Annotated in this window: 207 protein-coding genes and 4 tRNA genes (2 of these 211 cut by a window edge); 121 read left to right on the top strand and 90 right to left on the bottom strand. The window is 62.4% G+C overall.

What is annotated here, in order from left to right:
- Both ACSYDV_RS06955 and ACSYDV_RS06960 read left to right on the top strand, forming a co-directional pair.
- A protein-coding gene (locus tag ACSYDV_RS06955; protein WP_438323060.1) for an acyl-CoA dehydrogenase family protein crosses the window boundary here: on the top strand, positions 1-471 show its final stretch. The gene continues 711 nt to the left of window position 1, outside the view; the window shows 471 of its 1182 coding nt (coding positions 712-1182); the start codon falls outside the window, past its left edge; the stop codon is at positions 469-471.
- A 12-nt stretch (positions 472-483) separates the two neighbouring features.
- Complete coding sequence (locus tag ACSYDV_RS06960; RefSeq protein WP_438323061.1) at positions 484-1596, top strand: acyl-CoA dehydrogenase family protein; 1113 nt, start codon at positions 484-486, stop codon at positions 1594-1596.
- A gap of 76 nt (positions 1597-1672) precedes the next feature.
- Here ACSYDV_RS06960 and ACSYDV_RS06965 read toward each other — a convergent pair whose 3' ends face one another.
- A complete protein-coding gene (locus ACSYDV_RS06965) occupies positions 1673-3004 on the bottom strand; it encodes a spinster family MFS transporter (RefSeq protein WP_438323062.1) in 1332 nt (443 codons plus the stop codon).
- A 186-nt stretch (positions 3005-3190) separates the two neighbouring features.
- Here ACSYDV_RS06965 and ACSYDV_RS06970 point away from each other — a divergent pair, with 186 nt between their 5' ends.
- From ACSYDV_RS06970 to ACSYDV_RS06980, 3 genes are all read left to right on the top strand, one after another.
- On the top strand, positions 3191-4075 hold the full coding sequence (locus ACSYDV_RS06970) for an alpha/beta fold hydrolase (protein WP_438323063.1): 885 nt from the start codon (positions 3191-3193) through the stop codon (positions 4073-4075).
- Positions 4076-4236: 161 nt separating this feature from the next.
- Positions 4237-5052, top strand: coding sequence for an IclR family transcriptional regulator (locus ACSYDV_RS06975; protein ID WP_438323064.1), 816 nt, complete (start codon positions 4237-4239; stop codon positions 5050-5052).
- Positions 5053-5145: 93 nt separating this feature from the next.
- Positions 5146-6015, top strand: a complete 870-nt coding sequence (locus ACSYDV_RS06980) for an SMP-30/gluconolactonase/LRE family protein (RefSeq protein ID WP_438323065.1) — start codon at positions 5146-5148, stop codon at positions 6013-6015.
- Positions 6016-6019: 4 nt separating this feature from the next.
- On the opposite strand, the gene ACSYDV_RS06985 is transcribed toward ACSYDV_RS06980, so the two are convergent.
- Complete coding sequence (locus ACSYDV_RS06985; protein WP_438323066.1) at positions 6020-6781, bottom strand: SDR family NAD(P)-dependent oxidoreductase; 762 nt, start codon at positions 6779-6781, stop codon at positions 6020-6022.
- 53 nt (positions 6782-6834) lie between these two features.
- On the bottom strand, positions 6835-9012 hold the full coding sequence (locus ACSYDV_RS06990) for a TonB-dependent receptor (RefSeq protein WP_438323067.1): 2178 nt from the start codon (positions 9010-9012) through the stop codon (positions 6835-6837).
- A gap of 292 nt (positions 9013-9304) precedes the next feature.
- Here ACSYDV_RS06990 and ACSYDV_RS06995 point away from each other — a divergent pair, with 292 nt between their 5' ends.
- From ACSYDV_RS06995 to ACSYDV_RS07010, 4 genes are all read left to right on the top strand, one after another.
- The gene (locus ACSYDV_RS06995; protein ID WP_438323068.1) at positions 9305-10069 is read left to right on the top strand and encodes an enoyl-CoA hydratase/isomerase family protein; all 765 of its coding nucleotides are present in this window, start codon (positions 9305-9307) and stop codon (positions 10067-10069) included.
- Between the two features lie 12 nt (positions 10070-10081).
- Positions 10082-11677, top strand: coding sequence for an AMP-binding protein (locus tag ACSYDV_RS07000; RefSeq protein ID WP_438323069.1), 1596 nt, complete (start codon positions 10082-10084; stop codon positions 11675-11677).
- 93 nt (positions 11678-11770) lie between these two features.
- Entirely contained in the window at positions 11771-13393 is a 1623-nt protein-coding gene (locus ACSYDV_RS07005; RefSeq protein ID WP_438323070.1) for a flavin-containing monooxygenase, read from the top strand.
- A gap of 34 nt (positions 13394-13427) precedes the next feature.
- On the top strand, positions 13428-14513 hold the full coding sequence (locus ACSYDV_RS07010) for an NADH:flavin oxidoreductase (RefSeq protein WP_438323071.1): 1086 nt from the start codon (positions 13428-13430) through the stop codon (positions 14511-14513).
- Between the two features lie 37 nt (positions 14514-14550).
- Here the strand turns inward: ACSYDV_RS07010 and ACSYDV_RS07015 are convergent, their stop codons facing one another.
- On the bottom strand, positions 14551-15264 hold the full coding sequence (locus ACSYDV_RS07015) for an SDR family oxidoreductase (protein ID WP_438323072.1): 714 nt from the start codon (positions 15262-15264) through the stop codon (positions 14551-14553).
- On the bottom strand, positions 15261-15401 hold the full coding sequence (locus ACSYDV_RS07020) for a hypothetical protein (protein WP_438323073.1): 141 nt from the start codon (positions 15399-15401) through the stop codon (positions 15261-15263). Before ACSYDV_RS07020 ends, ACSYDV_RS07015 begins: the two co-directional genes overlap by 4 nt.
- A 547-nt stretch (positions 15402-15948) precedes the next feature.
- Here ACSYDV_RS07020 and ACSYDV_RS07025 point away from each other — a divergent pair.
- Positions 15949-16224, top strand: coding sequence for an HU family DNA-binding protein (locus ACSYDV_RS07025; RefSeq protein WP_438323074.1), 276 nt, complete (start codon positions 15949-15951; stop codon positions 16222-16224).
- A gap of 251 nt (positions 16225-16475) precedes the next feature.
- Positions 16476-17120, top strand: a complete 645-nt coding sequence (locus ACSYDV_RS07030; RefSeq protein ID WP_438323075.1) for a hypothetical protein — start codon at positions 16476-16478, stop codon at positions 17118-17120.
- A 54-nt stretch (positions 17121-17174) separates the two neighbouring features.
- On the opposite strand, the gene ACSYDV_RS07035 is transcribed toward ACSYDV_RS07030, so the two are convergent.
- Positions 17175-17612 carry an Rrf2 family transcriptional regulator gene (locus ACSYDV_RS07035; protein WP_438323076.1) on the bottom strand — a complete coding sequence of 146 codons (438 nt, stop codon included), beginning with the start codon at positions 17610-17612 and terminating at the stop codon, positions 17175-17177.
- Between the two features lie 177 nt (positions 17613-17789).
- On the opposite strand from ACSYDV_RS07035, the gene ACSYDV_RS07040 reads away from it, so the two are divergent.
- The 3 genes from ACSYDV_RS07040 to ACSYDV_RS07050 all read left to right on the top strand — a co-directional run bounded on the left by ACSYDV_RS07040 (position 17790) and on the right by ACSYDV_RS07050 (position 20494).
- Complete coding sequence (locus tag ACSYDV_RS07040; protein ID WP_438323077.1) at positions 17790-18068, top strand: TehB family protein; 279 nt, start codon at positions 17790-17792, stop codon at positions 18066-18068.
- Between the two features lie 43 nt (positions 18069-18111).
- Positions 18112-19323, top strand: coding sequence for an NO-inducible flavohemoprotein (gene hmpA / locus ACSYDV_RS07045; protein WP_438323078.1), 1212 nt, complete (start codon positions 18112-18114; stop codon positions 19321-19323).
- A gap of 316 nt (positions 19324-19639) precedes the next feature.
- Positions 19640-20494 carry a DMT family transporter gene (locus tag ACSYDV_RS07050; protein WP_438323079.1) on the top strand — a complete coding sequence of 285 codons (855 nt, stop codon included), beginning with the start codon at positions 19640-19642 and terminating at the stop codon, positions 20492-20494.
- Positions 20495-20563: 69 nt separating this feature from the next.
- Here ACSYDV_RS07050 and ACSYDV_RS07055 read toward each other — a convergent pair whose 3' ends face one another.
- Positions 20564-21424: a DMT family transporter gene (locus ACSYDV_RS07055; protein ID WP_438323080.1), complete on the bottom strand. Its 861-nt coding sequence runs from the start codon at positions 21422-21424 to the stop codon at positions 20564-20566.
- Between the two features lie 117 nt (positions 21425-21541).
- Between ACSYDV_RS07055 and ACSYDV_RS07060 the strand changes: the two genes are divergently transcribed.
- A complete protein-coding gene (locus ACSYDV_RS07060; RefSeq protein WP_438323081.1) occupies positions 21542-22930 on the top strand; it encodes an aminotransferase-like domain-containing protein in 1389 nt (462 codons plus the stop codon).
- 198 nt (positions 22931-23128) lie between these two features.
- Here ACSYDV_RS07060 and ACSYDV_RS07065 read toward each other — a convergent pair whose 3' ends face one another.
- From ACSYDV_RS07065 to ACSYDV_RS07090, 6 genes are all read right to left on the bottom strand, one after another.
- Positions 23129-24439, bottom strand: coding sequence for an MFS transporter (locus tag ACSYDV_RS07065; RefSeq protein WP_438323082.1), 1311 nt, complete (start codon positions 24437-24439; stop codon positions 23129-23131).
- A gap of 36 nt (positions 24440-24475) precedes the next feature.
- Positions 24476-25624 carry a thiolase family protein gene (locus ACSYDV_RS07070; protein ID WP_438323083.1) on the bottom strand — a complete coding sequence of 383 codons (1149 nt, stop codon included), beginning with the start codon at positions 25622-25624 and terminating at the stop codon, positions 24476-24478.
- On the bottom strand, positions 25621-26019 hold the full coding sequence (locus ACSYDV_RS07075; protein WP_438323084.1) for a Zn-ribbon domain-containing OB-fold protein: 399 nt from the start codon (positions 26017-26019) through the stop codon (positions 25621-25623). Before ACSYDV_RS07075 ends, ACSYDV_RS07070 begins: the two co-directional genes overlap by 4 nt.
- A gap of 110 nt (positions 26020-26129) precedes the next feature.
- Entirely contained in the window at positions 26130-28103 is a 1974-nt protein-coding gene (locus ACSYDV_RS07080; protein ID WP_438323085.1) for an oxidoreductase, read from the bottom strand.
- A 21-nt stretch (positions 28104-28124) separates the two neighbouring features.
- A complete protein-coding gene (locus ACSYDV_RS07085; protein ID WP_438323086.1) occupies positions 28125-29138 on the bottom strand; it encodes an NADP-dependent oxidoreductase in 1014 nt (337 codons plus the stop codon).
- Positions 29139-29205: 67 nt separating this feature from the next.
- Complete coding sequence (locus ACSYDV_RS07090) at positions 29206-30438, bottom strand: cytochrome P450 (protein ID WP_438323087.1); 1233 nt, start codon at positions 30436-30438, stop codon at positions 29206-29208.
- Positions 30439-30795: 357 nt separating this feature from the next.
- Here ACSYDV_RS07090 and ACSYDV_RS07095 point away from each other — a divergent pair, with 357 nt between their 5' ends.
- Both ACSYDV_RS07095 and ACSYDV_RS07100 read left to right on the top strand, forming a co-directional pair.
- Entirely contained in the window at positions 30796-31503 is a 708-nt protein-coding gene (locus ACSYDV_RS07095) for an SDR family NAD(P)-dependent oxidoreductase (RefSeq protein WP_438323088.1), read from the top strand.
- Positions 31504-31529: 26 nt separating this feature from the next.
- Positions 31530-32270: an SDR family NAD(P)-dependent oxidoreductase gene (locus ACSYDV_RS07100; protein ID WP_438323089.1), complete on the top strand. Its 741-nt coding sequence runs from the start codon at positions 31530-31532 to the stop codon at positions 32268-32270.
- 161 nt (positions 32271-32431) lie between these two features.
- Here ACSYDV_RS07100 and ACSYDV_RS07105 read toward each other — a convergent pair whose 3' ends face one another.
- From ACSYDV_RS07105 to ACSYDV_RS07125, 5 genes are all read right to left on the bottom strand, one after another.
- A complete protein-coding gene (locus tag ACSYDV_RS07105; RefSeq protein WP_438323090.1) occupies positions 32432-34921 on the bottom strand; it encodes a TonB-dependent receptor in 2490 nt (829 codons plus the stop codon).
- 249 nt (positions 34922-35170) lie between these two features.
- Positions 35171-35491: a 2Fe-2S iron-sulfur cluster-binding protein gene (locus tag ACSYDV_RS07110; RefSeq protein WP_438323091.1), complete on the bottom strand. Its 321-nt coding sequence runs from the start codon at positions 35489-35491 to the stop codon at positions 35171-35173.
- Between the two features lie 78 nt (positions 35492-35569).
- Complete coding sequence (locus ACSYDV_RS07115; RefSeq protein ID WP_438323092.1) at positions 35570-36304, bottom strand: SDR family NAD(P)-dependent oxidoreductase; 735 nt, start codon at positions 36302-36304, stop codon at positions 35570-35572.
- A 144-nt stretch (positions 36305-36448) separates the two neighbouring features.
- Positions 36449-37345 (bottom strand): alcohol dehydrogenase catalytic domain-containing protein, encoded by an 897-nt coding sequence (locus ACSYDV_RS07120; protein WP_438323093.1) that lies wholly within the window; start codon positions 37343-37345, stop codon positions 36449-36451.
- On the bottom strand, positions 37345-38697 hold the full coding sequence (locus ACSYDV_RS07125; RefSeq protein WP_438323094.1) for an aromatic ring-hydroxylating oxygenase subunit alpha: 1353 nt from the start codon (positions 38695-38697) through the stop codon (positions 37345-37347). The genes ACSYDV_RS07120 and ACSYDV_RS07125 overlap by 1 nt, the downstream gene beginning before the upstream one ends.
- A gap of 175 nt (positions 38698-38872) precedes the next feature.
- Here ACSYDV_RS07125 and ACSYDV_RS07130 point away from each other — a divergent pair, with 175 nt between their 5' ends.
- Genes ACSYDV_RS07130 through ACSYDV_RS07140 form a run of 3 tightly spaced genes read left to right on the top strand, consistent with a single transcriptional unit; the run spans position 38873 to position 41126 of the window.
- Positions 38873-39733 carry an aromatic ring-hydroxylating oxygenase subunit alpha gene (locus ACSYDV_RS07130; RefSeq protein WP_438323095.1) on the top strand — a complete coding sequence of 287 codons (861 nt, stop codon included), beginning with the start codon at positions 38873-38875 and terminating at the stop codon, positions 39731-39733.
- Between the two features lie 51 nt (positions 39734-39784).
- Complete coding sequence (locus ACSYDV_RS07135; protein WP_438323096.1) at positions 39785-40372, top strand: hypothetical protein; 588 nt, start codon at positions 39785-39787, stop codon at positions 40370-40372.
- On the top strand, positions 40362-41126 hold the full coding sequence (locus ACSYDV_RS07140; protein WP_438323097.1) for an SDR family NAD(P)-dependent oxidoreductase: 765 nt from the start codon (positions 40362-40364) through the stop codon (positions 41124-41126). Before ACSYDV_RS07135 ends, ACSYDV_RS07140 begins: the two co-directional genes overlap by 11 nt.
- Here the strand turns inward: ACSYDV_RS07140 and ACSYDV_RS07145 are convergent.
- Positions 41123-41893 carry a 2-oxo acid dehydrogenase subunit E2 gene (locus ACSYDV_RS07145; protein WP_438323098.1) on the bottom strand — a complete coding sequence of 257 codons (771 nt, stop codon included), beginning with the start codon at positions 41891-41893 and terminating at the stop codon, positions 41123-41125. The genes ACSYDV_RS07140 and ACSYDV_RS07145 overlap by 4 nt on opposite strands.
- A 191-nt stretch (positions 41894-42084) precedes the next feature.
- Between ACSYDV_RS07145 and ACSYDV_RS07150 the strand changes: the two genes are divergently transcribed.
- The 8 genes from ACSYDV_RS07150 to ACSYDV_RS07185 all read left to right on the top strand — a co-directional run bounded on the left by ACSYDV_RS07150 (position 42085) and on the right by ACSYDV_RS07185 (position 50378).
- Positions 42085-42990, top strand: coding sequence for a TetR/AcrR family transcriptional regulator (locus ACSYDV_RS07150; RefSeq protein WP_438323099.1), 906 nt, complete (start codon positions 42085-42087; stop codon positions 42988-42990).
- Positions 42991-43167: 177 nt separating this feature from the next.
- The gene (locus ACSYDV_RS07155; protein WP_438323100.1) at positions 43168-43944 is read left to right on the top strand and encodes an SDR family NAD(P)-dependent oxidoreductase; all 777 of its coding nucleotides are present in this window, start codon (positions 43168-43170) and stop codon (positions 43942-43944) included.
- Positions 43945-44095: 151 nt separating this feature from the next.
- Positions 44096-45640, top strand: a complete 1545-nt coding sequence (locus ACSYDV_RS07160; RefSeq protein ID WP_438323101.1) for an AMP-binding protein — start codon at positions 44096-44098, stop codon at positions 45638-45640.
- A 129-nt stretch (positions 45641-45769) separates the two neighbouring features.
- Positions 45770-46765, top strand: a complete 996-nt coding sequence (locus ACSYDV_RS07165; RefSeq protein ID WP_438323102.1) for a thiamine pyrophosphate-dependent dehydrogenase E1 component subunit alpha — start codon at positions 45770-45772, stop codon at positions 46763-46765.
- On the top strand, positions 46762-47751 hold the full coding sequence (locus tag ACSYDV_RS07170; protein ID WP_438323103.1) for an alpha-ketoacid dehydrogenase subunit beta: 990 nt from the start codon (positions 46762-46764) through the stop codon (positions 47749-47751). The genes ACSYDV_RS07165 and ACSYDV_RS07170 overlap by 4 nt, the downstream gene beginning before the upstream one ends.
- Positions 47752-47835: 84 nt before the next feature.
- Positions 47836-48759 carry a MaoC family dehydratase gene (locus ACSYDV_RS07175; protein ID WP_438323104.1) on the top strand — a complete coding sequence of 308 codons (924 nt, stop codon included), beginning with the start codon at positions 47836-47838 and terminating at the stop codon, positions 48757-48759.
- 20 nt (positions 48760-48779) lie between these two features.
- Positions 48780-49013, top strand: coding sequence for a biotin/lipoyl-containing protein (locus ACSYDV_RS07180; protein WP_438323105.1), 234 nt, complete (start codon positions 48780-48782; stop codon positions 49011-49013).
- A 54-nt stretch (positions 49014-49067) separates the two neighbouring features.
- The gene (locus ACSYDV_RS07185) at positions 49068-50378 is read left to right on the top strand and encodes a hypothetical protein (RefSeq protein ID WP_438323106.1); all 1311 of its coding nucleotides are present in this window, start codon (positions 49068-49070) and stop codon (positions 50376-50378) included.
- Between the two features lie 34 nt (positions 50379-50412).
- Here ACSYDV_RS07185 and ACSYDV_RS07190 read toward each other — a convergent pair whose 3' ends face one another.
- Together ACSYDV_RS07190 and ACSYDV_RS07195 are read right to left on the bottom strand one after the other, a co-directional pair.
- Positions 50413-51807: an aromatic ring-hydroxylating oxygenase subunit alpha gene (locus tag ACSYDV_RS07190; protein ID WP_438323107.1), complete on the bottom strand. Its 1395-nt coding sequence runs from the start codon at positions 51805-51807 to the stop codon at positions 50413-50415.
- Positions 51808-52193: 386 nt separating this feature from the next.
- Positions 52194-52284: transfer RNA gene (locus ACSYDV_RS07195), tRNA-Ser, on the bottom strand.
- 74 nt (positions 52285-52358) lie between these two features.
- Between ACSYDV_RS07195 and ACSYDV_RS07200 the strand changes: the two genes are divergently transcribed.
- The gene (locus ACSYDV_RS07200; RefSeq protein WP_438323108.1) at positions 52359-53411 is read left to right on the top strand and encodes a peptidylprolyl isomerase; all 1053 of its coding nucleotides are present in this window, start codon (positions 52359-52361) and stop codon (positions 53409-53411) included.
- 4 nt (positions 53412-53415) lie between these two features.
- Entirely contained in the window at positions 53416-53730 is a 315-nt protein-coding gene (locus ACSYDV_RS07205) for a DUF1905 domain-containing protein (RefSeq protein ID WP_438323109.1), read from the top strand.
- Here the strand turns inward: ACSYDV_RS07205 and ACSYDV_RS07210 are convergent.
- A complete protein-coding gene (locus tag ACSYDV_RS07210) occupies positions 53720-53848 on the bottom strand; it encodes a hypothetical protein (protein WP_438323110.1) in 129 nt (42 codons plus the stop codon). The two genes, ACSYDV_RS07205 and ACSYDV_RS07210, sit on opposite strands and share 11 nt — an antisense overlap.
- Positions 53849-53964: 116 nt before the next feature.
- On the opposite strand from ACSYDV_RS07210, the gene ACSYDV_RS07215 reads away from it, so the two are divergent.
- Together ACSYDV_RS07215 and ACSYDV_RS07220 are read left to right on the top strand one after the other, a co-directional pair.
- Positions 53965-54039, top strand: a tRNA-Thr gene (locus tag ACSYDV_RS07215).
- 93 nt (positions 54040-54132) lie between these two features.
- Positions 54133-55218, top strand: a complete 1086-nt coding sequence (locus ACSYDV_RS07220; RefSeq protein ID WP_438323111.1) for an AI-2E family transporter — start codon at positions 54133-54135, stop codon at positions 55216-55218.
- 9 nt (positions 55219-55227) lie between these two features.
- On the opposite strand, the gene ACSYDV_RS07225 is transcribed toward ACSYDV_RS07220, so the two are convergent.
- The gene (locus ACSYDV_RS07225) at positions 55228-56106 is read right to left on the bottom strand and encodes a LysR substrate-binding domain-containing protein (RefSeq protein WP_438323112.1); all 879 of its coding nucleotides are present in this window, start codon (positions 56104-56106) and stop codon (positions 55228-55230) included.
- A 145-nt stretch (positions 56107-56251) separates the two neighbouring features.
- On the opposite strand from ACSYDV_RS07225, the gene ACSYDV_RS07230 reads away from it, so the two are divergent.
- On the top strand, positions 56252-58576 hold the full coding sequence (locus tag ACSYDV_RS07230) for a CDC48 family AAA ATPase (RefSeq protein WP_438323113.1): 2325 nt from the start codon (positions 56252-56254) through the stop codon (positions 58574-58576).
- Here ACSYDV_RS07230 and ACSYDV_RS07235 read toward each other — a convergent pair.
- Positions 58573-59877, bottom strand: coding sequence for an MFS transporter (locus tag ACSYDV_RS07235; RefSeq protein WP_438323114.1), 1305 nt, complete (start codon positions 59875-59877; stop codon positions 58573-58575). The two genes, ACSYDV_RS07230 and ACSYDV_RS07235, sit on opposite strands and share 4 nt — an antisense overlap.
- A gap of 153 nt (positions 59878-60030) precedes the next feature.
- Here ACSYDV_RS07235 and ACSYDV_RS07240 point away from each other — a divergent pair, with 153 nt between their 5' ends.
- Positions 60031-60669, top strand: a complete 639-nt coding sequence (locus ACSYDV_RS07240; RefSeq protein ID WP_438323115.1) for a class I SAM-dependent methyltransferase — start codon at positions 60031-60033, stop codon at positions 60667-60669.
- Here ACSYDV_RS07240 and ACSYDV_RS07245 read toward each other — a convergent pair.
- A complete protein-coding gene (locus ACSYDV_RS07245) occupies positions 60666-61874 on the bottom strand; it encodes a phospholipase D-like domain-containing protein (protein WP_438323116.1) in 1209 nt (402 codons plus the stop codon). The two genes, ACSYDV_RS07240 and ACSYDV_RS07245, sit on opposite strands and share 4 nt — an antisense overlap.
- 157 nt (positions 61875-62031) lie before the next feature.
- On the opposite strand from ACSYDV_RS07245, the gene rpoZ reads away from it, so the two are divergent.
- Positions 62032-62376 carry a DNA-directed RNA polymerase subunit omega gene (rpoZ, locus tag ACSYDV_RS07250; protein WP_438323117.1) on the top strand — a complete coding sequence of 115 codons (345 nt, stop codon included), beginning with the start codon at positions 62032-62034 and terminating at the stop codon, positions 62374-62376.
- A 125-nt stretch (positions 62377-62501) separates the two neighbouring features.
- Positions 62502-63107: a class I SAM-dependent methyltransferase gene (locus tag ACSYDV_RS07255; protein ID WP_438323118.1), complete on the top strand. Its 606-nt coding sequence runs from the start codon at positions 62502-62504 to the stop codon at positions 63105-63107.
- A 75-nt stretch (positions 63108-63182) separates the two neighbouring features.
- Here the strand turns inward: ACSYDV_RS07255 and ACSYDV_RS07260 are convergent, their stop codons facing one another.
- The 10 genes from ACSYDV_RS07260 to wecB all read right to left on the bottom strand — a co-directional run bounded on the left by ACSYDV_RS07260 (position 63183) and on the right by wecB (position 73367).
- Complete coding sequence (locus ACSYDV_RS07260; RefSeq protein ID WP_438323119.1) at positions 63183-63788, bottom strand: DUF3800 domain-containing protein; 606 nt, start codon at positions 63786-63788, stop codon at positions 63183-63185.
- A 57-nt stretch (positions 63789-63845) separates the two neighbouring features.
- Positions 63846-64232, bottom strand: coding sequence for a hypothetical protein (locus tag ACSYDV_RS07265; RefSeq protein ID WP_438323120.1), 387 nt, complete (start codon positions 64230-64232; stop codon positions 63846-63848).
- Positions 64233-64254: 22 nt separating this feature from the next.
- Entirely contained in the window at positions 64255-66201 is a 1947-nt protein-coding gene (gene ftsH / locus ACSYDV_RS07270; protein WP_438323121.1) for an ATP-dependent zinc metalloprotease FtsH, read from the bottom strand.
- An 82-nt stretch (positions 66202-66283) separates the two neighbouring features.
- Positions 66284-67288, bottom strand: coding sequence for a tRNA lysidine(34) synthetase TilS (gene tilS / locus ACSYDV_RS07275; RefSeq protein ID WP_438323122.1), 1005 nt, complete (start codon positions 67286-67288; stop codon positions 66284-66286).
- Positions 67242-68189, bottom strand: coding sequence for a tetratricopeptide repeat protein (locus tag ACSYDV_RS07280; RefSeq protein ID WP_438323123.1), 948 nt, complete (start codon positions 68187-68189; stop codon positions 67242-67244). The genes tilS and ACSYDV_RS07280 overlap by 47 nt, the downstream gene beginning before the upstream one ends.
- 128 nt (positions 68190-68317) lie before the next feature.
- The gene (locus tag ACSYDV_RS07285; protein WP_438323124.1) at positions 68318-69178 is read right to left on the bottom strand and encodes a helix-turn-helix domain-containing protein; all 861 of its coding nucleotides are present in this window, start codon (positions 69176-69178) and stop codon (positions 68318-68320) included.
- A 156-nt stretch (positions 69179-69334) separates the two neighbouring features.
- Complete coding sequence (hslU, locus tag ACSYDV_RS07290) at positions 69335-70636, bottom strand: ATP-dependent protease ATPase subunit HslU (RefSeq protein ID WP_438323125.1); 1302 nt, start codon at positions 70634-70636, stop codon at positions 69335-69337.
- A gap of 4 nt (positions 70637-70640) precedes the next feature.
- A complete protein-coding gene (gene hslV / locus ACSYDV_RS07295; protein WP_438323126.1) occupies positions 70641-71207 on the bottom strand; it encodes an ATP-dependent protease subunit HslV in 567 nt (188 codons plus the stop codon).
- Positions 71208-71265: 58 nt separating this feature from the next.
- Positions 71266-72099: a class I mannose-6-phosphate isomerase gene (locus ACSYDV_RS07300; RefSeq protein WP_438323127.1), complete on the bottom strand. Its 834-nt coding sequence runs from the start codon at positions 72097-72099 to the stop codon at positions 71266-71268.
- Positions 72100-72251: 152 nt separating this feature from the next.
- Positions 72252-73367 carry a non-hydrolyzing UDP-N-acetylglucosamine 2-epimerase gene (wecB, locus tag ACSYDV_RS07305; RefSeq protein WP_438323128.1) on the bottom strand — a complete coding sequence of 372 codons (1116 nt, stop codon included), beginning with the start codon at positions 73365-73367 and terminating at the stop codon, positions 72252-72254.
- A 231-nt stretch (positions 73368-73598) separates the two neighbouring features.
- On the opposite strand from wecB, the gene ACSYDV_RS07310 reads away from it, so the two are divergent.
- The 26 genes from ACSYDV_RS07310 to ACSYDV_RS07435 all read left to right on the top strand — a co-directional run bounded on the left by ACSYDV_RS07310 (position 73599) and on the right by ACSYDV_RS07435 (position 104838).
- Positions 73599-74375 (top strand): metallophosphoesterase family protein, encoded by a 777-nt coding sequence (locus ACSYDV_RS07310; protein WP_438323129.1) that lies wholly within the window; start codon positions 73599-73601, stop codon positions 74373-74375.
- Positions 74376-74540: 165 nt separating this feature from the next.
- Positions 74541-76022: an O-antigen ligase family protein gene (locus ACSYDV_RS07315; protein WP_438323130.1), complete on the top strand. Its 1482-nt coding sequence runs from the start codon at positions 74541-74543 to the stop codon at positions 76020-76022.
- Positions 76023-76073: 51 nt separating this feature from the next.
- Positions 76074-76817 (top strand): polysaccharide biosynthesis/export family protein, encoded by a 744-nt coding sequence (locus tag ACSYDV_RS07320; RefSeq protein ID WP_438323131.1) that lies wholly within the window; start codon positions 76074-76076, stop codon positions 76815-76817.
- Between the two features lie 26 nt (positions 76818-76843).
- Positions 76844-79006, top strand: a complete 2163-nt coding sequence (locus ACSYDV_RS07325) for a GumC family protein (protein WP_438323132.1) — start codon at positions 76844-76846, stop codon at positions 79004-79006.
- A 34-nt stretch (positions 79007-79040) separates the two neighbouring features.
- Complete coding sequence (locus ACSYDV_RS07330; protein ID WP_438323133.1) at positions 79041-80273, top strand: hypothetical protein; 1233 nt, start codon at positions 79041-79043, stop codon at positions 80271-80273.
- A gap of 41 nt (positions 80274-80314) precedes the next feature.
- Positions 80315-81337, top strand: a complete 1023-nt coding sequence (locus ACSYDV_RS07335) for a GDP-mannose 4,6-dehydratase (RefSeq protein WP_438323134.1) — start codon at positions 80315-80317, stop codon at positions 81335-81337.
- 8 nt (positions 81338-81345) lie between these two features.
- Positions 81346-82617, top strand: coding sequence for a UDP-N-acetyl-D-mannosamine dehydrogenase (gene wecC / locus ACSYDV_RS07340; protein ID WP_438323135.1), 1272 nt, complete (start codon positions 81346-81348; stop codon positions 82615-82617).
- Entirely contained in the window at positions 82614-83894 is a 1281-nt protein-coding gene (gene tviB, locus ACSYDV_RS07345) for a Vi polysaccharide biosynthesis UDP-N-acetylglucosamine C-6 dehydrogenase TviB (RefSeq protein ID WP_438323136.1), read from the top strand. The genes wecC and tviB overlap by 4 nt, the downstream gene beginning before the upstream one ends.
- Before the next feature lie 62 nt (positions 83895-83956).
- Entirely contained in the window at positions 83957-85897 is a 1941-nt protein-coding gene (gene asnB / locus ACSYDV_RS07350) for an asparagine synthase (glutamine-hydrolyzing) (RefSeq protein ID WP_438323137.1), read from the top strand.
- A gap of 36 nt (positions 85898-85933) precedes the next feature.
- On the top strand, positions 85934-86551 hold the full coding sequence (locus ACSYDV_RS07355; protein WP_438323138.1) for a CatB-related O-acetyltransferase: 618 nt from the start codon (positions 85934-85936) through the stop codon (positions 86549-86551).
- The gene (locus ACSYDV_RS07360; protein WP_438323139.1) at positions 86542-87717 is read left to right on the top strand and encodes a glycosyltransferase family 4 protein; all 1176 of its coding nucleotides are present in this window, start codon (positions 86542-86544) and stop codon (positions 87715-87717) included. The genes ACSYDV_RS07355 and ACSYDV_RS07360 overlap by 10 nt, the downstream gene beginning before the upstream one ends.
- A 142-nt stretch (positions 87718-87859) precedes the next feature.
- A complete protein-coding gene (locus ACSYDV_RS07365; RefSeq protein WP_438323140.1) occupies positions 87860-88222 on the top strand; it encodes a MarR family EPS-associated transcriptional regulator in 363 nt (120 codons plus the stop codon).
- 87 nt (positions 88223-88309) lie between these two features.
- Positions 88310-89182, top strand: a complete 873-nt coding sequence (locus ACSYDV_RS07370) for a hypothetical protein (RefSeq protein ID WP_438323141.1) — start codon at positions 88310-88312, stop codon at positions 89180-89182.
- A gap of 76 nt (positions 89183-89258) precedes the next feature.
- Positions 89259-90365 (top strand): DegT/DnrJ/EryC1/StrS family aminotransferase, encoded by a 1107-nt coding sequence (locus tag ACSYDV_RS07375; RefSeq protein ID WP_438323142.1) that lies wholly within the window; start codon positions 89259-89261, stop codon positions 90363-90365.
- Positions 90366-90367: 2 nt separating this feature from the next.
- Positions 90368-91504, top strand: coding sequence for a DegT/DnrJ/EryC1/StrS family aminotransferase (locus ACSYDV_RS07380; protein WP_438323143.1), 1137 nt, complete (start codon positions 90368-90370; stop codon positions 91502-91504).
- Between the two features lie 87 nt (positions 91505-91591).
- Positions 91592-92605, top strand: coding sequence for a polysaccharide biosynthesis protein (locus ACSYDV_RS07385; RefSeq protein ID WP_438323144.1), 1014 nt, complete (start codon positions 91592-91594; stop codon positions 92603-92605).
- A gap of 2 nt (positions 92606-92607) precedes the next feature.
- Positions 92608-93783: a glycosyltransferase family 2 protein gene (locus tag ACSYDV_RS07390; RefSeq protein WP_438323145.1), complete on the top strand. Its 1176-nt coding sequence runs from the start codon at positions 92608-92610 to the stop codon at positions 93781-93783.
- Between the two features lie 12 nt (positions 93784-93795).
- Positions 93796-94308 carry an acyltransferase gene (locus tag ACSYDV_RS07395; RefSeq protein ID WP_438323146.1) on the top strand — a complete coding sequence of 171 codons (513 nt, stop codon included), beginning with the start codon at positions 93796-93798 and terminating at the stop codon, positions 94306-94308.
- Positions 94301-95797: an oligosaccharide flippase family protein gene (locus ACSYDV_RS07400; protein ID WP_438323147.1), complete on the top strand. Its 1497-nt coding sequence runs from the start codon at positions 94301-94303 to the stop codon at positions 95795-95797. The genes ACSYDV_RS07395 and ACSYDV_RS07400 overlap by 8 nt, the downstream gene beginning before the upstream one ends.
- 119 nt (positions 95798-95916) lie before the next feature.
- Positions 95917-97263 carry an O-antigen ligase family protein gene (locus tag ACSYDV_RS07405; protein ID WP_438323148.1) on the top strand — a complete coding sequence of 449 codons (1347 nt, stop codon included), beginning with the start codon at positions 95917-95919 and terminating at the stop codon, positions 97261-97263.
- A gap of 4 nt (positions 97264-97267) precedes the next feature.
- The gene (locus ACSYDV_RS07410) at positions 97268-98407 is read left to right on the top strand and encodes an N-acetyl sugar amidotransferase (protein WP_438323149.1); all 1140 of its coding nucleotides are present in this window, start codon (positions 97268-97270) and stop codon (positions 98405-98407) included.
- Between the two features lie 9 nt (positions 98408-98416).
- A complete protein-coding gene (gene hisH / locus ACSYDV_RS07415; RefSeq protein ID WP_438323150.1) occupies positions 98417-99034 on the top strand; it encodes an imidazole glycerol phosphate synthase subunit HisH in 618 nt (205 codons plus the stop codon).
- Complete coding sequence (locus ACSYDV_RS07420) at positions 99034-99774, top strand: AglZ/HisF2 family acetamidino modification protein (protein WP_438323151.1); 741 nt, start codon at positions 99034-99036, stop codon at positions 99772-99774. Before hisH ends, ACSYDV_RS07420 begins: the two co-directional genes overlap by 1 nt.
- Before the next feature lie 48 nt (positions 99775-99822).
- On the top strand, positions 99823-101958 hold the full coding sequence (locus ACSYDV_RS07425) for a bi-domain-containing oxidoreductase (protein ID WP_438323152.1): 2136 nt from the start codon (positions 99823-99825) through the stop codon (positions 101956-101958).
- Positions 101959-102007: 49 nt separating this feature from the next.
- Positions 102008-103666, top strand: coding sequence for a heparinase II/III family protein (locus tag ACSYDV_RS07430; protein WP_438323153.1), 1659 nt, complete (start codon positions 102008-102010; stop codon positions 103664-103666).
- On the top strand, positions 103663-104838 hold the full coding sequence (locus ACSYDV_RS07435) for a glycosyltransferase family 4 protein (RefSeq protein WP_438323154.1): 1176 nt from the start codon (positions 103663-103665) through the stop codon (positions 104836-104838). Before ACSYDV_RS07430 ends, ACSYDV_RS07435 begins: the two co-directional genes overlap by 4 nt.
- A gap of 15 nt (positions 104839-104853) precedes the next feature.
- On the opposite strand, the gene ACSYDV_RS07440 is transcribed toward ACSYDV_RS07435, so the two are convergent.
- Positions 104854-106032 (bottom strand): sugar transferase, encoded by a 1179-nt coding sequence (locus tag ACSYDV_RS07440; RefSeq protein WP_438323155.1) that lies wholly within the window; start codon positions 106030-106032, stop codon positions 104854-104856.
- 46 nt (positions 106033-106078) lie between these two features.
- On the bottom strand, positions 106079-108028 hold the full coding sequence (locus tag ACSYDV_RS07445; protein WP_438323156.1) for a polysaccharide biosynthesis protein: 1950 nt from the start codon (positions 108026-108028) through the stop codon (positions 106079-106081).
- Between the two features lie 238 nt (positions 108029-108266).
- Here ACSYDV_RS07445 and ACSYDV_RS07450 point away from each other — a divergent pair, with 238 nt between their 5' ends.
- The 7 genes from ACSYDV_RS07450 (at position 108267) to ACSYDV_RS07480 (ending at position 120869) form a co-directional block, all read left to right on the top strand.
- The gene (locus ACSYDV_RS07450) at positions 108267-109745 is read left to right on the top strand and encodes a hypothetical protein (protein ID WP_438323157.1); all 1479 of its coding nucleotides are present in this window, start codon (positions 108267-108269) and stop codon (positions 109743-109745) included.
- A 413-nt stretch (positions 109746-110158) separates the two neighbouring features.
- Positions 110159-111457 carry a hypothetical protein gene (locus ACSYDV_RS07455; protein ID WP_438323158.1) on the top strand — a complete coding sequence of 433 codons (1299 nt, stop codon included), beginning with the start codon at positions 110159-110161 and terminating at the stop codon, positions 111455-111457.
- Positions 111458-111727: 270 nt separating this feature from the next.
- Complete coding sequence (locus ACSYDV_RS07460; protein WP_438323159.1) at positions 111728-113191, top strand: protein adenylyltransferase SelO; 1464 nt, start codon at positions 111728-111730, stop codon at positions 113189-113191.
- A gap of 197 nt (positions 113192-113388) precedes the next feature.
- Positions 113389-115674, top strand: coding sequence for an autotransporter assembly complex protein TamA (locus tag ACSYDV_RS07465; protein ID WP_438323160.1), 2286 nt, complete (start codon positions 113389-113391; stop codon positions 115672-115674).
- Positions 115674-119900 (top strand): translocation/assembly module TamB domain-containing protein, encoded by a 4227-nt coding sequence (locus ACSYDV_RS07470; RefSeq protein ID WP_438323161.1) that lies wholly within the window; start codon positions 115674-115676, stop codon positions 119898-119900. The genes ACSYDV_RS07465 and ACSYDV_RS07470 overlap by 1 nt, the downstream gene beginning before the upstream one ends.
- A complete protein-coding gene (locus tag ACSYDV_RS07475; protein WP_438323162.1) occupies positions 119900-120121 on the top strand; it encodes a hypothetical protein in 222 nt (73 codons plus the stop codon). Before ACSYDV_RS07470 ends, ACSYDV_RS07475 begins: the two co-directional genes overlap by 1 nt.
- A 175-nt stretch (positions 120122-120296) precedes the next feature.
- Positions 120297-120869, top strand: coding sequence for a TMEM165/GDT1 family protein (locus ACSYDV_RS07480; protein WP_438323163.1), 573 nt, complete (start codon positions 120297-120299; stop codon positions 120867-120869).
- Positions 120870-120892: 23 nt separating this feature from the next.
- On the opposite strand, the gene galE is transcribed toward ACSYDV_RS07480, so the two are convergent.
- The gene (gene galE, locus ACSYDV_RS07485; RefSeq protein WP_438323164.1) at positions 120893-121912 is read right to left on the bottom strand and encodes a UDP-glucose 4-epimerase GalE; all 1020 of its coding nucleotides are present in this window, start codon (positions 121910-121912) and stop codon (positions 120893-120895) included.
- Positions 121913-122058: 146 nt separating this feature from the next.
- On the opposite strand from galE, the gene ACSYDV_RS07490 reads away from it, so the two are divergent.
- Positions 122059-122388 carry an SMR family transporter gene (locus tag ACSYDV_RS07490; RefSeq protein WP_438323165.1) on the top strand — a complete coding sequence of 110 codons (330 nt, stop codon included), beginning with the start codon at positions 122059-122061 and terminating at the stop codon, positions 122386-122388.
- A 36-nt stretch (positions 122389-122424) separates the two neighbouring features.
- Here ACSYDV_RS07490 and ACSYDV_RS07495 read toward each other — a convergent pair whose 3' ends face one another.
- The 4 genes from ACSYDV_RS07495 to ACSYDV_RS07510 all read right to left on the bottom strand — a co-directional run bounded on the left by ACSYDV_RS07495 (position 122425) and on the right by ACSYDV_RS07510 (position 124870).
- On the bottom strand, positions 122425-122631 hold the full coding sequence (locus ACSYDV_RS07495; RefSeq protein ID WP_438323166.1) for a hypothetical protein: 207 nt from the start codon (positions 122629-122631) through the stop codon (positions 122425-122427).
- A 52-nt stretch (positions 122632-122683) separates the two neighbouring features.
- Positions 122684-123142: a MaoC/PaaZ C-terminal domain-containing protein gene (locus ACSYDV_RS07500; RefSeq protein ID WP_438323167.1), complete on the bottom strand. Its 459-nt coding sequence runs from the start codon at positions 123140-123142 to the stop codon at positions 122684-122686.
- Positions 123143-123221: 79 nt separating this feature from the next.
- Positions 123222-124106: a Rossmann-like and DUF2520 domain-containing protein gene (locus ACSYDV_RS07505; protein WP_438323168.1), complete on the bottom strand. Its 885-nt coding sequence runs from the start codon at positions 124104-124106 to the stop codon at positions 123222-123224.
- Positions 124107-124198: 92 nt separating this feature from the next.
- Positions 124199-124870, bottom strand: a complete 672-nt coding sequence (locus tag ACSYDV_RS07510) for a TetR/AcrR family transcriptional regulator (protein ID WP_438323169.1) — start codon at positions 124868-124870, stop codon at positions 124199-124201.
- Between the two features lie 150 nt (positions 124871-125020).
- Between ACSYDV_RS07510 and ACSYDV_RS07515 the strand changes: the two genes are divergently transcribed.
- The 10 genes from ACSYDV_RS07515 to ACSYDV_RS07560 are packed head-to-tail and all read left to right on the top strand — an operon-like array spanning position 125021 to position 135686.
- Positions 125021-126187 (top strand): amine dehydrogenase large subunit, encoded by a 1167-nt coding sequence (locus ACSYDV_RS07515; RefSeq protein ID WP_438323170.1) that lies wholly within the window; start codon positions 125021-125023, stop codon positions 126185-126187.
- The gene (locus ACSYDV_RS07520) at positions 126187-126699 is read left to right on the top strand and encodes a MauE/DoxX family redox-associated membrane protein (protein ID WP_438323171.1); all 513 of its coding nucleotides are present in this window, start codon (positions 126187-126189) and stop codon (positions 126697-126699) included. Before ACSYDV_RS07515 ends, ACSYDV_RS07520 begins: the two co-directional genes overlap by 1 nt.
- Positions 126696-127286 carry a redoxin family protein gene (locus ACSYDV_RS07525; RefSeq protein ID WP_438323172.1) on the top strand — a complete coding sequence of 197 codons (591 nt, stop codon included), beginning with the start codon at positions 126696-126698 and terminating at the stop codon, positions 127284-127286. Before ACSYDV_RS07520 ends, ACSYDV_RS07525 begins: the two co-directional genes overlap by 4 nt.
- Before the next feature lie 30 nt (positions 127287-127316).
- Complete coding sequence (locus tag ACSYDV_RS07530) at positions 127317-127880, top strand: methylamine dehydrogenase light chain (protein ID WP_438323173.1); 564 nt, start codon at positions 127317-127319, stop codon at positions 127878-127880.
- The gene (locus ACSYDV_RS07535) at positions 127880-128317 is read left to right on the top strand and encodes a c-type cytochrome (RefSeq protein WP_438323174.1); all 438 of its coding nucleotides are present in this window, start codon (positions 127880-127882) and stop codon (positions 128315-128317) included. Before ACSYDV_RS07530 ends, ACSYDV_RS07535 begins: the two co-directional genes overlap by 1 nt.
- Positions 128314-128784 carry a cytochrome C gene (locus ACSYDV_RS07540; protein WP_438323175.1) on the top strand — a complete coding sequence of 157 codons (471 nt, stop codon included), beginning with the start codon at positions 128314-128316 and terminating at the stop codon, positions 128782-128784. Before ACSYDV_RS07535 ends, ACSYDV_RS07540 begins: the two co-directional genes overlap by 4 nt.
- 13 nt (positions 128785-128797) lie before the next feature.
- Complete coding sequence (locus ACSYDV_RS07545) at positions 128798-131014, top strand: TonB-dependent receptor (RefSeq protein WP_438323176.1); 2217 nt, start codon at positions 128798-128800, stop codon at positions 131012-131014.
- A 12-nt stretch (positions 131015-131026) separates the two neighbouring features.
- The gene (locus ACSYDV_RS07550; RefSeq protein WP_438323177.1) at positions 131027-132436 is read left to right on the top strand and encodes an aldehyde dehydrogenase family protein; all 1410 of its coding nucleotides are present in this window, start codon (positions 131027-131029) and stop codon (positions 132434-132436) included.
- Positions 132433-134025 carry an AMP-binding protein gene (locus ACSYDV_RS07555; protein ID WP_438323178.1) on the top strand — a complete coding sequence of 531 codons (1593 nt, stop codon included), beginning with the start codon at positions 132433-132435 and terminating at the stop codon, positions 134023-134025. Before ACSYDV_RS07550 ends, ACSYDV_RS07555 begins: the two co-directional genes overlap by 4 nt.
- Complete coding sequence (locus ACSYDV_RS07560; RefSeq protein ID WP_438323179.1) at positions 134022-135686, top strand: AMP-binding protein; 1665 nt, start codon at positions 134022-134024, stop codon at positions 135684-135686. The genes ACSYDV_RS07555 and ACSYDV_RS07560 overlap by 4 nt, the downstream gene beginning before the upstream one ends.
- Positions 135687-135740: 54 nt before the next feature.
- Here ACSYDV_RS07560 and ACSYDV_RS07565 read toward each other — a convergent pair whose 3' ends face one another.
- A complete protein-coding gene (locus ACSYDV_RS07565) occupies positions 135741-136925 on the bottom strand; it encodes an acyl-CoA dehydrogenase (protein ID WP_438323180.1) in 1185 nt (394 codons plus the stop codon).
- A 95-nt stretch (positions 136926-137020) separates the two neighbouring features.
- On the opposite strand from ACSYDV_RS07565, the gene ACSYDV_RS07570 reads away from it, so the two are divergent.
- The 6 genes from ACSYDV_RS07570 (at position 137021) to ACSYDV_RS07595 (ending at position 146731) form a co-directional block, all read left to right on the top strand.
- On the top strand, positions 137021-137905 hold the full coding sequence (locus ACSYDV_RS07570; protein ID WP_438323181.1) for a LysR family transcriptional regulator: 885 nt from the start codon (positions 137021-137023) through the stop codon (positions 137903-137905).
- A 625-nt stretch (positions 137906-138530) separates the two neighbouring features.
- Positions 138531-140966 carry a TonB-dependent receptor gene (locus ACSYDV_RS07575; protein ID WP_438323182.1) on the top strand — a complete coding sequence of 812 codons (2436 nt, stop codon included), beginning with the start codon at positions 138531-138533 and terminating at the stop codon, positions 140964-140966.
- The gene (locus ACSYDV_RS07580) at positions 140966-142318 is read left to right on the top strand and encodes an MFS transporter (protein ID WP_438323183.1); all 1353 of its coding nucleotides are present in this window, start codon (positions 140966-140968) and stop codon (positions 142316-142318) included. The genes ACSYDV_RS07575 and ACSYDV_RS07580 overlap by 1 nt, the downstream gene beginning before the upstream one ends.
- Positions 142319-142361: 43 nt before the next feature.
- Positions 142362-143315, top strand: a complete 954-nt coding sequence (locus ACSYDV_RS07585; RefSeq protein ID WP_438323184.1) for a TauD/TfdA dioxygenase family protein — start codon at positions 142362-142364, stop codon at positions 143313-143315.
- A 127-nt stretch (positions 143316-143442) separates the two neighbouring features.
- Positions 143443-145104 (top strand): arylsulfatase, encoded by a 1662-nt coding sequence (locus ACSYDV_RS07590; protein ID WP_438323185.1) that lies wholly within the window; start codon positions 143443-143445, stop codon positions 145102-145104.
- A gap of 238 nt (positions 145105-145342) precedes the next feature.
- Positions 145343-146731, top strand: coding sequence for an exopolysaccharide biosynthesis polyprenyl glycosylphosphotransferase (locus ACSYDV_RS07595; protein WP_438323186.1), 1389 nt, complete (start codon positions 145343-145345; stop codon positions 146729-146731).
- Positions 146732-146747: 16 nt separating this feature from the next.
- On the opposite strand, the gene ACSYDV_RS07600 is transcribed toward ACSYDV_RS07595, so the two are convergent.
- From ACSYDV_RS07600 to ACSYDV_RS07610, 3 genes are read right to left on the bottom strand one after another with little or no spacing between them, the layout of a single operon-like run.
- Positions 146748-147749: a polysaccharide pyruvyl transferase family protein gene (locus ACSYDV_RS07600; protein ID WP_438323187.1), complete on the bottom strand. Its 1002-nt coding sequence runs from the start codon at positions 147747-147749 to the stop codon at positions 146748-146750.
- Positions 147746-149227, bottom strand: coding sequence for a lipopolysaccharide biosynthesis protein (locus ACSYDV_RS07605; RefSeq protein WP_438323188.1), 1482 nt, complete (start codon positions 149225-149227; stop codon positions 147746-147748). The genes ACSYDV_RS07600 and ACSYDV_RS07605 overlap by 4 nt, the downstream gene beginning before the upstream one ends.
- Positions 149217-149978, bottom strand: coding sequence for a glycosyltransferase family 25 protein (locus tag ACSYDV_RS07610; RefSeq protein WP_438323189.1), 762 nt, complete (start codon positions 149976-149978; stop codon positions 149217-149219). The genes ACSYDV_RS07605 and ACSYDV_RS07610 overlap by 11 nt, the downstream gene beginning before the upstream one ends.
- 226 nt (positions 149979-150204) lie before the next feature.
- Here ACSYDV_RS07610 and ACSYDV_RS07615 point away from each other — a divergent pair, with 226 nt between their 5' ends.
- Genes ACSYDV_RS07615 through ACSYDV_RS07630 form a run of 4 tightly spaced genes read left to right on the top strand, consistent with a single transcriptional unit; the run spans position 150205 to position 154248 of the window.
- A complete protein-coding gene (locus tag ACSYDV_RS07615; protein ID WP_438323190.1) occupies positions 150205-151074 on the top strand; it encodes a glycosyltransferase family 2 protein in 870 nt (289 codons plus the stop codon).
- Positions 151074-152039: a glycosyltransferase family 2 protein gene (locus ACSYDV_RS07620; RefSeq protein ID WP_438323191.1), complete on the top strand. Its 966-nt coding sequence runs from the start codon at positions 151074-151076 to the stop codon at positions 152037-152039. The genes ACSYDV_RS07615 and ACSYDV_RS07620 overlap by 1 nt, the downstream gene beginning before the upstream one ends.
- A complete protein-coding gene (locus ACSYDV_RS07625; protein WP_438323192.1) occupies positions 152036-152953 on the top strand; it encodes an endonuclease/exonuclease/phosphatase family protein in 918 nt (305 codons plus the stop codon). Before ACSYDV_RS07620 ends, ACSYDV_RS07625 begins: the two co-directional genes overlap by 4 nt.
- Positions 152950-154248: an outer membrane beta-barrel protein gene (locus tag ACSYDV_RS07630; protein WP_438323193.1), complete on the top strand. Its 1299-nt coding sequence runs from the start codon at positions 152950-152952 to the stop codon at positions 154246-154248. Before ACSYDV_RS07625 ends, ACSYDV_RS07630 begins: the two co-directional genes overlap by 4 nt.
- On the opposite strand, the gene ACSYDV_RS07635 is transcribed toward ACSYDV_RS07630, so the two are convergent.
- Genes ACSYDV_RS07635 through ACSYDV_RS07645 form a run of 3 tightly spaced genes read right to left on the bottom strand, consistent with a single transcriptional unit; the run spans position 154237 to position 156727 of the window.
- Positions 154237-154986 (bottom strand): serine acetyltransferase, encoded by a 750-nt coding sequence (locus ACSYDV_RS07635; RefSeq protein WP_438323194.1) that lies wholly within the window; start codon positions 154984-154986, stop codon positions 154237-154239. The genes ACSYDV_RS07630 and ACSYDV_RS07635 overlap by 12 nt on opposite strands.
- Positions 154986-155549 (bottom strand): polysaccharide biosynthesis/export family protein, encoded by a 564-nt coding sequence (locus ACSYDV_RS07640; protein ID WP_438323195.1) that lies wholly within the window; start codon positions 155547-155549, stop codon positions 154986-154988. The genes ACSYDV_RS07635 and ACSYDV_RS07640 overlap by 1 nt, the downstream gene beginning before the upstream one ends.
- Positions 155546-156727: a glycosyltransferase gene (locus ACSYDV_RS07645; RefSeq protein ID WP_438323196.1), complete on the bottom strand. Its 1182-nt coding sequence runs from the start codon at positions 156725-156727 to the stop codon at positions 155546-155548. Before ACSYDV_RS07645 ends, ACSYDV_RS07640 begins: the two co-directional genes overlap by 4 nt.
- 184 nt (positions 156728-156911) lie before the next feature.
- Between ACSYDV_RS07645 and ACSYDV_RS07650 the strand changes: the two genes are divergently transcribed.
- Together ACSYDV_RS07650 and ACSYDV_RS07655 are read left to right on the top strand one after the other, a co-directional pair.
- A complete protein-coding gene (locus ACSYDV_RS07650; protein ID WP_438323197.1) occupies positions 156912-158054 on the top strand; it encodes an acyltransferase family protein in 1143 nt (380 codons plus the stop codon).
- Positions 158055-158070: 16 nt separating this feature from the next.
- Complete coding sequence (locus ACSYDV_RS07655) at positions 158071-158343, top strand: hypothetical protein (RefSeq protein ID WP_438323198.1); 273 nt, start codon at positions 158071-158073, stop codon at positions 158341-158343.
- Here the strand turns inward: ACSYDV_RS07655 and ACSYDV_RS07660 are convergent.
- From ACSYDV_RS07660 to ACSYDV_RS07670, 3 genes are read right to left on the bottom strand one after another with little or no spacing between them, the layout of a single operon-like run.
- Positions 158340-159530 (bottom strand): glycosyltransferase family 4 protein, encoded by a 1191-nt coding sequence (locus ACSYDV_RS07660; protein WP_438323199.1) that lies wholly within the window; start codon positions 159528-159530, stop codon positions 158340-158342. The two genes, ACSYDV_RS07655 and ACSYDV_RS07660, sit on opposite strands and share 4 nt — an antisense overlap.
- A 37-nt stretch (positions 159531-159567) precedes the next feature.
- Positions 159568-160578 carry an NAD-dependent epimerase/dehydratase family protein gene (locus tag ACSYDV_RS07665; protein WP_438323200.1) on the bottom strand — a complete coding sequence of 337 codons (1011 nt, stop codon included), beginning with the start codon at positions 160576-160578 and terminating at the stop codon, positions 159568-159570.
- On the bottom strand, positions 160575-161927 hold the full coding sequence (locus ACSYDV_RS07670; RefSeq protein WP_438323201.1) for a UDP-glucose dehydrogenase family protein: 1353 nt from the start codon (positions 161925-161927) through the stop codon (positions 160575-160577). Before ACSYDV_RS07670 ends, ACSYDV_RS07665 begins: the two co-directional genes overlap by 4 nt.
- 439 nt (positions 161928-162366) lie before the next feature.
- On the opposite strand from ACSYDV_RS07670, the gene ACSYDV_RS07675 reads away from it, so the two are divergent.
- The 6 genes from ACSYDV_RS07675 to ACSYDV_RS07700 all read left to right on the top strand — a co-directional run bounded on the left by ACSYDV_RS07675 (position 162367) and on the right by ACSYDV_RS07700 (position 169292).
- A complete protein-coding gene (locus ACSYDV_RS07675; protein ID WP_438323202.1) occupies positions 162367-163305 on the top strand; it encodes a hypothetical protein in 939 nt (312 codons plus the stop codon).
- Between the two features lie 159 nt (positions 163306-163464).
- Positions 163465-164322 (top strand): UTP--glucose-1-phosphate uridylyltransferase, encoded by an 858-nt coding sequence (locus tag ACSYDV_RS07680; protein ID WP_438323203.1) that lies wholly within the window; start codon positions 163465-163467, stop codon positions 164320-164322.
- Between the two features lies 1 nt (position 164323).
- Positions 164324-166501 carry a GumC family protein gene (locus tag ACSYDV_RS07685; protein WP_438323204.1) on the top strand — a complete coding sequence of 726 codons (2178 nt, stop codon included), beginning with the start codon at positions 164324-164326 and terminating at the stop codon, positions 166499-166501.
- A 12-nt stretch (positions 166502-166513) separates the two neighbouring features.
- Positions 166514-167890 (top strand): O-antigen ligase family protein, encoded by a 1377-nt coding sequence (locus ACSYDV_RS07690; RefSeq protein ID WP_438323205.1) that lies wholly within the window; start codon positions 166514-166516, stop codon positions 167888-167890.
- 56 nt (positions 167891-167946) lie between these two features.
- Positions 167947-168282: a hypothetical protein gene (locus ACSYDV_RS07695; protein WP_438323206.1), complete on the top strand. Its 336-nt coding sequence runs from the start codon at positions 167947-167949 to the stop codon at positions 168280-168282.
- 2 nt (positions 168283-168284) lie between these two features.
- On the top strand, positions 168285-169292 hold the full coding sequence (locus tag ACSYDV_RS07700; RefSeq protein ID WP_438323207.1) for a pyridoxamine 5'-phosphate oxidase family protein: 1008 nt from the start codon (positions 168285-168287) through the stop codon (positions 169290-169292).
- 14 nt (positions 169293-169306) lie between these two features.
- Here ACSYDV_RS07700 and ACSYDV_RS07705 read toward each other — a convergent pair whose 3' ends face one another.
- Positions 169307-171625 carry a TonB-dependent receptor gene (locus ACSYDV_RS07705; RefSeq protein WP_438323208.1) on the bottom strand — a complete coding sequence of 773 codons (2319 nt, stop codon included), beginning with the start codon at positions 171623-171625 and terminating at the stop codon, positions 169307-169309.
- Between the two features lie 90 nt (positions 171626-171715).
- Between ACSYDV_RS07705 and ACSYDV_RS07710 the strand changes: the two genes are divergently transcribed.
- The 4 genes from ACSYDV_RS07710 to ACSYDV_RS07725 all read left to right on the top strand — a co-directional run bounded on the left by ACSYDV_RS07710 (position 171716) and on the right by ACSYDV_RS07725 (position 174540).
- Positions 171716-172294 carry a hypothetical protein gene (locus tag ACSYDV_RS07710; RefSeq protein WP_438323209.1) on the top strand — a complete coding sequence of 193 codons (579 nt, stop codon included), beginning with the start codon at positions 171716-171718 and terminating at the stop codon, positions 172292-172294.
- A complete protein-coding gene (locus ACSYDV_RS07715; protein WP_438323210.1) occupies positions 172291-173805 on the top strand; it encodes a PepSY-associated TM helix domain-containing protein in 1515 nt (504 codons plus the stop codon). The genes ACSYDV_RS07710 and ACSYDV_RS07715 overlap by 4 nt, the downstream gene beginning before the upstream one ends.
- 190 nt (positions 173806-173995) lie before the next feature.
- Positions 173996-174283, top strand: coding sequence for a PRC-barrel domain-containing protein (locus ACSYDV_RS07720; RefSeq protein WP_438323211.1), 288 nt, complete (start codon positions 173996-173998; stop codon positions 174281-174283).
- Between the two features lie 80 nt (positions 174284-174363).
- Positions 174364-174540, top strand: a complete 177-nt coding sequence (locus ACSYDV_RS07725) for a hypothetical protein (RefSeq protein WP_438323212.1) — start codon at positions 174364-174366, stop codon at positions 174538-174540.
- Between the two features lie 81 nt (positions 174541-174621).
- Here the strand turns inward: ACSYDV_RS07725 and ACSYDV_RS07730 are convergent, their stop codons facing one another.
- Genes ACSYDV_RS07730 through ACSYDV_RS07740 form a run of 3 tightly spaced genes read right to left on the bottom strand, consistent with a single transcriptional unit; the run spans position 174622 to position 177865 of the window.
- Positions 174622-176172 carry a class I adenylate-forming enzyme family protein gene (locus ACSYDV_RS07730; protein ID WP_438323213.1) on the bottom strand — a complete coding sequence of 517 codons (1551 nt, stop codon included), beginning with the start codon at positions 176170-176172 and terminating at the stop codon, positions 174622-174624.
- Positions 176169-176972, bottom strand: coding sequence for a crotonase/enoyl-CoA hydratase family protein (locus ACSYDV_RS07735; RefSeq protein WP_438323214.1), 804 nt, complete (start codon positions 176970-176972; stop codon positions 176169-176171). The genes ACSYDV_RS07730 and ACSYDV_RS07735 overlap by 4 nt, the downstream gene beginning before the upstream one ends.
- Positions 176969-177865 carry a fatty acid desaturase family protein gene (locus tag ACSYDV_RS07740; RefSeq protein ID WP_438323215.1) on the bottom strand — a complete coding sequence of 299 codons (897 nt, stop codon included), beginning with the start codon at positions 177863-177865 and terminating at the stop codon, positions 176969-176971. The genes ACSYDV_RS07735 and ACSYDV_RS07740 overlap by 4 nt, the downstream gene beginning before the upstream one ends.
- 99 nt (positions 177866-177964) lie before the next feature.
- Between ACSYDV_RS07740 and ACSYDV_RS07745 the strand changes: the two genes are divergently transcribed.
- The 3 genes from ACSYDV_RS07745 (at position 177965) to ACSYDV_RS07755 (ending at position 180293) form a co-directional block, all read left to right on the top strand.
- A complete protein-coding gene (locus ACSYDV_RS07745) occupies positions 177965-178732 on the top strand; it encodes a hypothetical protein (RefSeq protein ID WP_438323216.1) in 768 nt (255 codons plus the stop codon).
- Between the two features lie 61 nt (positions 178733-178793).
- A complete protein-coding gene (locus ACSYDV_RS07750; RefSeq protein ID WP_438323217.1) occupies positions 178794-179144 on the top strand; it encodes a DUF2200 domain-containing protein in 351 nt (116 codons plus the stop codon).
- Positions 179145-179282: 138 nt separating this feature from the next.
- The gene (locus tag ACSYDV_RS07755; RefSeq protein WP_438323218.1) at positions 179283-180293 is read left to right on the top strand and encodes a DNA topoisomerase IB; all 1011 of its coding nucleotides are present in this window, start codon (positions 179283-179285) and stop codon (positions 180291-180293) included.
- Between the two features lie 100 nt (positions 180294-180393).
- On the opposite strand, the gene ACSYDV_RS07760 is transcribed toward ACSYDV_RS07755, so the two are convergent.
- The 3 genes from ACSYDV_RS07760 to ACSYDV_RS07770 all read right to left on the bottom strand — a co-directional run bounded on the left by ACSYDV_RS07760 (position 180394) and on the right by ACSYDV_RS07770 (position 184722).
- Positions 180394-180528 carry an entericidin A/B family lipoprotein gene (locus tag ACSYDV_RS07760; protein WP_438323219.1) on the bottom strand — a complete coding sequence of 45 codons (135 nt, stop codon included), beginning with the start codon at positions 180526-180528 and terminating at the stop codon, positions 180394-180396.
- Positions 180529-180726: 198 nt separating this feature from the next.
- Positions 180727-182424, bottom strand: a complete 1698-nt coding sequence (locus ACSYDV_RS07765) for a sulfatase family protein (RefSeq protein ID WP_438323220.1) — start codon at positions 182422-182424, stop codon at positions 180727-180729.
- A gap of 33 nt (positions 182425-182457) precedes the next feature.
- Positions 182458-184722, bottom strand: a complete 2265-nt coding sequence (locus ACSYDV_RS07770; protein WP_438323221.1) for a TonB-dependent receptor — start codon at positions 184720-184722, stop codon at positions 182458-182460.
- 255 nt (positions 184723-184977) lie between these two features.
- On the opposite strand from ACSYDV_RS07770, the gene ACSYDV_RS07775 reads away from it, so the two are divergent.
- Positions 184978-185667, top strand: a complete 690-nt coding sequence (locus ACSYDV_RS07775) for a CerR family C-terminal domain-containing protein (RefSeq protein ID WP_438323222.1) — start codon at positions 184978-184980, stop codon at positions 185665-185667.
- A gap of 114 nt (positions 185668-185781) precedes the next feature.
- On the opposite strand, the gene ACSYDV_RS07780 is transcribed toward ACSYDV_RS07775, so the two are convergent.
- Positions 185782-186114, bottom strand: coding sequence for a hypothetical protein (locus ACSYDV_RS07780; protein ID WP_438323223.1), 333 nt, complete (start codon positions 186112-186114; stop codon positions 185782-185784).
- A gap of 80 nt (positions 186115-186194) precedes the next feature.
- Positions 186195-186506 carry a hypothetical protein gene (locus ACSYDV_RS07785; protein WP_438323224.1) on the bottom strand — a complete coding sequence of 104 codons (312 nt, stop codon included), beginning with the start codon at positions 186504-186506 and terminating at the stop codon, positions 186195-186197.
- A 216-nt stretch (positions 186507-186722) separates the two neighbouring features.
- On the opposite strand from ACSYDV_RS07785, the gene ACSYDV_RS07790 reads away from it, so the two are divergent.
- Positions 186723-187703, top strand: a complete 981-nt coding sequence (locus ACSYDV_RS07790) for a hypothetical protein (RefSeq protein ID WP_438323225.1) — start codon at positions 186723-186725, stop codon at positions 187701-187703.
- A 15-nt stretch (positions 187704-187718) separates the two neighbouring features.
- On the opposite strand, the gene ACSYDV_RS07795 is transcribed toward ACSYDV_RS07790, so the two are convergent.
- From ACSYDV_RS07795 to ACSYDV_RS07820, 6 genes are all read right to left on the bottom strand, one after another.
- Positions 187719-187794 (bottom strand) — tRNA-Lys (locus ACSYDV_RS07795).
- Between the two features lie 111 nt (positions 187795-187905).
- Positions 187906-189012 carry a rod shape-determining protein RodA gene (rodA, locus tag ACSYDV_RS07800; RefSeq protein WP_438323226.1) on the bottom strand — a complete coding sequence of 369 codons (1107 nt, stop codon included), beginning with the start codon at positions 189010-189012 and terminating at the stop codon, positions 187906-187908.
- Positions 189009-190916, bottom strand: coding sequence for a penicillin-binding protein 2 (gene mrdA / locus ACSYDV_RS07805; protein WP_438323227.1), 1908 nt, complete (start codon positions 190914-190916; stop codon positions 189009-189011). Before mrdA ends, rodA begins: the two co-directional genes overlap by 4 nt.
- Before the next feature lie 6 nt (positions 190917-190922).
- Positions 190923-191444: a rod shape-determining protein MreD gene (locus ACSYDV_RS07810; RefSeq protein WP_438323228.1), complete on the bottom strand. Its 522-nt coding sequence runs from the start codon at positions 191442-191444 to the stop codon at positions 190923-190925.
- 8 nt (positions 191445-191452) lie between these two features.
- Positions 191453-192346 carry a rod shape-determining protein MreC gene (gene mreC / locus ACSYDV_RS07815; RefSeq protein WP_438323229.1) on the bottom strand — a complete coding sequence of 298 codons (894 nt, stop codon included), beginning with the start codon at positions 192344-192346 and terminating at the stop codon, positions 191453-191455.
- A gap of 11 nt (positions 192347-192357) precedes the next feature.
- Positions 192358-193404, bottom strand: a complete 1047-nt coding sequence (locus tag ACSYDV_RS07820) for a rod shape-determining protein (RefSeq protein ID WP_438323230.1) — start codon at positions 193402-193404, stop codon at positions 192358-192360.
- A gap of 193 nt (positions 193405-193597) precedes the next feature.
- Here ACSYDV_RS07820 and mutL point away from each other — a divergent pair, with 193 nt between their 5' ends.
- The gene (gene mutL / locus ACSYDV_RS07825; RefSeq protein ID WP_438323231.1) at positions 193598-195421 is read left to right on the top strand and encodes a DNA mismatch repair endonuclease MutL; all 1824 of its coding nucleotides are present in this window, start codon (positions 193598-193600) and stop codon (positions 195419-195421) included.
- On the opposite strand, the gene ACSYDV_RS07830 is transcribed toward mutL, so the two are convergent.
- From ACSYDV_RS07830 to ACSYDV_RS07840, 3 genes are all read right to left on the bottom strand, one after another.
- Positions 195422-195877, bottom strand: coding sequence for a MaoC family dehydratase (locus tag ACSYDV_RS07830; RefSeq protein ID WP_438323232.1), 456 nt, complete (start codon positions 195875-195877; stop codon positions 195422-195424).
- Positions 195878-195887: 10 nt separating this feature from the next.
- Positions 195888-197453: an alkaline phosphatase D family protein gene (locus ACSYDV_RS07835; protein WP_438323233.1), complete on the bottom strand. Its 1566-nt coding sequence runs from the start codon at positions 197451-197453 to the stop codon at positions 195888-195890.
- 88 nt (positions 197454-197541) lie between these two features.
- Positions 197542-198279, bottom strand: a complete 738-nt coding sequence (locus ACSYDV_RS07840; protein WP_438323234.1) for a MauE/DoxX family redox-associated membrane protein — start codon at positions 198277-198279, stop codon at positions 197542-197544.
- Positions 198280-198320: 41 nt separating this feature from the next.
- On the opposite strand from ACSYDV_RS07840, the gene ACSYDV_RS07845 reads away from it, so the two are divergent.
- Positions 198321-198722 carry a MerR family transcriptional regulator gene (locus tag ACSYDV_RS07845; RefSeq protein ID WP_438323235.1) on the top strand — a complete coding sequence of 134 codons (402 nt, stop codon included), beginning with the start codon at positions 198321-198323 and terminating at the stop codon, positions 198720-198722.
- Positions 198723-199108: 386 nt separating this feature from the next.
- Positions 199109-199378: a hypothetical protein gene (locus tag ACSYDV_RS07850; RefSeq protein ID WP_438323236.1), complete on the top strand. Its 270-nt coding sequence runs from the start codon at positions 199109-199111 to the stop codon at positions 199376-199378.
- 190 nt (positions 199379-199568) lie between these two features.
- On the opposite strand, the gene ychF is transcribed toward ACSYDV_RS07850, so the two are convergent.
- Complete coding sequence (gene ychF, locus ACSYDV_RS07855) at positions 199569-200666, bottom strand: redox-regulated ATPase YchF (protein ID WP_438323237.1); 1098 nt, start codon at positions 200664-200666, stop codon at positions 199569-199571.
- A gap of 163 nt (positions 200667-200829) precedes the next feature.
- Between ychF and ACSYDV_RS07860 the strand changes: the two genes are divergently transcribed.
- The gene (locus ACSYDV_RS07860) at positions 200830-201492 is read left to right on the top strand and encodes a CAP domain-containing protein (RefSeq protein WP_438323238.1); all 663 of its coding nucleotides are present in this window, start codon (positions 200830-200832) and stop codon (positions 201490-201492) included.
- Positions 201493-201570: 78 nt separating this feature from the next.
- Here ACSYDV_RS07860 and ACSYDV_RS07865 read toward each other — a convergent pair whose 3' ends face one another.
- The 9 genes from ACSYDV_RS07865 to ACSYDV_RS07905 all read right to left on the bottom strand — a co-directional run bounded on the left by ACSYDV_RS07865 (position 201571) and on the right by ACSYDV_RS07905 (position 208546).
- Positions 201571-203448: a PhoX family protein gene (locus ACSYDV_RS07865; RefSeq protein WP_438323239.1), complete on the bottom strand. Its 1878-nt coding sequence runs from the start codon at positions 203446-203448 to the stop codon at positions 201571-201573.
- Between the two features lie 156 nt (positions 203449-203604).
- The gene (locus tag ACSYDV_RS07870; RefSeq protein ID WP_438323240.1) at positions 203605-204015 is read right to left on the bottom strand and encodes a GNAT family acetyltransferase; all 411 of its coding nucleotides are present in this window, start codon (positions 204013-204015) and stop codon (positions 203605-203607) included.
- Positions 204012-204581 carry an aminoacyl-tRNA hydrolase gene (gene pth, locus ACSYDV_RS07875; protein WP_438323241.1) on the bottom strand — a complete coding sequence of 190 codons (570 nt, stop codon included), beginning with the start codon at positions 204579-204581 and terminating at the stop codon, positions 204012-204014. Before pth ends, ACSYDV_RS07870 begins: the two co-directional genes overlap by 4 nt.
- Before the next feature lie 72 nt (positions 204582-204653).
- The gene (locus ACSYDV_RS07880) at positions 204654-205286 is read right to left on the bottom strand and encodes a 50S ribosomal protein L25/general stress protein Ctc (RefSeq protein ID WP_438323242.1); all 633 of its coding nucleotides are present in this window, start codon (positions 205284-205286) and stop codon (positions 204654-204656) included.
- 267 nt (positions 205287-205553) lie between these two features.
- Positions 205554-205988, bottom strand: a complete 435-nt coding sequence (locus ACSYDV_RS07885; protein WP_438323243.1) for a hypothetical protein — start codon at positions 205986-205988, stop codon at positions 205554-205556.
- Positions 205989-206001: 13 nt separating this feature from the next.
- Positions 206002-206844 carry a TraB/GumN family protein gene (locus ACSYDV_RS07890; RefSeq protein WP_438323244.1) on the bottom strand — a complete coding sequence of 281 codons (843 nt, stop codon included), beginning with the start codon at positions 206842-206844 and terminating at the stop codon, positions 206002-206004.
- A gap of 53 nt (positions 206845-206897) precedes the next feature.
- On the bottom strand, positions 206898-207824 hold the full coding sequence (locus ACSYDV_RS07895; protein ID WP_438323245.1) for a TraB/GumN family protein: 927 nt from the start codon (positions 207822-207824) through the stop codon (positions 206898-206900).
- A 65-nt stretch (positions 207825-207889) separates the two neighbouring features.
- Entirely contained in the window at positions 207890-208174 is a 285-nt protein-coding gene (locus tag ACSYDV_RS07900; RefSeq protein WP_438323247.1) for a hypothetical protein, read from the bottom strand.
- A gap of 159 nt (positions 208175-208333) precedes the next feature.
- Positions 208334-208546 carry a helix-turn-helix transcriptional regulator gene (locus tag ACSYDV_RS07905; RefSeq protein WP_438323649.1) on the bottom strand — a complete coding sequence of 71 codons (213 nt, stop codon included), beginning with the start codon at positions 208544-208546 and terminating at the stop codon, positions 208334-208336.
- A 356-nt stretch (positions 208547-208902) separates the two neighbouring features.
- Here ACSYDV_RS07905 and ACSYDV_RS07910 point away from each other — a divergent pair, with 356 nt between their 5' ends.
- The 6 genes from ACSYDV_RS07910 to ACSYDV_RS07935 all read left to right on the top strand — a co-directional run bounded on the left by ACSYDV_RS07910 (position 208903) and on the right by ACSYDV_RS07935 (position 216164).
- Positions 208903-209784 (top strand): glycine--tRNA ligase subunit alpha, encoded by an 882-nt coding sequence (locus tag ACSYDV_RS07910; RefSeq protein WP_438323650.1) that lies wholly within the window; start codon positions 208903-208905, stop codon positions 209782-209784.
- Entirely contained in the window at positions 209781-212087 is a 2307-nt protein-coding gene (gene glyS / locus ACSYDV_RS07915; RefSeq protein ID WP_438323248.1) for a glycine--tRNA ligase subunit beta, read from the top strand. Before ACSYDV_RS07910 ends, glyS begins: the two co-directional genes overlap by 4 nt.
- A gap of 111 nt (positions 212088-212198) precedes the next feature.
- Positions 212199-214859 (top strand): pyruvate, phosphate dikinase, encoded by a 2661-nt coding sequence (gene ppdK, locus ACSYDV_RS07920; RefSeq protein WP_438323249.1) that lies wholly within the window; start codon positions 212199-212201, stop codon positions 214857-214859.
- A gap of 79 nt (positions 214860-214938) precedes the next feature.
- On the top strand, positions 214939-215514 hold the full coding sequence (locus ACSYDV_RS07925) for a DUF1214 domain-containing protein (protein WP_438323251.1): 576 nt from the start codon (positions 214939-214941) through the stop codon (positions 215512-215514).
- Between the two features lies 1 nt (position 215515).
- Positions 215516-216043: a DUF1254 domain-containing protein gene (locus ACSYDV_RS07930; RefSeq protein WP_438323252.1), complete on the top strand. Its 528-nt coding sequence runs from the start codon at positions 215516-215518 to the stop codon at positions 216041-216043.
- Positions 216044-216087: 44 nt separating this feature from the next.
- Positions 216088-216164, top strand: a tRNA-Arg gene (locus ACSYDV_RS07935).
- A 104-nt stretch (positions 216165-216268) separates the two neighbouring features.
- Here the strand turns inward: ACSYDV_RS07935 and ACSYDV_RS07940 are convergent.
- Positions 216269-216694 carry a GNAT family N-acetyltransferase gene (locus tag ACSYDV_RS07940; RefSeq protein WP_438323253.1) on the bottom strand — a complete coding sequence of 142 codons (426 nt, stop codon included), beginning with the start codon at positions 216692-216694 and terminating at the stop codon, positions 216269-216271.
- Positions 216695-216739: 45 nt separating this feature from the next.
- Entirely contained in the window at positions 216740-217600 is an 861-nt protein-coding gene (locus ACSYDV_RS07945) for a class I SAM-dependent methyltransferase (RefSeq protein WP_438323254.1), read from the bottom strand.
- 155 nt (positions 217601-217755) lie between these two features.
- On the opposite strand from ACSYDV_RS07945, the gene ACSYDV_RS07950 reads away from it, so the two are divergent.
- From ACSYDV_RS07950 to ACSYDV_RS07965, 4 genes are all read left to right on the top strand, one after another.
- Positions 217756-218727 carry a glucokinase gene (locus ACSYDV_RS07950; RefSeq protein ID WP_438323255.1) on the top strand — a complete coding sequence of 324 codons (972 nt, stop codon included), beginning with the start codon at positions 217756-217758 and terminating at the stop codon, positions 218725-218727.
- A gap of 43 nt (positions 218728-218770) precedes the next feature.
- The gene (locus ACSYDV_RS07955; protein ID WP_438323256.1) at positions 218771-219511 is read left to right on the top strand and encodes a gamma-glutamyl-gamma-aminobutyrate hydrolase family protein; all 741 of its coding nucleotides are present in this window, start codon (positions 218771-218773) and stop codon (positions 219509-219511) included.
- Between the two features lie 116 nt (positions 219512-219627).
- Positions 219628-221001: an aspartate aminotransferase family protein gene (locus ACSYDV_RS07960; protein ID WP_438323257.1), complete on the top strand. Its 1374-nt coding sequence runs from the start codon at positions 219628-219630 to the stop codon at positions 220999-221001.
- Between the two features lie 20 nt (positions 221002-221021).
- Positions 221022-221960, top strand: coding sequence for a DUF808 domain-containing protein (locus ACSYDV_RS07965; protein ID WP_438323258.1), 939 nt, complete (start codon positions 221022-221024; stop codon positions 221958-221960).
- 42 nt (positions 221961-222002) lie between these two features.
- Here the strand turns inward: ACSYDV_RS07965 and ACSYDV_RS07970 are convergent, their stop codons facing one another.
- The 8 genes from ACSYDV_RS07970 to ACSYDV_RS08005 all read right to left on the bottom strand — a co-directional run.
- Positions 222003-223484 (bottom strand): DMP19 family protein, encoded by a 1482-nt coding sequence (locus ACSYDV_RS07970; RefSeq protein WP_438323259.1) that lies wholly within the window; start codon positions 223482-223484, stop codon positions 222003-222005.
- 4 nt (positions 223485-223488) lie between these two features.
- Positions 223489-224619: an ABC transporter ATP-binding protein gene (locus tag ACSYDV_RS07975; RefSeq protein ID WP_438323261.1), complete on the bottom strand. Its 1131-nt coding sequence runs from the start codon at positions 224617-224619 to the stop codon at positions 223489-223491.
- 139 nt (positions 224620-224758) lie between these two features.
- Entirely contained in the window at positions 224759-225601 is an 843-nt protein-coding gene (locus ACSYDV_RS07980) for an ABC transporter permease (RefSeq protein ID WP_438323263.1), read from the bottom strand.
- A complete protein-coding gene (locus tag ACSYDV_RS07985; protein WP_438323264.1) occupies positions 225601-226506 on the bottom strand; it encodes an ABC transporter permease in 906 nt (301 codons plus the stop codon). The genes ACSYDV_RS07980 and ACSYDV_RS07985 overlap by 1 nt, the downstream gene beginning before the upstream one ends.
- A 27-nt stretch (positions 226507-226533) precedes the next feature.
- Entirely contained in the window at positions 226534-227640 is a 1107-nt protein-coding gene (locus ACSYDV_RS07990) for an ABC transporter substrate-binding protein (protein WP_438323265.1), read from the bottom strand.
- Between the two features lie 92 nt (positions 227641-227732).
- Entirely contained in the window at positions 227733-229124 is a 1392-nt protein-coding gene (locus ACSYDV_RS07995) for a glutamine synthetase family protein (RefSeq protein ID WP_438323266.1), read from the bottom strand.
- 24 nt (positions 229125-229148) lie between these two features.
- Positions 229149-230414, bottom strand: a complete 1266-nt coding sequence (locus tag ACSYDV_RS08000; protein ID WP_438323267.1) for an NAD(P)/FAD-dependent oxidoreductase — start codon at positions 230412-230414, stop codon at positions 229149-229151.
- Between the two features lie 14 nt (positions 230415-230428).
- Positions 230429-230686: the 3' portion of a glutamine synthetase family protein gene (locus ACSYDV_RS08005; protein ID WP_438323268.1), read on the bottom strand. Its footprint extends 1089 nt past the window's final position; only the last 258 of its 1347 coding nucleotides appear in the window; its start codon lies off the right edge, out of view; its stop codon occupies positions 230429-230431.

Genomic DNA, 230686 nt, shown 5'->3' on the forward strand with positions numbered 1-230686 from the left:
AAGGTGCTGCTCGACCGTGAGCGCATGGTCGCGGCCGCGACCGCGATGTTCCTGCCGCAGACGCTGCGCGCGGTACGCGCGGCGGCGACGCGCCGCCGGACCGCGCACGGACTGCTGATCGACAAGCCCGAGTTCAGGGCGAAGCTGGCGCAGGTCGAGATCGAGGCGATGGCGGTGCAGGCGATGGTGATGCGGTTGATGGCCGATGCCGCGGCGGGCGCCGATTCAGGCCCGCGCGGGTCGATGGTCAAGCTGCGCTGGTCCGAACTGACGCAGCAGGCGACGGCCCTTTGGGTCGAGGCGCTGGGGCCGAAGGCGCAGCATTTCGCGGCGCTGGACGACCAAAGCGTGCTGCCCGACGATATGCCCTTTGCGCTTAAGGGCGCGCTCTATGCGCGCGTCACCACCATCTATGGCGGGTCGAGCGAGATCCAGCGCAACATCATCGCGCGCCGCGCACTTGGGCTTTGAGGGAGAAGACGCATGCAGTTCGCCTTTAACGACGAGCAGCAGATGCTGCGGGACAGCGTCGAGCGCTTCGGCGAGGATGAGTGGAACGCCGCCGACCGGCTGAAGCGCCTTGCCGACGGGCCCGAGGGAACGGCGAGGCGCTGGGCGCAGATGGCCGAGCTTGGCTGGCTGATGCTGCCGATCGCCGAGGACGAAGGCGGCCTTGGCGGTGGTCCCGTCGAAATCATGGCGATCATGGAGGGCTTTGGCCGCCATCTGATGACCGAAGCCTATGTCAGCTATTGCGTTCTGGCGCCCGCGCTGATGGCGGGCGGCGGCGATCATTGCGCGGCACTGCTCGAGCAGGTCGGGGCGGGGCAGGTACGGATCGCCGCAGCGCTGATCGAGGAGGAAGGTTTCGACATTGCGTCGATCGAAACCGTCGCGTCGGCGGACGGCGACAGTTTCAGGCTGACGGGCGCGAAGGCGCATGCCGAGGATGGCGCCGACGCCGACTGGTATCTGGTCTCGGCCCGCACGTCGGGAGCGTCGGGCGAGCGTGCGGGCATCAGCCTGTTCCTCGTTCCGCGTGGCGCCGAAGGCTTGACCATCCAGCGCTTCCGCTCGGTCGACAGCCATCGCCATTGCAGCCTCGCGCTGGACGGCGTTGCAGGCATCCCGGTCGGCGCGGTCGGTGGGGCGGCGGACCGCATAGAGGCCGCGCTCGATCGCGCAATCGTCGCGCATCTGGCCGAGGCGGTCGGGTCGATGGAAGCGGCGGTGGCCGCGACGCTCGACTATGTCCGCACCCGCCAGCAGTTCGGCGCGCCGATCGGCAGCTTTCAGGTCGTCCAGCACAAGGTCGTCGACATGAGCGTCGCGTGCGAGGAAGCGCGCGCGCTGATGATGGTCGCGGCGTCGCAGCTTGCGGGCGGCGGCGAGGCTTCGTCGCTGGTCGCCGCCGCGAAGGTCCGCGTTGCGCAATGCGGAATAGCGGTCGCGCAACAGGCGGTGCAGCTTCACGGCGGGGTCGGCACCAGCGAGGAGTTGGTGGTGAGCCACCACCTCCGCCGTCAGATGATGCTCGATCTCGCGCATGGCGACCGCGACCATCACAAGGCCCGGTTCGCGGAACTGACGCGCTAAGATTTCCGATAGTCCGAAAGGCCCGTTCGCCAATCTTATGGCGAACGGGCTTTTTTGGGGTGGGAAAGGGGAGGGCTTAGCCCTCCTGCTTCGCCTCGTCGGCCTCGATCCGGCGTCCGGCCAGCCAGAACAGCAAAGACCCGATGGCGAGCGGCAGCGCGACGAGCGCCATCGCGGCGCGCAGCCCCTGCTCGCTGCCCAGCGAGGGGGCCAGCAGGTCGCTCGCGATCCCGACGAACAGCGGTCCGAGTGCAAGGCCGATCGCGTTGGTCACGAACAATTGCACCGCCGCCGCCATCGCGCGCACCCGCGCCGGGACGAGGGTCTGCACCGAGGCGAAGACCGATCCATAGTTGAGCGCATGGACGAAGATCGCGCAGGCGAGGAAAGCGAAAGACAGCGGCACGGTCGGCGCCAGCGCGGCGCCCGCGAACAGCGGTGCGGCAATGACCAGCGAGGTTGAGGGCACCAGCGTATAGCCCTTGATCCCGCGCCGCGCGGCGCGGTCGGCGAGCTGGCCGCCGACAAATGTGCCGACCATCCCGACAAGCCCGACGATCAGGCCCAGGCTGAGGCCAAGGAAGACCGTCGGCGGTACGCCCCAGTCCGCCGCCATCGCGTCGATCCCGGCGACATGCGTGCGCATATAGAGCGAGCCGAAGAACGACGCCTGCCCATAATAGCCGAAAGCGCCCATCGCGGTGCCGAAGGAGATCAGCCAGAAGCTCGGGAGGCGGCGGAGCGTTGCAAGAACCTGACCCAGCGGCATGTGCGGCGCTGCGCTTTGTATGCTGACCGCGCGCTTGCGCGGTTCGTCGAGGGTGAACCAGACGATGACGGCAAGCAAAATGCCGGGAACGCCCGCGATCAGGAAGGCGGCGCGCCAGCCGAGGGTCGCGAGCAATATGCCGCCGAGTACGAGCCCCGCGAGCGAGCCCACCGGGACGCCGAGCGAATAAAGCGCCAGCGCGCGGCCGCGCTGTTCGCGCGGAACATAATCGGTGATCAGGCTGTGCGCGGCGGGCGTGCAGCCCGCTTCGCCGACCCCGACGCCGATGCGCGCGAGCAGCAGTTCGGTGAAGTTGCGCGCCAGCCCGCAGAGCGCGGTGAAGCCGCTCCACACCGCCAGTGCGATGGCGATCATCCCCACGCGGTTGCCACGGTCGGCGATCCGCGCGAGCGGAATGCCGAGGAGCGTATAGAAGAGCGCGAAGGCGAGGCCGCTGATCATCCCGATCTGCCAGTCGGCAAGGTTCAGGTCGGCCTTCATCGGTTCGACCAGGATCGTCACGATCTGCCGGTCGAGCATGTTGAAGGCATAGACGATCATCAACAGGAACAGCGCGCCATAGGGCATGCGGGTCGATGCCGTTTCGGCGGTGGGAGTCGTCGCGGTGTCGGTGGTCATAGGCCTCTCCATGGCGGGCGCCCGGCCCGTCGTTCATCACGGCACATTAGGGGCTGGGGGCGAGCAGGCAGGGCTGCAGGCGGTCCGATGCCCGATTATCCCCATGCTGATTTGTCGCGCCGTTGCCGCGGAACGCTCGCGCACGGGCCGCAGGGCGAGCAAAGGCGCGGATGGAGGAGGCGCTTTATGGCGTTTGCGAAGAACGGATCCGTCTGCATTCATTATGAGCGCATGGCCGCGGGCGACGGGCCGCCCGTGATCCTGCTCGCAGGCGCAGGACGACCTTCGACCGATTTCGACTACGCCTTTTGCGCGCCGATCGTCGCGGCGGGCTTTGTCCCGATCCGCATCGACAGCCGCGACACGGGCCGCTCCACTTCGCTGGTCGATGTCATGCCCGATCTTCGGGCGATCAAGGCGGCTGCGCTGGGGGCGGGAAGCGCGCGGCCGCCCTATGGCATTGCCGACATGGCGGATGACGTGCTGGCGGTCATGGATGCCGAGAGGATCGAGGCGGCGCATTTCGTCGGGCGGTCGATCGGGGGGCTGGTCGCGCAGCAGCTTGCGGTTCGTCATCCGGACCGCGTGCAAAGCCTGGTGCTCGTGATGGCGATGAGCCGGTCTATGGCCGACGCGATCCCCGATGCCGCGCTCGATCGCCTGATGGGCGAAGATATCCCGGACGAGGACGCTTATGTCGCGCGCCAACTGGGCGTAGCGCAGGCAAACGGCATGGCGGAGGATTATGACGCGGGCCGCGTTGCCGAGGGCGCGCGGGTCGCATGGCGGCACGGGATTCATCGCGGCGGAACCGCGCGGCATTTCGCCGCCAGCCTTGCCGCGCCCGATCTGCGTGGCGCGCTGGGTGCGCTGCATGTGCCGACGCTCATCGTGCATGGTCGGCACGACAAGGTGATCCCGCTTGCCCGCGCGATGGAGACCGCCGATGCCATCCCGGGCGCGGCGATCGAGATCGACGAGACGATGGGACACGACGGACCGCTCCGCCTTCGGCAGGTCTGGGGCGAGCGGATTGCAGCCCATCTGCAGGCGGTGTCGGCGCGATTCTGAGGGTCGTCCGGAAATCACATATGTGATATGGACCGCGAAAGCCGCGGTTTTGGCCGCGTCGCGGTCTTTGAAGTTATCATGTCTTCATCAGAGACCGCCAAAAGGCGGCAAGTGGACCGACCGCTCAAGGCGCTCCCGCCTTCTTGTGTTGGGATGGAGAGATGAAGAGAAAACCCGTCAAATCGGCCTCGCGCACGTTCGAGGTGCTGGAACTGTTCCGCGAGCGCCGCGCGCCGCTACGCCTCAACGAAATCTACTCGGCGCTCGGTTACCCCCAGTCGAGTACGACGAACCTGCTCAAGAGCATGGTGATCGAGGGCTACCTCAATTACAACCGCAATACCCGCACCTATCTGCCGACGCTGCAGGTCGCTTCGCTCGGCAGCTGGCTTTACGGCCATGTCGCGTTCGGCAGGGGATATAGCTGGCTGATCGACGAACTGTTCCGCAAGACCGAGGAAACCGTCGTTCTGGTCACGCAGAACGACCTGTTCATCCAATATGTGATGATGCGGACACCCGACCATCCGCACAAGCGCCCGCCCAATCCGGGCGAGATGCGGCTGATGCTCGACGCGACTGCGGGAATGGCGCTGATGAGCCGGATGCGCGACCGCGAGATCGACAAAATCTATCGCTATTCCAACTATTACGAGCTCAACCCCGACAAGGCGATTACGCTGGAGGATGTGATGAGCCGGATCCGCTGGATCCGCCACACCGGCTATTGTTACTGGCCCGAGCATCCCGTGCCGGGGATTGCTTCGATCGCCATGCCATTGGGCAACAGCAGCCACGGGATTCCGCTGGTGATCGGGATCGGTGGGACCACCGAGCGTCTGTCGCCACGCCGGGCCGAGTTCGTGGAGATCATGCGCGAGACGATTGCGGACTTTCACCATCTCTTTCCGCAGGACAATCGCGGCGACGATACGGCAGGCGATGACGCTGACGAGTATGATATCGCCGCCGAATAGGCATTTCATTTGGAATAATGACGGCGCCCCGCGCAGCGGACCGTGCCTGCCGTCCGCGAGCGCTTATCCTCTCGCGAAAGAGGAGAGCGTTTTATGCCTGTCGAAATCGAACTGCTGGATGCCGGTGTCGCCGGCCTTGGCGAAAGTCCATTGTGGGATCATCGGAGTGGGCGGCTGTGGTGGGTCGATGCCAATGCGGGGCGCCTCCATTCGAGCGATGGCGAGGGGCGCGAGCAGGCCGAATGGACGCTCGATCAGCCGGTCGGCAGCATCGGGCTGGCGTCCGGCGGCCTTGTCGTTGCCCTTGCGGACGGATTTTACCGCTTTAATGCCGTCAGCGGACATGTGTCGCCGATTGCGCGCCCAGCGATCGCGGCCGGAACGCGGCTGAACGATGGCAAGGCGGACCGTGCCGGGCGTTTCCTCTGTGCGTCGATGCGAACGGGCGAAGCCCTGGGCGCCGGGGCGCTGTTCCGGCTCGACGCCGACGGTGCGACCGAACAGCTCGAGAGCGGCATCGGGATCGGCAACGCCATCTGTTTCTCGCCCGATGGCGATACGCTCTATTTCGCCGACAGCCTCGACGGCAAGCTTCGTCGCTATGCTTATGACCAGACGACCGGACAGGTCGGCGATCGGCATGATCTGGTCGATTGTCAGGCGAACGGGGGATCGGGCGCGGATGGCGCGACGGTCGATGCCGAGGGACGGATATGGGTCGCGCTGGTGCTGGCGCAGGCGGTCGGCTGCTATTCGCCCGAAGGCAGGTTGCTGCGGTCGATTCCCGTGCCGCTGCCTTATCCGTCCTGCCCCGCGTTCGGCGGACCGAACCTCGACACACTTTATCTGACCAGCATCGCCAATTCGGGGCACCGGCTGGTCGCCGATCATCCCGACGCCGGGCGGATGACTGCGATCCGGGGGCTCGATGTCCCCGGGATCGCGGAAGGCATTTACCGCTGAGCGATCAGCGAAGCGCGATCGAAATGCCGCCATCGACGAGCAGCGACTGACCGGTGATAAAGCCCGAACGGTCGCTGTCGGCAAAAAAGAGCACCGCCTCGGCGATATCGGACGTCTCGCCCAGCCGGCCGAGCGGCGTGCTCGCGACGCGCGCTTCGAAGGTCGCATCGTCGAGCATCGCCCGGACCCCCTCGGTCGCGACTGTCGACGGCGCGACCGCGTTGACGCGGATGGCCGAGGGGGCGAGTTCGATCGCTGACGAGCGCGTCATGCCCTCGACCGCCGCCTTGATCCCGCAATAGACCATCGCATTCGGCAGGCCCATGTGCGCCGACACCGACGCGATATTGATGATCGCGCCGGCACCGCGCGCACGCATGTGCTTCGCGGCAGCCTGCGTGCCCCAGATGATGCCGGCGATGCCAACGCCGAGCATCTTGTCGAGGCTTTCGGCGTCGATGCCCTCGATCGGCGAATATTTGGTCCACATCGCATTGTTGACGACGATGTCGATGCCGCCGAATTCGGCGGCCGCGGTATCAAAGGCTTCATGCAGCGCGGCGCCGTCCGACACGTCGCAGCCAAGCGCGATCGCCTTGCCGCCGTCGGCTTCGATCTGGAGGACCAGATCGTCGGCCCAATGCGCCTTGCGGTCGAGCAGCGCGAGCGAGGCGCCTTTGCCAGCGAGCTTGAGCGCGATATCACGGCCTAGACCGCGCGACGCACCGGTAACGAGCGCGACGCGCCCTTCGAGTGTTTTTGTCATGGAGAGCCCCATAAAAATGGAGCCCGCTTTTGGGCGGGCTCCAGTGGGAGAGATCAGAATTTGTAGCCGACTTCAACGCCGTAGACCCGGCCCTTGTTAAGCGGAGAGAAGGTTGAGCCGGCAAAGAAGGGCAGGGGCGCCTCGGTTCCGAACGTCGCTTCGTTGAGAAGGTTGTTCCCATAGACCGACACCTTAACCCGGCCGTGCGTGACCGCGAGGCTGGCATCAACCATCGTCGCCGCGCGGAGCAGGCCGGTGTTCTGGTCGTTGTAGAAGGCGGCATCGCGATAATTGGCGCCGACGCGCGCTTCGGCGTCGAAATCACCGCCGAGGCTGGTCGCATAGGTGATCGACCCGCCATAGCTCCACGGCGACAGGCGCGGCAGTTTCAGCGCATAGTCGGTATCGTTGATCACACCGTCGGCGTTCAGGTCGAACAATATGTCTTCATATTTGCCCTTGGTATAGCCGAACTGGCCCGCGATCGTCAGGCCGGCGAAGGGCTTGACGACCAGTTCGCCCTCGATGCCCTTGATCGACACATCGGCCGCGTTGGTGATGATCTGGAAGTTGCCGAACGGCGCGAAGGGCGCTTGGAATTCGCGCTGCGTGCCGTTGATGCGGCTGTAGAAGCCCGCGATGTTGACACGGGCAAAGCCGCCGAATTCCTGCTTCAGGCCGATTTCATAAGCGTCCTGCTTTTCCTGATCAAAGGGACCGGGATCGACATTGGGGTTGAGGTTGCGGAAGTTGTATCCGCCGCTGCGAAAGCCCTTGGCGAACGAGGCATAGAGCAACGTGTCCTCGGTCGGCTTGAACTGGACGCCGATGCGCGGCGTGAAGCCGTCCCAACTGTCCTTGTCGGTGAAGTCATAGCTGCACCGCAGAACGTCGAGGTCGCAGCCGCCGACGCCGATCGAGCGGACCTGGACGTCCTTTTCCTCGGCCGAATAGCGTGCGCCGACGCTGAAGGTCAGCTGTTCGGTGGCGTGCCAGTCGACGGTGGCGAAAACGCCGCCCGTGCGCTGCTTTTGACGGCCGCCGCCCGAAACGGTCAGCGCGCCGCCCGACAGCAGACGCTGTTCGGCATAGTTGATGTCCTGATTGAAGTAGAAAAGCCCGGTCGTCACGTCGAACGCGCCGAAGGTGCCAGCGTAGCGCAGTTCGTTGCTGAACTGCCACTGGTGAATGTTGTTGCGCGAGTGCAGGCTCGTCACCGGCGACCCGTCGACGTCGGCGCCCGAGTCATTGGACAGCGCGCGGACAGCAGCGATGTTGGTGATCTTGCCGTCGCCGAAGGCGGTGTCGATGTTCAGTTCGGCGATGCCCTGATCCCAGTCGGTTTTGACGAAACCGGCGTAGTTCTGGTTCACGCGGAAGCTGTCGCGCGGAAAGAGGCCATGGTTCGTGACCGCCGGGCCGTCACCGCGAATGCGACCATGTTCGTAACGCAGGACGAGGTCGAAGCGGTCGCTGGGCTGGAGGCGAAGCGCCGAACGGACGATCATCGTTTCGCTGCCGCCGATCTTCTTGCCGTCGAAGTCGTTTTTGAACCAGCCAGCGTCGTCATTATAATAGACGGCGACCTTGCCGCTCAGCACGTCGCCAGCGATCGGACCCGAGACCGAAATGCTCGCCCGCTTTTCGAGGCCGGTCGACAGACCCGCCTTTGCGTCGAGGCGGAAGCGGTTCGAAGGGGTGGTGGTGCGCAGCAGCACCGCCCCGCCAGTGACGTTGCGGCCGAAGAGCAGGCCTTGCGGGCCACGCAGGATTTCAACGCCCTCAAGGTCGAAGGTGTCGAAGAGTACGCCCGCGCTGACGCCCAGATAGACGCCATCTACGAAAACGCCGACGGTCGGGTCGATCGATGGGATCGAACTGTTGATGCCGAGGCCGCGGATCGAGAAATTCGCATAGCCCGGCGTCGTGCCGACGCTTTCGAGCGAGGCGTTGGGAACCGCATAGCTGACGCTGGCGATCGAGCGCGCGTGGATGCTGTCGAGCTCGTTCGAGCCGAACGCGGTGATCGCGATCGGCACGTCCTGGACATTCTGCGCCGAACCGCGCTTGGTTGCGGTCACGACGATGTCAGTCAGTCCGCCGCTGCTCGGTTGCGCTTCTTCCTGCGCGGTGTCGTCATATGCGGCTTCGTCTTGTGCAAATGCTGGGGTCGCCCCGGCAATCGCAATCAAACCGGCGCTCGCCATAAGAAGCTTGCTGTGCCTTTTCATCGTCCACTCCCTGGTGAATCGCGCATTCCGTTGATCCTTCCGCTGGCATTTCGCCTCGAAGGGGTGCGCGGGCTTTAAATCGTGTCGCCGTCCCGTGAAGAGGCGACGGCCCCCCGTTCCTGCGTTGCGGCGCGAAGGGCAATGAAGGTCCCGTGCCGGGCGCCGATAATCACAATCGCGATTCCGCAGCGCGCCTTTCAATCCAGAATGAGATTTTCGGCGCATCGGACGGCTTTCGCGTCCGGCTCGCGCCGTCCCGATGCCATGGTCCCGGCAAATGGGAGACAGGATCATGAGCAGCATTCGTACCGAAGTAGAAAACCATATCGCGCTCGTCACGCTCGATAATGCGCCGGTTAACGCCGCCGCGCTGGACATGCTTCAGGAACTCACCGATGTTTTCGATAGCTTCAACGATCGCGACGATGTGCGCGTCGCGGTGCTGACCGGCGCGGGCAAATGTTTCAGCGCCGGGGCCGACCTCAAGAACCGGCCCGACCTTTCGATTCCCGGCAAGCGCTGGAACCGTAACCGCGTCGTCCGCGAGGTCGCCTATTCGATTGCGGATTGTGCCAAGCCGGTGATCGCCGCAGTCAATGGCCCCGCGCTGGGTGCCGGTTTCGGTCTGGCGGCGAGCTGCGACATAATCGTCGCTTCCGAAAACGCCGTCTTCGGCCTTCCGGAGATCGACGTCGGCCTGATGGGCGGTGGCAAGCATACGTCGCGCATCGTCCCGCACTCGCTGACCCGCCGCATGATGCTGACCGGCTATCGCGCCCCGGCCGCCGAAATGTACCGCCGCGGCATCATCGAGGCCTGCCTGCCTGTCGATGAGCTGTTGCCTTACTGCATGGACATGGCGGCGGTGATCGCGTCGAAGAGCCCACTCGCCACGCGCTATGCCAAGGACAGCATGCGCACGATCGAGAATATGACGCTGCGCGACGGCTATATCTATGAGCAGGGCAACACGGCGAAGCTGTCGACCTCCTACGACGCGCAGGAAGCTGTCGCAGCCTTCGTCGAGAAGCGTGCGCCGGTTTTCCAGGGCCGCTGAGGGCGACGCGCTATGGACTGGAATTTCGGCGACCTGCTGGACGCGACCGCCGCGCATGTCCCGGGCGACCACCCGGCAATCATCCGCGGCGACCATGTCACCAACTGGGCGGATTTCGACGCCCGAACAAACCGGCTGGCACGCGCGATGCTGGCAGCAGGTTTGCCCGCTGGCGCGCGCATCGCGATCCTTGGGCGCAACATTCCCGAGTTCATCGAGATTGCTGCGGCGGCGTTCAAGGCGCGGCTGACGCACGTCAATCTCAACTATCGCTATACGACGTCTGAAATCGAATATGTGCTGCGCGACTGCCAGGCGGCGGGGCTTTTCTATCAGGACGAATTCGGGCCGGTCGTCGCGTCGCTGATCGGCGGGGGGATCGAGCATCTGACCTATGCGGTGCAGATCGGCAGCGACGGCGCTTATGAGGGCATCGTGTCGGATGGCGATGCGTCGCCGCTGGACATCCAGCGGTCGCCCGACGACGGCTATCTCCTCTATACCGGCGGCACCACCGGACGCCCGAAGGGCGTGATGTGGCGTTCGGCCGACGCGCGGCGCTCGCAGCTTGAATCTCCCGTGGCGGTTACAACCCCGGCGAGCATGGACGACCATATTGCGCAGGTACTGAAGGGTGCGGCGGGGCGTGTCATGCCTGCCTGTCCACTGATGCACGGCGCGGGGCTCAACAGCTCGCTCGCCGAACTGCTCGTCGGCGGGACGGCGGTGCTGCTGCCGTCGGATCGGTTCAGCGCCGAGGAATTGTGGAGCGAGGCCGAGCGGCACAAGGTTACGCGCATCCTGATCGTCGGCGACGCCTTTGCACGGCCGATGGCCGACACATTGCTCGCCAATCCGGAGCGTTGGGATTTGAGCGCACTGCGGCTGATTTCGTCGGCGGGCCTGATGTGGTCCGAACAGGTGAAGGCGGCTTTGCTTGAGGCGCTGCCGCAGCTTACCCTGCTCGACATTCTCGGCGCGTCGGAGGCGTCGGGCTTTGGCTATGCGATCACCAACAAGGACCGTGCAACGCCGACCGGCCTGTTCGAGCCCGGGCCGCAGACGGTGATCGTCGATCAGGACAGCGACCGCGTGCTGGCGGACGACGAGGTCGGTTCGGGCTGGCTTGCACGTCGTCCGCCCTTCGGAGCGGGTTATCATGGCGATCCCGAAAAAACCGCGAGCGTCTATCGCACCATCGATGGACAGGCTTATGCGGTGCCGGGCGACATGGCCGAACGCCTTCCCGACGGACGTTTTCGCCTGCTCGGGCGGGGCAGCATGTGCATCAACACCGGCGGCGAAAAAGTGTTCGTCGAAGAGGTGGAGGAGGCGCTGAAGCGCGTCGACGGCGTTGCCGACGCCATGGTCTTCGGTTTGCCCGACCCGAAGTGGGGCAGCGTCGTCACCGCGCTGATCGAGGCGGGCGACAGCCCCGACGATCTGACGCTCCGCGCCGCGCTTTCGCACGATCTTGCCGCCTATAAGCTGCCGCGCACGATCATCCGTGTCGCCGTCCTGCCGCGTCATGCGAGCGGGAAGAGCGATTATCGGAGCGGGATGGATCTCGCGCGCGCCGAAGTTTCAGCCCGGACGTCCACTGGCTGATCGTCGCCGGTCCGCGGCGTCCGCGTTGGGCGCGCGCGGACCGGCGACCTTTCAGCCCGACGACCGACACAAAGACTTTCCCAAGGATTTTTGATGCAACAGGCCAATTCCTCCCCCGACAAGACTCCCCGCCGCCTCGACGCGCTGATCATCGGCGCCGGCTTCGGCGGCATGTATGCGCTGCACCGGACACGCGGCATGGGGCTCGACGTCCATCTGATCGAGGCCGGCGACGATGTCGGCGGCACATGGTACTGGAACCGCTATCCCGGCGCCCGCTGCGACGTGATGAGCATCGATTACAGCTATTCCTTCTCCGACGAAATTCAGCAGGAATGGACGTGGAGCGAGCAGTTCGCCGCGCAGCCCGAGATTCTGTCCTACGCGCGCTTTGTCGCCGACAAGCTCGACCTGAAACGCGACATCAGCTTCGAAACGCGCGCGACCGCTGTTCATTATGACGAGGACGCCGCGCTGTGGCGGATCGAGACCGATCGCGGCGAGGTCTATGAGGCAAGCTATTGCCTGATGGCGACCGGCCCGCTGTCGGTGCCAAAGCAGGTCGACATTCCCGGCGCGAACAAGTTCAAGGGCGAGCTTTATCTGTCGGGCAAATGGCCGCATCACGATGTCGACCTCAAGGGCAAGCGCGTCGCGGTGATCGGCACCGGATCGTCGGGCATCCAGATCGTACCGGTGGTCGCCGAACAGGCCGAACATCTGTATGTCTATCAGCGCACGCCGAGCTTCACCTTGCCGATGCGCAACCGCAAGCTCGACGAAGATTATGTTGCGCATATCAAGGCGCATTACCCGGGGCTGCGCGCTGCGGCGCGTCATTCGCTGACCGGCGGCGTGCGTCCGATTACGCATCGGCCGGTGTTCAGCGTGACACCTGCCGAGAGCGAAAAGCTGATGGAGGATGCGTGGGCGCATAGCGGCCTGTCCTTCCTCGGACTGTTTTCGGACCTGCTCACCAATCGCGATGCGAACGAGGTCGTCGCCGAATTCGTGCGCGGCAAGATCGCGGCGACGGTAAATGATCCGGACACCGCGCGGCGTCTGACTCCGCGCGGATACCCGATCTTCGCGCGGCGTCCGTGCCTCGATACCGGCTATTATGAAGCCTATAATCGCGACAATGTGACGCTGAAGGATTGCCTTGAGCATCCGATCGTCGAGATCACCGAAAAGGGCATCCGCACCGCCGAGGGCGAAGTCGAGGTCGACATCATCATCGCCGCCATCGGCTATGACGCGCTGACCGGCGCGATGCTGTCGATCGATATCGAGGGCAGGGGCGGGCGCAAGCTCAAGGACAAATGGGCCGACGGCGGACGCTCGCACCTCGGCTTGATGATCGAGGGTTTTCCGAACCTGTTCGTCATCGCGGGTCCGAACGGCCCGTCGGCGCTGGCCAATTTTATCCTGTTGAATGAACAGAATGTCGACTGGGTCTGCGACTGTATCGAACATATGCGCAGCGACGGCCTGCGCTCGATCGAGGCGAATGCCGATGCCGAAGACGGCTGGATGCAGAAGGTGACGACGCTCGGCTCACTGTCGCTCTATCCGACCGCCAACACCTGGTACACCGGCGCCAATGTGCCGGGCAAGCCGCGGACTTTTCCGGTCTACATCGGCGGGCTTGGCCGCTATCGCGAAATCTGTTCCGACGCGGCGGCGGAGGGATATCGCGGCTTCACGCTACGATAAGCCCGGCACCCGCGTCCCGAAACGGAGAAACGACATGTCGTTCGAAAAGCTGTTCGAGCCGCTTCCCCTCGCGCGCGGCGCGCCGATGAAGAACCGGCTGATGCTGGCGCCGCTGACCAACCGACAGAGCCATGCCGACGGCACATTGTCGGATACCGAGCGCAACTGGCTGGAGATGCGCGCGGCGGGCGGCTTTGCGCTGACGATGACCGCTGCCTCGCACGTTCAGCCGGTCGGGCAGGGGTTTACGGGGCAGCTCGGCGTGTTCGACGACGATCATGTCGAGGGGCTCGCGGAACTCGCGGCGGGGATCAAGGCGCGCGGCTCGCTGTCGTCGCTGCAACTGCATCACGCCGGCAGTCGCGCCGAACCCGAACTCATCGACGCGCCGGTCGCGCCGTCGGAAGTCGCCGAACGCAATGTCCGGGCTTTGTCCGAAGCCGAGGTCGAGGCGCTGCGCGATGATTTCATCGCGGGTGCACGGCGCGCCGAAGAGGCGGGGTTCGACGGCGTCGAGGTCCATGGCGCGCATGGCTATATCCTCGCCGAATTCCTGTCGGGGGCGAGCAACCGGCGAACCGATCGCTATGGCGGCAGCATCGAGAATCGCGCGCGGATACTCTTCGAAATCATCGACGGCATCCGCGCCGTCACGCGGCCCGATTTCCAGCTGGGCCTGCGGCTGTCGCCCGAGCGATTTGGCCTTGAGCTCGAAGAAATCCGCGACGTAGCGGTCGAAGTGTTGCGGCAGGAAAAGATCGATTTTCTTGATATGTCGCTGTGGGACGTGGCCAAGGAGCCCGAGGACGAGCGGTTCAAGGGGCGTTCGCTGATGAGCGTCTTTACCGAACTCCCGCGCGGAAATGTCCGGCTGGGTGCCGCCGGCAAGGTGATGGACGCCGAAGAGGCGGCCAGCGTTATCGAAGCCGGCTGCGACTTTGTGGTGATTGGCCGCGCGGCCATCTTGCGGCACGACTTTCCCGAGCGCGTGCGCCGCGATCCCGCTTATCGTTCGCCGGCCCTGCCGGTGTCGGCCGAACATTTGCGCGCAGAAGGTCTGAGCGACGAGTTCATCCACTATATGCGGCGCTGGCCGGGGTTCGTCCAGCCGGGCGAATAGGATCAACCGGCGGTCATGGCAGCCACTGCATATCTGCTCAACTTACATCCAGACCGCCGTCCACGTCGATGATCGAGCCGGTCATGTAGGGGTTGGCGGCGCAGGCAAGGATCTGAAAAGCAATTTCTTCGGGCTCGCCCGGGCGCCGGATCGGTTGCGCGGGAACAGGTGCCCCGGCCGGGCGGATGGCGCGCAGCATCGGTGTGTCGACCATGCCGGGCGCAATGCAATTGACCCGCACGGGCGCCAGTTCGGCCGCAAGCACTTTGGTCAAAGCCTCGATGGCGGCGCAGGCTGCGGCGACCGGAGCGCGTCCCGCACGCGGCCGCCGCGCCGCAGCGCCGGAGACGAATGTCAGCGATCCGCCCTCGGCCAGTCGCGCGAAGCGTGCGACGAGATAGGGGCCCCAGAATTTGGATGCGAAAGTCGTGCGCGCCGTGTCCAGCGCCAAATCGCGTACAGGACCGGAGCGAATTTCGGCGGCGGCGACGACGATATGGTCGAAAAACTCATTGCCTGCGAAGAAGGCCTCTACCGCCTTTTCGTCGGTCATGTCGAAGGCCGCGCTTGCCGCCCCCTTGCCGATGCTCGCGGCGGCCTCCGCCGCGCGTTGCTCCGATCGCCCGGTCACGGTGACGAGGGCGCCGTGGGTAGCGGCGAGCTGCGCGGTGGCGAGACCGATGCCGGAACTTCCGCCGACTACGAGCAGCCGCTGCGATGCAAGCGTGGAAAATGTCGGCGCCGTATTCATGCCCGGATCTCCGCCGTCTGGTGCCATTGGTTCGGCGTCACGAGCTGGATCGACGCCGGTGCCATGCCGCCAATCGGAGCGGCCATCATCGGTGTGTCGCCTGCAAGCGCCAATCTGGAATCCACATGTTGCGACATAAACCCTCCCCTGAACGCACCCAATTTTCCCGGATTGAGTTGGGAAATTAGTTAGCATTCAAAGTATTTGTCCGGGCAAGTTTGTCAATGCGCCAATTGAGCTCGGAGACCCTTGCCGGCTATGGCTGACAATCTAGAGCCAATTCACTCCGCCGCGAGGGGATCCGACGCGATCGCGCGGATCCTTTGAAGTGGTTTCCGCCCCCTTCGCCGCACGGGGCAGGCGGCATCGGGACGAGCGCTGGAGGGACGGGTGGTGATCCGGGGCAGGCCGGGCAACAGGGTGAGGGAACCGGTGCCGACGCGCGCTATATCCGCGACGCTTTGCACAGTGAGCCATCTCCTTCTATCCATCGAAGGAGATGGCGCTGCCATACCCCGAATTCTGGTCCCGTTTGTCGCTCGCCTCTTAGTTTGCAACAAGCGCCTTGTTTGCGGCACGCAGCTATTGTCGCAGCTCTTTTGTTTGATGCATGGCGTCAGGCTGCGCTCACGACTATAGCAGCGTCCCGCCCGGGATAGACCCGGGCGCATCAGGAGATTCAAAATGAACCACGCCGAACTTTCTGACAGCGTTGCCGCTTCGCTCGACATCAGCAAGGCGGATGCCAAAAAGGCCGTCGATGCCGTGTTTGCCGCGATCACCGACGCCGCCACCAAGGGTGACGAAGTGTCGGTGAACGGCTTCGGGAAGTTCAAGGTCAAGGAGTCGGCAGCACGCGAAGGTCGCAATCCTTCGACGGGCGCAACGATCCAGATCGCAGCTTCGAAGAAACTGACTTTTGGCGCTGCCAAGGCTGTCAAAGATCGCCTTAACGGTTGATCCCGATCTCCCCGCTGGCGATGCCGGCGGGGACAGTGGGCATCTGGCGCTGTCGCAAGCGCGTTGTAAACATGCCTGAGAAAAGCTGCGGGATTGTGCACAGATCCGTTCCGGGTTGTCGGGTCCGTGCGGCCCATTGAACCGGAGGCTGGCCACTCGGTTGCAGAGCCTCCAGCCGGAAACAATTGTATTTGTTATCGATTCTGTTGCTAGAATGCCGGTCGTCAACCGAAACAGGATAGCGATGACCGATGTTCCTTGTGGCTTTTTTTCTGACCTCCGCTGATGTCGCGGTCGACCTTCCCGCCTTTGATCAGACCGTCATATTGCAGCGATGCGCCGATAGGCATGGCAGCGATGTGGATGGCCAATTTCGGTGTCTGAAGGACGAGATGGAGGATCATTACCAGTTTCAGCTGCTATGGACTCACGATCGACCGGAAAACCGCACGGTTTACCGTCAATGCCTCGCCAGCCACTGGGAGGAGCCCGAGCAGCCGGATTGGGGAATGGCCGGTTTCTGCGCGGAGAAAAACACCAAGCCGGAAGTCGAAGCGTCGCAATCCGGCGGAGCATTTAATGTGAAAGCGGCGGCCGCCTTTTGCATGCAGGAAGAGCCGAAACCGACGGCTTCTGCCGAGGGCCGCACATCCGAAATCAACAATGCGGCGTGCCTGTCGGATCAGGCCGCAGGCCACCGCGGCTTTCGCCTGCTGCGCGCGCAAATCGCGAAGGGGGCCGCAGACCTTGACGCAAAGGCGCTCGATTTTTGCTATCAGGCCTGGATAGAGGAAAAGGCGGAAGAGGGTGGTAGCGATTGGAATATGGCCAATTTTTGCGCGCATCAGCAATATAGTGCGCGCGTACTTCTGAATAAACTAAACTCCCGCCGATAGGGCGTTGGGTCCATTCACGCACAGCTTCTACGCTGGCGGGGATCGGTCGCGGGGTTAGAGAAGCTCCCGATTAAATTCGCCCGTGAGCAATTGCCTGAGCTCGCTGCGCTGCACCAGAAGGTCGGCGAGCGTGTAGCTGTCGAGCACCGCCAGAAAGGCAGCGAGGGCTTGCCCGAGCACGCCGGTGAGACCGCATGCCGGCGCGATCACGCAGCTTCCACAGTCAGCAAGGTCGAAGCCTTCTTCGGTATCGCGCACAAGCGCGCCGATATTGATGTCTTCGGGGGGCTTGCCCAGCCTGATGCCGCCAAACCGGCCGCGAACCGTTTCGACATAGCCCTCGCGCGCCAGCTGGTTGACCACTTTCATCAGATGATTTTGCGATATGCCGAAGGCTTGCGAGACTTCGGAAATCGAGCACAGGCGATCAGGATGGGCCCCCAGATGGAGCAGGGTCCGCATCGCATAGTCGGTAAATAGCGTCAGTTTCATCATCGTTCCTGCGGCCGGAAAGGCGGCGTGGTCATGTAAGATGCATTTATGTTGCATGTTTTGGCATGCATGAATAGATGCATCACAGATACATGATTTGGAGCATGAGTCGTGAATGCGAATGCCGATAGAGATGATACGCGTTCGAAGCCGCCCGCCATCGCTGGGCTCACGGAAATGAGTGCGCCCGCGCCCTATCGTTCGACGCCCGTGTTCGATCAGGATACGCTGCCCGCCGCGCTTCGCGCCCGTCACGACACCAAGGCGGGGGTTTGGGGGATGATCCGGGTCATCGAGGGGCAGCTTTTGCTGAGCTATCTCGATCCACCGTCCGAGATCATGCTCAATCCCGAACGGTCCGGACTGATCCTTCCCGGCCAACCCCATTTCGTCACGCCGGTGGGGCCCATGAAGATGCGGGTCGATTTCTACGATCGCCCTCCTGCGGGTGAGTGATCCCACCCAAACCATATTTTCATAACATTATCAGGAGTATTTCATGTCGCAGCCCCTCAGCGACGAGACCATCGCGCTCGTCAAGGCCACCGTTCCCGCGCTCGAAGCACATGGCCTCGATATCGTCCGTGAAATGTATTCACGTATGTTCCAGGATCCGGAGATCCGCGACCTCTTCAACCAGTCGAACCACGGCGATGCGGGCGCGCAGCCGCGCGCTCTGACGGGGGCGATTCTGGCGTATGCCAGCAATATCGATAATCTCGCCGCGCTGGCACCGGCGGTCGAGCGGATCACCCAAAAACATGTCGGACTGCAGATTCAGCCTGCGCATTATCCGCATGTCGCCGATGCGCTGCTGGGTGCGATCAAGGCTGTCCTTGGCGAGGCGGCGACCGACGCAGTTCTGGCGGCGTGGGGCGAGGCCTATTGGTTCCTCGCCAATATATTGATTGCGCGCGAAGAACGGATTTACGGCGAACAGAAGGACGCACGGGGCGGCTGGAACGGCTGGCGCGACTTTCGCATCACCGACGTGGTGCGTGAAAGCAGTGTGATCAAATCCTTCACCCTCACGCCTGCCGACGGCGGGCCCGTGATGGGTTATCGACCGGGCCAGTATCTGACCTTCTGGTTCGAGATTCCGGGCCATCCGCCGGTCAAACGCAACTATTCGATTTCGGCCGCCCCCAATGGCGAGACTTACCGCATTTCGGTGAAGCGCGAGCCGCAGGGGCTCGCGTCAGGCTGGCTTCATGATGAGGCCAAGCCGGGTTCGATGCTGAAAGTGGCCGCGCCGGCGGGCGAGTTTTTCCTGCCCGACCGCCCTCAGCGTCCGGTGGTGCTGTTGTCGGGCGGCGTCGGCCTGACCCCGATGGTGGCGATGCTCGAGGCGATTATCGAAAGCGGCAGCGACGTGCCGGTACACTATATCCACGGCACCCATGACCGTGAAACCCACGCAATGCGCGCTCATGTTCGCGCGCTGGCGGCGCTCAGCCCGGCCGCCCGCATCACCGATTTCCATCAGACCCCGCTCGCCGGTGAAGTGGAAGGGCAGGATTATGATCGCGCCGGACTGATCAGCGAGCAATGGCTGCTCACGAACACGGCGGTCGGCGAGGCCGATTATTATATCTGCGGTCCGCGCCCGTTCCTGCGGGCATCGGTATCGGCACTGTCGCTCGCCGGGGTGCCGTCGGATCGCATTCATTACGAATTTTTCGGTCCGGCCGACGAACTGCTCGCTGCCTGAAGATGGCAAACAGAAAGGTGAAGGGCGCCGGGACGGCATGAGCCTGCAATGGCCCCTTCGCTTCCTGGCGTCGAGACTTGAACGGACGGGAACAAGCCTGTAGGTTGAGCCCCATGCTCACGCTCGCCACCTTCAAGCACCATTTCGCAGGGTCGCTGGCGTCCGCGTCATTTTCCATTTCCCCACCTGATGTGACGAAATTCGTCGGGCGTGTCGGGGCACCGCCCCCGCCCGTCACGATCGCCGCCGACTGACCTGTCGGCCGAACGAAGCTGCGCCTCGGGCGCAGACGTCACAATCTTTCAGGTGATTTTTCATGCTCAATCGTCATGCGTCGGTGCTTGTGCCGACAACCGCGTTCGTACTGCTGTGGAGCAGCGGCGCCATCGTCTCTAAAATCGGGCTTCAATATGGCTCGCCCTTTGCAATCCTGATTGCCCGTTATGTCGTCGCGTTGGCGGCCCTCGCTGTCTTGGCCGTCTGGTCCGGCGCATTCTTGCCAGCGCGGGGAAGCCGAAAACGTGTCGCTCTTGTGGGGCTGTCGATCGCGGGTCTGTACTCGGCTTGCTATCTTCTCGCGCTCGACAACGGGATGACGCCCGGCGCGCTTGCCACGCTGCTGGGTGTGCAGCCGATCGCTACCCTTTTGCTGACCGAAAGGCGGGCTAGCCGGACGAGGCTGCTCGGATTGGCCTGTGCGCTGGCGGGACTGGTGTTTGTGGTTTGGGACGGGCTGGTTGCTGCGCGCTTCGACGCGCTGGGCCTGTTCTTCGCCGGCCTTTCGCTCGCCGGAATTACCATCGGATCGATCGTTCAGAAAAGCGAGGATCAAGCGCCATGGGCCGTGCTGCCCATGCAATATATGACTGGATTGGTCTTCGCGGGCGCCATCGCCCCGTTCGGACCGCTTCATGCCTCGTGGGAGCCGGGGTTTGTTCTGCCGGTCTTGTGGCTTGGACTGGTCATTTCCGTCGGTGCGACATTCCTCCTCTATCGGCTTATCGCACGCGGCAATCTCGTGAATGTGACAAGCCTTTTCTATCTGGTGCCCGGCGTGACCGCGGCAATGGACTGGCTCATTCTGGGCAATCCGATGTCTCTCTACGCCATTGCCGGACTGGTTCTGGTCGTCGTCGGGCTGCTGGTCGTATTTCGAGAGAAACGCAACTGAACGGGCAGGGCGTCGCACTTTGCAGGAGTGCGCGCCTTCCCGATGCCTTCCCGATGCCGGCGTCGGTGCTCAGGAGAAGCGCTTGGCGCCGGCTACGCAAAGGATCACGATCACGGTCGATGCGATCATCGTCCACGCGACCGGCTCGCCGAGAAGAACCCCAGCCAGGACCAGTCCGAAAAAGGGCTGGAGCAGTTGCAGCTGGCCGACCCCGGCAATCCCGCCGAGCGCAAGGCCGCGATACCAGAAGACGAAACCCAGCATCATCGAGAAGACCGAGACATATGCGAATCCCGCCCAAGCCGGGCCGCCGATACCGCTCCAGGTCGCAGGCAAGGTCGTGAGTGCAATCAGCGTCATGAGCGGGAGGGTGAGAAGAAGCGCCCAGCTGATTACTTGCCACCCGCCCAGGCGGCGGGAGAGCGCAGCGCCTTCGGCATAGCCGAGGCCGCACAGGATGACGGCGGCCAGCATCAGCAGGTCGCCGATAACCGAACCGCCCTCGCTGCGGTAAAGCGCAAAGCCCGCCACGGTTGCCGCGCCGAGGGTCGAAAAAGCCCAGAAAGCAGGTTTGGGTCGTTCTCCGCCGCGTAAAACGCCGAAGATGGCCGTCGAAAGTGGCAATAGCCCGATGAAAACCACCGAGTGGGCGGCGGTGATGTGCTTCAGCGCAAAACCGGTCAGCAACGGGAACCCGACAACGACACCGATCGCGACAATCGCGAGTGGCACGATATCTGTTCGGGTCGGCTTCGTCTGGCGCATTGCGAGCAGGAATGCCGCCCCAAGCAGGGCTGCGATCACCGCCCGGCCCGACGTCAGGAACAAGGGGGAGAAGTCGGCAACCGCGACACGCGTTGCCGGTAAGGAGCCGCTGAAGATGATGACGCCGAGAAGTCCGCTTCCCCAGCCGGTGGTAGACCGTTCCATGATTCCTCGCTTTCTGAAGCGACAGCTAGGTGATCCGGGATGGTCCAAACAGGCACAATCTGTTACAGATTGTGATAAGTGTATGGCTGTATATATCCATACAATAAGGAGTGAGCGATGCCGCGCAACGCGACCCGGACCGAAGAATTAATGACGGCGATCCGCGCAAAAATCGCGGCTCGTGCCATTGCCCCGGGCGATCGGTTGCCCTCGGTGCGGGGGTTCGCGGAGACAATGGGCGTATCGCCCTCCACGGTCGTCGAGGCCTATGACCGGCTGGCGGCCGAAGGGTTGATTCGCGCGAAGCGGGGGGCGGGGTTCTACGTTACCGGAGCCAACATGCCTCCCATGTCGCTCGGCGAAATGGGGCCACGCCGCGACCGTGCGGTCGATCCGTTCTGGGTGTCGCGGCAGTCGCTGGATGCCGATCCGGACGTGCTGAAGCCCGGATGCGGCTGGCTGCCGGCAGACTGGATGCCCAACGATCTGCTGCGCCGCGGGCTGCGTGCCATGGCACGGGCCGACGATGCGCTCTTGTCGGACTATGGCAGCGCACGCGGCTCAATCATTTTGCGGCGACTGCTGCTCGGCCGGTTCGCCGAAGAAGGGATTGAGGCGGTGTCGGACCAGCTTCTGCTGACGGGTTCGGGCACGCAGGCCATCGACCTGATCTGCCGCTATCTGCTGCATCCCGGCGATACGGTCATGGTCGACGATCCCGGCTATTTTAACTTCCAGGCACTGCTGCGTGCGCATCAGGTCAAGATCGTTGGCATCCCTTATACGCCAACGGGTCCCGACATCGCCGCGTTCGAGGCGGCGCTGATCGCGCATCGGCCACGATTGTACATCACCAACTCCGCGCTTCACAATCCGACCGGCGCAAGCCTTTCGCCGCAGACCGCATATCGCCTGTTAAGCGCAGCGACGGCGCATGATCTCACCATTGTCGAAGACGATATTTTCGCCGACTTCGAACCGACGCCGTCGCCGCGGCTTGCCGTGCTGGACGGCCTCGATCGCGTCATTCGGATTGGGAGCTTTTCGAAGACGCTCTCTGCATCTGTCCGATGCGGCTATATCGCTGCGCGCGCCGACTGGATCGAGGGGCTGGTCGACCTTCAGGTCGCGACGAGTTTCGGCGGGCCGAGTCCCGTGGCGACGGGGCTGATCGCGAACGTCCTCGCGGGCGGCGGTTATCGCAAGCATATGGCCGAACTGCGTCTGCGCCTTGCACGGCAAAGGCAGGATGTGTCGGATCGCCTCGGGGCGTTGGGCATCGTGCCGTGGATCATGCCTCGCGGCGGCTTCTATCTCTGGTGCACGCTTCCGGAGGGATGTGATTCGACTGATGTCGCCCGTTTTTGCATCGAACGCGGCGTCGTCCTGGCACCCGGAAATGTTTTTAGCGTTGCTCAATCAGCACAGGTATATCTGCGCTTTAATGTCGCGCAGTGTGGCGAGGCTTTGCTGTTCGACACTCTGCGTCAGGCGCTGAATCGCTGATACCTGCTTGTAGTCGGTGCCCATTGGGGCGCATTGGCCTGTCATGCCCGGGCAACGCGCCCGAAACTCTGCCGCCAAAGAGCATGGCATGTCGTTAAGAGGGCAGGGGGCGTGGCTGATGAGCGGCTCAACCCAATGGCCGGTTCGATAGGCGGTAACAGGTCGTCAGTGCCAGTTGCCCACGACGGGTAGTCCCATTCACGTGGCGCGTATTGCGTCGCGTACCGCGTTGCGGCCGGTCCACAGGATCGCGGTTGCGAGGCCCAGCGACGCGGTCGATACGGTCGCGAGCGCGAGGGGCAGTTGCGCGAAGACATGGTCGCTGAGCAGCCCGATGACGAGTGGGCCCAGCCCCATGCCGAGCAATGTCACGACAAGCAGATACAGCGCCATGGTCCGTCCTCGCATCGTCGCTGGTGCCAGCAATTGCACGGTCGTCGCCTGCAAACCGCCGAGCATTGAGGATAGGAAGGCGCCAAGTCCGAGCAGGACGAGCACCGTCGGCGTGTGGGTTAGCAGATAAGCGGCCCCGAACGACACCGCCTGCAGCGGTAAGGTTGCAAGCACCAGCAGGACCGGGGCATGGACGATCCCGCGCCGCGTCATCCGGTCGGACAGCAGGCCGCCGCTGAGGACGCCCGCAAAGCCGCACAGGCCGACGATCACGCCCAGCGCCACTCCGATATCGGGTGCGGCCATCCCGTGCGCGCGTGCGAGCAGCGCCGGACCCCAGAGCATGGGGATATAGCCCGCGATCACCAGACAACCGAAGCCGAGGAAGACCGTGGCGAAGGCCCTGGCGTTTGCTTTCATCGTCATGAGCAGCACGCCGATCCCGGGCACCTCCGCCAGCGGCGCGCTGCGCGGCGCTTCGCGCATCGTCGTCAGCAGCAGCAGTGCGAGCGGCAGTCCGAGCAGCCCGACGGCGAGCATTGCGAGCCGCCAGTCGCTGATCGTTCCCAGTGCACCGAGCGAGACGGTCGTCTGCGCGGCCCATTCCGCGATCATTCCGCCAAAGCCCATCGCCAAGCCGCCGCCTAGCACCACACCCGACGAATAGAGCGAGATGGCGAAAGCCAGCCGGTCGGGCGGGAAACGGTCGGCGATCGTCGAGAGCGCGGCGGGCGACAGTGCCGCCTCTCCGATTCCGACGAGTGCGCGCATCGCCAGCAGACCGCCGAACCCGCTGACTATTCCACTTCCAGCAGTCGCGAGGCTCCAGCCAACGAGGCCCATCACGATGAGGTTGCGCCGGTTGGATCGGTCGGCGGCGGCGCCGAAGGGGAGGCCGAGCACGGTGTAGAAGAGTACGAAGCCGAACCCGACGAGCAACCCGATCTCAGTGTCGCCCAGGTCGAATTCGGCGCGGATCGGCTCTGCGAGGAGGCTGATGAGCACTCGGTCGAGGAAGGATAGGATATAGGTGAGCATCAGCAACAGCACGACATAATAGCTGTAGCGCAGGTTCGATGTCCCGGGTGCGGCGGCGGTCTGGTCCTGATGCTGCAATGGTGGCTCCCTCATCCCGCGAATGCGATTTCGATGCTAGCGTGAGAGGATCGCCACTGCCGATAGGCCGGGCGCGCCATAGACATGGCTGTACCCGACTTTCGGATCGCGCGGCACTTGCCGCGCGCCGGCGCGCCCGCGAAGCTGCTGGACATTCTCATAGACCTGACGGAGCCCCGACGCGCCGACGGGTTCCCCGCACGCAAGACAGCCGCCATCGGTGTTGATCGGCAGGCGCCCGCCGATTTCGGACCAGCCGTTGGCAAACCATTCTTCCTGTTCGCCGTCGGCGCAAAAGCCGTTTTCGGCCATATGCATAATCTCGGCGCCGCTTTCGGTGTCCTGCAATTGCGCGACGTCGACGTCGCCGGGACCGATGCCTGCCTGTTCGAACGCGGCCTGGCTGGCAAGCACAGTGGGCTTGCCGCCCGGAGGGGTGCGGATCGAGGGCGCGAAGACCTCGAACGATCCCTCGGGCCGCGTGCGGAAGGCGATGCTGTCGATACGCACGCCGTCGCTTCCGAGTTCGCGCAGCTTCTTTTCGCTCGCGAGGACGAGCGCGACGCCGCCCTCGGCAGGCGAGCAGAACATATATTTGGTCAGCGGGTCGTTGACCATCGGCGCGTTCAGGATCGTGTCGAGATCGACCGGAGAGCGCCGCCAAGCGTGGTCGCACAGCGCGCCGTTGCGAAACGCCTTTTCGGCGACCCGGCCGAGCGTTTCGCGGCTGATCCCGTGCAACTGCATGTAGCGCTGGATCTTGAGCGCGAAGAATTGCGTCGTCAGCATCATGCCGGTTTCGCCATACCATTCGGGGAGGCCGTAACCCGACGGCTTCGCGTTGAACGCGCCGCGCTCATGCTTGTCGAATCCGACCGCGACCGCGACGTCGCACATGCCCGATGCGATGGCATTGTGCGCCGCGGTCAGCGCGCTGCCGCCAGTCGCGCAGCCGTTGTGGACGTTGATGAAGGGCAGGCTGGTCAGCCCCAGGTCGTTGACCATGATGTCGGCCGACCCGGCGGCGACCGAGCCGCCACTGGCAAAGCCGATGTCGGCCCATTCGATCCCCGCGTCGGCGAGCGCCTGGCGCAGCGCGAACACGCCCTGCGCGCGGCCCGATCGCCCCTCGGTCCTGCCAAAAGCATGGATGCCCGTGCCGATGATATGGACTTTCTCGCTCATGCGCGTTGCTCCGGACGAAAGGCATAGGTGCTGCGATGGTCGTCGAAGGGGATGATCACGAACTGCATAGGCATCCCCAGCGTTAGCCGGTCGATCGACGTCCCCACGATGCGGCTCTCGACGATCACTTCATTCGCCAATTCTATATAGCCGAGTAAAAAAGGTTCGAAGGGCTCGGGGCCGACGAAGGGGGGCTTGGGCTGAAACTCCTGGCTCGTCCAAGACCAGAGCGTACCTTTGGTCGCCAGCTCGATCCGTTCGAGGGGCTCCGAGGGCTCATCTGGCAGCGGAAAGATGATCTCGCCATTGGCTTTGCGGCCTCCGATCAAGCGCGGTGGCGGCCCTGCGTCCCACAGTCCTGCGGCAATCGGCGAAAGCCCCTGCGCGTCGTCCATTTCCCCACCCATTCTTGTTGTGCCGGGCTTGATTGCCTATGCTGACGAATCATTTATATAACGTGCAATATATTTGCAAGAAAATGGATGCGGCGAAGGATGGGCGCCGCTCAGGCCGTGGCCCCGGCCTGATTGCCCTCACGAATGGCGGCGAGCAGGAAGCGCGGGGCGTTGGCATCACCGACCAGCGACACGGCGATGCCCTGATCCCGCAGCGCGTCGGCAAGGTCGCGGCTCGGGCGGTTGCGCGAGACGAAGACGACCGTGTCGGCGGGTACGCTGAGCGTTGCGTTGCTGTTGGCGGGCAGGAAGGTCGGCGCGAGCACCACATGGTCGGGGCTGATCGACAGCGCGCGCATCCGCGTGTGGAGCGTGAACTTGCCCTCGTGCAGCCGGCGCAGTGCTGGCTCGGTCATCAAGGCGCTTTCGACCAGCGGAGCGAAGGAAATATGCCGCGTGACGAAGGTGACCTCGACGCCGCGCTCGGCGAGATATTCGGCGCACGCGATCGCTTCATAATGGCCGCTGTCGTCTATCACGACCGCTGACTTTCCGGGGGCGCGGTTCGGCGAAAGGAAAAGGTCGTTCGACGACAGCACATGCGGCTGCGCGAAGCCCGTAATCGGCTCGCCCGGATTGGACAGCTGGATGCCATCCATGCGCGGCAGCGAACCGGTGGCAAGAATAACCTTGTCGGGTGCTTCCGCAAGGATATCGTCGACGTCGAGATAGCTGCTCGTGCGCACATCGACGCCGAGGCGATAAACTTCGTCCTCCAGCCAGACCAGAATGTCACGGATGCCGGCCCGCGTCCGCGCGGCGGCAGCGAGCTTGGCCGTGCCGCCGAGATCGGACTCGGCTTCGGCGAGCACGACCTGATGCCCGCGCAACGCCGCGACGCGCGCGGCTTCCATCCCGGCGGGGCCGCCGCCGATGACGAGTATCTTCCCAGGCTGTTCGGCCGGTGTCAGCCGGTCGTCGCCCATCTTCAATTCATATCCCACCGCCGGATTGACGACGCAGCCCATACGGTTCGGGGGCGACTGTAGCTGGCCGATGCAGCCCTGATTGCAACCGATGCACGGGCGGACGCGCTCGGGATGGCCGGCGAGCGTCTTTTCGACGAGATCGGGGTCGGCAATCGTCGCGCGGACCATCGCGACCATATCGCCGTCGCCGGCGCGGATCGCCTGATCGGCTTCCTCGAGCGTGCGGTATCGCCCGACGATCATCGTCGGTACCCTCAACTGCGATGTGATCGGGGTCGTGACGGGCATCTCGAACCCCATGGGTTCGTGCATTCCGCCGATCGTCTTGTCCATCGTCTGGAATGTGCCCGACGAGATGCTGACATAATCGACGAGGCCCGCAGCTTCGGCCATTTGCGCGACCGCCAGATTATCCTCTACACCGACACCACCTTCCAGCATGTCGGGCGACAGGCGGATGCCGACGACGAAACCGGCGCCGACGCTCGCCCGGATCGCGGCAAGTGCTTCCATCGTGAAGCGCGCGCGATTTTCGAGCGAGCCGCCATAATCGTCGGTACGGTCGTTGGCATAGGTCGACAGGAATTGCTGCGGCAGGAAGCCGTGGCCGCAATGGAATTCGACGCCTTCGCAGCCCCATTGTTCGAGCTTGGCCGCCGCCGCCGCATAGGCGCCGACCATCGTGTCGATCATCATCCTGGTCATTGGCACGGGGGCGACGCCGCTGGTCACGCCCGGCTGGTCGCACGGCGCCCAGGGCGGCGATCCGTCGAGCGTGCGGCCGTGCTGGCCCGCATGGAACAACTGCTGGAACACGCGCATGCCGTGCGGGCGCAGCCGGTTCATCATGCGCGGATATTTTTCGGCAAGCGACGGGTCGATCATGTTGAGCGCCGCAAGCGAGGAGGGCTGCACCGACATCGCCTCTATCACGCTCAGCCCGATGCCGCCGCGCGCCCGCGCTTCGTGATAGGCGACGAGGTCGTCGCTTAGTGTCCCGCCGCCGATGGCGGTGGTGTGCGCCGAGCGAAAGACGCGGTTCTTGATCTCGACCGCTCCGATGCGGATCGGCGTCATGATATGCGTGAAGGCCATGTCTGCTTCCGCTCCGTTCGATCAGGGTGCCGGGTCGATCGCGACGACCATTTTTCCTCTGTTCTGGCCCGAGAAGAGCGACACGAAGGCTTGCGGGGCATTGTTGAGCCCATCGACCACCGTTTCTTCCCAGATCAGTTCGCCCGCCGCGAGACGTCGCGCGAGATCGCCGAAGGCTTCCTTGCCGCGGTCGAACCACATTCCGACGTTGAGCCCGACGATCGTGATCCCCTTTTCAGAGATCTTGAAGAATTCGCCCGGACCCGCGCAATAATTGGGCGTGTTGTACTGCGAGATGGCACCGCACACGACGATGCGGCCCTTGGGCTTCATCGCGGTGATCGCGGCATCGAGTGTCGGACCGCCGACATTGTCGAAATAATGGTCTATTCCGGCGGGGCATTCCTTCGCCAGAAACGCCGCGAGGTCGGTGGTGGCGTAGTTGGCGACCGCGTCGAGCCGCAGTTCATCCTTCAGCCAGGCGACCTTGTCGTCGGTGCCGGCGGTAGCGATCACACGGCAGCCGCGTTGCCGCGCGAGCTGCGCCGCCACCGAGCCCACCGCGCCCGCAGCTCCCGAAACGAAGATGGTCTCGCCCGCCTTCGGTTCCAATATATATTCGATCCCCGCATAAGCGGTGAGCCCCGTCAGTCCCAATATGCCGAGGTACCAGCTCGGGCGGCCGACGTCCGCCGCAACCGGCTGGACCATTGCGGCATCGGCGACGAAGCGGTCGCGCCAGCCGAACTGGCTGGTTACCATCGTCCCGACGGGCAGCGCGGGCGCCCGCGAGGCCTCGACGATTCCAACCGCGCCGCCGGTCATCGCGTCGCCGACCGCCTTGGCGGCGCTCACCCCGTTCCGGTCGCTGAGCGCGAGGCGCATATAGGGATCGACGCTGATGTACTGGTTGCGGACCTGCACCTGGCCGTCGCCCGTTTCGGGTAGTGGGTGTTCCTCGACGGCGAAATCGTCGACCGAAATATTCGGCCCGGGACGCCGGGCGAGAACAACCATCCGAGCTTTTTCGTTCATCATATTTCCCGATCGATATGGATATTGCGCGCGCGCCAAGTGGCGAGGGGGCTAGGGCCTTGGGGCGTCAGATGTCCCAGGCGACCGGCAGTTCGCCGATGCCGTTGAAGATCGGGATGCGGTGATCCTTTTTCATCGGTCCGTCGAAGCGCAAATTGGGAAGCCTCTCGAGGATGGTCTCCAGGAACAGCCGCGCCTCGATCCGCGACAACGGCGCGCCGCGGCAGATGTGGATCCCATAGCCGAAGGCGAGATGCTTGCGGACGTCGGAAAGATCGCGGTCGAGGTCGAATTTCTCCGGGTTCGGGAACACCGTCGGGTCGAGATTGGCGGCCGCCCACATCATCATCACCTTGGTGTCGGGCTGGATAGTCAGCGGCCCGACGGTGACTTCCTCGTTATTGGTGCGGAACAATCCGTGAAGCGGTGATTCGACGCGCAGCGATTCCTCGATTGCGAGCGGAACGAGGTCGGGGTTCGCCTTCAGCTTTTCGAACTGCTCGGGCGACTTGAGCAGCTGATAAAGCAGGCCCGACAGCAGGATCGTCGTCGTGCCGCTGCCCGCGGCGAGCAGGAAGTTGCAAAAGGCGAGGATCTTGTCGTCGGTGAGCCGGCGGCCTTCGATCTCGGTGGTGATGAAGCGCGTGAGCAGATTGTCGTCGGGCTGGGCTTCGCCCGACGCCAGCTTGCGCTTCACGTCGGCGAGATGGTCCGACAGAAAGCTGTCGGCAAAGGCGTTGCGCGACGGCGGGCGTACCGGATTAGGGGCCAGCATCTGGCCGATCGATCCGACGAAGCCCTCGCGATAGGCGTCGATACCATCGTCGTCGATCGCCTTGCCGAACATGGCGAAAATCACCCAGAGCGGCAGCGGCTCCGAAATTTCCTTGTGAATGTCGCAGCGGCCGTTGGCGATGAAGCTGTCGATGCGCTCGTTGAGGAACGCCTTGATGCCCGGGATGAAGGATTCGAAATAGACTTTCGAAAAGGCCTTGCCGACCAGCCGTGCCTCGAACGTATGCTCAGGCGGATCGACGCTGACGAGCACGCCGGGGGTCTCGGGCGACTGATATTGCAGCGCGGGGCCGAGCTTGCTGCTCCACAGCTTGGTATTGGTGCAGGCCTTGACGATGTCCTGATGCTTGCCGATCGCATAGAAATCGCCTGCCGAGGAATGCGCATAGGGGCACCCGCTCGTGTGCATTTGGGTATAGATGTCCTTGAAATTCTCGGCGAAGGCCTCCGAATTCATGTCTACTTCGACGACGCCGTCGACCGGACAGGTTCTCGCCTCGCTCATGATGCTCGCTCTCCCATTATCGAAGGTCTCTGCCTTCGCATATTATGTCTTTCGCTTTTCAAAAAATATCACGCGCTTTATTCTTGTCAAGGCGGTGGATGGCATTTTTGCGATCCGCTTCGACTCCGCCGCAGGACAGTAAATGTAAGAAAAATGGGTGATTAGCCGAAAGGCGTGCAAGCAAGTCGAATTCGCTTCGGGTCGCGAGAGGGTTGATTTTGCGGCGGGTGCGGCTTGCGCAGCTTAGAAAAATATATCATACACTATTTTTGTCGGACGGTACCGCAAGCATGTGGGCCGGGCAGGGCAAGCGGTCGTTCCGTAGCTCCCGACAGCCGAGCATAGCGGGAGAGAGGCATGAACTTAGAGCAATGCAGGCCATTGGTCACCGGCTCATCGCGCGGCATCGGGCGCGCTTTCGTCGATGCGTTTCTTCAGGCTGGTGTGCCGAGAGTCTACGCCGGGGTACGGAACGAGGATGCCGCCGCAGCCGTGGCTGCGATCGACCCGCGCGTCCACCCTGTCATCGTCGACACGACGCGGCCCGAACAGGTCGAGCAGGCGGCGCGCGACGCTGATGATATCACCGTGCTGATCAACAACGCGGGCGTCCTTCATTATGCGAGCTTCCTGAACGCGCCCGACCTCGATCAGGCACGGCACGAGATGGAGGTCAATTATTTCGGTCCGCTCGCGATGGCGCGGGCCTTCGCGCCGGCACTGACCCGGTCGCAGGGAGCGATCGTCAACATTCTCTCGATCGCGGCGCTCGCCTATATGCCGCTCGTCGGCACCTATAATGCATCGAAGGCCGCAGCGCGTTCGATGACGCACGGCTTGCGGGCCGAGTTCGCCGAGGCGGGGGTTGCGGTGATGGCGGTCTATGCCGGCGGCTATGATACCGAAATGCATCTTGAGAGTACCGACAAGGCGCTGCTCAACCCGCCGAGCGTGCTCACCGGGGCGGTGCTCGACGCGCTCGCGAAGGGCGGGATCGACGAACTGTTCCCCGACGCCGCAGCGCGCGGAATCGGCGAGCGGCTGGGGCTGATCGCGGCGGCCTGACATCGCCGCCGACGAAGAGGGCAGTCATGGGAATTTTCGACGGACGGACACTGCTGATCTCGGGCGGTGCAACCGGACTGGGTGCGGCCACGGCGATGTTGGCGGCGGAGGCTGGCGCGCGCGTCGCGATCTTCGACGTCAACGAAGCCGAAGGTGTTGCCGTCGCGCGCGAGGCGGGCGGACGTTTCTGGCACGTCGATGTCGGTTCCGCCGACGAATGGGAAGCAGCCGTCGCGGCGGTGACCGCCGAGCTGGGACCGATTGGTTTCGCGCATCTGAATGCCGGCATCATGACCCGCCCGCTCGATGTGGCGCTGTCAGTACCGCCGATCGAGGATTTCGCGCTCGGGCGTTATGAGGCGCTACGCCGCGTCAACATCGACGGCGTCGTGTTCGGGCTGCAGGCGCTGCTGCCCCACATGGCGCGGTCCGGCGGCGGCGCCGTGACGATCACCAGCTCTATGGGTGGTCTGGCGCCGATCCCCTTCGACCCGGTCTATTCGATGACCAAACATGCGCTGGTTGGTCTGGTGCGCAGCCTTGGGGCGGCGCATCCCTCGGGTCCGGTGCGCATCAATGCAATATGCCCCGGCGGTTTTACGAGCGACCTGTTCCCGTCCGAGTTGCACACGCCGGACAGCCTGACGCCGCACGATGTTGCGCGCGAAGTAATCGATCTGCTCGCTAACGGCGCAACCGGTGAAACGCGGGTGATGCTCAAGAAGAGCGTGCCGGCGCAGGCGGTGTCACCGTCGCTCGGGCAATAGTTTCCAACGATTTCGACTTTTGCCGCGCGGCGCGCCGAAGGCTGGTGTGAGCGTGCGCTGACGTGCGCGCACGGACGATGCCTCGCCTGTGTGGCGCAAAGAAAAAGGCGCCTCCCGAAGGAGGCGCCGAGTTTGCCCTAGAGAGTTGTCCGGGGTTTTGATCAGAAGCGGAAGGTCGCCTGTAGCGTCACCAGCCGCGGGACGGGTGAGTCCGCCATGATGTCGCCCGCCGTGCCGAGCGGCTTGTCGGTGGTCGCCGGCGGATGCCAGTTGCTGTCGAACAGGTTGGTGGCAATCAGCGCGAACTGCCAGCTGTCGTCGAGGCGACTGAGGCGCAGCGACGCATTGACGATCTCGTGCGATTCCTGACCAGGCGAATAGGGAATCTGCCAGGCTGGCGTCTTGTTGTAGATATAGCCGTCGACCGTGAAGCCGATTCCCCAGTCGTTGCTGATCGGCGTTTCGTAGCTCACTCCGACGATCGCCTGGAACGGCGCGGGGCCATAGCGCAGGCCTGTCATGTAACGGGCCTTGCCGGTTCCGACACCAGTCGAATAGCAGGCGCCGGGGATCTTGGTAGTCCCCGGCGCCGCGACTGGAAGCGTCGTCTGGCCGGCATAGCATTGCGCGCCGTCGAAATCCGTGAACTTCAGGTCGGCATAAGAGGCCGCGACACGCAGCGTCAGGTCCGGCGAAGCGCGGAAGCGGATCTGCCCCTCGATCCCTTGATTGCGTGCGCCGCCGGCATTCTGGGTAAAGAAGGACGTCGTCGTCGCATCAAAAGTCTGTACCTGCAGCCCGTCATAATTGAACCGATAGGCGGTGAGGTCGCCGGTGAGGCGACCGCCGAGCAGCGACGCCTTGATGCCCACTTCGCCGCCCTCGACGGTTTCCTCGTCGAAGAGGAAGGGACGCGTCGGATCGGCAAGCGTCGAATAATTGGCCACGGTTGACGGATTCGACGCGCCGCCCGACAGATAGCCGGTCTTGTACGCACCATAGACGGTGAGGTCGGGGGTGACCTTCCAAGTCAGCGTCGCTTCCGGCGAGACATTCTCGCCCTCGAACTCGGGCCGGTAGCGGAAACCGGCCGGCGAGAAATTGGGAAGGCGATTGAAGATGTTACCGATGTTGGTCGACTTTTCCTCGCGGGTCCAGCGCGCTCCGCCCGCCAGTTCCAGGTTGTCGAGGATCGACCAGCGCAGCTGCGCGAAAGCCGAATAGGTCTTGCCGCGGCTCTGACCGGTCGAGATCAGGGTGTCGTAGATCCCGTTGAACTCGCCGGGGCCGGTGAACGGGCCGAGAGCGGCGATCTTGGTGCCTGCTACATATTCGCGCCGTTCGCTCTGATAGAAAAGGCCCGCCGAGAAATTGATCGGTCCGTCATAGTTGGAGACCGCGCGAAATTCCTGGGAGAACTGCCAGCCCTTGTCGCGCTGCGTGTTCGTCGCCTGGCCGAAGACCGTATAGTCGAAATTGTCGAACGCGCTGTTCTTGTAGTCGTAATAGCCGGTCACCGAGGTGAGGTCGATCGCGCCGACGGCGAGGTCAAGGGTCAGCGACGACAGCGACACGCGGGTCTTGCTGAAAGGCTTGCCGTCCTCGGGCGCGTTATAGAGGTTGCGGGTCACTTCCAGCGGGGGCAGCCCGTTCGACGACACATTGTTCGCGGTGCAGTCGCCGAAGGGATCGGGAATGCCATAGGCGGTCGGCCGGGTGCCGCCGCAATGGACGACTTCGCGCGTACCCGATCCGCCGCGATTGCGTTCGGTCGAATAGAGCGACCGCAGCGTAACCGTGAGGTTATCCGAGGCCTTCCACAGCGCCGTCCCGCGCACAGCGTTCGACTTGGTGCCAGGGCCCCATTCATATCCTGATCCGGGGAGGATCAGGCCGGCTTCGGCCGGAAACGGATTGGCGATCGGTTCGCCGACATAGCGCAGATAGCCGTCCTGCATCCGGCTGACGCGGCCCGCAACACGCACCGCGAAATTGTCGGCGACGGGCAGGGTGACCGCGCCTTCGATCATCGGCGTGTTGGTCTTGAACTGATATTGCGCGGTCGCATAGCCCTCGACGCCGCCGCCGAGTTCGGGCCCTTTGCTGAGGATCGAAACAACTCCGGCGGGGCTATTGCGGCCGAAGAACAGGGCCTGCGGCCCCTTCAGTATCTCGATGCGCTCGATATCGAACTGCGCCATCGTGACGACGCGGCCGCGCGTCAGCTGGACGCCGTCGAAGTTCATCGCGACCGGCTGTTCATTGCCAAGGTCGTTGGCGAGGTTGCCCACGCCGCGGATCGAAAAGCTGCCGCCGCTCGACGACGAGGGCGTGCGGACGAGCTGGACGCCGACGACCTGATTGGCGATTTCGGACAGGTCGCTGGTCGCGTAGCGTTGCAGTGCTTCGCTCGACAGGGTGGCGGCTGCGACCGGCACGTCGAGCAGCCGTTCTTGTGTCCGGCGCGCGGTGACGATGATTTCGTCGTCGCCTGCTGCACTGCGCTGGGCGGGCGCGGGCTTCGCGTCGCTATCCTGCGCTTGAGCGGCAACCGGGCTGAGTACCGCGATGGCGAGTATGGAGGCGCCCCAAACAGGCCTCCATTTCGACGCTCTGTTTATGGCGTCAGACTGATTTGACGGAATCGTCATGAATTGATCCTCCCTCTCCCGATTGCATCTTGCGTGCATCGCCTCCCAAATGGAGGACGTGTTATACAAATAGATCGTTAGCATGATTGTCAAGAGCGGAATCTCTGAAAATCGGGCGATAAATCCGAGAAAAACTCGATTATCGAGAAATTATAACGATATGTATTTCACGTGAAATTCGTGATCGCGAAACGTGTGGAGCGGTGGGGGCGAGAGGGCGTAGGCTGGCGCCACCCTCTCGGCGGCCGGCTAGCGTTGTTCTTCGGGGATCGACAGGATCAGCCCGTCCATAGCATCGGTTACCTTGACCTGGCACGACAGGCGACTGTTGTCGCGGACCTCGTTTGCAAGGTCGAGCATCGCTTCCTCGATGTCGGTCCGGGGGCCCGCTGCCTCGATCCAGTCGGCATCGACATAGATATGGCAAGTGGCGCAGGCGCACACGCCGCCGCAATCGGCCTCGATGCCGTTCACCCCATTATTGATCGCGCCTTCCATAAGGGAAAGCCCGGCTTTGACATCGACGATACGCTCGGAGCCGTCGGGTTCGATATAGGTAATTCTGGCCATGTTATGATCCGTTGTTTCTGCTTCGTCCCTGGCGGGCGGGGTGGCGGCCAGGTCGGGGCCACCCGTTCCGCCGCCGTATCATCGCGCCAGCGGTTCGTTGTGAACCACGATCGCCTCGCCCGACAGACTGTCGTCCTCGATGATCCGCCGGACTTCCTCGGCGATGTCTTCGGGCTGCAGCAGGCGGATTGATTCGAGAATCGGCTGGAGCCAGTCGGCGTCCTTGGCAACGATCGGGGTATCGGTGACCGCGGGGCAGAGCGGGATCACGCGAATCCCGAACTCGGCGTGCAGCGGCTTGCACGATTCCGAATAGGCTAGGATCCCGCGCTTCGATGCGGCGTAAGCGGGGTCCTTGGGAAGCGGGCCCAGCGCTGCGGTCGAGGCGGTGTTGATGATGATGCCCGGGACGGAGCGGGCGCGCAGGAAGCCGACGCCCATTTTGGTCCCGATCATCATCGCGATCAGGTTGATTTGCATGACCCTGATCATGCGGTCGACATTGTCGTCCGGAAAATCGGGCGGACCGCCCATGATACCGGCATTGTTGTGGATGATGTCGAGCCCGCCCGATCGCTCCTCGGCGCGCGTATACATCGCGATTGCGGCTGCAGGGTCCGACAGGTCGACCGTTTCCGTCAGGGCTTCGGCACCAAGGCCGCGGATTTCGGCCGCGATGGAAGCGAGGCCTTCTTCGTCAATGTCGGCAAGGACGACCGTGCTTGCGCCATTGCGGGCGAGCATCAGCGCGCAGGCGCGCCCGATACCGCCGCTCGCGCCGGTGACCAATGCGCGCTTTCCCCGAATATCCATGTCTCTCTCCCGAACGCACCGCCGTTCCCAGCCAAGGGCTGGTCCGTCTGGTGCAGGGCCAATTTCCCAAGGCCTTTTCTATAGCACGTGCTAATATCATTTCGCTTGTGGAGGCAAGCGGAAACGGACGCGCCACAGCGGCGCCTATTTCAACGGCTCCACCACGACCAGTCCGGACCCCGCGATACGCCCGCTCTCCATGTCCATCACCGCCTCGTTGATCTGCTCGATCGTGTAGCGTTTGCCGATTGCCGCCGAAGGGCTGAAGCGTCCTGCCGCCATCCATTCGGTCAGCACCGCGATCGCGCGGTCGCGATCGAGCGGCTGGGCTGGTGTATCGGTCCATCTGATCATGGGATCGAGCGTGCCGGGGTTGCGCCCATTTCCTTCGCGGCAGTCGAGACCGCGCCGCGCGCCGGTAGCGGCGAGGTCGGCGTCGGCGGCGAGGCATAGGCTCGCGCCGGCCGCTTCGGCCGCCGCTTGAGCATAAGCGGGAGCGGCTGCGATGATATGGGTGTCGCCCGCGGCGCGGAGGGCAGCGATCGTCGCGAGCGCCAGACCGCCGCCACCGACGATGACCACCGGTTCGTCGGCTCCGCTTTCGACGACCTGCATCCCGACCGTGGCGGCGAGGATCCCCGTTGCTCCGATCAGCGCGAGGCTGTCGCGGTCGGCTTCCGCGTCGCGCGGAAAAGGCGCGACATATTGTTCATCGACAAGCGCGTTAGTCGTCCAGGTCGAGACCGGGCGATCGGGCCGTTCCGCGCCATCGGGCGTCGTCCCGATGACGACCTGATCCCCGATTCTCACCCGCGTCACCGCTTCGCCGATCGCAGTGACGATGCCGGCGCCTTCGAGTCCCGGCACCAGCGGCTGCCAGTCGGGCGCGTCGGAGCGCGAAAGCAGATCCACGTCGGCGGGCGTGATCGCCGCCGCGAACATCTCGACCGCGACCTGATGTCCTGTCGGCGCCGGAATCTCGACTTCCTCGATCGCAAGAAATCCGAACGATTGCAGCACCGCCATGCGACTGAGCGTCATCAGTCCTGCTCCACAAAGCCGTCGAGAAGCTGGCGGACGCGCAGCCGTTCGGGGATGTGCTCGATACCGATCATCCGGTCGAGTACCTCGGCCGAGTTATAAAGGCGGCGCTCGTTATAGCCGATGCGCAGCCCCGGCAGCCCGGGCGAGGAGAGCGACAGGAACATTGGCTCCATGTTGCGGACATCCTCTTCCATGATCGTCATCGGCGTCTGCAGCGTCGCCTGCCGCATCTGTTCGATTGCGGGTGTATCCTCGCCCCAGTCGGGTACGAACGAGGTCCATTCGAAGAAGGTGTGGGCAGGATCGACCGGCCAGGCGGCGAGGATCGGGAGCCCGCGGGCCGAGGTCGGGGTCGTGAGATTGGGAAAGAGGCTGTAGGTCAGGACCGCGCCGTTCACGATCGGCTGCACCGTATTGATGAGCGGAGTGCCGGTACCGATAAGCGATTCGCGACCCTTGTCGGCAGCGGCCTCCCAGTCGGTCGGCCCGGCCATTCCCATCATCTCCTGCTGCCGCTTGGCAAAGGGCGTCACCATCCGCGAATGGCCGTGAGGGAACATCGCGTGGGTCACGCCGCGCTGGTCGAGCGAGACGACGCCGTCGTGATGGTGGATGTGCTTGAAGTGATAGACCTCCTGAAACGCTTCGGTCGCGACCTTCCAGTTGGTCCGCAGCAGCACTGTAGCGCGGGAGAACATGCGCAGTTTCGCGCACTCATATTGCGCCATCTGCGGCACGACCGGGCCGAGCCATTCGAGCAGTGGAATCGCGTCCGGGTCGCGATTGACGAAGATGAAACCTTCCCAGACGTCGCAGCGATATTCGGTGAGTTGGCGCTGCGCATGCGGAACGCTTTCCAGCGTCTGCCCCGCGGGAACGGCGACGAGCCGCCCGTCGACGTCGTAGGTCCAGCCCTTGCGCTGGCACTGCAAGAAGCCGCCGGGCAGGCTGAATTCGGGAAACTCGACCTGCATGAACATCCGTCCCGGCGCATCGAAAGGCATTTCGTGCTGATGCGCGCCCGGGTCGGTCAGCGGCACCAGCGGCGCGTCGTTGGGGCTCTGGTTGAGAAAGGCGCGAATCCGTCCCGCAGTATCTCGGACGAGGACGATCGACGGTCCGCTATAGTCCCATATCTGGTAGTTTTCCGGGTGCGGCAGTTGCTCGGCGCGGCCCGCGTAGAGCCAGGTTCGCGCCCACATATGCTTCTGCTCAAGATCGAAGAACAGCGGTTCCGTGTAGCGACCCGCCGGAATCACGGGCAATTCGGGGAAGCCTTCGGGCAACCCTTCGCGGTCGAACTCGGCCAGGATTTTGCCCTTGATCCGATCCATGAGCGCCTGATCCATCGTTTTTGCTCCTCGCCCTGCAGTTCTGGCACATGGCACCACCGAAATCGCGTCCTGCGGGCTGTGCTTTCAGCCTTCCTATATAAAAAGGGGAATGCGTGCTAGAGTTTGTTCGAATTATGCGATACGGCTGACGCGAAAAGAATGGCCTTTGCTGATGTTCGGGAGATGATCATTGTCGCTGACGCTGCCTGCCGCGCCCTTGGAGGATGCGGCCATTTCCCGAGATTTTGAAGGCGGAGCGGAGCTTTACGAGCGCGAACTCAAGCGGATTTTTGCCCGATTCTGGATGCCCGTCGGCCGCGCCGAGGAACTGGATGAGGTCGGCGGCTATTTCACCTGGGATCGCACGCGGATCCCCACCGTGATGATCCGGTCGGTCGATCATCAGATCAGGGGCTATTACAACAGCTGCCGACACCGTGGTGCGCCCGTGGTGCGAACCCCGACCGGACGCGCGCGCGCCTTTCGCTGCCAGTATCACAGCTGGACCTACGATACCTTCGGCAAGCTGATGGCGATCCCCGACGAGCGCGACTTCGGCAATATCGATCGCTGTGCACATTCGTTGGTGCCGCTGCGCCTTGCCGAGTTGGGAGGCTGGCTGTGGATCGACCAGAGCGGCGAGGCGCCTGACCTGGCGGCCGCGCTCGGCGATCTGCATCCCTGGCTTGATGCGCGCGCGCAGTACCGGCTTGCGGGACGCCACACGCAGGTGGTCGATGTCGACTGGAAACGGGTGATCGCGCACCTGCGCGCGCGCATGGTGGATGAGCATTCGCATTTTCCGAACATCTGCTTCGTTGAAGCCGGGGGCGAACTGAGCATGATGGCGGCCTGGCCGCGCGACGAGCAAACTACCGAGGTAGAGCTGGTCGTCTGCGTTGCGCCGGGGGCAGCGGAGCCGTCATCCGATGCGCTCAGGCAAAGGCTCGACGAGGCGCTGGCAGGAATTTTGCCGGGGCGCGGGGCTTTAGAAGCGTCGTCGGGCGATTTCGCGGACGCCTGGTCGCGCGCGCTGTCGCCGGAAGCTTAGAGCGGGACGGCCTTGGCATTCGATGCTCCAGGCGGTTCGCCGGTACGGGCCATGATGAAATTCTGGCCCGAAGCTGCAACGCCGGCCCTGCCTGCGGGCGCGGTAGCGACGGGCGGCGGAGCATTTGACTGGGAGCTCGATCTGGCGGCGGGCTTGACGCCGGGGGATGCGGCCGCCGCGTTGCTCGCACTGGCGTCAGGGGCAGCGGTCGCGCCCTTGCAATCCGCGTTGAGAGCGTGCGATCACGGGGGCTTGGCGCCGGCCGTCTTACCGCTCCATCCACCCCTGTCGCTCTGGCGTGCACGCGACGGCTGGCTGATCGTTCACACAGCGACGCGCGAGAGCTGGCGCAACTTTTGCGCCACCTTCCTTAATGGTTCGGCCTATCGCGATGTCCTGCCCGACCGGGCCTGGTCGGACGCGGAGATCAACCGGCTCGCGACAATCATCCTCGACACCCACAAGGTCGATGACGCCGTCGGAACCTGCCTGACCTATCAGGTCCCTGCCGCTGCAGTTCCCGGATGGCACGACCGTGATCGCGGAGCGGAGGGGCGGGCGCTTGCCGATCGCCTCGCCTGGGCGGCGCTGTGGTCGCCACATCAAGTCAAAGAAGAAGGAATGCCAGATGAGCGATGACCGGAGTTTCGAGGGCAAGACATTGCTTATCACCGGCGCCAACCGGGGATTGGGGGCGGCGTTGGTGGAGGCTGCCTTCGCGCGGGGCGCGGCCAGAATCTATTGCGGCGCGCGGGATATCGCGACGTTCGGATCGGCCCTCGATCGCTTCGGCGCGCGCGCGGTTCCCGTCGCGCTCGACGTGACGAACGACGCGCATGTCGCCGCCGCCGCGGACCTTGCCGACATCGACATCGTCGTCAGCAATGCGGGCGTGACGCATATGGTGCCGTTACTTGAATCGACGCTCGAAGGCGCGCGTGCGACAATGGAGACCAATTTCTTCGGGCCGCTGCGGCTGGTATATGCTTTTGGTCCGCATCTCGAGGCGCGTGGCGGTGGCTTCATCTCGGTGTTGTCGCTCGCGGCGCTCGTTCCCGCGCACGGTGCTGAACTGTACAGTGCCAGCAAGGCCGCCGGCATGATGCTGGGACATGCCGTGCGCGGGGCGATGCCGAATGTTGCGGTATCGCTCGCCTATCCGGGGCTGATGGACACCGACATGATGCGCAGCTCGGACTTCGCGAAGACTTCGCCGCAGGATATTGCGGCGAACATCCTCGATGGCTGGGTGGACGGCGAAACCGCTCTGTTCCCCGATCTCCATTCCCAATATCTGCGCGACGAGTTCGTTACCCGCCCGCGCGAGGTGCTGACCGATCCCTATGTGCTGATGCGTGATGCGCTGCTCCGCTATCTGGAAGCGAAAGCTTAGGCGGTCGCCCATTCCTCCGGCGCTTCGATCACCTCGCGCAGTTGCTGGAGCCAGCGCGCGCCGGTCGCGCCATCGACGACGCGGTGATCGCAGGTGAGGGTCGGTGCGATCACGGTCGCGACATAGGGCACGCCGTCCGCCACGCAATATTCTTCGAACGCCGCGCCGACCGACAGGATGCAAGCTTGCGGTGGATTGATGATCGAGGTGAATTCGGTCACGCCGAACATGCCAAGGTTGGATATGGTCATCGTGCCGCCCGAATATTCCTCTGGCAACAGCCGTTTGCGGCGCGCGCGCGAAGCCATATCTTTCATTTCGGAAGAGATTTCGGCGAGCGGTTTCTCTTCCGCCGCCCGGATGATCGGGGTGATCAGTCCGCCTTCGATCGCCACCGCGACCGCAATGTCGGCGTGGGCGTGAAGCAATATGCCTTTCGGATGATAGCTCGCGTTGATCGCAGGGTAACGGGCGATGGCAATCGCTGCGGCCTTGATAATCAGGTCATTGAACGAGATCCGGTTTTCGCTGCGCCCGGCGTTGATCGCCGCGCGCAGCCTTTGCAGCCGATCGACCTCGATCTTTGATTTCAACGAGAAATGGGGCACTTCGCCGAAGGATTCGGTCATTCGCCGCGCCATGGTGCGGCGAATGACGTCGAGCGGCTGGACGACATAGCTATCGTCGGCGATACCCTGTTTCCGAACCTCTTCGAGCAGCAATGGATCCGGTGCGATCGATTGGCTCCAGGGCTTGTGGTCCAGCATTTTGGTCTCCCGCACATGTTAAATATTATAATGCGCTATATAATGCTGTGCGACATAGCAAGACGGGACGCGCGAAACATGATTGAAACAAAGCGGTGAACCGTGCGAAAAGTCGAGTGCGATCGGCAGCAACGGGCCACGGCCGCACATGATGTAAGATTAGCGGGGACGGTCCCGGCAGGAGATAGACTATGGAAGAATCCGTCGCCGGGCGCCCGACGAAATACAAGAGCGACAGCATCATGGAGCGGCGCGAGCGTATCCTGCGCGTCGCGCGCAAGATGATCGCCCAGTCGGGGGTCGCGGAGTTGAGCGTTCGTGAACTGTGCGCTCGCGCCGGTATTGCGCAGAAGACGCTGTACAACGCCTTTGGCAGCAAGGATCACGTGATTACGCTGGCCGTCACCCAATATACCCAGGAATTCAACAATTCCGTTTATTACAAATTTCCGCGCAAGACGCTTGAGGGACAAATCGAGCGGATGATCAAGGTCCACTCGCGCAACACGCAGCTGCGATCCTATACGACCGCGATCATGTCGGTCTATAATTCGGCGCAGTCCGACCGGGCGCTGCGCAACGCGGTGCGGCTGATGTCGACCAATGCGTACAAGCCCTTCGTCGAGATGCTCGACGAGGAAAAGGGCCTGCAGAGCAGGGTCACGCCCGAGCATATTGCCGCGTATCTGACGACCAACACCTATGCGACGCTGACCGACTGGTGCATCGGCGACATCGAGGATCAGCTCCTCGTCGAACGGGTTTGCGAGGGCTTTCTGATGATCGTCGCGGCGTCGACGCGCGGCAGGCACAAGGCAGAGGCCGAGCAATGGCTGAACGACCTTAGAAACGGTCGGCCAAGCTGGATGACCTTCCGCAAGATGGCCGAGGTCGAGCCCGGCGAACTGCGCGCGGCTTTCCTGCAGACGCACAAGGCCAAGCAGCAGGGGCAGGCCGACGCCGATGCGTCGGCGACACCCGCAGGCAAGGCAGCGGACGACGACACGGCGGGGACGAAAGGCCGAAAGCCCCGCGCTGCGAAAGCCGCGACAGCCACGCGCCGGGCGCCAGCGAAAAAGCCGGCGGCAAAGAGCTGAAACCGTCCGTCGTCGGACATCGCTGGCTGGCAAACAAGCTGCTGGCATAATAATATAGCATGCGCTAATATTTCTCGAACCGGGCCCTGTGCGCCGGGAAAAGTCGCACGCTTCTTGGTTGCAGCGCCCCCGCAAGGGCGCGGACAGGCAAGAGGGGCGTCGTCGAGGGAGAGAGATATGGGCACCAATGGACGGGTTGCGGGCAAGGTTGCGCTCGTCACCGGGGCGGCTTCAGGCATCGGAGCGGCGATCGCCGAACGGCTGAGCGAGGAGGGCGCTTGCGTTATCGTCGCGGACATTAATGCCGATGCGGGCGAAGCGCTCGCGGCGAAATTAAACGCGGGTGGAGCGTCGGCTGCTTTCGAACGGCTCGACGTTACCAGCGAGGCCGACTGGCAGCGGGTCGTCCATGATACGCTGGGCGGCTTCGGCGGACTCGACATCATGGTCAACTGCGCGGGTGTCGCCGTTGGTGGACAGGAGCTGTTGCAGCACGACTTTGCCAACTGGCGGCGCATCCTCGCGATCAACCTCGACGGCGTATTTCTTGGCCTGCGATACGGCGGTGCGGCGATCGTCGCCAATGGCGGCGGCTCGATCGTCAACATCAGTTCGGTTGCCAGTAAGGCGGCGGTAACCCGCGGTGCCGCCTATTGCGCGTCGAAGGCAGGGGTCGCGCAACTCACGAAGGTGGCGGCGCTTGAATGGGCGCCGCTCGGCGTTCGCGTTAATTCGGTCCACCCGGGCTATGTCGAAACGCCGCTTGTTGCTGAACTGATCCGGCAAGCTCCCGATGCTGATGCGATGCGCGCGGCGGCCATCGCGCGACACCCTATCGGACGGCTGGGGCTCCCACAGGAAATCGCCAATGCGGTACTTTTCTTCGCCAGCGAAGAGGCGGGTTTCGCGACGGGCGCCGAATTGCTCGTCGACGGGGGTTACACCTTGCCCTGACAGCCGATGGAAGCTGTAATAATTTTATAACATATAATACTATTCACGTTTCGTCAGGGTGGATATAGCATCGCGCAATATGATTCCCCGGTTCAACGAAATCGGGCGGGCGGTGCGCTGTTTTGGCGGACTGTGAGGGAGGAGAGAGACTATGGCGCTAGCGTCGCATCGGATGGCCGCAATTGCCGGGGACGCGCTGGCGCTGGCCGACGAGAGGATTTCGCTGAGCTGGAGCGAGCTCGATGCGATTCTCAACCGGGCGGTGAACGGCCTGCTGACGCGATCGCTGGGGCCCGAGCGCCGCGTCGCGATTTTTGCTGCCAATTCGAGCGAGGCGGTGGTCGCCTATCTGGCGTGCCTGCACGCGGGCGTTTCAGCTGTTCCCGTGAACCCCAACCTCAAGGCCGACGAGCTCGCCTATGTCCTCCGCGAATCCGCAGCCGGAATCCTTTTTGTTGGCCCTGAAACGGTGGAACTCGGTGGCGCGGTGGCGCGTGCCGCAGGCGGCGTCGACCTGATCGGCTGGCGGTGCGAAGCAGAGGTCGGAGCGACGGCTTGGGAGGCGTGGCTCGCGGACCAGTCCGACGCACCGCCGCCCGACGACATGCCCCCGCGCCGCTATCTGCAATTCACGTCGGGGACGACGGGCTTTCCCAAGGCGATCGACGCGGTCGACACGACGCTGCCGCAGGCCGAGACGGTGGCCGCCTTCTTTGCGATGCTGCGGGAGTGGACCGCCGAACGGCCTGAAGGAACGCATCTCTGCCTGGGTCCGCTCTATTTCAACGCCTCGCTGACGTCTGTCCGCATTCTCGGCGCCGGCAATGCGCTTGTCGTGATGGCCAAGTTCGACGCCGAGCGGGCGCTCGAGTTGATCGATCGATACCGGATCGTCACGACGCTGATGGTGCCGACGCATTTCAAGCGGTTGTTGTCGCTTCCCGATGCCGTGCGCGCACGCTTTGATGTCGGCTCGCTCAAAGTGGTCACGCACACCGGCGCCGCCTGTCCGCCCGAGGTGAAGCGCGCGATGATCGAATGGTTCGGCCCCATCCTCGTCGAAGCCTATGGCGGCACCGAAAGCGGGACGACCAATATCATCTATTCGGACGAATGGCTGGCGCATCCGGGATCGGTCGGCAAGACGATCTCCCCCTTCGAGCTCGAAATATATAGCGAGGAGGGCGAGCGGCTCGGGCCGCGCCAGCCGGGGCAGATCTTCTTTCGCGACACGCGCGGGCGCGGGATCGTCTATCGCGGCGATCCCGAAAAGACCCGCGCGGCGCATCGCGAGCCCGGGGTCTTCACGCTCGGCGACGTCGGCTATTATGATGAGGAGGGCTTCCTCTACATCACCGACCGGGTGTCCGACATGATCGTTAGCGGCGGGGTGAACATCTATCCCGCCGAGATCGAGCATCTGCTCGTCGCGCATCCCGACATCGTCGACGCGGTCGTGATCGGCGTGCCCAACGCCGACCTTGGCGAAGAGGCGAAGGCGCTGGTCATTCCGCGCGACCCGGCGGCAGCGCCCGAATCCGAGGCGCTGCTCGCCTGGCTGCGCGGACAGCTCGCGGCCTATAAATGCCCACGGTCGATCGATTTCGTGCAGGACGTCGGGCGCAATCCGGCGGGCAAGGTCAACAAGCGTCAGCTGCGCGCACCTTACTGGCCGTCGGACAGGACGATCGGTTGATTATGGCAAACCAGTGCCGGATGGCCTCTTGTGTTCGTCATTTCTATAACGCATGATATATTGTCAAAACGATGATTCCGGGCTCCGCTTCACGGCGGACGGACCCGAAAGATGAGGGAGGATGAACGGATGGCCCAGCTGTTGGACCAGGCCAATGACGTCGATGGCGCGACTCTAATCGAGATTTTTCGCCGGTCGATGCGGGTCTACAAGACCGATGAGCGATTTCGGCAGATGCTGATGAGCGGCAAGCTGCGGCTCGTCTATTATCCGGTGCGCGGCCAGGAAGTGCTCTCGGCGTCGATGATGACCGCGCTCAACATCGACGATTATCTGGTGACGACCTATCGCGGCGTGCACGATCAGGTCGCCAAAGGCATTCCGCTCAAGGATTTGTGGGCCGAGTTCACCGGCAAGGTGACCGGCACCTGCAAGGGCAAGGGCGGCCCGATGCACATCACCGACCCCGATACGGGCGTGATGGTCACGACGGGTATCGTCGGCGCGGGCCTGCCGATCGCGAACGGGCTCGCGCTCGCCTCGCAGGAATCGGGCGACGGCCGCGTGACCGTGGTCTGCTTTGGTGACGGCGCGACCAACATCGGGGCGTTCCATGAGGCGCTGAACCTCGCCTCGCTGTGGAAGTTGCCGGTGATCTTCCTGTGCCAGAACAATCGTTACGGCGAACATACCGCCTATGCCGCCAGCACGTCGGCGAAGCAGATCGTCGACCGCGCGCCGGGCTATGGCATGGAAGCGATCAAGGTCGACGGGAACAACCCGATCGAAATGTATAATGCGGCCAAGGCCGCGGTCGATCGCGCCCGCGCCGGCGAGGGGCCGACGCTGATCGAGGCGATGACCTATCGCATGCTCGGTCACACCTTCGGCGCCGATTTTTCCTATGTTCCGAAAGAGCTTCAGGAAGAAGCGAAGGCCAATGACCCGATCCCTGCGTTCCGCACGCTGCTGCTCGCTCGCGGGGTGAGCGAGGACGAGATCGCCGCGATCGAGGCGGTAATCGATGCCGAACTCGACGCGGCGGTCGAACATGCATTGTCCAGTGAATATCCGGGCCTCGAGGAATTGCGGATCGATGTGCTGAAAGAGGAGATTCGCGCATGAGCACCCCCGACAAGATCAGCTTCGCGCAGGCGATCAACCAGGCGCTCGACGAGGCGATGGGCGCCGATCCCAAGGTCATGATACTGGGCGAGGATATCGCCGACGCGCAGGGCGGCGGGGTCTTCAAGGCGACCAAGGGGCTGTCGACCAAATATGGCACCGGCCGCGTTCGCACCACGCCGATCGCCGAACAGGCGATCATGGGCGCCGCAGTCGGCGCCGCGATCGCCGGCTATCGCCCGGTCGCCGAAATCATGTTCATGAACTTTCTGACCGTGTGCATGGACCAGCTGGTCAATCACGCGGCAAAGCTGCGTTTCATGTCAGGCGGCAAGACCTGGGTTCCGCTGACGGTTCGCTGCACCACTGGCGCCGGGGTTGGTTTCGGCGGTCAGCACAGCGACATGCTCGAAGCCTGGTTCGCGCATGTGCCCGGCATGAAAGTGGTGTCGGCGTCCAATCCGGCCGAGGCCAAGGGGCTGCTGCTCTCGGCGATCGAGGACGACGACCCGACCTTGTTCATCGAGGACATCATGATGTACTCGCAGCAGGGCGAAGCGCCCGAGCCCGGTTTCCGGGTTCCGCTCGGCAAGGCGCGCGTCCGCCGCGAAGGCTCCGACGTTTCGGTCATTACCTATGGACGCCCCGTGCGGCTAATGGACGAAATGGCCGAGAGATTGGCCGGCGAAGGCATTAATGTCGAGGTTATCGACCTCCGCACGATCGCGCCGTTCGACGAGGAAACCGTGCTCAATTCGGTCGCCAAGACCGGGCGCGCGGTTATCGTCCATGAAGCGATCAAGTCCTTCGGGACCGGGGCCGAAATCTCCTCGCGCATTCACGAAGAGCTGTTCAGCGACCTGAAGGCGCCTGTGCAGCGGATCGGGTCCAAATATGCGCCGGTGCCGTTCAGCCCGCCGCTGGAGCAGGCCTTTCTCTACAGCGAGGACGAGGTCACCACAGCAATCAAGCGCATCATGGGGTAGGGCGCGGGCCCGGCAGGCCTGCTTCCCCGGCCTTTGGCGGGGAGCGGGCTGCCGCGCCCGTGCATCTCCTGCAAAGGAAAACAGGTGCCGATCCACTATCCCGACATATTGAGCGAAGCGAGCGAACGGCGCGCCTTTTCCTACACGACAAAGGACGCGATCCTCTATGCGCTCAGCATCGGCATGGGCGAGGACGCGGGCGGCTTGCCCTTCGTGTACGAACAGGGGCTTCAACTCGTTCCGACCGCGGTGACCGTGCTCGGCGGCAGCATCATGCCGCCGCTGGTCGCCGGTCCGGGGCTCCGGAAAAGCAGCTTTGACTTTCCGAAGGTCGTGCACGGGGAGCAGGAGGTCATCGTCTATCGCCCGCTCCTGCCCACGGACACGCTGTTCACCAGCACGCGCACGCTGAGCGTCGAGGACAAGGGCGAGGGGCGCGGTGCGGTCGTTGTTACCGAGACGCGCTGGACTGACGCCGACGGCGCCGATGTCGCGGCGCTGATCAACACCATCTTCGCGCGCGGCGACGGGGGATTTGGCGGGCCGCGCGCCGAACGCGCGCAGCTTGCCAGGGAACCTGTCCGGACGCCCGACATCAGCGTATCGATGCCGACGCGGCGCGATCAGGCGCTGCTCTACCGGCTGAACGGCGACGGCAATCCGCTCCATGCCGATCCGGCGGTTGCGGCGCGGGTCGGCTTTCCGGGACCGATCATGCACGGGCTCTGCACTTTCGGCATGACGTGCCGCGCCATTCTGCAACATGTCGTCGGTTATGACAGCAGCCGGATATTCAGCCACGGCGCGCGCTTCACCGCGCCGCTGTTTCCGGGGGAAACGCTGCGCGTCGATCTTTGGGTCGATGATGACATCGTCGATTTCAAGGCGACGGCGGTCGAGCGCGACGTGGCGGTCATCCGCAACGGCTGCACCGCGCTGCGGCCGCCAGCGGTCCCACCCGCAAAGGAGGGAGCCCCCGCCGGGGCTGCCGCACCGGGCCTTTCATGACATCATTATTGGGAGCGAATATGAAAACCGAAATCTGCATTCCCGGTCTCGGCGCCGGCATGGCCGAAGGCACGCTGGTCGAATGGCATGTCGACGATGGCGCCGACATCACCGAAGGCGCGATCCTTTACACGCTCGAAAGCGAGAAGACCGCGCAGGATGTCGAAGCTCCCGTCGCGGGGAAGGTCCAGCGCATCGGTCTCGTCGGCGAGGTTTATCCTGTCGGGGCCGTCGTCGCCGTCATCGAGCATTGATTGCAGCGGGCGCGGGCAGGGATATCTGTCTGCGCCCCGAACGGAGGAAATAACGTGCTTCCTGAATTGGTAAAAGGTGAGGAAACCGGCACCGAGTTTCCGACGACTATTGAATCCTTTCGCAAGGCCGGCGCGGATTTTCTGACGCGCGCATTCCATGCGGTGGGCACGCTTCCGGCTGACGACCGGGTGACCGCTATTACGCGCGCCGACGAGTTCGTCGGCGGCGGAATGGGGCGCAAGCTGTTGCTCGACGTCGAATATGCGCGCGGCGAGGGGCTCGCTCGGCGGCTGTTCGTCAAATTTCCGCTCGATGAGGGGCATCCGCAGCGCGAAATCTTCACCTGGCCTATGCAGGCCGAAGTGCGCTTCTATCTGCTGTCGATCCAGACCCCGCTGCCGGTGCCGATACCGACCGCCTTTTTCGCGGATTTCAACAGCGAGGCGCTGTGCGGCATCCTGATCACCGAGCGGATCGGCTATGGCGAGGGCAATGTCGAGCCCGCGCTGGAGAAGTGCCAGGATTTCCAGCTCGACGACCAGTTCGACCGCTATCTCGTCGTCAGCCGCGCGAATGCGGCGCTGGCGGGTGAGCATCGCGCGGGCAAGCTGGGATCGACGATCGCCGAGAAGTTCCGTTTCCCGGGGCCGCGGCAGATCGGCGGCGAACGCTTTCCGCACGATCAGGCCAATGTTGACCTGCGTATCGAGCGGTTGCGCGCCTATGCGAAAAAGGCGCCGCACCTGCTGCCCAAGGACTTTGCGACCGACGAGTTTCTCGATCGCTTTGCGCGCGAGACGCGGCTCGTGATCGAGCATCAGGACAAGATTTACGGCTATCTGAACACCGCGTCGGATTTCATCGCGCTGTGCCACTGGAATATCAACATCGACAATGCCTGGTTCTGGCGCGACGAAGAGGACCGCCTCGGCGTCGGCTTTCTCGACTGGGGCAGCGCGGGGCAGATGAATATCGCCCGCGCTTTCTGGGGCATGGCATGCGCGGCTGAACTCGACCTGATGGACGCGAAGCGCGAGGCGTTGATGGAAGCATTTGTCGACCAGTATCGCGCCGCCGGTGGGCCGCCGATCACCCTCGACGAATTCCGCTTCATGTACCGCCTTGCGATCAGCGTGGATGCTTTCCATTGGATGATCGATGCGCCGACGATCATCGCGACGCACCTGCCCGATTATGACACCGTCCGCGACCGCTTCGATCCGCGGCTGCAGAATGTCTTTCTCGCGCGCGCGCAGCAGCACATCCTGACCGTCATGCTCAACGAATTTTCGTCGGCGAATGTCGAGGATGCGATCGGCGAACTGCTTGTGCGCGTCCGCGAAAGCGAATTGGCGCCGGGCTGAGCGCGCGCCTCCAGCCGGCGCGCTCGCTCGCCGGTCAGCCTTTTGCGGCCTCGCCCTCGGCTATGTAGCGGTCGATCATCAGATGGAGCGCGCGGATCTTTTGCTCGGCATAGCGTCCGAGATAGACGAGCCCCGTCTCCGATGCCTCCAGCCCCGCCTGGACTTGCGGCAGGTTGAGCATGTCCTGCTCGAAGACTGCGGCAAGCCCGGGGCCGAGAATGTCGTTCGCCAGCGTCATCGATTCATCGAGCCCGATTTCGAACGCGGGGGCGGGGCGCGGCCGTTCCCCGCTCGCCGGAAGGGGCTTCAGGATCATGATGTCCATGATCGCCTCATTGGGCGACAGCCCGTTGGGCCGCCAGCGATATACGATGTTCGAGACATGACCGGCCCAGAAGGACATGTTCGGAAAGACGTCATAGAGGATCGAGTCGAGCATCTCGCCATCGGTCGCGTCGCTGTAGTCCTTGCCGGTTTCAGTCGCGAGGTTCTGGCGCGCCATCGCGGCCAGCGCCGAGCGCGCTGTTGCGCCTTCCGGAAGCTTCGCGCCGCCATCGACCGCGATGCGCGTGCGCGCACCCGTCAGGTGGCTGAAAATTTCCTGCTCGCTCAGCGGTGCGATGAAGGGGCTGGCGACCCCGGTGGCCGAGAATTGGCGCGATACATAGTCGTTCGGACAATCGAACTGGCTGTTGGCGTCGCCGATCCCCGGCAGAATCTGCGGATGGGTGGTGATGCTGTGGAAGGATTCGGAGAAGGCCTCCGACAGCGCTTTCCAGTTGCAGCGGCACTTTTTCTGGACCCAGATGGCGCGATAGCGGTTGGCGAAGTCGAAGCGTTCGAAATCGGCCGCCAGCGGCCCGATGACGTCGAGCAGCGGCTTCGCATCGCGATCGAAATTGACGAAGACGAAGCCGCCCCAGGTGCCGACGCGCGCTTCTGGAAGGCGGAATTCGTCGGGTTCGATATGCGGGAAGTCCCACGGGATCGGGTTGCTCTTGTAGGCTCCGTCGATCGTCCAGGTGAAGGCGTGGTAGGGGCATTTAAATTCGCTGCGGCACCCCTTGCCCGCCACCAGCTTGCGCCCGCGGTGCAGGCACACATTGTGCAGCGCCTTGATCGATCCATCATCCTGACGGACGATGATCAGTGACTTGCCGACGACTTCATAAACATGGAAATCGCCGGTTTTGGGGATGTCTTCCTCGCGGCAGGCGAACTGCCAGGTCTTCAGCCAGACGTGGCGAACCTCCTTTGCGGCAAAGTCGGGGCTGCAATAGCGTTCGGTCGCGACGGTCATCGCACCGTCGCCAAGTTGGCGGCCTTCACGCATATATTCGGGGACCGGTCGATCTTCGCGCGCGAGCACATCCTCATAGGAATCCGCCGGATGTCGATCGTCTCGTAAGTTCATCGCGTGGTCGGTCATCACTTGCTCCCGAACTCCTGCCGATCGAGATTTCCGCCGGCATCTGTTGGGTTAAAGGCTAGGTCGGGCGAGACCGCAAAGTCAATCCATTTGTATAACGTGCTGTTAAAATGAATCCGTCGTGGAGGCATGCCGTGCTGCGCACATCCCGGCCGAGTCCCGGCACAAGGTGGCGGGCGTAACGTGGATATCGCGCGCGGCCAGCGCATCGTCCGCGCCCGTGCAAATGGTTCACTCGCCCAGGCCCGCGGTCCTTCAGCCAATTCTGAAGCCTGGTGGCTCGACTGCTCCCAGCTGTCACGGACAATCGAGCAATCTAAGAGTCTTAATCCAAAGAGAAAAATTCGATATCGTCGAACTTCTGCGGACTCCTCCGGAGAGGTGTCTGGCGGAGCGGGAGGGATTCGAACCCTCGATACGCTTTTGACGTATACTCACTTTCCAGGCGAGCGCCTTCGACCACTCGGCCACCGCTCCGCATGCACTGGAAGAGGCGCCCTAATCGCTTGGCGGGTCTTTCGCAAGTCGCATGGACATGGCAGATCAAGGACATGAGACATCTGTTCCTTGCGGCCGTCGCCGCGGCATCGTTCGCCCTTCCGATTCAGGCACAGGATCCTGCGCCGATCCTTTCGCCGGAGGAGATCGCCGACGCCGCGAAGGCCGACGAATGGATCGCCATTGCGCCATCGGATCTGCTGATCATGGACCTCGCCCCCGATGCGAAGGGCAAGCCGCGGCGCGTCGTCATCCAGCTGATACCCGCACCGTTCAGTCAGGGCTGGATCGGCAATATCCGCAAGCTAGCCGCCGCGCATTGGTGGGACGGGATGAGCGTCAACCGCGTGCAGGATAATTATGTCGCGCAATGGGGCGACGCGAGCGAGAAGAAGCCATTGCCTGCAGGTTTGGCGACGGTGCCTGAAAGCCAGTATCAGGTCGTGGGAACGGACGGCTCGATCAAGATGGTCTGGACCAACCACGGCAAAGGGCCGGCTCGAGGCGTGACTGGTCCGATCTCTATGTCGAAAACCACGCGAAAATTGGCGGACCCATATGCGTATGAATTCACATTCGCGGGTGCGATCCCCGTTGCCGTAAGCTCGAAGATCAAATTGGAACAGAAGCTCGATGCCGCGGGAACCGTTAGGGCCACAGTCGAATATACATCGGTCGACAAGGCGTGGCCGGTCCACTGCTATGGCGCAGTCGGCGTCGGTCGCAACATGTCGCCCGATACGGGGAGCGGCGCTGAACTCTATGCGGTGATCGGACACGCGCCGCGTCATCTCGATCGCAACATTGCCGTGGTGGGTCGGGTCATTAGCGGGATCGAGCATCTCTCGAGCTTGCCGCGCGGGACTGAGGCGCTCGGCTTCTATGGAACGGAGGCTGAGCGCACCCCCATTGCATCCATCCGGATCGCGAGCGAATTTCCCGTGCCTCAGCAGCCGAAATTCGAATTTCTGTCGACCGAAAGCGACAGCTTTGCGCGCTACGCTGATGCGAGGCAGAATCGGCGCGATCCCTTCTTCATCGAACCAGCGGGCGGCGCCGATATATGCAATATTCCCGTGCCGGTGCGCGCCGTGACGACGAAGTAGTCCGATGGAAGACTTCACCGTCACGACCCCACTCTGGCGCTGGCAATCGGCAACGGCTCCTGCGGCCTGGTATTTCGTCACGATTGCGGGCGATGTCGCCGACGGGATTCGGCTAGCGGCGATCAGCGGCCAGTGGCTCGACGGGCGCAAGGGATTCGGTTCTGCGCGGGTGGAGGTGCAGATTGGCGACACGCGTTGGAAAACATCGGTCTTCCCGCACAAGGAAAGCGGCGGCTGGCTGCTTCCCGTCAAGGCCGCAGTGCGAAAGGCCGAGGGGATCGCCGAGGGCGATGTGGTGACGGTGACCGTCAGTCTTTAGGCGGTTCGTCGGTCTTTACATCGCGCGCCTGCGCCTTGCGCTTGCGCAAATTGGCGCGCAGCGCGTCGGCCAGGCGGCGTTCGCGTTCAAGGTCGGCAGGGGAGGGTGTTTTGCTCACGAGGCAGCCCATCCTGCGAAATCGGCACCACGTCAAGTCTCGCGGCTTGACAGGGACAAGGCACCCAGCCATAGGCCGCGCCTGCCCAGCGAACACATGTTTGCGACGGCCCAGCTGCTGCTGTAGCTCAGTGGTAGAGCGCGTCATTGGTAATGACGAGGTCGGGAGTTCAATCCTCCCCAGCAGCACCATTCTTCCGGATATATTTCCGCGCTTTACGCGCGCTCGGCGGCCGGTTTAGAACCGGTGGGCGCCTTGATGGCGATTTTGGAAGAGGGCGGGGCATGGCGGGTAAGGATAAGCGCGTCATCACGAACGATCGCTGGCCGTTTCTGGCCATATTGATCGCCATCTCCGCGGCCTTCGCGCTGATCCTCTGGCCCTTTTTCGCGGCGATACTCTGGGCGGTGATCGTCACCATCCTGTTCATGCCATTTTATCGCCGCCTGCTCGTCTGGATGCCGAACCGGCAAAATGGCGCGGCATTGCTGACGCTTTTGTCGATCATCGCCGTCGTGATTTTGCCTGCGGCGATTCTGACCGTGGCGCTGGTCGAAGAAGCGGCGACCGTTTATCAGCGCATTCAGTCGGGCGACATTAATCCTGCGCAGATTTGGGCGGGCTTTCAGTCGGGCATGCCGACTTGGGTGTCGTCGGCGCTGGAGCGGCTGGGTATTGCCAATATCGCGGCGGCCAAGGCGATGCTTGGTGGCGGTGCGGCCGAGGGCGTCCGTGCCATATTGACGCAAGCGCTGTCGCTGGGACAGAGCGTCTTCGGCTTGTTCATCAAGCTGATGGTGATGCTCTATCTTGCCTTCTTTCTGCTGCGCGACGGCGAAAACCTGCAACGCCGCATCAGCGAGGCGGTGCCGCTCCGCACCGATCACCTCGAACTGCTTGTCACCCGCTTCATCGTCGTGGTGCGCGCGACGATCAAGGGCAGCATCGTCGTCGCGATTCTTCAGGGCCTCATCGGCGGGATCGTGCTGTGGGCGCTCGGCATTGAAGCGGCGCTTTTGTGGGGCGTGTTGATGGGTGCGGCTTCGCTGCTGCCGGCGGTCGGCACCGGCCTCGTGTGGGTGCCGATGGCCTTCTATCTGCTGTTCACCGGCGCGATCTGGCAGGGCGTGGTGCTGATTTTCTGCGGCCTGTTCGTGATCGGGATGGTCGACAATGTCCTTCGTCCCATCCTTGTCGGGCGTGAGACGCGCATTCCGGACTATGTCGTGCTGATCACGACGCTGGGCGGGCTGCAACTGTTCGGCTTCCACGGCATCGTGATCGGTCCCGTGATCGCGGCGATGTTCATTGCCGTCTGGGACATTGCGACGACGATGCGCGCCGAATCGGCGCCAACGGCCAGCGCGTAACGCCGCTCTTCAGATTTTCGCTGCCAGCAGCCAGTCGTGGAAAATCTTCACCGCCGGCTGGCGCAGCGCGCGGGGACGACAGACGATCCAATAACTGTACGGACTGTCGACATCGAAATCGAACAGGCGAACGAGGCGCGGATCGTGGGCGTCGTCGAAATGATGACCGTGCATGAAGGCGACGCCGATGCCCTGCGCAGCGGCTTCGAGCATCAGCGGGCCCGAATCGAAATAGTCGAACCCCGCCGGTTCCAGATAGGGCATGCCGATCGCCTTCTTCCACTCGATGAAGGTCTCCGGCATTTCGCGGTGGAGCAAAATATTCATGCGCTGCAGTTGCTCGGGCACGGTGATCGCCTGATCGCCGCTGGCGAGCGCGCGCGCCGCAATCGGGAAAATCTTGTCCTGATCGAGCCGTGCTGCATAGAGCGCCGGGTCGATCGAGCGCGCGAGGGCGATCGCGACGTCGATACCGTCGCCCAGCCGCGCTTCGGCGTGGGAGATGGTCTCGATGTCGATGTGAAGTTCGGGATGCTCGCGGCGCAATTCGGGCAGGCGCGGAAACAGGCGCTGCTGGGCAAAGAGCGGCAGGACGTTGAGGTGCAGGCGCAGCGACGCGTCCGGGCTGCTGATCTGACCGATCACTGCGCGCAAATCGTCGAGGATCGGCGATAGCTGATCCTGCAACGCGCGCCCGGCCTCGGTGAGACCGAGCCCATGATGATGACGGTTGAACAGCGGGCGCCCCACGGCATGCTCGAGCGTCTGGATACGGCGAGACAGCGCTGGCATCGACAGGCCAAGCTCGGTCGCGGCCGCCTTGACCGTTCCGTGGCGGGCGACCTCCAAAAAGGCCTCCATGCTGCTGAGGGGGGGAAGGCGTGGCATGTTCGTCTGTTCGGGGTGATGACATGTTGCTGAGGAACATACCAGAAATTTGTGCAGTGCGGCATAGTCGGCTGCGGGGCAGGGGGTCGCAAATCGGGAACCAGCATCCTATCTTCGCATTCAGACCTTTTTAGGGAGACGCGAATTGGCCGATGCAGAGGGTAAGGAAAAGCAGATCAAGCTGCAGGTCGCCAGCGCGCGCGCCGAGGAAAGCGGCGGCGGTATCGCCCGCATTCCGCGCTCGGCGATGGCCGAACTCGGCGTGACCGAGGGTGACATCATCCAGATCAGCGGCAAGCGCCAGACCGCGTCGCGCGTCGTCGCGCCCTATGCCGAGGATGAAGGGTTGGAGGTGATCCGCCTCGATGGCCTGCAACGCGCCAATGCCGGTGCGGGCGCGGGCGATATGGTGGTATTGAGCCGCGTCGAGACTCGTCCGGCGACACGCGTCGTTTTCGCCCCGGCCCAGGAAAATCTGCGGCTGCAGGGCTCGGCCATGGCATTGAAGCGCAGTTTCTTCGGCCGTCCGCTCGTCGCCGGGGATACCGTTGCGACCGCGGGGCAACAGCGCGTTTCGGCCGGCGACATGCCGCCGCAGCTACGCCAGATGCTCAACGCGCCCGCCTATGCGCTCGCCGAAGTTCGCCTGCTCGTTGTGTCGGCGAGTCCCAAGGGGATCGTCTATATCGACGAGAATACCGAAGTTGAACTGCTTCCCGAATATCAGGAGCCGCAGGACGCGCGGCGCACCGACGTCACCTATGATGACCTTGGCGGGCTCGGCGAGACGATCGGCCAGCTGCGCGAGATGGTCGAACTTCCGCTGCGCTATCCCGAACTTTTCCGCCGCCTCGGCGTCGATCCGCCGCGCGGCGTGCTGCTCCATGGCCCGCCGGGAACCGGCAAGACGCGTCTGGCACGCGCCGTTGCCAATGAGAGCGAGGCGCAATTCTTCCTGATCAACGGGCCGGAGATCATGGGCAGTGCCTATGGCGAGTCCGAAAAGCGGCTGCGCGATATTTTCGAGCAGGCGGCAAAGGCTGCGCCATCGATCCTTTTCATTGACGAAATCGATTCTATCGCTCCGAAACGCGGACAGGTGCAGGGCGAGGCGGAGAAGCGCCTTGTCGCGCAGCTGCTCACCTTGATGGACGGGCTCGAGCCGCGGACGAATCTCGTCGTCATCGCTGCGACCAATCGTCCCGATGCGATTGATGAAGCGCTGCGGCGTCCCGGCCGCTTCGACCGCGAAATCGTTATCGGGGTTCCCGATGAAAGCGGACGCCGCGAAATCCTGGGCATTCACACCCGCGGCATGCCGCTGGCGGAGGATGTCGACCTCACCGAACTCGCGCGCACGACCTTTGGTTTCGTCGGCGCCGACATGGCGGCGCTGACGCGCGAAGCGGCGATCGAGGCGGTGCGGCGGATCATGCCCAAGCTGAACCTTGAGGAAGGGACGATTCCGCCTGAAGTGCTTGAGGAATTGCGCGTCACGCGTGAGGATTTCAACAATGCGCTGAAGCGCGTCCAGCCGTCGGCAATGCGCGAAGTGATGGTGCAGGCCCCGAAAACCCGCTGGAGCGACATCGGCGGGCTCGATGCCGCGCGCGACAAGCTGATCGAGGGGATTGAGCTGCCGCTGAAAAACCCCGAAGCGTTTCGTCGCCTTGGTATCCGCCCCGCCAAGGGCTTCCTGCTCTATGGGCCGCCAGGAACCGGCAAGACCTTGCTCGCAAAGGCGGCGGCGCGCGAGTCCGACGCCAATTTCATCTCGATCAAATCGTCCGATCTGCTGTCTAAATGGTATGGCGAGAGCGAGCAGCAGATTGCGCGCCTGTTCGCGCGTGCGCGCGCCGTGGCGCCGTGCATCGTCTTCATTGACGAGCTTGACAGCCTTGTGCCCGCGCGGGGCAGCGGGACTTCGGGCGAGCCGCAGGTGACCGAACGCGTCGTCAACACGATCCTCGCCGAAATGGACGGGATCGAGGAAATGCAGTCGGTGGTCGTGATCGGTGCGACGAACCGCCCGAACCTGATCGATCCCGCCTTGCTGCGTCCCGGCCGGCTCGATGAACTCATCTATGTTGCTGTTCCCGACAAGGAGGGGCGCCGCCGTATCCTTGAAATCCAGACTGGCAGAATGCCGCTGGCGAAGGATGTCGATCTGGCAGCACTCGCCGAACGGTCGGATCGTTTCACCGGTGCGGATCTGGAAGATCTGACGCGGCGGGCGGGGCTTGCTGCGCTCAAGCGCTCGATCGACAGCGATACGGTCACGATGGAGGATTTCGAAGCCGCGCTGAAGGATACCCGCGCCTCGGTCACCGAGGCGATGGAAAAGGATTATGAAAAAATCCAGGGCGAGATCAAACAGGCCGCGATGAGCGTCGATCCGATCGGCTTCTTCGCGCCCGGCATGCTCAAGCCCGTGCGCGAGCGCAAGCACGACGGCGACGCGAAGGATTAAGTGGTCGGCTGGTCTAGCCTCAGCGCGGACCAGCCCCACACCACCAGCCAGCCGCAAAAGCCGGCCATCAGGCCATAGGCGACCATCGGATGCCAATTATAGAGCAGCACGCCGATGGCGGGAGAGACGATATAGGCCGATCCGTTGATCGACGCGGTCATGCCGGCAACGCCGCCCTGATCGCGGCGCGGCACGGAAAGCGATGCGCCCGCAGTAAAGCCCGGACGGAATAATCCGAAGCCGAGCGACGCGAGGGCGAAGCCGATGATGATGCCGTGGAGGTCCTGGGACAGGCCGGTCACGACGGCGCCCACTCCGCCGAGCGCGGCCCCAAACAGTACTGCGGTACGTGCTGACATCTTCAGCAGGGGAATCAGCCCCCATTGTGCCAGCAAAGTCGCGAATGCGCCCGCCATCAGCACGATGCCGGTCATCGCGGCACCCTCGTCAGGACGCAGGCGGAGGTTCAGCCGGTCGAGGATCAGGAAACCGATGACCCCCAGCATCATCGCCTGCGCCTGGCCGCCGAATAGCCCTGCGAACATCCATGGCCGCACGCGGCGATCGGTCCAGCGCAATGGCTCGGTTGGGGCCGTGAGGTCGGTTTCATCCTCTTCGTCGCTGCTCGTTGCATCGGGGGTGCCGGCGGACGTTGGGTAGGAAACGATCGTGCCGCGGGCCGCAAACCGCGGTATATCGTCCGGCAGGCGCCAGCGCAGCATCACCAGGACGATCAGCCCGATCAGCGCAAACACCAGCAGCGGCCCGGCGAGGCCGACGAAGGGAAGGATGAAGAAAGGTGCGATCGCCGGTCCGATAACAGTGCCGAGCCCGAAGGATGAGGAAACCAGCGATAGTGCCTGCGTGCGTTCGGCAGGGTCGGTTCGCGCCGCGACATAGGCCTGCACCGCCGGCGGCGCTGCTGACCCGAGCGCGCCATACAGGCTGCGGAAGACGGCAAAGATGACGAAGGTTGCGCCCGCTGCGAGCCAGCCCGACAGACCGGCCCAAAGGGTCAACCCGCACAGGGCCATGGATGACAGGAACCCGATCACGCCGAGCGCCATCAGCGCTTTGCGTCCGCGCTTGTCTGACTGGCGCGCCCAATGCGGCGCGGTCAGCACCCACAGCAGCGCCGACCAGCTGAAGGCCAAGCTGACCCAGACGTCGGGGATGTGAAGTTTGGCGCCGATGGCGGGCAGGATCGACTGCATCGCGGTATTGCCTGCCGCCGCGACGAGCATGACCGCGAAGAGGACCGCCATGCGATCGGCGGGGATAGAGGGGGATTTTGTTGTCATATTTTCCCCGTACCCCATGGCTTATCGCTCGCAAGCTTGAGCTCCACCCTACAGCGAGAGGGCGGTCTGTCCAGAGTCAAGACTGACTCTTTCCTTGCGCCCGGGCGTCGATTTTGCCACGCCATGGAGACCCGCAACAACGCGAAAGCCATCATGACCAATCCTCGGGCGCAGGCCCAAGCCACGAAGGTCGCGTTGATCGACCGGATTCGCACCCGGTTGCAACGCTTTTTCGGACCATGGGGCATGTTTGTCCGCGGGTTCATCAAGCATCCGGTGATGGTGGGTTCGATCGTCCCGTCTTCGCCGACGCTGATCCGGCACATGCTGGGACCGGTCGATTGGAAGAACACGAAGCTGTTCGTCGAATATGGTCCCGGGGTCGGCACGTTCTGTCGCCCCGTTCTCGAACGCATGTCCGGCGATGCGATGCTGATCGCGATCGATACCAATGAAGATTTCATCGACTATCTGCGCAAGGATATCCGCGATAGTCGTTTCGTTGCGGTCCACGGCTCGGCCGCGGATGTCGAGGCGATCATCGCGGCGCATGGTTTCGAAAAGGCCGATTATATCCTCTCGGGCTTGCCCTTCTCGACGTTGCCCGCCGGCGTCGGTCCTGCGATTGCCGCGGCGACCCACCGCGCGCTGCGCCCGGGCGGCGCTTTCCTCGTCTACCAGTTCCGCGCCCGCGCGCGCGATTTCCTCGCTGCGCATTTCACCCGCATCGACAGCGCGTTCGAATGGGTCAATGTCCCGCCGTGCTTTCTCTTTTGGGGCTGGAAGGACTAAAGTTCCAGCCGCGGGTCGCTTTCGGAGAGCCCGAAATTGAGTCGGCGCGTGACGGTATAATCGGCAAGGCCCACGACGAACCATGCCAGCGTCCAGCGCAGTCGCGTCAGGAAAGTGCCGCGCGCCTTGTGGACTTCGGGCGTAATGGCATCGCAATTGCCCTCCAGCGCCGCAATGAAGCTGCGCATTTTTTCGGCAAAGCTCGCATCGTCGATACGCAGCATCACCTCGACATTCATGAACAGGCTGCGCATGTCGAAATTGGCCGAGCCGATATAAACCACATCGTCGATGATGATCAGCTTCATATGAAGCCGACAGGGCCGATATTCCCAGACCTTGGCCTTCTTGCGGAGCAGATAGCCGTAGAGCAAGCGTGACGCGCCGATCGTTGCGGCATTGTCCGATTTGCCCGCCATCACGAAGCGCGCTTTGCCTCGCCGCGCGACCCGGCCCAACCGCCTCAGCATGCCTTGACCGGGCGAGAAATAGGCCATCGCCATGTCGAGCTGCCGCGCCTTATCGAGATCGCCGCGCACTACACGCGCCCAAGGTGACAGGCGTTGGGTGGGACCGCCGACGAGCCAGGTCACTGGCCCGTTCGCGACCGGCCATTCGCGGATCATGCGGCGAAGCATCAGCAATTTGCCGTCGTTCTGGACGGTGTAATCGTGAATATCCTCGAACCATTGGACGATGCGCGGAAGTGAGGGGCCTTCGATGAAAAGGCCAAGATCGAACCAGCAGGCTTCGCCGTCGTTGCTCAGGTCGTTGCTGAGATAACCGTCGGCGATGTTGAACCCGCCGGTCACCGCGACGCGGCCGTCGATCAGCAGAAGTTTCTGGTGGTTGCGGATCAAATAGCTCGATCGCCAGTGGCGCGAGAAAAAAGTGACGCTGCCCCCTGCGGTGCGCAGCGGAGCGAAGATCGCATCGGGGGTGTCGGACGAGCCGAAGCTGTCGATCACGGCACGAACGCGCACCCCGCGTTCCGCCGCCGCGACCAGTCGGTCGAGGACTTGCGTCCCGCAATGGTCATGCTCGAAAATATACATGATGATGTCGATGCTGTGTGCGGCACCATCGATCAGCGCGATCAACCGGCTCAATCGCTCGCCGCCATCGAACAGCAGTTCGAGCCGGTGGCCGGCAACATCCGCCGTCAACCGGTCGGGGGGAGGGGCAGAGCCGGAAGTTTCGATCATCACCTGCTCATAGGCGGTGCTTTGCGATCGGGGCAAGGCTGGTCGCCGAGGGCAGGTTGGGGGCGAGGTTTGATTGACATTTATGCGGGCTACTGGTAGCGCGCAGCGCTTGCCGCCAGCCCTTCCAAGCTGGCCTCTCCTCAATCAAGGAAACAACATGGCCCGCGTTACCGTCGAGGATTGCGTCGACAAGATTCCCAACCGTTTCGACCTCGTCCTGCTCTCCGCGCATCGCGCGCGTGAAATCTCGGGCGGTTCGGAGCTGACCGTCGATCGCGACCGCGATAAAAACCCCGTCGTTGCGCTGCGCGAAATCGCCGAACAGACCGTGCGTCCGATCGACCTCAAGGACACACTGATCGGTTCGCTGCAGAAGGTCGTCGTCGACGATGACGATACGCCCGATGAAATCAGCTCGATCAGCCGTTCGGCGGAAGCCCTTCGTCTGACCGCCGCTGCGCCGCCGCGCAGCCCGGCCGGTGGCGGCAGCGACTTCGAATAAGCGCTGCGACAATCGATTGCCAAAAGGGCCGCAGGAAACTGCGGCCCTTTCTGTTTGGTGATTGTGTCTGATGCAAACGCCGGACAAGTTGGACCCGAGCGGAGACTGGCATGGCGGAGACTGGCATGACAGACGACATCGAGAATAGCGTTCTCGGCGTATATCGCCGTCGCGGTCAGGCCTGGGCTGGATTGCGCGGCGACAGGTTGGTGGAAAGCGCCTGGCTCGATCGCTTTTGTGGCCTGTTGCCTGCGAACGCTGCGGTGCTCGATATCGGTTGCGGATCAGGTTTGCCGATCGCCGGCGAACTGGTCCGGCGCGGGTTCGATGTCACCGGCGTCGATGGCGCGCCGGAGATGCTGGCGCTGTTCCGGAGCAATCTGCCGGGTAGGCCAGCGATCCTCGCGGACATGCGACAGCTTTCTCTCGATCGAAAATTTGCGGGTCTGCTTGCCTGGGACAGCTTTTTCCATCTTTCGCCAGACGATCAGCGCACCATGTTCGCACGCTTTCAGGCGCATGCCGCACCGGGTGCCGCCCTCATGTTCACCAGCGGGCCAGGCGAAGGCACCGCGATCGGCGAACTGGAAGGTGAGCCGCTCTATCACGGAAGCCTTGGTCACGAAGAATATCGTGCCTTGCTCGACTCCCACGGTTTTCGGGTGGTCGACCATGTCGTGGAAGATCCGACATGCGGTTTCCACACCATTTGGCTCGCCCAAGGACGTTAGGTCGAACTGGAAGCCTGTCTTTTGGGATCTGTCAGTTCAGCCGCGGTTCGCGGGCATTGGGGCAAGGGCGGTCAATCAATCGAGGCGGGTTAATTCGGCGATACGGATCGCCTTCGACGCCAGCATGGGATCTATGATCCGCTGAATGCGGTGGGCGCGCGGTGATTCGACCGTGATGTTGAACAGGCTGTTCGCGATCACATCGGCGATCTGGACGCCATCGCTGCGGCGGCTGTCGGCAAGCGAAGCGCGGCCCCATTGGCCAAGGCTGGCCTGTATTTCCTCGCGCACCTTTGACAGGATCTTCGCGTCATAGCGGCCATCGTCGATCACGACGTCGGTGCACACGCCGCCGGTTTCGGGAAGCCAGCGCCCGACCGCGAGGTTCAGCAGCGCGGCGTAAAGTGCAAGATCGCTGGGCAGGGTACCGCCTTGAGCTTGCGCGAGCGTATCGCGGTCGGCGACCGCCACCCAGGCCCGGCCGCCGGCGCGGTCGAACAGTTCGAGCAGCCAGGCGCGCTCGACGATGCTGATCCGGCTACCTTTCAATTCACCGCGAAGACTGGTGACGCTTCGAAATCGGTCGTGGATCGCAGTGGCGGCCTGCGGGGTCAGCATCACCGCCGAAAAGGTCATGGCACCGGCGTTAAGGCCGCCCGATTCGTCGCAATAGATCGTCATCGGACCAGCTTCCTCCCTTGTTCGGCTGGCAATTTATCCTCCACCTTAACTGCCGGATCAGGCGGGGCAGGGATAGCGTTTCTTCATCAGCGCATCGAATGCGACATAGATGGAAACCGACTTGCGGGATGGGGCGGGATAGCTGCGCAGATGCGCGAGCCATTGATCGGGGGTCAGCGAACCTGTTTCAGGCGGGCAGCTCGTCGTCCTGACGCCTGCGCGGCGCTGCGCGTCGATCCGCGCCTTGTAACGCTTGCCCGCCGCAACAACCTCATTCTTGAGGCGGAGGCCCTCGGGCGTCGCAATCGCGAGCGGGCCCAGCCGGCTGACCGAATCCGCGCGCAACAGGAAGGCGGCGACGCTCATGTCGCCGGGGGCCATGCCGCACAGCATGGCCCCCGCGCCGACCGCCAGCGTGGCGGATGATAGCCGTTCCTTGAACATGCGCAGCGACGTGTTCGCGGCTCTATGCGCCTTGCGGATTGGCGTCGCCGAACGGGCGGGGTTTCTTGCGCTTGATCTGCGGCAGCGACCCGGCATGGCCATGGACCGGCGTGCCGCGCTTGTCGGCATCATCCTCACGGCCGATGTCTTCACCCTTGATCGCGCGCTTCGCTTCTTCACCCGACAGCGTCTCATATTCGAGCAGGGCACCGGCGAGCAGGTGGAGTTCGTCGATATTGTCGGTGAGAACCTTGCGCGCAACCTTTTCGCCTTCCTCGACGAGGCGGCGGACTTCGGCGTCGATCAGCTTGGCGGTCTCTTCGGACATATTCTGCGCGCGCGACACGCTGTGTCCGAGGAACACCTCGTCCTGATTGTCGCGATAGCGCAGCCAGCCGAGCTTTTCGGACATGCCATATTCCATGACCATGGCGCGCGCCATGTCGGTCGCCTGCTGGATGTCGTTCGATGCGCCGGTGTTGAGCTCGTCCTTGCCGTAGATGAGCTGTTCGGCGATGCGGCCGCCGAAGCAGAGCGCGAGGCGCGCCTTCATCTGCTTCATATTCTGCGAATAGCGGTCGCGTTCGGGCAGGTTCCACGTCACGCCCAGCGCGCGGCCGCGCGGGATGATCGTCACCTTGTGAAGCGGATCATTATGTTCGACGTGGAGCGAGACGAGCGCATGGCCAGCCTCGTGATAGGCGGTCGCTTTCTTCTCGTCCTCGGTCATGACCATCGAGCGGCGTTCGGCGCCCATCATGACCTTGTCCTTGGCCTCTTCGAACTCGTCGTTCGCGATCAGGCGCTTGCCCTTGCGAGCAGCGAGCAGCGCCGCTTCGTTGCAAAGATTGGCCAGATCGGCGCCCGAGAAACCCGGCGTGCCGCGCGCGACGCGGCGTAGGTCGACGTCGGGTGCCAGCGGCTTTTTGCGCGTGTGGACTTCCAGAATTTTCTGACGGCCCTCGATGTCCGGGCGCGGCACGACGACCTGGCGGTCGAAGCGGCCCGGACGGAGGAGGGCGGGGTCGAGCACGTCGGGGCGGTTGGTCGCGGCGACGATGATGATGCCTTCGTTGGCCTCGAAGCCGTCCATTTCGACGAGCAGCTGGTTCAGCGTCTGTTCGCGCTCGTCATTGCCGTTGCCGAGGCCGGCGCCGCGATGGCGGCCGACCGCGTCGATTTCGTCGATGAAGACGATGCACGGCGCATTACGCTTGGCCTGTTCGAACATGTCGCGGACGCGGCTCGCACCGACGCCGACGAACATTTCGACGAAGTCCGAACCCGAAATGGTGAAGAAGGGAACGCCAGCTTCACCCGCAATCGCGCGGGCGAGCAGCGTCTTGCCGGTGCCGGGTGAACCGACAAGCAAGGCGCCCTTCGGAATCTGGCCGCCGAGCCGCGAGAATTTGGTCGGATCGCGAAGGAATTCGACGATTTCTTCCAGCTCTTCGCGGGCTTCGTCGATCCCGGCAACATCGTCAAACGTCACCTTGCCCTGCTTTTCGGTCAGCATCTTCGCGCGCGACTTGCCAAAGCCCATCGCGCCCGAGCCGTTGTTTTTCTGCACCTGCCGGAAAACGAAGAAGGCGATGCCGAGGATCAGCAGGAAGGGCAGGATCTGGATGAGCATATACATCCACACATTGCCCGTTTCGGTCGGCGTTCCGTCATATTTGACATTATTGTCGTTGAGCATTTTGAGCAGTTCGGGGTCGCGCACGACATTGGCCGTGAAGCGATCGCCGTTCGAGAGCGTGCCCGTTACCCGGTCGTCGGACAGGACGACGTCCTTGACGGCGCCTTCTTCGACCTTTTGCCGGAACTCGGAATAGGCAAGCGGACTTCCCGCGGGCTGTGCTGCACCGCCGAACATCGAGGCGACGAGGAGCATGGCAAGCAATATGCCGCTCCAGATCATCACACTCTTCATCCAGGGGTTGCCCTGCGGTTCCTTGTCGTCCTGCATGCGGAATCTTTCCAAAATATCGCGTCTGTCGCGACCCTACCCACATAAGATAGGATAATCCGGTTAAATGACAATGAGCCAATCAGCCCTTTGTGCGGGCTTTCCGGCGCGGAGCGAGCGAAATGCGCCAAATTGTGCCCTGGAGGCCGCGTACCGCATCGATCAGCAATGACCCGACCATCGCGCGCCGCCCCGCGTGCATCGCAGCGATCACGCCGTCGAGCGAGGCGCCGCGCAGCGCCAGTTGCGGTGCGTTGGCGCGGAGTCGCTGGGTGACAATGCGGCGGAAGATTTCGGGCGGATAGCCATCGTCACGGATCACCGCGATATCGGATGCGTCGGGCCAGGATGCGATCAGGCGCTCGACGGCCCAGTCGATCGCATCATCGGCCTCACCCAGCCATTGCGCCGATCGCGCCGCCGCTTCGGGGTCGATCACGTTTTGCGATTGCAGGGCATGGCGCAGCCGCGCGCGGTCGAAGCGATTGTCGCTGTTCGATGGATCGTCGACGAAGGGCAGGTCGTTTTCGAGTGCCAGCGTCACCAGTGCGTTTCGCCGCCAATGGAGCAGCGGCCGCAGGAGCGTGCCGTTGCAGGCGCGGATCGCGGCGAGGCCGCCGACCCCGCTGCTGCGGTTGAGGCGCATGACGATCGTCTCGAGCTGGTCGTCGGCGTGATGTGCGGTGACGATATGATCGAGCGCATGCGCCTCGCGCCATTGGTCGAGCAGGCGATAGCGTTCGGTGCGCGCTGCCGCCTGCAAAGATCCCTTGATCGGTTCGGTGGGATGCAGGGTCGAATGCGGGATATGTTCGCGGGCGCAAAAGCCCGCCACCATTTTTGCTTCTTCGTCCGAACCCTGCCGCAGGCCGTGATCGACGGTCGCCGCCCGGACTTGTCCGGGCAGCACCGAAGCCATCAGCCAGAGTAGAGCCATGCTGTCGGGCCCGCCCGAAACGGCGACGCCATAATGCCGCCGGTGCCAGTCGCCGCCGACCAGCGCGAGCAGATCGCCGGCAAGCCGGTCGGCGGCGTCGCCGTCAGCAGCCAGCTTTTGTTTTTGCGGCAGCCGCATCGTCCCGGACATCCTTCGGAGCCTTGGCCCCATAGACTTCATCGAGTTCGCGAAACGCCTTGCAGGCGTCAGCCTTGCGGCCGAGCTTGTCGAGCGCGACGCCCATATACATCAGGCTGTGCGGGGCACGCGCGCCGCTCGGCCGATCCTTGTAATTGTTATAAAAGGCGACCGCCGCGAGGCTGGGCTTGCCTTCGTCGAGATAGGCGCGGCCGAGCAGGTTCTGCGCGAAGCTCGCGCGGCTATCCCTGGGCCATTTGGTCACGACCTGTTTGAGCTGGGTCTGCGCCTCGGGGTAGAGCTTGGCTTCCCACAGGCGATAACCATAATTATAGGCATCCTCGACCTCATTGCCGGTCGCGGGGACCTCGACCCTCTTCACCAGCGCGAGCCGGGCGGCGTCGGGCGTCGTTGCAGCGGCCGGCTTGGCCGCAGGCTTCTTCGCCGGGGCGGTGGCGGCTGCGACGGTCGAGGTCGCGGCAGGCGGCTTGACCGTCGGGGTAAGGCTGGCGGGGGTTTCGACGGCGGCCGCGGCGGCGGGATCGGGGAAGCGCTTGTCCATTTCGGCCTTATAGGCAGTAAATTTCTTTTCCAGCTCGCGCAGCTGAAAGGCATTTTGTTCGGTCTGGCCGGTCAGGGCCTGCAATTGGGATTCGAGGGCATCGACCCGGGTGGTCAGTTCGATCACGGGTGTGTTGCTGCGGACGCCGGTGCCCGGCGCCTTGTCGGGCGCAATCTCGCCTTCGAAGAAGGCAGGTGCGCCGCCGGGGAACACCGAACGCTGCACCGCGCGCATTTCCTTTTCCAGCCGCTCGACCCTTTTGTCGATTCCGGCCTGCTGGGCTTGTGCGGCGGGCGTCGCCGACAAAGCGATCGCTGCTGCACCCAGGAACATGATATCACGCGTCTTCATTGGCCGATCGGTCCCCACAATTAACTATTACACTTCTGCACCATAACGCCGCAACCAGCCGCTGCGCAAACCCAATTCGGCGCGCGGTCGCTCCGGTCCGCCGAAATGGCGGCCGTTTGAACCTGTGATCAGCGTTTCGGAAGCGGTGCCGCCGCCGGGGTCGTGCCGGGCGCGCCATTAACCTCGGCGCGCGCAACCAGGTCCGCGGGTTTCAGCGACACGCCCTTGACGAGCGTATCGGCAGGACCGACCGCGCCGATATCGCGGCCGCCAACGGTGACCTTCAACGCCTGCGGAATGCTGGTGCGCAGCGTGAACTGTTCGATATAGGCGGGCGGAACCTCATAGGTTTCGCCTGCATCGAGGGTGCGCCAGTTTTCGGTCTTGCCGGTCGCGTCGTCGAAACCGATCCAGACTTCCGAAAGGCCGGTCAGGACGACCGGAGCATTGGTGGCAACCGCCGCTTGTTCGGTCGGAGTTCCGGCCTTGGTCGCTGGCGCGCCAGTGGCTGCGGGCGCTTCGGACGCGTCCGCATCGCGATTCTGAGCGGCGATCAGTGCCTCGTCGGGTTCGACCGACAGGAAGCGCCAGACGCCATAGGCCGACACCAGGATGAGCGCGACGACAACCAGCGTCCACGTCAGCCGTGCCGTCGGCAGGCGATCGGGATCGGTCGGTTCATACGCCTCGTAAAGCGGACGCGCGCCATATTCATCTTCTTCGAGCTCGCGGCGGATCTCCGCGCCGATTTCTGCCTCGGGAAGGTCGACAGCGCGAGCATAGGCGCGCGCGAAACCCGTGACATAGGTCCGCCCGGGAAGCTCGGAAAATTCCGATTTTTCAATGGCCAGAAGATGACGCTGGGTAATGCGCGTGCGCGTGGCGATATCGGCAAGCGACAGCCCCGCGGCCTCGCGGGCCAGGCGTAGCCGATCGCCGGTACGCGTGATCGCCAGTTCGCCTTGGGGGGCGCCCTCTTCTTCTGCCATTACTGTCTCCGTGCCGGTCGGTTGCAACCCATGACGACCGTGTCGCACCGTTCATCGCATTGACGGCGCGGCAAAGTCAAATGAAGTTCGGCAAAACGAACGGCTTAATGGGGGCCTTGTTCGGCTCGCCCCGAAGCCTGGCAAAAAGCGGTGCGATCAGAGGACATATTTGCTGAGGTCGGTGTCGCCGACGACGTCGGCAAGCTGGCCGTCGACATAGGCAGCGTCGATCACGAGCGTCGTCCCGCCCATGTCCTCGGCGCCGAAGCTGACTTCCTCGACGAGCCGTTCCATCATTGTCTGCAACCGGCGCGCGCCGATATTCTCGACCTTCTCATTCACCTCGGCAGCGAGCTTCGCAACGCGCGCGATCGCGTCGTCGGTGAAAGAGATGGTGACGCCTTCGGTCTGGATCAACGCGACATATTGTTCGGGGAGCCCCGCCTTGGTTTCACTGAGGATGCGGACGAAATCGGACTCACTGAGAGCGCTCAGCTCGACACGGATCGGCAGGCGGCCCTGCAGTTCGGGGAGCAGGTCGCTGGGCTTCGCAACATGGAAGGCGCCGGATGCGATGAAGAGGATATGGTCGGTCTTCATCGGACCATATTTGGTCGCGACCGTCGTGCCCTCGATCAGCGGCAACAGGTCGCGCTGGACGCCCTCGCGGCTCACCGATCCGCCGCGCACATCGCTGACCGCGATCTTGTCGATTTCGTCGAGGAAGACGATGCCATTGGCCTCGGCATCGGCGAGCGCGACGCGTGCGACATCATCCTGGTCGAGGCGCTTGTCCTGCTCTTCCTCGATCAGCCGCGTCGCGGCTTCGATGACCTTCAGCTTGCGGCGCTTCTTGGGCATGCCGCCCATCGCCTTGCCGAGCATGTCGGACAAGTTGATCATGCCCATCTGGCCCGGCTGACCGGGCAGTTCGAACGGCATGCTCGGGGCATCGGATACCTCGATTTCGACTTCGTTGTCGTCGAGATGGCCTTCGCGTATCCTTTGGCGGAAACTCTGGCGCGTCGCCTCGCTGGCGCCCTTGCCGGTGAGCGCGTCCAGCAGGCGTTCCATCGCGGCTTCTTCGGCGGCGGCGCGCACGGCTTCGCGGCGGCGGTCCTTCTCCAGCCGCACGGCTTCTTCCACGAGATCGCGGGCGATCTGTTCGACGTCGCGGCCGACATAGCCGACCTCGGTGAATTTGGTCGCCTCGACCTTGATGAAGGGTGCGTCGGCGAGCTTCGCCAGGCGCCGCGAAATCTCGGTCTTCCCGCAGCCCGTGGGGCCAATCATCAGGATATTCTTTGGCGTCACTTCGTCGCGCAGATCGGACGACAGCTGCTGGCGACGCCAGCGGTTGCGCAGCGCGACGGCGACCGCGCGCTTGGCGGCGTCCTGGCCGATGATGTGCGTGTCCAATGCGGCGACGATCGCCTTCGGGGTCAGATCTTTGTTCATGGGATTATGCCTGAATTTCGATGGTTTCTTGGGTGAACTGGTCGTTGGTGTAGACGCAGATTTCGGCGGCGACCTGCATCGCCTTTTTCACCAGCACCTCGGCATCCTTTTCATAGTCGACCAGCGCCGTTGCGGCGGAGAGCGCGAAATTGCCGCCCGAGCCGATCGCGGCGATCCCGCCTTTGGGTTCGAGCACATCGCCATTGCCGGTGATGACCAGCGTGACTTCCTTGTCGGCGACGATCATCATCGCCTCCAGGTTGCGCAGATATTTGTCGGTGCGCCAATCCTTGGCCAGTTCGACAGCGGCGCGCAAAAGCTGACCGTTGTGCCGTTCGAGCTTAGCCTCGAGGCGCTCGAACAGGGTGAAGGCATCTGCGGTCGCGCCGGCGAAGCCGCCGATGACGCTGCCGTCGTGCAGGCGGCGAACCTTGCGGGCATTGGGTTTCATCACCGTCTGGCCCATCGACACCTGGCCGTCACCGATGATGACGACCTTTTCGGGAGTGCGGGCGGAAAGGATGGTGGTTCCGTGCCAAGGCGCGGCACGCTGCGTGGATGTTTCGCTCATGAACGGCGATATGGGAGATCGCCCGGCAGCCCGCAAGGGGAGGGGGTTCCCGTTTCGCTCAGGCGGCCCAGCAAAGCAGCGCGCGGCCGCCCGGGGCGATGTCGATCAATGCGGGATCATGCAGCAACACTGCTTCGCCTAAGCCGAGCGCTTCGCCCGCGACGCGGCAGGCGGCTGACAGCGGAAGGAACGTCAGTTCGCCGTCTATGCCGGTCAATAATTCCGGATCGACCGGGCCGGCCATGTGCAGGACGTGAAAATAGGGGCCGCTCACCAGTTTGCGATCGCGGGCAGGATCTATGTGGCAATCACGCGGATCGGCGACGGGCTCTGCCGACGCGACTTTCAGCCCCTCTTCGAGGTGTAGTTCGCGCGGACGGCCGTAATCATAAAGCCGATAAGTTCGGTCGATATTCTGCTGGACCTCGACGATCGTGAGCCCGCCGCCGATCGCGTGGATGGTGCCGGCGGGATTATAGATGAAATCATTCGCGGCGGCGGGGCGCCAATCCACCATATCGACGATCGATCCGTCGAGAGCGGCGCGGTGCACTGCCTCGCGCGTTGTTTTTCCGGTCAGGCCGACGCCCAGCTCAGCGCCCTGATCGGCCGCCATGACCAGCCAGCATTCATCCTTGCCCTGCGCCAGTCCCGCCGCGCGTGCATCATTGTTGTCGGGGTGGACCTGAATCGAAAGCCGTTCGGAGGTGAAGAGAAATTTGATCATGAACGCTGCGGCGTCGCCGCTCGGATGCAAGAACCATATCTCGCCGATACGCTTTCCGCCAAAATCACCGAACGCGCGCGGAATGTCGGTGCGGCCCCAAGGTTTTTCGAGGACGAGCCTTTCCAGACGCTGAAATGTTGCTGCGCTATTCTGAAGATTGTCCATTGCCAAATCAGGCCGCGAGATGCAGCCGGATGTCGCTTGCGGCGCCCGATTGGCAGAGCCACAGCCTGCGGGTGTCATAGACCATCTTGCCACCACGTTCTAAGAGCGCTGCGATATCTCCACGCCCAAGAAGTGCGGCTTTCTGTCCAATGTCAATGGGCACGGGCGATAATCTCAGCGATCTGTCTGGCTGCTGTGCCGTCGCCAAAGGGGTTATGGGCGCGGGCCATGGCAGTATAGGCATCCTTGTCATCCAAAAGGCTGAAAACTTCAGAAACAATACGCTGCTTGTCGGTTCCAACAAGCCGTGCCGTGCCAGCTTCGATGCCTTCTGGCCGCTCGGTCGTCTCGCGCATCACTAGGACGGGCTTGCCTAGTGCGGGTGCTTCTTCTTGGACGCCGCCGCTGTCGGTCAGAACAAGTGCGGACATTGCAAGCAAGCGGACGAAGTGCGGATAATCGAGTGGGTCGATCAGTGCAACATTATCGAGACCTTGCAGGATCGGTTCCATAATATTGCGCACGTGCGGATTAGGATGAACCGGGAAGACGACCGCGACATCGTTGCGAGACGCGATGGCGGCGACGGCTTCGGCTATCGCGGTCATCCCGTCGCCGAAATTCTCGCGCCGGTGCGATGTGACGGCAATGATGTGTTTTCCGGCAAAGCGTGCCGCAAGCTGATCGAGTCCGGCAGCGAGGGCGGGCTCGTCGTCGATTCGTGCCTTGGTTGCCAGCAGCGCATCGATCACAGTATTGCCGGTGACGTGGATGCGATCGGCCGGCACATTCTCTACGCGTAGCGCCGTTGCGGCAGTTTCGGTCGGTGCGAAATGTAGGTCGGCGACAGCGCCGGCAATCTTGCGGTTAACTTCTTCTGGCCAAGGGTGATAAATATTGCCGCTGCGTAGTCCCGCTTCGACATGACCGACCGGGATTTTCCGGAAATAGGCGGACAATGTTGCCGCCATCGTGGTCAGCGTGTCGCCATGGACCAGAACTCGATCGGGCTTTTCGGCGTCGAAGGTTTCGCCGAGGCCTGTCACCAGACGTGCGAGAAGCCCATCAAGCGACTGATTTTTTTGCATAACGTTGAGGTCCACGTCGGGTGTGATTCGCGCAATGTGCAGCACTTGGTCCAGCATCTCGCGGTGCTGGGCGGTCACGCATACACGGACTTGGATGGCTTTTTGGTTTCTCAGCGCGTGGATTACAGGGAACATCTTAATCGCCTCAGGCCGCGTCCCGAAAACCGCCATCACTTTCATCGCAAACATCTCCATGTAACAGGGGGCGCCCCGCTTGCTGACGCTCGATAACAAGCCGTTGCGGAACTGCCACTTAAATAAGTTGCGTCTGTGGCAAGGCGTGGTGAAGGAACGTCGAGGCCGGACACGCGTTGTTGTCGATCCCGCGCCGCGCTGGTACCGGTCGCCAGAGACGCCGGATTCGCCATTTATCTCTCCATATGCCTGCATTACCGAAGGTTTTTCAACACCATGTTCTGGAAGCGTAGAAGCCAGTACGAAGAACGCAAAATTCCCGTTGCTCATGCCATTCCGGCCGGGCGTAGAGTCTATGCGATCGGCGACATTCACGGTCGCGACGATCTGTTCTCGCAGATAATCGACATGATACGAGCCGACAATTTATCTCGGTCACAGGCGGAAACGACTCTTATCCTTCTCGGCGACCTTGTCGATCGCGGGCCGGCCTCGGCCGAGGTCGTCGAGCGCGCGCGCCTCTTGAAAAACGAATTCCCCGACACCCGACTGCTCATGGGAAATCATGAGGAGTGCTTTCTCGCCGCGCTTACGGGCAGTGTCCGTCGACTGCGCTATTTCATGCGTATTGGCGGCGACGCGACAGTGGAGAGTTATTGGAAGGATAGTGACTCTCTGGCCAATGCCAGCTTCGAAGGCGTCGCGGCGCGCCTGCCTACCTTGGTGCCTCAGTCCCACATCGACTTCCTCAACAGCGGCGAAGATTACATCGAGATCGGAGACTACGCCTTTGTCCATGCCGGCATCCGTCCTGGCGTGCCGTTAGAGCGGCAATCCTTGGCCGATTTGCGTTGGATTCGAGATGAGTTCCTCGATGAAACGAACGATCATGGCAAAGTCATCGTTCATGGCCATAGCATCACGGCAGAGCCCGATGAGCAAGCCAATCGGATTGGAATCGATCTGGGTGCGTTTCAGAGCGGATGCCTTGCTGCGTTGGCGCTCGAAAATGACCAGCGCTGGTATTTGTTTGCGCGCGAAGCGCAATCATGAGGCGGCGAGCGTGCCAAGGGCCGGAACGTATCAGCCGGAACGTATCAAGTGCATCTCAGCTTTCCTTGTCATATTGCTTGTCACTGCCGGTGCGAGCGTTTAAGCGCCGGCCAGCATGATTTCGGGCGGCTTGGTCTGCTTTTGGCTTTTTGATCTAAGAGTTTGATGAGTAAAATTTCTCAGTCGGTTATCGCTTTTAGGTCGCAAGCCCGGTTTGCGGTTCGTGATCGTATGCCCGTCCTGTTTGTCGCATTCGTCGTTTTGCTCGGCGGGTCGTCTCGCAGCGATGTCGCGTCGCTTCCATTGTTGCGGGGCGGGGCGGTGCTGTTTGCTTGCTGGGCATTGGCCGGGATGTCTCGTGACGACTGGAAGCGTATTCGAACGCCTTTGGTTCTGTTGCTTCTTCTTACAGTCTGGAATGCTGTTCAACTTATCCCGTTGCCGCCAGGTATCTGGCAAGCTCTGCCGGGGCGCGACACGGTGTTCGCGATTGATCAATTGTTGGGGCAGCCTGATTGGTGGCGCCCGATTTCCTTTGCACCGTCAAAAACCTGGAACAGTCTCCTTGCGTTGACTGTTCCGATCGCGGCGCTGCTCATAGCTGGACGAATGAACAGCGAAAATCAGCGCGAGATGATGTTTGCTATCGTGGGCATCGCGGCGTTCAGTGCCTTGCTCGGTCTGATCCAGATTCTGTCGGGTATTGGAGGTGCGGCGTATTTTTATCGCATAACCGATCCCATTTCGATGGTCGGTTTGTTCGCAAACCGCAATCATCATGCCATCTTCCTCGCCATCGCTGTGCTCGTTGCCGCAACGCTGTTGCGCGATGAATTGATGCGCAAGCGGCAGCGCAAAATGGTGCAGGCGGGGCTGATCTTCTCGGCACTTTTCCTAACCGCTCTGACCGCTCTGATCGGTTCGCGCGCAGGATTCGCGGCTGGGGTCGTTGCATTTTGCCTTGGCTATGCGGTCGTGGGATTGACCTGGCGCGCCGGCCAAAGTGAGTTGCCAGCAAGCAAGAGGAGGCTCTCGGCACCTCAAGCGTTCGCGACACGTTGGAAAAATGCGATTCTCTTTGCTCCCCCGGTTCTGCTTGCGCTTGCTCTGGGCGCTACTCTCTGGCTTGGAAGCCGTGCGAGCGCTGTCGCGCGTTTCATGGGTGAGGGTGTTGCGGACGATCTGCGTGTTCGAGCCTGGCCAACGGTGCAATCGATGATTGAACAATATTGGCTGACGGGTAGCGGGCTCGGCTCTTTCGCTGAAATCTATAAGGTATATGAACCAGACCACTTGCTGCAGCCCAGCTATTTCAATCATGCACATAATGACTGGACTGAGGCGGTGCTCACGGGCGGCTTGCCTTTTGTGTTGATCCTCGTTGCTGCGTTCGTCTGGTTGGGCCGTGCCATCTTGGCAAAGGGGCTTCGTAACCTGATCAAGGGGCATCGCGGTGACATGCGCGTGATGGTCATTGCGGTGACGATGCTGCTGGCGGCGGCGAGCGCGACGGACTATCCGTTGCGCGTGCCGTCGATGCAGGTGGTTGCGATCATGTTGCTGATGACAATTGTTCCTGCTTCGCCCGTAAACAGGGTCCGTCTGAAATCGAGCCGGCGCGGTGATGATAGCGGCTTGCGAGCATAGTTGCAGTCTTTATAGCCGTCTCCATCTTCGGAACTCTGGATCAATTAAACCATGAAGCACTTTCGTCTAGCGCTCGCATTCAATGTTGCCTTGCTCGCTGGGTGCGCCAGTTCGCCGCCGCCGGTGGCCAGTGCGACGGGCACGCCTATCACGCCGCTGACTGAGCTACCACTCCCCGGTGCGGACGATGGAGTACGTGCGAGCCGCGTCGCTTATATTGGCCCTTTCACTGAACTGCGCGTCGAGGTGTTCGGCGTTCCGGAAATGCAGCGCGATGTGATGACAGACGGGCAGGGCGGGTTTACCTTTCCGTTGGTCGGTGCGCTGGATGCCGGCGGCAAGACTACCAACATGGTTTCAGAAGAAATTCGGAGTAAATTGGCTGGCCGTTATGTCCGCGATCCGCAGGTCACGGTGAACTTCAAATCGCCAACCAGTGCATATTCGATCCAATCGATGACTGTGGCGGTGGATGGTGAAGTGAAAAAGGCTGGCGCATATCCGGTCGTAGGTCGCGTCACCCTGATGCGTGCTGTTGCCCTTGCTGGCGGCACGAACGAATTTGCCAAGCTCGAAGACGTCGTTATTTTCCGTACCGTCGGTGGCAAGGAATATGTCGGCCTCTATAATCTGGAGGCGATCCGACGGGGCAATTATTCCGATCCCGAAGTTTTCCCGAACGATATTGTGATTGTTGGCGATTCCCCACAGCGGCGTCGATTCAACCTGCTGCTGCAGTCGGTTCCGGCGTTGCTGTCACCGATTATCCTCCTTGCGAGCGAGATGAGAAAATGAGTCCCATTGTAAACGGACGCGAAGCGATGTCCGGTAAGGATATGATCGCGCTGGAGAACGAGGAGGCTCGCTACGATTCCTCTCGGTTCGGACTTTCGATCCTTGAGCAGATAATGACGGTGATTCTTAATCATCGCTATCTGGCGCTGAGCATAGTTGCGGGCTCGTTGGTTCTCGGCCTACTCTTGACCTTTATTGCCACACCCCAATACACCTCAACGGCACGTATCGAAATCTTGCCCGACGCTCCGGTTTCCACATCGGTTGCAGGGGAGCGCGAACGAAGCCTGATCAACGAGGTGGCTTTCTACAACACGCAATATTCCCTGCTCGAATCCCGCTCGCTTGCCGAACGCGTCGTCCGCGCGGGCAATCTGACGGCGAATGAAGAATTTCTACGTCTGTTCAAGCTGGAGAATCCTGAAGGGGCATTGTCGAGCGCGCAACGAGAGAGTTTGACAACCAATGCTGCGATGGTTCTGCTTGATCGATTGACTGTGTCGCCGATGCGGGCGTCGAGCCTCGTTGACGTTAGTTTTTCGACGCCATCGCCGGCGCTTTCGGCGAAACTCACCGACCTGTGGGTGACTCAATTCGTCCAATCGAACACAGATCGCCGCTTCGCGGCGACGTCTGATGCGCGGAAATATCTCGAGGCGCGCCTTGATACGCTGCGACAGAATCTGGAAACATCCGAACGCGGACTTATCAACTATGCGACGAGCCGGGGGATTGTTACCATTTCCTCGAAAGCCGATGCCAATGGGAATACACAATCGGAAACGCTGGTCGGAACCGACATCACGGAAATCAGCCGCGCATTGGCGCGCGCGCGCGAACAACGTATCGCCACCGAAGCCGAATTGTCGAACACGCTGACGGGGGCAGGGCAGGCGAACGCACAGACGATTGTCGGTTTGCGCCAGCGTCGTGCCGATCTTGAAGCCGAACTTGCTCGCCAGCGTGTTACTTTCGGGGATGATTATCCGACAGTGGTTTCGCTTCGTGCGCAGGTGTCCAATCTGGACCGCAGTCTGTCTGCGGAAACCGGGCGCTCGAAGCAGGGCAACCAAGAGGCATACAACGCCGCACTCAAGCGCGAGCGACAGTTGCAGGCGGAACTCGATCAACTGACAGACAAATACAATGTCCAACAGCGCGATTCGATCCAGATGGCGATCCTTCAGCGCGAAGTGGATTCTAACCGGCAGCTTTATGATGGTTTGCTCCAGCGCTACAAAGAAATCGGTGCTGCAGGTGTTGGAACGAACAATATTTCAATCGTCGACAGGGCGAAGGTGGCGGGCTCGCCTTCGAGCCCCAATCTTCAGCTGAACCTTGTCTTGGCTCTATTGCCGGGTCTGATTCTTGCGGTCGGCCTTGCGTTCTTCCTCGAGCGGATGGACAGCTCGGTTCGCGATCCGCAGGAAGTGGGCGCTCGCTTCGGCTTGCCCCTGCTGGGTGCGATTCCTGAAAGCGTCGATAAGGATGTGGCCGACGCTATCGTCGACAAGAAATCGCCGATTTACGAAGCCTATTTCTCGGTCATGACCAACCTGACGTTCCTGACCGAACATGGAGCGCCGCGGTCGATCATGTTGACGTCTTCCCGTCCTAAGGAAGGGAAGAGCAACTCATCGCTCAGCGTCGCCACAGTGCTGGCCGCGACCGGAAAATCGGTAATCCTCGTCGATTCCGACATCCGGAACCCGTCGTTGAATCGCTATTTGGATATTCCGATGCAGCGCGGTTTGAGCCATTATCTGGCTGGTGACGACCATGTTGATGAAATGATCATGCCGCTAAATAAATTCGGCTTCTCGATCATCACTGCCGGGAAGAAGCCGCCGAATCCCGCCGAACTTCTTGGTAACGACCGCCTTGCGCAGCTCATTGAAATCTTGCTGCGTCGTTACGATCATGTGTTGATCGACGCGCCGCCTCTGCTTGGTCTCGCGGACGCCCCGCTCATCGCTCAACGTGTCGAAGGCGTGTTGTTCGTGATTGAAGCGAATGTGACGAAGGGGCGTGCTGTGTCTACGGCACTGACACGTCTGCGTATGTCGGGTGCTCGTCTGTTCGGCGCTATCGTGACCAAGGTTGGCGCCAAGAATCAAGTTTATGGCTATGGTTATGGTTATGGCTATGGCTATGGCTATGGCAACGAAGCGACGAAGGACGACAATTGAGCTCCTTGGCGTCAATCGCATATTTGGAAAAGCCGTGAAGATCTATAACATAGCACTATGGATGGTCGCAGTTATTTTGGCGATCGGTGTAGCCTTGTCCAGCTATGTTGTGGCGTATGAAGTTCGAGCGCCGGACAGGGCCTGCGCGATCCAGGTCCCTCCTGTCAGTGGTGCATGCGCCAATCTTGCAGCCGCAACCTATGCCGCGCGCCGTCAGAAAAATGCCAAAGCGGTTGTTTTGAAACTTGAACGCGCGATGGCGCTGCAGGGCTACCGAGCGGAGCCGCTCTCGGCGAACGCGTTATCGACCCTGACTGCACCTTCCCGAGAAAAGATCAACGGTCAGCACCGGCAAGCCCTGCTCGAACTCGCCGGCAAGGTGACGCGGCGGAATTCCCTTATCAATGCCGAATTGATTGAGTCCGCCGGCTACCGGGATGATAAGCAGGCGTTCTTCCAATGGCTGTCGCGGTCTATGCTTACTAAAAATGAAGCCCGAAAGTCCTATGTCGGGGTCATTGCTCAGGCGACGTCGATGCCCGGCGCTGTCGAGGCATTAACGCCGGTGATCGGCGCGGCTCCCAAGTGGGCACCTGATTATTGGCGTGCTGTGGTCCTGCATCCTCAGAGTCTTGGTAATGCTGCAAAATTGCGCATGGCTTTGGTTGAGCGACCCTGGCGCCAGACAACGATCGACGCGATGGATGAACGGCTTGTCCTTGGTCTCGTCCAATATGGGCAACTCGACGAAGCATTCGCCCTAGCCGACAGCCTTGCGCCATCGACCTGGCGCGCTCGGGGACAGGCGAACCGACTTATCAATGGTCATTTTGCGGGCCAGCCGCACTTTCCGCCGCTGGATTGGGAATTGGCGGCGATGGGCAACCTTGGCGCCACAATTGAGCCGGCAAGGAAGCGCCTCTTGATCTCTGCTATCGGGGGAGCGCAAGGAATGGCTGCCAGACAGTTGGTCAGGCTTTCGCCAGGTGACTATACGTTGAACTGGGCCTTATCTCACAATGCCGACAGTTCGCTGCGTTTCCGGATTTACTGTGCCGAGGCCGACGGAGCATCGTTGCCCCCGGTGATCGTGCCGGCCGTGGCAGGAAAAAGGCAGGCCTCTGTGAGATTAGTGGGAGACGCGTGCAATTGGCGCTGGGTGTCCCTCGATATTGCGCTTCCTGATGATGCGGCGGGTATCGATGTCTATCTGAGTGACGTTTCTCTGGTGCCGACGGGCTTAACACCGCCGCAAACCACGCGCTAATTCTGACTCCGCATAAGCGGCCGAATGTAACACGGACGGAGATGGGCGTGCCGCAAAAGATTTTCATTACTGGGACTGCCGGATTTATCGGGTTTCACCTTGCTCGCCTGCTGATCGCGGAGGGATACTCGGTTCACGGTTTCGACGGCATGACCGATTATTATGACGTTCGCCTGAAGCAGCGGCGGCATCAGGCCCTGCTTCAGAATGCGGCCTTCGGTGTCACTGAGGGTATGCTCGAGGATCATGCGCTTCTGGACAGTACGGTTGATTCCTTCGAGCCCGATGTCATCGTCCACCTCGCTGCACAGGCCGGCGTGCGTTACAGTATCGAAAATCCTCGTGCCTACATCGACAGCAACGTCGTCGGCACCTTCAATGTCATGGAGGCGGCACGGCGACTGGAGGTTCAGCACCTGCTGATGGCGTCGACTTCATCCGTCTATGGCGCGAACGAGGAAATGCCGTTTACCGAAACCGAAAAGGCCGACACCCCGCTGACAATCTATGCCGCGACGAAGAAGGCGAATGAGGCGATGGCGCATTCCTATGCGCATCTATGGAATCTGCCGACGACAATGTTCCGCTTTTTCACAGTCTATGGGCCGTGGGGGCGTCCCGACCTAGCGCTGTACAAATTCGTCGATGCCATTTTGGATGGGCGGCCGATCGACATCTACAACCATGGCGACATGTACCGCGACTTTACCTACGTGGGTGATTTGGTGCGCGGGATTCGATTGCTGATCGACGCCGTACCTCAGCGGCCTGCTTCAGCCACCGATATAGCAAATGGGGACTCGCTGAGCCCAGTGGCGCCATTCCGTATCGTGAACATCGGCAACAACGATAAGATCCGGCTGCTCGACTTCATTGAGGCGATAGAAGCCGAACTCGGGATGAAGGCGGAGCGCAACTATATGGACATGCAGCCCGGCGATGTTCCTGCGACATGGGCGGATGCATCGCTTCTCGAACGGTTGACGGGCTACCGTCCCCAGACGAATTATCGCGACGGCATTCGTGATTTCGTCAGTTGGTATCGCGATTATGCAGGCAAGTGACAGAAAATATGAACTGGCAGTTTAATAGAATTGCGGTGGTGGGGCTGGGCTATATTGGCCTGCCTACTGCGGCGATGTTCGCGTCCCGGAAAATCCATGTGATCGGAATTGATGTAAGCGAGCACGCGGTCGAAACGATCAACCAAGGTAAGGTTCATATTGTCGAGCCAGATCTTGATATCGCTGTCCATTCGGCAGTTAGCCAAGGCTATTTGCGGGCGACTACGAAGCCGGAACCGGCGGACGCGTTTCTGATTGCGGTGCCGACACCATTCAAGGGCGATGATCACGACCCCGATCTATCCTATATCGAGGCGGCATGCCGATCGATTGCGCCGGTTCTGGCGCAGGGCAATCTGGTGGTATTGGAATCGACGTCGCCGGTTGGCACCACCGAAAAAATGTCGGCCTGGTTGGCCGAAGCGCGACCCGACCTAAGTTTCCCGCAACAATCCGGCGAGGCGTCGGACGTTCGCGTCGCGCATTGTCCTGAGCGGGTGCTCCCGGGCAAAGTGATGCAGGAACTCATTCAAAATGATCGCGTTATCGGTGGCATCACGTCAGCCTGTTCGGACGCGGCGCTGTCGCTTTACAGCTTGTTTGTGAAGGGTGAATGTGTTGTCACGGATGCGAGAACCGCTGAAATGGCTAAGCTCACCGAGAATGCCTTTCGCGACGTGAACATCGCATTCGCGAATGAATTGTCGCTGATCTGCGATCGACTGGACATCAATGTATGGGAGTTGATCGCGCTCGCCAATCGCCATCCGCGCGTAAATATCCTGCAGCCGGGGCCTGGGGTTGGTGGGCACTGCATTGCTGTCGATCCCTGGTTCATCGTGTCGAGCGCGCCCGATATATCCCGCCTTATCCGTGCGACGCGTGAGGTGAATGACGGAAAGCCGGGCTGGGTTCTACAGAAAGTCGAGGCTGCCGTTGCACAGTGGAGCACGCGCAGCGGTAGCAGCGCGAGTGAAGTGACCATCGCTTGCTACGGCCTGGCGTTCAAGCCGGATATCGATGATCTGCGCGAAAGCCCTGCCTTGTATATTGCTGAGCAGCTTCAAGAGCGGTTCGGTGAACGGCTTGTGGTGATCGAACCTAATATCGAGGGTCTTCCGGTCAGCCTCGACCGTTGCCAGTTTGGTTCGACCCCCGACATCGCGGCCGACATTCATGTGTTGTTGGTCGATCACCGTGAATTTAAGGCGATGGCAGTGCCGGAGGGGCTGATCGTCGATACGCGGGGAGTCTGGACCGGCGTGAGGGGGGCAGCGTGATCAGTACTGCAGAACAGGCCCGGATTGGAATCGTCGGGCTCGGCTATGTCGGTCTGCCGCTTGCTGTGGAGTTTGCAAAAGTCGGTCGGGTTGTGGGATTCGACATCAACCGCCAACGCATCGCTTCGCTGAGAGGCGGCGTTGATGAGACATTGGAGGTCGACAAGGCCGAACTGGCAGCCGCGACCAATCTCCATTTCACGACCGAGACGACAGAGCTTGCTGATTGCAACTTCTATATCGTCACTGTTCCGACCCCGGTGGATACGCAGAAACGACCCGATCTTCGACCTCTTTTGAAGGCATCGGAGACGGTCGGCAAGCTGCTGAAGCATGGCGATATCGTCGTCTATGAATCGACCGTTTATCCGGGCGCCACCGAAGAGGATTGCGTACCCATATTGGAGAAACAGTCGAACCTCGTGTTCAATCGCGACTTCTTCGCAGGCTATAGCCCCGAACGGATCAATCCCGGCGATAAGACGCGCCGGTTGCCCGATATTCGCAAGATCACGTCGGGCTCGACGCCTGAGGTCGCTGAACTCGTCGATGCCGTCTATCGCCGCGTTATCACCGCGGGAACGCATTGTGCCGCATCGATCCGGGTGGCCGAAGCGGCGAAAGTTATCGAGAACACGCAGCGCGATCTGAATATCGCGCTGATCAACGAACTAGCGATGATTTTCAACCGGATGGACATTGATACCCAGGCGGTCCTCGATGCTGCGGGCACGAAATGGAATTTTTTGCCGTTCCGGCCCGGTTTGGTCGGTGGGCACTGCATCGGCGTTGACCCTTATTATCTGACGCACAAGGCGCAGGCGATCGGCTATCATCCCCAGATCATTCTGGCAGGACGTAGGCTGAACGACGGAATGGGCGCTTACGTCGTTGGACAGATGGTAAAGGCGATGATTGGTCGGTCGATTCAGGTTCGTGGCGCGCGCGTACTTGTGATGGGGCTCTCCTTCAAAGAAAATTGCCCCGACTTGCGCAATACACGCGTCATTGACGTCGTGCGCGAACTCGAAGGCTATGGCATTGAGGTTGATGTCTATGACCCTTGGGTCGACGCCGGGGAAGCTGCGGCCGAATATGGTCTGACGCTCATCCACGATCCGGCGCAAGACGCGTATGACGGCATCATTCTTGCGGTAGCACACGATGAATTTCGAGTTTTGGGTAGCGAAGCGTTGCGCGCGTTCGGCAAGCGCGATCATATTCTTTACGATCTCAAATATTTACTTCCGGCGGAAGCAAGCGATCTGAGGCTGTGATCGATTGCGGTCCATGGACACGACCATTCAATCGGTAAAAAGCGACAGAGAGGGTATGAGTTTTGTGCGGCATTTTCGGCATCGTTGACCTGGGCGGTGGGCGCCCGATCGATGAGGGTCGATTCCGCGAAGGGCTGGAAAAACTTGCTCATCGTGGACCCGACGGGCGGCGGTCGCAGCGGGTCGTAGATGGAGTCATGTTCGGTCATGCCCGGCTGTCGATCATCGACCTGTCTGATGAAAGCAACCAGCCGTTTCAGATTTCCGACCGTTATTGGCTGACCTATAATGGCGAGATCTTCAATTATCTCGAACTCCGGGCAGAACTAGAAGCGCTCGGCATCGCTTTTCAGACGAACGGCGATACCGAGGTCTTGCTCCGGGCCTATATCCAGTGGGGCGATGACTGTGTCAGCCGTTTCAACGGCATGTGGGCTTTTGCCATTTATGACTGCGTCGAGCGGACGATTTTCGCCTCACGCGATCGGTTTGGCATCAAGCCGTTCAACTATTCCTTGCATAACGGACAATTGCTGTTTGCCTCTGAAATAAAATCATTGCTCCACTATGCACCGGCGTTGGTGGAGCCCGACTATGGCGTGATTGCCAATTATTGCCGAACATCGGTGGGTGCCCAGCACGAACAGAGCTGGTTCCGCGACGTCCGTCGGTTGCAACCGGGCCATAATCTGACGATCGACGCCAACGGCGCGCTGCGAGTGTGGCGATATTGGGATTATCCGACCGGACGGAGCGGCCTCGACTTCGACGAAGCCCGGCGTCAATATGGCGAATTATTCGAAGACGCGGTGCGTCTGCGGATGCGGAGCGACGTTCCGCTCGGCATTACCTTGTCGTCGGGTGTCGATTCCAATTCGATCGCGTCGGTCATGCAGGTCATCGACCCCGCACCGCACCACAGCTTTACCGCACGGTTCGATAGCGAGGAAGGACTGGTTCAGGACGGCGCCATCTATCAGGACAGCACGAGGAGAATAGATGAATCGATAGGTGCGTGCGAGACCGCCGAAAGGCTTGGTCTCGATGCCCATATAATAGATACCGATTATTCAGATTTCATCGGACGGCTTGGCCAGATCGTCTATCATCTCGAAAGCGGCAACAGTTCGCCCGCGGTGATCCCGCTGATGCAGTTGCTCCAGGAAGCGCGCAAACGCTTGACCGTGGTGTTGGACGGGCAGGGAGCTGATGAACTACTGGCGGGCTATATCTCGGCGGTGATATGGCCAGCTGAACGCGACCTGATTGCATCGGGACGGTGGGGAAAGGCTTGGCGCGGCCTGAGGCAATATCTAAAAACCTATACGCTCCGCTCGTTGATTTTGCTGGTTGCAAGGCAGGCAAGCAACGATCTGCCGTGGATTTCGCGCTTGCAACAGCGGCTGCAGGGATTCGACGGCATCTATGGGCCTCGATTACGCGAACATCCCCCTATGGCCGATTTCCCGACTTTGGAACCTGTCGCGGGTGAAGGTGCTCTCGCGCGCCGGCTGCGTGAACAGCACAGTGGTGGGCTCGTCAACTTGCTGCACTATGGCGATGCCATTTCGATGGCGAATAGCCTGGAGGCTCGCATGCCCTTTCTTGACCACCGGCTGGTTGAATTTGTCTGGCCTCTTCCCGGCGACTTTAAGGCCGAATTGGGGGTAGGCAAATATATTCATCGCCAAGCCATGCGTGGGTTGGTCGATGATGCGATCCTTGATGAAACGATCAAATATGGGTTTACCACGCCGATCGGACGACAGTTCCGAAAAAGCTACGCGCCCGGAACGGGGCCGCTGGATATCCTCTGCAGCGACCGGTGTCTCGCGCGAGGGCTGTTTGACGCCCAGGGGCTAAGGGCGAGGATCGAGGATCATCGGTCGGGCCGCAGCGATCATGGCACCTTATTATTTCGTCTGTTGAGCGTTGAGTTGTGGTTCCGCATCTTCATTGACGGCGACATGAGTGTTGCCCGACCGGTCGGGGCCGCAGCATGAACTCGCTGCTGTTGCGACGCTGACGGAGAAAACGCCATGCCTTCTCCCATTTACCTATGGTCGAAATTGTTCCGCAAGATCCGCGGCGCGGCGATTCGCGGTAGCGAGGTCCATCCGACGTCTAAGGTCGAGCCCGGCTCTTCCTTCGTGGGGAGCACAATGGGGCGTCACAGTTTTTGTGGCTATGACTGCGAAATCACGACGACGGACATCGGTGATTTCTGCTCGATCGCGAATTATGTCGTCATTGGCGGTGGCCGGCACCCGATCGAGTGGGTCGGCACCTCGCCGGTTTTTTATGAGGGTCGCGACAGCGTCAGGAAGAAGTTCTCGACCTTCCCGCGTCCCGATCCGCAGCGCACAATTGTGGGTAGCGACGTGTGGATCGGCTACCGCGCAATCCTCATGCAGGGCATCACCATCGGCCATGGTGCGGTGATCGGAGCTGGTGCTGTGGTGACGCGGGATGTTCCGCCCTACGCCATCGTTGCGGGCTCTCCCGCGCGTTTCATCCGCTACCGGTTCGATGAGCCAGTCCGCGAGGCTCTTCTCGCCAGCCGGTGGTGGGACCAGCCGGATACGGTTCTGGAACAATGTGCGGAAGACATCCGCGATCCCCAAAAATTCTTAGAGCGGCTTGAACAATGCGCATAGCTCATATCTGCCTCGCGGCATTCTATATCGATGGGTTCGGTTACCAGGAAAATATCCTTCCGCGCATTCACCGAAAGATGGGGCACGATGTGATGATCGTTGCCTCGACCGAAACATATCTTGAGCGGACGCAGCTAGGATATGTCGAACCGACGAGTTACATTAACGAGGATGGCGTGCCTGTACATCGCTTGCCTTATGCTTCGTGGGTACCGAAGTGCCTTCAGGCCAAAGTTCGCGCCTATGAGGGCGTTGAAAAGCTGCTTGAAGAGTTCAAACCTGATCTTATCTTCGTCCATGACGTCCAGTTCTGGGATTTCCTGACCATCCGCAGCTATGTGCTTCGACGCCCGACGCCGGTCTATGCGGACTGCCATACCGACTATGTCAATAGCGCGCGGGGCTTCGTCTCGCGCCACTTGCTGCACGGGCTGTTCTATCGCGCTATCGTGAAGCGGGTATCGCCGATCGTGCAGCGTTTCCTGCCGACTCTGCCGGTTCGTGGAGATTTCCTGCACGAGGTTTACGGGGTCGACCGCGCTAAGATGGAACTGCTTCCGTTCGGGGCGGACGACACGCAGACTGCAGGGCTCGATCGCAGCCAGGTTCGACGCGAAGCGCGAGCCGGATGGGGAATTCCCGACGACGCATTGCTATTCGTGACTGGCGGGAAACTCGATCTTCGCAAGAATATTCATACGCTGATCGATCGCTTTTCGCGCGCCAAGCGGAGAGGGGAGATTGGTAACGCCCATCTTATTGTTTTTGGTCAAGCGACACCTGAAGTTCAGGTGGAACTCGACGGCATCGATATCCATGAAGATGTGCATATGCTGGGCTGGACACCGGCGAACGAAATCTATCGCATCTTCTGGGCGGGCGATTTCGCCCTGTTTCCGGGTACCCATTCGGTATTGTGGGAAGAGGCCATTGGGCAAGGACTCGGTACCGTTTTCCATCATTGGCGGGGGATGGACCATCTGGATATCGGTGGAAATACGCGGATCATACATGATGCTAGCCCCGAGACACTGGACCGGCTGCTGAGCGAATTGACAGCCGACGATGGAGCCGAGGCCATGCGTCTAAGTGCTGTGGCTGCCCAAAAGGGCCCGCGCGTTTTTGCGTTCAGCGCCATCGCGTCCAAGGCGATCGGCTCGGCGTAGCGGTCGCGCTTCCCGTCCAAAATGGCGCCGCGGGCTTTACGAGTGCGCTGGGCTAAAGTATGTGTTCAAATATGAACAGGATTTGTCTCCACCTCTCGATCTGCATGGCCAAAGGGTTCCGGTGCGATAGCGATATGGCGGCATGACCAATCGAAAAAAAAACAGTCGCGACGAAGACGTCAATTTCCGTGCATTGCGAATTCTGGAATCCAATCCGCAGATCAGTCAGCGGGAACTGGCAAAGGCGTTGGGCATCAGCTTGGGTGGGATCAACTATTGCCTAAATGCGCTCGTCGAAAAGGGGCATGTGAAGATAGCCAACTTTCGGTCTTCGCAGAACAAAATTGGCTATATTTATGAGTTGACGCCCGAGGGCATGGCGCATCGGGCCATGCTCACATCGCGTTTTATAAAGCGCAAGATGGCTGAGTATGAAACATTAAAAGCGGAAATCGAAAGCCTGCAGGCAGACATGCGCGCGAACGCGCCGCTCGAGGACGGGTGAGGCAGGTCGGATTTGTGCTGGATGGCTGCCATCCAAAGGGCGTCACCCCAAAAGAAACAGCAAGATAGAAACGAGAGGACAAGAGTGGTGCACAGCAATATCGAGATCATTGGCGATGGCGAGGTCGTAATCGGTAAGAGCACGTCGATCGCTGCGGGCGTTAAGATCGTTTTTCACAAGCCGGCGCGGGTAGAGATCGGCGATTATTGCTCCATCGGGCCGGGTGTCAAATTCATCGTCAGCGGTGGTAGGGTTAGCATCGGCGATTGGACGTCGCTGCACGATAATTGCCTAATCCTTTCGACCGAGGGCGTTACGATCGGCCAGCACGGCTGGTTCGGCCAAAACACCGTATTGGACGGTAGTGGGGGGCTGACGATCGGCAACGGTGTTCGCGTTGGCATGTATTCGCAAATCTGGTCGCACGTCGCGGCGGGCGAACGGATTGAGGGTTGCACTCTTTATGGCGAACGGCCCGTCGTGATAGAAGATGATGTCTGGTTGGTCGGTTCGTGCATTTGCGCTTCTGGGGTAACGATCGGCCGTCGCACCGTCGCGTTGATCGGATCGAACATCACGAGGTCTTGGCCAGCCGAAGTCGTGCTGGCCGGTTCTCCGGCCACGCAGAAGGAGACATTGTCCTTCTACAAAACCGTTTCGGCCGAGGAGAAGTGGAAGATGCTGGCCGGGTGGATGAGCGACCTCGAAGTCGAACTGGGCATCGAGCAGCTGGATGGGGCATCGGACGGAATTCTCGCTTATGGCTGGAAGGCGGCCGGGAAAGACGAGGCTATAGTCTTCGTCAGCGACAGCGCGCGTCAGAAGGCGGCGACGGATCGCTTTGATGACGCGACTATTTGCAACATCGATACGAAAAAATATCGAAAAATGTTCACTCCGATCGAGCAACGCGTCCTAAAGGCCTTGTCCAACAACAAGGTTCGTTTCCTTTCGGAATGACTCGTCTATCGCGACGCGCCGTTGCAGCTTGGGCTATCGCATCCAGGCCGTGCGGAAGTTGGAAAGCTGATTCACTATGACCAGTTCGGTCTCGTTACCTTTGCCCCTCGTCAAAGTCGCCATGCCGCCGCGGGAAGGACTTATGTCGGCTCTGGAAGAGGTGCTGTACAGCGGCATGATCGGGGAGGGGGAAGCCGTTTATGAATTCGAGCGCCGCTTTGGCGAACAATTCGGACTGCCGCGGGCACTTGCGACGAGCAGCGGGACCGGCGCGCTGCATGTGGCGCTGCTACTCTCTGGCGCGGGCCCCGGTCGTGAGGTCATCACGACGTCGATGACCGCGGAGCCCACCAACACCGTCATCATGCAAACCGGTGCCACGCCAGTATTTGCCGACGTTGATCCCGATACGGGCAATCTGTCACCCGTCGCCGTTCAGGCCGCGGTTACGGAGCGAACGGCTGCGATCTGCGTGGTGCATTATGCCGGTTACCCGGCAGATTTGGCTGCGCTGCGTACGATTGCGGATCGACACGAGGTGGGCCTGATTGAGGATTGCGCCCATGCGCTCGGAGCGCGCTACGCCGGAAAGCCGATCGGGACGATCGGTGATTCCGCTATTTTTTCGCTTCAGGCGATCAAGCATATGACCACCGTCGATGGCGGTATTTTAGGTCTGCAGGACTCTGCGCAGGCCTTGCTTGCCAAGCAGTTGCGCTGGTTCGGCCTGACAAAGGGAGTACCCCGCACGGAGGTAGATATAAAGCGTCCGGGCTTTAAATATAATATGAGCAATGTCACGGCAACGATTGGCCTGCAGCAACTGGATCATATCGATGGTCTGATCGCGCGCCATTGCAACAACGGCCGCTTTTTCGATCGCGAGCTTGCTGCAATCGCGGGCATTAAGCCGGCCGTTGTCCTATCCGAAGCCGACCCGAGCTACTGGATATACACGTTGCTAGCCGATAATTCTGAAGAGGTGGAGCAGTGCCTTGCAGCGATCGGGGTCAGCGCGTCAAAGCTGCATCGGCCGAACCATTTTCATTCTGTATTTGCGCCTTTTGCCGGACCGATGCCGGGGCTCGACAGCTTCTACCAGCGGCTGGTTCATATACCGTCTGGCTGGTGGGTCGGCGATGAAGATCGGCAGCGGATCGTCGATGCGCTGGCGAAGGGATAGAGATGGCGATTCCCCTGTTCGATTGTCGCGTTGATGGAGCTGCTATTGCGGCAATGGCACCAGCGCTTGAATCCGGCCAGCTGGCAGCGGGGGCGCACGTGGGTGCGTTGGAAAATGAAATGTCGGCCCGGCATGGAGGGGCGTCCATCGTCGCGCTGAGCGATATGACGCAGGCGATCGAATTGGCGTTGCGTCTGTCGGGTGTCGGCCCGGGTGACGAGGTGTTGACGCTGTCGTACAATTGCCTCTCATCGAACAGTGCCATCTTTCACGTCGGTGCCACCGCCGTCTGGGTCGATATTGATCCCGTGACGGCGACGATGGATGTCGAGGACGCGAGGTCAAAGGTTACCTCAGCAACGCGCGCCCTCATTGTATATCACGTGGCAGGCTACCCCGCCGATACTGCGGCGTTGCGGAGGCTTTGCGATGAGGCAGGTCTGACCCTGATCGAAGATGCCAATAATGCATTGGGCGCGCACTTGCCGGGTGGTGAGGGTGCAGGATCGGTCGGCGATTTTGCGATTTTTTCCTTCTATGCCAACCGCCAAGTCAATGCGATCGAAGGGGCGGCGTTGCTGTGCCGCGACAAAGACGCCGCCGCAGCAGCGCGAAAGTTGCGGCGTTTCGGGATTGATCAGGAGCGTTTCCGTGATCCATTGGGTGAAATCGATCCGCAGGCCGGCATTCCAGAAATAGGCTTTGCGGCGACGCTGCCGAATGTGAACGCGGCATTGGCCCGGCACAATCTGGCGCAGTTGGACGCGCGGCAGCGAGCTATTCGAGCGAATGTGGAAGCGATAGACCTTGCGCTCGCCGGGGTGCCGGGCGTCGCTGCTGTCCAGCCGTTGAGCGGTGCCACTCCGGCCTTTTGGGCAATGTTGCTGCTTTGCGAAGGACGCGATGATGTGCTCAAAGCTTTGAAAGAGCAAGGGGTCGGCTGTTCCAAGCTGCATCAGCCCAATCACGTTTATTCCGGTTTCGCGAGCCGTGCCGGGGCTTTACCCGGTACCGAATGGTTTATGGACCATGTTTTGGCGGTGCCTGTCGGCTGGTGGGTGGGGTCGGCAGAACGGCGGCAAATCGTCACCACAATATCTGGCGTGCGGTGGGATGATTGCGCTAGGGAGCCAGCTTAAAACGTATCCCGCCAAGGCGTTCGATGATCGATTAATCGGCATGACGCTTCTGAGTGACCTAGCTTGATCTACGACCACGGAGTTTTCATGTTCAAAGATAAGACGTTGATGATTACCGGCGGAACGGGATCGTTCGGCAAGACGGTATTAGGCCGATTCCTGGCAACCGACGTCGCGCGGATCGTGATATTCAGTCGTGATGAAAAAAAGCAGGAAGACCTTCGAATCAAGCTGCGCAGTAACAAAGTGTCCTTTGTTCTGGGGGACGTGCGCGATTTCGATTCGATCGACAATGCGATGCAGGGCGTCGATTATGTGTTCCACGCTGCGGCGTTGAAGCAGGTTCCGTCCTGCGAATTCTATCCCATGGAAGCGGTCCGCACGAATATCGTCGGAACTGAAAATGTCGCGCGTGCAGCCATTAAGAATGGCGTTGAGCGCTTGGTTCTGCTCAGCACCGACAAAGCGGTTTATCCGATCAACGCCATGGGTATTTCCAAGGCGATGGCGGAAAAAATCCTGATCGCCCGTGCTCTTGCAACACCGCCCGGAGGCCCGGTGATGTGCGCCACTCGCTATGGCAATGTCATGGCGTCGCGCGGATCGGTAATCCCACTATTTATCGAGAAAATTAAGGCCGGCAGGCCGCTGCGCGTGACGGACACGCGCATGACGCGCTTCATGATGTCGCTGGATGAATCGGTTGATCTTGTCCTACACGCTTTCGCCAACGGCAATCAGGGCGATATCTTTGTCCAGAAAGCGCCTGCGTGCAGTCTCGAAAATCTGAGCGCGGCGTTGAAGACGTTGTTCCTGTCGGATGCACCGATCGAGATCATGGGTACGCGTCACGGTGAGAAGCTGTATGAAACGCTCGTGTCGCGCGAGGAAATGGCGAAATCTGAGGACCTCGGCCGGTATTACCGGATTCCTGCCGATAATCGCGATCTCAACTACGAATTGTTTATCAGCGAAGGCAATGTCGAGGCCAATGTGGTCGACGACTATACATCACACAACACGCAGCAATTGTCGGTGGAAGAGACGATGGAACTGATGCGGTCGCTGTCCTATGTGCGCCAAGAGCTTGGTGAAGAGTGATTTTGAGCCGCAACGTGGAGGGTTTTTCCATGCCGTCGCAGAATAGCGACATCCTGTTGTCCATCGCCATTCCGACGAAAAATCGCCAGCCCTATCTTATCAACCTGGTCGATGAACTGCTGCGGTCGGAGCGGCGGGATTTCGAAATCATCCTGCAGGATAATTCCGATGACGATCAGCTGGCGGCTTATGTTGCCGAACTGAACGATACGCGCGTCCATTACGCCTATACCAACGGATGGATTTCGGTGGTCGACAATTGCGACGCTGCGGTTCGAGCTTGTTCGGGCGACTATGTGTGCATGCTAGGCGACGATGACGGGATTATGCTGGATGAGGCGCTGGACGAAATGGCGGCCGCCAAGAGAGAAGGGGCCGATGCCGTGATGGGCGCGGTTCTTCTTTATACATGGCCCGACATCACTCATCGCAGCATCAGTGGGCTCGGTGGAAAGCTCTATCGGCGGCGGATGTTCACCCGTCGCGGCCGTGGCGATACTCTCGCCGACGCGCGCCGCGTCGTGGCTCGGAGCGGGGCGCTGGGACTCGAGGGGTTGCCCTGCGTATATCAGGGTTTTGTCAGTCGCGAGGTGCTTGCCGCCGTCGACCATCGAACCGGAACCTACTTTCCAGGCGCCAGCCCCGATATGGCGAATGCTATCGGGATTGCGGCTTTTATTAGCCGATGTCATCATGTCGAACGGCCCTTGATCATTGCCGGCCACAGTCGAAGCAGCGGGGCAGGGCGAGGAACGATGCGCGAGCACCGTGGCTCGATTGCCGAGCAAAAGCATCTCCCTGCCGATACGGCGCAGACATGGTATTCGCAAATCCCCTTTTTTTGGTCGGGGCCTACTATCTACGCGCAGTCGCTGCGCAGCGCGATCAATCGGACGGGGACGACAGCGCTCGGTGTGCCTGGCGATGCTTGTCTCTATAGTGCTTGTTTCATCTTCGAACGGTCTTACGCAAAGAATATTCGGGATGCGATGCGTAATTCGCACGAGCGGCTGGTGACGCTCGTTCCGCAGATGATCTATTATGCACTGGTCATCACCGCGAAACGCGCGGCGCAATTTCGGAACAATCTGCTGGTGCGCTTCTTCCCCGATCGCGCTGCGATCGAAGCTGCGTCCATTGCCGATGCGATTGGTGCGGTTCGCGCCAGATTGAGTTGAGAGGGAAGCGCGATGGGTAAAATCCTGCTGGCCCTGCAATCGCTGTACCGCGAATTTATCGTCGGATTGCCCGATGAATTCAGCAAGTTCCGCGTCAGCTACTATAACCGTCACGGTTGCCGGATCGCCAAGGGTGCTTCTTTGTCGCCGAATGTTAGAGTGCGTGGGTTGCTCGAGATGCGTGCGGGCAGTTCGATTGCCCAGAATGGCTCCATCGGCGGTTGGGATGCAGGGGTTTTTATCGGGCAGGACGTCATGATCGCGCCCAATGTGGTGATTGTCGCATTCGATCATGGCATTGGCAGCCTCGATATTCCGATGGTGCAACAGGCCAATGTCGAGGCGGCGGTCCACATTGAAGACGATGTCTGGATTGGTGCCAATGTCACCATCGGCAAGGGGGTCCGGGTCGGTAAAGGGTCTGTTATCGGCGCAAACAGTTATTTAAACCGCGATGTTCCGCCCTATTCTATAGTGGGTGGGGTTCCGGCTAAAGTTATCAAGAGCCGGATCGGAGATGAATAGAAATATAATCGCAAATATTTTTGGTCGATTTTGGTCCACGATTTCAAATTTTATATTTATACCGCTCTATATTTATATACTTGGAATCGAAAACTATGGTGTGATTTCATTTGCGCTGATTGTCGCGGGAATGCTTATGGTTCTCGATCTAGGGCTCTCGGCGTCAATCATGCGCGAAATAGCGCGCCGGGATTTGTCAGTACAGGAAAAGTTCCGTAGCTTTAGTACGTTCGAAAAAATCTATGTCGTCGTAATTTTTGCTTGCGGAATCTGCGGTTTTCTATTCGCGGGCCCCGTCGCGATAAGTTTTATTAATGAAACACCTGTCGATCGCGAGTTGATTGCATTGTGCTTGAAAATTGTCGCGTGCGAAGCGGGGCTGCAGATGCTTTTCCGCTATTACGTCAGCGCGATGATGGGGCTTGAGCGGCAAGTAGAAGCCAATATTTTTAATATTGCTTGGGGGGCAGCGCGTAACGGACTTGTTATGTTTCCACTAATTTTCTGGCCAACACTTTCTGTTTTTTTCTTCGGTCAGCTGGTTGCTACCTTGTTACTTATACTTGTCGCGAAATGGCGACTGAACCGTATATTGGCACCATGGAGACCCGCTCAGTTTCCCTTAATCGATTGGAGCACGCTGGCGCGAATACGGGGGTTTGCGGCTGGGGTCTTCCTTATCGCAATCGTCGCTTTGGTAAACACGCAGCTCGACCGTATAGTGCTTAGCCGCCTGCTCGATCTGGAATATCTTGGTTATTATAATATCGCTATCGCGTTGGGCACAGGTATGATTGCCATCGCTTCGCCGTTTCAGGCGGCCATTCAGCCGCGTCTGACGGCGTGGTTTTCAGAAGGCAATGGCGATAGCGCGCGTGAGCTCTATCTACAAACTACAACGTTGGTCGCGGTGCTGGTTTTTCCTGTGATGGCAACGGTCGCGGTTAATGCGGAAATGGTCGTGATGGGATGGACTGGCAATGCCAATGTGGCGAAAAATGCGGCGCCGTTCGTGCCGTGGGTTATCGCATCCTATTCGTTTCTGGCAATGTCTTCGCTAACCTACAGTGTGGCTCTAGCCAACGGTTATACCCGCTTTAACAACGTTCTTGGTCTCGCTTCTTTGTGTGTTTCGATACCCGGCTATTGGCTGGCCGTTGGACGCTTTGGAGCGGTGGGCGCTGCGGCGCTATTTTTCGCTATCCAGTTTTCCGTTTCGACAGCGTTTCACGCGCTCGTTGATCGCCGGTTTCTCGGTTTTGGTATCGTGCGGACATATCTTCAATTGCTCTTGGTGCCGGCGGCCACTGCCATTGCGATCGCCTTGGCATTTGAACGGTTCGCCGCTCCGTTGAGCTCGACCAGATTGGGGATGTTTCTATTTCTTGGCTGTGCCTTGGCTCTCGCTCTTGCTGGTACGGTGCTTGTCGCAGTTGCGGCGTTCCGGATGCGGTGGCCCTTCGGGGATTTGGATGCCGGTCATGGCTGAGGCCGCAGAGACAATGGGCTTGCGCCGACGCTGGCGGGCGGGTAGCGGCCGTGGGAGTGCAGGGCTGCGGCTTGCCATGTTGATGAGGGCAGTCGAAGCGCTGAAGAGTGTGCCAAGTGATGCGTAAACTTTATATCCCCTCTATGGCCGTTTTGGCTTTTAGCTACCCGTTCACTACGGTGCTGCTGCTGGTGATTGGAGTGCCCGTTGAGGGGCTCGGCCTGTTCAACTACGCAATCAAGGGTCTGATTACTGCGGTTTTCGGTGTAGCGCTTCTTGCTGCCGCCTCTCAGAGGCGATCCATCGCGGCGATCGTGCTTCCATTGTTCTTGCTGTTTGGCCTGTTCGGGATCCGGCTGCTTTATGACGTGGTGGGGCTTGATATCGTTCCTCCGTTGGCCAGTCCAAGTTACATTCTTCTGTATTTCTTCGGGTTAACAGTGCTTCCGGTGCTTTCGATCGCGATTGCGTTCGATGCAGATGACATGGAGGACCTGCACAAGTGGCTTTTCTGGATGCTTGTCCTCACAAATCTGGCGCTGTTCTATTACGTTGCTATACAGGCGCAGGATCTGGCGACCGAAAATGCGCTTGCATATCGCTTTCAAGTAACGGGTCAGGATGATGCAACATCAGTCCTCAATCCCATTACGATCAGCTTGATGGGGGCTGTCCTCTTGCTTTTCGTCATTGGTCGTTTTGCAGTATTTTTCAGGATGACGCTGTTTTCGCAGGCCGTTCATCTTGGTGTTTTTGCCGTTGGTCTTGCCAATATGTTGCTTGGTGGGTCGCGGGGCCCGGTCGTTGCGTTCGTTTTCGGACTGATGTTCGTCGCTGCGTCGGCTTTGAAAGTGAACTCCCGTGCGATTACACAGTTCAGAATCAGGCCACGCGTTTGGGTCTATCTCGGTCTGATGATTGTCGGCGGTGTCGCCTTTGCACTTTTCAGTGATTTGACGATTGCGTCATTCGACCGTTTCAGGACGATGTTCGACGGCAGCGGTTCGCGTATTATCGAAGAGCGCGACTATATCGCGGCGGCCGCGTGGGGTGACTTCAAGAAATCCCCGATCATAGGATACAGCTATATCACTATGAATGGCACGGCTTTGGCGCACAACGTATTTCTGGAATCGTTTATGGCGCTGGGCATCGTGGGAGGATTGGTCTATCTCTTCTGCCTTCTCATCATGCTGCGCGGCATATGGCACGGCGTCACGGGTCGGTTCGGACCGTATGGCTATTCGGTTGCCCTTGCCGGGGCCGCGTTGATCGCACTTTCGATGACATCGGGGTCGATCGGACAATCGCCAGAGATTTGGGCCATGGTGGCGTTAATCATGAGTATGGCGCAGTCCCGTGCCACACCGCGCCGCACCATTTATCATCGTGGCGGGAGTTTTCCGCTGCGTTCTCGGTCGACCGAGCCGCGTCCTGCCGCGATTTCTGCATCGCTTCCAAGGTAATACCATGAATCATCGCTCCTACCAGGTTTGCACGCGCTGCGTGATGGACACCAGCGATAGCCAAATCCGGTTCGACGAAGCTGGCGTGTGCGATCATTGCCACGCCTTCGACGATGACGTCGTACCGCACTGGCACCCTGATGAACGTGGCCGCGCCGAAGTCGAAAAGATTGTGGCGGCTATTAAGGAGGGCGGCAAAGGCAAGCAGTTCGATTCTATCCTTGGCATGTCGGGTGGCCTGGACAGCTCATATATGCTGCATTTGATGGTTACGGAATTCGGCTTGCGTCCGCTGGTCTTCCACGTCGACGGCGGGTGGAACAGTGACATTGCGGTCAGTAATATCCAGAACCTTGTCGGCGGGCTGGGACTCGACCTCTACACCGAAGTGATCAATTGGGAGGAGATGCGGGATTTCCAGTTGGCATTCTTCAAGTCGGGCGTGTCGCACCTCGACATTCCCCAAGACCATGCCTTCATCGCCACGCTGTATCATTTCGCGAACAAGCATGGCATCAAATGGATTCTCAACGGCGGGAATATCTCGACCGAATGTGTACGGAACCCCAAAGATTGGCTCTATTATGGCACGGACATGCCTCAACTGCGCGATATTCATCGGCAGTTCGGAACCCGGCCGCTTAAGACCTATCCAACCAGTTCGATCCTTTTTCACAAATTCTATCTGCGCTATGCGCGTGGGGTGAGGGTGTTTAAGCCGCTCGATCTTCTTCCTTATACGAAGAAGCTGGCGATCGAAACGTTGAGCCGCGAATATGGTTGGAAGGCTTATCCGCAGAAGCATTTCGAAAGCCGCTTCACAAAGTTTTTCGAAGCTTATTGGCTGCCGACGCGCTTCGGATATGATACGCGGCGCGTCCAGTTTTCTTCCCTGATCCTCACCGAACAGATGACGCGTGAGGAAGCGTTGGAGAAGCTGATCTCGCCTGCATACGACCTCGCTACCATCGACGATGATTTCGAATATATCGCGAGCAAATTGCGTATCGGCGTCGACGAACTGCGGCGCTATCATGAGATGCCGAAAAAAAGCTATCGTGACTATAAGAACCAGGAATGGATGTTCGATCTGGGCGCTAAGGTGCTGAAAGCAATTGGTGCGGAAAAGGCAACAAAACGCTAGAGGGCGAGCATGATTGCGATTATCGACTATGGCTCGGGCAACGTCGGGGCCATCATGAACATTTTGCGTCAGCGCAAGATCCCGCATGTGCTGACGAGCGATCCGGCGACACTCGCGGACGCCGATCGCTTCATCCTGCCGGGCGTTGGCGCGTTCGACCCGACCATGGACATTTTACAGCGTTCGGGCATCGTCGATGCGCTGGGCGAGGAAGTGCTGGGCAAAGGCAAGAAGGTCCTCGGCATATGTGTTGGCATGCATCTTCTCGCCGATGGCAGTGACGAAGGCAGCTTGCCCGGCTTAGGCTGGATTCCGGGTCGTGTTCGCAAGATCGATGCGGGCCGGATCGACGCGAAGCCCAAGTTGCCGCATATGGGCTGGAACAATGTCGCGATCGCGCCCTGCGCGAAGCTGTTCGATGGTGTCGATGAAGAGCGCGGCTTTTACTTTCTCCACAGCTATTATTTTGACGCCGCCGATCCCGCGCATATCCGGGCGCATGTTTCCTACGGCGTCGATCTTCCATGCGCGATTGAACGCGACAATGTTTTTGGAATGCAGTTCCACCCGGAAAAAAGCCATTCGAACGGGACGCGGGTTTTCGTTAATTTTGCGGAAGCCGTATAATGTTGCGCTCGCGCATTATTCCCTGCCTGCTGATGCAAGACAGTGGCCTCGTGAAGACACGGCAGTTTGCTGACCCCAAATATTTAGGCGACCCAATAAATGCGGTCAAAATCTATAATGAAAAAGAGGTCGACGAACTGTCTATTTACGACATTGACGCGACTGTTCAGGGGCGTGGGCCCGATTTCGATCATCTACGGAGCATCGCCGTCGAGAGCCGGATGCCACTTTGTTATGGTGGCGGTGTTCGTAGCGCAGCTGATGCCGTCCAATTGATCAAATTGGGGTTTGAAAAGGTCTCGATCAGTGCCGCTGCGCTGGAACGTCCCGCGCTGATCCGCGAACTCGCCGACGCGGTCGGGCGGCAAAGTGTAGTGGTGACACTCGATGTAAAAAAAGCCGGCCTTCTGGGCCGACTTGGTATCTTCACGCATAATGGCAAACGAGCTGCGAAGATGAAGCTCGCGGACTTCCTGCCGCTCGTTGAGGATCAGGGCGCGGGTGAAGTCGTCGTTAATCATATTGATCGCGATGGCATGATGCAGGGCTATGATCTCGACCTCGCACGGTCAGTCCGCGCCGCCGTTGACATCCCTGCGACGATGCTTGGCGGCGCAGGAAACGTCGGGCATTTGCGCGAACTTATCGACGCGATCGGGACTTGCGGCGCTGCGGCTGGCAGTATGTTCGTCTTCAACGGCGTGTACCGCGCCGTCCTGATTTCCTATGCGCGCCCCTGATCTACGGCGAAGCGCGAAATTCATCCCAATTCAAGGCAGACCATTGAAATGCAGCAAATCCTTCAGGATCTCGGTGGCGGCGAAACCATCCTCGTTACGGCCCCGGTACCGCAAGTGCGGCCGGGCCAGCTTCTGATCGATACAACAAAGACGCTGATCTCGACCGGAACCGAACGCATGCTTGTCGATTTCGGCAAGGCCGGAATGATTGCGAAGGCACGCGCGCAGCCTGAAAAAGTGGCGCAGGTCCTGTCCAAGGTGAAAACGGACGGTCTTCTGACGACGATCGACGCCGTTCGCTCAAAATTGGGGCACCCGATTCCGCTCGGGTACAGCAATGTCGGGGTCGTGCGCGCGGTGGGTGCCGGGGTCGATGGCTTTACAGTTGGCGACCGGGTCGTATCGAACGGACCGCACGCCGATGTGGTCAGTGTACCGCAAAACCTGTGCGCCAAAGTGCCCGACGGCGTCAGCGACGAGGCTGCCTGCTTCACCGTCGTTGCGAGTATCGGCCTGCAGGGTATCCGCCTCGCACAACCGACGCTTGGCGAAGCCGTTGTCGTTACGGGGGTCGGGTTGATTGGCCTGCTGACAGTACAATTGCTTCGCGCGCATGGCTGTCGCGTGCTGGCGATCGATTTCGATGCAGAGAAGCTGGCGCTTGCTCGCCGCTTCGGCGCTGAAACTTGTAATCCAGGCGCGGGTGAAGACCCGGTGGCGGCCGGCATGGCCTTTAGTGGCGGACAAGGTGTCGATGCGGTCATTATCACCGCATCGACCAAATCCAACGACCCGGTAACGCAGGCGGCGCAAATGAGCCGGAAGCGCGGTCGCATCATCCTGATTGGTGTGACGGGGCTGGAACTCAACCGAGCCGATTTCTACGAGAAGGAACTGACCTTCCAGGTCAGTTGCTCCTATGGCCCCGGACGCTATGATCCTGCCTATGAGGAGCGCGGGCAGGACTATCCATTGGGATTCGTCCGCTGGACTGAACAGCGGAACTTTGTAGCCATCCTCGACATGATGGCATTGGGCCCTCTGACGATCGAAGGGCTGGTGTCGCACCGCGTTGCTTTCACCGAAGCCCCTGAGGCCTACAAGCTTCTGACGAGGGACAAGGGCGCGTTGGGCATTGTGCTCGACTACGCGCATGACGTTGAGCCGCGGCACCGGACGAGGGTCGACCTTGTGCCGGCTATCGGCGCGCGCGTGCCGGACGCCGCGACACCCATTGTGGGTTTCATCGGTGCGGGAAATTATGCCTCGCGCGTTTTGATTCCGGCGTTTCGCAAGGCCGGTGCGACACTTCATACTATTGCATCCGCAGGCGGGACAAGCGGTGTTCTTCACGGCAAGAGCGCGGGCTTCCACCACGCATCATCCAACAACGACGAACTGCTCGCCGACCCGGCGATCAACACGGTCGTGATAGCTACGCGCCACGACAGTCACGCGCGTTTAACCATTGCCGCCCTGAATGCCGGAAAGCATGTTTTCGTTGAAAAGCCGTTGTGTCTGACGCGTGATGAACTCGCCGGGATTACTGCGGCACATGCGACATCGGGCGCTAAGCTGATGGTGGGCTTCAACCGTCGTTTCTCGCCACTGGTCTTGAAAATGAAGACACTCGTGGATCGCGTGGCGGAGCCGAAGGCTTTTGTCATGGTCATGAACGCAGGTGTCATTCCTGCTAGTCATTGGACGCAGGACCCCGTTCTGGGCGGGGGACGCATCATCGGAGAGGGGTGCCATCACATCGACCTGATGCGCTTCCTTGCCGGTTCGCCGATCGTCTCGATCGAGGCGCGGAGTATGGGAAGAAATGCGTCTCAGCCGCTGACCGAGGACAAGGCCGTGATAACCGTCGGTTTTGCTGACGGTTCCTTTGGCACGGTTCATTATCTTGCGAATGGCGGCAGTAGTTTTCCCAAAGAACGCATTGAGGTGTTTGCTGGAGGGCGGACTCTTCAACTCGACAATTTCGTTGCGTTGCGCGGCTTTAGCTGGCCAGGTTTCCGAAAGGAAAAACTATGGCGCCAGGACAAGGGGCAGGTCGATTGCGCGCGCGCTTTCCTTTCGGCTATATCCGAGGGACGTGAAAGCCCTATCCCGAACGAGCAGCTGTTCGAGGTGGTCGAAGCGTCGATTGAGGCCGTCGAGAAGATTCGGTTACAACCATAGAATATGGATCGCCATCGGCGGATAGTAGCTTGATTCAGGGGGTCTTTCAGTGAATATTGGTCGGCTGTTCCGAACCGTCCGCCATCTGCGCGTAACCCAAATCTGGTATCGGCTGCTTCAACTATTGCCGCGGAAATCGTTACGGATTGGGGACCTTTCGCGGCCTGACACGCCGATTGCGACGTTCGCGGTGCCCGCAACGCGGATATCGTCGCTGATTGCCCCCGGCCGCGCACGTTTCCTGAACCGCGAAGGGCCGATTGGCGATGACTGGGATCCTTCCGATTTTAGCAAATTATGGCGATACAATCTCCATTATTTCGATGATTTGAACGCGGTTGGAGCTCGCGATCGGGTCGAGTGGCATCGTGCCCTCATTGACCGGTGGATTGCTTCCAATCCACCGACGGCCGGAACCGGGTGGGAACCTTATCCTACGTCGCTTCGGATTGTGAACTGGATCAAGTGGCAATTGCGTGAAAATGCGCTGGACAAGGCCGCATTGGACAGCCTCGCGTTGCAGGCTCGCTGGTTGGCAAGCCGGATAGAATGGCATATCCTGGGCAATCATTTGTTCGCCAACGCCAAAGCACTGCTTTTTGCCGGGCTAATATTCAGCGGCGAGGAAGCCGCCGCGTGGCGGAAAATGGCGCGATCGATTTTGTTGCGCGAATTGCCAGAACAATGCCTGACCGATGGGGCGCATTTTGAACTCAGTCCGATGTACCATCTTCTCTTTCTGGAGGACGTGCTGGACATCATCAACATCGTTGAAAGCGCTGCGCGGGCGGGCCGAGGCAGCGATGTCGGTGCGATTGTCGATGCGATCGACGAACGGTTAACGCCTATGTTCGCGTGGGCGCATGCAATGGTCCATCCTGACGGCGAGATTTCCTTTTTCAATGATGCGGCGTTCGACATTGCGCCGACGCTTGCTGATTTGGCCAACTATGCGCTCCGATTGGGCCGTCCGGCGCCCGAGGGGGCGCCTTCGTCTCATTTGCGGGCAGCTTCGGGCTATGTGCGACTGCAACGCCATGAGGCAGTGGTGATCGCCGACGTGGGCTGCGTCGGGCCGGATTACCTGCCCGGGCATGCTCATGCCGATACGTTGAGCTTTGAAATGTCGCTTGCGGGGCGGCGTCTCGTCGTGAACGGCGGTACATCGCTATACGAGTCTGGAGCGGAACGACTTCGCCAACGGGGAACGATTGCGCATTCGACGCTTGTACTCGACGGCGAGAACTCTTCGGAGGTCTGGTCGAGCTTTCGCGTCGGACGCCGCGCCTATCCGCAAAATGTCGCGCTGGATATCGGTGACGTGGTGCTTCTGCAGGCAGAACATGACGGTTACCGCCACCTTTCAGGAGGCCCTATGCATCAGCGCACATGGTCGCTCGGTGCATCGTATCTTGACATTGTGGATCGCATTTCCGGGCAGGGGTCGCATCAGGCGAAGCTTTATTTTCATCTTGGTGTCGGATTGCGTGCGTGCGCGAAAGACGCCTCGCATGTGGAAATTCACTGCAGTGTAAACGGAGTTTTGATCGCTGAAATGAGCAGCCTGTCGGGTCTCGCGCTTCGCGTTGAAGCGGACACGCACCACCCTCGCTTTGGCGCTTCGGAGCCGAGCCAGGCGATCGTGATCGGCTTTGACAGTGGAGATGTTGACGAGCATCGGTTGCGCATAAGCTGGATTGCCGCATGAACATTACCTTCCTGACATTTTACTATCCGCCAGACTTGAGCGCCGGCTCTTTTCGTGCTGCGGCGCTGGTCGAGGCATTGTCGGAGCAATTGCGCCCCGAAGATCGGATCACGGTCATCACCACCAGTCCGAACCGGTATAAGCAGGCATCCGTCGAAGCGCCCGATACCGAAATATACGGACCGGTGACCATCAGGCGGGTTCAACTTCCCCAGCATGACAGCGGGATGGTCGATCAGGCGAAGGCGTTCGCTCATTTTTCCTGGCAGGCATTGGGGCTAGCCCGTGCCAGCCGCCCTGACCTCGTTATCGGCACCTCATCGCGCCTGTTCACTGCGTCGCTCGCCGCGGTCCTCGCGACCCGATATCGGGCGAAGCTGTATCTTGATATCCGGGATATATTTTCCGACACAATCGGTGACATATTTGGCGTAGGGATGGGGCGTCTTGCTATGCCGTTGATTTCCTTTCTTGAAAAAGCGACCATTCGCCGCGCGGATGCGGTCAATCTTGTGTCACCGGGTTTTCTGGGTGTCTTTGAGGAGATGGCACCGGGCAAGCTATTCCGGACGTTCACCAACGGCATCGACCCCGAATGGCTCGAACCTCTATCGGCTTCTGGAACGTCGCAAAGCCGCCCTCTAAATATCGTCTTTGCAGGGAATATCGGGGAAGGGCAGGGGCTGCACAAAATTCTTCCTGTGGCAGCTAAGAAGCTCGAGACAGAAGCGCGCTTCACTATCGTAGGCGCGGGCGGGCGTCGGCGACAGCTGGAAATGGCGTTGCACGATGCCGGGGTGGTCAATGTCGAGATGGTCGATCCGGTGCCGAGGTCTCGGTTGGCCGACTATTATATTGCGGCTGACCTATTGCTTCTCCACCTCAATGATTATCCTGCTTTTGAAAAGGTCATCCCGTCCAAGGTGTTCGAATATGCCGCGACGGGCAAACCGATTCTGGCCGGGATCGCGGGCTATGGCGCGCAATTTATTTCCGGCAATATTGATGGGGCGGCGGTATTTCGGCCCTGCGACGTCGAGGGCTTGGTCAATTGCGTACACCAGAGCATAAATGCGCCGATAAGTTATGATCGCCGAACATTTGTTCAGCGATTTAGCCGGAGTACGATCATGAAAGAAATGGCGGCGGACGTTCTGTCGCTTCGAGACTGAATACTCGCCGCAAGTTCAGTCGCGAACCTTGTCGCCGCTGCCGCCGCCGACGAGCGTGCGCAGCAACAGCTTGATGTCGCCGATTAGCGATTGGGTATTGAGGTAGATGGCGTCCTGCTGCGCCAATCTAACGGGATTTGACATATCGATTCCGTTCACCTGAGCAAAACCGCTAATTCCTGGCGCTATCGCATAGACGCCTCGATCCGAGCGTTCGTGGATCAGCTCTTCCTGTTGAGGCAGGCAGGGGCGTGGGCCGATCAATGTCATTTCGTTCCGCAGGAGATTGACGATCTGGGGTAGCTCATCAAATTTGGACGCTCGCAGAAATTTTCCGAGCGGAGTAACGCTTGATGCAGCGACCTCATGTGTGGCGACCGACTTGGTATCCGCGCTCATCGTACGAAATTTGTAACAAGTGAAGTGGGCGCCGTCCTTGCCGACCCGCGTTTGAGCAAAGATGCCCGGGCCTGCCGACGTGAGTTTTACTGCAAACCAAACCAACGCGAGTAGCCACCAGAACAGCAACGTTACCGACAGGGCAAAAGCGAGGTCAATCGCGCGCTTGGCCCATCGGTAGAGGGTGTGGGTTCTGGCAGAATGGGACGAAATCCTATCCGTGGCTGCGCTACTTTCAATTTCTGCAACGAGGTCGTCGACAAGCTGATCGAAACTGACACAAGGTTGCAGCGCCGGTGCGACATGCCAGAAAAGGGCCGCGATACCAGAGGGTGTAGTGTTAAGCGCGAAAACGCGCGAGGCGTAAATGTTGGAAACGCATAAGCCGTCAACTTGCCTCAGGGCATCGACTGCCTCGCGCTTGCTGACGCTATATGGATCTGTCTTCTCCGGGTATAGCGCGTGGATGGTCGAAAGATTGACAAATTTTCGGACACCGGACCTAGCGGCCGTCGATGCCAGATGGCTTGCGAATGCCACGTTGGCCGCCCTGAATGCCACGATATCCTGCTTCCTGGCGTCATTGTTGAGTGTGGCAAGATGAACAACAACGTCGCATCGAGCGAGCTTTGTATCGAGACTGCTGTAATCTAGCTCATCATCATCCCAACCTTCGGTGTTGCCGGCTCTCGAAAAGGCCAGCGTCCGGTATCCCAATTGACGCAGTCGGGGAACTAGCGCTCTGCCGATTTTTCCCGTTGCACCAGTGACGCCCACGATAGTTGTTGTGATCATCTGGCGCCTATAGCTTTCGATCAGCCACGGTCAACGATGAGCCCATTCAGCCGCCAGCCTTGTTGTCTGCAACTTGCCCTGTCCATGTCAAATCTCGGGTATATTCCGGAACGAGGCGGCACAATATCTCGATCACGATTTGGGTGTCCCCGTTGTGGAGCGCAGTATCCAGCGCCGCCATTTCACGTTCGAGCATGTCGCTGGGCCAGCAACCCTCGCGGGCTCGCAGGATGCGAGGGTGGTTGGTCGACTCCGGATTGTCGCCGATCAATAACTCCTCATAGAGCTTCTCGCCTGGGCGTAATCCGGTTTCGATGATCTCGATATCGCCATCTGGATGATCTGTGTCGCGGACACTCAGGCCCGAAAGGCGGATCATGCTGCGTGCGAGGTCGATTATTTTAACCGGTTGCCCCATGTCTAGTACGAATACTTCGCCCCCGCGCGCCATCGCCGTCGCCTGAATGACCAGTTGTGAGGCTTCTGGAATTGTCATAAAATAACGGGTGATATCCTGATGGGTGATCGTGACCGGGCCGCCGGAAGCAATCTGGGCTTTGAAGCGTGGGACGACCGAGCCACTCGACCCCAATACATTGCCGAAGCGCACCATGCTGAAAATAGTCGACGCCTTTGTCCGCTCCGCGCGTGCCTGCAAAATCAGTTCACATACGCGTTTCGATGCGCCCATGACGTTGGTAGGGCGCACCGCCTTGTCAGTGCTGATCAGAGTAAAGTTGGCGACCTCGTGAGCCTCCGCAGCTTCCGCGCTGTAAAGAGTGCCCATGACATTGTTTCGCATACCGGCGACCGGGTTGCTTTCGACAAGGGGGACATGTTTGTAAGCGGCGGCATGAAACACTGTGTCCGGTCGATGGCGACCGTAAACCCGCATCATCGTCGCGCGATCGGAAACGTTGCCGAGTTCGAGAATCAGCGGCGTATTCGTTCCGAGCTCCAGGACGATCGCGGAGAGTTCCTGCTCGATCGCATAAAGCGCAAATTCCGATTGCTCGAGCAGGACAAGCCTTGCCGGGCGGCATTGAAGTATCTGCCGGCACAGTTCGCCTCCGATGGATCCGCCCGCGCCCGAAACAAGTACGGTCTTACCAAAGATCGTCTTGGACAGCAGCACCTCGTTCGGCGCGACGGCCTCGCGTCCCAGCAATTCTTCGATCTGGATTTCCCGAAGATCGTTTACGGTAATCGAGCCCTCGATGATGTGAGTCAGGCTGGGCAGAGATCGTACGTATACGTTGGCTTCCTGAAGTGTTGCGATAATTTCGCGGCGTCGCATGCGCGATGCGCTTGGAAGGGCAAGCAGCACCTCGTCGATGTCGGTCGTTTCGAGCAGTTGGTGTAGTTTTTTCGAACCGAACACCGGAATTCCATCGAGCCGTTGACCATCGAGGCGGGCGTCATCGTCGATGAAGCCGACGAGATAAACCTGCCTCTCATGACGAAGCGACAGCGCCAGTTGCTGGCCGGCTCGACCCGCACCATAGACGAGTACGCGCCGGGCATCGGTCGAGATGAGATTGAGCAGGTCGAGAAGGGCAAAGCGGATGATAATGCGACTCGAGGCGAGGAGCATCAGGAAAATGATCGGGTGAAGAATGGTCAACGTGCGCGGAACCGCCGGAATACGGTAAAAAACAAACGCGATTACGAGTGGTACCATCAGGGCCGCGCAGGCGGCGCCAAGCCCCGCAATCGTGCGCGCGCCAGAAAAACGGATCAATGACCGATAGACGCCCATCGACCAGGCGATAGGGTACCAGAAAATAAGCGCGACGGCGGCGAAGCTGATCACTGGTCGTGAAAAAAGATCCCATGTTCCCAGTCGCAGAGAGTAGGCGATCCAAACCGCGAGGACGCAAAGCACGCCATCCATGGCCGCGGCCAAGAGCCGCCGCTCGTCGCGTGTGCGCTGCACCAAGAAGCGCAGGGTTTGAATCGGAAAACTGCGCCAGTCCCCATAGTCTTCGAATAGCATGTACTGCCTGTCGTTTCTCACGGCCCCGTCACATCGTCAAAGGCATGGAATGAGACGCGCCAACGCGAATCGGGTTGCTCGAAAATTACTATTTCGACCAAACCGCCCATCTTGCCTTGCGCTGGGTACATGGCAGGAAATGACAGGAAGCTCAACCAATCCGGCTAGTTTCGTTTGGCGCAGGCTATTCGATATGTGTTAGGTTCGATGGTCCTATTGCACAAATATGAGGCAAAAATTGCACGATAAGGAAAAACGGAGCTGGAGTCGGCGTGCCGTCGTTGCCGGAATAGGGCTCGCAGGTCTTCCGGTTGCAGCACGCGCTCAGGCAGCGCGCAGCGCTGCTGCTCCGGTCACTGCCTCGGAATTTCTCGATCTGTCTGCGGCCGTGGCGCAATGGGAATTGGTGGGCGGAACGCTCCTGCTTGATCGGGATTTCGACATTTCCTTGCCGATCACTATGATCGCACGGCGCGGTTTGTCCTATCATCTGATCACCGATGGGCCGCGGCTGCTGCGGTATGTGGGGCCGCGCCATCATTGGGCGCTTTGCATTTACTCGGAAGGCGAAACTCCATTCCGTATCGAGGGCAATTTGACGATCGACGGTACAAATCGCGTCGCGATGCCTTTTTTTGCTAGATTTGAGAATGTCTCGGGCGAACTGCGTCGTGACTTTCGGGTCAGGGGGCTAGCATGCCGGAACGCAAAAATTGTTAATGGCACTAGTGGTCTGGATGGAACGCCGGCCAATTCCTATGGCGCCTCTGGCATGCTGTTTTCGGGTGGCTTTGACCGGCTTCATTTGAGCGACGTTTCGGTGAAGGATGTGACGCGGGCGGCGGGTTCCGGTATTCCGGGATCGAAGGGTTCGCTGGGCATTGGCGTAACCGGCAACCTTCAATCCACAAGTAGTGCGCGTCATGTGACTATAGAGGATTTCGAGGTGTGTCGTATCGATAGTGAGGATAGTCCATTGTCGCCCGAGCGCGTCGACATGGACGGAGTACTCGTTTTCCAGGCCGCTGAAGAGGGCGGGACACGGCCCGTCATTCAGCGCGGAACGATACGTGAAGCTGCTGGTCGATCCGTAAAGGTATTTGCACCTGGTGGCGGAGGAGTCACGCGGGAACTGAAAATCTTTCGATCGATCTCTTCGCGCTATTACGGCTCGGTCGATATCAATCATCAGCATGGTGACGGTCTGATTGCTGATATCGAGATAAGCTACGCCGGACGCGCGCATGATTTGCCGACGACTTCCATTTCCATGAGTAGTGGTACCGCTCGCGCAAAGGGATTCCCCTTTGCCGTGGGCGAGGTCCGCAACATTCGAATTCACGACACAACCGGTCGCCCTAAAGGCGCGTTGGTCGGTTTGCAGTATAATGTTGTCGGCGATACCAGTCCCCGAAGATATCTGTTTTCACACATAATAGATGATGGCGTTTCGCGGTCATTCTTCCTGCCGGGCGCATTGGGCACGCACGGTCCTGCAACGATAATTATCGAAGATGTCGATGTAGGTTTGAGTGAATCGTTGTTCGCATCGGAAGATCCGACGCAATTCCTGCGGGTTCAAGCCCGGCGCGCACATCTCAGTCGCGGGCGCGAACTGCCCGTCAAAGTAAACTACAGTGGGCGACCCGTTCCACGAAATCTTGATGTTCGTGTCAACGCCGATGCGAGCGTTTCTGGGCTGCATCTAGCGGATTGATTCCAATGTTTGGGCATCGCGTCTGACGGCCGACATGAGATGCTTGGGATCGGCCTTCCAAATGAAGGGGCGTGGTTCCCGATTGTCTGTCGTCAGAATATTCGGCGCATCTTGCGGCGAAAATTAACGGGCTGCGGGCCTCGTCCGATCACCGATGAGAATGCTCTATTGTGTCACAGGCCATACCATAAACGTAGATGCAATATAGGATCGCATAAGGCTGTCCTACATTATTGAGCGATGCCATTCCGGTTTCGGGAACGGCGAATCAGAAGCCCTCAATGGCCACACAACCATCCCATCGCCATCAAGCCCGCATTCGAGGCTGGCTTGCGCACCTTGGCCCTGTTGCTGATATCTTCAGCACTCACGGGGATCAATAATGAGGCTAAAACGCTAAAGGAATGGAAGATATGACAAACGTAGTTCTAGGCCCCCAGGCTGGCGCATCTCTGACTACTGGAACCAATAATACGGCTGTAGGCTATCAAGCTTTGGCCGATGGAACGACTGCGACGAACAATGTGGCCGTTGGCAGTGGTGCTCTTCGCGTCAATGTGACAGGCAATCGAAATATCGCTATCGGCTCGCAGGCTTTGTACGCGGCTACCGGTGACCGTAATTTGGGCCTTGGCTATCGTGCGGGCAGTTCGCTCACTACTGGATTCTTTAACGTTTTGATCGGCGACGAAGCTGGCGCGTCAATGACCATTTCGGAAGGAAACACAGTCGTCGGTTCAGGCGCGGGGTTCAAGCTGACTACCGGCAATTACAATGCTCTTCTTGGTAACGGGGCAGGATCGCTTTTGACCACCGGAAACGGGAACACGTTCTTCGGGTACGGCACCGGCGGGACGACCACGGGTCAAAATAACGTGGCGCTCGGGATCGGCGCGATGCAGAAAAATCAGAACTCGGCGAATCTGGTGGCTGTTGGCGGCTACGCGCTCTTTTCCTCGACCGGCACCTTCGCTAGTACGGCGGTCGGTTATAGCGCAGCCTACGCCATGACCACTGGCCATGGCACCGCGATCGGTAATAACGCGCTGCTCCACACAACTACCGGGGAGTATAATACGGGTCTAGGCGCAGAGGCATTGGTCGCGAACGTTGCCGGAAGCTTTAATACTGCCATCGGTTCACACTGCCTTGATGGAAATCAGGGCGATCGGAATACTGGCTTGGGCCTTGGTGCGGGCTATCGCCAGACTGACGGTGCAGACAATTTGTTTGCTGGCTTTGCTGCGGCTCGTGGGCTTGAGGCGGACCCCAATTTTATTATCAGCCGCAGCGTCATCCTCGGCGCGGACGCGTTCGCACGGCCGGCTACTGGCGCGGACGACAATACGATCATCGGCTATCGTGCAGGCTACACGCTTTCGACCGGTACCACGAACGTGTTTCTTGGATCACAGGCTGGCGACAATGTGACCACCGGTTCAGCTAATATCGTGATCGGTTCCGGGGCTCACGCTGATACGGCAGGCGGCAACAACCAGATCAACGTTGGCGACCGCTACTTCCACGACCGCATCCGGTTGCTTGAGCGTAGCGCGGATCCAGACGCCCCGGCGGAAGGAAACTGCATTGTCTGGATGAGCGACGGCAGCACTGCCAAAGGCGACGATGGAGACGTGCTGATCGCGGCGACGGCCAACGGAATTACCACTTGGTCCGTGCTATTCGACCACAGCGCCGGTCAGCCTTGGTAAGTCGTTAAACTCACCTGTCGCCATAAGGTAGATAGGTGCAGTGTCGTAATTTCGTTGGGCAGGACTTTCCTGCCTGGCGAAATTGCGTACTGCAGCAGCGCGTCATCGCGCGGCGTGCAACCCGCAAATCTCAAGCCCAAGGCCGCCGCGGCCTGAAAACATCTCTCTGCGGCGTCTGCGGGTTTTCTACGAATGAAGCGAAGCCGGAGCAGGCAGGGTTTTGTGATTGGGTGCTTGTATTTATAGGGTCAACGCTCGACATAGCGGCTAATGGATTTCGCTTTTGATAACAGTTTCCATGATTGTATGGAGGGCTTTTATGCCCCGGCCGAGGCGGTAAAGCCCTCGGCGCCTAAACTGCTGATCTTTAACCAAGCGCTTGTCGAGCAGTTGGGCGTCGAGACCTTGGGTGCGAGCGAGGCACAGCTAGCGGCTCTCTTTTCGGGTAAGGAATTGCCAGACGGCGCCAACCCGATCGCTCTTGCTTACGCCGGGCACCAGTTCGGGCATTTTTCGCCGCAGCTTGGTGACGGCCGCGCACTGCTTCTCGGCGAAATCGTCGCTCCCGACGGCGCACGCTTTGATCTGCAACTCAAGGGATCGGGGCCGACACCCTTTTCTCGCAACGGCGACGGTAAGGCCGCAATCGGCCCGGTTCTGCGCGAATTCCTCGTATCCGAAGCGATGGCGGCGATGGGCGTACCGACCACCAGATCGCTCGCAGCGGTGGCGACCGGGGACCGCGTGCAGCGCGAGCGCGCGCATCCCGGGGCGGTGCTGACCCGCGTTGCCAGCAGCCATATTCGCGTTGGCACCTTCCAGTTTTTCGCCGCGCATTTTGGCGCCGATCATGTCATCCGGCTGTCGGATTACAGCATCCACCGGCATTTCCCCGATCTGGCCAGGGCGCCGAACCCGCATCTTGCGTTGCTCGACCGTGTCATCGGCCTGCAATGCGAACTGGTCGCGCACTGGCTGGGTGTGGGCTTCATCCATGGTGTGATGAACACCGACAATGTCGCGATCAGCGGCGAGACGATCGACTATGGCCCCTGCGCCTTCATGGACCGCTTCGCGGTCGATACGGTGTTCAGCTCGATCGATGCCAATGGTCGCTATGCCTACGGCCGCCAGCCGCAGATATTGCACTGGAATATGGCGCGTTTTGCCGAGGCTCTGCTGCCGGCGATCCATGCGGTGGATCCGGCCGGAGTCGAGGAGGCGAAGGCGCTTGTCGAGGCGATCCCCGGCCGGTTTCGCGCGATCTGGCTCGAGCGGATGCGTGCGAAACTGGGATTCGCCGTAGCGGGCGACGATGACGCTGAACTGATCGATAATCTGTTCGGTGAGCTCGAGCGGCATCGCGTCGACTTCACCTCTTTCTTTCGCGCGCTGGCCGTGCTGCTGCGCGGCGATGCTTCAATGCTCGAACGCCTGCTTCCGTCGCCCGACGCGATGGCTTCATGGATCGCCGACTGGTGGGCGAAGATTGAGCGAACGGACGTCCATCCGCGTGAGCGCGCCGATGCGATGGACGCCGTCAATCCGCTCTATATCCCGCGCAATCATAGGGTTGAAGCGGTGCTGGAGGCGGCGGAGCAGGGTGATATGGCACCGTGGCTGGAGCTGCTGGAGGTCGTCCGCCATCCCTTCGTCGCCAACCCCGCATGGGACGAATATGCTACGCCGGCGCCTGAGGATTTTGGGCCGTATAAGACCTTTTGTGGAACCTGACCCTTTCGGGCTCGTTGATAGGCGATGGCCGGAAACGGATGGGAAGATCGTGGGGGATCATGCGGGCGCATAAGAAAGCTGGGATGATTTTAGCGGGTTGCGCCGCCGCGCGGTCCAAGCCAAAAGCGGGCATCGGCTGTGAACAGATGCAAAATCCTGAATTTTCTTGTGAAACAAATTCCGGCCGATCCGGCGGCATGCCCCGCCTGTTGATCGTGTCGACGTCGCTTGTCTGCCTCGGCTGGGCAAGCGCCGCTACGGCGCAGCAGGTCGAGCCGCCCCGGGTCGTTCCGACGATCGAACAGCCGGTGCCTGACGATATTGCGGCGCCCACTCCGCCACCGCCCGATGCGCAGCTTCCCGAAGTCGCGCCGATCATTGAGGATGAGGAGTTCCGCAAGGCGATCCCGTCGATCCGGGCCGAGGATGACGCGGAACTCGACCGTCCGCTCGAATCGATCGCCGATTTCGAAAAGCGCCATGCGGCGGAAGCCGGGAAGGCAGCCGGAGCGGCCGCAGCAGGCACGGCAGAAGCTGTCGCCGAAACCCAGCCGCCCACGATCGACGGCGTACCGATCCCGGCGCTCGCCGACGGCGACGCGGTTGAGGCGATTGGCGATGCACCGATCACCGACACCGAGCTCGCCGCGCCGCTGCCGCCGCTCGACAGTTTCGATGTGGAGCCGGTGCAATTTGCCGAGGCCGAGGACGACGACGCGAACCGCAGCGTCCCATATCTGGTCAAGGTCAACGGTCTCGCGGGGCCCGATGACAGCACCGACGCCAATCTCGCCGACCTGTTCGGCGATTTGTCGGCGCTCTATGACGGCGACGGCAAGGCCGACAATGCGGCGATGGTCCGCGCCCGACTGGCCGCCGACGGTGACTTGATGCAGCGCATCCTCGCGTCGGAGGGCTATTATGACGCCCAGGTCGAAACGCGGATCGATCGTGAACCGCGCGCGGACGGCGAACGCGGACAGTCGCTCACCGCGGTTATCGATGTCACGCCGGGCGTTCGCTATACATTTTCCGACATCGTCATCGACGCAAAGCCGACGGTTCCGCCGACGCTGATCGCCGATAATTTCCCTTTGAGCATTGGCGAGCCGATCGTTGCGGAGCGCGTTCAGGGCGCCGAAGCCGCGCTTGCGCTGAAGCTGCCCGAGGAGGGCTATCCCTTCGCCAAGGTTGGGCAACGCGACATCCTGCTCGACGGCGCGACCGGCGACGGCGTCTATACATTGCCGGTCGATATCGGGACCCGCGCTCGTTTTGGTGGTATCGAGACGACAGGAAAGCTTGCCTTCGACGCCGAACATGTCGGCGTGCTGGCGCGTTTCAAGCGCGGCGATCTGTACGACAGCCGAAAGGTCGACGACCTGCGCCAGGCGCTCGTCGCGACGGGGCTGTTCGCGACGGTTTCCGCCGAAGCACAGCCAACGGGCGAAAGCGCGGGCGATGACACCCAATATGTGAACATGCTGGTCACCCAACAGGCCGGTCCGCCGCGGACGATCGCGGCGAGCGCGGGCTATGGCACAGGCGAGGGGATCCGGCTCGAGGGCAGCTGGACCCACCGTAATTTCCTGCCGCCCGAAGGCGCGTTGATCGGACGCGGCCTGATCGGAACGAAGGAGCAGGGGCTGAGTGCGACCCTGCGCCGCTCGAACGCCGGCCGCCGCGACCGCACCTTCGAACTGGTCGCTGACCTGACGCGCAGCAATTATAACGCGTTTGAGGCTTTCACCGGACGCGTCGGTGCGCGGGTCAGCTACGATTCGACCCCGATCTGGCAAAAAAAGCTGACCTATGCCTATGGCGTCGAACTGATCGCGACCAGTGAGGATGATTATGATTTCGATCAGGGCGCGCGCAACCGCGATTTCTATACCATCCTCGGGCTGACCGGACAGCTCGGGATCGACCGCACCAACAGCCTGCTCGACCCGACCAAGGGGTTCCGGGTGACCGCGCTGGTGCAGCCCGAAGGGTCGATGGCAGGGCGCTTTTCGCCCTATGCCCGCGGGCGGCTTGACGTCAGCGGCTATTATCCGGTGACCGACAGCGTCGTCCTTGCCGGCCGCGTTCGCGTCGGTTCGATTTTCGGCGCGGCGCGCGAACGGCTGGCGCCGTCGCGGCGTTTTTATGCCGGCGGCGGCGGGTCGGTGCGCGGCTTCGGCTATCAGCAGCTCGGACCCAAGGATCCCAATCTCGACCCCATCGGTGGGCGCAGCGTCAACGAGGCGGCGGTCGAGGCGCGCTATCGCTTCGGCAATTTCGGTATCGTCGGCTTTGTCGATGCGGGGCAGGTCTATCGCGGTTCGACCCCCACTTTCTCGAATATGCGTTTCGGTGCGGGAATCGGCGGGCGTTTCTATACCAACTTCGGCCCGATGCGGCTCGACCTTGCGACGCCGATCGACCGCCAGCCGGGTGAGTCGCGGATCAGCGTCTACGTCTCGATCGGTCAGGCTTTCTGATGGCCGAAGATGCGCCCGTGATCGCCCAAAGCGAAAAAGCGCCGAAGCTTTCCTGGTCATGGAGAATCCTGCGCGGGATCGGTATCGCGCTGCTGGGCCTTGTCCTGCTGGTCGCGCTGTTCCTCGTCGGGCTCAACAGCGATGCCGGGCGCCGGTTCGTCGTCACCCAGATCGAAAAATATGAATTCGAAAACGGGATGAAGATCGGCATCGGTCGGCTCGACGGATCACTGTTCGGCGCGATGGTCGTGCGCAATCTGACGCTATCCGATACCAAGGGCGTGTTCGTCGCATCGCCCGAGGTGCGGGTCGACTGGCGTCCCTTCGCCTATTTGTCGAACCATATCGATGTCCGCTCGGCGACTGCACAGACGGTGACGATGCAGCGGATTCCCGAATTCAAGGCGGTCCCTGATACCGGCGAACCGCTGCTTCCCGACATCGACATCGACGTTCGTACCTTACGTGTCGATCGCCTGATTTTCGGGCCTGCGGTCGCTGGCGAACGCCAGGAAGCGCGCCTGAACGGCAAGATCGCGATCGCCGATCGCCGCGCGCAGGTGACCGCCAACGCCGAGACCATCGGCGCCGGGGCAAAGGGCGACAAACTCGCGCTGCTGCTCGATGCGTTACCCGAAGCCAATCGCTTCGCGGTGACGCTCGACGTCAGCGCGCCGCAGGGCGGCGTGCTCGCGGCGATGGGCGGGTTCACGGAGCCGCTGACGGCCAAGCTCGACGGGCGCGGCGACTGGAAGGTCTGGAACGGCAATCTGATCGCCGATCTCGGCGCGGCGCCGCTGGCTCGCCTGGCGCTGACCGGGCGCGATGGCACTTTTGCGGCCAAGGGGACGACACAGGCGTCGCGCTTTTTCACCGGCCCGATCGCCGGGCTGCTCGGCCCGCAGACCGATGTCGATCTCACGGCAAAGCTCGACCAGCGCAAGGCTGCGCTCGATGGCCGGGTTTCGTCCAATGCGTTCCTTTTCGGGATCAGCGGCGGGGTCGATTTGGGCGCCAGCCGTTACGAAGAGCTCCGGCTCGCCTTCAATCTGCTCCGTCCGTCGGATGTCGCTCCGGCGGTGCGCGCCAACGGCGTTCGTGCAACGGCCCGGCTCGACGGTGCATTCGCGCTCCCGACGGTCCAATATACCGCCAATGCCAATATGCTCGCGGTCAACGACATCGTCGTCGAGACGATCAGCCTCGCGGGCAACGCCCGCGTCGATCCCGACAAGATTCTCATTCCCGTTGCGGGCCGCGTGGCACGGATTCGGGGGCTCGATACGGTCGCGGGCGGAACCCTGACCGCAGTACGGCTCGACGGCGACCTTGCCTACGCAAACGGCCGTCTCCTTAGCGACAATATGCGCCTGCGCTCCCCACGGATCGATGCGAAGGCGATCCTGATCGCCGACATGAACCGCGGTTTCTATACCGGAGCGATCGACGGGCGGATCAACGATTATCGCATCGAAAGCGTCGGCATTTTTGACATTAATACCGATATGAAGCTGGAAACCGCGCCGCGCGGAGGTTTCGCGATTGCGGGCCGGGTGCGCGCGCGTTCGACGAAATTGTTCAATTCGGGCGTGCGCGATTTTCTGGGCGGCAATGCGGTGGCGTCCAGCGACGTGCGATACGGCACCGATGGCATCATCCGCTTCAGCAATCTCAGGGTGACGGCACCCTTGCTGCGCGTCACCAGCGGGCAGGGCAGTTATAACCCCGACGGGCGGGTCCAGTTGAGTGCCCGCGCGCATTCGACCGACTATGGCCCGGTGGGCGTCGAACTGGCAGGCACGATCACCGATCCGCGCGCGACGGTCACCGCGGCGCGCCCGGGGCTCGGCATCGGGCTTGCCAATCTGGTGGCGCGGATCACCGGCGCGCCGAACGGCTACCGCCTCGCGGCGACCGGCGAGACCGATTATGGTCCGCTGTCCGCAGATGTCGTGCTGCTGATGGCCTCCGGCCCCATGACGATCGATATCGAGCGCGGCGACCTGTCGGGGATCGGTTTCAACGGGCGGCTTGTGCGGAGCGATGCAGGTCCCTTCATCGGCCAACTCAACGCTTCTGGGCAGGGGCTCGGCGGCCTCGTGCGGTTGAGCGCTGCGGGACAATATCAGGCGGCGGCGATCAATGTTCGCGCCAACAATGTTGTGCTTCCCGGCGCGGCACAGCTCTCATTGGGCGCCGCCGTCGTCGATGCCGATGTCACCCTTTATGATACCCCCCATGTCGTTGCCGATATCCAGATCGCGGACACCCGCATCCGCAACTTTGATATCGCGGTCGGCCGCGTGAAGGTCGACTATCGCGATGGTAGCGGCAAAGCGCAGGCGCTGGTCGAGGGGACGAGCGGAGTTCCCTTCCGCGTCGCGCTCAATGCAGATCTCAAACCCGAATTGTGGCGCGCCTCGGTTCAGGGGCGCGCAACCGGGATCAATTTCCGCACAACCTCGCCTGCACGGATCATACCGGGCAAGGATGGCTATGAGCTTTTGCCGACTGCGGTCAATCTGGGGCGGGGCAGCAATGCGCGTATCGCGGGGCGTTATGGCGATGGCGGGATCATGCTTCAGAGTCGGCTTGAGCGCGTCAATATGGCGATTCTCAACGCCATATATCCCGACATGGGCCTCGGTGGCCGCGCGACGGGCAGCCTCGATTTCGAACAGGCAAACAGCGACGCCTTTCCGCGCGCCGATGCGCGGCTGACCGTCACCGATTTCACCCGCACCACCGCAGCATCGGTGAGCCAGCCGGTCGATGTCAATTTCGTCGGAAAGCTGCTCAGTGACGGCGGTGAAGCGCGCGCGGTAATGCGGCGGCGCGGCACTGTTATCGGCCGAATGCAGGCGTCGCTGCGTCCGCTCGATGCCGGTGCTGGCGACTGGACGACGCGTTTGCAGGCGGCGCCACTCGGCGGCGGGATTCGCTACAATGGACCCGCCGACACGCTCTATTCCTTCTTCGGACCCGCCGGCCAGCATGTGACGGGCCCTGTCGCCGTCGCTGCCGATTTCAGTTGCCGGCTGTCCAACCCCTGCCTGCAAGGGGTCGTGCGCGGGAAGGACATGACTTATGACAATCAGGCCTATGGCACGCGGCTGACCAAGATGACCGTCAACGGCCGTTTCGATGGCAACCGGCTGGAGATTGACGATTTATCCGCGACTGCGGGCGACGGCAGCATCAAGGCGAAGGGCTATATCAGCCTGGCGTCGGATCAGGGCTATCCGATGAACATCGCCGCGACGCTCGACAATGCGCGGCTGGCGCGGAGTGAAAATATCGCGGCGCGCGCGACCGGCAATTTGACGCTGGAGAAGGTGGCGGGGCAGGCGGCGTTGCTGTCGGGCGATCTGCGGCTTCCCGAAACACGCTATCGCTTCGTTCGCTCCACGGAGGCGAAAGTTCCTGCACTGTCGGGGGTTCGGCGCAAGCCGCCCGCGGGTCGGACACGCGTTACCGGCGATGGCCTCGCCGCGGTCGGGGGCAGCCTGTTCGACCTGATCCGGCTGGACATCCGTCTGCGCGCAGGGGACCAGATTTATGTTTCGGGCATGGGGCTGGAATCCGAATGGCAGGCGGATATCAAGCTGCAGGGCACGACCGAGGCGCCGCGCGTTACCGGCGATATCGAACTGGTACGCGGGACGCTGGATTTTGCTGGCCGGTCCTCCGAGTTGGAGGAGGGACGGATCAATTTCCCCACCGGCGACGCCTATGATCCGGCCATCCGGTTGCTCGCGTCGGACACGATCGAAACCGTCACCGTGAACGTCAATGTTTCCGGCCGCGCGCAGAACCCGCAGATTACCTTCTCGAGCGTGCCGGGCTTGCCGCAGGACGAGATCGTCTCGCGCATCCTGTTCGGCGATTCGATCACCGAATTGTCGCCGATCCAGGCGGTGCAGCTGGCCGCGTCGCTCAATGCGCTCCGCGGCGGCGGCGGATTGAGCCCGCTCGGCGCCTTGCAATCGGCGGCTGGAATCGACCGCCTGCGTATCCTGGGTGCCGACGACACCGAAGGCCGCGGTACGGCGATCGCGGCGGGGCAATATATCTCCAAGGATATTTATCTGGAGATCATTACCGACGGGAAGGGCTATACCGCGACCCAGCTGGAAATCAGCCTGACGCGGGCGCTGTCGATACTCAGCCAGGCGGGGGGTTCGGGACAGACGAACGTCAGCGTTCGCTATCGCAAGGATTATTGATGCGCTGCGCCGCCATGCTCATCCTTCCGCTCATGCTGCTCGCAGCATGCGGTAAGGAGCCCGACTTTGAGGAGCGTTACGACCAGACCGCCAGGGAGATCGAGGCGCGGGCGAAGGCGATGGACGCCGATATAGCGAAATCCGATAAAGCCGCGGTGGCATCGGAAGACTTGCAACCGGCGGCCAAGCCGTCTAACCCGCCCACGTCATCTGGGGAGTAGCCAGCCGTCGTTCGCGACGGGCCATCGTGTCAACATACTCGGTCGAGAGGCCGTGGTGCGGTGGAAGCGGGAAACCGCTTGGGCGAGACCAATGGCATCGCACCTTTCGTCCAGGCCGGGCGGCGGGTAGCGATGACCGTTGGAATTCGCCGCCGCCCGGCCCTGGAGTATGTTCATGGAAGCCATATTTACGTCGACTGCGGTCGTCGCCCTTGCCGAAATCGGCGACAAGACCCAGTTGCTCGCGATACTGCTCGCGACGCGGTTCAACCGGCCGGTGCCGATCATCCTCGGCATATTGTTCGCGACGCTGGCCAATCATGCGCTCGCGGCACTACTCGGCGCGCAGGCCGCAGCGTTCCTCGACAGCCCGATCTTCCGTTATGCGATCGGCGCTTCGTTCATCGCAATGGCTGCGTGGACGCTGATCCCCGACAAGTTCGACGATGATGATGCGCCCAAGCCGCGGTTCGGCGCTTTTCTGACGACGCTGGTGGCCTTCTTCCTCGTCGAAATGGGCGACAAGACGCAGATCGCGACGATCGCGCTTGGCGCCCAATATCACAACGTCATTGCGGTCACGACCGGGACGACGCTGGGCATGATGATCGCCAATGTTCCGGCAATCTTCCTTGGCCATGAATTGCTGAAGCGCGTCGATCTCGCCAAGGTCCGCATGGTCGCGGCGGGACTGTTTCTGGTGATCGGCCTGTGGGTGCTGGCGCAGACGGCGGGCTGGTTGGGCTAAGCCGACCCTGCGAACGGGCGGCGCTATGCCTTGGTGTTGCGCATCGCGCGGGCCCGTTCGAAGTTCCAGCTCGATGCGCACATCGCGTCGAGCCCGCGGCTGGCCTCCCACGCCAGTTCGGCCTTCGCTCTGTCCGGGCTGGCAAAGCAGCTCGCGACGTCGCCGGCGCGGCGCGGCGCGAGCTGATAGGGGACCTTCACCGCGTTCACCCGTTCGAATGCGGTGACCATGTCGAGGACTGAATAGCCCTGACCGGTGCCCAAGTTCCAGATCGACAGCGGACGGTCGAGTTTTGCGAGGCCGTCGAGCGCGGCGGCATGCCCCGCCGCGAGGTCGAGAATGTGGACATAATCGCGAACCCCCGTGCCGTCGGGCGTGTCATAATCGGCGCCGAACACCGCCAGTTCGGGCAGGCGCCCGCCGGCGACCCGGCTGATATAGGGCATCAGATTGTTGGGAATGCCGTTTGGATCCTCGCCGATCATCCCGCTGTCATGCGCGCCGACGGGGTTGAAATAGCGCAGGATGCCGATACGCCATGCGGGGTCGGCGGCGGCGATGTCGGTCAGCATCTCTTCGATCATCAGCTTTGTCCGGCCATAGGGGTTGGTCGCCGAGGTCGGATGATTTTCGTCGAGCGGCAGATATTGCGGCTGGCCATAAACGGTGGCGCTGGACGAAAAGACCAGCGTCTTGACGTTGCAATCAGCCATCGCCCTGACCAGCGCCAGCGTCCCGACAACATTATTGTCATAATAGCGGACGGGATCGGAGACCGATTCGCCGACCGCCTTCAATCCGGCGAAATGGACGACCGCCTCGACACCATGATCGGTCATGGCGCGGCGGAGGCTGTCGCCGTCGCGGATGTCGCCGACGACCAGCGGGAAAGACGCGCCGCTGATGCTTTCCACGCGTTCAATCACGTCGGCCGAGCTGTTCGACAGATTGTCGAAACAGACAAGGTCATGACCCAGTGCAGCCAGTGCGACGGCCGTGTGGCTGCCGATATATCCCGTTCCGCCCGTCAGGAGAATTTTCATCTTTTCCGCCAGTTCGTGGTTGATAGCTGCGAACGACCGTCCGCCGCGCTTCCTTAGCGCAGAACTTGTATCGAAATAGTGGACGGCGTCCCCGAATGAGGCCGACGGACGTTGCGGTGCGGTCAATGCGGTGGCAGACCGCGTGAATGAACTATGCCTATCTCGCACTGGCGATAGTCGCGGAGGTCGTCGCGACCTCCTGCCTCAAATGGTCGGAGGGTTTCACCAGATTGTGGCCGTCGGTCGTGACCGTCGTCGGCTATGGCATCGCCTTTTATTTTCTGTCGCTCACGCTTCGGACCATCCCGACCGGAATCGCCTATGCGATCTGGTCGGGGGTCGGGGTCGTTCTGATCGTTACGGTCGCCTGGCTGTTCCAGGGCCAAAAGCTCGACGCGCCGGCGATCGCCGGCATCGGGCTCATCGTTGCGGGTGTCGCGGTGATGAACCTGTTTTCAAAAGCGATGGTACATTGATCGGTACGGCCCCGTTCACGAGGCCGTTGTCCTGCATCAGCCGTTCGATTTGGGCGTCACCCAGATAAAGACCGGCGTGGCAAATTTGCCGGGCGCGGGCTTGCCGATGTCGATGCGTTCGGCGGTGACCTGTTCGCCGCTTTCGAGATGGAAGGTCACCCAGGGTTTCGGCATGCGCTGAAAGCTCAATTTCTGGATGGGCTGACCCGTGGCGGTGTTCATGATCGTGGCAGTGATACTCATCGCGCGTCGGTAGCGATGGAGCCGCCGATTCGTCCACCCCGAAGGCGACAGATTATGCAGGCGCTGTGGCTGGCATCTGAATCAGGTTAAGAAAGCTCATCGCGACTTCGCCGCGCTGGTTGGTGACGGTCATCTTCATTTCGATCGTCCCGCGATCGGGTTTCGACCGCGACCGGGTTACCGCCATGATTTCGCGGTGGATGTTCAGCGTATCGCCGGGACGCACGGCAGTCAGCCATTGGAGCGCATCGACCCGCAGCCCGAGCAGCGGGGTGGCGCCGAACGGCTGCTTCTCGACGAAATCGCGCATGACCAGCGAGGCAACGTGCCAGCCGCTCGCGATGATCCCGCCAAAGCGTCCTTCGGCAGAGGAGACGGGGTCGACATGCATGGGCTGCGGGTCGAACTCCGCGGCAAATTTGATGATCGCTTCCTCGCTCACCAGGATCGGGCCGCCCGTCCACACGTCGCCGACATGGAGGTCCTCCAGATAGAGCGAGCGATTTTCCATACCGTCTTCCTGTCAGCTGCTTCGGGATCGCGCCGATCTAGGGATGCCGCGCGGTGCAGGCAATCCGGAAGGCAGGGATTCAGTCCTTCATCGACAGTGCCGCCCGAAGCGATAACGGCGGAGCAGGGGCACCGCTGCGTTCCAGCTCGTCGAGCGTCGCGCGCGCCATGGCGCTATAGGCGGGCAGCAGCTCGGGGCAGTCGCATTCGAGCGCGGTCATATGGTTGCCGATGGTTTCGCCGTCGCCGCGCAGCAACGGGCCGGACAATGCGCCAAAGCCGTGCGCAAGGCTGTTCTCGACCGCTGCGCGGACCAGCGGGGCAAGCAGCGCGTGGGGATCGTCGACGCCCGCGCGTGTCAGGGCGTGCGATGCTCCGCTGATCAGCGTGACGAGATGGTTCGCGGCGTGGCACAGCGCGGCGTGATAGAGCGGGCGGTGTGCCTCGTCGATTTCGGCCCCGACGCCGCCCAACAGGCGCACGACCCGTCCGGCCTCCGCGGTCGCATCTTCACTCGACCCGGTAATTGCAAAGCGCGCGCCGATCATGCGCGCGACCTCATTTTGCGGATCGCCGGTGAAGGTCATGACAGGATGGATAGCTGCCGTCTGCGCGCCGGCTCTGTGCAACGGATCGAGGATCGCCGCGCCGCTGCGGCCGCTGACGTGGAAAATAAAAGGGGCGGAGGTGAGAGATACAAGCGGTGCCAAGTCGGCGACGACGGGGGCGATCGCGTCGTCGGACACTGCGATCGCAATCAGGTCGCAATTCTCGACCAGCGTGGCGACGCGATCCGCCGCGACCGCGCGGCCAATGTCATCGACCGCAGTGCGTCTGCTGCCCTCGGATCGCGCCCACAGCAGTATGGGCGCCACCGAATGGCGCGCAAGTGCGAGAGAAAGGGCGCGGGCGACCCGCCCGGCACCGATGACGCCGATCTGGCGATAGGTCGGGCTATCCGTCATTCTGTGCCTCTAGTCCGATCGGCGCTGTCCCGCCAGCCGTGACGGCCAATGCGCGGCCGCGGTAACCGACATAATCCGTCGCTGAATCGGCATCAACCGTTTGAAAGGCCGCCCTTGATTTCGCCGGGGCGCAACGTGCTCACCAACTGAATGAAGCTGCGCCGCGCGATGATTTCCAGCATCGGCATTTGCTCGCGCCAGGGTTTTTCATAGCCGGCGAACATGGTCATTCCCTCCATCGAGGCCGAAATGAACAACGCCAATATCTTGCGCTCATCGTCGGGAAGCGCCGGGTTGATCTCGCCGATCAGTTCGTTGAGCGACACGCGTGCGCGATCGTAAAGCTCGTTCATCCGATCGTACACAAAGGGATCATGGTTCGCCATCGCCCACAGTTCGGGGAAAAAGCGCGTCGTTTTCTTCGTCGTAATATCCTCGAGAATCAGCATCACCAGATTCTCCAGCCGCGCTTCGGCGGTTGCACCCGGCTCATGGATGATCTCGTCGAACGATTCCTCATAGCTGCTGATCACGGCGTTCAGCAGTTCGCGGATCAATTCTTCCTTCGACCGGAAATAATAGTTGAGGTTGCCGACGTTCATTCCCGATTCGGTGGCGATCCGGCGCAGCGTCAGCGCGGCCGATCCATGGTTCACGAGCAGCGCCAGCGCTGATCGCAAAATATGCTCAAAGCCGTCCTGACCGCGGGCATAGCCCCCGGTGCGCGGCGTGATTTTCAAATCGGGAACAATGAAATTCGTCAAGTTTCTGTGGCCTTTCCGGGGTCTAGTTAAACGCCTCGCGCTCCTTGGACAAGTGACCTAATTTTTACAATTGACTAAATTTGGACAAGTGAACAATATTATCCCGAATCGGCCATCAGAGCCATCGGCCACAGATCAGGGAGAGTGAGGATGCAGCGCATCGCACGTGGGACGGCCTTTGCCATTTTGATGGCATCAGCCAGCATGTCGGCAGCAGCGGAATATCCGCAGCCATTGGCCGAGGAGCCCGTTCCGTCGGTCGCCGAACTGCCCGCCGACTATCCCGACAGCTGGGTTCTGGTGCACGACCTGCATTTCAACAGTCTGCCCGACGGGCGCGCGGCGGTCGTCGATGTCGCTGCCGAAAATCATCATGTGCGCGGGCAGATCCCGATCGCCCAGTTCGGCAACATCCTGCCGTCGACAACACGCGGTGAAATCTATGTCGGCGAGACTTTCCTGTCGAGGCTGACCCGCGGTGAGCGCACCGACGTCATCACCATCTGGGATACGAAGACGCTGGCGCCGAAGGGGGAGATTATCCTGCCCGGCGCCAAGCGCGGCCTGTTCGTTACGCTGCGCAACAGCCTGCAACTGACCAATGATGAAAAATGGGCGCTGGTGTTCAACTTCACCCCCGGGTCGTCGGTGACGGTGGTTGACCTCGACGGGCGTAAAATCCTGTCCGACATCGAACTGCCGGGCTGTTCGCTCGTCTATCCGACGGGGCCGCGCGGCTTCACCTCGCTTTGCGCCGACGGCACGATGACCAGCATTACCCTCGACGCCGCGGGCAAGGCTGCGACGACGGTTACGAGCGCGGCATTCAACAATATCGACGACGACCCGCTGTTCATGACCCCGGCGATGGTCGGCAAGACCGCATGGTTCGTCAGCTTCAAGGGCGGTCTTCGCGCGATCGACTTCTCCGGCACCGCGGCGCGCGATCTCGGCGAATTCCGGATCCCGGTTCAGGCCGGCGGTACGCCCGAATGGCGGCCCGGCGGATGGCAGGTCATCTCCTCCGACCGGGCCGGAAAACTCTATGTGCTGATGAATCCCAAGGGCGGCGAAGGGTCGCACAAGGACGGCGGAACCGAGGCGTGGGTGATCGATCCAGCGACCCGGACGGTCGTCAGCCGGATCGCGCTCAAAAACCACAGCGTATCGATCGAGGCAACCCAACAGGCGGCACCGCTGCTCGTCGCCTCGCGTCCCGACGGATCGCTCGATGTCTATGATGCAGCCAGCGGCGCTTTCGTTCGGACGATCGTCGACGTCGCGCACGATCCGATGACGATGACGGCGTCGCGCTGATGTCGGCCATCGGCTCCGCGCTCATCCCGTTTCTCGCTGCGATGCTGGCCGTCGCGGCGGCGCATAAGCTCACCGAGCGGGGGCGGCTGGCGCAGGCCACGGCGGGCTTGCTACGGATCGACGCCACCATTGCGATGCCGCTGACGATGGCGGCCGCGACAATCGAAGCGGCCGCGGCGCTCGCGCTGCTCTTTCCGGCCTCGCGGCCTGTCGGAGCGCTGCTCGCAGCACTGCTGTGGGCCGGATATGGCGCGGCACTATATGCCGCCCGCCGTCGCGGTGATGCCGACATGGACTGCGGCTGTGACTTTGGCGCGCGGCGCCAGGGCATCGGACGCTTTTCCGTCGGGCGCGCCTTCGCGCTGTCCGCCGCCGCGCTCGCGCTTCTCGTCTCTCCCGCCGGGGGCGGCGCGATCGATATTCAGTCGATCTTCGCTGCCCTCGCTTTTCTCGCGCTGCTCTTCGCGGCCAGCGAGATTGCCCATCTGCCCATCAGGAGTGCCGCACGATGACCGGCTTTGTTTTCGCTTCGCAAATCTTGCTGTGGATCGCCGTCGCGGTGCTCGCGGTCCTCGTCGCGGCGCTCGCCCGGCAGGTCGGCGTACTCCACGAACGCATCGCTCCGGCGGGCGCGCTGACGCTTCATCAAAAGGTCAATGTCGGCGACACTGCCCCCGAAATGACGCTCGAAACGCTCGAAGGAACGAACGTCACCATTGGCGGCAAGCGCCATCGGCGCGGGCAGTTGATCTTCTTCCTCTCGCCCGACTGCCCGGTCTGCAAGACCTTGCTGCCCGTCGTCCGCTCGGCGCGCGGCGCGGAACGCGGCTGGCTCGATGTGGTGTTGGCCAGCGACGGCGACGCCGCCGCGCATCGCCGGTTGGTGATGGCTGAGGGGCTGGCGGGTTTCGACTATGTCCTGTCCGAAGATCTCGGCCGCAAGCTCGGCGTTTCGAAGCTGCCCTATGCAGTGCTGATCGACGAAGAGGGACGCATCGCCTCGCTCGGCCTCGTCAACAATCGCGAGCATCTGGAAAGCCTGTTCGAGGCCAAGGAACGCCGCGTCGCATCCATTCAGGAATATCTCGCACGCGGCTGAGCCGCGCGGCCCGACAAAAAGGGGACTAGTATGTCGCGTCTGGACAAATTTTCCGAAACCGTCACGCGCCAGGTCGCGCGCGCCACATCGCGGCGCAGCCTGCTGACGCTGATCGGCGGGGCGATCACCGGGGCGGCGACGCTGCCCGTCCTGCCCGTCGCCCGCGCCCAGACCCATGGGGGAGGGCATGGCGGCGGAAGCGGCGACCATATCGCACCGCAAACCACCGGCAATCCGCAGGATCCGGGCGATCAGACCCAGTGCGATTATTGGCGCTACTGCGCGATCGACGGATTTTTGTGCAGCTGCTGCGGCGGCACCGCGAGCAGCTGCCCGCCGGGAACCGAAATGTCGCCGATCACCTGGATCGGCACCTGTCAGAACCCTGCCGACAACCGCTCCTACATCATCAGCTATAATGATTGCTGCGGCAAATCCTCGTGCGGGCGCTGCCTGTGCAACCGCAACGAGCGCGATCGGCCGATGGTCCGGCCGCAAGCCAATAACGACATCAACTGGTGTCTTGGAACATCGAGTGCGATCTACAATTGCTCGACTGCGGTAATCCTCGGCGTTGCGCTGGAGCAGAAATAATGCGCGGTGCCGGGATGATATTGACGCTGGCCGGGCTCGTTGCGGGCGGGCAGGTCGCGCGCGCCGATGACGGAGCGACGGTCTACAAACGCTGCGCCGCCTGCCATCTCGCCGACGGAGCGGGCGTGCCGGGTGCCTTTCCGTCGCTGAAAGTCGATGCCAAGGCGCTCGCCGCGACGCCCGTAGGGCGCCGTTATCTGGCGCTGGTGGTGATCCGCGGCGTATCAGGGCCGCTGACCGTCGGGGGGAAAGTCTATCGCGGAACGATGCCCGCGCAGGCCGGACTCAATGACGCGCAGGTCGCGGCGGTGCTCAACCATGTGGTGAAAGGCTCTCGGGCGTTCACTCCGCGCGAGGTCGCGGGATATCGCGCCGGTGGGGCGACGCTCAATGGCGCTGCGGTCGCTCGCCTCCGGCCGGGTGCTGCCGCGAAATGAAGGGGCTGGCCGTCTCGGCGCTGATCGTGGCGACCGGAGCGGCTTTGACGGCGCCGGCCTTCGGCGGGGTGGAGGCGATGCCGGGCGTCGCGGATCCGCTGCGCGCGCGGCAGAACTGGATCTTGCAATGCCAGGGCTGCCACCGCGCCGATGCGACGGGAACGCCGCAGACGACCCCGACAATGGCGGGGGTGGTCGGGCAGTTCCTGCACGTCCCCGGCGGGCGCGAATATCTGGGGGAGGTGCCGGGCGTTGCCACGGCGGCCCTGTCCGATGCCGCGCTGGCGGAGGTGCTCAACTGGTCGCTTCTGCGTTTCGATCCTGCTCACGTGCCAGATGATTTCACGCCCTACACGCCCGCCGAAATCGGACGTTTGCGGAAAAAACCTTTGCGGACCGAGGCGGCGGCCGTCCGGGCGGACCTGCTCGCGCGCTTCGCCGCCAACAAAGAAACAATCAAAAAGTAGGGGAGGATTGCCAATGACCAGGATGACAGAGCGCCGCACGGCGCGCAGAATAGCGCTATTGCTGCTTGCCGGGGTGTCGGTTCCGGCGCTGGCGCAAGAAACGCCCGCCGCGGATGCCCCCGCGATCACCGACGGCACCGACATCGTCGTGACGGCGCAAAAGCGGTCCGAACGCTTGCAGGACGTGCCGATCGCGGTCAGCGCGCTTGGCGGAGAGTCGCTCGAACGGCAGCGGGTGACGCAGGCCGACGAACTCGCGGGCAAGATAGTCAATCTGCAGCTCACTTCGACCGTCGGCGACAACACCCCGATCTTCGCGCTGCGCGGCGTGTCGATGTCCGACTACAGCCTCAACCAAGCAAGTCCCGTCGCGACCTATTATGACGAAGTTTACAAGGGTAACTTCGCCTTTCTGGGCGTCGCCATGTACGACCTCGAACGCGTCGAGGTGCTGCGCGGGCCGCAGGGCACGCTCTATGGCAAGAACACCACCGGCGGCGCGGTCAACCTGATCAGCCGGACGCCGGTGCTGGGCGACACCGAAGGCTATCTCAACCTCGGTTATGGAAACTATGGCCGCTACGAAGCCAATGGCGCAGTCAGCGTGCCCTTGGGTGAGACGTTGGCGGCGCGCGTCGCCTTCACCTTCGCGCGTGCCAATGGCTGGTTCAAGAACCAGCTGCCGGGCGAGCCCGATCTGGCCGGGGTGCGCGAATATGGCATTCGCGGATCGCTGTTGTTCGAACCGTCGGACAGCATGCGCTTCGTCCTGCGCGCCTCAACGAGCTACCAGAACCCGCGCAACTATGGCATTTACGCCCAGCCCGAAGCGGTGAACCGTCCGGGGCTCGGCCGCCGCGAGATCGAGGCGAACGTCACCGACCGCCGCCGCGCACGCACCTGGTCGGTCGCGCTGACCGGCACCGTCGATATCAGCGACAGCCTCGCGATCACCAGCGTCACCTCATGGGACAAGGGGCGGCTAAGCTTTTACGAGGACACCGACGGCACGGCGAGCGAAACGCTCGAAATCCCCTATCTCGATCGCGCATCGCAATTTGCGCAGGATTTGCGGCTGACCAGTGACTTCGGCGGGCCGTTCAACTTCATCCTCGGCGCCTATTTCAACCGCGAGAAAGTCTATAACCAGACGACCTTCGAAATCGGCAAGGATGTCGATTCCGACGGAGTGCCCGGCGTCACCGACGCTGATTGCGCGATCGGCTTTCCCTTGGGCTGCCTGTTCCGCAACAGCTTCGATCAGGTCAAGAAAAGCTATGCGCTCTACACCGACATGAGCTTCGAACTGACCGACGCGCTGACGCTGCGCGGCGGTCTGCGCTACACGCGTGACAAGGGGACGCAGAGCGATTTCGAGGCCAATGCCTTCGGCCCGAACGAAGTGCTGGTCATGAACCTGATCCCGCTCTCGTCGCTCCGTTACAGTACCAACAATCTGTCGGGAAAGATCGGCGCCGATTACAAGATCAACCCCGACGTGATGGTCTATGGCAATTATAGTCGCGGCTATCGCGCGCCCAGCTTCAACGCGCAGGCCTTTTTCGACCCGGCCGAACTGTCGGTGGCCAAGGCCGAAAAGATCGACGCCTTCGAACTCGGGGTGAAAAGCCAGTTCGCCGACCGCCGCCTCACGCTGAACATGGCGGCCTTCCATTATAGCTATAGCAATCAGCAATTCATCAACGTCGATCCAGTGACGGCGGCGCAGACTTTGCTCAACATCCCGCGCTCGCGGATCTTGGGCGGCGAGGCCGAACTGACCGCGCGCGCCACCGACATGCTGACGCTGCGCGCCGGGGTCGGTATCCTCGATACGAAGATCAAGCGCGGCATGGTCAGCGGCGTCGATGTCAGCGGCAACCGTCTGTCCAATGCGCCCAAGCTGACCTTCACCGGCGGTTTCGATGCGACGGTGATGGACAATGACAGCGGCGAGATCAGCTTGCACGGCGACCTCAACTATTCGTCGAACCAATATTTCGAAGTGCTCAACATCCCCCGGCTGCGGCAGAATAAATATGTCCTCCTGTCGGGGCATATCGACTGGGAATCGGGCGACGGGCGCTGGACGGCGTCGGTCTGGGGAAAGAACCTGACCCACAAATTCTATTTCACCTCGCGCGTCGACCTGCTCGCCGGTTTCGGCTTCGACTATAATCATGTCGGAACGCCGCGGACTTACGGCGTCACTGTCGGCGTGAAATTCTGACTGGAGAGCGACATGGCAGACTATAAAATGCTGATCGGCGGCCGCCTCGTCGACGGCGACAGCCTGATGGACGTCATCAATCCCGCGACCGAACAGGTGTTCGCGACCGTCGCCCGCGCATCCGAGCGGCAGGCCGACGAAGCGATCGCCGCCGCCGCCGCCGCCTTTCCGTCTTGGGCCGAAACCCCGATGGCGGAGCGGCGGGCAAAGATCAGCGCGCTCGCCGATGCGATCGTCGCTAACGGCGACGCGCTCGCCCGCGCGCTGACGCAGGAACAGGGCAAGCCGCTCGCCGAGGCGCAAGGGGAAATCGCGTGGGCCGAGGGCTATTTGCGCCATTATGCGACGCTCGAAATCGCCGAGCGGACGATCCAGGACGATGAAAATGGCCTGATCCAGATCCGCCGCAAGCCGCTGGGCGTCGTCGCGGGGATCATTGCGTGGAATTTCCCGCTGCTCGTCGCCTGCTGGAAAATCGGTCCGGCGGTGCTCGCGGGCAACACGATCGTGCTGAAGCCCGCGCCGACCACCCCCGTTACCGCGCTGATGCTCGGCGAATTGTGCCAGACGATCTTTCCGGCGGGCGTCGTCAATATCATCGTCGATGCCAATGACCTCGGCGGCTATCTGACCGCCGACCCCCGCATCGCCAAGATCGGCTTCACCGGATCGACCGCGACGGGCAAGAAGATCATGGCGAGCGCCGCCGACGGGCTGAAGCGGCTGACGCTGGAACTCGGCGGCAACGACCCGGGGATCGTGCTCGACGATGTTGATGTGCGCGCCGCGGCGCAGGGCATTTTCAACGCGGCCTTCCTGAACTGCGGGCAAGTCTGCCTCGCGATCAAGCGCGCCTATGTCCATGACAGCATTTATGACGCGATGTGCGACGAACTGGCGCGGCTCGCCGAAGCGGCGGTGGTCGACGATGGCCTCGCGCAGGGCGCGCAAATCGGCCCGATCCAGAACCGGGCGCAATATGAAAAGCTGCAGGGCTTCCTCGAACGCGCGCGGTCGGACGGCACGATCATCGCGGGTGGCGAGCTGATCGACCGCGCGGGCTATTTCATCCGCCCGACGATCGTCCGCGACGTCACCGACGGCGACCAGATCGTCGACGAAGAACAGTTTGGCCCGATCCTGCCGGTGATCCGCTATTCGGATATTGACGATGTCGTCGCGCGCGCCAATGCTTCGCCCTACGGGCTGGGGGCATCGGTCTGGTCGCGCGATACCGGCCGGGCGCTGGCGGTCGCGGAACGGATCGAAAGCGGTTCGGTCTGGGTCAACCAGCATGTCGCGATCGGCCCGCATATCCCGATGGCCGGGGTCAAATCCTCGGGCCTCGGCGTCGAACAGGCGGAGGAAGGCTTGGCGGAATATACGCAATTGTCGGTGATCAACATGGCGCGCGGCGGATGAGCGAGGCGTTCGACTGGAATCCGCCGACCCATTATAATTTCGCCCGCGACACGATCGGGCGGCTCGCGGCCGAGCGGCCCGATGCGCGTGCCATGCTGTGGACCGACGGATCGGGCGCGGTGATCGACCGGAGCTTTGCCGAACTGGCCGAACATTCGGCGCGCGCCGCTGCAGTGCTCCGCGCGGCCGGCGTGGAGCGCGGCGACACCGTGCTGATCCTGCTGTCGCGCGAGATTGAATGGTGGGAGCTCATGCTCGCCTGTCTGCGGCTCGGCGCGATCGCGTCGCCGGGGACGGTGCAGCTGACGCCGAAGGATATCGCCTATCGCCGGGAGGCGGCGGAGGCACGCTGCATCGTCGCGGGCGCCGATGTTGCGCCGCGCGCCGATGAGGCGCTGGCCGATGCGGCGGTAACACGCATCCATATCGGCGGCGCGCGCGCCGGGTGGACCGATTATTCGGCGGCGAAGGCCAGCGCCATGCCGCTGGCCGATATCGCCGACACCGCGTTCGACGATCCGGCGCTTTGCTATTTCACCAGCGGTACAACCGGCCAGCCCAAGATGACGATCCACGGCGCGGGCTATGCGCTGGCGCACCAGATTACCGGGCGCTTCTGGCTCGACCTTGGTCCGGGCGATCTTCACTGGAATATGTCCGACACCGGCTGGGCGAAGGCGGCGTGGAGCAGCCTGTTCGCGCCATGGCTGATGGGCGCCGCGATCTTCGTCAATCACGCGCCGGGTTTCGATCCCGTCGCCGCGATGGACCTGCTCGAAACGCATCCGGTGACGACTCTGTGCGCCCCGCCGACCGCCTATCGCATGTTCGTGCGCTCAGACCTCGACGGCCGTGCGTTCCCGCATCTGCGCCACTGCGTCAGTGCCGGAGAGCCGCTGAACCCCGAGGTGATCGACCTGTGGAAGCGCGCGACCGGGCTCGATATCCACGACGGTTACGGCCAGACCGAAACCGTGCTGCTCTGCTGCAACCGTGCGGGCGCGGCGCGGCAGGGCGCGATGGGGCGCCCTGCGCCCGGCATCGACCTTGCCGTGATCGGCGATGCGGGCGAAATCCTGCCGCCTGATGTGGAGGGCGATATTGCGCTGCGCGTCGGCGAAGGCCTGCCTCCGGGGCTGTTCCTCGGCTATCGCGGCGACCCCGATCGCACCGCCAGTGTCTTCCGCGATGGTTGGTACCTGACCGGCGACCGCGCCACCGTCGATGCCGAGGGCTATTTCTGGTTCGTCGGCCGCGCCGACGATGTCATCCTGTCGTCGGGCTATCGCATCGGACCATTCGAGGTTGAAAGCGTGCTCTTCGAACATGAAGCCGTCGCCGAAAGCGCGGTCGTCGCCAGCCCCGATCCGACCCGCGGCGAAGTGGTAAAGGCGTTTATCGTCCTCGCCGCCGGGCACAGCCCGTCGGACGAACTGGCGAAGGTACTTCAGGATCATGTGAAGGCGACCACCGCGCCCTATAAATATCCGCGCCGCATCGAGTTTGTGGCCAGCCTGCCCAAGACGGTCAGCGGCAAGATCAGGCGCAAGGAATTGCGCGACGCCGAGTTTGAAAAGGCCGACGCATGACCGACAGCTTCGTTCGCGGCGACGACACCGCCCCGCTGATCGAGATGACGATCGGCGATCGCTTCGACCAGACCGTCGCCCGCTATCCTGACGGCGACGCGCTGATCGTCCGCCATCAGAATATCCGCTGGAGCTGGGCCGAGCTTCGCGCGCGCGTCGATGCCGTCGCGGCGGGCCTGTTGCAGCGCGGTCTGAAGCCCGGCGACCGCGTCGGCATCTGGGCGCCCAATTGCGCCGAATGGGTGATCGTCCAGTTCGCGACGGCGAAGGCCGGGCTGATCCTTGTCAACATCAACCCGGCTTACCGCGTCCCCGAACTCGACTATGCGCTGAACAAGGTCGGCTGCGCGGCGCTGATCCTCGCACCCTCGCACAAGAGCAGCGATTATGTCGCGATGTTGGGGGAGATTGCGCCCGAGTTGAAGGCGGCGCCGCCGGGCGCGTTACACGCCGCGCGATTGCCCGGTCTGCGGCTCGTCGTCGTGCTGGGCGAAGAAGCCCATGCCGGTTGCCTGCCATTTGCTGATCTTGCGAGCGACGACACTGCCGTGCTTGCGGACATCGCGATCGAACCCGGCATGCCGGTCAACATCCAGTTCACCAGCGGCACCACCGGCTTTCCCAAGGGTGCGACACTGTCGCACCGCAACATATTGAACAACGGCGCCTTTGTCGGCGCACGGATCGCGCTGACGGCCGCCGACCGCATCTGCATCCCGGTGCCGCTCTATCATTGTTTCGGGATGGTGATGGGCAATCTTGCCTGCGCCGTCCACGGCGCGACGATGGTCTATCCGTCCGAAGCCTTCGACCCCGGCGCGGTGCTGGAAGCGGTCGAGGCCGAGCGCTGCACCGCACTCTACGGCGTCCCGACGATGTTCATCGCCGCATTGAACCATCCCGATTTCGCGCGCTTCGATCTGTCGTCATTGCGCACCGGGATCATGGCGGGGTCGCCATGTCCGATGGCAGTGATGCGCGAAGTGATCGACCGGATGCATATGGATCAGGTCACGATCGCCTATGGCATGACCGAAACCAGCCCGGTGAGTTTTCAGAGCGCCACCGACGATCCGCTGGCGCTACGCGTGTCGACCGTCGGCCGCGTTCAGCCGCATCTGGAGGTGAAGCTCATCGATCTGGCGGGCGATATCGTCGCGCGCGGCGAGACGGGTGAGCTGTGCACGCGCGGCTATTCGGTGATGCTCGGCTATTGGGACGATGCCGAACGCACCGCCGATGCGATCGACGCCGACGGTTGGATGCACACCGGCGACCTCGCGGTCATCGACGATGCGGGATATGGGCAGATCGTCGGGCGGATCAAGGATCTGGTCATCCGCGGGGGTGAGAATATCTATCCGCGCGAGGTCGAGGAGTTTTTGCTCACCCATCCCGGCATTGCCGATGTGCAGGGGGTCGGCATTCCCGACGACAAATATGGTGAAGAACTTTGCGTCTGGATCATCGTCCGTCCCGGTGCGGTGCTGACCGAAGCCGATGTCCGCGCGCATTGTCAGGGCCGCATCGCCCATTATAAAATTCCGCGGCACATCCGCTTCGTCGATGAATTCCCGATGACGGTGACAGGCAAGGTCCAGAAATTCGCGATGCGCGAACAGATGGTGAAGGAACTGGCCGCCCGCGAAGCCGTCCGCTGACGCTATTCAGGAAAATAGCGCAGCGGACGCCGGGGAGCAGGGGCAGGGAAGGCGTCAGAAGGCGGCCAGTCCGGTGATCGCGCGCCCGATAATCAGCGCATGGACGTCGTGCGTACCTTCATAGGTGTTCACCGTTTCCAGATTCATCATATGGCGGATGACCTGAAATTCGCCCGAAATGCCATTGCCGCCGTGCATGTCGCGCGCCATCCGGGCTATATCGAGTGCCTTGCCGACATTGTTGCGCTTGACGATCGAGATCATCTCGGGTGCGAAATTTTCGGCGTCCATCAGGCGGCCGACCCGAAGCGAGGCATGAAGCCCCAGGCTGATTTCGGTCGCCATGTCGGCAAGCTTTTTCTGGAACAATTGCGTCGCGGCGAGCGGGCGCCCGAACTGGTGGCGATCGAGCCCATATTGCCGCGCCGCCGCATAGCAGAATTCGGCGGCGCCGAGCGCACCCCAGGAAATGCCATAGCGTGCGCGGTTGAGGCATCCGAACGGGCCTTTCAGCCCCTCGACATGCGGAAGGAGGGCGTCTTCCGGGACAACCACATCGTCAAGGTTGATCATCCCCGTGATCGAAGCGCGGAGCGAAAGCTTGTTTTCAATCTTCGGCGCCGACAGCCCTTTCATGCCCTTTTCGAGAATGAAGCCGCGGATCGCACCGCCATGGGCCTCGGATTTCGCCCAGACGACGAAGACGTCTGCGATCGGGGCGTTGGAGATCCACGTCTTGTTGCCGTTCAGCCGGTAACCGTCGGCGACCTTCACCGCCGTGGTCCGCATGCCGCCCGGGTCGGAGCCTGCGTCAGGCTCAGTCAGGCCAAAACAGCCGATCAGCGTACCGGCGGTCAGGCCGGGCAGATAGCGTCGCTTCTGCTCTTCCGACCCATATGCGAAGATGGGATAGATGACGAGGCTCGACTGGACGCTCATCATCGAGCGGTAACCTGAATCGACCCGTTCGATCTCGCGCGCGATCAGCCCGTAAGAGACATAGGATGCGCCGGCGCCGCCAAATTCTTCGGATATGGTGGCGCCGAGCAAACCTTGCTGGCCCATCTCGGCGAAAATATCGGGGTCGGTCTTTTCCTTTTCAAAGGCTTCGATGACACGGGGCTGAAGGCGATCCTGCGCAAAGGCGCGCGCCGCATCGCGGATATGCCGTTCGTCCTCGCCGAGTTCCTCCTCAATCCGGAACGCATCTTCCCAATCAAATCTGCCCATGGCCGCCATCTGGTCTCTCCCTTGAATGGGCGCCGCCCTCGGCTTGATTGAAATTCCAAACAATGACAGAATTCACTTTAATCAATCTCGATACGGAATGAAAAATGATCGACGCCGAACAACTGTCCAGCTTCATCGCCGTCGCAGAGACGCGCAGCTTCGTGCGGTCCGCCGACCGGCTAGGCGTGGTCCAGTCGGTCGTCAGCAAGCGGCTGCGCCGGCTGGAGGACGAACTCGGCGCTCCGCTTGTCGACCGGTCGAACCGGCGCGCGATCATATTGACGCGCGTCGGTACGCTTTTTCTCGAAGAGGCCCGCGAAACACTGGCGCGTCTGGAGGTCACTGCGCGGGTGGGGAAGAGCCTCGCGCGGGGCGAGGCGGGCCCGCTGCGCATCGGCTATGTCTTTTCGGCTGCGATGACAGGTCTTGTCACGCGTATCGTACAGCGCCTCGCCGAAGCCCGTCCCGGGGTCGAGGTTAGGCTCGTCCTGATGGAAACACCGGACCAGCTTGCGGCGCTGGCTGACGGGCGGCTGGACATTGCCCTGACCCGGCCGCGGCCGAGCTATCCGGCAGGGACCGAGGCGCATCGGATCCACAAGGAAGGGGTTATGCTGGCGCTGGCGGCGGAGCAGGGTCTTGGCCGGCGGGCCAGTGTGGTGGTGGCTGAGCTGGCGGCCCAGACCTTTATCGTCCCGCAATTCCGGGAAAGCGTCGGCCTCATCGAGCATGTCCGGGCGTTGGCGAAAAAGGGAGGCTTTCCTTCGGTTCGAACGATCGAGACGCCGGATTATATCAGTGCGGCCAGCCTTGCCGCCGCCGGACTGGGGGTTGTTCTGGCGCCCGCGTCGCTTCAAAGGCTCGGCCTCAACGGCCTGTCGTTCATGCCGATCGATGACTTCGAGGCCGATTTCGAACTCATGTTGGTGCGGCGCGTCGGCATCGCGCCGGGGCTTGCCGACATCATGCTCGCCGAATTTGCGGAATAGGCCGACAGGACGGGACCGATAAGCCTCGGCTCGCCGCCCGAAAGATTTTCTTCGTCGCAAAAACGGGCCTCGATCGTTGACGAATCAAATATCAATCGTTTAAGTTGACTTTGTTGCTCGGGACTGGTCGAGACGGGCAACGGGCTCTCCCCCTCGACCCGCGGCTTTTGATCGGGAAGCAGCTTGCTCCGCGTTACCAACGGCTAAAGCGCGTGATGCTCGGGCGACATCGCCAGGCATTGCGTTCCCCCTCCAGATAAGGGGTTATTGCGATGCATATGTGTAGCACCAACATTTAGAAGATCGTCGATCCTGTGCGTGGGATAGCGGACTGACCGCATCCCGTTCCGCGCAGCGACGCCTCCCAAATCTCCAGTCGCGCCTCCTCACGCGGGGCGTTGCGACGACATGTCCGGCGCGTTTTGCGCGCCGGCACGGGGAAAATCATGCCTTTGCTGACCCAATCCGACCTGTCGGATCTGGCTCGCTATCCTGCGTCCCTGCGCAGCGCCGCCCGTGCGCTGTGGGGGACCGGGCTCGCGGCTGCCCGATCCGGTGCGGCGCACCGCGCTACGATTCATCACATCAAAAAGGGGGCGCAAACGCCGCCCGGGGACATCATATAATGACCGCTTTCTCTCCCGAACATCGTCTTAAGCTTTTGGCCGGCGCCGCCCTTCTGATACCCGCCGCGCCGGCCCTTGCAGCGGAAACGACCGCCGACACGACAGCTGAAACAGTGGACGTCGGCACCGAAGCCGAAGTTCCCACCCGTCTCGACGACGCCGATTATGGCAATGAAATCATCGTGTCGGCGCGCCGCCGCGACGAAAGCGCGCAGGACGTGCCGATCGCGCTGTCGGTCATCGGTGCCGCCGCGCTCGAGCAGACGGGCAATTATACGCTGACGCAGGTCCAGCAGATCGTGCCAAGCCTGCAGGTGTTCAGCTTCAATCCGCGCAACACCAATATCAACATCCGCGGGCTGGGCAGCAATGTCGCGCTGACCAACGACGGGCTCGAGAATGGCGTCGGCTTCTATATCGACAATGTCTATTACGGCCGGGTTGGCCAGTCGCAGTTCGATCTTGTCGACCTGGCACAGATCGAAGTGCTGCGCGGTCCGCAGGGGACGCTGTTCGGCAAGAATACGACGTCCGGCGCGATCAATATCAGTTCGAAGAAGCCGAGCTTCGATCCCGAATTTTCGGGCGAGGCGAGCGTTGGCGATTATGGCTATTACCAGCTGCGCGGATCGGTTTCGGGCGGGATCATCGACGATCTGCTCGCCGTGCGGATCAGCGGCTCGTCGACCGAACGGCGCGGCTTCCTCTACAACACAACCCAGAATGAGCGCGCGCAGGATTATTCAAACTGGAGCGTGCGCGGACAGTTGCTGCTGACGCCCTCGTCCGATGTCGAGCTGCGGATCATCGGCGACTTTGCGCGCCAGAAACAGAACCACGTCCTCAATATTTTCGCCGATTATTTTGGCACTTACGAGAATGGCGTCGCCATCCCGAACAGTTTCGCGGAGCGCGCGGCGCGCTTTCCCGGCTATGTGTTCCCGACCATCGATCCCTTCGCGCGGCAGGGCCAGGCCGACAGCCATTATCAGTCGAACATGGACGGATATGGCGTCTCGGGCCAGCTCGACTGGGATTTGGGCGCGGCGAAGCTGACCTCGATCACCGCCTATCGCTGGTGGGACTGGAACCCCGCAAACGATGGTGACTCGACGTCTCTTCCTGTCATTACAAAGGCACAGCAGTCAAACCGCCAGCGCCAGTTCAGCCAGGAAATCCGGCTGGCTTCCGACAATAGCGGTCCGATCAACTATGTCGTCGGCGCTTATTATTTCTGGCAGGTAATCCGGGGGAAGGGGGCCAGCGCCTATGGTCCCGCCGCGGCCCTCTGGAACCGGCCCGCGACATCGCCGATCCCGCTCGCCGCGTGGGAAGCCGCGCTTAATGGTTTCGAGGCGAATTCGACCTCGGACCCGCGCACCAAAAGCTACGCCTTGTTCGGCCAGCTCGACTGGAAATTCACCGACCGGCTGACGCTGACCGCTGGCCTGCGTTACACGTATGAAAAGAAGAGCGGTTCGTTCAATCAATATCATGTCGCGGGCATCGATCTCGCGACCTTGCCGGCGAATATCGCCGGACCTGCCGCGCTCATTCGTCAGCAATTCAACCCCACCAATGCGAATGTTTCGACCAGCTTCAGCGACAACAGCCTGTCGGGGCTCGCGACATTGTCGTGGCAGTTCGCCGACGATGCGCTCGCCTATGCCTCTTACTCACGCGGCAACAAGTCGGGCGGGCTCAACCTGACCAGCCTGCCGGCGGGGATCGACCCCGATGTCGCGCCCGAAAAGGTCGACAGTTATGAACTCGGGATCAAGACCCAGTGGCTCGATCGCGCGGTGACGCTCAACGTCGCGGGCTATTGGACGGAGATCAGCGATTATCAGACCGCGATCACCGAACAGGTCGCAAATACCGTCAATTTCCGCCAATATATTGCCAATATTCCCGGCGTGCGGTCTCGCGGGATCGAGGGCGATTTGTCGGTCGCGCCGACGCAGCGACTGAGCTTCTATGCCTCCGCTGCCTATGCCGACACGACTTATAGCGATTATCGCAATGCGCCGCAGGCGCCCGAGCGTCTGAACCTCGACGGAAAACAGGATCTGACCGGCGCGCAATTGCCCGGGGTTCCCAAATTCACCTACACATTCGGCGGCGATGCGTCGGCGCCGCTGGGCGCGCTCGGCGGACGCGACCTCTCGCTTTACGGACATGCCGATTACTCGCATCGCTCGACCTTCAACACCTCGTCGAGCAACAGCCGCTACGCCGATGTCCCCGGCTTTGGCATCGCCAACGCCCGCATCGGTATCCGCACCGACGACGGGTTGCTCGACCTGTCGATCTGGGCGCGCAACCTGTTTGACAAGGATTATTTCCAGACCTTGTCGGCGCAAAACACCGGCATCGTCACCGCGCTAATCGGCGAACCGCGCACGATCGGTGCGACGCTCAGGACGAAGCTGTGATGAGCGGCGCGTCGCCCCCCACCGCCGCCGAGCTCGCGCGCTTCTCCGCGATCGCGGTGCCGCTCGCCGCCGCCGGCCTCCCGCTCGGTGTCTATCTTCCCGCGATTTATGCGCGTGATTATGGTCTGTCGCTGACCGTGATCGGCGTGATCTTCCTGCTCGGTCGGCTGTGGGACGCCATCGCCGATCCGGTGATGGGGTCGCTCAGCGACCGCACGCGCAGCCGCTATGGCCGCCGCAAGCCGTGGATCGCGGCCGGCGGCGTGGTCTTCGGCCTTTCGTCGATCTTCCTCTTCTTCCCGCCCTTTGGCGTGACGCCGCTATCACTCGGGATCGTCCTCTTCTTCTTCTATCTCGGCTGGACGGCGGTGCAGATCCCGTTCCAGGCGTGGTCGGGTGAGGTGTCAGGCGAATATCATCAGCGCACGCGCATCGCGACCTATCAGACCGTCGTGACGTCGGGTGCGCTGTTGCTGACGCTGATCCTGCCGACGATCGCCGATCAGCTGCGTCCCGGCGACGGCCGACTTCAGCTGACACTGATGGGTGCGCTCGTCCTGCTGTCGATCGTCCCCGCGTTGTTCCTGACGCTGACCGCACTCAAGGAGCCGCCGTTACCCCCGCTGCCGGTCGGCAAGCCCAGCCTCAAGGAAACGATCCGCGCGATCACTGGCGAACCTCTGCTGCTGCGCGTCCTCGCGTCCGATTTTGCGGTGACGCTCGCGCAGAATATCCGCGCCGCGCTGATCGTCTTCTTCGTCAGCTTCTACATGGGGCGGCCGGAGTGGGCAGGCGGACTGTTCCTGTTCCAGTTCGTATTTGGCGTCTTCGCCGGACCGATCTGGCTCAAGATCGGGCGCCGCTATGGCAAGCATCGCACCGCGGTGGCGGGCGAGCTGGTGCAGGTCGGGATCAACCTGTCGCTGCTCCTCGTCACCCCCGACACCTTCGGACTGCTGCTCGCGTTGACGCTGGCGCAGGGGCTTGCGCAGGGATCGGGCAACCTGATGCTGCGCGCCATCGTGGCGGATGTTGCCGACAAGCACCGGCTCGACAGCGGGGAGGACCGCACCGGGCTTTATTATTCGGTGTTCAGCCTAGCCGGGAAGACCGCGACCGCGGTCGCGGTCGGCATCGCATTGCCGCTCGTCAGCTGGCTGGGTTTCGATCCCAAGGTGGCAAACAGCCCCGAAGCATTGACCGGCCTGCTCCTCGTCTTCGCCCTTGGCCCCGCCATCGCCCACGCCTTGTCCGCCGCCCTCATCGCGCGCTTCCCGCTCGACGAGGCAGCGCACGCCGAAATTCGCCGACAGCTCGATCCGGGACCGCCCGATTACGCCTTCGCCGAATGATCCCGCCCCCTCCAACGCATCCCAACCCCAAAGGAGACTGACCATGACTGACCTTCACAACAGCTATGCCAACGCCCGCGACAAGAGCATCGATCTCGACGTCACTCCCGTGACGGGCACGATTGGCGCGATCGTCAACAATGTGCAGCTGTCGGGTGATCTGCCCGCAGCGACAGTACAGGCGATCCAGGCCTCGCTCGTCCGCCACAAGGTGCTGTTCTTCCGCGACCAGCAACATCTGACGGACGAAGAGCATGAGGATTTCTCCGCGCTGCTTGGCGATCCGATTGCGCATCCGACGGTGCCCGTCGCCGAAGGGTCGCGCTACCTGCTCGAACTCGACAGCCGCGAAGGCTATGCGGCGTCGAGCTGGCACACCGATGTCACCTTCGTCGATGCCTATCCCAAGGCGTCGATCCTGCGCGCGCTCACCATCCCCGAAGCGGGCGGCGACACCCAATGGGCGAATGGCGAAACCGCTTATGAAGGCTTGCCGGAGGTTCTGCGCCAGCTGGTCAACAATTTGTGGGCGACGCACACCAACCTCTATGATTATGCGTCGATCCTGCAAAGCGCGCCCGATAACGATACGGCGCGCGACCGCATCGCCCAGCATCGCAATGTCTTCGCTTCGACCGTCTATGAAACCGAGCATCCGGTCGTCCGCGTCCATCCGGTCAGCGGCCAGCGCAGCCTGCTGCTCGGTCATTTCGTCAAGCAGTTCGTCGGACTGAACGCCACCGACAGCGCGCGGCTGTTCCAGACGCTGCAGGATCATATCACCAAGCCCGAAAATGTCGTGCGCTGGCGCTGGCGCGAAGGCGATGTCGCCATCTGGGACAATCAATCGACCCAGCACCGCGCGACCGCCGATTTCGGGCTGCAACGCCGGACGCTGCGCCGCGCGACGATCGCGGGCGAAATTCCGGTCGCGATCGACGGACGCAAGAGCCGCACGGTGCGCAAGGACAAGGCGGTTCAATACGAACCTGCCTGACGAACCGGGCCGGCGCCTGCGGTTATCCTCTCCCTTCCTCTGACTGCGCCGGTCCCCTCTACGGCGCGCCCGGGTTCCATTCGCCCGCGGCGCGCCGGCCCTTTCTGTTTTTCCAGGGATGTTTCGAATGACCGATCGCCGCCGACTCTCCACTCTGTTTCTGTCCACTATCGTAGGGGCATGGCTGTCTTTTGTCCCCGCACAGGCGAAGGAGCGGCGACCCAATTTTCTGGTGATTGTTGCCGATGATCTCGGCTATTCAGACATCGGGGCATTCGGGGGCGAGATACGGACTCCGCATCTCGACAAGCTCGCGCTGGCAGGCATCCGGCTTTCCGGTTTTCACACCGCGCCAACCTGTTCGCCGACCCGATCGATGCTGTTGTCGGGCACCGACAATCATCTGGCAGGCCTTGGTACGATGGCGGAGATGATCCGGCCGAACCAGAAGGGGCAGCCGGGCTATGAAGGCCATTTGCGCAGCGATGTTGCGACGATCGCCGAAAGACTGTCGGCCCATGGCTACAGCACCTTGCTCTCGGGAAAATGGCACCTCGGCCTGACCGAAGCGCAGGATCCGCACGCGCGCGGTTTCGATCGCAGCTTTGCCCTGCTTCAGGGCGGGCATAATCATTTCGGCACCGACGCCGATCCCGCAAAGGGCGGAACCGTGACCTATCGCGAGGACGGCAAGCCGGTGACGCACCTGCCGTCGGATTTCTACTCCAGTGACTATTTCGCGACCCGGCTGATCGACTTCCTCGGCGAGCGACCGGGGGCAGGGAAGGGTGAGAAACCCTTTTTCGCCTATCTCGCCTTCACCGCGCCGCACTGGCCGCTACAGGCGCCGCCGGAGGATATTGCACGCTACAAGGGACAATATGACGCCGGGTTCGACGTGCTGCGCGAACGGCGGCTGGCGCGTCAGCATGCGCTGGGCATATTGGCGAAGGATGTCACACCGCATACGCCGCGCAACCGCGACGGCAGCTGGGATTCGCTGACCGCCGGGCAACAGCGGCTCGCCGCGCGCAATATGGAAATCTATGCCGCGATGGTCGACCGGCTCGATCAGAATGTCGGACGCGTGATCGAGGCGCTGCGCGCGTCGGGTGAGCTCGACAACACCGTCATCGTCTTTCTCGCCGACAATGGCGCCGAGGCGCTCGATATCGAAACGACGGGAGCTGAAATGCTCGGGCGTTATGCGAAGGGCGCCGACAACAGCTTTGCCAATCGCGGCGCAGCGACCTCCTACCTCACCTACGGCGCGGGCTGGGCGCAGGCCGCGACCGCGCCGTCGTGGCTGACCAAAGGCTATCAAAGCGAAGGCGGCACCCGGGCGGTCGCTTTCATCAGCGGTGCTGGCATCCCGCACAGGCAAGGCGCGGATGCGCAATATCTGTCGGTTGCCGATATCGCGCCAACCCTGCTCGACCTTGCGGGTGCTGATGCCGGCGCGACCGATGTTGAAGGGCGCAAGGTCCGGCCGATCACCGGTCGATCGTGGACCGCCTGGCTGCGCGACGCCGCTGCGCGCATCTATGGTCCCGAAGATGGTGTCGGGGCGGAGCTGTTCGGGTCGCGCGCCTATCGCCGCGGCGATTGGAAAATCACCGACACCGGCGACGGCGAGTGGAGGTTGTTCAACATCGCTCGCGATCCCGGCGAAACCCGCGACCTGTCGCTCGACGATCCCGAACGCAAGGCCGTGCTCGCGGCCGCCTGGGACCAATATGCGCGCGACGCCGGTGTTATCCGGCCCGACGCCATACCCTATCGGCCGTGACTCGGGGCAGTAACTGGCGATCCGCGATCCCGTATATGTGACGGGGCGCGGCGCCTCCCGGCGATTGCGTGGCTTTGTCCGGACGGGACCATGGCAAACGCCAAATCGCCGGCAGACAAGCCCCCGAACGGATCGTCCTGTATCCGGCACATACTCGCGCTGCCGACTTGTATTCCCTCGCGCTCAAGACATGTTGCATTGCAACAAGATTACTTGAACCCAGGGAGTCCCCCATCCCATGACCAGGATCGACTTGGCGCTCCACGGCGCGCCCGTTCGAAGACTGCCGGCAAAAGCCGCGCCGCGTAATGCCAAGATATGGCTCTGTCTGGGGCTGATGGCATTGGACGCGGTGGCGTTGATGTTCGGCTTTGCGGTGACGCTGATAATCGAAGAACCGCGACATGTTTCGGACGGACTTTGGACGGCTATGCTGGGCGCGCTCCTCGTCCACGCCGCGATTGCCTTTCAGAATCAGGCCTATAATCCGCGGTGTCTGACCCACCCGGTCAAAAGCTGCCGCCAGACGCTGATTTCGTTCGCGACCACCTTGCTCGTCTTCCTGCTTGTCGCCTTCTCGCTCCGCGTGACCGGCAAGGTGCCGCGCTTCGCGGTCGGCATGGGCATGGTGACCGCGCTGATGCTGCTGGTCGCACAAAGGCTGCTGGTCTGCCATATCGTGCGCCGGGCCTTTGGCAAGATGACCGCCGAACTGGTCATCCTCGATGGGGCGAATGTGCCGGCATCCTATCTGGGCCGTGACATTATCGATGCACGGGCGACGGGGCTCTGCACCAATCTCGACGACCCCTATATGCTCGATCGCCTCGGTACGGTGCTGCAGGATTATGACCGGGTGACGATCGTCTGTGCGCCGGAGCGAAAGGTGGAATGGGCGCGGGCGCTGAAAGGCGTGAATATTCTGGGTGAGATTGTGATGCCCGAGATCGCCCAGCTGGGCCCGCTCACCACGCGGCAATGGGGCGGGGTGACGACGCTGGTTGTCTCCTGGGGCCCGCTCAATCGTGCCAATCGGGTCAAGAAACGTGCGCTCGATCTGGCGGTGACGGTCCCGGCGCTGCTGCTGCTGTTTCCGTTGCTGGTACTGGTGGCGATCGCGATCAAGCTCGACTCGCCGGGGCCCGTATTCTTTCTTCAGGAGCGGATGGGGCGCGGCAATCGTATCTTCCGGATCCTGAAGTTTCGCAGCATGCGCGTCGAGACGACCGACGCGAATGGCGCGCGCTCGGCCAGCCGCGACGACGACCGGATCACGCGCGTCGGCCGGCTGATCCGGATGACGAGCATCGACGAACTGCCCCAGCTGATCAACGTCTTGTCCGGCGAGATGAGCCTGGTGGGACCGCGCCCGCATGCGCTGGGTTCGACCGCCGGGGATGAATTATTCTGGCGCGTGGATCGGCAGTATTGGCATCGTCATGCGCTCAAACCCGGCATCACGGGCCTCGCCCAGATCCGCGGTTTTCGCGGCGCGACCAATACCAAGCGCGATATCGTCAACCGGCTTGAGGCCGATCTTGAGTATCAGCAGGGCTGGTCCTTGCTCCGCGATATTTCGATCCTGGTGCGCACTGCGCAGGTGTTGACGCACCGCAACGCTTATTGAGGCGGTCGGCGCGTTTTCAGCCGTCGACGATCTGCGGAGCGCGGCAGGCCAGCGCGATTTCAAAGGCATCGGTGCGGTTGGTCGCGCGCATCAGACCCGCATAATCACCGGTCCATTGGTCGGCGAAGCCGGCGACTTTGCCATAGCTGTTGTCGAGCAGAACATGCGGGATATCGAGCAGCAGTGAGAGAATATGCGCGTGGAGCCGGTCGGTGACGACCAGCTCACCGGCGGACAGCATCGCGAGGCCGCGCTGAAGCCGCCATTCCGCCAGACGCCGCTGCCGCGTCGCGCGCTGCGCCATCGGATCGCGCGTGAGGAGGCGGCCAAGCCCCAGCGACAGGCGAAGATAGCGCTTCTGCGCGGGATCCTCTTCCAGCCAGTCGTCGGCAACCACACCGGCGGGGAGCGTGCCGGTCTGGCCGGCCGCGCGCTCATGATCGGTGCGGAGCAGCGCGAATACCGGCGTGGTCGGCGGGTCGCGCTGCTGGCGGCCGAGCATCAGCGCGGCATCGGGACAAAGATGGATCGCGCAGTCGAAATGCTCCTGCGCGAAGGCCAGCGAACGGGCGTCGCGGACCAGCAGGGTGAACCGGCCGTGCGCGTGGATCGCCTCGGCCATTTCGGCCGCTGCGGCGGGGTCTGCATAATGGATCGACTGCGGCATCTGGACGATCGGGCGGCCGCGATGCGTGCGAAGGAGGTGGAGGCGAAACGCTTCATGCCGGGGCCACAGCGTGCCCATATTGCCGCCGCCATGGATCAGGACAGGGCCATCGCCGATCGCGACCTGACACGCAGCATCGTCGAAATCGGCGATCGCAGAATAATAGGCCGGAAGGCGGTTCCGTTTGCGCAGATAAGCCATCTCGCCGAGCCAGATCGCCGAATCGCCGACATTGGAGTGATCGGGAAAATCGACCAGCGCCAGCGCGCCCGACGGCAAGACGGAATCGAGTATTCGCGCGAAATTTCTGGCGAGTTCGCCGACCAGCTGGTCGGCGGTCTTCTTGGTCATATACGACCCTTTCTGACGAGTTTGAATATAGACAGAAGGCGACTGCGCCATGGTCCGGAGATGGCGAGCAGGACGATCGCATAGAATAGCGCGCCGACCGCGGTGAGCAGCAGCAGCGACTGCCAGCCCGGCAGATGCGCGTCGAGAAACCGCATCGCAATCGCCAGCATCACGCCCATCAGGGTGGAGGCGATCAGCGGCGCGCCGACCGCGCGCAAGCTATCGACCGGACGAATGCCCGACGCGCGGCGGAGAAGCCAGATCTGCATCGGCAAGGTCAGATAGGCGCGCCCGACATAGGCGATGGCGACAGCGAAAAGCCCATAAGGCAGCGCCGCGAGCGTCAGGGCTACGCCAAGTACCAATTGCGTCGTCGACAGTGATATCAGACTGCGCGACGCGCCCAACACGCTGAGCGAGGGCGAGGCGAAAAAGTTGAGCGTGAAGGGCACGGCCATGAATGCGAAGATCTGCGCGAGCTCGCCGGCTTCAGCCCATTTTGCGCCGAACACGGTGGGGATCGCGACCGGCGCCAGCGCACCGAAACCGACCAGCGCGGGAAAGGACAGCGCGGCGGAGCCCGAGATCATCCAGCGATAGGCCTCGCGCAGTTCGGCGGGATCATTCTTCACGCGCGCCAGCGTCTGTACCGCGACTTGGGTGAAGGGCTGGATCGCGCCGCGACCGATCAGCTCGACGGTGCGCCAGGCGGTGCGATAGACGCCGACGGCGGCGAGCCCGATCCCGGCGCCGATCGCCATTTCCTGCACGCGCACCGTCGCGAGGAAGGCGAGCTGGACATAGATCAGGCTGGCGTTGAGCAGCAGATTGCCGCGCAGGATCGCAAGGTCGAACTGCCAGCCGGGCTTCCAGTCATAGGATGCGCGCGACAGGACCACGCCGACGATCTCGGTGACAAGGCGCTGGATGACGAGGCTCCACAGCCCCAGCCCGGCGAAGGCCGCAGCGACCGCGCAGGTCCCGCCGATCAGTCCGCCGACGACCGAGCGAAGCGCCGTGGTGCGGTGCCCGAACTCGCGCAGACGCAGCGCCAGATGGGTGGCGCCAAAGGACGAAATCGGCAGCGCGAGGCTCATCGCCATAAGGGGCAGGGCGATGTGCGGCGCGTCCATCCAGTCCGCGATTGGCTGCGCGAGAGCGATGATCAGGGCCGCAGACAGAAAGGAAAACCCCTGTTGCGAGCGATAGATTGTATCGAGGAACGCCGGGCTCAGCTTGTCCTTTCGCGCGATCGTCTGGACCAGCCCGGCGGTGGCGATGATGCGGAACGCTTCGGCCGTCACCGCCATCACCGCAAAAGCGCCGATATCGGCCTGCGCGAGCAGGCGGGCGAGAATCACAAAGACGATGAAAGAGAAGATCTGGTCCGACAGAAAGCGGGTGATCGTCCATCCGATCGAACTGCGACTGCGCGCGCGCAAGCCCTCGTCAAAGCGTGCGGGAAGGTCAGCGGTCAAGCAGGCGTCTCGCTTTCAGCATCCGCATGCGCGCACGCTCGACATGGCGCCAGACCTTTTGTTTCGCCGAGTGATAGAGTGGATCGGTCTTGGGTCCGAAGCGCGAATTGCCGATGTCGGAGACGACCGCAGCCTCCAGGATCGGCGCAGGATAAAGCGCGAGGTTCGGCAGGTCGTGCGCCCATGATCGGTCCATTTCGTCGTCGATCGGGCGGCGAACGATCTGACAATGCGCGGCCAGCCGCCGCGCGCCCTCGAGCGTGATCGCATAGCCCTGGGTGCCATATGCCAGCCCGATCAGTTCGACGATCGTGCGCGAGTGCTGCAGGAAATCGCGCCGCACCACGCGCTGCCAGGTCGGCTTCTTGGCATAAAGCCTCAGATAGTCGATGCCCTCGGCATGCAGGTCGGTACGCGCCAGCGGTTCGAGATAGGCCCAGTCGACCACCGTATCGTCTTCCAGCACGATCGCCTGCCGCAGATTGCGCGCGATCATGTCCTGCCAGATCGAAAAATGGCTGGCATAGCAGCCGATCTCGCCCTTGCTCATCGGCCGGCCCTTGTTGCGGCGGATGGCGGGCTCGTCGATCGTCATTCCCGGCGCGGGGCCGGTGCAGGCGTCGAAGAAACGCCAGGCAAGCGACGTCCCTTCGGCGCGCGCGGCAAACGCCTCCCGGCGCGCCACGGCGGTTTCAAGCGACACCACCAGAATATCGGCGGCTTCGCCCGATTCGGGCTGGGGATCACCCACGAATATGCGCCTCCTACTGAGCACCGCGAGCTGTCTTGTGCAGTACAGAACCGATGATGGCTCCAAGGCGATCCTTGGTAGCGGGCAATTATTTGAGAGCGAAGTCGCTCCGGCTCCGGTCGTCCGGTCAACGGGGCGGCTCGTCTTCGCAGGTGCAGCATGCGATTGACCCGGGCCGGTCAGGAGGCCGATTGAGCCGCGGCGGGGGCACTGGACAGGCCTATCTATGTTTCAAGTCGCAATCATTATACCCGTATGGAATGGACAGGCCGTACTCGGCCGCTGCCTCGACGCGCTCGCGCGGCAGACACTCGCGCGGAATGCATATCAGATCATCGTCGTCGACAATGGATCGGACGACGCGACGCGTGAGATTGCGCGCCGTTATCCGGGGGTCGACCTGCTCGAAGAGACGCGGCCCGGTTCCTATGTTGCGCGCAATATGGGCATCGAGTGGGTGCGGGCGCCGATCACGGCCTTTACCGACGCTGATTGCGAGCCTGCGTCCGACTGGCTCGAACAGATACTGCGCGCGGCGGACGCAAATCCGGGGTTCGGCGTGCTTGCCGGAAAGATTGAGCTGTTCGACGAGATTGCGCCAGAGCGCGAGGTATTCGGCGATTACGAGCGGCTGTTCAGCTTTCCGCAGAACCATGCTGCGCGCGGCAATTGCGCAACGGCCAATTGGGCGAGCGAGACGGCTTTGCTTCGCCAGTTGGGTGGGTTCGATGCAGCGCTGAAGTCAGGTGGCGACCGGCAAATGGCACTGCGCATCCGCGAAGCCGGCGCGCCGCTCGTCTATGTCCCCGCGATGGTGGTGCGTCACCCCGTGCGGGCAAGCCGCGCCGATCTGGTGCGCAAGCGCCAGCGGCTGAGCGGTGGGCGCTGGGACCGCACGGCGCGGCGCCCGCGCCTTGCCCATGTGCTGGGCATAACCGCAATCGATACGGTCCGGCGACTGCGCCGGGCGGCGATCTCCCGCGACCTTTCGATCGGGCGGCGGCTTGCCGTGATGTTGCTGACGCTGCAGCTCGCCGGGGTGGCAATCAGCGAATATCTCAATCTTGCCGGGGGACGAAAGGCTGTGCGCGACTGATGATTACGCCCCCATCCACCCCATGTTTTTCCGTGGTCATGCCGCTCTACAACAAGGCCGCGCATGTCCGCGCGGCAATCGAAAGCATATTCTCCCAGACTGTACCCGCGCACGAGATATTGGTGATCGACAATGGTTCGACCGACGGCGGGCGCGATCTGGTCGCGGCGATCGGCGATGCGCGGATCAAGCTGCTCGATCTGCCGACGCCGGGTCCGGGCGGCTATGCCGGGCGCAACATGGGCATCCGTGCGGCGCGCGGCGACTGGATCGCCTTTCTCGATGCGGACGACCTCTGGCACCCCGGGCACCTCGCCGCGCTGGCCGAGGGGATCGCGGCCGACCCGGAGCTGTGCGCGGTTGCGACGCGGTTCGATCACAGGTTCGAGGGCCGCTCGCAGCCGCAGCGGATTGCGCCGCAGCTTCAGCAGGCGCGCAGCCTCGATTTCGCCGATTTTCTCGATGCGTGGCTTGCCGTGCGCGAATGCCCCATGTGGACCGGCGCGATCGCGATCCGCCGCGACACGCTGTTTCAGGCGGGGCTGTTTCCCGAGGGGCGGGCGGTGCGCGGCGGCGACAAGGATTTGTGGCTGCGCGTGATCGCCCGGGGTAGGCTGCGTTACGATCCGCGCGTTACGGCTGTTTTTCACCGCGACAGCGATAACAAGGTCAGCAAATCGACCACCACGCTCGATCTGCCCTGCATCGTCGACACCGCACGGGGGATGCTCGCGGGTGCGACGGGGCGCAAGGCGCTGCTCCTGCGGCGGCTCGTGAATCAGGAGATCGCGCATTATGCGCGCTACGCGATGAAATATCCGGGCCGAACAACGATCCGGCTGGGTGACCTCTATCTGCCCGAGGGGGTCAGCGCTGCGGCGTTGCTGCTCGCGGCAAAGCTGATCCCCGCATCGCTCCGGCAATCCGGCCACGCCCTGCGCAACCGGCTGCTTGCCCGCGGGTGAAACTCGTCCGCACCTTTGGCGCTCTGCTGACCGGCGGGTCGTGCCTTGCTGCCTGGCTCTCGCTCGCCGGCGCGTTCGTGCCGCTACTCGATGCGCTGGCATCCTTCCTGCCGCTGTTCGGCGTGACGGCGGCGCTAGGGCTGCTGCTTGCCCGGCGGCGTCCGGGCTGGACGATCGCGGCCGCCACCATCTGCCTGCTGCCGGTGGCGATCGGCGTGATGCCGGAACTGACGCGCGAGATTCCGGCGGCAACGAAAGGCGCCCCGCAGATCCGTTTGCTCACCCACAATATATGGCGCAGCAACCGCGATCCCGCCGATACTGCGCAGGCGATCGTCAACGCCAGGGCCGATGTCGTGATGCTTCAGGAAGTCGATGGCAATTTTCGCCCGATGCTCGCGGCGCTGCGCCAGCATTTTGCCTATGCCACGAAATGCACTTCGGGCTGTGACTTGGCCATCTTCTCCCGCTGGCCGATCATGGACAGCGACTATTTCCTGAAAGACGCCGCAGGGCGGAAATTCGGCCCGCCGATGCTCTGGGCGCGGATCGCGGGGCCTGATGGGCGCCCCTTCACCGTGACGACATTTCACTACCCATGGCCGACTTCGCGCGATCAGGCGGTGCAGAGGCGGGATGTGGCGCAGGCGCTGGTACGGATCAATCGCGACCGGTTAATCGTTGCAGGTGACATGAACCTTACTCCTTGGGCCGCGGCGATGCGTGAGCAGGATCGCGCCTTCGCACCGCTGACCCGCATGACGCGCGCGTTGCCAAGCTGGCCGCGCGCCTTTCCCGTCCTGCCGATCGATCAGCTTTACGCCGGACCCGATTGGGGGCTGGTGTCGGCGCGGCGGCTGCCCGCGACCGGATCGGATCATGCGCCGATCCTCGTCACGCTGGGCCGTCGATGAGGCGGGCATTCACCTTGGCGCTGCTCGGCAGCTGCGGCTTGGCGGCGCCCGCGCTCGCGCAGCAATCGGATGCGACCGACGGGCTCGGATCGGTTTCCACCGAGAATAGTTTCGGGCGCGACCGCAATGTCGGCGTACTCGAACGCCGCCGGCCCGACTACACACCCGAGCCGATCCGCGTCGGGACACTCGAACTGATGCCGCGGATCGCGATCGGCGCCGGTTATGACGACAATCTCTATGCCCAGCCGGACAACCGGATCGGCGACGCCTATTTGCGAATCCGTCCGCGCCTCTCGCTTGTGCGCCCGTCGCCTAATCTCAAACTGTCGCTCGATGGCGAACTGGACCTGCTGCGCCATGCCGACCGCGCGAGCGAGAATTCCACCCAATATGCGCTGAATGCCGGCGCGCTGTATAGGATCAGCAATTCGGACACGCTGGGCCTCACGCTGCGCCGCGGGCGTTACAGTCAGGAGCGCGTATCGCCCGACAGCCCGACGCAGGCGGATCGGCCGATCCGCTTCACGCAGAGCGGCGGGACGGCAACCTACACCCATGTTTTCAACCGGCTGCGCGTGCGCGGGGTGATCGATGTCGAGAACCGCAATTATGCAGATAGTGAGACCCCCGACGGCACCCCGATCGATCAGGATTTCCGCGATCACACGACCTACACCGGCACGGCGATCGGCGAATATGCGCTGAGCCCGAGCATCTCGCTGTTCGTCGCCGGTTCGGCCAATAAACGCGACTATCGCGAGCGCACCGGCCCGGTGGCGGCGCGCGACTCCACCGGCTTCGATCTTGCGGCGGGGGCCAGCTTCGAACTGGGCCGCAAGGCGCGCGGCTCTCTGCGGCTCGGCTATCTCCATCAGGATTACCGCCCGGTGGAGTATGAGGATGTCTCGGGCTTTCTGGTGCGCGGCGAGCTTGCCTATTTCCTCACCCCGCTGGTGACGATCACCGGCACGATCGACCGCGGTATCCGCGAAACCGGCGTCAATGGCGCGACGGGCTATCTTGCCACCAATATGACGCTGCGCGCCGATTACGAACTGCTGCGCAACCTGATTATCAGCGCGGGCGGTGAGTTGGAGAAGCGCGATTTCAACAATATCGACCGGCGCGACGACCGCTGGAACTGGCGCGGCAGTGCGTCCTGGCTGGTGAGCAAGCGGATGGCGTTGCGTCTCGATCTGCAACGGCGCACCCAGTCGAGCTGGGGCGCCACGGCGGGCCGGGCGTTTTCGGACAATCGTGTCTCAGTAGGGGTGACCTTTTCAGGCCTGTAAGACGGGCTTTGGTTTCGGCTTCGTTTCGCGCGCCCCGAAGAGCGCGCCCTCACACGCCGCAAGCAGATGGGGCGGGGCGAGGCGATTGATATAGCCGTCCGATCCCTGATCCGACAGCAGCTTCGCGGGAATTCCGCCCACCACGCCGCGCTCGGGCACATCCTTGGTCACGACGGCATTTGCACCGATCGCGGCCTCGCTGCCGACGTGAACACCGCCTATCACCTTGGCGCCCGATCCCAGAAAGGAACGATCGCCGATCACCGGGGCGCCGCGGCGGCTGCCGCGGTTCATATAGCCCAGCACGACGCCGTGAGTGATGTTGACATTGTTACCCAGCACCGTGTCGCCGTGGAAATAAAAGCCCCCAAAGCGGTTGAGGAACAGCCCCGGCCCGATCTCCATATATTCGGGGATAGCGAAACCATATTTGTAACGCGCGCGCAGCAGCATCCATTTGGCAAAGGGATAAAGGCCAAAGGCTTTGGCGCGCTTGAGCTTGAGCCAGCCGGCGGTGCGCATCAGCACCGTATATTTATACCCCGGAGTGAAGGCGTAATGTCTGGCGAAGGCGCCGAGGCTGACGCGGCCGGCATAGCGATAAAGGTCGGCGGCGAGCAGTGCCTTCAGCTTGGCAAAGCTCACCGGGCAGCCGCGCAAATGCGGTTTGCCGCTCTCGTCGGGCACGGCGTCTTCGGATCCCGGAGCGGGGGTCAGCGATGCGGTTGCCATGTTCATCAGAAATAGCGCTCGCCAAAGCGGATCGTATCGCCGGGCAGCACCGCAAAATCGGCGGTCATCGGATATTCCCGTTCGCCGGCTTCGCCCGCGCGCTTCAGGAAGACGCGCTTTTCATTGGCGCGATAGGTGAAGCCGTCGGCCTTGGCGACGGCCCCCCGGATGGTGAGGCCCTGGGCATAGGGATATTCGCCGGGCTTGTTCACTTCACCCAGAATATAGACGGGACGAAAGCTGGCGACCTGGATCGAAACCTTCGGTTCGAGCAAATAGCCGTCGCCCAGTTTCGCCTCGATCGCCTTGGATAATTCTTCGGTCTGCAACCCTGCCGCCTTGACCTCGCCGATCAGCGGGAAGGCGATCGTGCCTGCGGGCGATACCTGGAATTCGCCGGTGAGCGTCTCTTCGCCATAGGTTGCGACCTTGATCTTGTCGCCCGGGGATAGCTGGAATGCCGCGGCGGGCGGCGGCGGCGCGCCACTCCCCGCGAGCGGGGCTTGCCCGGCGCATCCGCCAAGCAGCGCAAGCGCGCCCGTCATCGCGATTTGCATGTGCCATTTCATGAACTTACTCCCGAATGCAATGGTGATATGGCTTTGATTTCGGGCGCTGGTGATTGCGCCGCGAGTGCTGCCTCGATCCGTTCCCAGTAATTTGCCGCCGCCTGCTCGACCCCATAAGCCCGCGAGCGTTCGCGCGCCCGCGCGCCGCAGACGCTGCGATGCGGTTCGGTGAGGACGCGGCCGAGCGCCGCTGCAAAAGCTTGCACATCATCGGTGGGGACCAACGCACCCGCATCAACATCGATCCCGCCGCTGATCGCATCGCGCGACCGGCTCGCCAGAATTTCGGACGGACCCGACGCGCAATTGGTCGCGACGACGGGCACGCCGCACGCCATCGCTTCGACCAGGCCGTTCGGGAACCCCTCTGCGTTGGAGGGCATCGCATAAGCCTGCGCCCGCGCGACCACCGCGAAAGGATTGGCCATAAAGCCGGGCATATCGACCCGGTCGGCTATGCCAAGCGACGCGGCCAGTGCCTCAAGTGCGTTCCGCTCGGGCCCTTCGCCCAGAATGACCAGACGCGCTTGCGGGGCAGCCAGCGCATAGGCGCGCAGAAGAAGCGGAAAATTCTTGTTCGGCATCAGCCGCCCGGCGGCGACGATATAGGGACCGGCGGGGGTAAAGGGGGGTTGCGCCGCGGCAAGTTCGGCGATGCGCCGATGATCGACGGGATTGGCGATCGCCGACATGCGGGAACGCGCCACGCCGAAGTTGGCGGCCAGGTCGTCGACCACGCCTTCGGATACCGCGATGACATGTGCGGCGCGCGGATAAACGAAGCGGACCATCGCCCTGGCTGCGCGCGCGTTCCCCAGATGCGCGCTGGTGTTGACCCGTTCGCTGATCAGCCAAGGCCGGCGGCGCCCCGCCATCGCCCAGCCATTGGCGATATTGGCGCGGGTAAGGAAGCTCAGTGTTGCATCGGGGGCGAGCCGCCCCACGAGCGAACGGAACTGGGTCAGGCTCGGCAGCAATTTATGCCGGGCATCCAGCTGATGAACCGCGACCCAAGCGGGCACATCATAGGCGCGCGGCTCGTCGTCGAGCAGCGCGAGGTGAATGTCATAGCGCTCGCGCCAGGGCGTTGATCCGCCAAGCAATGTGACGAGCACGCGCTCGGCGCCGCCGCCCGCCAGCGAGTTGATCGCGAACAATATCCGCTTTCTCTGCCGCATGTTTCCTCGCTGAAATTTCGGACGGAGTTCGCCTCGGGATCGTCTTTACCACGGGCTTTTGTTGCGGTGCACACAGGCCCGCCCGCTTCATCGTCTTCGGGGGGCAGCTGGCCGATTAGGCGGAGTTTCGATCGGCGATGCATCTATCAGAGGGGGCATCGGCGAACGATTGCGGAGGTATGCGATGGACATTCGGCGGGTTGAGTGTCTGGACGGCTTGCGCGGGGTTGCGGCGCTGTGGGTGCTGGTCGGGCACATGATGATCCTCACCGGTTTCCGTTTGCCATTGATCAGCAAGCCGGACCTCGGCGTCGATCTGTTCATCCTCCTCTCGGGCTTTCTGATGATGTATCAGTACCGGCTCCGCGCGGGCAGCGAGGACTGGTCCTCGCCCGGCACCTGGGCGTCCTTCTGGACGCGCCGCTTCTTCCGGCTCGCACCGCTCTTCTATGTGACGCTGGCGGTGGTGCTGATCGCCGGGCCGTTGATTTACGCCGACCGCGTCGCGATCGACAGCTTCCTTGGTCAGGCGCTCCAGCCCAGCGAACGCTATAATGATGCCAGCCTCACCAATATCGCGCTGCACCTGACTTTCCTGTTCGGGTTGCTGCCCGACTATGCATTTCGCACCCCGCTTCCCGACTGGAGCCTCGCGCTGGAAATGCAGTTCTACGCGCTCTTTCCATTTCTCATCCTGCTCGGACGACGGATCGGCTGGGTGCCGTCGGCGCTGCTTGCCGCGAGTGGCGGCGTGATTGTGGCCTTGCTCGCCGGCGCGGCGGGTCTCGACTATCCGATGCCGTCTTTTCTGGCGCTCAAGCTCCAGCTGTTCCTCGCGGGCATGCTGATCGCCGTCGGGCCCGGCGCAAGCCGCGGGCAGCTCTGGCTTCGCCTCGGCGCGGCGATGCTCCTCGCCGCGATCCCGATCGGGGGCGAGCAGGATCTGCTGCATTTCTCGGTTCGCGCGCTGCTTGTGCTCGGCTTTTTTGCGCTGGTCCATTGGCGCTCGCTCGGAATGATCGGGTGGGTTTCGCGCTTGTTCGGCAGCCGGCCTTTCCATTGGCTGGGTGAGCTGTCCTACGGCACCTATCTGATCCACCTGCTGATCCTGCAGCCCGTCGCAGCGGCGGTAATCGGGCAATATGGCCTGGGGCTCAGCGCGATCGGACGGTTCGCGCTGACCGGGGCGATCGTGGTGCCCGTCACCTACGCCCTGGCGTTCCTGACCTACAAGCTGGTCGAGCTGCCCGGACAGCGACTGGGCAAGACGGTAATCAGGCGCGCGACCGGTCGCAACACGGCGCGCACGCTTCAGACTGCGCCATGATGATGGAGGTTATCCGATGGACCGACGAACGCTCATGACATCGATCGCGGGCGCCGCCGCGGTTGCCTGCTCGGCACGAGATGAGGTGGAGGCCAAGCGCACCGGCCGACCGACGCTCGCTGTCGAGTCCGAAGGACCGGGGCGCTGGCGCATCCGCAGCTGGCAGTGGGAGGAGAATGCATGGCGTCCGGCGATTGCCCGGGCACAGCAGACCGCCGCGGGTATCGAATTCAGCGGACCCATCGCCGCCGCCGACCGGGCGAAAGTCGTCGCCCGGCTAGACGCCTAAACTTCCACGGCACCCGACGAGGTAACGGAACGGCGGGCGGGTCGATCTGGCGCGAGGGTTGCGCGATACACGTCGAGTGTATCTTCCGCCGCCTTGTCCCAGCTGAAGCGCGCGCGAACGGCGTCGCGGTCGACCCGAAACTCCGCGCAATCGGCATTCAGCCGCTCGGTCAGCACCGCGACATCGCCGACGGGGAAATAGTTCGGCGCGTCGAGCCCGATGTCGAGATTGGCGGGTATGTCGCTCAACAGCATTCGCGCGCCACAACTCGCCGCCTCCAGCGCCGCGATCGGCAGGCCTTCGTGATAGGACGGCATGACAAACATCGCACAATGTTCGTAAAGGCATTTGAGCGTCGCCCGTGACTGGACGCCGGCAAAGATCACGCGGTCGCTGGCGCGCGCCATCAGTTCGCGGGCATATTCGCTTTCATGGTCGGCGGATCCGGCGATCACCAGCTTGCCCGTGCAGTTCGACCGTTCGAAAGCGTCGATCAGATCGTGGAGGCCCTTTTCGGGAACGAGCCGCGCGACGGCGAGGTGGAAGTCGCCGTCCTTCAGTCCCAGTCGTTCGAGCGCCAGTGCGGCATCGGCATCACCGGGCAAGTCGGACGTGCCATTGGGAATATAGGCTATCGCGTGCGCGCGTGCGGGAAAGCTCTGCCGCAATTGCGCAGCAAGCGAGGGCGAAACCGCGATGATCCGATTGGCGAAAGTAAGCGCCAGCCACTCGCCCGCGCGCAAAGCGGTGCGCGCGAGAGGCCCCCATTTGGCGCGGTGATAATCGGTGCCGTGATGCGTCACGACCACCTTCAGACCAAGCAGCCGGGCGAGCGGTGCCAGCAATCCGGGACCGATCGCGTGAATATGGATCAGCCCGGCACCGCGCCGGCGCGCGGAAAGCACGGCAAGCAGCGTCGATACGACGGCTTCCAGATGTTGCGAGCGCGGGCAGGGGATGCCGACGATCTCGACCCCGCGATGCTCGCCCGTCGGCTCCAACAGATAGGGCGCGCGGCCAAGCACGACCGACCGGTGACCGGGCCACAGCGCCTTGATGCGCGGCAGCAGCTCCTCGCAATGACTTTCGATCCCGCCCATCACATGGGGAAAGCCGCGAAGGCCGGTCACGCAGATCACGGGCGGCGCCGCAAGCTCGCTGGCAGGCGCATTTGTCCGTTGCAGCATTGTCAAACTCCACTCGCGCCCCGCCGAATTTCCCCGTTCAGGCCACCGCTGCCATCGGACTGCGTCCGCGTTCGATTTCGCTGACATACCAGTCGACGAACCGCTCGATTCCCCGCGCCAGTGGCACCTTGGGATGATATCCGGTGAGCGCGTTGATCGCCGAAATGTCGGCATAGGTCGCGGTCACGTCGCCCGGCTGCATCGGCCGCATCAGCTTGATCGCCGGACGGCCGAGCGCGCGTTCGAGCAGCGCAATCATGTCCATCAACCCGACGGGATTGCAGTCGCCGATGTTGAGCAGCCGATGCTCGCCATTAGCCGGCGGCTTGTCCAGCACGCCGACCACGCCATCGACGATATCGTCGATATAGGTGAAATCGCGCGCCATCCGGCCCTCGCCGAACACCTCGATAGGCTGGCCGAGCAGGATTTTCTGCGCGAAGCCGAAATAGGCCATGTCGGGCCGGCCCCACGGGCCATAAACGGTGAAGAAGCGCAGCCCGCTCAGCGGCAAGCCGTAGAGCGGAGCATAGCTCTGACTCATCAATTCGCAGCTGCGTTTGGTCGCCGCATAGAGTGAGACCGGCATGGCGCAGGGCTCGTCTTCGCGAAAGCCGGTACCGCCGAGCGGTCGGTCGCCATAGACCGAGCTGGATGAGGCATAGACAAGATGTTCGATATTGCCCGCATGGCGTGCGGCCTCGAGCACCGCGAGATGCCCTTTGAGGTTGCTATGCTCATAGGCAAAGGGGTTTTCGAGGCTGTAGCGGACGCCCGCCTGCGCCGCGAGATGGACGATCCGGCGCACGCCGTTCGCCTCGACCAGCTCGCTCACCAGCCCGGGGCTGGCGATGTCGCCGTCGATCAGCCGGAAGTTGAAATTGTCGACGAGCCGCGCGACGCGCGCTTTTTTTAGCGCGACGTCATAATAGTCGGTGAAATTGTCGAGCCCGATCACGCGCTCGCCGCGCGCGAGGAGCCGTTCGGACACCGCGTGGCCGATAAAGCCCGCGGCGCCCGTCACCAATATGGGGCTGTTCTCCGTCATGCTGCCTGCCTCTCGCGTGCGGTGTCTTCATTCTGCGTCGGTGTGCCCGGGCGGCCGACGCCGACATAGCGCAGCCCTGCGGCTTCCGCCTGTACGGGGCGATAGATGTTGCGCAGATCGACGAGCAGGGGTTCGGCCATTGCGGCCCTGATCCGCGGAAGGTCGAGTGCGCGAAACGCATCCCATTCGGTGACGATCACCGCTGCCGCCGCACCTTCGACCGCGGCATAAGCGGAGGCGGCATATTCCACATCGGTGAGAAGCGCTTCGGCCGCAGCCATCCCCTCGGGGTCATAGGCACGCACCTTGGCGCCCGCATCCTGCAGCGCCTGGATGATCGCGATCGAGGGCGCATCGCGCATGTCGTCGGTGTTGGGTTTGAAGGTGAGGCCGAGCACCGCAACGGTGCGGCCACGCACGCGCCCGTCCATCGCGCCGAGTATCTTGCGGGCCATTGCGCGCTTGCGCTGCTCGTTCACCGCGACCGTCGCCTCGATCAGCCGCAGCGGCGCTTCATGGTCTTGCGCCGTCTTCATCAGCGCGAGCGTGTCCTTGGGAAAACAGGAACCGCCATATCCCGGACCGGCATTCAGGAATTTGCCGCCGATCCGGTTGTCGAGCCCGATGCCGCGCGCGACCTCCTGAACGTCGGCGCCGACCTGCTCGCACAGATCCGCCATTTCGTTGATGTAGGTGATCTTCATCGCAAGGAAGGCATTGGCGGCATATTTGATCAGTTCGCTGGTGCGGCGACGGGTGAAAATGATCGGCGCCTTGTTCAGCGACAGCGGGCGATAAACTTCGTCCAGCGGCGCGCGCGCGCGTTCGTCCTCGATTCCGATCACGACGCGGTCGGGGCGTTTGAAATCCTCGATCGCGGCGCCTTCGCGCAGGAATTCGGGATTGGATGCCACTGCGAAATCGGCGTCGGGATTATGCTCGCGGACGATCCGCTCGACCTCGTCGCCGGTGCCGACGGGCACGGTCGACTTGGTGACGATCACCGTGAAGCCGTTCAGCGCTCCCGCAATCTCGCGTGCCGCGTCATGGACATAGGAAAGGTCGGCATGACCATCGCCGCGGCGGCTGGGGGTGCCGACTGCGATGAACACGACGTCGGCTGCGCCCACCGCGCCGGACAATTCTGTGGTGAAGTCCAGATTGCCCGCCGCGACATTGCGCGCGACCAGACCGTCCAGGCCGGGCTCATAAATGGGAATTCCGCCAGCCTGCAGGCGGGCGATCTTGTTCGCGTCCTTGTCGACGCAGGTCACATGATGGCCGAAATCGGCAAAACATGCGCCCGAAACCAGCCCGACATAGCCGGACCCGATCATTACGATACGCATTATGCGTTGCTCCCTTTTAACGGCGGCTGTTTTTGCTGCGCCTGCGAACAATCGTCTCGCGGGGCGGGGGGCGTCAACTTGCCCGCTTTGAGAAGAGGCAATTTGAAGGCGAAGCGAAGATGGTCATGGGTGAGGTTAAGTAACGGTAATATAGTTATTTTATAAGTGACAGCCCGGGTCGTTGCCTAAACGACGGCGGGGCGATTTTGCTCCCATGCGACGAAACGGTCCGACCGGAACTTGCCACAGGTCGAGGGCGAACGAGGGGTGGAATACGACAAGCGGTAAAAGGCAGGGGCGGGCGCGGCGCACCTCCGGTGAGGGATCGGGAGAGCGAGTCGGCAAGGCCCGCCGAAGGGACGCCGGTGCCGACCCCGGGCGCGCCACGCCGCGTCGCATCGGGCTGGCGCTGCGCGCCGCCGTCAACCTACGCCGCCGCATGGCCGACACCTCTTCCCGCCGAGTCCCGAACGCGGTTCCGATCGCCGCGAATGGTGAGCCAGTCTATTATGTCCAGTCTGGCGGGGTCTATCGCGGTGTCCGCGCACGCGACGTCGGCAACGGCCTGTTCGTGATCCGCGAGCCTGTCCACAATGTGCGGATCGGCGATATCCGGGTGCACGGCGGCTACCGGGTGATAGAAAATACCGCCGCGCCGGATCTGGTGGCGGCGGGCTGCGCCGGGCTTCGAGTGCGCGGCGCTCGGGCGAGCGATCTCGAACGCAGCTTCGCCCGCATTCGCTATGACAGCCATGATGGGGTGATCGAGGACGTCAGCGCGAGCGGCATGCTCACCACCGGCGCGACCGATCTGCCGGTGGGTATCGCCTTTGCCGATACCGCGCATGATTTCCGGATCGAACGCTGTTTCATGCGCGGCTTTCAATGGAAGCGCCGCGACACGCAATATTGGAACGGCGACGGCTTTTCGACCGAGCGCGGCAATGCGCGTTTCCTGTTCCGCCAGTGCGCCGCCTGGGACAATAGCGATGGCGGATTCGACCTGAAGTCGACCGAGACGGTGCTGGACGACTGCATCAGCGGCCGCAACGCACGTAATTTCCGGCTCTGGACGAGTATGCGCGCGACGCGGCTCATCAGCCTGGATCCCATCAAGATCGGCGGGACGGGCGATACCAACCATTTCTCGATCATGGCCGCGCAGGGAGCGAGCGAGCCCCTGATCATCTATATCGAGCATCTGACGGTGAAGAGCGATCGGGGCTGGCCGATCTTCGACGTCCACAATGGGCCGGCAAAGATCATCATCGGCTCGCACGATATTCAGGTGCCGCCGGGAACGCCTCTGGTTCGCCCGCGTGGCGGGGGCTCCGTGCCCGGCGGCGTGTCCTTCGCCGGGACACCGCCCAGGCTCTGAAACAGTCCGGGCGCAGTTTGAACACGGCTCGACGCCGGGCTCTTGCTGCAATGCAGCGTAAAGGCGCAGATCGCCCTCGTCAGCACGTGGCGATCGTGTCGGCAAATCCGAAAGCTGGTTTTTTGGGGGGGAACCCAGTGACCAGAAAAGGGTGTAAAGATGCGAAAAATACGCAAGGCCGTGTTCCCCATTGGCGGCCTTGGGACCCGGTTTCTTCCGGCGACCAAATCCATGCCCAAGGAGATGCTGCCGATCGTCGACCGGCCATTGATCCAATATGCCGTCGACGAAGCCCGCGAGGCGGGTATCGAACAGTTTATTTTCGTGACGGGCCGCGGCAAGAGTCTGATCGACGATCATTTCGATCATGCCTTTGAACTCGAAGAAACGATGGCCCGGCGCGGGAAATCGCTTCTCGCGCTTGACGGGACGCGCAGTTCCCCGGGCGATATCAGCATCGTGCGGCAACAGGACCCGCTGGGGCTTGGCCATGCCGTGTGGTGCGCCCGGCGCATCGTCGGCGACGAGCCTTTCGCCGTGCTGTTGCCCGACGATCTGATGGTCGGTGAACCCGGCTGCCTCAAACAGATGGTCGAGGCCTATGCCGAGCTCGGCGGCAACCTGATCTGCACCGAGGAAGTGCCGTTTGAGGACACCGCGAAATACGGCATCGTCACACCGGGCGCGCGCGCAGGAGCGATCACCGAAGTGAAGGGGCTGGTCGAGAAACCCGCTCCCGAAGCCGCACCGTCAAGGCAAGCCATTATCGGGCGCTATATCCTTCAGCCGGAGGTGATGGACGTGCTCAGCAGTCAGGAGGAAGGTGCGGGCGGCGAGATCCAGCTCACCGACGCGCTGGCGCGGATGATCGGCCAGCAGCCATTTCACGGCGTCAACTTTGCAGGGAAGCGTTACGACTGCGGCGACAAGAGCGGTTTCGTAACCGCGACGATCGCCCTGGCGCTTGCCCGGCCGGACATCGGCCCGGCGGTGCGTGCCTTCATGGCTACTGCGTGACATGGACGCGGTTACGCGACGTTCGCCGCTTAGACGGGAAGCGGATCCGCAGGTCGATCGGGGAGCCCTGATCGACTTGCGGCATGTCGGCGCGGTGCTGCGCCGGCGATGGATGGTGCTGAGCGCAGCGATGCTCGCGGCGGTCGCGGTCGCCGCGTCGGCCTATCTGGTTGCAGAACCGCGTTACCTCGCCACCGCTCAGGTCGCGCTCGAACGATCGGCCGAGCAGGTCATCAAGGTCGATTCGGTGGTCCCGACCACCGATCCAGATTCGGCCGCCGTTGATACCGAAGTACAAGTTCTGCGCTCGCCCGAGTTGATCGGGCGTGTGGTCGATCGGCTGCGTCTTGCCGGCGATCCCGCGTTCAACGAGGCGGCGGGGCAGGGCGCGCCGGTCGCGCAGCCCGACCTGATCGGGCGTCAGCGCGCGATCGGTACGGTGCTGGGCGGGCTGACGGTCAAGCGCGATGGGCTTTCCTATGCAATCAGCGTCTCGTTCGAGGGCGGCACGCCGGTCCAGTCGGCGCAGATCGCCAATGCACTGGTCGACGATTATGTCTCGGGTCAGGCGGGCGCCAAAACCGAGGCCACGCATCGCGCGCGCGGTTTCCTCGAACAGCGGCTTCAGGATTTGCGCGCGCAGGTGGTGGGCGCCGAGCGCGCGGTCGCCGACTATCGCGCCGCCCATAGTCTTTTTGCGGTCTCCGAAGCGAGCACGGTGACGCAGCAGGAGCTGTCGGGCCTTTCGACCCAGCTGGCGCAGGCAAAGGCGGACAATGCCGCGGCGCAGGCGCGCCTCTCGGCCGCACGCGCCCAGCTCAGCGGCGGGCGGAGCGGCGAGGAGCTTGGCGATTCACTCGATTCACCGGTGGTCAGCCAACTGCGCGCCCAGCGCGCCGAGGTCGGACGCGAAGTGGCGGCGCTGGAAAAGCGCTACGGTCCGCGCCATCCCGACCTCGTTCGCGCGCAGAGCCAGCTCCGCGTCGCCGATCAGCAGATCGCAGCCGAGGTGCAGCGTATCGTCTCCAATGTCTCGATCCAGGCGAGCATCGCCAGTCAGCGCGCGGGCTCGCTTGCGGGGTCGGTCGCGCAGTCGGAGGGCAAGCTTGCCAGCGACAATGAAGCATCGGTGCGGCTGAACGAGCTGGAACGGAACGCCGAATCGGCACGAACGCTCTATCAGGCGTTCCTCGATCGCTATCGCCAGACGGTTGCGCAGTCGGGGCTGGAACGCAGCGATGCCTATATTGTCAGCCGCGCGCGCGTGCCCGGCGCGCCAAGTTCCCCCAACATGCTGATCTATGCCGCGATGGCGGTGGTCGGCGGGCTGGGCATCGGCGTGTTGCTCGTTGTGCTGCTCCAGCTGCTCGAACGGGGGCTCGAGACGGGCGATGCGGTCGAGAATGCCTTGGGGCTGCCGACGCTCGCATCCATCCCCGACGCGAACACGCTGCCCGGCTATCGCAAGTCGGGCCCGCCCGCGCCGCCCGCAGAGTTGCTGCTCAAGCGGCCGCAATCCAGCTATGCCGAAGCTTTTCGCAGCCTGCGCACCTCGATCCAGTTTGCCGAGGCCGCGAAGCCGATCCGCGTCGTCGCCATCACTTCGGCGGTGCCGGGTGAGGGCAAGACCACCACTGCGATCGGCCTCGCGCGGGCGATGGCGGCGGCGGGCGGCAAGGTGCTGCTGATCGACGCCGATGCACGGCGGCGTGCCTCCAGCCGGCAGTTCGCCGACAATGTAAAGCTGGGACTGGACGAAGTGCTGGCCGGCGAGGCGACGCTGGACCGGGCAATCGTCAAGGATAGCCTGTCCGACGCCTTCCTGCTGCCGCAACGGATCGATTCAAAGGGGCTCAGCCTGACCGACAGCCCGCGCCTCGCCGAACTGATCGAGCAGGTGCGCGAGCGCTATGATCTGGTGATCCTCGACATGCCGCCGGTGCTGCCGGTGGACGAGGCGCGCGTGATCGCCAGCATGGCCGACGGGGTGGTGTTTCTGGTGCGCTGGCGCAAGACGCCTGCGAAGGCTGCGTCGCTGGCACTGCGGCGGCTGTACGACGTCCATGCCGAGGTGCTTGGCGCCGTGCTGACGCTGGTGGATGCGCGCGAGCAGGAGCGGGGCGGCTATGAGCAGGGCGGCACCTTCCTGAAAGCCTACCGCCCCTATTATGCGGACTGATCGAACGGCGCCGTGACCGCGCAGGCGCTGCCCTATGGCCCGGCCTTCGGGCTTGGTGTCTTGTTGCCGGTGACGGCGCTGCTGCTCGTTTCGCTCGTCATCGCGGCGCGGCGGGCGGGCAGTGTTGCGGGTGCGTTTGTGGTGGTGGCGCTGTGGATGCGCTACACCGCCGGCGCTTATCATCTCTATATGTTCAAACCCTTCGCGGGCGGGCTGTCGGGCAATGCCTTGCTCTCGATCGCGGTAACCGCGTTCGGGCTGCTTTTCGTGGTGCGGCCGGCCAATCTGGCGCTCAAATGGCTGTTGCCGGTCTATGCGCTGGTGGGACTGGCGCTGTTCAGCGCGGGCCTGAACGGCGACCTCGCCGGCGGCATCAATGTCGGCGTCAAATATGCCTATATGATCGTGATCATGATCGCGGTGTTTCAGGCGCTGCGCATCGATCCCCAGGCGCGGTTCCTCAACTGGGCGATGGTTTCCTTTCTGCCGCTGCTCGTCTTTCAGGCGCTGTCGCTGGCGCTGAACCTGCCCAAGGGATCGGAGGATGGCGACGGGCTGGTCTGGATCGGCGGCTATAATCACGAGGCGGCTTTTTCGGTCGCAATGATGACGGGGTTTCTGGTTGGCTGCTTCGCCCGATCGGCGCCGCGCGGGGTCCGCGTCGCCTTTCTGGCGGCGACCTTCCTCGGCATCCTGCTCGCGGGCTATCGCACCACGATCCTTGCGTTCGCTCCGCTCGCGCTCGCGGTGTTCCTCAGCGGCCTGACGATGAGCGTGCGGCGCGATCAGCGCGGGCCGATGGCGGTGACGGCGATCGTGGCGGGCGTGCTGCTCGTCTCGGTTGCGTCCTTGCTTTACCGTGAGAGTTTCGCGGATCTGACGGCCTTCCTCTCGGACCCCGCCGGTCTGATCAAGCCGCCGCGCGACTTTGACCTTCTCGAGCGTCAGGTGATGTCCGGCCGCCCGCTGATCTGGAGCAGCTATATCTACGCCTGGGCCGAGGGGACACCGCTTCAGCATCTGTTCGGCCTCGGGCCGGAAAGCTGGGAGGGCGTGTTCAAAGTCTATCCACACAACACGTTGATCGCGACGCTCTACGAACTTGGCTGGTTCGGCGCCGCGGCGATGGTCGCGCTATGGATCGTCATGCTCGCCGCGGCGGCTCGGGCGCACGGTGAACGCTTCAAGCTGCTTGCGGCGCATTTCGCCTTCTTCCTGCTCAACATGGCAACGATGCCGTTCTGGCAGGTCGAGGGGCTCGCGCTTTACGGGCTGCTCTGCGGATACACGATCCACGCTTGCCGCACGGCGACGCTCCCGCGCTTGATGAGTGAGAGGGGTGAACCCATGGTTCGTCAACGCGCCGTCACTGCCAGGGAAGCTGGCTGACCGTTTTTCTTGTTGCGAATCATTCGCAATTATGCCAATCCGCGTCCATGATACATGTGCCCATCGACCTGCCTGCGGAAAGGATCAGCAGCGACGTGCTGATCGTCGAAGCGGCGCGTTGCTGGCGACGGGCACGCGACGCAAAAATGGCGGCGATGCCCAAAGTCCATGCGCTGGCCTGTGCGAAAGGCTGGCCGATGCTCGCGCCGGTGTTGGACAGTCTGATGCACCTGTTCGAGGACAGCCTGAGCCGGCCTTTTGAAATGGGGCGGTCGAAAACGCTGTCCGCCGACGAGCGCCTGCTTGCCGGACTGACGAGGGAGGCACGGGACTTCGCGACACCGCTGGCCTGCGCTTTCTGTTCCATGCGACTCGTTCTGGATCGGGGGTAAGTATGGGCGCTATAATCGACACGATCGACGCACTGGAGCGCGTGATCGGGAAGACGCCTCCCGCCGTGAATTTGAAGGTCATCGATCACATCGACGACACGGCGCGTCGCTGGCTCGCCGCATCAAGGCTGATGTTCGCGGGGGGAGGGGATGTCGGCGGCATTGCTATAACGCTTGGCGGAGGAGCGGCGGGTTTCGCATGGGCGGTTGATCGCCATACTCTGGCAGTCCCGCTCGATATGCTTGACGATCCGGCGATTGCCGTGCCGGGCGCAAGCTTTGGCTCGCTGTTTCTCATTCCAGGCATCGGAGAGACGCTGCGTATCAACGGCCGCGTCGAAACCGTGGTCGAAGGGCTGGTGCATGTTGCGGTCACGGAATGTTACGTCCATTGCGCGAAGGCGCTGATCCGGTCCGGATTCTGGGACGCTCTGCCCATCGGCAACATCCCCGTCGAGGCTATCGAATTTGTGGCCGCCAGCCGTTTCATGGCGCTGGCAACGATCGACGCAGCGGGGCATGCCGATCTCAGCCCCAAGGGGGATCCAGCCGGCGCAATGGCGCTAATGATCGACGGACGATTTTGCTTCGCCGATCGGCCGGGAAACCGCCGCGCCGATAGTTTCCGCAACATCATCGCCCAGCCGCAGGTCGCGGCCGCTCTGTTGATACCCGGATCGACAATGATCGTGCAGGTCGCCGGGCGCGCGCAGCTGACCACCGACGAAGCCTTGCGGAACGCCCTTGCCGTTCAGGATAAGGTGCCGTTGCTCGCGAACCGCATCGATGGCCTTTCGCTGACCCTGCAATCGAGCGCGGCGCTTGAACGGGCGAAGCTATGGCCCGCGTCGGCGGCTCCGGCCGATATCCGGCCCGCCAAAATCTTTGCCGAGCATGTCCGGCTCAACAAGGACAAGGGGATCGGTGCGCGGATCGCCGGGGCGTTCGTGTCGGTGCCCGGCCTGATGCAGCGCGGGCTCGACAAGGATTATAAGGACAATCTCTACTAAGCCCGGCGGGGCGCCTAGAAGCGCCCCTCGAAGGTCAGCCCGATCATCCGCGGCTTGCCGAACAACGCCTGTACGCGGCCGGCATTTTCATATTGATAGTCGTAATATTTTTCGTCGAAGAGGTTCGTCGCGATCAGATAGGCACCGAAATTATCGTTGCTGTACCCGATCTTGGCGTTGACCAGCGTCCGCGGGGGAACAGTGCGCCCCGCGCTTTGGTCGGCGACGTCCTGAAACTGCGCGCTGCGATAATTGACGTTCAGATTGGCGCTGAAGCCGGTCGGATGCCGCCAGTCGAGCCCTGCCGCCCAGGTCCAGCGCGGCGCATTGGCGAATTCGAAACCGGACAGGTCGCGCACCTGCCCGTTGGTTGTCTGGAAATCGAGGAACTTGCTGTTCGCATAGCCGACCGAGCCATAGATGTTCAGCCGGTCGGTGATGTCGAAATCGCTCTCGACCTCGAAACCCCAGACGCGCGAGCTGCCGGCATTCTGCGTTTCATAGTCATAGACGCTCTCCGACAGCTGGACGATGACCTGCTGGTCGGTCCAGTCGACATAAAAGGCGTTGGCATTCAGCGTCAGCCGCCGGTCGAGCCATTGCGTGCGCAGCGACAGCTCATAATTCCACGTATATTCGGGATCATAGACATGGGTCGATGCGCGTCCGGGATTAACTCCGCTGCCGCCCGAACGATACCCGCGCTGGACGATTGCACTGACGGTCTTGTCGGGTGCGAATTCGAACGACACGCCGCCCTTGGGCAGGAACGCCTCGTATGTCGTGGACGATTCCGGGCCGCTGCTGTTGGCATTGTCCACCTGCGCCTGCAGCAATCCGTTTACCGCTCCGATGATCATCGCAAGCGTCGGGTCACTCGCATAATTGGCGGGGTTCGGGATGGGCGTGTTGAGCACCACAATATTGCTGTTCGCGACTTTCTGCCGCTCACGGTCATAGCGGAATCCTGCGAGCAGCTTGAGGCCTGGCGCGATTTCCCAGCTCGCGTCGCCGAACGCCGCGATCGTCTCGATATCGACCGCATAAAGCTGCTGCGACGAGATGAAGACGCGGTCGGGATATTCGGCGCGCGCGCGGCCCGCCAGAAACTGTGCGGTTGGCAGTGGTAGCCCCAGCTGGCTGACCAGATAGGCGGTGACCTGATTGGTCAGCCCCAGTTCGCGATCGAGATCGAGGCTGAAGGTGCTGTTCGAATCGGAATCTGGATTTTTGAGTCGCGAGTAATAGCCTCCGATCAGGCCCTGCAACGGTCCGGTATCGAAGCTCAGCCGTGCTTCCTGACTGAACGTCTTCTGGTCGGTCGCGAAATCGCCGTAGGAAATCTCCTCGGGGCGTAAATCGCCGTCATAGGTCGAGAAGGTCTTGATATGGCTGTAGGTGCTGACCGATGACAGGGTGAAGACGTCGCTGAGCGGCAACGAAATGTCGAGCGTGCCAAGGTCGGTGCTCGTCCTGGTATAGGTCGGGCGGTTCGCCTCGACATGACGGTCGTTCCACGCATCGGGGACATCGCTGAACACATAGCCGCGTCCGTTGTTGCCGACATGCCGGTCATAGAGCCAGGACAGCTTGACCTGCAGTCCGTCGGTGCCCGAGGGCGCGAACAAGAGCTTGCCGCGCAGGACTTCGCTGTTCGTCGGGGCATAATGGCCGCCCGTGAGGCGGTTTCGGGTCAGCCCGTCACCGCGGGTGAGTTCGCCCGCGACGCGGAAGGCCAGCACATCGTCGATGATCGGTCCGCCAACCGCCGCCGCGAGGCGATATTCGCCGTCGGCGTCGGTTATCATCGCGCGCGCCTTGCCGCGCCAGTCGAAGCTCGGATCGGCGGTCTTGAGGATGATCGCGCCTGCCAGTGCATTACGACCTTGCAGCGTCGATTGCGGGCCGCGCAAAATTTCGACCTGGTCGAGATCCCACAGGTCGAGCGGTCCGCCACCCGCCGCCTCGCCCGGTAACGGCGATCCGTCGAGATAGATGGTGGCGAGGGTGCCGAAACCATAGCCGGAGACATTCTTGTTCGAAATGCCGCGAATGTTGAACCCCGAATTGGCAAAGGCGGAGGAAAGGTTCGCGGTCCGGTCGATCAGGTCATAGACGCTGACCAGATTCTGCCGTTCAATGTCTTCCGACGTGAAAACCTTCACACTTTCGGGCGTGTCCTGCAACGATCGGTCGAACTTCATGCCGGTGACGACGATTTCGTTTCTGGCGGCGTCGGTCGCATCCACGGCGTCGACCGCTTCTGTTGCCTGAACCGGCATGGCCGCGCTCGCGAGCAGAAAAAGAAGCGTCGGCTTGAAAATCTTGGTCATTGCGAAGGACTCCCCATGTCGCTATCAACGGCGCCGCTATTGATATTGCGAATGCAAGTCAATAGTGACGCGGGAAATGGGGGATATGCGATGGAAGACAGCTCGCCGCTCGTGCCGGCCGCGTTGATGCTGATTGGGACCGGCGCGGGTGTATGGTTGCTGCGCAAATCCTGGTCGCGCAAGGACGCGCAGGGTCGCGGCTTGCTATGGGGCGGTTGGTTGTTGATCGCCGCTTCCTTCGTGCGGCCCGTCTGGTCGCTGGGAACCGCCCGCGGCGCCTTTATTGCGATCGCGCTTTTCTCGACCGCCGCGCTTGCCGTCGTTGCATCGGGTTACAGCATCAAGATCGCCCGTAACCGCGCGGTGCGCGAAAGCCTCGCGCCCGAGCCTTCCGACCGTGCGACGACCAAATGGCGCGAAACGCTGCGCTGGCTGCTCGCGGGGCCGATCGGCATGATCGCTGCGATGGGGGTGGGGATCGCATGGGCCGCACTCGTTCCCGGCGAACAGCAGACACGGCTCGTTGTCGGCGGGCTGATCGTTCCGGTCGCGTGGGGGGCGTGCATGGCATGGACGCTCGCCGATAACCGCATTCTTCGTGCGACCGCGGTGCTCGTGGGCGTCGCCGTCGTCAGCTTTTCTGCCGCCATATTGAAAGGGTTCGCATGACCTCCGTCCCGGCCCGCAAACCCGCGCCCAAAAAGGCGAAGAAAGATCTCATGTCGCGCATTCCGGCAGGCTTTGTCCGCGCGGTTCTGCGTGGACATAGCTCGCTCGGCCTCGCCTTCGCTGCCCTCATCTATCTTGTCTGCCTGTCAGGCAGCCTCGCGGTCTTCGCGCACGAATATCAGCGGTGGGAGAGCGCCTCCGCGCCGCAGGTTACCAGGGTGACGCCAGATGCGGTGCAGGCCGCGTTCGAAGGCGCGATCGCCCGGGGCGGCCCGGGGGTCGAGCATGTCTATATCACTCTTCCTTCGGCCGACTTTCCGCGGTTGCTCCTCCATGTCGATGCCGATGAAGACCGGGAGTATCTCGCCGATGCAAAGGGACAGATTGTCGACGGCAATGCCTTCGCATGGACCGAATTCATCACCCGGCTGCACATCAACCTCCACCTGCCGCGCACATGGGGCGGGTTTTTGGTCGGTCTGATCGGAGTCGCGCTGCTCTCCTCGCTGATCTCGGGCATTCTGGCGCATCCACGCATCTTTCGCGATGCCTTTCACCTGCGCCTCGGTGGCTCGAAACGGCTGCAGGAGGCCGATCTGCACAACCGGCTCGGCGTATGGGCGCTGCCTTTTCATATCATAATCTCGCTGACCGGCGCCTTCCTCGGGCTCACGACGATCATCGTTGGCGTGCTTGGGATGGCCATGTTCAATGGCGATGTGAACAAGGTGTACGCGCTGTTTGTCCCCGCGCCGCCGATTGACGATCCGCGTCCCGCGCCGGTACTCGATCTCCGGCCGATGTTTGCAAAGCTGCCCGACACTGGCGGCCGCGTCGAATATGTCTTTACGGAACACCCGACCGAAGCGGGCGGCGCGGCGTTGTTCAACGTCAAACATGCCGACCGGCTTGCGGGCACCGACAGCTACGCCTTCCGCCGCGATGCGACAATTTACAACGCATCTCCGGCGGCGCAGAATAATCTTGGAGAGGATATTATCGCCTCGATGGGTGTGCTGCATTTCGGCTGGTTCGGTGGCGGGCTGGTCAAGATTATTTACTTCCTGCTCGGCCTCGGGCTGACCTATCTTGCCGCGAGCGGCGTCAATATCTGGCTGGCGCGGCGGCGCGACAAGGGCCGCCCGGCGCCCGTGTGGGAGCGGCTTTGGAGCGCAACCATCTGGGGACAGCCTGCCGCAATGGCGGCGGCGGCGGTGACAAGCCTGATCGCCCGGGAGCTGGCGCCTGTGATCGTAACATGGGCGGGCCTGTCCGTACTTTTCTGGCTGCTGGCAATCCGCGTTGATGCTGCGCGGCTGGGGTGGTCGGGCCGTGTTGCGACCGGCCTGCTGATGCTCCTGACGGCGGCCGTGCATGTGGCATTCGTCGGCGGAAACGACGCGATTGCATGGCTGGTGGATATCTCCCTTGTGGCAGGCGGCGCCGCACTCGCGTTTTCGCCGCTGCGGAGCTTGCGGCGACCTGCCATGAAGGCCGCAGAGGCAGGCTGACGCTTTCGCCGGAACCGGAGGGGCGAAACACTTTCACAAAGACGACGGGCCGGGTGCTGCGGCGGCCCGGGGCTGGCGTGGGCAAGTCGATGCGGCTCGCCGTGTCCGCTGCACGGCCGGGCAACATGGCATTTGGTGCGATGGCGCGCGATGCGGCACGGGCGGATATCATGTTCGACAGGAGCCTTTCATGCCCAAGCCTTCCGGCCTGCTCGCCGCGCTATGTCTCGCCGGTGCGGCGCTGCCTGCTGCTCCCGCCGCGCATGCACAGGAAGTGGCGCCTGCCGCGTCGTTGACCCCGGGCACCAAAGTCTATGATCAGGACGGCGAAGTGATCGGGCAGATCGTCAGGGTCATGGGCGACAAGGTCGCGGTGGCGATTGACGGCAACGGGCTGGTGGTGCCGAAGAATGCCTTTCTGAAGACGAAAAAGGGCCCGGCCCTGAAGGCGTCGAAGGAGAAAATTCTTGCGGTCTGAGGGAGGCGGAGACCGATGCCGCGGCGGTCGACGGGGCGCTCCGGCCGGGGGCTGAGGTACGCAGCGCCGACGGCACCGCGGTGCTCGGCAAGGTCAAATCGCTGGCGCCGCAGGGCGCGGTGCTGACCACCAGGGAAGGCAATATTACGATGCCGCGGGCTGCCTTTTTCCTGTCGAAACAGGGGCTGGCGGTAAAGGTCAACGAGAAGGCATTTTTCGACGGCGTCAAAGCTGCGCGGGCGACGAAGGAGCGTTGAACCGCATGTCCGTTTTGGTCGCTTTACGGCAGGCCGGCGCTTGCTGCGAACGATGACGTGAAAACGCGGGTGAAGCGATCATCAGCCATCCGGTCGAGCGTCTGACGCTCGCAATCGGACGCGCAGCGTTTTGCGGTCGAGCTTGCCGATGGCGGTCTTGGGTATCTCGTCCACAATGTGGACCCGATGCGGCTTTTTATAGGATGCAATGCGCGATCCGACATGTGCGATCAGGACGTTCTCCTCGATCGTCTGGCCGGGTCGCAGCACGATAAAGGCCACAACCGCCTCGACCCATTTTTCGTGCGGCGCCCCCACGACGGCGGCCTCGGCGATGGCGGGGTGCGACAACAGCGCATCCTCCACTTCGCGCGGATAGATATTATAGCCACCGGAAATGATCATGTCGGAGGTGCGGTCGAGCAGGTGAAGGAAACCCTCGCGGTCGATCGTCCCGATATCGCGGGTATGAACCCAGCCTTCGGCGTCGAACGTCGCGGCGGTCAGCTCGTCCGCATGGAAATAACCCGCGGCCGCCGTTGCGCTGCGAAGCAGAACCTCGCCCGGACCGTCGCCGGCATCCCGTCCTTCCTCGTCCACAAGCCGGATTTCGACGTCAACCGCCGGCCTGCCGCACGCGCCCAGCCGATCGCCGGCATGATCCTCGGGGCGTAGCACCGCGATGCAGAGCGGGGCTTCGGTTTGCCCGAAATATTGCCAGAAGCGATCCTGTCCGAGGCGCGCGATCGCGCGCTCGATCAACGGGCGCGGCATCGGTGAAGCGCCATAGATGATATGGCGGAGCGATGCGATATCGTGCCGGTCGATCGCGGGATCATCCAATAATATCTGGAGCATCGTCGGGACGAGGTTGATTGCAGTGACCCGGTGCGCCTCGATCGCCGCGAGATAGGCGTCGGGCACGAATCCCGGCAGGATCACGCTGCAGGCGCCGCGTATCCAGAAGGGAAGGACGAAGGTGCCGCTCGCATGGATCAGCGAGGCTGCGTGGAGCATGCGGTCGTCGGGCGTGACCGGAAACAGGTTGAGCAGCACGTTTCGGCAAATCGCGGCATAGCTGCCCTGCGTGTGCTGTGCCGCCTTGAGTACTCCGGTGGTGCCCGATGTATACAATGTTATCATGACGTCGTCGTGGCTGATTTCGACATCCGGCCACGATGCATCGGCCTCGCTGGCAAGCTGGTCGAGATCGGCCCCGGCGGGGAGGGCGGTGCCAAGGCCGACGGTCCGGAGAGCGGGGAGGTCGCTCGCGATTTCGTCCGCGCGGTCCGAAAGATCGGCGCCGAAAAGCAGCGTGTCGCACCGCGCTTCGCGCACCATCCGGATATGTTCGCCGGGAGACAGGCGCGCGTTGAGCGGAACCTTGTTCAGCCCCGCCTTGCAGAGCGCAAAATCGACGGGGATGCTGTCGGGACCGTTGTTGAGCAGGACCGCGATCCGCGTGCCCTTTGAGGCGCCGGCGCCGATCAGCGCGTGGGCCAGACGATTGGCGCGATCGTCGACGTCGGCAAAGCTATAGCTTCGGCCATCGACGATCATTGCAGTGCGGTCCGGATGCGCGCGGGCGCCGCGTTCGACGAGGTCGCGGTAAGTCGGTCCACGCGCGATCATCGCGACGTCTCGAACCGGCCATGGCGGCCCGCGCCGGTGGTGAAGCGCTGCGCACCCGCGCGGCCCTCCGCTGCGACGATCGGGGCGCCAAGCCGTCCTTCCATCCGCAGCGCTTCGTCCAGCGGCAGGCTCCACTGGGCAAAGGCCATGTGGCGATCGGCGGTCATGCACATCTGGGGGAAGGCGGCGATTTCGTGCGCCAGCGTTTCGGCGGCTTCGCGCACGGTGCCGTCGGGAACGATGCGATTGGCGAGGCCGAAGGACAAGGCTTCCTGCGCGCCCACCGGCCGTCCGGTGAGGATCATGTCGAGCGCGCGGCCCTGGCCGATGATGCGCGGAAGGCGAACCGTCCCGCCGTCGATCAGTGGCACGCCCCAGCGGCGGCAGAAGACGCCAAAGGTTGCGCTTTCCTCGGCAACGCGAAGATCGGCGAGCAGCGCGAGTTCGAGGCCCCCCGCCACGGCATAGCCCGCGACCGCCGCGATGAGGGGTTTTGACAGCATCAGGCGGCTTGGCCCCATCGGTCCCGCACCGCCGCCGGTCGGGTCGAGGTCGAGCGACCGTTCGCGATCCTCGACCGCGGACAGGTCGGCGCCGGCACAGAATACGCCATGCTCGCCATAGAGGACCGCGACGCGCTGTGCATCGTCGGCTTCAAAGGCGCGCATGGCATCGCGCAGGCCATAGGCCATGTCCCGGTCGACTGCGTTGCGGCGGCTCGGGCGGGACATGATGATCGTCGTGACCGGGCCGTCCTTCTCCACGCGAACGGTCGGGGGCGTATCCAGCGTATCCGTCATTGCGTTATCCTCATGTCCTGCCGTGTCGCGCGGCGTATGACATCCACATATCCTCGCGAAAGACAGTCATATCCGTCGAAAAATCCCTTCGACCGGAGAAGCCGATGCATCTGGCCCAGCCGATAGGGGGGGATACCGGCCGCCAGGTGATGCTCGACATGATAATTGACATGATTGGGGGCAATGAACAGCCGTTCCCACCAGCGTGCGATCGTCGTCGATGTGTTCATGCGGGGATCGGCATCGCCCCGGTCGGGAACGACGCCATGTTCGCCGATCTGACGCAGGCGGACGATCACGGGATAGACGAACAACAGGGCGACCCACCACAGCGCATAAGCCCACCAGCCCCCCGCGAGCGCGAGCAGCGCGAACAGGCCGGCGTGGAAAGCGAGCCACGGCCATTGCTCGGCGAAACGGAACCGCGACAGCGATTGCGCCAGATCGCGAATGCCGGTGCGGCCGGTGATGTCGCGCAGAAATTTGCGGCGCAGCGATGCGCGCGGGATCGGATATTTGGCGACGAAAACAAGATCGGGATCGTCGGGGGTCCCGGCGTAGCGATGATGTTTCAGATGATAGGTGCGATAGGCCGCGAGCGAGAGGTTGATCGGAACACCGGCAAGCCATTGCCCGGCCACTTCGTTGGTGCGGCGGGCCTTGAACATGGCGTGATGGGCACAGTCGTGGACCAATATGCCGAGCCCGAGCTGTCGCCCCGCGATGATCAGAACCGCCGCGAGAAGGGTGAGCGGGTTGGGCCACAGAATGGCCAGCGCGAAGGCCGCGGCGATCAGGCCCCAGTTGACCGCAAACGCCCACCATGCCCGCGCGTCCGACCGGTGCATCAACTGCGTGAGTTCCTCTTTGCATAGATAGTCGGAGGGTTTCATATGCGCATCCGTTCCCTTGCTCTTCCGGTTCGCCGGTTTTGCGATATAACACAATTATTCATTATGAGTCAAAATATGTTATATGACTGGCGCAGAGCCGTGACGCCGCGTTCGCTGGCGCTCTGGCTGCTGTCGACTGTGGACCCTGCACCGATGCGCGCCGGGGCGTTGATCGACCGCGCCGCCATCTTTGGTATCGACGCCGCCGCGATGCGGGTCGCGCTGGGCCGGCTGACGCGCGAAGGGATGGCGCGGCAGGTGGAGCGCGGCGTCTATGCGATCGGACCGCAGGCCGCGGCCCTCCATACCAAGGCGAGAAGCTGGGCCGAGGTGGAGAAGGGGGTTCGGCGCTGGAGCGGAGAATGGATCCTCATCCTCACTCATCATCTGGGGCGGACCGATCGCCCGCGTCTTCAGGCGCGGGAGCGCGCGCTCCGGCTCGGCGGTTTTGCGATGACGGCAGCGGGCGCGTGGGTGCGGCCCGACAATCTGCGGCGATCGAGCGCCTCGCTGATGGAGGAATTGCAGGGGCTCGGCCTCGACGGCGGCGCGTCGATGCTTACCGGCTGCACGGCACAGACAGGCGACGACGGGGCATTCCGCCTGTTGTGGCCCGCCCGCGAACTCGAACGGGGTTACCGGTTCTGGCTGGAGCAAATGGAGGAAAGCATCGGGCGGATCGGGGGAGCGGCGGTCACCGAAGCGGCCCGCGAATCCTATCTCCTCGGTCAATCGGTGATCCGTGCGATCAATTCGGACCCGCTGTTACCCGCCGAACTGGTCGATACCGACCTGCGCCGGGACATGGTGGAGGCGATGAAAGATTATAATGCGATCGCTCTCGGCTTCTGGGAACAAATGCCCTGAGCCCACCGGTTGATACCCACATTGTGAAGCCATAATATCCATCGAACCTCCGGGAGGATATATGACCAGCCACCGCATCTACGCCGTCAGCGTCGGGAGCGTTTATCCTCACTATATTGCCAAGGCGGTAAAGAAGGGGCGGACAAAGGCAGAGGTCGATGAAATCATTCGTTGGCTGACCGGGCATAGTCAGGACACATTGGACGATGAGCTGGCGAAGAACACGACGTTCGAGGATTTCTTTGCCCATGCGCCGCGGATGAATGATCTGCGATCGAAAATCACGGGCGTGGTGTGCGGCGTCCGCGTCGAGGATGTCGAGGACCGCGTCGTGCGGGAAATCCGCTATCTCGACAAGCTGATCGACGAGCTCGCGAGGGGCAAGGCGATGGAAAAGATTTTGAGAAAATAGACATTCGATCCGGCGCCATGGAGCGAGCAAGGGTCTTGAGCTTGGGATCCCCCGATCCAGACGCGTGAATTCTCTGCCGAAATGCGGGTTCCGTTGCGGATGGCGGAACTATCCACGGCTCCGGCGCGCTGTTGCACTATGCCCGCGGCGCGCCTTATCCACGTTGAAGACAGCCTGCCGGGCATAAGCCGCGAGCGCATCAACGACGGTTGGCGATATCGCGACGCTAAGGGAGTATTGATCCGGAACGCCGCAGAAATTAGCCGTTTGAACGCTATCGCGCTGCCGCCCGCCTATGAGGATGCGTGGTTCTGCCCCGACCCGCACGGCCACATACTAGCAACCGGCTACGATGCGCGCGGACGCAAGCAATATCGCTACCATCCCGAATTCCGTCTGGCGCAGGAGGCGAGCAAATTTGACCGCTGCGCCGCCTTTGGTCACGCGTTGCCGCAGCTTCGCGCAAGGCTGGATAGCGATCTTGCGCGGCGCAATCTGTGCCGGGAACGGATCGTCGGCGCGGTCGTGCGCCTGCTTGATCTGGCCGCGCTCCGCGTTGGGAATGAGGAGTATGCCGAGGCGAACAAAAGCTTTGGCGCGACCACCCTGCGCCAGCGTCACGCCAGCCTCTCGGGTCGGACGCTTTACCTCAGCTACCGTGCCAAGGGCGGCGCGAAACGCAAGGTGACCATCAGCGACCGCCACCTCGTGACGCTCGTCCGCCGCCTCCAGGATTTGCCGGGACAACATCTGTTTCAATATGAAGATGAGGGAAGCTTGTGCGCGGTCGGTTCAAGCGACGTGAATGCCTATATCCGCGCGGCGATGGGCGAGGATTTCAGCGCAAAGCATTTCCGAACATGGTCGGCGAGCGTGGAGGCCTTCGCCTTTCTTCACGGCGCATCCGAACCCCCGACGATGAAAGCCATGCTCGCGCATGTATCGGCATGGCTTGGCAACACACCCGCGGTCGCGCGAAAGGCTTACGTCCATCCTGCGATGCTCGCCGCGGTGCAGGAACGCGCCGATTTTCAAGCGGTTGTGGGGCCATTGCCGCGTGCGACCAAATATCTGTCGCGTTACGAACGCGGTTTTCTGGCCTTTCTCGACAGTGCCCCGGACACTGCGTCCTTGCTAAGCTCTGCGTGATAGCGGTCAGAGACGTTCGAGCCGCGTTTCGACGCGGATGCGCAAGATCGCGGTACGGCGGCGTGGGTATGACGTGCGCCGCAACCGCGATCCTCGCCGTCTAGCAGTTGCCTTTAACTCCATCAGCACAGTCTGCAGCCGATTCCACGTCCTTCCCTGCGCCTTCAACGGTGTTGCAGGCAGACAGGATCAATATCGAGCCGCTAAGGGCGAAAATTGTCAGAATCTTCTTCATTTTCTCTCTCCAACGTGAGGGCGAACAGCCTCAGGTTTTGAGTTTCAATGTTTTCAGACAATGGCTGTTCCGTTTTCAGACAACGGCTGTTCACAACGATTGTTCCGTTGCATCGGCGTCACGCTAGCCGAAACGATCCTGCAAACATGGGAAGGCCGCCCTCTTCGCCTTCGATGGACGGGGCGAAGGGGCCGCGGGCTATGCGATCGGACGATTATAGATCTCCGCGGGCCCCGGATATTCGCTTCCGTCGTCCTTTCCGATCTCGCGAGCGATCAATGCGTTCGCCATCGCGTTGAGGCGCAGGAGGTTGCGCCGTTGTTCCGGGCGCGATGCAAGGTTGGTGATTTCACCGGGGTCCGCCTGCGTATCATAGAGTTCCAGATCGTTGTTTCCCGAAAGCTGCGCCCAGTTTCCGGGCAGATGATGCTGTGCGGGTGCGAAATAGCGCGCGAACTTCCAGCGGCCGTCGTGAACGCCGCGGTGCAACCGGCGGCGCGACAGGTCGAAACGTTCGGTGAACGCGGCGGTGGGTGGCTGTCCGGCCCGCGGCGCCCAGCCATAGCCCACGGCATAGTTGAACAAATGTCCCCGCACGTCGCGTTCGGTCCGGGCATTGGGGTCGGTCAAAAGGGGGGTGATGTCGACACCCGGCAAATCCGGATAATGTTCCTTCGTCCAACCCACGCTGTTGCCCGCGAGCGAGAGAAGCGTCGGCGCGATATCGACCGCGCTCATCAGGCGCTGCGACCGATGCCCGCCCGGCATATCGGGATGAACGATGATCATCGGCACATTGGTTTCTTCGCGGTAGATTGTGCCGCCTTTCTGCCGCATCCCGTGCGCACCCGCGCGTTCGCCATGGTCCGACGTATAGACGATGATCGTATTTTCCAGCTGCCCGCTGGCTTCCAGCGACCATAATAGCTGGACGATCCGCCGGTCGACATCGCGGATGCAGTTGTAATAATAGTTGCGGAACCGGCGCCACGACGCCTCGTCGTCCAGCTTCAGGTCTCCATAAGTGCGGTCGTTGGATGCAACGATCCCCCGATGTGCCTCGGGCTTTCCGCTCAGGTCGTCGCGATGAAAGCTTTCGGGCAAATCGAAGCGATTGTCTTCGGCATAAAGCGGGTCGCCCGGTTCGCGGCGCAGCGGGCCCAGAAGATAGGGGTGAGCTCGCGATGCGGTCTGCTTCCCCGTGGCGTCATAGAACATGATGTCGTGGGGGTTGAGCAGGCCGACAACCATGAACCAGGGTTTGCCGGCGGCCTTGTCGCGTTCCTTGAAGTCGAGAATGCTGCGCGACGCATCGGCCGCGATATACTGATCATGCCGGTAGCCGTCCCACGTCAGGCCGACCGCTTCGCCATCGAACCCGTAATCGTCGAAGCCATATGCCTCCATGGCCTTTTCCGTCGCGGGATAGATCATGCCGGAAACCTGGTTCCAGTTCCGCTTTTCGTTAATCGGCGAAAGGTGCCATTTGCCTTTGTAGCTGGTGTAATAGCCGGAAGCGCGCATCATATGCCCCAGCGTCGGAAGATCGGTTGGCAATACCGGATCCTCTGCGCCGCTGGAGTTCAGATAAATGCCCGTGCGCTGGGTGTGACGCCCGGTAAAGATCGTCGATCGCGACGGGCTGCAGGGCGTGGTCTGAACATGATAATTGTCGACCAGCAGGCCGCGCGCCATGAGTTCGCGGTGGCCCGGCAGTTTTTCCAGCAGGCCGTCGGGGAAGCTGGCAAGGCTCTGTTCCTGATCGGTAACGATCATCAATATATTAAGTTTCCGGCCGTTGCTGGCGAGGCCGGGCGTCGGCATGCCGGAGGCGGCGAGCGCGCCGACACCCCCTATGCCACCGACAAATGTGCGCCGATCCATCGTCCAAACCATCTTGCAACTCCCTCCGTCAAACCGGCGATTTTCCTAGAAGCGGAAAACGGCTTCCAGATTGACCGTCCGCGGCGGATTGATCATCACGACATGGCTGTTTCCGCCCAGCAGCGGCGTGTTGATCGCCTGGCTGAACGTCACTTTGTTCGTGAGGTTGCGGCCGATCAGCGCCAGTTCCCACGCGCCGCCTTCTTCACGAACCGCCAGCCGCGCATCGACCTTCACATAACCCGGCTGCGTGTTCAGCGGGTTCAGGTCGCCCTGCAGATAGGAACGCGACGTATAATCGGCCGCGCCGCGCGCGGTGACGATCAGGCGATCACTCACCGGCACATCGAACTGCAGGAAACCCGACGCCTTCCATTCGGGTGCGCGGGTCAGGCGGACACCGGCAAGATTGTTGGTTGCCGGGACGCAACCGACCGGCGCGTCGTAAAGGCAGGGGCCGCCGGGATAATCATTATATTTCGCATCGAGATAGGCGCCGGTGATGCCCAGATTGACGATATTGCTGGGTCGGTACCGCGCCTCGACCTCGATTCCTTGCGCCGTTGCCTTGGCGGCGTTGCCGGTGATGAAAGCCGTGCCGTTGAACGAGGAAACTTGCAGATTGGCGAAGCGCGTGCGGAACAGCGCGATGTCCAGATCGAGGCGACGGTCGAGCAAGCGCATCTTTGTGCCGACTTCCCAGGCCCGCGCGCGTTCGTCGTCGAAATCGAAACGACCGTTATTGTTGTTGATATTATAGAGGAGAAGTCCGTCGTTGGACAGGAAGCCGCCGCCCTTGGTCCCGGTGGCATAGCTACCGTAGACCGATACTTGCGGGCTGAATTCATAGCGAAGGCGCAGCGAGTAATCCCACAGCTTTTCGGTGCGTTCGCCGGTGATATCGAAATCCAGATTGTTCGCGGGAATCCGCGGGCCGACATTGGTGCTGGTGCCGCGCGCTTCCTTTTTTTCATAGCTGTAGCGCAGGCTGCCGCTGAAGGTCAGCGCGTCGGTCAGTTCGGCATCGACGATGGCAAAGGGCGACAGCGACCAGGACGATTGGGTGAAACCGCGCACGCCTTCGGCCTGCGGCAGGGTCGTCCCGACCAGATTGCCGTTATAATTGACGAGCTGCAGGATATCGAGGTCGGCGTCGGTGTAGGTCGCCCCGAAAGCGAGGTTGATGCCTGCGGCGACATCGCGCGACATGCGCAGTTCCTGAAAAAACTGGCTGCTCTCTTCGGCCTGCAAGGTGTTGAGCAGATTGATGGGGCCGGGAATGGTGTTGAACGTGCGTTCCGAATCCACCGCCTGATAAGCGGTGATCGACGTGATCGACCAGTCGCCCGGCGTCCAGTTCATCGTCATCGCACCCGTGCGCGATTTGGTGACGTCATATTCTTTGGGAGTGCCGCGGCTGAATCGCCAGAACCCGGGCTTGTCCTGCGCGTCCGCGCCGCCGCTGGCGTTGCGGATGATGTTGCACAGATTGCAGTTCGGATTGCCGATATTATTGTACACGGCGTTCGATCCGTTGATCTCGTTCCGGAAACCCTCGACCTTCAGCAGGACCTCGAAATCCTCGCTGGGTTCCCACAGGATCTGGGCGCGGCCTGAGCGATATTTCGACCCGTTATCGTCGAAGCCCGTCAGCCGGTTTTCGATATAGCCGTCGGACTGTCCCGCCCCGCCGCTTACCCGGACGCTCAAGGTGTCGCTGATCGGCCCCGACAGATATCCGCTGAAATTCATCCCGCCTTCGGCGAGCTCGGTTCCCGCGCGGAACTCGGCTTCGAAATCGCGTGTCGGGCGGCGAGTGATCATGCTGATCGCGCCGGCGTTGGTATTCTTGCCGAACAGGGCTCCCTGCGGCCCGCGAACCACCTCGATCCGCTCGACATCGAGGAACGGCACCTGCAGCGAGCGCGCCCGGCTGGAATAGACGCCATCGACAAACAGGCCGACCGATTGCTCGAACGCCAGATTGTTCGCGCCCGATCCGAGGCCGCGGATAGTAATGGCGTAATTGCCGTTGGTGTTGTCGATCTGAAGGTTGGGGACCGACGACTGAAGGTCGGTGAACAGGCGTTGCCCCTGTTGCTCAATAGCTTCCCCGGTCACCACGCCGACCGAAATGGGCACTTCCTGCAGTGTCTGCGGACGCCTTGATGCGGTGACGATGATGTCCTGGCTGCCTGCGCCATCGCTCGCCTCTGCGGTCCCGCTATCCTGCGCTGCCGCCGGATTGGCGGTCGCGATCAGCAAGGCTCCGGTAACGAGCGCGGTCATTGCTCCGTGGTGGCGTGTCATCCCCTGTCTCCCATATTCGCGGTCAGCATCTTCCGGAGGCGCCTCTCGCCAACCTTCTCGATTTTGTGGCTCTTCCACGTTATCTATCAAGTGATAGATTTGAGGTTTGGCAAAATCAATAGCTTTCTAAGTATTTTTTGCGAATGCTGGAATTTGCGTGGTTAGCGGCAGAAAACCGCCGTTTGCCAATCAGGCGAAAGATGGGTTACGCAGGGGCAGGTGCACTGACGGCGAATTTTGAGGTGAATCATAACTATGGAAGATTGGGTTGCAGCACCTGCCGCGTCGCCGGGAAGGGGTGTGGTGTCGAATGCGTCGCGCAAGGGCGACGAATCGCGCCAGCGCATTCTCGAGGCTGCGCTGATCGAATTTGGGAAGGCTGGATTCAGGTCCGCAACCACGCGCAGTATCTCAGAGCGGGCCAGTATGACGCTTCCTCAACTGGGCTATTATTTCGGCGGCAAGGAGGGGCTCTACCGATCTTGCGCGGAGGAAATCGTTGCGCGTTACGCGCGGGTAACTCACGATGCGGTGGAAGAGGCGAGGCGGACTCTCGACGCCGCCGCGGGGCCGGAGGCGGCTCGTGAAACGCTTAAAAAACTGATGACGGCTTCGATCGAATTGATTCTGGGGAACGAGGCCTATGCGCTGGGCAATGGAATTGTGGCGCGCGAACTGGCCGAACCGGGCCCGGCGTTCGACATCTTCTACGACCGCTTGTGGTTGCCGGGCATCGAACGCAATTCGCGGCTGATCTCGCGGATCAAATCCGAACCGGATGTGTCGGAGGAATCGCGCCTGCAATCCATCTTGCTGGTATCCAGCATTCCTTCGCTGCATACCCGAAGGGTCGTTGCACAAAGAGCCATGGCATGGACGGGCATCGGACCGGCAGAACTTGCGCTCGTTTCGAAGGTCCTGCACAAGCAGATCGACCAGCTGTAGGCGCTGCCGGGGTGTGAGGCCTTTTCCAGATCGTGGCCGTAATAGTCTGGCGACCGATATCCACGATCTGGATGAAAGGCTGCTCCCGGTTCCGGGAAATCCCCTCGGGAGAGATCAGGCCGACCAGGTCTCGCGGCAATTGGTCAGAAACTGACTGGCCTCTTCCTCCGACGCCAGCTGCAGAATTTCTTCCCAGTCCTTCATGGACTTGGCGAACTTCTCGTCCGTGTCGTCGCCATTGGCCGGTGCCAGCTCAACGGCCTTGGCGAGCGCGAGGTCGGCCATACGCAGATCCTCGTCATCTCCAGCCGTCTTGAGCACAATCACACATGCCTGCGCATCCTGATAGGCCTGGGCCTGTTCCGGCGTCGGATCTTGAGCGATGGCGGGCGACGTGACCGCGAGGAACGCCGTTACCAGCGCCGCCGCAATGACCGAATTCTTCATCTGTTGCTTTCCTTTGTGACAAGATGGTCGAGTGTGAAAACGGCCCCCGGAATGTCAGCGGCCGCCTCTCGCTATGCGGCTCAGTCTTCGGCGCATTCTGCCTTGCCAATGACCACGTCGAACTGGCGGGCGCCGACCATCCCCTCGGGCATTGCCTTGCCGACGATCTTGACGCTGACGACGCATTTGCCAGCCTGCACCTGATACAGATCGGGGCTAACATAGGAAATTTCGTCGATTGGCGTGTTTTGCGGGAACGCGGCGACCAGGTCGGGCTGATCGATAATCGCCTTCAGTTCCGCCATGCGCTGATAGGCGGGCGGCAACGCGGCCAGCGCCGGCGAGGTGATGGCAATGGCGGCGGTAGCGGCGACCAGCTTGATAATCTTCATTGTCATTCCTTCTCGGATAAGCGTTTCGAAATTTCGGTCGGGCCGTGCCCGCATATGTTCGGCGGGGCTCGCCCAATCACGCGCGCCGACGCCCAAACTCGGCCGCGATAAGTGCAGAAACTCGCGTCAATTCATTGGCTTGTTGTGCAAAGGATCAGAAGCACTATGGCGCGGATATGCACAGCACCGCATTCCTTGCAAAACGGTTTTAGCAATATGCCCAAAGATGTTACCGGCGACCGGGTGGCTTCGCGGGAAAGCGTCGGCGGGGCCATCGAGGCGCGTGCATATTCTGCCGATGCCTTGATCCGGATGGACCGTTTTCAGGACGGTCTTGCGCTCGCCGCCCGGGAATTGTTGCAAACGCATGCCTCCTTGCCCGCAGAGGTGCATTATGTGGCGGACCTCCGGCGCTGGCTACTAAGCCAGGCGACCATCGCCATACATTTTGAGCATCTCCTGAATCTGGATGCGCCGCCCATATCTCCGTCCGCTTTGCAGCGCATGTTGGATGGGACCGGAATCGCATCGCGCAACACCATCGGCACATTTCTCTCCGAAATGAGCCGGTACGGGTTCATCGCGTCGATACACAGCCGGGACAGGCGGAGGCGGGAATTTCGAGCATCCGAAAAGAGCGAGGCGCTCATAAGTCGCTATTTCAACATCCATCTGCGGTCGCTGGATGTCATCGACAACGGCCGCCGCCATGCGATCTCCTGTCAGTATCCGGACCTTCTTCCGCTCGCGCAGTCGGACTTTGCCAGAAGGCTTTGTGAAAACCGGCAATGGTATCATCCGGCGCAAAGCATCGCCGGATTCGTCCGGTCGGATTCAGGCAGCAGTGTCCTGCATGATCTGGTCTCGAGAGCGCCGGGAACCCATGATCTTTCCGGCCCTCCGATTTGGGTGGGGGATTTGTCGCCCGGCGATTTTTCCGGAAAATACCGGATATCCAGAATGCATGTCTCGCGCCTGTTCGGCGAAGCGCGAACCGCCGGCCTCATGGGGTGGGCTAAGAGCAGCAATCGCGGCGAAGGATGGATATCGCCGGTCCTCGTCCATGACTACCGCCATTGGCAGGCGCTGAAACTCGGAGCGGTTTCGCACGCTTTCCACGACGCCTGCGAACGGGCAAAGCTCGGGGCTCACACGGCATCGGCAGCGGCCGGGCAGCCGCTCAATATTCGCTGCTAAGTCTTTGAAAGGAAATGGTGGACGCACTAGGGCTCGAACCTAGGACCCGCTGATTAAGAGTCAGCTGCTCTACCAACTGAGCTATGCGTCCACCGCCGTTTCCGGCCTGCTTGGCAGCGAAGAGAGATGCTCTTTGCTGCGAAGAGAGCGGCCCGCTATCATGACCTTTCGGGGTTGGCAATGCCTGTCCCGAAGTTTTTTCTCAATGAAAGCGCCGCGTCCCGGTTTTGCTGTCGTTTTCGATGGCAAGAATAATTCCGACGCACGTCATGATCGTCAGCATCGACGACCCGCCATAGGAAAAGAGGGGTAGGGGAATCCCGACCACCGGCGCCAGGCCCATCACCATCATCAGGTTGATCGCGATATAGAAGAAGATCGTCATGGTCAGGCCGGTGGCGACCAGCTGGCCGAACCGGGTGCGCGCCTTGAGTGCGACGCGCGTCGACCAGCGCAGCAGCAGGAAAAAGCCGAGCAACAGCGCAAGCCCGCCGATGAGCCCCCATTCCTCCGCCATGGTGGCAAAGATGAAGTCGGTATGTCCCTCGGGCAGATAGTCGAGGTGGCTCTGCGATCCGTTGAGAAAGCCCTTACCGCCGATCCCGCCCGAACCGATCGCGATCTTCGACTGGCTGATATGATAGCCGGCGCCGAGTGGATCGCTTTCGGGATCGAGGAAGATCAGCACGCGCTTTTGCTGATAATCGTGGAGGAAGGAGAAGAGGACGGGCAGCGCTGCAAGCCCCGCCGCCGCGGTGCTGCCAAACCACCAGAAGGGAAGGCCGGAGACGAACATCACGATCACCCCGCTTGCGCAGATGGCCAGCGCGGTGCCGAGGTCGGGTTGCAGCATGACGAGCGCGGCGGGAATGCCGATGATCACCAGCGCCGGCCACAGCGCGGTCCAGCCCCGCGTCTCGCCCGGCGGCAATTGCGCGTAAAAACGGGCGAGCGCGAGCACGATCGCAACCTTCATCAGCTCCGACGGCTGCAGGTTCATAAAGCCGAGGTTGAGCCATCGCTGGCTGCCGCCCCCGACAAAGCCCAGCAATTCGACCGCGACGAGCAGCACCGCAACCGCGATATAGCCCAGATAGGCGAACTCTTCGAAGAGGCGGAGGGGAAGGCGGCCGATGACCAACGCCAGCGTCAGGAAGACCCCGAAGCGAACGCTCTGTTGCATGGCCCAGGGCGTGAAGCTGCCCCCCGCCGCCGAATAGAGCACGAGGACGCCAAAGCCGGTAATGGCCGTCAACAGCGCGATCAGTTTCCACGGGAAACGCTGGATGGCGGGCGGAACCGGGATCATGGCTGCGTCCCCGGGGCCGGGCCCATGGATGCGCCCGCTTTCCATGCGGCATAGTCGCGATCCATGCGCTCCTTGATCGTGCCGCCCCATCCGGCCTCGAACTCTTCGAGCGCCGCCATCGCCTTTTCGCGGTCGAAAAGAAAGGTCATGAAATCCTTGGCGACCGGCGCCGCGGCGCGGGATCCGCCCATGCCATGTTCGATCACGACAGCCGTGGCGTAGCGCGGATTGACGACCGGCGCGAAGCCGATGAACAGGCCATGGTCGCGAAATTTCCAGGTGCCGCTTTTGCCGTTGCCCGTGCCCAGCCCGCGGACTTGCGCGGTGCCGGTCTTGCCCGCCATGGTGATGCCGTCGAGCGGCAGGCGGCTGCGTCCGGCGGTTCCCCCCGGCCCGTTGACGACAAGGTCCATGCCATGGCGCGCGGCTCCGAGAGCTTCGGCGGAGAAGGGTAGGGCCTCATTCTTGAATTCGCGGTTGATCAGGCGGGGGTAAAGCCGGCGACCCGATGCGATGCGCGACGCCATGACCGCCAGTTGAAGCGGGTTGACGCTGACATAGCCCTGGCCGATCACCGCGTTGAGCGAATCCGATGCCGACCACGCCTGGTCATATTTCTTCATCTTCCATGCGCTGTCGGGAATGGTCCCAAAGCGCTGGTTGCTGCCGGCGAGCTGAAATTCTTCACCCAGCCCAAGCAGCTTGGCGGTCGGCGCCATCGCGTCATAACCCAGCCGGTGCGCGAGCCAGTAGAAATAGCTGTTGCAGCTTTTCATGATCGCCGACGGCATGTCGAGGCTGCCGTGAGTGCCAAGGCAGCGGAAGAAACGGCTGCCGAGGCGATATCCGCCGACACAGGTGTGCCGCTCGCTGGGGTCGACGCCATGCTCGACCGCGGCGATCGCCGCCATCGGTTTCAGCGTCGATCCGGGCGGATAGAGCCCGCGCGTTGCTTTGTTGATCAACGGCTGATGATCGTCGGCGCGCAGCCAGCTATATTCCGAATTGCTGATGCCGTCCGAAAAGCTGTTCGGATCGAAGCTCGGCATCGAGACGAAGGAGAGGATGTCGCCGTTGTGGCAGTCGATCACGACCGCCGCTCCGGATTCGCGCCCCATGCGCCGTGCAACATATTCCTGCAGGTCGGCGTCGATCGTCAGATGGACGGTCTTGCCCTGCTCATCGGGCTTCACGCCCAGTTCGCGCACCACCTTGCCGCGTGCCGTGACCTCGACGCGCTTTGCGCCGGGCTCGCCGCGCAGCATCGGCTGGAAATATTTCTCCAGCCCGTCCTTGCCGGTCTTGAAGCCGGGGGTGATGTAGAGCGGGTCCTTGACGGCCTTATATTCCTCGGCGGTCGGGGCGCCGACATAGCCGATCAAATGGCCGACCGCCGCGCCGGTCGGGTAATTGCGGGCAAAGCCGCGCTGCGGCGCGACCCCCGACAGGTCGGGCAAGCGAACGAGCACCGACGCATAATCGCCTTCGCTGACATCCTCGGCCACCGCGACCGGCTGGAATCCCGACGCCGCTTTCAGGTCGCGTTCGATGCGTTCCATCGTGTCGCCGTCCAGCCGCAGCAACGTCTTCAATTGCCCCAGCACCAGTTCCTTGCTGTGCAGGCGGTCGGGGATGAGGTCGATACGCAGCGACACGCGATTGTTGGCGAGCGCCTTGCCATTGCGGTCGACGATCCATCCGCGCCGCGGCGGAACCAGCGTCAGGTTGACGCGATTGCTTTCCGATTCAAGGACATATCGGTCGTTGTCGATAATCGAAATATAGCCCATGCGCGCCGCCAGCGCGGCGCCGACGACCATCTGGCCGCCGCCGACCAGCAGCGTGCGGCGCGTGAAGGTGATGCCCCTCCAGGCTTCGGTAATGGGCGGGCTTTTGCGAACCATGAGGAATTATCGGCGTTTCAGGCGGAAATTGTCAAACTTGCCCGTCAACCGCATGAACAGCGGCACCAGCAGCGCGGAAATGATGATCTGGGGCACGACCAGACCCAGCACGCGACCCGTCGCGGCATGCGGGTGGGCGATCAGCGCCGCGAGCGACTGGATGATCGCGACGAGCAAAGCGGCGATCGCCCAGTCGTGGAAAAACCCGCGCCAATAGATACGCTGAGAGCTGTAATCGATCGCGATGCTGGCGAGCGTCCACAGTCCCGCCGCGGTTCCGAACGGCATGCCGCTGAACATATCGTCCCACAGCCCGAGCGGCAGGCCGACCCAAACCGGCCACATTTCGGAACGCAGCAATTGCCAGCACAGGAAAAACAGCAGGCCGAGCGGCGGCAGAACCGGCGAATTGGCGATCAGCGGTAGCATCAGCGGAAGTGCGGAGGCAAACATCACGCTCGCGATCGGCACGACCCGCATCCGCACCAATGATGCCGGCTCGCCCAGCCGCGGGCCTTTTTTGCTCATGATGTTGCTCATGGCGTGCCGACAGGGGCAGGAGCGGGCGCCGGCGAGGCGTCGATATTGTCCGGAGTGTAGGGGCGCAGCACCGACACCGCATCGACCTTGCCGGGGTCGGCGAGCGGGCGCGCGAGCGCGCCATCATTCTGGCGACGGGCGACGATCGCGACCGGGATATTGGGCGGATAAAGCCCCCCGGTGCCCGAGGTGAGCAGGATGTCGCCGGGCTTGAACGGGTTGTTCGCGATGTTGAGCGTGCGGATGTCGAGGTCGCCGTTGCCGCGACCATAGGCGAGCGCGGGCAGGCCGTCGCGCGCGCGGCGGACGGGTACGATATTGTCGACGTCGGTCAAGAGCAGCACCTGCGACACCGACGGCCCGCTGCTCAGCACCCGGCCGATCAGCCCGTCGGCGGCGCGCACTGGCTGTCCGGCGGCGACCCCCAGATTGCGGCCGATGCTCAGCAGAGCGATACGCTTGCTGCTCGTCGAGGTCGAGGTGAGGAGATAGCCGTTGGCGATGGCGGTCTTGTCGGTTTCCTGCAATTTGAGCAGCGTTTTGAGCTGGCGATTCTCTTCCTGCAACGCGCTCGTCGCAACAAGCTGGCGCCGTGTTTCGGCAAGCTCGTTGCGCAGGCGCCGGTTCTGTGACCCGGCGTTGACATAGGCGCCCACCCGGTCGTCGATGCCGGAGATTGATCCCGTGACCGATCGCGTCACGCGCGCGATGGGCGCGGCGATTTCCTGGCTGGCCACCCGTAACTGGGCGAAGCCGACGGGATCAACGACCGACAGGACCGCCAGCAGCAACCCGGCCACTGCCCCGGTCACCGCAATGACATAGGCAACGAACAGGCTGTATTGGGCCTTTCGGGATTGTCCCGGACGTCGATGTGCCGGGCGAGCCATGGCCTAGGCGATCAGGCTTGCTGGAGCACGCCGCGGAAGGCGCTGTCTTCCATCGCGCGGCCGGTGCCGATCGCGACGCAGGTCAGCGGGTCTTCCGCCACCGTCACGGGCAGGCCGGTCGCTTCCTTCAGCAGTTCGTCAAGCTCGGCGATCAGCGCGCCGCCGCCGGTCAGGACGATGCCCTGGTCGACGATATCGGCCGCGAGTTCGGGGGCGGTGTTTTCCAGCGCGATGCGAACGCCCTCGACGATCGTGCCGATCGGTTCGGACAGGGCTTCGGCGATCTGTGCCTGATTGATCGAGATTTCCTTGGGCACGCCGTTCACCAGGTCGCGGCCCTTGATGTGGATCGTCAGCCCGACGCCGTCGGCGGGGATGCGCGCGATGCCGAAATCCTTCTTGATCCGCTCGGCAGTCGCTTCGCCGATCAGCAGATTATGGTGTCGGCGAACATAGGAAACGATCGCTTCGTCCATCTTGTCGCCGCCCGCACGGACCGAGGTGGTATAGGCGAGGCCGCGCAGCGAAAGCACCGCGACTTCGGTCGTGCCGCCGCCGATGTCGACGACCATCGACCCGATCGGTTCGGTGACCGGCATGTCGGCGCCGATCGCGGCGGCCATCGGTTCTTCGATCAGCCACACTTCGCTGGCGCCGGCGTTCGATGCGGCATCGCGGATCGCGCGGCGTTCGACGCTGGTCGAACCCGACGGCACGCAGATCACGATTTCGGGGCTGCGGAATGCGTTCGGCTTGCCGCCGTGCACCTTGGTGATGAAATGCTTGATCATCTGTTCGGCGACGTCGATGTCGGCGATCACGCCGTCACGCAGCGGGCGGATCGCCTCGATGCTGTCGGGGGTCTTGCCCATCATCAGCTTGGCGTCGTCGCCGACCGCCTTGACCCGCTTGATGCCGTTCAGCGTTTCGACCGCGACGACCGAAGGTTCATTGAGCACGATGCCCTTGCCGCGCACATAGACAACCGTGTTGGCGGTGCCGAGGTCGATGGCCATGTCTTGCGAATTGAATTTGAACCAGCGGGAAAAGAAGGACATCGATACTGCTTCCTGTCATCGAAGCCGCACCCATCATGGGCGCGCCCTGTCGTGATTATACCCGCGTGCCCGGCCGGCAACAGGACCAAATCAGGGGAAGTTTCCGGCTCGTCCGTTAAGGGCTGGCTGGACAAAACGATCAGGCTGTGCGGGTGGGTCGCGATTTGCGTTCGACTGCGCTACGAGAGCCCCCATGTCAATACGTCGCCTGCCTGAAAAGCTCGTAAATCGGATCGCAGCCGGTGAAGTGGTCGAAAGACCCGCCGCAGCGCTCAAAGAACTGGTTGAAAACGCTATCGATGCGGGTTCGACTCGCATTTCGGTGCGAATCGCCGATGGCGGGATTTCGCGGCTGGAGGTCGAGGATGACGGCTGCGGAATGACCGCGGCCGATATGGCGCTCGCGCTCGAACGTCATGCGACGTCAAAGCTGCCCGACGATGCGATCGAGGATGTCACGACGCTGGGTTTCCGCGGCGAGGCGTTGCCCTCGATCGCCAGCGTCGCGCGGCTGACGCTCGAAAGCCGGATCGCGGGCGGCGACGGCTGGCGGCGCGTCGTCGACAATGGCGCGGTGGCGGCCGAAGGTCCGGCGGCGCTCGCCAAAGGGACGCGCGTGCTGGTCGAGGATCTGTTCGCGCGCGTGCCGGCGCGCCGCAAATTCCTGCGCAGCGGGCGCAGCGAATATGCCGCGTGCATGGATGTGGTGAAGCGGCTGGCCATGGCGCGGCCCGACGTCGGTTTCATCGTCGAGCATGACGGTCGCCGCGTGCTCGATGTGCAGTGCGATCAGGACCGGCTGGCGCGCGTCGCGGCGCTGACGCACCGCGATCTGGCCGCGAACAGCATCGGGGTCGATCTCGATCGCGGCGACGTGCATCTGGGCGGCGTGATCAGCCTGCCGACCTACAATCGCGGCATTGCCGACCATCAATATCTGTTCGTCAATGGCCGCCCGGTAAAGGACCGGCTGCTCGTCGGCGCGCTGCGCGGCGCCTATGCCGACCTGCTCGCGCGCGATCGCCATCCGGTCGTCGCGCTCTTCCTCGACGTCCCGACCAGCGAGGTCGATGTGAACGTCCATCCGGCGAAGACCGAAGTGCGCTTTCGCGATCCGCAGCTCATTCGCGGGATGATCGTCGGCGGGCTCCGCCGCGCGCTCGACGAACATGGTTTCCGCAGCGTCCAGCGCCCCGCCGAAGCGGCGCTAGCGGCGTGGCAGCAGGAACCCGTCGCGCCCCAACCGACGACGGGCTTTCTGTTCGGTCAGGCACCCGCCGCGCCGCCGCCCGCCGCCGCCCATTCATTTGGCACCAGCTATGTCCCGCCGGCTGGCGATGTCGCGCGCGTCTATGACCGTCTTACCCCCTTCGCTTCCGCCGCTCCGATCGCAGGCCGCGCCGAAGTCGCCGCCGCCCCGGTGCCTGAGGCCGAAGCCCACCCGCTCGGCATCGCGCGCGGCCAGATTGCGCGCACCTATATCGTTGCCGAGGCCGAGGATGGCCTTGTCATCGTCGATCAGCACGCCGCGCACGAACGTCTGGTGCTCGAACAACTGCGCCGCGGCATGAGCGGGCAGGCGGTGCCGTCGCAGGGATTGTTGCTCCCCGAAGTCGTCGAACTTGACGAGCCCGCCTGCGACCGGCTCGAGGCCGCGTCGGCGCAGCTCGCGGCGCTGGGTGTCGAGATCGAACGATTCGGACCCGCCGCGGTGATGGTTCGCGCGACCCCGGCCATGCTCGGCAACATCGATTGCCAAAAGCTCGTCACCGACATCGCCGACGACCTCGCGGGCTATGACGCCGCGCTGGGGCTCAACGAGAAGCTGGAACTGGTCGCCGCCACCATGGCCTGCCACGGCTCAGTCCGCGCCGGCCGGACGCTGGGTGTCCCCGAAATGAACGCGCTCCTCCGCCAGATGGAAGTGACGCCGCACTCGGGGCAATGCAACCACGGGCGGCCGACTTGGGTCAAGCTGGCGATGGACGATGTCGAAAAACTGTTCGGCAGGAAATAGCTATGCGCCGCTGGCTTCGCGGACGCGGATCAGCCCGATGCTCACCAGCGTCATCACCGGCACATCGTCCTGATTGAACACGGTCAGTCTCGATTTAAAGCTGCCCATTTCGGGCCTGCTCGTTGACTGACACTTTTCCAGCAGCTCGGTTTCACAGCGTAACGTGTCGCCGGGATAGACGGGCTTCAGCCACCGCAATTCGTCGATCCCGGGCGATCCCAGCCCGGCCTGCTGCGACGCTTTCATATTCTCGACGATCATCCGCATCGCCATCGAACCGGTATGCCAGCCGCTCGCCGACAGCCGCCCGAAATAGGTTTGCGCCGCCGCCTCATCGTCGAGATGAAAGGGCTGGGGGTCATATTTCCCGGCGAATTCAATCACCTCTTCGCGCGTAACGGGATAATGGCCGAAACGCTGCGTCGACCCGATTTCCAGATCCTCGAAATAGAGCAAGCCAGCCTCCTTAAGCCATTTTGATCCCGGCGACGCCATTCTCGACCACGCCCGTCGCGCGCTTCGACAGCGTGTTGACCGGCGTCGTAACCTTGTCGACGACCATGAAATGCGTCTGCCACGCTTCTCGATTGACGTCGCAGACCAGATAGCCGCGCTGGTCGTTGGCGAATTTGAGCTCGGGGTTCAGTGCCAGCCATTCGTCGGTGCCGTTCCGCTTGTCGCTGCCGTCGCCGCCGCTGCTGATGGAGGTGCCGACGAATTCAGCGCCCACAACCTTGTCCTTCAGCACCAGATCGCCGCAGAAATTCTGATGCTCGTCCCCCGTCAGCACGACGCAGTTTTTCAGCCCGCCCATTCGCGACAGGATGCGCTCGCGCGGCGCTTCATAGCCGGCCCAACTGTCGAGGTTCAGCACTTTTTCGGGCTCGTCGGGTTTGCGTCGCCGGTCGAGCGACATCATCGTGATCTGCTGTGCCAGCGCGTTCCACGTCGCGCCGCCCTGACCCAGATTGCGGTTCAGCCAGTCTTCCTGCGCCTTGCCTAATACCTGCGCATTTTTGTCGAAGACGCCGGGGCAGGCGGGCTTGAACCCGTCTTCGCACGGCTGGTCGTCACGATATTGCCGCGTATCGAGCAACTGCATCGCCATCAGGTCGCCGTAGCGCAGCTCGCGGTTGAGCGCGACCATCCCGCCGCGCGGCAGCAGCGCGCGGCGCACCGGCATATGTTCGTACCAGGCCTGCATCGCTCCCTGCTTTTTCAGCATAAAGACTTCGGGCGGCGCCGCGTCGGGATCGTTCCCCTCAAGGCCCATCTTCCAGTTGTCGATGTCCGACACCCAGTCGTTGCGGATCTCGTGATCGTCGAAGCTCGACATAAAGGCATGGACCGATCGCGCCGCCTGCAAATCGATATCGCCCAGCTGCTGGGCATAAGCAGCGCGGAAGTCGCCAAGGTCATAGAGCGCGCGGAACGCATGCTTGCGCACCGGCCGCGTCGGCAGCCCGGTGTTGAACAGATATTCCTCGCTATATTCATAGATGAAGTCGCCATAATGATAGACGAAAGCCAGCTCTTCGCGCGCCAGGTGCCGATAGGCACCAAAGAAACCCGCCTCGAAATGCTGGCATCCGGCGACCCCGAATTTCAGCGTATCGGCGCGCGCGCCGGGTGCGGGCAGGGTGCGCGCGCGGCCGCGCAGGCTGCGCTCGCCGCCGGCGGTGAAGCGGTAATAATAGGGGCGGTCGGGCTGCAATCCCTCGACCTCGACATGGACGCTATGCGCCAGTTCGGGGCGCGCCAGCGTCGTGCCCTTCGCCGCGATCTTGCGAAAGCCGCTGTCGTTCGCGACCTCCCACTCGACGGGAACATTTGTCAGCGGCATTCCGCCATGCGGTTCCATCGGTTCGGGGGCAAGGCGGGTCCAGATGACGAAGCCGTCGCTCGCCGGATCGCCCGACGCCACGCCTAGGCTGAAGGGGAAATCGCGAAAAATGCCCTGCGCACGGACGATTGCCGGTGCGGCGAGCCCGGCAAGGGTCGCTCCGGCAAGGAAGTGGCGGCGGTCATACATGGCTGGTTTTCCTTGGGACGCGAATCATGCGACCCTCGATAGACCAGCCATGTGGGACTTCAATGACCGAAACTCCGGCCCGCCGGCGTTATACGAACATCCACAGCATCCAGACCGCCATGCCGACCATTGCGACATTCTCGGTCAGCGAGATGAAGCCCAGCGGCACCTTGCTGCTGCCGCCGACGCAGGCGCATTTCAGCTCGCGCTTGTCGATATAGACCGCCTTGAACACCGATACGGCGCCGATGCCGCCAATGAACAGCGCAACCGGGATCGACAGCCAGGGCAGAGCGTGCGCGGTCATCAGCACACCCGCCAGCCCTTCGGCGAAGGGATAGATGGTGCCATAGGGAACCCAGCGTTTGGCGAGCAGATCATAATTGAGGAACATCGTCGCGAATTTGTCGATGTCCTGAAGCTTCAGAAGCGCGAGGACGATCATGCTGAACGAGATGAACCATTCGGCGGCGCCCAAGGTGAAGGCGTCGCCATAGGCGGAATAGGACGTTGCCAGCGCCATCAGCGCGGTCATCGCGAACAAGGCGATCACCGGGCGATAACTGGTCGCTTCCGGGTCGGCGACCTTCAGCCCGAAATGGCGGCGCAAATCATCGTAACCGCCGATGCGAACGCCGTCGATAAAGGTCTGCGGCGTCGTTTTGACATCATATTTCGCCTTGAACGCGTCGGTTTCCTCGCGCGTCGTCAGCCACTGGTCGTCGACCGTAAAGCCCTTTCTTTCGAGAAGATATTTTGCCTTGAGGCCATAGGGGCAGGTGTGCCCCGGCATGACCATGCGATGGAGGGTTGCTTGGTTTTTCATCCACCCCATATAACCTCCGTACCATAGTACGGAGTCAAGCCATGCAAATCACGATCGGAAAATTGGCGGCGGCGGGCGACGTCGGGGTTGAAACGATCCGCTATTATCAACGCCGCGGCCTGATCGGCACCCCCGCGCGCAGCGGCGGCGAAGGCTGGAGCGGCGGCATTCGCCGCTATGATGAAAATGACGTGCGGCGGCTGAAATTCATCCGCTCGGCGCAGGCGGCAGGTTTCACGCTGGAGGAAATCGGCGAATTGCTGGCGCTGGAAGCAAGCGACGACCGTGCCCGCGTGCGCAGCCTCGCGCGCCAGCGGATCGAGGTGCTCGATACGAAAATCGCGCAAATGACCGAAGCCCGCGCAGCACTGGCACGCCTCGCCACCCAATGCGCGGCGAGCGACAAGGGGCCGTGCCCGATCCTGCAGGCGTTCGAGGTCTAAAACGTCCGCCCTCGCGCGGAGCCGCAGGCGGCGAAGCAATCTCCACCCCTCCGCCTATTCGCCGCCTCCTTCATCATCGTCATCCCGGACTTGATCCGGAATCCATCGCGACGTTGAAGCCATGAACCCCGGATCAAGTCCGGGGTGACGAAGTGGAAATGGCCGCTCACGACCCAGTTGTTGACGTACTTGGTCCGTCGCCCCCGCGAAGGCGGGGGCCGCTATCGGCGTAGCGTAAGGGTTGCCCGCGGCCCCCGCCTTCGCGGGGGCGACGCCTTGGCCAACGTCCGCTCCCCACCCCATTTGCGCCATTCGCTGCCGATATGAATCGAACGACCGGAATCGACCCAATTGCGGACGTGCAATCAAGGCGGTAACGTTCAGAAATGCGCGGATCGGCAGATAGGAAGCCCTCGGAGCGGGAGATTGGAGCGCGGGTTCGCATCCACCCTGCTCACCAGGCCGAGATTGAGGCGTTGTTCGATGAAGCGATGATCATCCCGATCTACAAGGAAATGAGAACGGACGGAAATGTCTCTTACTGGTTTGGTAAGAATCAGATTTCGAAGCTTGCCGAAGCGTGTGTGCTGGAACGGATACCACCCCACTATTGGGCTCATCATGTGGTAATCGGACAACCGCCGATCATCGAATGAAGCTAACGGCAGCTCCCCACCCCAAAGCCGACATCGCTCGCTCTAAAAACCCCTAGCCCTACAGTGCCGCGCCGCGCCACCATCCGTTCGGCCCATTGAAATCGCCCGCTTCCGCCAGCCGTCCCCGCGGCGACCGAGGAGGCGGTTGCAACGCACGCTTGGTGGCTCAGACCCGTCGGATGCAGCGAATTCAGCTGTGCAGGAAGTGCATCACGTCGCCGTCCTGCACGACATAGGCCTTGCCTTCGGCGCGCAGCTTGCCCGCTTCGCGCGCGCGCGCTTCGCCGCCCAGTGCGACATAATCGTCATAGGCGATGGTTTCGGCGCGGATGAAGCCCTTCTGGAAATCGCTGTGGATTTCGCCCGCAGCTTCGGGGGCGGTCGCGCCGGTGTGGACCGTCCATGCGCGGGCTTCCTGCGGACCGACAGTGAAGAAGGTGATCAGGTGGAGCAGTTCGTAACCGGCGCGGATGACGCGCGCGAGGCCGGTTTCGGTGAGGCCCATTTCGGACAGGAATTCCATCCGGTCGGCCATCTCCATCGTCACCAGCTCGCTTTCGATCGCGGCGGATACGACGACGGCCTGCGCGCCTTCGGCGGCCGCCTTGGCAAAGACTTTTTCAGAGAAGGCGTTGCCGTTCGCCGCGCTGCCCTCGTCGACGTTGCAGACATACAGCACGGGCTTCGACGTCAGCAGCTGCGCGGTGCGCAGCACGCGGGCTTCTTCCTCGTCCTTGGGTTCGGTCAGCCGCGCGGGCTTGCCTTCGCGCAGCAGGTCGAGCGCCTGACCCAGCACCGAAGCGGCGATCTTGGCTTCCTTGTCGCCCTGCGCGGCCTTTTTGGTGAAGGCGGGAACGCGCTTCTCCAGGCTTTCGAGGTCGGACAGCAGCAATTCGGTTTCGACCGTTTCGGCGTCGGCGACCGGATCCACCTTATTCTCGACATGCTGGATATCGTCATCCTCGAAGCAGCGCAGAACATGGACGATCGCATCGACCTCGCGGATATTGCCAAGGAACTGGTTGCCCAGACCTTCGCCCTTCGACGCGCCGCGCACGAGGCCGGCGATGTCGACGAAGGCCAGCTGGGTAGCGATGATCTTCTTGCTGCCGGCGATCGCCGCCAGCTTTTCCAGCCGCGCGTCGGGGACCGCGACATTGCCGATATTGGGTTCGATCGTGCAGAAGGGATAATTCGCTGCCTGCGCCGCCGCCGTTTCGGTCAGCGCGTTGAACAGGGTGGACTTGCCGACATTGGGAAGCCCGACGATCCCGCATTTGAAACCCATGATCTTGTCTTTCGATTGTGCTGGCGCCGCGCGGACGCGATATTTGCTGGCCCGCTAGCCGGTTCGCGCGCTTTTTGCCAGCCCAGACCGCGCGGCGTTGTTGCCAATTGTTCATTATGAACAGGCTATCGCCCGGCGCAGGGGGCAAAAAGGGCGCGTCATTATGCGATGGAAATATCTTGTCCTGGCCGGCTCGGCGATTGCCGCAGCCGCCGCCGTCTCTGCAACCGCGGCGAGTGAGTTCGAGGCCGATGTGCTGGACGAACTCAACGCGCTGCGCGCCAACCCCGCTGCCTATGGACGCGAACTCGCCGAATCGCGCGATCGCTATGACGGCAACATCCTGCTCGGCCGATATGAGGACGAAATCGACATTCAAACGCATGAGGGCGTTGCAGCGCTCGACGAGGCGGTTGCCGCGCTGCGCCGCGCGCGCGCGGTTGCGACGCTGGAGCGCGGGGAGGTACTGGCACGTGCGGCCGCCGACCATGTCGCGGCGCAATCGCGCTCGGGCGAGGTCGGGCATCGCTCGCGCGGCCGCGGTCCGGGTGAGCGGGCGATCGCGCGGGGCGGCGGCCGCTACGTCGGCGAAGTGATTACCTATGGTCATGGCGATCCCGTCTCGGTGATCGATCAGTTGCTGATCGACGATGGCGTTCCGGGACGCGGCCATCGCTTTGCGCTGCTCGAGGCACGCTATCGCTATGCCGGCGCCGCATGTGGCCGCCACAGCGTTCACCGCACGATGTGCGTCATCATGCTGTCCGAAACCCCCGACGGATCGGCTCCGCCGCCGCCGAAGCGGCCTGCGGCCCGGCCAGATTAGGCAGGGTTGGAAAACGGCCAGCCCCCGGGGGAGAAGACTGGCCGTTCCGCGCGCCGCCGGATGATTCCGGCGCCGCGATCAGTTGCCGACCGGCTGGCTGTCGGTCCGCCGCACGACGACGGTCGACGACCGCGGCTGCTCGCCGGCTACCGGCCAGTCGCCCGTCGGATGCTGGATGTTGACGAAGAAGGTCTTGAGGTCGGGCGTATAGGCCAGCCCGGTGATCTCGCAGCCCACCGGCCCGACGAGGAAGCGTTTCGACTGCTTGCTCACCTGATCGACATGGAACATCGCATTATGTCCGAATGCGCCGTCGATCGTCGTTCCCGCGACGCCCGAATTGCCCGGAACGCTATGGTCGGTCTGCACCCACAGGCGGCCCTGCGGGTCGATGCGCAGCCCGTCGGGGCTGGAGAAGGTGTCGCCCTTGATATCGCCCACCAGATTGCTGCCGCCCGCTGCCAGCGTCGGGCTGCCCGCCTGCAGGAAGATTTCCCAGCTGAACTTGGTCGCCAGCGGCGAATCGCCTTCTTCGCGGAACTTGATGATATGCCCGTGCAGGTTGGTAACGCGCGGGTTGGCGGCGTCGGTAACCCTGCGGCCGCTGTTGTTGGTCAGCGTGACGAACACCGCCTTGTTGTCGGGCGCGACGGTCAGCCATTCGGGGCGGTCCATCACGGTGCCGCCAGCGACGCGTGCGGCGGACGCGCAATTGATCAGCACATCGGCCTGGTTGTTGAAGTTGACGATCGCCGGGGTCGGCGGGGTCGTGCTCTGGCTGACATTGCCGGGGTCCGACGCGCCGGCGGTCAGGCCGTTCTGCCCGACCGTCAGCGCGCGCCATTCGCCGGTGCCGTCTCCGTTGAAGCGCGCGACATAGAGCGTGCCATAATCCAGCAGGTCGGTGTTCGCGGCGCGGTTGGTGGCGCTATAGGCGCGTTCGGGCACGAACTTATAGATGCAGCCCGGGGTCGAATCATCGCCCATATAGAAAGCGACGCGGCGTTCGGCGCTCGCCATATAGGCGACATTCTCGTGGCTGAAGCGGCCCATTGCGGTGCGCTTCGTCGGTGCCGCCAGTTCGCGCAGCGGGTCGATCTCGACCACCCAGCCATAATCGCGCGCGGGCTGCGTCGGGTCGAGGTAATTGTCGGTGGTTTCCTCGCAGGTCAGATAGGTGTCCCACGGGGTGCGGCCGCTCGAACAATTGTTGAGCATTCCCTTGATCGAACCCGACAGCAGGCCCGCGGCGGGGCCGCCGGCGCGATAGCTGCTGTTGCCGGTATAGCGGCGGTTATAGGTCGACCCGGGCTTGACCGCCCATTTGCCGTCGCCGCCCTTGGCGACCTCGACGACGCCGATCCCGACCGCCGACAACGCGATCGCTTTCTGATCCGCGGTCGCGGTCGCGGCATTGTAACTGCCCGCCATCAGGATGTTGAAATCGGGATATTCGAAATTCATCGCCAGCAGGCCGCCGGCATTGGCGTCGACGCCGGGCAGGGCGAAATATTCCATGCCGTCGTGATTGCCGCCGGCCCATTTCTCGGCGACGGCGGGGCTGGCGGGGAAGCTGCCCGCGTAAGGCGCGCCGGCCTCGACCGAATCGCCGGCCTTCAGCAGCACATCGACGGTATAACCTGCGGGTACGGTGACCTTGTCATCCTGGTTCGCGGCGACCCCGGCAAAGCTGATCGCATAGCTCGGCGCGGGGGTGGGGGTCGGCGTGGGCGTCGGGGTCGGTGTGGGGGTGACCGTGACGGGCGGCTTGCCATCGTCGTCGCTGCAACCGGCGAGCGCGGCAACGGGGATCACCGACAGTCCGAACAGGCCGCTGCGCAGCAAGGTGCGGCGCGTCGGGTTTTGGGCGACGATCGCCTCCAGGCTATTCGCGCCGCCGAGGTCGTCGGTATCGCGGCGAAATGGTGCGCGCGCTTCGTCGGTAAGATGTGACATGCAGTACCCCTGTTTTTTCGGTTGGGCCCCGGGACTGAATGTCCCGATGAGGTGGCCCCGATGACAGGGGGACGTGTCAGCGTGATTGCTTGAACATGTCCGAACGGGATGATTTTGGTGACGCTTGTGTGACGCTGCCGGTCGCGGCGATCGATATCAGCCCAGCCACCGCGCGAAAACGCGCACCGGCTGCAACTCCCAGCCAAGCTGTTCGTACAGCCCCGCCGCGGGATTCCCCTCGCGCAGCATCAATTCGACCTTCGGGCAGCCGCGATGCTTCAACCAGCCGCAGGCGTGATCGAGCAATTGCCGCGCAATGCCCTGACCGCGATGATCGGGGGCGACCCCCAGATAATAAATCCACCCGCGATGGCCGTCGAATCCGGTCATCGCCGTGCCGACGATGTCGGCGCCGCGTTCGGCGATGAAGATGGTGGAGGCTGAATGCTCAAGCGCGCGCAGGAAATCGGCGCGGGGGTCGTTCCAGGGGCGCGTAAGGTCGCAGGCCTGCCAGATTGCGATCACCGCGTCGGCATCACTTTCCGCCGCGGCCCGCAAGCTGATCATCCCTGCAACCGCAGCGCCAGATCGCTCTGGAACCGCACCTCATTCCCGTCGGCAAGCCATTTCGCTTCGGCCGCGATCGCGCCGAGCAGGTCGATCAGCGGTTCCATCTCGCTCTTGTGGTAATTGCCCAGCACATGGCCGGTGACGCGATCCTTGTGCCCCGGATGGCCGATGCCGATGCGCACGCGGCGGAAATCCTCGCCGATATGCTGGATCATGCTGCGGATGCCGTTATGCCCGGCGGCGCCGCCGCCCTGCTTGACCTTCACCTTCATCGGCGCGAGGTCGAGCTCGTCATAGAAAGCGGTCACGTCCTGCGACGCCAGCTTATAGAAATCCATCGCGGCGCGCACGCTGCGGCCGCTTTCGTTCATGAAGGTTCCGGGTTTCAGCAACAGGATGCGCTGGTTGCCGATGCGGCCATCCTGGATCCAGCCCTGAAATTTCTTCGCGGGCGCGGGAAAGTCGTAAACATCGGCGATGACGTCCGCGGCCATGAAGCCGACATTGTGACGGTGCATCGCATATTGGGGCCCGGGATTGCCGAGGCCGACCCATAATTGCATGGCGTCGCCTTTCTCGGGGCCGCGTGCGGATCGCCCCTCCCCGCAAAGGGGGAGGGGCGGGTCCAGGTTCGTTTAGGCTTCGTCGCCTTCAGCAGCTTCGCCGCCGTCAACCGTCGTATCGCCCGACGTCGACTTGAGAGCCGACGGAGCGACGATCGTCGCGATGGTGAAGTCGCGATCGGTGATCGCGCTTTCGCTACCCTTGGGCAGCTTGACGTGGCTGATGTGGATCGAATCGCCAACGTCAAAGCCGGTGACGTCGATCGCGATGTCATCGGGGATGTTGGCCGCGTCGCAGATCAGTTCCAGTTCGTGACGAACGATGTTCAGCACGCCGCCGCGCTTCAGGCCCGGCGAGGCTTCTTCGTTTGCGAACACGACCGGAACCGCGACAGTGACCTTGGCATCCTTCGAGATGCGCAGGAAGTCGGCGTGGATCGGGCGATCCTTGACCGGATGGAAAGCGACGTCCTTGGGCAGCGTGCGAATCTGCTTGCCGCCGACTTCGATCATGACGACCGAATTCATGAAGTGACCCGTCATCAGCTGCTTCATCAGCAGCTTTTCTTCGACGTGGATCATCAGGGGTTCTTCTTTGCCGCCATAGACAACGGCGGGGACGCGGCCACTACGACGCAGTTCACGCGAGGCTCCCTTGCCTCCCCGTTCACGCGTCTCGGCCGACAGCACCAGCTGGTCGCTCATCATTTTTCTCCGAGTATAGATTTCACAGTCCGCCACGCCTCCAGGGATGACCATGGACGGAAGCCGCGGCGCTTAGCGAGGAAGCGACGAAAATGCAAGCGCCGGTGCGAAGTTGGGCGCCGAGATGGCCGCGAACTACCGGAGGCTGCCCTATCCATCATCGTCACCCCGGACTTGATCCGGGGTCGCGCTTGAAGTCAAGCGCTGGTGGAGCCTCAAAAAGCGGGATCCCGGGTTAAGCCCGGGATGGCGAGTGAGGACCGGTCGCTAACGACCGGCAGAAGACAGAAAAGCCTGTAAACTTAAATTCTGCTTCTCGCGCCGCACAGGCGATTCCCGATCCAGCGCTAATATGCCGCAGACCCAATTAACAAGTGTAGGCACTGCATGATTTTCAAGCCGGCGACGTGCATTTGCAGCCTCTTCGATCGGCACCGATCCGGCGCGAATATAAAGCCTCTCAGACGGCACATTCTGGTTCGCCGGCCAGAAATGCGCGTCGAACAGATTTCCCGGGCTCCGCATCAAGTGCGTTTCGATAACGATACCGGCGCTTGTAAGCGCCTCCTCAAGAAAGGTGGGTTTGAGAGGGTAGCTGTGCCCTTTCGGTAGCTTGCCTGTTTCCGACTTCATGGGAGTATCTAACCATTTGACGGCGGAACTGGCAACGTCCGCTTCCCGCGCTATTGCTACCTCGTCCATTATCGCCACCCCATCACTGCACCCGCGTCACCTTCATCCCCTCGGCCTCCAGCATCGTCGGCACGCCGTCGCTCCCGACCAGATGTCCCGCGCCGACCGCCAGCATCACCGTTCCCGGTCGTTCCATCCGCTGCTTGATCCACGCGCTCCAGCGCCGGTTGCGGTCGGTGATGATCGCCTTGCGCGCTGCGGGAACGACTTCGACATCTTCGTTGATTACTTGCTCCAGCGCCGCAATGTCGCCGCGTGCCCATGCGGCGGTCAGCGCGTCGACATCCTCCACCGCCTTGTCGGCCTTGGCTGCCGCGCGGGTCAGCAGCGTGCGCTGTGTTTGCGGGTCGAGCGTTTCGAACAGCATCAGCTGTTCTCTTGCGGTTTCCAGCCCGCCGACGGGTTTGCCCGCCGCCTCGAACGCGGCGGTCAGGCCGGCTTCGACGCCTTGCGATGGCATCAGTTCGGCTTTTTGCGCGACGCGCTGCCCCATCAAGACCATCACCGCCCAGTCGTCGAGCTTGTCGCCGCCAAAATTGCCGCCGCTCGCCTCCAGCGTGCGATAGCCGGCAAGGGCGTCGGCCGGCAGACGCTTTTCCATCGCCAGCGGTACGCTGCGCGGCGCCAGCTCACCGAATATGCCGCCCGCAGTTGACAGCTCCGCAGGCGACAGTTCCAGCACCAGCTCATCGGCCGCGGCGATCGCACCCGCAACCTTGCCGTCGTCCCAGTCGGTGCCGCGCGGCAATGCGTGCATCGTGCCCAGCATATAGATGCGCGTGTCGCTATCTTCGACCAGCCACATTGCGGGGCGTGCCTGCGGGCCGGGTTCGGCGGCGCTGCATGCGGCGATCAGCAACGGCAAAAGGGCCGCCGCAAGGCGGCGACCCCGATGTCCGGAACGGAAAGTCCCAATCCTCAATATGCAACCCGCTCCACGGTCAGGCCGCGTTCCTTCAGATAATCCTGCACGCTCTTTTCACCCGCCAGATGGCCCGCACCGACCGCGACGAACACCGTGCCCGGCTTGTCCATCCGCGCCTTCAGCTGATCGGCCCAGCGCTGATTGCGATCCCACAGCAGCGCCTTGGTGACTTCGGGCGTATCGGCCATGCTTTCGTTCATCGTCGCCGCCAGTGCCTCGGGATCGCCTTTGCTCCATTGCATGACCAGCTTGTCGAGCATCGGTCCGGCCTTGTCGATATCCCGGACCACGGTGTTCAGATAATTGACCTGCGCTTCTTCGGGCAGCGTGTCGAGAAAGCTCAACTGCTCGGTCAGCGTTTCCAGGCCGAGGATCGGCTTTCCGCTATCCTTGGCGAAACGGGTCAGCAGCTTTTCGGCGCCTTGCTCGGGGTCGTAACCCAGCTTGCCCAGCGGCAGCATCGACAGCGTCGCCGCCGCGAACCACGGCTCGAACATGTCGAGCTGGGCCGGTTTCAGGCCCAGGCTTCCCAACGCGGCCTGATAGGTTTTAAGCTCGTCGGCATTCAGCCGCGACGACAGCGTCTTGCCGCTCTTGTCGACGGCAAGCTCCATGGTGGTGTTCGCCAGCACGGCCTGATCCTCGGGCATCACCATTTCCAGCATCAGCTGGTCGGACTTGTCGAAGGCGTCCTTGACCGCGGCGTCGAACCAGCTGAGGCCGGGTTTCAGCACATGGATAGTGCCGAACAAATAGATGGTGGTGTCATCGTCCTTCACCACCCACAGCGCGGGGTCGGCGTCGGTGGTTGCGGCGGCGGGCGCCGCCACCGCCTCTGCGGCCATGGAAGGGGTCGACGCGAAGCCGGCAAAGGAAATGATCGCGGAGCTGGCGGCAAGGGTACGAAAAAGCGTCTTCATGGGAGATGTCTTTCTTTCAGCAATGTAGCGCAAGATTGCAAAGAGGGAAGGGTGGCGGCGCCGGGTCAGCGGAACTTGAACCACAGATAAACGACGGCGTTGACGATGATCGATCCGGTAAACAGCAGCATTGCGTCGACCGGCGGGGCCAGACTGGCGCCGTGAAGAAGCCACCAGACGGGCGCGGCCAATGCAAAGGCGTACCATGCGGCGAGGCCGGCCCAGAGCAGCGCGCGTTCCTCATGATCGTCGACCGAACGATGAAACAGCGGGATGCATATTGCCAATCCGATCGCCCATAGAACCGATGCGCCGATCGCAAAGCCGGTGGTGAGCGTCGCATCGCCCAAAAAAGAAGCCCAGAAACAGAAGGGGAAGTGTCCTGGGCCGCGGGGTTGACGGCCCGTTTCCATATGCCGATCAGCCCGCCGATGGCCAGGGAAAGCCCGATTGCCGTCAGGTAACGCTTCCGGCGCGGTGACATGGGGCGCTTCGCAGGCTTTCCGGTGTCAGTCATGGTTTGATCCTTCAAAGCCATCGTCGAAAATCTCCTCGATCTGCATGTCGAACAGGCGGGCGAGTTTGAAGGCGAGGGGAAGCGAGGGGTCATATTTCCCCGTTTCGATCGCATTCACTGCCTGTCGCGAAACGTCCAGCCGGTCGGCCAGTTCGGCCTGGCTCCAGTTCCGCATCGCGCGCAGGACTTTCAGTCGGTTCTCCACGGCGGTCAGCAGAGGGCGGTGCGGCGGGAATTCGGCAAGCAAAGCCATGTCCTTAGCCTCTCCGCGCTGATGACCTGATCCCGGAACGGCGTCCAAGTCATGGGGCACATAAATTGTCTCCTGTCATGTCCTCCTGACCTTGTGTCAGGTGTTGTTGACTAAATGACATGAGTCGCTGACTGTATCAACAAGACCTGACAAAAAGTTTCGTGAGCATGACATGGTGCGGGATCGAAAGCCGCTGTCCCCTTGACCCTACGGCCGCGCTGCGCCAAGGCGGCGGCGATTTTTGCACCTGCGAAGGAATTGCGGCCGTGGCCGACGCCGAAGCGAAGAAAAGCCTCAGCTTTCAGGACATGATCCTGACGCTCCACGCCTATTGGGGCGCGCGCGGTTGCGCGATTCTCCAGCCTTATGACATGCGCGTCGGGGCGGGGACCTTTCACCCCTCGACGACGCTGCGCAGCCTCGGTCCCGAACCGTGGAATGTCGCTTATGTTCAGCCCAGCCGCCGCCCGACCGACGGCCGCTATGGCGAGAACCCGAACCGGCTCCAGCATTATTACCAATATCAGGTGATCCTGAAGCCTTCGCCGGCCGATCTTCAGGAACAATATCTGGGTTCGCTGGCGGCGATCGGCATCGACCCGCTGCTCCACGATATCCGCTTCGTCGAGGACGACTGGGAATCGCCCACATTGGGGGCATGGGGTCTCGGCTGGGAAGTCTGGTGCGACGGGATGGAAGTCACCCAGTTCACTTACTTCCAGCAAATGGGCGGTTTCGACTGCAAGCCGGTCGCGGGCGAGCTGACCTACGGGCTCGAACGCCTCGCCATGTATATCCAGAATGTCGACAATGTGTACGATTTGCGCTTCTCCGACCCCGTCGGCGACGTCGCGGGACTGAGCTATGGTGACGTTTTCCTCGAGAATGAAAAGCAGTTCTCGAAATGGAATTTCGAGGTCGCCGACACCGACACCTTGTTCGCAGGCTTCAAGGCCGCCGAAGAAGAGTGCAAGCGTGCGATCGCCGCGAACGTCCCGCTCGCCGCCTATGATCAGGCGATCGAGGCAAGCCACCTCTTCAACCTGCTTCAGGCGCGCGGCGTAATCAGCGTGCAGGAACGCGCCAACTATATGGCCCGCGTCCGCGACCTCGCCAAAGGCAGCTGCAAGGCATGGATCGACAGCCAGTCCGAAAGCTGGACCGCAAAATATCCGGGGTGGACGCTGTGACTGACTTTCTGCTCGAACTGCGCTCGGAAGAAATTCCCGCACGCATGCAGGCCGGCGCCCGCGCCGAACTCGAAAAGCTGTTCCGCGCGCAAATAACCGCCGCCGGCCTCGAAGCCGGCGATCTCACCATCTGGTCGACCCCGCGCCGCCTCGCGTTGATCGCCAAGGGGCTTCCCGAAGCGACCGCCGCGGTCAGCGAAGAACTCAAAGGCCCGCGCAGCAGCGCGCCGCCGCAGGCGCTCGAAGGTTTCCTTCGCAAGACCGGCCTGACGCAGGATCAGCTCGAAGACCGCGACGGCACGTGGTTCGCCGTCATCGACAAGCCCGGCCGCGCGACCGCCGAAGTGCTGGCCGAGGCGATCCCCGCGATCGTCCGCGCCTTCGCCTGGCCCAAGTCGATGCGCTGGGGCAAGGACAGCGCCAGCAGCGAAAGCCAGCGCTGGGTCCGCCCGCTGTCGGGCATTGTCGCCATCTTCGGCGAAGAGCTTGTGCCATGTGAAGTGAGCGGAATTGCTGCTGGTTTCGCGACGCGCGGCCACCGCTTCCACTGCCCGGGCGAGATCACGATCGGTTCGGCATCGGACTATGCCGAAAAGCTCCGCGCCTGCCACGTCATCGTCGACCATGAAGAACGTCAGTCGATCATCCGCGACGGCGCCGCCAAGGCTGCCGCCGACGCCGGGTTGAGCCTTGTCGCCGACGAAGGTCTGGTGGTCGAAAATGCCGGCCTCACCGAATGGCCGGTGCCGCTGCTCGGCCGCTTCGACGAAGCCTTTCTCGCTGTGCCGCCCGAGGTCATCCAGCTCACCGCGCGCGTGAACCAGAAATATTTCGTCGTGAACGATGCGGCGGGCCAGCTCGCCAACGGCTTCGTCTGCACCGCGAACATCGCCGCGATCGACGGCGGCGCCGAAATCGTCGCGGGCAACCAGAAAGTCCTCGCGGCACGCCTGTCCGACGCGCGCTTCTTCTGGGAACAGGACCAGAAAAAGACCCTCGCGCAGCACGCCGAAAAGCTCGCGAACATCACCTTCCACGAAAAGCTCGGCACCGTCGCCGACAAGGTCGAGCGCGTCGCCAAGCTCGCGCGCTGGTTGGTGGAAGAGGGCATTGTCGTATCTCAACCCCGTCATTCCCGCGAAGGCGGGAATCCCGCTTCAACGCCGGTAAGCGGGACCCCCGCCTCCGCGGGGGTGACGAAAGAGGAATTGGCCGATCAGGCCGAACTCGCCGCTCGCCTCGCGAAGGCAGACCTCGTCACCGAAATGGTCGGCGAATTCCCCGAACTCCAGGGCCTGATGGGCGGCTACTACGCCCGCGTTGAAGGCCTGCCCGATGCGGTAGCCGACGCGATCCGCGATCACTACAAGCCGGTAGGGCAGGGCGACGACGTCCCAACCGCGCCGGTGACGGTGGCCGTGGCGTTGGCGGATAAGCTGGATACCTTGATCGCCTTCTTCACAATTGAAGAGCGACCGACGGGTTCAAAGGATCCGTTTGCGTTGAGGCGCGCGTGCATCTCAACTGAAACAACGACGATTGATAATGGCCTCCGCTTTTCGCTTTTGGCTGTCATCTGCCACGCGATTAAGCTTCTGCGCACCCAAAGCGATGAACGCTTTCAGGAGTCCGATAAGGGGGACAAAACGAACTTCCGTTTTGAAGGAGAGCCTTGGAAATCGGTTAAGCTGATCGACCTTGATGAGCCGGAAGAAAAGCCCGTTGATTTGGGGGGCGACTTTATCAAATTTTATTGGCTGCGAGAGTTCGCTCGTCGAGCAGATGAAAATGGCCTGCCGAGCCTGCTCGACTTCTTCGCCGACCGCCTCAAAGTCCAGCAACGCGAAGCCGGCGTCCGTCACGACCTCATCGACGCGGTGTTCGCGCTCGGCGGCGAGGATGATCTCGTCCGTCTGCTCGCCCGCGTGAAGGCGCTCCAAGCCTTCATGGCAACCGACGACGGCACCAACCTGCTCGCAGGCTACAAGCGCGCGGCGAATATCCTGAAGCAGGCGGGGGAGGTCAGCGGCGCCGCCGCCGCAACCCCACCGACCGACGCCGACGCGACCTTGCTCAAGGCTCTCGACACTGCCGAACCCGCAGCCTCGGCCGCAGTCGCCGAAGAACGCTTCACCGACGCCATGGCCGCGCTCGCGTCGCTCCGCGCGCCGATCGACGCGTTCTTCGAGGGTGTGATGGTCAACGACCCCGACGAAGCCGTCCGCGCCTATCGCCTCGGCCTGCTCGCACGATTTACCGCAGCGGTGCACGGGGTCGCCGATTTCTCGAAGATCGAGGGCTGATAGGGGCTATGCCGCCCCCCTTATACCGCACGAAGTAAAACTGAATCGACGATACGCTTTCTCCACCCTATCCCCCCGCCAACCTCCTCCCCGGGGCAGCAGGAGCATGAAATGACGAAGATGGTGCATTTGTTCGGCGGCGACGCGACGACCGCGGAACGCTCGAAGGAATTGCTGGGCGGCAAGGGGTCTAACCTCGCCGAAATGGCCTCGATCGGCCTGCCGGTGCCTCCGGGCTTTACGATCACCACCGACGTCTGCACCGCCTATTATGCCAATGGCGAGCAATTCCCGGCGGGCCTGATCGAAGACGTCACCGCGGGCATCGCGCATATCGAGGGCATCACCGGCAAGATTTTCGGCGACGCCGCCGACCCGCTGCTCGTTTCGGTCCGTTCGGGCGCGCGCGTGTCGATGCCGGGGATGATGGACACCGTCCTCAACCTCGGGCTCAACGACAAGACCGTCGTCGGCCTGGCCGAGGCGTCGGGCGACGCGCGCTTCGCGTGGGACAGCTATCGCCGCTTCGTTCAGATGTATGCCGATGTCGTCATGGGTCTCGACCATGCCGAATTTGAAGAGGCGCTGGAAATCGCCAAGGAAGATCGCGGCTTCTACCTCGACACCGACATGTCGGCCGAGGATTGGCAGGCACTGGTCGCCGAATATCAGGCGATCGTCGAACGCGAAACCGGCGCGCCTTTCCCGCAGGAGCCGAAGGACCAGCTGTGGGGCGCCGTCGGCGCCGTCTTCGCCAGCTGGGAAAGCGATCGCGCGAAAGTCTATCGCCGCCTGAACTCGATCCCCGCCGAATGGGGCACCGCGGTCAATGTGCAGGCGATGGTGTTCGGCAATATGGGCGACACCTCGGCCACCGGCGTCGCCTTCACCCGCGACCCCGCGACCGGCGAGCGCGCCTGGTACGGCGAATGGCTGATCAATGCGCAGGGTGAGGACGTCGTCGCCGGCATCCGCACCCCGCAATATCTGACGAAGTCGGCGCGCGAAAAGGCGGGCGCCAAGCCGCTGTCGATGGAAGAGGCGATGCCCGAAACCTTCGTCGAATTGGGTCAGGTCTTCGACCGGCTCGAAGGCCATTACCGCGACATGCAGGACATCGAATTCACCGTCGAGCGCGGCAAATTGTGGATGCTGCAAACCCGCTCGGGCAAGCGCACCGCAAAGGCGGCGCTGAAGATCGCGGTCGATATGGCGGCCGAAAAGCTGATCACGGAAGAAGAGGCCGTGGGCCGCGTCGATCCCGGCGCGCTCGATCAGCTTCTTCACCCGACGCTCGATCCCAACGCCCCGCGCGACGTGCTGACCAAGGGGCTGCCGGCCAGCCCCGGCGCCGCATCGGGCAAGATCATGTTCGACGCCGACAGTGCCGAAAAGGCCGCCGGCATGGGTGAAGCCGTGATCCTCGTCCGCGTCGAGACCAGCCCTGAAGATATTCATGGCATGCACGCGGCCAAGGGTATCCTGACCGCACGCGGAGGGATGACCAGCCATGCGGCGGTTGTCGCACGCGGCATGGGCCGCCCCTGCGTCTCGGGCGCCGGCGGGCTGGCGATCGACGGCAATGCACGCGTCCTGCGTGTCGCCGGGCGTGAGCTTCGCGAGGGCGATATCCTGACCCTCGACGGGTCGACCGGCGAAGTGATGGCGGGTGAGGTTCCGACCCTGCTTCCCGAACTTGTCGGCGACTTCGGCACGCTGATGGTGTGGGCTGACAAGGTCCGCCGCATGAAGGTGCGCGCCAACGCCGAAACCCCCGCCGACGCACAGGTCGCGCGCGACTTCGGCGCCGAGGGTATCGGCCTTTGCCGTACCGAGCATATGTTCTTCGACGCTGCGCGCATCACCGCGGTGCGCGAGATGATCCTCGCCGAGAATGAAGACGGCCGCCGCGTCGCGCTTGCCAAGCTGCTCCCCGAACAGCGCGGCGACTTTGCCGGGATTTTCCGGGTGATGGCGGGGCTTCCCGTCACCATCCGTCTGCTCGATCCGCCGCTGCACGAATTCCTGCCGACACGCGAAGAGGATTTCGCCGTCGTCGCCGAAGCGGCAGGCGTCGGGATTGAGGCATTGAAGGCACGCGCCAACGAACTGCACGAATTCAACCCGATGCTCGGCCATCGCGGTTGCCGCCTCGGCGTCACCTATCCCGAAATCTACGAGATGCAGGCGCGCGCGATCTTCGAGGCGGCGTGCGACGTCGCCGCCGAAACCGGCGCGGCGCCGATTCCCGAAGTGATGATCCCGCTCGTCGCGACGCGCCGGGAATTCGATCTGATGAAGGCGGTCGTCGATGCGCAGGCAAAGGCAGTGTTCGAAGAAAAGGGCCGCGAGATCGCCTATCTCGTCGGCACGATGATCGAACTGCCGCGCGCCGCGCTGATGGCGGGCGAGATCGCCGAAAGCGCCGAATTCTTCAGCTTCGGCACCAATGATCTGACGCAGACGACAATCGGGATCAGCCGCGACGATGCGGGCCGCTTCCTCACCCAATATGTCGACAAGGGGATTTTCCTGACCGATCCGTTCGTCAGCCTCGATGTCGAGGGCGTCGGCCAGTTGATCGAAATTGCCGCCGATCGCGGCCGCAAGACGCGCCCGAACGTCAAGCTGGGCATTTGCGGCGAGCATGGCGGCGACGCGCCGAGCATCCATTTCTGCGAACAAACGGGTCTCGACTATGTCAGCGCCTCGCCGTACCGTGTGCCCATCGCACGTCTGGCGGCAGCACAGGCGGCATTGAAGACGAGGTAGTTTTCCCTCCCGTCATCCCGGCGAAAGCCGGGGTGACGGAAAATGGGCCGCTCACCTCGCGACAGAGGGGATGGGGCGCATGAAAAGCTGGCACCGCTATGCGATGACTCTGGTGGGCGGCCTCGCGGTCGGCCTCGGCGCCGCATGGGCGATCACTGGCCGCGGCCTTTCCGACGGTCAGATCGTCAATGGTCCGTGGACCACTTCGCTCGGCTACGGCACCAAGGCGACCGATCCGGTCACCCGCGCCGCCGTGGCACGGGCGGGGCTGCTGGCCTTGCCCGCAAAGGAAACCGTCTATTGGTCGGCGAAGAGCGACGCTGCGGGCGCTCCGCTCGATGGCAATTGCCGCTACAGCCTGTCGGGCGCCCCGCTCGATGCGCGCTGGTGGAGCGTCACGCTCTATGACGCGGCGGGTTATCTGGTGGCTAACGACGCGAAAATCTGGTCGGTCAACGGCGCCAATGTCGCTCTCGACGACAAAGGGCAGTGGAGGGTGGCGATCGCGCCAGACAGGCCCGCGAGCGGCGCCTGGCTCCCCGGCACCAAAGGGCAAGTCTTTCACCTGACCTTGCGCATGTATAACCCCGGCGGCGGCTTTCGGGCCGATCCCGCCAAAGCCGTCCTCCCGCGCATCGTGAAGGAGGGCTGCTGAGATGCGTAACTGGCTCGGACCTGTTGTTTTCGGCCTGATCGTCGCGGTCGCCACGGCCTGTGCCGCGATCGCCGCCATCCCCTATGGCTTGATGAACGTCGCGCTCGACCGCCTCGGGCAGGGCGGCATCAACCGCATGGCCTATGGCAATCTCGCCAACCCGGACCGCCAGCCGGTGGTGCGCCCCAGTCCCGACCTGGCCTATTCCAGCTGCCCCTATGATCTGTCGGCGGGGCCGTTGGCGATCGACGTGGCTCCGGTGCCGGGCCGCTACAGCTCGCTCAGCATCTTCGATGCGGCGACCGACGTCATTTTCGTCCGGAACGATGTCGAGGCGGCGGGCAAGCCCTATCGAATCATCGTCGCGCGCGAAGGGCAGGCGGTGCCGGCAGGCGTCGAAACCGTCCGCACCGACCATGATCGCGGTATCGCGCTCATTCGTCTTTTGCTGAAAGATCCGTCGGAAATTGGTCAGCTCGACGCCGCGCGGCGACAATCTTCCTGCGCGATGGTCACAAAGCTGAAATAGGGGGTTGCGCCCCTGCAACTCACCCCGTAAAGGCCCCTCACCACGCACCCGTAGCTCAGCTGGATAGAGCATCAGACTACGAATCTGAGGGTCGGGCGTTCGAATCGCTCCGGGTGCACCATTTCCCTTTTCATCATGAAAACTGGCTGAAAAGCAGGCTTTGCAGCCCGCTTGGTGCGGCCGTCTTGCGACGGAAACGCCCTCAGCCGGGCAATGGCAACGCCCTCAGCCGGGCAAGGGCTTCCGCATAAAATACCGGCTTTCCCCTCGGGGATGGTTTGGGATTTCTCCCGCGATGACGAAGCCCAGTTTCTCGTAAAAGGCACGCGCCTGAAACGAGAATGTGTCGAGCCAAATCCCCTCGCATCCCGCTTCGACCGCCGCCGCTTCCGCTTCGGCCATCAATCGGCTTCCGATGCCCGTGCCGCGCAACTCTTCGGGCACCGCGACGATGTCGATACGCAGCCAGTCATAGAGGATTTCACCCCACAGCCCGCCTTCGATCCGCTCGCCGTCCGCTTCCAGGACCAGCGAGACGGGTTGTGCGTCCGCGTCCGGGAACGCCGCCCGATTATGGGCCAGCAGCGGAGCGGCGAGGGCGGTGCCTTCCTCTTCGGTGATGGAGAGAAGCGATTTGATCGTGATTTGCATGGCCGACGGATAGAATGCGCCGGCCCGCGCCGCAACGCCGCTGCGCTATGCCCCGGGGTTGCGCGCCGTGACGATCCACGCCGCACCGTCGATCCATACCGATGTCTCGCCGGGCTGCGCGGCAAAGGCCGCACGGACGGCTGCGGCGGCCTGCGTCCGCACCTCGTCGGGCTGCCCCGCCAGCGCGCGCGACAGCGGGCCAACGGCGAACGCCAGTTCCAGCGCATCGTCGATCGCCTCGTCCCGCGTCGCACCATGGCCATAGGGAATGCTGGTGTCGAACGGCGCGATCGCAATTTCGTCAAAGCCCGCGTCGGCCAATATCCCCGAAATGCGTGCCGCATCGGCGAAGGCAAAGGGGCCGGGCGCCGTCGGATCGGCGGGGACGGGCGGCACCATGTCGCGGATGGCCGCCATCGGCAGGCGGACCCAGTCATTCTCCTGCGCTCCGCGCCAGCAGACGAAGGCCAGCCGTCCGCCAGCCTTGATGGCGCTTCGCATATGGCGGAATGCTGCGACGGGGTCGTCAAAGAACATCACCCCGAACCGCGAAAACAACAGGTCGAAGGCGGCTTGGGGGAAAGGCGCGGTCGCGGCGTCGGCGAGCTGGAACTCGACGGCGGCACCCTCGGGCGTATCCGCGCGCGCTCGCGCAATCAGTTGCGGCGATATGTCGGCGCCCAGCACGTGGCCAGCGGGCCCAACGCGCTCCGCCAGCGCAAAGCTGGTCACACCGGCGCCGCAGCCGATGTCGAGAATTTGCTCGCCTGCTTGCGCTGCGGCGGCTTCCATCGCCGCGTCGCCGAACGCCTGAAGCATCAGGTCGAGCCGCATCTGGTGGGTGACCCAATTGTCGCCACTGTTTCCGTCCCAGTCGTGGGTTGGCTTTTTCTGCGCTGTCGTCACGATCGGGTCTCCAGTAATTAAGAATGATTCGCAATTAGGGTGCCGGCGCCCGAAGTGCAAGCGGCGGCGCATAGCTATGCCTTGTTGCATCGGTGGGGGCCATGCGACATTCCCGTCAGATGGAACGCCGGGGATCGGATCGGCAGGGGAGAGTCATGAGCGAAGCCATCGTCACGGTCGATATCGGCGGAACCCACGCGCGATTTGCAATTGCTCAGGTCGCAGGCGGCCGCGTGACCGCGCTCGGCGAAGCGACGACGCTGCATACAAAGGATCACGCCAGCTTCCAGCGGGCGTGGCAGGAATATGAACGCCAGCAGGGCGGCGCACTGCCGCGCGCGGTCGCGATCGCCATCGCCGGACCGACGCGCGGCGAGATCATCCGCTTCACCAACAATCCTTGGATCATCCGCCCGGCGCTGGTGGGGGAGAAGCTGAACGTCGATCGCCATGTGCTGGTCAATGATTTCGAGGCGGTCGGCCATGCCGTGGCGCAGGCTGACGAAGCTTATTTCGAGCGGCTGACCGGCCCCGATGCGCCGCTTCCCGCCACCGGCACGATCACGATTCTCGGCCCGGGAACCGGCCTCGGCGTGGCGCATATCTGGCGCGATGGCGCCGATTATCGCGTTCAGGCGACCGAGGGCGGCCATATCGACTTCGCGCCGCTCGACAGCATCGAGGACGCCATTCTTGCGCGCCTCCGCAAGCGGCACCGCCGCGTGTCGATCGAGCGCGTCGTGTCGGGGCCGGGCATCGTCGATATCTACGAGACGCTGGCCGGGCTCGAAGGGCGCGCCGTGACTCCGCTCGACGACAAGGCGATCTGGACCAATGCGCTGGGCGGGGCGGACAGTCTCGCCGCTGCGGCAGTCGACCGCTTTTGCCTGTCGCTCGGCAGCGTCGCCGGCGACCTTGCGCTCGCGCAGGGCGCAAGCGGCGTCGTGATCGCCGGCGGGCTGGGGCTGCGCATTCGCGACAGCCTGATCGTGTCGGGCTTCCCCGAACGCTTCGTCGAAAAGGGGCGGTTCGAGGGCTTCATGGCCGCGCTTCCGGTCAAGCTGATCACCCACCCGCAACCCGGCCTGTTCGGCGCCGCCGCCGCCTTCGCGCGCCAATATGACTGAAATTCTGCTGGCGCTGCGGCGCTAAAAGCGGCAGCTTGGCAGCATGGCAGAACGCCCCGTCCTCGGTATCATCGCCTGCAACCGCATGGTCGGGACCGAGGTCGCGCAGACGGTGGTCAATCGCTATGCGACCGCCGCGATGCGCTACGCCGATTGCGCCGCGCTGATCATCCCGTCTCTGCCCGACCTGATGCACGCGCGCGAGGTTGTCGGGCGGCTCGACGGCGTGCTGCTCACCGGCACCCCCTCGAACGTCGAGCCCGCGCGCTATGGCGATGACAGCGCAGGCGAGGGGCCGTTCGACCGCGATCGCGACCGCATGATGCTGGAACTGGTCGAGGCGGTGATCGCGGCGCAGCGACCGCTGTTCGGCATTTGCCGCGGCTTTCAGGAAATCAACGTCGCGCTCGGCGGCACGCTACGCCGTGATACATCGACAAGCGACGCGCTGCTCCACCATCACGCCCCCGACGGCGTCGATTTCGACGCAATGTTCGATCATAGCCACAAGGTCGATCTGATCGAGGGCGGCCTGCTCGCATCGGCCTATGGCGCCGCGTCGCTCGACGTCAATTCGGTTCACTATCAAGGCGTCGGCCGCCTCGCCAAAGGCCTGACCGTCGAAGCCCAAGCCCCCGACGGCCTTATCGAGGCCTATAGCGCCCGCCCGAACGGAGCGCCCCTTCTCGCGGTGCAATGGCACCCCGAATGGGCGACCGGCGATAATGAACAGAGCCAGGTCTATTTCCGCCTGCTCGGTCAGGCGTTGCGGGGCGCTTTATGAACCGCCGCATCACCCGCTATAACCGCTACCTCGCGCGGCTCGGATTCTCGCCCTGATCACAGGCCAGCTCGTTTCTTCGCTCGATACGAACAGCCTATAAAATTCAGGAGTTTTCCATGCCCCGCAATCACGACATCGCCGAACTGCGCCGCCTCGACGTCGCCCACCACTTGCCCGCGCAGGCCGACTGGGCCGAAATCGAACAGCTGGGCGGCAGCCGCATCATCACCCATGCCGAGGGCTGCTATATCCACGATGGCGACGGCCACCGCATCCTTGACGGCATGGCGGGCCTCTGGTGCGTCAATGTGGGCTATGGCCGCGAGGAGCTGGTCGAGGCCGCGGCGGCGCAGATGCGCGAGCTGCCCTTTTACAACACCTTCTTCAAGACCGCGACGCCGCCGACGGTGACCCTCGCGGCGAAAATCGCCAGCCTCACCGGCAACCGCCTGCCGCACATCTTCTTCAACGCCTCGGGCAGCGAAGCCAATGACACCGTGTTCCGCATGGTCCGCCACTATTGGAAGCTGAAGGGCGAGCCAAAGCGCACCGTCTTCATCAGCCGCTGGAACGCCTATCATGGTTCGACCGTCGCGGGCGTTTCGCTCGGCGGGATGAAGGCGATGCACGCGCAGGGCGATCTGCCGATCCCCGGCGTCGAACATGTCCGCCAACCCTATGCCTATGGCGAAGGGCAGGGGATGACCGAAGAGGAATTTTGCGACGCCTGCGTCGCGGCGATCGAGGACAAGATCCTCGAGGTTGGCCCCGAAAACTGCGCCGCCTTCATCGGCGAACCGGTGCAGGGCGCCGGCGGCGTCATCATCCCGCCGAAGGGCTATTGGCCGAAGGTCGAGGCGGTGGCGCGCAAATATGGCCTGCTCGTCGTCGCCGACGAAGTCATCTGCGGCTTCGGCCGCACCGGCAAAATGTGGGGGCATGAAGCGATGGGCTTCACCCCCGATCTGATGCCGATGGCGAAGGGCCTGTCCTCGGGCTATCTGCCGATCTCGGCCACCGCAGTCGCGAGCCACATCGTCGAGGTGCTGAAGACCGGCGGCGATTTCGTCCACGGCTTCACTTACTCGGGCCACCCCGTCTGCGCGGCGGTCGCGCTCAAGAATATCGAAATCATCGAGCGCGAAGGGCTGGTCGAACGCACGGGCAATATCACCGGTCCGCATCTGGCCAAAGCCCTCGCGACGCTGAACGATCACCCGCTGGTCGGCGAGACACGCTCGATCGGCCTGCTCGGCGCGGTCGAGATCGTCGCAGACAAGGCGACGCGCGCGCGCTTCGGTGGTGCCGAAGGGACGGCGGGACCGATGGCGCGCGATGCGTGTATCGCCAGCGGCCTGATGGTGCGCGGCATTCGCGACAGTCTGGTGATGTGCCCGCCGCTGGTCATTTCGACCGACCAGATTGACGAGATGGTTGCCATCATCCGCAAATCGCTCGATGAGGTGCTGCCGCGCCTCCGTGCACTCTAAACAGGAAAGCTCAACACCCTATGCCTTCAGGCCTTTTTGCCCTGCTCGACGATATCGCGACGATTGCCAAGGTCGCGGCGGCGAGCATCGACGATATCGGTGCCGCCGCGTCGAAGGCGGGGGTGAAGGCCGCGGGGGTTGTGGTCGACGATACCGCAGTCACGCCGCGCTATGTCACCGGCTTCACTCCCGACCGCGAACTGCCGATAATCTGGCGGATTACCAAGGGGTCGATCTTCAACAAACTGGTGCTGATCCTGCCTGCGCTGTTGTTGCTCTCGACCTTCGTGCCGTGGGCGATCACCCCGCTGCTGATGCTCGGCGGCGCCTATCTGTGCTTCGAGGGCGCGGAAAAGGTGCTGCATTCGCTGCAAAAGGACAAGACAACCCTCGCCGAGGACGCCGAAATCGTCGCCGATCAGGATCATGAAGAGGCGATGGTAAAGGGCGCCGTGCGCACCGATTTCATCCTGTCGGGCGAAATCATGGTGATCGCGCTCAACGAAGTCATCGACGAACATTTCGCCATGCGCGCCGCGACGCTCGCAGTGGTGGCCATCGCCATCACCATTGCCGTCTATGGCGTCGTCGGCCTGATCGTGAAGATGGACGACATCGGCCTGCACATGGCGAAGGAAGGCAATAGCGCGCGGCGCGCGATCGGGCGCGGCCTCGTCGCCTTCATGCCCAAGCTGCTCGCCGCACTCGCACTGATCGGCACCGCGGCGATGCTGTGGGTCGGCGGCCAGATTTTCATCCACGGCCTCGACGAATATCGCATCGGCAACATCGGCCACGGCCTCCACGATTTCGCGCATGCCGTCGCAGGCAATCTGCCGGGCGCCGGACTGTGGGAATGGCTGATTAACGCGGGCGGCGCTGGCGTGTTCGGGTTGCTGCTCGGCGGCGTAATTGTTGGCGTACTGCATCTGTTGCCGGGCAAGAAGGCGGCGCACTGACCCCGCGCGCCGATTGGAAAGTTGACGAGCCGACGCTCGTACTCAGGCGTTCACGATGCCTGACTGCTCTCTTTCCAACAGGATCAATAGCCGTCGAAGACGTTGCAGGCGAAGAGGGTTCGCCTGATCGCCGCCATCATTCTCTGTTTCCCAAGTGATTGCGATACCCAATTGGCGCACGGCACTCGCACGCTCGCGCGCGGGAACTTTGGCGGGCGGTAACAGGGATAGCAGTTCGGCATTGACCACGCCCCAGTGATTCCGGTCGTCAGGTCGAAGGAGCGGCCGTGCTTCCACCAGCGCATCGCGCGCTGCGTCGAGTTGTTCCGCGCTGCCGCCGTTCGCCGCAAGGACGAGATGTGCCTCTGCGCGGCCAAGGATGCTGCGTACCCGACAGCCATACAGATCGAGTTGAGAGGCATCCGCCGCCAAAGCGTTGATAAACGCATCCACGGCCTCACGCACGCCCGGCAGGCGATTTTCGCAAAGTCGCCCAAGCTGGACGAGCGACTGGCCGAGCGAGCGCCAATCAAAGCCGGCATCATATTTGTAGATCGCCCCTGTCGCGATGGTTTGTCCGAAGGCGTCTGCTGCTTGCTCAAGCAGATCGGGTCGGGCCAGCCGTTCGCCGGCATAGAGCAGCTTGGACGCGTACATCCGGATGGTGTCGGGCCAGCGGTCAGTCGAACTGATCCGGTAGTGAGCATGGAGGTCGCGAAATCCGGCGAATATTCTATCGATCCGTTCATGGTCTCCATCGGCGACAGCCGGATAGACTTCCTGAATCAGACCCCCCTGTATATCGCTGATCTGCCACTCCCGGGGCCGATCCGCGGCAATGCTGCGCAGCTTTTGATCGAAGATCGTTTCGTCAGGACGTTGTGCGGCGGCCTTTTCCAGAAGACGGGCTGCAAAATTGGTCAGTCGCATCCACGGCGATTGCGAGGTTCCGGTCGTGCGCTGCCGGTCCGGCAATGCGTTGCCGGCCATGATCGCCTTTTGACGCTCCCGAAGCTCCCGCGGAGTCAATGCAATCACAGTGGACGCCTGTCTCAACCAGTTCGTTGCCTGCCGGGAAAAGCAGTCAAGGTCCGACGAGTCATGGAACGCATCGTCCAATTCACTGATCGCGTCCGGAATATCGCCAAAGCCAGCGCCATCGATGACCACCCTTGCCAAGTCCGGGTCGCTGCCTAGCCTGTTCCTGAACCGTTGAAAGATAGCGAGCAGGTTTTTGAGTTCGAGCCTGTCGAGCCCGGCTTCGATATCGTTCAGCACACCCGGTTCCATTTCCGAATTGCTGGCGAACTGACCGTGGCCGCCGTTTTTAACCTGTCCGATGTAGAAGCTGGAGTGGTAGATTAACCATGCGTCCGGCTGGACGTTCTCCCGGACCAGCCGCGCTTCTTCGAGGCACCAATTACAGAATCGAACCACCGCGTCGGGCAGGGTATCGGGATCGCGCGCGCCGAACTCGACCCGCGTGACCAGTATTTCTGGTACAGTTAAATCCAGAGATCGCACGAAACTACCCCAGCAAAACCACCGGGCTATCCGCGCGCCAGTGCATGCTCACCTTGTCGTCCCAGGTGAAATCCTCCTGATCGTGGCGCGACAGGTTCGGGCGCGATACGCGGATGCGCGCGCCCGATTCCAGTTCGATCTCGAACAGGGTGATGTCACCCAGATAGCTCATGCCTTTGATCTTGCCGCGCGCGAAATTATAGCCGTCGGGCGCATCCTGCGCCGCGGCTTTGACCGCTTTCCCTTCGCCCGGAACGTGGAGATAGATTTTCTCGGGGCGCAGCGCGATCCACACATCGGCGCCATGCGGGCCGGTGACCCCGTGGTTGAGATAGACTTTGCCCAGCCCCGGGCAATCGACCGCCGCCTTGTCGGGATCGTCGAGGGTCAGCTTGCCTTCGAAGATATTCACCGACCCGACAAAATCAGCGACGAAGCGGTTGGCGGGATATTCGTACAGGTCCGACGGGGTCGCAAGCTGCGCAACCTCGCCCTTGTTGATGACGCCGATCCGGCACGCCATCGACAGCGCCTCGTCCTGATCGTGGGTGACGGTGACAAAGGTAATCCCGACCTTTTCCTGCAATTCGGACAGCTCGAACTGCATCTGCGCGCGCAGCTTGGCGTCGAGCGCGGACAGCGGCTCGTCGAGCAATAACACCTTGGGGCGCATCACCAGACTGCGCGCCAGTGCGACGCGCTGGCGCTGGCCGCCCGACATCTGGTCGGGCATGCGCGTCTCGAACCCGCCGAGTTTGACCAGTTCCAGCGCCTCGGCAACGCGGTCCCTGACCTCGCCACCCTTCACGCCGGCGATCTTCAGGCCATAGGCGACATTGTCGGCGACGCTCATGTGCGGGAAGACGGCATAGCTCTGGAACACCATGTTCACCGGCCGCTTGTTCGGCGGAATGCCCGTCATATCCTGTTCGTCGATCAGGATTTTGCCTTCGGACGGCAGCTCGAACCCTGCAATCATCCGCAGCAGGGTCGTCTTGCCGCAACCCGACGGGCCGAGAAGCACGAAAAACTCGCCGGCAAGAATGTCGAGGCTGACATTGTCGACCGCGGTCACCTTGCCAAAGCGTTTGGAGACATTCTGGATCTGGATGATCGGGCGCGCGGGGTCGGTCATGACAAGATCCTGATATTCGCGTCGCCCCCGCGAAGGCGGGGGCCGGTGGCAGCATTGGGCTTCGTCGCGGGAGCAAGCCGATAACGGCCCCGGCCTTCGCGGGGGCGACGGGTTAGATAATGATCGGGCGCCAATGCCATCAATGCGTCTCCGCAATCGCCTTCACGCCCTGAAACTTCAGCGCGGCGGCGGTCAGGATGATGGTCAGGATGATCAATATGGTCGACGCCGCATTGACCTCGGGCGTCACCGAGAAACGGACCATGGAATAGACTTTGACCGGGAAGGTGATCGTGTCGGGGCCGCTGGTGAAATAGGTGATGACGAAATCGTCGAGGCTGAGCGTGAAGGACAGCAGCGCGCCCGCGACCAGCGCCGGCTTGATGTGCGGGATCAGCACGTCGCGGAATACCTGCCATTCGTTCGCGCCCAGATCCTTCGCCGCCTCTTCCTGCTCGCGATTAAAAGTCGCGAGGCGCGACCGCACGACCATGGTGACGAAGGGGAAGCAGAAGGTGATATGCGCGATGGTGATCGCGCCCAAGTTGAACGGCCAGATCAGGTCGGTCGGCCAGTCGACCGCCGAAAAGAACATCAGGAAAGCCACGCCAAGGCAGATTTCGGGGACGATGATCGGCAGCGAAATCGCCCCGTCGACCGCGCCCTTGAACGGAAAGCGAAAGCGCCACAGCATCACCGCCGCGACCGCGCCGAGGATGAGGCTGGCGACGGTCGCGAGCGCCGCGATGGTCAGCGAATTGACCAGCGCCTCGACCAGCTGATCGTTGCCGAGCGCCTTTTCATAATATTTGGTGGTGAAGCCACGCCACACGACGTTGCGCTTGCTGTCGTTGAAGCTGAAGATCATCAGCACGATCAGCGGCGCGTAGAGAAAGACCATCACCGCGCCGACCCACAGGCGCATCCACAGGGTGCGGCTATATTCGAGCGGTGCGCGCGGGGTGCGGGCGAAAAGGGCCATCAGCCGACCTCCGGCACTTTTTTGCGCATCGATTGCAGCGCGATCAGGATGAACATCGCATAGATGAGCAGGAAGGACAGCGCGGCGCCGAACGGCCAGTCATTTGCCTTCTTGAACTGGCGCTCGATCACATTGGCGATCATCTGGCTGTCGGTCCCGCCCATCAAATCGGGGGTCAGATAGGCGCCCAGCGCGGGGATCAGGGTGATCATCACCCCGGCGATGATCCCCGGTGCGGCGAGCGGAACGACGACCCGCATGATCGTGCGGAAATGCCCGGCGCCGAGGTCGAGGCTGGCCTCGATCAGGCTGCGGTCGAGCCGGTCGAGCGCGGCGTAAAGCGGCAGCACCATGAAGGGCAGGTGGACATAGACGAGCCCGAAGACGACCGCGAAATTGTTGAAGAGCAGCTGCACCGGCTCCCACGTCGGCAGCGGCTGCAGCCCGACCAGTGTCTTGAGCCAGCTCGTCCCTTCCCACAAAGCGCCGAGCCCTTTGTTGGCATAGCCCTGCGTGCCGAGCAGCATCATCAGCGCATAGGTACGGATCAGCAAATTGGTCCAGAAGGGCAGCATGATGCCCAGCAGCAGCCACGGCCGCCATTTCTCGCTGGCAAAGGTGATCGCCATCGCGACCGGGAAACCGATGATGAGGCAGATCAGCGTGACCAGCGCCGCGACCGCGAAGCTCTTGGCGAAGATGGTGAGGTACAACCATTCGGTCGCGCGCTTGTAATTGTCGAGCGTCCCCGAAATGGCGATCTCGGTCAGCCCGCGGTTCTCGCCAAAGCTATAGAGCCAGACGATGGCCATCGGGACGAGGAAAAAGACGACGACCCAAAGCAGTGTCGGTATCGACACCGCCGCAAAGGTCCGCTTGCTTGTTTTCCAGTCCTGTTCGGCCACCCCCCGATGCCTCCCTTCCTCCGGTCGCTACGCTGCCCGGACCCGGGTGAAAGCCTCTTCGAAGAGGCGCTGCATTTCGGGATCGAACTTCGCATATTCGCATTTCGCCAGCACGTCGGCGGGCGGAAAGATCACCGGGTTATTCTTGTAACTGTCGGGCATCAGCGCCTTGGCCGCGTTATTGGGGGTCGGGAAAAGGATCGTCTCGGTGATCTTCTTGTCGACCTCGGCATCCAGCAGATAATTGATGAAGGCGTGGGCATTCTTCGGATGCGGCGCACCCTTCGGGATGCACAGATTGTCCGAATTGAGCTGGCTGCCCTCCTTGGGGACGATGAAGTCGATATCATTGTCCTCGGTCATCGCCTGCGCGATGTCGCCATTATATTCCAGCACCAGATCGACATCGCCCTTCAGCAACAGATCCTGTCCGTCGTCGACATGGAAATTCTTCACATGCGGCTTTTGCTTGATCATCATCGCTTCGATCACCGCGATGTCGGCGGGGGTAAGCGCATTGACCGACTTGCCCAGATATTTGCCATAGAGGCGGAACATGTCGCCGGCTTCGGACAGCCAGGAGATGCGCCCGGCATATTCGGGGCTGTCGAACAGGACTTTCCAGCTGTCGGGCTTGGTCTTCACCTTCGACTTGCGATAGCCGATCCCCAGCGACAGCCAGGTGTAGGGCATCGAAAATTTGCGGCCCTTGTCATAATCGACGTCGATGAAGGTCGGGTCGATATTCTTGATGTTCGGGATCTGGGCATGGTCGAGCGTCTGGAGCATGTCGGCGCGCGCCATGCGTTCGACAAAATCGTTCGAGGGGACGATGACGTCATACCCCGGGTTGCCCGCCTTGAACTTGGCGAACAGCACGTCGTTGCTGTCGAACAGGTCCATCTTGACCTCGACCCCGGTCGCGCCCCTGAAATCGTCGAGCGTCGTCTCGCCGATATAGGTGTCCCAGTTATAGAAGTTCAGCTTGGCCTCTTCGCCATTGGCGAGTTTCTTGCCTTCGCCCTTGCTGCAGGCGGCCATGCCGCCAAAGCTGATCCCGACTGCCGCAACCCCAAGGGCCTGCAACAACGAGCGACGACCTCTGGTTCGATTAAGCAGTTCGTTCAGATCCACGGCTGGCCTCCCTGTATGTGACGCCAAGCTGACTCAATAAAGGCGCGTTGGAAAGAGGTTATTTTGCACCGCAGCACGAATCTTTGTCATTTTCATGCGTTGCGAAGGTACCAGTCATAATCAAGTGTCGGCACGACGCTGAAATAACGGTCCTGTTCGACCCGCTTCACGATCGTGAACATATCGACGAACCGCTCTCCCAGATATTCGCGCATCAGGCGCGAGTCATGGAAACGATCCACCGCCGCAAACCAGTTCGAAGGCGGCTTGTCGTCGCCGCTGTTATCGCGGTCATAGCCATTGCCGACCACCGCCGGACCGGGATCGATCGCGCCGGTCATCCCGTGGTGCATGCCGGCCAGCACCGCCGCGACGGCCAGATAGGGATTGGCGTCGGCCCCGCACGCGCGATGTTCGACGTGACGGCTCGATGGCGGACCGGCCGGGATACGGAACGATACTGTGCGGTTGTTCACCCCCCATGTGGGCGCAACGGGTGCATAGCTGTTCGCCTTGAAGCGGCGATAGCTGTTCGCGTGCGGCGCAAAGAGCGCAAAGCCGTCGCCGACACTCCCGATCATCCCGCCGATCGCATGGCGCAGCGCCGGGGTGCCCTCGGGATCGTCGCTCGCGAAGATATTGCTGCCCGTGTCGTCGTTGACTGAGACATGGATGTGCATGCCGCTTCCCGCCTGCTCGGCGAAGGGCTTGGCCATGAAGGTCGCTTCCAAACCATGTGCCTGCGCGATCGCTTTCACGAGTTTTTTGTACATGATCGCATCGTCGCAGGCGCGTAGCACGTCGGGCTTGTGGCGCAGCGTCAGTTCGAACTGGCCCGGCGCAAATTCCGAAATCGCGCTTTCCAGCGGCAGGTCCTGCACATCGGTCGCGGCGTACAGCGCGTCGAAGAAGGGCCGGAAATCGTCGAGTTCGCGCAGGCCATAAACCTCGACATTGCGCGGCGTGTCGCGGCTGTAGCCGGGACGGGCAGGGCGGATCGACCCGTCGCGGGCGCGGCGCGGATCGACGAGATAGAATTCCAGTTCGACCGCGAGCACCGGGGTCAGCCCTTCGGCGGTGAAACGGTCGATCACCCCGCCCAGAACATGGCGCGGGTCGAGGTCGTGCGGGGTTCCGTCGAGCTCATAGAAACCGACAAGGAATTGCGCGGCCTGATCTCCGCCCCACGGGGTCCGAACCAGCGTGCCGGGGATCGGCTTCATCGATCGGTCGGCGTCGCCATCCTCCCACACCAAGCCCGTTTCGATCGTATCCTGCCCGGTGATGTCGACGACGGTGATCGACCCGGGGAACATGCGGCCGGTTTCATAGACCGCAAGCACCTCATGCTGGCGCAGCCGCTTGCCCCGCGGCACACCGCTAAAGTCGGTATAGATCATTTCGATCGAATCGACGTCGGGATTGGTCTGGAAAAAGGCCTCGGCCTCTGAACGGCCCGCGATGACGCCCGATGACTTCGACATTGCCAAAAACTCCTGAAATCCGGGTCAACCGAGCCGATCGCGAAGCGCATACCAGAGCAGCCCCAGCGTAGCGAGGGGGCGTCTGATCCACGGTCCGCCGGGAAAAGGGCGCGAGGGAAGGTTCGCGAGCACGTCGAAACGCTCGGCGGTGCCCGCCATCGCCTCGGCGATCAATTCGCCCGCGAGCGTCGTCACCATCGCGCCATGCCCCGAAAAGCCGTGCGCGAAAAAGACATTCCCGCGCCGCCCGATATGCGGCAGCCGGTTCATCGTCACCGCGACCGCGCCGCCCCAGCCATAGTCAATCTTAGCGTCAGCAATCTGTGGAAAAACCTGCGCCATGAAGGGCCGCACGAACGCCGCGATATCGCGCGGCGGCGTCTGCGAATAACGCTCGCCACCGCCAAAGATCAGGCGCTTGTCGGCCGACAGGCGGAAATAGTTTAGGACGAAGCGGCTGTCAGCGACCGCGGCGTCGCTGGGCAACAGCGCGTCGGCATTCGCGAGCGGCGCGGTCGCGATATTATAATTCATGATCGGGACGGTGTAGCGGCCGAGATCGGGTTCGAGGTCGCCTATCCAGCTGTCGGTGGCGTCTATGAAATAACGTGCTTCGATTGTCGCATCGCCCAGGAATAATTCGCCGGGATCTCCGTCGAGGATCCAGTTTGCTCGCTGTCCCTGAAGGATCCGTACGCCAGCGGTTTCGGCTGCTGTGGCCAAGCCGATAGCATAGTTGAGGGGATGAAAATGGCCGCCCTGCCTGTCGTAAATGCCGCCGTGATAAAGCGGGCTTGCGATATGGGCATCCATTTCAGCCTGCGCGATCACATCGGCTTCATAGCCGTAGCGCGTAGTCAGGTAATCAGCTTCGCGCCGCATCCCGTCGAAATCCTTCGGCGTCCACGCGGCTTCCAGATGTCCGACCTTGAGATCACAGGCGATGCTATGCTTCGCGATCCGGGTTTTGACAGGATTGCCTCGCCAGCAGAGATCAAACAGGGCGGCGGCACGCTCGTTGCCAAATTCTGTTTCGAGCTCGGAAGCCGACCAGCGAAGGCCGGGGATCAGTTGCCCGCCATTGCGTCCCGATGCGCCGAAGCCGACTTCTTCGGCCTCGACCAGAATGACCGAAAAGCCCCGCTCCGCACAGGCCAGAGCAGCTGACAAGCCGGTGAATCCGCCGCCGATAACGGCAACATCGCAAGCATATTCGCCTTTTATGTCCGCAGGCACGGTCCACGAATGCGCGGTCGCGGCATAATAGCTGTGGTTCAGCGGATCGGTCATGGCGGCCTCGCGCGTCAGACCCGCATCAACAGATGTTCGCGTTCCCAGCTCGACACGACAGACTGATAATTGAACAGCTCATAATCCTTCACCGCGAAGAAGATTTCGAAGAAATCGTCGCCCAGCAGGTTGCGGACCTTCTTGCACGAACTGAACCGGTCGAGCGCCGCCTCCAATGTGCGCGGCAGGGTGCGCGCGCGATTGTAAGCGCTGCCGGTGATCGGCTTGGGCGGCACCATGCGGTCGACCATGCCGATATATCCGCACACCAG

Origin of the sequence: Sphingopyxis selenitireducens, from assembly GCF_051550705.1 — a bacterium.
GTDB lineage: Bacteria > Pseudomonadota > Alphaproteobacteria > Sphingomonadales > Sphingomonadaceae > Sphingopyxis.

Excerpts from the sequence above, each read along its gene's own strand:
- ACSYDV_RS06960 (WP_438323061.1), top strand. The coding sequence starts at position 484 with ATGCAGTTCGCCTTTAACGACGAGCAGCAGATGCTGCGGGACAGCGTC.
- ACSYDV_RS06965 (WP_438323062.1), bottom strand. The coding sequence starts at position 3,004 with ATGACCACCGACACCGCGACGACTCCCACCGCCGAAACGGCATCGACC.
- ACSYDV_RS06970 (WP_438323063.1), top strand. The coding sequence starts at position 3,191 with ATGGCGTTTGCGAAGAACGGATCCGTCTGCATTCATTATGAGCGCATG.
- ACSYDV_RS06975 (WP_438323064.1), top strand. The coding sequence starts at position 4,237 with ATGAAGAGAAAACCCGTCAAATCGGCCTCGCGCACGTTCGAGGTGCTG.
- ACSYDV_RS06980 (WP_438323065.1), top strand. The coding sequence starts at position 5,146 with ATGCCTGTCGAAATCGAACTGCTGGATGCCGGTGTCGCCGGCCTTGGC.
- ACSYDV_RS06985 (WP_438323066.1), bottom strand. The coding sequence starts at position 6,781 with ATGACAAAAACACTCGAAGGGCGCGTCGCGCTCGTTACCGGTGCGTCG.
- ACSYDV_RS06990 (WP_438323067.1), bottom strand. The coding sequence starts at position 9,012 with ATGAAAAGGCACAGCAAGCTTCTTATGGCGAGCGCCGGTTTGATTGCG.
- ACSYDV_RS06995 (WP_438323068.1), top strand. The coding sequence starts at position 9,305 with ATGAGCAGCATTCGTACCGAAGTAGAAAACCATATCGCGCTCGTCACG.
- ACSYDV_RS07000 (WP_438323069.1), top strand. The coding sequence starts at position 10,082 with ATGGACTGGAATTTCGGCGACCTGCTGGACGCGACCGCCGCGCATGTC.
- ACSYDV_RS07005 (WP_438323070.1), top strand. The coding sequence starts at position 11,771 with ATGCAACAGGCCAATTCCTCCCCCGACAAGACTCCCCGCCGCCTCGAC.
- ACSYDV_RS07010 (WP_438323071.1), top strand. The coding sequence starts at position 13,428 with ATGTCGTTCGAAAAGCTGTTCGAGCCGCTTCCCCTCGCGCGCGGCGCG.
- ACSYDV_RS07015 (WP_438323072.1), bottom strand. The coding sequence starts at position 15,264 with ATGAATACGGCGCCGACATTTTCCACGCTTGCATCGCAGCGGCTGCTC.
- ACSYDV_RS07020 (WP_438323073.1), bottom strand. The coding sequence starts at position 15,401 with ATGTCGCAACATGTGGATTCCAGATTGGCGCTTGCAGGCGACACACCG.
- ACSYDV_RS07025 (WP_438323074.1), top strand. The coding sequence starts at position 15,949 with ATGAACCACGCCGAACTTTCTGACAGCGTTGCCGCTTCGCTCGACATC.
- ACSYDV_RS07030 (WP_438323075.1), top strand. The coding sequence starts at position 16,476 with ATGTTCCTTGTGGCTTTTTTTCTGACCTCCGCTGATGTCGCGGTCGAC.
- ACSYDV_RS07035 (WP_438323076.1), bottom strand. The coding sequence starts at position 17,612 with ATGAAACTGACGCTATTTACCGACTATGCGATGCGGACCCTGCTCCAT.
- ACSYDV_RS07040 (WP_438323077.1), top strand. The coding sequence starts at position 17,790 with ATGAGTGCGCCCGCGCCCTATCGTTCGACGCCCGTGTTCGATCAGGAT.
- hmpA (WP_438323078.1), top strand. The coding sequence starts at position 18,112 with ATGTCGCAGCCCCTCAGCGACGAGACCATCGCGCTCGTCAAGGCCACC.
- ACSYDV_RS07050 (WP_438323079.1), top strand. The coding sequence starts at position 19,640 with ATGCTCAATCGTCATGCGTCGGTGCTTGTGCCGACAACCGCGTTCGTA.
- ACSYDV_RS07055 (WP_438323080.1), bottom strand. The coding sequence starts at position 21,424 with ATGGAACGGTCTACCACCGGCTGGGGAAGCGGACTTCTCGGCGTCATC.
- ACSYDV_RS07060 (WP_438323081.1), top strand. The coding sequence starts at position 21,542 with ATGCCGCGCAACGCGACCCGGACCGAAGAATTAATGACGGCGATCCGC.
- ACSYDV_RS07070 (WP_438323083.1), bottom strand. The coding sequence starts at position 25,624 with ATGAGCGAGAAAGTCCATATCATCGGCACGGGCATCCATGCTTTTGGC.
- ACSYDV_RS07075 (WP_438323084.1), bottom strand. The coding sequence starts at position 26,019 with ATGGACGACGCGCAGGGGCTTTCGCCGATTGCCGCAGGACTGTGGGAC.
- ACSYDV_RS07080 (WP_438323085.1), bottom strand. The coding sequence starts at position 28,103 with ATGGCCTTCACGCATATCATGACGCCGATCCGCATCGGAGCGGTCGAG.
- ACSYDV_RS07085 (WP_438323086.1), bottom strand. The coding sequence starts at position 29,138 with ATGAACGAAAAAGCTCGGATGGTTGTTCTCGCCCGGCGTCCCGGGCCG.
- ACSYDV_RS07090 (WP_438323087.1), bottom strand. The coding sequence starts at position 30,438 with ATGAGCGAGGCGAGAACCTGTCCGGTCGACGGCGTCGTCGAAGTAGAC.
- ACSYDV_RS07095 (WP_438323088.1), top strand. The coding sequence starts at position 30,796 with ATGAACTTAGAGCAATGCAGGCCATTGGTCACCGGCTCATCGCGCGGC.
- ACSYDV_RS07100 (WP_438323089.1), top strand. The coding sequence starts at position 31,530 with ATGGGAATTTTCGACGGACGGACACTGCTGATCTCGGGCGGTGCAACC.
- ACSYDV_RS07105 (WP_438323090.1), bottom strand. The coding sequence starts at position 34,921 with ATGACGATTCCGTCAAATCAGTCTGACGCCATAAACAGAGCGTCGAAA.
- ACSYDV_RS07110 (WP_438323091.1), bottom strand. The coding sequence starts at position 35,491 with ATGGCCAGAATTACCTATATCGAACCCGACGGCTCCGAGCGTATCGTC.
- ACSYDV_RS07115 (WP_438323092.1), bottom strand. The coding sequence starts at position 36,304 with ATGGATATTCGGGGAAAGCGCGCATTGGTCACCGGCGCGAGCGGCGGT.
- ACSYDV_RS07120 (WP_438323093.1), bottom strand. The coding sequence starts at position 37,345 with ATGACGCTCAGTCGCATGGCGGTGCTGCAATCGTTCGGATTTCTTGCG.
- ACSYDV_RS07125 (WP_438323094.1), bottom strand. The coding sequence starts at position 38,697 with ATGGATCAGGCGCTCATGGATCGGATCAAGGGCAAAATCCTGGCCGAG.
- ACSYDV_RS07135 (WP_438323096.1), top strand. The coding sequence starts at position 39,785 with ATGATGAAATTCTGGCCCGAAGCTGCAACGCCGGCCCTGCCTGCGGGC.
- ACSYDV_RS07140 (WP_438323097.1), top strand. The coding sequence starts at position 40,362 with ATGAGCGATGACCGGAGTTTCGAGGGCAAGACATTGCTTATCACCGGC.
- ACSYDV_RS07145 (WP_438323098.1), bottom strand. The coding sequence starts at position 41,893 with ATGCTGGACCACAAGCCCTGGAGCCAATCGATCGCACCGGATCCATTG.
- ACSYDV_RS07150 (WP_438323099.1), top strand. The coding sequence starts at position 42,085 with ATGGAAGAATCCGTCGCCGGGCGCCCGACGAAATACAAGAGCGACAGC.
- ACSYDV_RS07155 (WP_438323100.1), top strand. The coding sequence starts at position 43,168 with ATGGGCACCAATGGACGGGTTGCGGGCAAGGTTGCGCTCGTCACCGGG.
- ACSYDV_RS07160 (WP_438323101.1), top strand. The coding sequence starts at position 44,096 with ATGGCGCTAGCGTCGCATCGGATGGCCGCAATTGCCGGGGACGCGCTG.
- ACSYDV_RS07165 (WP_438323102.1), top strand. The coding sequence starts at position 45,770 with ATGGCCCAGCTGTTGGACCAGGCCAATGACGTCGATGGCGCGACTCTA.
- ACSYDV_RS07170 (WP_438323103.1), top strand. The coding sequence starts at position 46,762 with ATGAGCACCCCCGACAAGATCAGCTTCGCGCAGGCGATCAACCAGGCG.
- ACSYDV_RS07180 (WP_438323105.1), top strand. The coding sequence starts at position 48,780 with ATGAAAACCGAAATCTGCATTCCCGGTCTCGGCGCCGGCATGGCCGAA.
- ACSYDV_RS07190 (WP_438323107.1), bottom strand. The coding sequence starts at position 51,807 with ATGACCGACCACGCGATGAACTTACGAGACGATCGACATCCGGCGGAT.
- ACSYDV_RS07200 (WP_438323108.1), top strand. The coding sequence starts at position 52,359 with ATGAGACATCTGTTCCTTGCGGCCGTCGCCGCGGCATCGTTCGCCCTT.
- ACSYDV_RS07205 (WP_438323109.1), top strand. The coding sequence starts at position 53,416 with ATGGAAGACTTCACCGTCACGACCCCACTCTGGCGCTGGCAATCGGCA.
- ACSYDV_RS07220 (WP_438323111.1), top strand. The coding sequence starts at position 54,133 with ATGGCGGGTAAGGATAAGCGCGTCATCACGAACGATCGCTGGCCGTTT.
- ACSYDV_RS07225 (WP_438323112.1), bottom strand. The coding sequence starts at position 56,106 with ATGCCACGCCTTCCCCCCCTCAGCAGCATGGAGGCCTTTTTGGAGGTC.
- ACSYDV_RS07235 (WP_438323114.1), bottom strand. The coding sequence starts at position 59,877 with ATGACAACAAAATCCCCCTCTATCCCCGCCGATCGCATGGCGGTCCTC.
- ACSYDV_RS07240 (WP_438323115.1), top strand. The coding sequence starts at position 60,031 with ATGACCAATCCTCGGGCGCAGGCCCAAGCCACGAAGGTCGCGTTGATC.
- ACSYDV_RS07245 (WP_438323116.1), bottom strand. The coding sequence starts at position 61,874 with ATGATCGAAACTTCCGGCTCTGCCCCTCCCCCCGACCGGTTGACGGCG.
- rpoZ (WP_438323117.1), top strand. The coding sequence starts at position 62,032 with ATGGCCCGCGTTACCGTCGAGGATTGCGTCGACAAGATTCCCAACCGT.
- ACSYDV_RS07255 (WP_438323118.1), top strand. The coding sequence starts at position 62,502 with ATGACAGACGACATCGAGAATAGCGTTCTCGGCGTATATCGCCGTCGC.
- ACSYDV_RS07260 (WP_438323119.1), bottom strand. The coding sequence starts at position 63,788 with ATGACGATCTATTGCGACGAATCGGGCGGCCTTAACGCCGGTGCCATG.
- ACSYDV_RS07265 (WP_438323120.1), bottom strand. The coding sequence starts at position 64,232 with ATGTTCAAGGAACGGCTATCATCCGCCACGCTGGCGGTCGGCGCGGGG.
- ftsH (WP_438323121.1), bottom strand. The coding sequence starts at position 66,201 with ATGCAGGACGACAAGGAACCGCAGGGCAACCCCTGGATGAAGAGTGTG.
- tilS (WP_438323122.1), bottom strand. The coding sequence starts at position 67,288 with ATGTCCGGGACGATGCGGCTGCCGCAAAAACAAAAGCTGGCTGCTGAC.
- ACSYDV_RS07280 (WP_438323123.1), bottom strand. The coding sequence starts at position 68,189 with ATGAAGACGCGTGATATCATGTTCCTGGGTGCAGCAGCGATCGCTTTG.
- ACSYDV_RS07285 (WP_438323124.1), bottom strand. The coding sequence starts at position 69,178 with ATGGCAGAAGAAGAGGGCGCCCCCCAAGGCGAACTGGCGATCACGCGT.
- hslU (WP_438323125.1), bottom strand. The coding sequence starts at position 70,636 with ATGAACAAAGATCTGACCCCGAAGGCGATCGTCGCCGCATTGGACACG.
- hslV (WP_438323126.1), bottom strand. The coding sequence starts at position 71,207 with ATGAGCGAAACATCCACGCAGCGTGCCGCGCCTTGGCACGGAACCACC.
- ACSYDV_RS07300 (WP_438323127.1), bottom strand. The coding sequence starts at position 72,099 with ATGGACAATCTTCAGAATAGCGCAGCAACATTTCAGCGTCTGGAAAGG.
- wecB (WP_438323128.1), bottom strand. The coding sequence starts at position 73,367 with ATGAAAGTGATGGCGGTTTTCGGGACGCGGCCTGAGGCGATTAAGATG.
- ACSYDV_RS07310 (WP_438323129.1), top strand. The coding sequence starts at position 73,599 with ATGTTCTGGAAGCGTAGAAGCCAGTACGAAGAACGCAAAATTCCCGTT.
- ACSYDV_RS07315 (WP_438323130.1), top strand. The coding sequence starts at position 74,541 with ATGAGTAAAATTTCTCAGTCGGTTATCGCTTTTAGGTCGCAAGCCCGG.
- ACSYDV_RS07320 (WP_438323131.1), top strand. The coding sequence starts at position 76,074 with ATGAAGCACTTTCGTCTAGCGCTCGCATTCAATGTTGCCTTGCTCGCT.
- ACSYDV_RS07325 (WP_438323132.1), top strand. The coding sequence starts at position 76,844 with ATGTCCGGTAAGGATATGATCGCGCTGGAGAACGAGGAGGCTCGCTAC.
- ACSYDV_RS07335 (WP_438323134.1), top strand. The coding sequence starts at position 80,315 with ATGGGCGTGCCGCAAAAGATTTTCATTACTGGGACTGCCGGATTTATC.
- wecC (WP_438323135.1), top strand. The coding sequence starts at position 81,346 with ATGAACTGGCAGTTTAATAGAATTGCGGTGGTGGGGCTGGGCTATATT.
- ACSYDV_RS07355 (WP_438323138.1), top strand. The coding sequence starts at position 85,934 with ATGCCTTCTCCCATTTACCTATGGTCGAAATTGTTCCGCAAGATCCGC.
- ACSYDV_RS07360 (WP_438323139.1), top strand. The coding sequence starts at position 86,542 with ATGCGCATAGCTCATATCTGCCTCGCGGCATTCTATATCGATGGGTTC.
- ACSYDV_RS07365 (WP_438323140.1), top strand. The coding sequence starts at position 87,860 with ATGACCAATCGAAAAAAAAACAGTCGCGACGAAGACGTCAATTTCCGT.
- ACSYDV_RS07375 (WP_438323142.1), top strand. The coding sequence starts at position 89,259 with ATGACCAGTTCGGTCTCGTTACCTTTGCCCCTCGTCAAAGTCGCCATG.
- ACSYDV_RS07380 (WP_438323143.1), top strand. The coding sequence starts at position 90,368 with ATGGCGATTCCCCTGTTCGATTGTCGCGTTGATGGAGCTGCTATTGCG.
- ACSYDV_RS07385 (WP_438323144.1), top strand. The coding sequence starts at position 91,592 with ATGTTCAAAGATAAGACGTTGATGATTACCGGCGGAACGGGATCGTTC.
- ACSYDV_RS07395 (WP_438323146.1), top strand. The coding sequence starts at position 93,796 with ATGGGTAAAATCCTGCTGGCCCTGCAATCGCTGTACCGCGAATTTATC.
- ACSYDV_RS07400 (WP_438323147.1), top strand. The coding sequence starts at position 94,301 with ATGAATAGAAATATAATCGCAAATATTTTTGGTCGATTTTGGTCCACG.
- ACSYDV_RS07405 (WP_438323148.1), top strand. The coding sequence starts at position 95,917 with ATGCGTAAACTTTATATCCCCTCTATGGCCGTTTTGGCTTTTAGCTAC.
- ACSYDV_RS07410 (WP_438323149.1), top strand. The coding sequence starts at position 97,268 with ATGAATCATCGCTCCTACCAGGTTTGCACGCGCTGCGTGATGGACACC.
- hisH (WP_438323150.1), top strand. The coding sequence starts at position 98,417 with ATGATTGCGATTATCGACTATGGCTCGGGCAACGTCGGGGCCATCATG.
- ACSYDV_RS07420 (WP_438323151.1), top strand. The coding sequence starts at position 99,034 with ATGTTGCGCTCGCGCATTATTCCCTGCCTGCTGATGCAAGACAGTGGC.
- ACSYDV_RS07425 (WP_438323152.1), top strand. The coding sequence starts at position 99,823 with ATGCAGCAAATCCTTCAGGATCTCGGTGGCGGCGAAACCATCCTCGTT.
- ACSYDV_RS07435 (WP_438323154.1), top strand. The coding sequence starts at position 103,663 with ATGAACATTACCTTCCTGACATTTTACTATCCGCCAGACTTGAGCGCC.
- ACSYDV_RS07440 (WP_438323155.1), bottom strand. The coding sequence starts at position 106,032 with ATGATCACAACAACTATCGTGGGCGTCACTGGTGCAACGGGAAAAATC.
- ACSYDV_RS07445 (WP_438323156.1), bottom strand. The coding sequence starts at position 108,028 with ATGCTATTCGAAGACTATGGGGACTGGCGCAGTTTTCCGATTCAAACC.
- ACSYDV_RS07455 (WP_438323158.1), top strand. The coding sequence starts at position 110,159 with ATGACAAACGTAGTTCTAGGCCCCCAGGCTGGCGCATCTCTGACTACT.
- ACSYDV_RS07460 (WP_438323159.1), top strand. The coding sequence starts at position 111,728 with ATGGATTTCGCTTTTGATAACAGTTTCCATGATTGTATGGAGGGCTTT.
- ACSYDV_RS07465 (WP_438323160.1), top strand. The coding sequence starts at position 113,389 with ATGCCCCGCCTGTTGATCGTGTCGACGTCGCTTGTCTGCCTCGGCTGG.
- ACSYDV_RS07470 (WP_438323161.1), top strand. The coding sequence starts at position 115,674 with ATGGCCGAAGATGCGCCCGTGATCGCCCAAAGCGAAAAAGCGCCGAAG.
- ACSYDV_RS07475 (WP_438323162.1), top strand. The coding sequence starts at position 119,900 with ATGCGCTGCGCCGCCATGCTCATCCTTCCGCTCATGCTGCTCGCAGCA.
- ACSYDV_RS07480 (WP_438323163.1), top strand. The coding sequence starts at position 120,297 with ATGGAAGCCATATTTACGTCGACTGCGGTCGTCGCCCTTGCCGAAATC.
- galE (WP_438323164.1), bottom strand. The coding sequence starts at position 121,912 with ATGAAAATTCTCCTGACGGGCGGAACGGGATATATCGGCAGCCACACG.
- ACSYDV_RS07490 (WP_438323165.1), top strand. The coding sequence starts at position 122,059 with ATGAACTATGCCTATCTCGCACTGGCGATAGTCGCGGAGGTCGTCGCG.
- ACSYDV_RS07495 (WP_438323166.1), bottom strand. The coding sequence starts at position 122,631 with ATGAGTATCACTGCCACGATCATGAACACCGCCACGGGTCAGCCCATC.
- ACSYDV_RS07500 (WP_438323167.1), bottom strand. The coding sequence starts at position 123,142 with ATGGAAAATCGCTCGCTCTATCTGGAGGACCTCCATGTCGGCGACGTG.
- ACSYDV_RS07505 (WP_438323168.1), bottom strand. The coding sequence starts at position 124,106 with ATGACGGATAGCCCGACCTATCGCCAGATCGGCGTCATCGGTGCCGGG.
- ACSYDV_RS07515 (WP_438323170.1), top strand. The coding sequence starts at position 125,021 with ATGCAGCGCATCGCACGTGGGACGGCCTTTGCCATTTTGATGGCATCA.
- ACSYDV_RS07520 (WP_438323171.1), top strand. The coding sequence starts at position 126,187 with ATGTCGGCCATCGGCTCCGCGCTCATCCCGTTTCTCGCTGCGATGCTG.
- ACSYDV_RS07525 (WP_438323172.1), top strand. The coding sequence starts at position 126,696 with ATGACCGGCTTTGTTTTCGCTTCGCAAATCTTGCTGTGGATCGCCGTC.
- ACSYDV_RS07530 (WP_438323173.1), top strand. The coding sequence starts at position 127,317 with ATGTCGCGTCTGGACAAATTTTCCGAAACCGTCACGCGCCAGGTCGCG.
- ACSYDV_RS07535 (WP_438323174.1), top strand. The coding sequence starts at position 127,880 with ATGCGCGGTGCCGGGATGATATTGACGCTGGCCGGGCTCGTTGCGGGC.
- ACSYDV_RS07540 (WP_438323175.1), top strand. The coding sequence starts at position 128,314 with ATGAAGGGGCTGGCCGTCTCGGCGCTGATCGTGGCGACCGGAGCGGCT.
- ACSYDV_RS07545 (WP_438323176.1), top strand. The coding sequence starts at position 128,798 with ATGACCAGGATGACAGAGCGCCGCACGGCGCGCAGAATAGCGCTATTG.
- ACSYDV_RS07550 (WP_438323177.1), top strand. The coding sequence starts at position 131,027 with ATGGCAGACTATAAAATGCTGATCGGCGGCCGCCTCGTCGACGGCGAC.
- ACSYDV_RS07555 (WP_438323178.1), top strand. The coding sequence starts at position 132,433 with ATGAGCGAGGCGTTCGACTGGAATCCGCCGACCCATTATAATTTCGCC.
- ACSYDV_RS07560 (WP_438323179.1), top strand. The coding sequence starts at position 134,022 with ATGACCGACAGCTTCGTTCGCGGCGACGACACCGCCCCGCTGATCGAG.
- ACSYDV_RS07565 (WP_438323180.1), bottom strand. The coding sequence starts at position 136,925 with ATGGCGGCCATGGGCAGATTTGATTGGGAAGATGCGTTCCGGATTGAG.
- ACSYDV_RS07570 (WP_438323181.1), top strand. The coding sequence starts at position 137,021 with ATGATCGACGCCGAACAACTGTCCAGCTTCATCGCCGTCGCAGAGACG.
- ACSYDV_RS07575 (WP_438323182.1), top strand. The coding sequence starts at position 138,531 with ATGACCGCTTTCTCTCCCGAACATCGTCTTAAGCTTTTGGCCGGCGCC.
- ACSYDV_RS07580 (WP_438323183.1), top strand. The coding sequence starts at position 140,966 with ATGAGCGGCGCGTCGCCCCCCACCGCCGCCGAGCTCGCGCGCTTCTCC.
- ACSYDV_RS07585 (WP_438323184.1), top strand. The coding sequence starts at position 142,362 with ATGACTGACCTTCACAACAGCTATGCCAACGCCCGCGACAAGAGCATC.
- ACSYDV_RS07590 (WP_438323185.1), top strand. The coding sequence starts at position 143,443 with ATGACCGATCGCCGCCGACTCTCCACTCTGTTTCTGTCCACTATCGTA.
- ACSYDV_RS07595 (WP_438323186.1), top strand. The coding sequence starts at position 145,343 with ATGACCAGGATCGACTTGGCGCTCCACGGCGCGCCCGTTCGAAGACTG.
- ACSYDV_RS07600 (WP_438323187.1), bottom strand. The coding sequence starts at position 147,749 with ATGACCAAGAAGACCGCCGACCAGCTGGTCGGCGAACTCGCCAGAAAT.
- ACSYDV_RS07615 (WP_438323190.1), top strand. The coding sequence starts at position 150,205 with ATGTTTCAAGTCGCAATCATTATACCCGTATGGAATGGACAGGCCGTA.
- ACSYDV_RS07620 (WP_438323191.1), top strand. The coding sequence starts at position 151,074 with ATGATTACGCCCCCATCCACCCCATGTTTTTCCGTGGTCATGCCGCTC.
- ACSYDV_RS07630 (WP_438323193.1), top strand. The coding sequence starts at position 152,950 with ATGAGGCGGGCATTCACCTTGGCGCTGCTCGGCAGCTGCGGCTTGGCG.
- ACSYDV_RS07635 (WP_438323194.1), bottom strand. The coding sequence starts at position 154,986 with ATGAACATGGCAACCGCATCGCTGACCCCCGCTCCGGGATCCGAAGAC.
- ACSYDV_RS07640 (WP_438323195.1), bottom strand. The coding sequence starts at position 155,549 with ATGAAATGGCACATGCAAATCGCGATGACGGGCGCGCTTGCGCTGCTT.
- ACSYDV_RS07645 (WP_438323196.1), bottom strand. The coding sequence starts at position 156,727 with ATGCGGCAGAGAAAGCGGATATTGTTCGCGATCAACTCGCTGGCGGGC.
- ACSYDV_RS07650 (WP_438323197.1), top strand. The coding sequence starts at position 156,912 with ATGGACATTCGGCGGGTTGAGTGTCTGGACGGCTTGCGCGGGGTTGCG.
- ACSYDV_RS07655 (WP_438323198.1), top strand. The coding sequence starts at position 158,071 with ATGGACCGACGAACGCTCATGACATCGATCGCGGGCGCCGCCGCGGTT.
- ACSYDV_RS07660 (WP_438323199.1), bottom strand. The coding sequence starts at position 159,530 with ATGCTGCAACGGACAAATGCGCCTGCCAGCGAGCTTGCGGCGCCGCCC.
- ACSYDV_RS07665 (WP_438323200.1), bottom strand. The coding sequence starts at position 160,578 with ATGACGGAGAACAGCCCCATATTGGTGACGGGCGCCGCGGGCTTTATC.
- ACSYDV_RS07670 (WP_438323201.1), bottom strand. The coding sequence starts at position 161,927 with ATGCGTATCGTAATGATCGGGTCCGGCTATGTCGGGCTGGTTTCGGGC.
- ACSYDV_RS07675 (WP_438323202.1), top strand. The coding sequence starts at position 162,367 with ATGGCCGACACCTCTTCCCGCCGAGTCCCGAACGCGGTTCCGATCGCC.
- ACSYDV_RS07680 (WP_438323203.1), top strand. The coding sequence starts at position 163,465 with ATGCGAAAAATACGCAAGGCCGTGTTCCCCATTGGCGGCCTTGGGACC.
- ACSYDV_RS07685 (WP_438323204.1), top strand. The coding sequence starts at position 164,324 with ATGGACGCGGTTACGCGACGTTCGCCGCTTAGACGGGAAGCGGATCCG.
- ACSYDV_RS07700 (WP_438323207.1), top strand. The coding sequence starts at position 168,285 with ATGGGCGCTATAATCGACACGATCGACGCACTGGAGCGCGTGATCGGG.
- ACSYDV_RS07705 (WP_438323208.1), bottom strand. The coding sequence starts at position 171,625 with ATGACCAAGATTTTCAAGCCGACGCTTCTTTTTCTGCTCGCGAGCGCG.
- ACSYDV_RS07710 (WP_438323209.1), top strand. The coding sequence starts at position 171,716 with ATGGAAGACAGCTCGCCGCTCGTGCCGGCCGCGTTGATGCTGATTGGG.
- ACSYDV_RS07715 (WP_438323210.1), top strand. The coding sequence starts at position 172,291 with ATGACCTCCGTCCCGGCCCGCAAACCCGCGCCCAAAAAGGCGAAGAAA.
- ACSYDV_RS07720 (WP_438323211.1), top strand. The coding sequence starts at position 173,996 with ATGCCCAAGCCTTCCGGCCTGCTCGCCGCGCTATGTCTCGCCGGTGCG.
- ACSYDV_RS07730 (WP_438323213.1), bottom strand. The coding sequence starts at position 176,172 with ATGATCGCGCGTGGACCGACTTACCGCGACCTCGTCGAACGCGGCGCC.
- ACSYDV_RS07735 (WP_438323214.1), bottom strand. The coding sequence starts at position 176,972 with ATGACGGATACGCTGGATACGCCCCCGACCGTTCGCGTGGAGAAGGAC.
- ACSYDV_RS07740 (WP_438323215.1), bottom strand. The coding sequence starts at position 177,865 with ATGAAACCCTCCGACTATCTATGCAAAGAGGAACTCACGCAGTTGATG.
- ACSYDV_RS07750 (WP_438323217.1), top strand. The coding sequence starts at position 178,794 with ATGACCAGCCACCGCATCTACGCCGTCAGCGTCGGGAGCGTTTATCCT.
- ACSYDV_RS07755 (WP_438323218.1), top strand. The coding sequence starts at position 179,283 with ATGCCCGCGGCGCGCCTTATCCACGTTGAAGACAGCCTGCCGGGCATA.
- ACSYDV_RS07760 (WP_438323219.1), bottom strand. The coding sequence starts at position 180,528 with ATGAAGAAGATTCTGACAATTTTCGCCCTTAGCGGCTCGATATTGATC.
- ACSYDV_RS07765 (WP_438323220.1), bottom strand. The coding sequence starts at position 182,424 with ATGGTTTGGACGATGGATCGGCGCACATTTGTCGGTGGCATAGGGGGT.
- ACSYDV_RS07770 (WP_438323221.1), bottom strand. The coding sequence starts at position 184,722 with ATGACACGCCACCACGGAGCAATGACCGCGCTCGTTACCGGAGCCTTG.
- ACSYDV_RS07775 (WP_438323222.1), top strand. The coding sequence starts at position 184,978 with ATGGAAGATTGGGTTGCAGCACCTGCCGCGTCGCCGGGAAGGGGTGTG.
- ACSYDV_RS07780 (WP_438323223.1), bottom strand. The coding sequence starts at position 186,114 with ATGAAGAATTCGGTCATTGCGGCGGCGCTGGTAACGGCGTTCCTCGCG.
- ACSYDV_RS07785 (WP_438323224.1), bottom strand. The coding sequence starts at position 186,506 with ATGAAGATTATCAAGCTGGTCGCCGCTACCGCCGCCATTGCCATCACC.
- ACSYDV_RS07790 (WP_438323225.1), top strand. The coding sequence starts at position 186,723 with ATGCCCAAAGATGTTACCGGCGACCGGGTGGCTTCGCGGGAAAGCGTC.
- rodA (WP_438323226.1), bottom strand. The coding sequence starts at position 189,012 with ATGATCCCGGTTCCGCCCGCCATCCAGCGTTTCCCGTGGAAACTGATC.
- mrdA (WP_438323227.1), bottom strand. The coding sequence starts at position 190,916 with ATGGTTCGCAAAAGCCCGCCCATTACCGAAGCCTGGAGGGGCATCACC.
- ACSYDV_RS07810 (WP_438323228.1), bottom strand. The coding sequence starts at position 191,444 with ATGAGCAAAAAAGGCCCGCGGCTGGGCGAGCCGGCATCATTGGTGCGG.
- mreC (WP_438323229.1), bottom strand. The coding sequence starts at position 192,346 with ATGGCTCGCCCGGCACATCGACGTCCGGGACAATCCCGAAAGGCCCAA.
- ACSYDV_RS07820 (WP_438323230.1), bottom strand. The coding sequence starts at position 193,404 with ATGTCCTTCTTTTCCCGCTGGTTCAAATTCAATTCGCAAGACATGGCC.
- mutL (WP_438323231.1), top strand. The coding sequence starts at position 193,598 with ATGTCAATACGTCGCCTGCCTGAAAAGCTCGTAAATCGGATCGCAGCC.
- ACSYDV_RS07835 (WP_438323233.1), bottom strand. The coding sequence starts at position 197,453 with ATGTATGACCGCCGCCACTTCCTTGCCGGAGCGACCCTTGCCGGGCTC.
- ACSYDV_RS07840 (WP_438323234.1), bottom strand. The coding sequence starts at position 198,279 with ATGAAAAACCAAGCAACCCTCCATCGCATGGTCATGCCGGGGCACACC.
- ACSYDV_RS07845 (WP_438323235.1), top strand. The coding sequence starts at position 198,321 with ATGCAAATCACGATCGGAAAATTGGCGGCGGCGGGCGACGTCGGGGTT.
- ACSYDV_RS07850 (WP_438323236.1), top strand. The coding sequence starts at position 199,109 with ATGCGCGGATCGGCAGATAGGAAGCCCTCGGAGCGGGAGATTGGAGCG.
- ychF (WP_438323237.1), bottom strand. The coding sequence starts at position 200,666 with ATGGGTTTCAAATGCGGGATCGTCGGGCTTCCCAATGTCGGCAAGTCC.
- ACSYDV_RS07860 (WP_438323238.1), top strand. The coding sequence starts at position 200,830 with ATGCGATGGAAATATCTTGTCCTGGCCGGCTCGGCGATTGCCGCAGCC.
- ACSYDV_RS07865 (WP_438323239.1), bottom strand. The coding sequence starts at position 203,448 with ATGTCACATCTTACCGACGAAGCGCGCGCACCATTTCGCCGCGATACC.
- ACSYDV_RS07870 (WP_438323240.1), bottom strand. The coding sequence starts at position 204,015 with ATGATCAGCTTGCGGGCCGCGGCGGAAAGTGATGCCGACGCGGTGATC.
- pth (WP_438323241.1), bottom strand. The coding sequence starts at position 204,581 with ATGCAATTATGGGTCGGCCTCGGCAATCCCGGGCCCCAATATGCGATG.
- ACSYDV_RS07880 (WP_438323242.1), bottom strand. The coding sequence starts at position 205,286 with ATGAGCGACCAGCTGGTGCTGTCGGCCGAGACGCGTGAACGGGGAGGC.
- ACSYDV_RS07885 (WP_438323243.1), bottom strand. The coding sequence starts at position 205,988 with ATGGACGAGGTAGCAATAGCGCGGGAAGCGGACGTTGCCAGTTCCGCC.
- ACSYDV_RS07895 (WP_438323245.1), bottom strand. The coding sequence starts at position 207,824 with ATGAAGACGCTTTTTCGTACCCTTGCCGCCAGCTCCGCGATCATTTCC.
- ACSYDV_RS07910 (WP_438323650.1), top strand. The coding sequence starts at position 208,903 with ATGATCCTGACGCTCCACGCCTATTGGGGCGCGCGCGGTTGCGCGATT.
- ppdK (WP_438323249.1), top strand. The coding sequence starts at position 212,199 with ATGACGAAGATGGTGCATTTGTTCGGCGGCGACGCGACGACCGCGGAA.
- ACSYDV_RS07925 (WP_438323251.1), top strand. The coding sequence starts at position 214,939 with ATGAAAAGCTGGCACCGCTATGCGATGACTCTGGTGGGCGGCCTCGCG.
- ACSYDV_RS07930 (WP_438323252.1), top strand. The coding sequence starts at position 215,516 with ATGCGTAACTGGCTCGGACCTGTTGTTTTCGGCCTGATCGTCGCGGTC.
- ACSYDV_RS07940 (WP_438323253.1), bottom strand. The coding sequence starts at position 216,694 with ATGCAAATCACGATCAAATCGCTTCTCTCCATCACCGAAGAGGAAGGC.
- ACSYDV_RS07950 (WP_438323255.1), top strand. The coding sequence starts at position 217,756 with ATGAGCGAAGCCATCGTCACGGTCGATATCGGCGGAACCCACGCGCGA.
- ACSYDV_RS07955 (WP_438323256.1), top strand. The coding sequence starts at position 218,771 with ATGGCAGAACGCCCCGTCCTCGGTATCATCGCCTGCAACCGCATGGTC.
- ACSYDV_RS07960 (WP_438323257.1), top strand. The coding sequence starts at position 219,628 with ATGCCCCGCAATCACGACATCGCCGAACTGCGCCGCCTCGACGTCGCC.
- ACSYDV_RS07965 (WP_438323258.1), top strand. The coding sequence starts at position 221,022 with ATGCCTTCAGGCCTTTTTGCCCTGCTCGACGATATCGCGACGATTGCC.
- ACSYDV_RS07975 (WP_438323261.1), bottom strand. The coding sequence starts at position 224,619 with ATGACCGACCCCGCGCGCCCGATCATCCAGATCCAGAATGTCTCCAAA.
- ACSYDV_RS07980 (WP_438323263.1), bottom strand. The coding sequence starts at position 225,601 with ATGGCCCTTTTCGCCCGCACCCCGCGCGCACCGCTCGAATATAGCCGC.
- ACSYDV_RS07995 (WP_438323266.1), bottom strand. The coding sequence starts at position 229,124 with ATGTCGAAGTCATCGGGCGTCATCGCGGGCCGTTCAGAGGCCGAGGCC.
- ACSYDV_RS08000 (WP_438323267.1), bottom strand. The coding sequence starts at position 230,414 with ATGACCGATCCGCTGAACCACAGCTATTATGCCGCGACCGCGCATTCG.